This window comes from Bacillus cereus group sp. BfR-BA-01523 (genome assembly GCF_022662615.1).
Classification (GTDB): Bacteria; Bacillota; Bacilli; order Bacillales; family Bacillaceae_G; genus Bacillus_A; species Bacillus_A mycoides.
In genome coordinates, this window is sequence record NZ_JAKUDX010000005.1 from 57,672 (window position 1) to 288,357 (window position 230,686).

Below are 230,686 nucleotides of genomic sequence, written 5' to 3' on the forward strand. Positions count from 1 at the left end.
ATAGGATTCGTTCAATATTCTACGATAAAATATCGTCAACATGGAGGAAATGATACAGGAGCAAAACAATATTCATTTAGCTATTTTTATCAAAGAGTAAAAGGATATAATAAATTATTTGAAATGGTAAACAAAAACTTTAAACAAGCAGAAAATTTTTATTTAACATATCAAAGTGAATTTACAGCAGAAATGTTGAGAGATATTGAACATTACATCAACTTGAAAAATATCAACAAGTTTAAAAGAGTGCAAGTTATTAATAAGTATGGATTTTTGAAACAAGGGATAATTAGGAATATAGGTTTCTTTATAATTGTATTTATGATGAACAAGGAGAAAAAAATATAATGCAGAAAAAAAAAGTTTCAGTGCTTATCCCATTATATAATGCAGAGGTATTTATACGCGATTTAATGAGAAAGTTAGAGATACAATCATTGCCAAAAGACGCTAGTATGGAAATTATTACAGTAGACTCCTCTTCTAGTGACAATACAGTTGCGATTTTAAATAAGGAGTTTCCAAAAGTAAAGTGTACGGTCATAAAAAATAAGGAATTTGATCATGGAGGAACAAGAAATCTCTTAATGAAGCAGTCAGAAGGAGATTATTTATTGTATATGACACAAGATGCTATTCCGTTTGATAATTACTTAATAGCAAATCTTTTAGCACAGTTTGAAGATGAAAATGTGAAGATTGTTACAGCTAGACAAATTCCTAGGGATAATGTAAGTCCTTTAGAAAAATTTGCTCGTAATTTTAATTATCCGGCTGAAAGCAAAATAAAGACTAAAGAATCTATTGATGAGCTAGGGATTAAAACGTTTTTTAATTCTAACGTTTGTAGCATGTATCATCGAACTTTATTTAGAGAACCATTTAAAGGATTTCCTGAAAAAATTATTTTAAATGAGGATATGATCCTAGCTTATGAGACAATTATGTCTGGGTATAAAGTAGTATATGAAGCGGAAGCAAAGGTATATCATTCGCATGACTATTCTTTGAAACAACAATTTAAAAGGTATTTTGACATTGGAATGGCTTTTGATGAAACTAGTTATATTCTAGAAAATGTATCTAATGAAAAAGAAGGATTAAAGATGATTAAACATCAGCAGAAATATTTATTAGGTAAAAGGCACTTTAGATACATGTTTTACAGCCTTTTAGAAAATATCGCCAAATTTTCAGGATATAAAATGGGAAAAAAGCATCATTTATTTAATGACAACGTAAAACGTAAATTTTCGGCATATATGAAATAATTAAATAGGAGTTTTTGAGCGTGATTAATCCGTATTTTATGTATATTGTAGCATTTATGATAGCGATAATAGTATATCAATTTGGATGGTCATATGTCTTTCCAGAAATAAGTGTGTCCTTACTGCTATTTCTTATATTCACTATTGTAAGTGCATTTTTTGTTGGATTTTATGTATATAATAAAAAGATTATAAAGTATTCAAATATTAAATTTGAAAAAAAAATAAATCGGATTACCATTTTTATTGTAGGATGCTATTTGTTAGAATTTATATATGAAGGTGGATTTCCTTTATTATCTTTACTGACAAAGTCTAATTTAATCTATATGGAATTTGGGATTCCGGTCTTCCACGTATTTGTGGTTACTTTTAATTCTTTTTATGCAACGTACTTATTTCATATGTTAATTTCAAATAAATACGAAATAAAGAAGATATTAATAAACTTTCTTATACTTCTTTCATTACCTTTATTATTAGTTAATAGAGGAATGATTATGATGATTTTAATTAGCTGTTTGTTTATATATCTTTTAAAGATTAAAAAGAAGATGAATTTTAAAATTATTATAGGTCTAGGTGTTGTTGCAATTCTGGTCTTATATATATTTGGATTATCAGGTAATGCCCGCGTAAATCATTCTTATCAAAATGATAAAACTATGTGGGAGAGTGATGTAATATTACGGGTTGGAGGTGCTAAGGAGGAATTTGTTAATTCCTCTATACCGGATGCATTCTTTTGGTCGTATATATATATATCGTCCCCATTAGCTAATCTTCAACATACAATTAATGCAATAGAAGTAAAAGATTTAGAGTTTGTAGATGTATTTTATATGGTTAACAATGAAATATTACCAGATTTTATAAACAAAAGAATTAATAACATGTATGGAGTAACAAAACCAGCCATTGCACAAATCTCTACAGAATTAACTGTTGCTACGGCTTTTGCTGGGAGTTATGTTACTTTGGGGTGGCTAGGATTAGTAATATACTTTATTACACTCTTATCTATTTCGTTAGTATATATTATGATTTTAAAAAGGTTAAATAGTAAATATTTTTTAACTGGTGTTAGTATATTTAGCTCTATTTTGTTATTTAGTACCTTTGATAATATGTTAGAGTTTAGTGGATTGAGCTTTCAACTAGTATATCCATTATTATTTTCAGTATTGGCAAAAATTAAGCGTTAATATTGATCAATAGACGGAGGAGAAAAATGACTTTAAAGGTTGTCTTTGCTAACCGGAAGGATTGTTTTGAGAGATTAGGTGGAGACACCGTCCAAATGATGAAAACAAAAGAGCATTTAGAAAAACAGTATGATATTGAGGTAATATATTGTACGTCTCCACAAGAGATAGAGAAGCATAAAGATGTATCAATAGTACACATCTTTAATATACAGACTATTGAACAAACACTTGAATATATAGAGGTATGCAAAAAAAATGGAAAAAAAGTCGCATTATCCACTATATATTGGGATTTATCACATGCGTACTATATTGATTTGTTAAGTAAATTAAAAGTGTTTAATATGGATAACTTAAGCAAATATAAAAATATCTGCAACAAGGTTCGGATGAATGTTAGTAAGGTAATTGGAAAAACAAAGACATATGGAACAGATACTTACAAAGAGTTGAGAAGAAAAGCCCTAATAGATGCAGATGTATTGTTGCCGAATTCAGCCGAAGAATTAGGAATAGTAGCTAATGAGTTTGGTATACCAAAGGAGATTTTGGATAAAAAGGCTTTTCTTGTTCCTAATGCAATAGAAAATAAAGAAAAAGTAAACATTAGGAATAGTAGTTCGATAAATGTTGAAGGCTATATCCTACAAGTGGGGCGAATAGAACCTATCAAAAATCAACTTAATGTTGTAAAAGCTATGTTTGAGGATAAGGAAATACCAATTGTGTTTATTGGAAGAATTGGTAATGAAGCTTATTATCAAGAGGTTATAAAGTTAGCAGAGAAGAGGGGGAACGTATTCTTTTTAGGTGAGTTAAGCCACGATGATTTAATAGACTATTATCAAAAAGCGAAGGTTCACATCTTACCATCTTTCCGAGAATCACCAGGCTTATCAACTTTGGAGGCTTTATGGTGTGGAACTGAGATAGTGGTTGCTACCCCGGAATATTGTCCTGTTAATTTTTATAAGTTTGACAAGTATGGTCATCAATGTAATCCTTATGATGTGAAATCAATAAGGGAAAGTATCTTAACTGCTATGAAAAATCCAAAAAACGTTGAATTACCAGATGCATATAAGCATTATATTAGTTACGAAAATGCAGCAAATATTACGTATAGTTCTTACCAGTCTATTTTAATTTAACATGATTATAAGAAGTTTAAATTGAGAACAAAGAAGGTATATAAAATGAAAAAGAAAATATTAATTTGGATTTTAGGGATTGTTGGATTCTTTATCGTAGCTGGTGGTGGATACGCTTATTATCTATATTCATCCGTATCAAGTACATTAGATGCTGTGCATAAACCGTTGGAGCGCGAGAAATCAGAGAAACGTAATGAAAGTGTTGATATTGGAGATAAAAAGCCAATTTCTATTTTATTAATGGGAAGTGATCAACGAAAAGATGAAGTCGGCAGATCAGACTCCTTAATGTTGTTTACTTTAAACCCTAAACAAGAATCTATGAAAATTGTGAGTATTCCTCGTGATACTTATACTGAAATCGTTGGCAAAGGTAAAAAAGATAAAATCAATCACGCCTATGCATTTGGTGGAATTGATATGTCTGTTAAAACAGTAGAAAACTTTCTTGATATTCCGGTAGATCATTATATTGAAGTGAATATGGAAGGGTTTAAAGATGTTGTTGATGCAGTTGGTGGAGTGGAAGTAAACAATGATTTAGCTTTTTCATATGAGGGTAGTCAATTTATGAAGGGCGATATTCATTTGAATGGAACAGAGGCTTTACGATATTCTCGTATGAGATACGAAGATCCACGTGGGGATTTTGGGCGCCAAATGCGTCAACGTCAAGTGATTCAAGCTGTAATAAAAAAAGGGGCAAATGTATCTTCTTTAGCGAATTATGGAAGTGTACTGAAGTCAATTGAGAAGAATGTAAAGACAAGTTTAACTCAAGAGCAAATGTTTGATATTCAAAAAGATTATAAAAATGCTATGAAAAATATAGAAGAAGTTCAAATTGCAGGTGACGGACATAAAGCTGCTGATGGTATTTGGTATTATTATGTACCGGATCAAGTAAAACAAGATGTAACAAATAAATTAAGACAACATCTTGAAGTAAATAAAAAATGATCTGAATGATCCCCAATTACTTTCAAAGTAGTTGGGGGTATTTCAATTTTGTTAGATGAGGTGAATAAATGAATAAGAAAAATATATTTGTGTTTATTATCTTTATAGTATTTGTGATTTCGATTGTAGTTGGTAATTCATATTGGAATAAGAAGGTTATGAGCGCCACGAAACAAACTGAGGCAGTAAAGACAGAGGTAGTGAAAAAAGAAAAAGAGGAAAAACTTAATCTTAATGAGAATTACATAAAAAATCTACCTGAAGCAATAAAAGAAAGGTTAAAGAAAGCAGCAAGTGGAGGAGAACCAGTACATCTTGTTATTATTGGTGATCAAGCATCTTTCTCTGAAAAGGACGCTTGGCCGGAAAAATTAAAGTCTAATTTAGAAGAGGCATATGGAAAAAAATTGTGGAAAGTCACAGTTAAGGAATATAAAGATGAAAGTTCAGAAGAATTAGTGGTAAAAAATCGAGATAAAGAAATTATAGCATTAAAGCCGGATGTGATTTTATTTCAAGCTCCATTTATTACAGATAACAACAAGATAGGTAATGGAAACTCTGTAGAAAATACGCAGAAATTTATACGATCGATTAGTAATAGTATGAAAGATGTTACTGTTATGATTCAACCGCCAAATCCGGTTTATAATGCAAAGAACTATCCGAAGGCTGTTGAAGCATTGAAACAATTTACAATACAAAATGATTATACATATATCAATCATTGGGAAGCGTGGCCTAATTCGAACACTAAGGATATTTTATCGTATCTACAAGATGAATTCGGTTTTCCAAATGCTAAAGGTCAAGAAGTGTGGGCGCAGTATATTGTTAATTATTTTATTGCAAAAGAATAATTAATAAGGAGTCGATTTGGATGTAACTACACAAATCGACTTTTATTTGTATATATTAGAAACAGGTAGGAGATTATAGTATGCTAAAGAATAAGTTGGCAAAGAATGCATTCTCTTTATTACTATTAAAGGGGTTCGAGTATTTACTACCGTTACTTACGGTTCCTTATTTAGTAAGAATTTTAGGGAATGAGAAGTTTGGAGAGATGTCATATGCAATTGCAATTTCATACTTCTTTGTAATGGTTACAAATTATGGGTTTGATTTGACGGCTACTAGACAGATTTCAATTCATAAGGAAGATATGGAAAAAGTTAAGAGTATATTTTCCTCCGTGTTAACTGTAAAGATACTACTGATGTTAATTAGTTTTGGATTATTATTTACAGCATTAAGCGTGATCCCTCAGTTGCAAGGAAATAATGTAGTATACTATATAGCCTTTTTTAATGTTATTGGAAATGCATTGTTCCCGATTTGGCTATTTCAAGGTATTGAGAAAATGGAGTATATTACGGGTATTAATATGTTTGCGAAAATTAGTACCACTTTACTTATTTTTATAATTGTAAAAGAGCCCGGTGACTATGTACTTGCTACATTGTTACAATCAATTCCATTCGTAATTTGTGCTGTTGTTAGTTTTATAATTATTTCACGTAAATTAACTATTGCTTATGTATTTCCCGATGTAGAAGAAATTGTTTATTGTTTTAAAGATGGTTGGAATGTTTTTACTAGTGCTTTCATGAGCTTTATTTTAACATCTGGTGGTATTTTAATATTGGGCGTATTTGCTAATAAAGAGGTTGTTGGAATTTATTCAGCGATAGAAAAATTAGCAAAAGCAATTATTAATTTATTTACACCAATTACACAAGCTTTATTCCCATACATTAGCGAGAAATTTGGAGTGAGCTATAATAGTGGAAAACAAGCAGTTTTTAAATTTGGTAAATGGATTATTATATTAGCCGCATTTATTTCTATGGTTATGATGATTGGAGCAAAATGGATTTTATTAATTTTTTATGGTGATAACTATGTGCAATATAATCTTGTAGTACAATTATTTGCCATTTGGTTACTTACAAGTATTTTTAATAATATCATTGGAATTCAATATTTAGTGGCCTCAGGGAAATCTAATTTATATAGTAAAAGTTTCTTGTTTTCTACAATCATCACTCTTACACTATTTCTTGTATTAACGCCGAATATGCATATGTATGGGATCCTAATTGGAATCAATGTTGGTGAGTTGATACTAACAGTAGTCATGCTGTTTTATGCAATAAAAAATGATAGGATATTTAATACTAATCACTTAAGTCATAGTAAAGAATAAGTAGGAAAAATAATTTTTATTATGTTTCAAAAAAGGATTACTTCATAGATTGTGAGGTAATCCTTTTTGATGAATTAGATAGTTAGGGATCATAAATAACTGCAGATAGCTGAATAATTAGTTAAACTTCGGTAATAGTATTATTAATAAGCTGAATGGCATTATTAGTAGTTTCAATATGAATTGCTTTTTTAGCGGTAATTATATTATTAGAAATTGTTAATGTCTTATTCGATTTAATATGATCGAGAGCTATGAAAACTCCAATATTGTCAGCATTAATATGATTTTTACTTAGTACAATATTCTCGGTGCTTTGCATTAGTATTACATGGGCAGTAGTTTTGGATAAAGTATTCGCAGATATCTTTGTATTCTTTACCATATTGTTAATCCAAATAGAGTTATTATGAGGGTTAATATTATTAACATTTTGTATTGAATTTTTTTCAATTAATATATTTTCCCCCCGTTCAATTGCTATAGCGTTACAAGGATTATTTCCTAAATTAGTGTTGATTTTATTATTCTTTATGGTGATTTTCTTTGGAGGTGGACTTGAAAGATCCTTGAGATGGAGTACACCAATTCCATATCCATCTGTAAAATTATTGATGATATTATCAGTAATTGTTATTTCGGAAGGTCCATTTTCAATACCAATTCCTCCACTTTTGGTGTCAGATACTGTATTGTTTTTAAAAACAATATCTTGAGCACCAGTACTATTCGCAACAAGTGCCACATCATCTAGTTTGATAGAGGTATTATTTGTTGCTTCACTATGTTTTCCTTGAAAAAAAACAGCTCCCCCACCAGAATTTGTAACTGTATTTCCTAGAGCCTTTCCGTAATGTGAATTCCCAATGAAACCGAAAGCTGTATTAAGGTTTTCTCCCCCACCATTTAAACTAGTAACACTACAGTTTTCGATAGTAACATGAGAGGTGTTTTCAAACCAAGTAACAAAATTATTTATTGGATCTTTTAATAAATTTGATTTGTTTCCATCAAAATTAAGTTTATTAATCGTAATGTTATCTATAGAATTTGCATAAAAAAAGCCTTGCCCCATCTTATTTGATTTAAATTGTGGGCTAAGTTTCAATGTGGCATTTTCACCAATGATTGTTATTGGTCTTGTAATCACAATTGGTGCTGAAATAATATAGGTTCCTTTTGGAAAGCGAACAGTTGCATTATCAGTATTTATCGTGTCAAAAAGGGTTTGGATAGCCTGAGTGTTATCAGTATTACCATCACCAATAATATCGTACTTCTGGATGTTGTACGTTTTTGAATGTTTTAAGTTTAAAGAAAATATAGCTAGTATTATTAATATGAGTGGTATAAAAAAACGGTAGCGCAATTATATAATCCTCGTTTCTAAAAGTTTATTTAATAATAAAATTAAGTATAGCGCAAAAATAATTGATGTGGGGTGATAATGTACTAAAGTTAATATATTGTATAACAAGATGTACATTTATAGAGATAAATTTAATGTTTTATTATAACTTATATTCATGAAGTTTGGGCGCAATATGTAACGGATTATTTTGTGGCTAAATAAAACCCATAAGAAGGAAATCATTTGTTTTAATAGAAGATAAATGATTTTCTTTTTTTATTAAGATTTAATAATATTGGAGGTATATTTATGGTAATACTTGTAACAGGTGGAGCAGGATATATTGGTAGTCATACATGTGTAGAATTACTGAATAGCGGTTATGAAATTATTGTAGTAGATAATCTATCAAACAGTTCAGTAGAGTCTATCAATCGGGTGAAAGAAATAACAGGAAAACAATTTAAATTTTATCAAGAAGACGTTTTAAATCGCGAAGCACTTGATATGATTTTTGAAGAAAATACAATTGAAGCTGTCATTCATTTCGCAGGCTTTAAGGCTGTAGGAGAATCAGTGGCAATCCCATTAACATATTATCATAACAACATTACAAGCACATTAGTGTTATGTGATGTAATGCAGAAGCATAATGTGAAGAAGATGATCTTCAGTTCGTCTGCAACGGTATATGGTATTCCAGAAACATCACCAATTGCGGAGGAGTTTCCGTTAAGTGCAACAAATCCATACGGTCAAACGAAATTAATGATTGAACAAATTATGCGTGATGTAGCATTTGCGGATGCAGAATGGAGTATCGTATTACTTCGTTATTTCAATCCATTTGGTGCACATGAAAGTGGGCGTATTGGAGAAGATCCAAATGGAATTCCAAATAACTTAATGCCGTATGTAACACAAGTAACGGTAGGCAAGCTAAAGGAATTAAGCGTATTTGGAAATGACTACTCAACTAAAGATGGAACAGGCGTCCGTGATTATATTCATGTTGTAGACTTAGCAAATGGTCACGTAAAAGCACTTGAGAAAGTACTTAACACAACGGGGAGTAGATGCTTATAATCTGGGCACAGGTACGGGTTACAGTGTGTTAGAGATGGTTGAAGCATTTGAAAAAGTTCCAGGCAAGAAAGTTCCTTATAAAATTATGGAGCGTCGTCCTGGTGATGTGGCCGTATGTTTTGCTGATGCATCGAAAGCAAAGCGTGAATTAGGATGGGAAGCCGCCCATGGATTAGAAGAAATGTGTACAGATTCTTGGAGATGGCAGTCTGAGAATAAGAATGGGTATCAAAAAGTTATTAACTAGAAGATTCGTTAAATGGTGCTGAATTTTTAATCAAGTTATCAATATCGTTTGGCTTCAAAATTCAGTTACATGTATAATGTATTTTGACATTATAATAATTTGATAGCAGCGCCTGAAGAAGAAAGGTTAAAACTATGAAAAAAGAAAATCCTATTATGGACACTAGGAATTATAGGAGTAATGATTATAGGCGGTGGAGTATTTTGACGCTGGTAAAAATGCCAAGTGAAGATATAGAGAGCGAGAATAGTTTAGTAGTTGACCTCGAAAAATTAAATAAACGTAAAAGATATTGGATAGTTAAACGTTGTCTAGATTGTATTGGGGCCTTATAATGAATATATACGTTTTTATTAATAAACAGGTTATGTTGGTGCAATAATATTATTAGGAACTTTTATTTTTACCTTTTGGCTTATTTATAGAGAGCTTGATAAAAAAATACGTCTGTACTACATCTCCTTTGTTATAGGGACATTAATTTATTCTTTCTCAGATAATACGTTTTCAACAGTACAGTACACTGTACCGTTCTGTTGGTATTTAAGTGTAATGTATTCAGCGTCTATAAAGCGCCCGGTATCTAACAAGAACAATTAGTAATTTTTATATAGCATATCATTTTGGAGGGAAATACAATGAAATTATTTCTGGTAGGGCCAGACTTTTATGATTATAATACTTCTTTAGCATCAGCTTTTTCTAATAATAAATTTCAAACAAAGGTTATGTCCTATCAAGATCGTAACAAGAATGTGAAAGAGACATTAGAAAATAGGATATTTCCTAAAATTGGAATATATAAATATCAACAGGATAATTTACAACGTTTTAATGATGAATTTGTTGAAGAAGTATTAAAATATAGACCAACAGTATTAGTTGTTATAAAAGGAGATTGCATTTTAAAAGACTCACTCCTAAAAATTAAGAGGGCTATTCCAGAAATAAAATGTGTTTTATGGATGATGGACTCATTATCAAGATTTCCTAAAGCATTAGAATCGCTGGAAATATATTACAAAGTAGTGTATTTTGAAGAAGATGACAAGAAGTACTTTGAGGATGTTACTAAGGGGATATATATACCGATGGGGTATAACTCAAATATTTACCAACAAAGCGAAGAAGATAAGGATATAGACATATGTTTTGCAGGATATGGATATCCAAAAAGGAAAGAAATACTAAATGAACTCGCTAAGCAACTGTGTGATGAAAATTTAAAAATCATTATCATTGGTGAATATGGAAATAAAAGAAGGCCATTGACACATATGTGTCAAAAGATCAAGTATAGATATTTATATAAGGTTTTAAAAAATCATACTGTTACGCCTGAGGAGTTAAATAGACTTTATAATAGAAGTAAAATCTGTCTTAATATAAATTTTGAAGGTCATCATGGGATAAATCCTAGAACTTTTGAAATTGCAGCAACAAATTCTTTCCAGTTAACTGATTTTAATAAAGGAGTAACTAGTTTTTATGATATACAAGAGGATATCATTGTATTTGAAGAAGTTAACGATTTAGTAAAAAAAGTACGATATTATTTAAAAAATGAGAAAGAAAGAAAACGTATTGCGAATAATGCATATGAAAAAACTGTAAATAAACAATCCATGGAAAATAGGGTGGAAGAATTTCTAAAACAGATGAATAACAGAGGCTGAAAATGAAAGAGAATTTTATAGGTGATATTAAGGTTACAATGACGGATGAAGTACATGTATTGAGTTATTTGGGTGAGAGAAAATAAAAGCAAAGGTATTTTTTTAAAATGCACATTGTTTTAATGTTGCTCAGAGGGATTCTAAGTATAAAGAAAATTTAAATAGTTCGGATTTAGTTCTAAATGATGGAATAGGAATAGACATAGCTGCAAAATTATTCGGTTTTCAATTTCCTCAAAATATGATCAAAAAGGATTCTTAAATAATTTAAGAATCCTTTTATGCTTTACAATATACATTTAGGCAGGGGAATTTTCTACATGCTTTTGTACTACAGGCGGCAAAAAACATATTCTTAGGTGATTTTCATGGCTATTTTATTTTGATTATAATGCAATTTTATATTTTGCATGCGGTATTCTTTAAATTTTTCAGGCGTGCAAGTGTAAGGAAAGTGCTATTAATTGCGTTTATTTTAAATGTAAGCTATTTGGCTATCTTTAATTTCATTCCAGTTCCTGATAATGCTATAGGAGAATATATTTGGTTACGGTTTTCATGGTTGCCTTTTGTTGGATGGCTATTTTATTTTTAGTGTTACTGTTATTAGTGGCTACGTTGTCTACCTCTTACAGAGGAGCACTTTACATTATTCCGTTGATGATTTTACCAATATATATACATGGTTTTAATTATTTTTCTGGATTTGGACCACAGCTTACAAGAAAGACCACATATTCACTATATCCATTAGTTGTTTCAATTACTATAAATTTAATCTTGAATCTATTATTTGTTAATAAACTTGGATTAATAGGAGTAATATTATTTAGTAATACGGGGATATTAATTTTATTAATTTGTAATACATTAATTTCAAATAAATTGATGACAAGGAATATCAAGATTAACTATGATTTGTTTAAGATTTTAGCAAATAATGTGATAGCTGTATATTTTTTTATAACGCATAATTTTCTTGCTTCTGCTTGTAGTATGATTTTATTAGTAGTTGTAGATTTATTTTTTAATCGGAAGGATTTGCAGGAGTATTTAGAAATGGGAAGTACGGTAATAAAAAATAAACTCAAGCAAAAATAAAACTAATAAGATATAAGCTTAGAGGTGAAAAATAGGTGAAAATAAACTTTAAGTAACTCAAATATAGCCGAAAGGCCTTTGAATATAGTAATGTTTATATTTGAAAGTATAATTTTTTTATGGAGGTAAGATGAATAATGAAAGGTATTATTTTAGCAGGAGGTAGTGGAACACGCTTATATCCACTAACACAAGCCGTATCGAAACAATTATTACCCGTATATGATAAGCCGATGATTTTTTATCCATTATCGGTATTAATGCTTGCTGGGATTCGAGAAATTTTAATTATTTCTACACCACAGGATACCCCTCGTTTTAAGGAGTTATTAGGAGATGGTTCACAGCTTGGAATAAACCTCGAATATGCTGTACAGCCTTCACCAGATGGCTTAGCTCAGGCATTTATTATTGGAGAAGAGTTTATTGGTGATGATTCTGTAGCTCTTGTTCTTGGTGATAATTTATTCTATGGGCATGGTTTAACAAAATTATTACAAAGTGCTGTAGAACGTCAAGAAGGGGCAACTGTTTTTGGATACTATGTAAATGATCCAGAGCGTTTTGGGGTAGTGGAATTCGATGAAGATGGGAAAGCTATTTCTATTGAAGAGAAACCTCAAGAGCCAAAATCGCATTATGCTGTAACAGGTTTATATTTCTATGACAATCGGGTTGTGGAAATTGCAAAGAATATTAAGCCATCACCTCGTGGAGAATTGGAAATTACTGATATAAATAAGGTTTATTTACAATTACAAGAGTTGCACGTTGAAATTCTTGGACGTGGTTTTTCTTGGTTAGACTCTGGTACGCACGAATCGTTATTAGAGGCATCTCAATTTATTGAAACAATTGAAAAACGTCAAAGTTTAAAGGTAGCTTGTTTAGAGGAAATAGCATTTAGTAAAGGCTATATTACACGTGAGCAGCTATGTGAATTAGCAGAACCAATGAAAAAAAATCAATACGGTCAATATTTGATTAGATTGGCAGAACAAAGTAAACAAAAACAACCAATGTATCAATAAAGGAGTAAGTATAATGAAGATTGTTGAAACAAAGATTTCTGATGTAGTTATTTTAGAGCCTAAAGTATTTGGTGATCATCGCGGCTATTTTATGGAAAGTTATAATAAAGAGATTTTTGATAAGCTTGGTTTAGATTATGAGTTTATTCAAGATAATCAATCTTTATCTGTACCGGCTGGAACGTTACGGGGATTACATTTTCAGTTGAACCCTAAAGCGCAGACAAAGATAGTACGTTGTATTACAGGTGCTATTTATGATGTAGCTGTGGATATTCGTAAAGGCTCACCTACATATGGTCAATGGGTTGGTGTTATTTTAAGTGAACACAATAAGCGCCAATTAGTCGTGCCAAAAGGATTTGCACACGGATTTTGTACATTAGTACCAAATTCGACTGTGGCGTATAAAGTAGATGAATACTATTCGCCTGATCATGATGCAGGTATTCTATGGAATGATCCAGCATTAGGAATTGATTGGCCTATAAGTGAACCGATTCTTTCGGAAAAGGATACTAAACATCCATTATTAGAAGAAGCAAATATTAATTTTGTGTACGAGAAATAAGGAGGAATAACATGAAGGTATTAGTAACAGGTGGCGCAGGGTTTATTGGAAGTAATTTTGTACGATATATGGTGAAGAAGTATCCTAAATATAATATTGTAAATTTAGATGCGTTAACATACGCAGGTAATTTAGAAAATCTAAAAGATATTGAGGAATTATCTAATTATAAATTTATCAAAGGTGATATAGCAGATCGCCAGTTTATTAATCAATTATTTAAAGAAGAAAACTTTGATTATATATTAAATTTTGCGGCAGAGTCGCATGTGGACAGAAGTATTACAAATCCTGACATTTTTATTCAAACAAATATTCAAGGTACACAAGTATTACTAGATGCTGCTAAAAATGCAGAAGTAAAAAAATACTTGCAAGTTTCAACGGATGAGGTATACGGAACTTTAGGTGAAACTGGTTACTTTACGGAAGAGACACCTTTGGCATCGAATAGTCCATATAGTTCAAGTAAAGCTGGTGCAGATCTATTAGTTCGTGCCTATCATGAAACGTTTGGATTGCCTGTAAATATTACGCGTTGTTCAAATAATTACGGACCTTTCCATTTCCCAGAGAAGTTGATTCCTCTAATGATTATTAATGCGTTGAATGATAAGCAATTACCTGTATACGGAGATGGTTTAAATGTACGTGATTGGCTACATGTGGAAGACCATTGTCAGGCAATTGATTTAGTACTTCATAAAGGTAAAAATGGTGAAGTATACAATGTTGGCGGAAACAATGAACGTACAAATATTGAAATTGTAAAAACAATCTTAAAAGCATTGGATAAACCAGAATCTCTAATTAAGTATGTTACAGATCGTCCAGGTCACGATCGACGTTACGCAATTGATGCGACAAAACTTCGTGAAGAGTTAGGTTGGTCGCCAAAGTATAACTTTGATACAGGTATTGAGCAAACTATTAAATGGTATTTAGAAAATCAAGATTGGTGGAAAAACATTATTTCTGGAGAATATCAAGAATACTTCAAGAATCAATATGCGAATAGATTAGAGGTATAACATATGAAAGTATTAGTAACGGGAGCTAAAGGCCAGTTAGGACAAGATGTATTATGTTTACTAGAAAACCAACCATGGGAAGTTTATGGGTTTGGTAGAGAAGAGCTAGATATTACAAATGAAGAACAAGTACGTGAAAAAGTACTATCTATAAAGCCTGATATTATTATTCATACAGCAGCATACACACAAGTAGATCAAGCTGAGAGTGATGAAGAAACTGCTTTCAAGGTTAATGCTGAAGGAACAAAATATTTAGCACAAGCTGCTGAAGCAGTGGAAGCAAAGTTTTGTTATGTAAGTACTGATTACGTTTTTGATGGAACGACAAATAAACCATATAAAGCGGATGATCAAACAAACCCTCAAACTGTATATGGTAGATCAAAATTAGTTGGGGAACAGTATACACAAGAGTATTGTTCAAAAAGTTATATTGTTAGAACTTCTTGGGTATTTGGTTTATACGGTAATAATTTTGTGAAGACGATGTTACGTTTGGCGGAGGAGAAGAAAGAATTAGGGGTTGTTCATGATCAAGTAGGTTCACCAACATATACAACTGATTTAGCGAGCTTTATTATTAATCTTGTACAAACTGATAAGTACGGGGTATATCATGGTTCTAACTCAGGAGTTTGTTCATGGTATGAGTTTGCAAAAGAGATATTCGAGCAATCTAATATTGAAATAGTGGTCAACCCACTAACAACAGAAGACTTTCCAAGGCCTGCTGCACGCCCTAAGTATTCGGTGCTGGATAAAGGAATGATTGAAGAATCTGGGTTTGAACCATTCCAAGATTGGAAAAAAGCTTTAAAAGATTTTCTCAAGAAGGTGTAAGATAGTGGCAGGATTAGTGGTTACAAATGATTTGTAAATCCGTATAGATTTATGTGGAATAATAGCTATTAAATATAAGATTACTGAATTTGTCATTTGAAAGAAGGAAAAGATTCTATTTTGGATCCTAGGTATCATTGGTGTTCTCGTTATTGCTGGTGGTGTATATGCATATACTGTTTACTCTAATGTATCTAATACGTTAAATACAGTGCATAAGCCTTTAGATCGTGATAAGTCTGACAAACGAGATAAGAAAGTAGAGATTTCGGATAATAAACCTATATCTATTTTACTGATGGGTGTAGATCAAGAAGATAATGGAACAGGTAGATCAGATTCACTTATGTTATTTACTTTAAATCCAAAAACAAAATCTATGAAAATTACGAGTATCTCACGAGACTCTTATACGGAGATTGTAGGAAAAGGTAAAAAAGATAAAATCAACCATGCCTATGCATTTGGCGGTGTTGATGTAAATAACGATTTGGAATTTACATCAAGGGATCAACATTTTGCTAAAGGTAATATCCATTTAAATGATGAAACAGCATTAAAATATACTCGTATGCGTTACGAAGACCCACGCGGTGATTTCGGTAGTCAAATGCGTCAACGCCAAGTTATTCAAGCTGTAATTAAAAAAGGTGCGAATGTATCTTCTCTAGCAAACTACGGTGATGTATTAAAAGCAATTGAGAAAAACGTAAAAACAAGTTTAACTCAGGAGCAAATGTTCGATATTCAAAAGAACTATAAAGATTGCATGGAGAATACTGAAGAAATCCAAATCCCAGGTGACGGACACAAAGCCGCTGATGGTATTTGGTGCTATTATGTTCCAGATGCAGCAAAGCAAGACTTAACGAATAAGTTAAGAGCACATCTTGAAGTGACTAAGTAATATGTAATAACCCAACTCCTTTGGAAGGAGTTGGGTTTATTTTTGCATGGATTTAAATTAGTATTATATGTTGTGAGATTAATAGATGCGGTGAATCGATGAATAAGAAAGCAGTACTTGTCCTTGTTATTTTTGTATTGTTTGTTGCTTCAATTGTGAGCGGTAAATTGTACTGGAATAAGAAAGTTGCGAATGCGACAGGACAGACGAGTGAAGTAACGAAAACAACGGCTGGAGCGAAAGATAGCGGAGCAAAGAAAGAAGAGAAAAAACAAGAAGCGAAGTCATCTTTTAATGAAGCATATGCGAAGAATTTACCAGATGCAGTGAAAGAGAAGTTAAAGAAAGCTGCTGCGGATAAAAAGGCTGTGAATCTTGTTATTGTTGGTGATGAAGCTTCATCATCTGAAAAAGATGCTTGGGCAGCTAAGTTAACAGTTAATTTAGAGACGGCTTACGGTAAAGGTTTATGGAATGTGACAGTAAAGGAATATAAGGGTGAGAGCACAGAAGAGTTAATCGCAAATAAGCGTGATAAAGAGATTGCGAAAGAAAACCCAGATGTGATTTTATTTGAGCCACCATTTATTACTGATAATAGTAAAACTGGTAATGGAAATTCTGTTGTGAATACACAGAAGTTTGTACAGGCACTGTCTACTAGTGCAAAAGGCGCTACAATTATGATTCAACCACCAAACCCAGTGTATGGTGCGAAGAATTATCCGAAATCGATTGAAGCGTTAAAACAATTTGCGACGCAAAATGGTTATACATATGTTGATCATTGGGGAGAATGGCCTGATGCAACAACGAAGGCTATTTTACCGTATTTACAAGAAGAATTTGGTTTCCCAAGTGCTAAAGGACATGAGGTTTGGGCACAATATGTAACGGATTATTTTGTGGCTAAGTAATGAAAGGTACACAAAAGGTATACGAGTAATCGTATACCTTTTATAATAAGAAAGTAAGAAATCCTAATATGTGTAGGAGGAAGACAATGAATTCAATCTTAATCTGCGGCGGAGCGGGCTATATCGGTTCTCACGCTGTGAAAAAATTAGTAGACGAAGGTTTATCGGTAGTAGTAGTAGATAACTTACAAACTGGTCATGAAGATGCAATTACGGAAGGTGCAAAATTTTATAATGGTGACCTTCGTGATAAAGCATTTTTAAGAGATGTTTTTAAGCAAGAAAATATCGAGGCGGTTATGCATTTTGCAGCTGATTCTTTAGTTGGAGTTAGTATGGAGAAGCCTCTTCAATATTATAATAATAATGTGTATGGTGCACTTTGCTTGCTAGAAGTAATGGATGAGTTTAAAGTAGATAAGTTTATTTTCTCTTCTACTGCGGCGACTTATGGTGAAGTAGATGTAGATCTTATTACTGAGGAAACAACGACAAATCCGACGAATACATATGGAGAGACGAAGCTAGCAATCGAAAAGATGCTTCATTGGTATAGCCAATCTTCAAATTTACGATATAAGATTTTCAGATACTTTAATGTGGCTGGTGCAACTCCAAGTGGTGTTATTGGGGAAGATCACCGTCCAGAGACACATTTAATTCCTCTTGTTTTACAAGTGGCGTTAGGTCAACGTGAGAAGATTATGATGTTTGGTGATGATTATAATACACCAGATGGTACTTGTATCCGTGATTATATTCATGTTGAGGATTTAGTGGCGGCTCATTTCTTAGGGCTGCAGGATCTGCAAAATGGTGGAGAAAGTGATTTCTATAACTTAGGAAATGGTAATGGTTTCAGTGTGAAAGAAATCGTTGATGCAGTTCGTGAAGTTACGAATCATGAGATTCCTGCGGAGATAGCGCCACGAAGAGCAGGAGATCCGGCGCGCTTAGTAGCTTCTTCTCAAAAGGCGAAAGAGAAGTTAGGATGGAATCCTGAGTATGTAAATGTGAAGACAATTATTGAGCATGCGTGGGATTGGCATCAGAAGAAACCTAATGGTTATGAGAAATAAGTTTAATAAATGAGAGAGGGTACTGTCGTTCAACATATGTTCGACAATACCCTCTCTTTTTTTGTATGATTTTTGCTATACTAAACTGTACTATAATACAGGATGGAAGGAGGAGAATGATGAAAATACTTGTAGTAGATGATGAATCGAGTATTCGTAATTTGATTCGGATGCAGTTAGAGATGGAAGGGTATGAAGTATTGACGGCGGCTGATGGGAGAGAAGCTTTAGAGAGATGGAATGAGCAGCCGGATGTACTTATTTTAGATGTGATGCTTCCTGATACGGATGGGTATGAGTTATTACGTTTATTCAGAGAGAAGGATCGTGATATTCCGGTGCTTATGCTGACAGCGAAGAGTCAGATGAATGATAAGTTACTTGGTCTTCAGCTTGGAGCAGATGATTATGTGACGAAGCCTTTTAATTATGCGGAGCTTATTCTTCGGGTGAAGAATATGGCGCGGCGCGTGACGAAGAAGGAGGTTCCTTTAAATCATGAGGTGATTGGGGCCGGTGATTTACTTATTTGTCCAAAGGAACGAAAGCTTCATGTGAGTGGGCAGGAGATTCAGTTAACGTACCGAGAGTTTAATTTATGTCAGTTGTTTGTTTCGAATCCGCAGCGTGTATTCATGAGAGATGAATTGCTTGAGAAGGTATGGGGGTTTGAGTATATTGGAAATACGAGAGCGGTTGATATTATGGTGCAAAGGCTTCGAAAGAAACTAGGTACGAGCGGGGAGTATATTAAGACAATTTATGGTGTGGGGTATAAGCTTGATTGCTAAAAGGTGATGATATGTCTTTAAAACGAAATATGGTGTTTGGAATAGTTGGGTTGTTGATTCCAATTCTTGTTCTTTTGTATGCGGTTGTTTATATTGCACTGGAGAAGAATGTGTATCATAATGCGGCAGATTCCTTAGAAAAGTTAAGTGTGGAAGCGCAAATTTATACGATGAATTATTTAGAGAAGGAAGCAGAGGTAGAGACGCTAGGTCCTAATTCACTTTTAATTGCTTCGTATTTAGCGAAGCGAATGGATGTCCGTGTGCAGATGATTGGGAAGAATGGAGATGTTGTTGCAGATACACAAAAAGGGGCATTACTTCATAGGAATATTGACATTGGGAGTTCTTTGAAGGGAAAGAAATCTTATGTTTTCGAGGAGGGAGATCCAGCTCCAATTCTTTTGTTTTCAAGTCCGGTTTATTATGGAAACGATGTCATTGGTAGTATTCGTTTTATAAATGAGTTAGCGGATGAGAAGGAAGTTTTAACAAATGTGAGTTGGACGTTTTTAATGACGTCTCTTTGTTTAGTAGCTGCTGGTATTTTCTTTGCGATTCGTTTGGCGAAGTCTCTTCATAAGCCAATTGATCAGTTAAGGCAAATGGCATATCGGCTTGCGAATGGAGATTATGAAAGTAAGATTGAGCTGAATGAGTATGTGGAAATTGCGCAGCTTTCAGCGTCCTTTAATGCGATGGCTGATGGGATTGAGCTGCATATTAAGCAGCTGAAGGAAGAGAAAGAGAAACAGAAAGATTTCTTGGACCGGATTACACATGAGCTGAAAACACCGCTAACAGCGATTATCGGGTATGTAGATTTAATTCCGAAGTTGCAGTCGAAGGAGGATGTGCAGGAGAGCCTCCGTTATGTGTCTGTAGAAAGTGAGCGTCTATTATCACTTGTAGAGGAATTACTTAAGTCTTCAAAGTACGGGAAGAGTACGTTTGAAGTGTCACCTACAGTCGTGAATATTAAAGAATTGGCAGAAGAAGCGGTTTCGATTGTGAAACTTAGGTTGCAGCAGTTTGAAATTGAAGTTATGAATGAGTTAACAGAAGTGCACGTCGTTGCGGATTTTGATAAGACGAAGCAAATTTTCTTGAATGTGCTTGATAATGCGATTAAATATAGTGATGCTACGCAAGTTCGTATGAATGTAATTATAAATGAGCAGGAAGCGAAAGTTTTTGTTCATGATGATGGTATTGGTATGGATGAAGGTGTGCTTGCAGAATGGAATGAGTCTCCGGAAGGTAAGGTGCTTCCTTCAAGTTACGGGAATGGCTATGGCTTATACATTTGTCAGGAGATTATGAAGAAGCAAGGCGGAAGTATGCGAATTGGGAGTAGTGAAGAAATGGGAACTACAATATGCATTACATTTTTACTTCCGAGACGGATGGAAGACATAAAAAACTTGAAAGCGGTTAAATGATACATTTATGAAACAATTATGCGGTATTTTCGAAACAACGTTTTTTTATCTTGGAGGTAGGCAGAAATGAAAAGGCTATCATTTCAAATTCTTATGTTTGTCTTTTGTATGATCGTTTCTCTTATTTTGTTTTATGTTATTGAGAAGCAAATATATAATCGAATCACAATTGTGGATGACAAACAAGCCGTTTTACAAAGAGTGAATGAATCCCTTCCTACTGAAGTGAAAGTAAGGCATGAGAAGTGGGGAGAAATTGTTGTAACGGATGAAGTTCGTTTGCATACGATTGTTTCATTCTTTGACCGAATTCGAATAGAACCGAGAGAAGCGAGGAATCAAGAACAAGTATTTACTGGAGAAGTAACGTACTTGAATGGACATAAACGTACTTTTGCAGTAGGTGACTTGTTCCAGTACGAGGCTAATGTATACGGAAAGAATGGCACGGATCCGATGATCTCAGCATTTCAAACGTATTTGTTAAGCCTGTATTATACACCAGAGCGCATTAGTAATTTCTTTGCGGAGGCAAAGGAAGTTGTAGTGAGGCAAGGGGATGTAATACGTACTATAGATCTTACGCAAATATTTGATTCTATTCGATACGCAAAGCAAATTACAGATTACGGAGAAATTCAGAAATTATTACAATCACAGAATGAGCCGATTGCTTATATTACTGCCTATAAAACAGGCAAACGTGTAAAGAATGAGCGGGAGGATATTCTAACTATTTCTGTGTATCCATCGTACTTTGTTGTGCAATATCTCGGTGATAATAACGGGAATGTCATGTATATGAAGGGCTCCCTAGCAGAATTCCTTGTAAAGGAGAGTGTGTCATGAGAAAGATAGCCTTTTTCTTCTTTTTGCTAGTAATCGGAGGAGCGATGTCTAGTTGCTCTCGAGATACAACCTCTATTAAATATAATAAAAGTGGTCTCCCTATTTTGGATGATCGTCATCTCGTTGCGTATGTAGCAGCACGCGAGGAAGTTGGTGAAGCTTTGCTTTCGTCATTTTGTAAACAACGCGGGTGTACATATGAATTTATTCGTCTATCGACAGAAGAACTTCTTCGGAGAGTAGAAGAGGAAGCTGGAAATCCGAAGGCGGATATTATTATTGGCGGTACAGTAGATGCGCATCAAATGATGAAGCAAAAGAACCTTTCTATTCCTGTTACGACCCAGCATGCGAATCGTATTTCAAAGACTGTTAAAGATAAAGATGGTTATTGGTACGGTTATGAAGTGGAGAAACTGGCAATCGCGATTAATAAAGAGCGGTGGAATGAAGAAATAGCGCCGCTCGGTCTTCCCTATCCATCAAGGTGGCAAGATTTATTAGATCCGGTATATACGGGTAAGATTGCAATGCCTGATCCAAACGTTTCCGGCACAGCATATACTTTGTTTCAATCACTTATTGATACTTTAGGTGAAGAAGAAGCGAAAGAGTATGTTAAGAATCTTGCAAGGCAAGTTGGTGAAGTAACGGTGAATGGTTATATGCCCGCAGAACTGGTTGCGAGCGGTGAATATATGATAGGCATCAATTTTGCGGGAGATCAGAGAATGCTTCAGAAACAAGGCTTTCCTATTGTAAGTAATGAACCTGAGCAAACAGGCTTATCTGTTAATGCGATTTCGAAACTGAAGCGTGCACCGAGTGGTTTTATAGCGGACTTATTTATTGATTATTGTTTATCAGAAGAAGCGGGGCACATTTTAGAAAAAGTTTCGTTTGGCGTACCAACGATGTTTGCGAAGAATCAGAAAGAGATAGAAGGTCAGCCAGTTAGAAGGACGAACAAAAATATATCAAATAGTGGAATAATCGAGATATGGAATAGACAGCGTCTCTCTCAGCAGTGAGAAAAGGAGACGAAAGAATATGTTTAAATGGCTTAAGCCAGCACCTGCAATTGAGAGGTTGCCGGCAGATATGATTGACAGGGTATACAAATTATTACGTATTCGTGTGCTAATGGGAATTTCAGTTGGGTATGCTGCTTATTATTTAGTGCGCAGTAACTTTACGTTATCAAGTACGTATTTAGTACAAGAATATGGTTTTAGTACAGCTGAAATTGGATTGCTAGGTTCAGTAATGGCAATTGTTTATGGATTTAGTAAGTTCTTTATGGGGAATTTATCCGATAAAGCTTTCGCCCAGCGCTTTATCGCAGTCGGATTATTCTTATCAGGGCTTGTAAATATTTGCTTCGGTTTTGCATCTTCATTTGGGATGATTGTTACATTACTTGTCTTAAATGGTATTGTACAAGGTATGGGAGCACCACCTTGTAGTATCGTTATGACGAAATGGTTCTCGAAGAAAGAACGTGGTACGAAAACAGGTATTTGGAATATTTCACATAACGTTGGTGGAATGCTAGTGCCGCCCCTTGTCGGAATTGGTGTAGGTATTTTCGGTGAAAATCATTGGCAGGGCGGGGTATTTATTTTCCCAGCGATTATCGCAATGGTAATTGCAGTTCTTGTTTGGATTAATGCGAAGGATACACCAGAATCTGAAGGTCTTCCTCCAATTGATGAGTATCGTAATGACTATGAAAATCTTGAAAAAGCAGATAATGCTAATAAGATGTCACCAAAAGAAATTTTGATGAAATATGTAGTGACAAATAAGTTCGTTTGGTATTTATGTATTGCAAATGCATTTGTTTACTTAATTCGTTTCGGTGTTATTAACTGGGTTCCGCTTTATTTAACGACAGTTAAAGGTTTTTCAAAAGCAGAAGCGCATGCTGCATACGCGATTTTTGAAGGTATGGCAATTCCAAGTTCATTAATCGTTGGTCTTTTAAGTGATAAGTTATTTAAAGGAAAACGTATGCCATTATGTATTATGAGTATGGCCGGAGTTGTTGTTGGTACGGTTGTATATTGGCAAGCATCTAGCGTACTTGTTGTAAGTATTGCAGTTTCTATTATCGGTTGTTTAATTTACGTACCACAGTTTTTAATCGGTTTAAGTGCGATGGAATTAGTACCGAAATTTGCAGTAGGTACAACAGTTGGTATGTGTGGTCTGTTCGGTTATGTAGGCGGAAGTCTTGTAGCAAACGCAGCAATTGGTGTTATTGTTGATCGTTCTGGCTGGGATGGCTGTTTCATCTTACTATTAGCAGGCGGTATTTTATCAACAGTATTCTTATTTATCGTTCAACGTGGACATGAGAGAAAAGGTCCTAAAGTGGCGTAATAGTTTATTCAGAAAAGCGATCCAATCATTATTTTGGATCGCTTTTTTAATAATCGAAAGGACGACCATATGTAAAATTAAAGTTTTATGTGTAAATCGCTTATATATTAAATAGTACTTTCAGTTACTGAGGGGCTAGTTACTTAATATAATTTTTTTAGATTTAATAAAGCAATTACATACATGGATAGACCGAAAAAAGCCCCAGCACAGCCCCAAAGTACAACATCAAATAAAGAGACAGAGAGTTCTTCTGAACCTAAATAAGGAAGGATATAAGTCATAAATACAAACATTTGGAATCCCCAAAGTGCACCTGCTTTTAAGCCAGCTTTTTTTAATGTCTTTTTATGTTTTAAATACTCTTCTTCTGTTGCACACTCAGTATCATTTAGGCCCTTTTTTTTCAATTTAAAGATTAAATAATTAGCATAAATCATATTAATAAGAAAAATAAATATAGTACCTATAGATATTGTATGGTTCATAGTATCGACGAGTAACATAATAAGCATTACCAACATATTTAACCACCATAAACCAATTCCAGCTATAGCTAATTCTTTATTGATTTCTTGTTTTTGATACTCATCTCTTTCACTAATTGTTCCAATAAAATTATTATAAACTTTTTCTTTCCATTCAATTTTCATCATTTAATCTCCCTCCCAAAATAGGCTGTTTAAATCTGTTTTTAACGCTTTTGCTAATTCGATACATAAAGCTAAAGAAGGATTATATTTATTGTTTTCAATTAAGTTTATTGTCTGTCTAGCCACATTAACTTTTTTAGCTAATTCTAGCTGAGACAGGCCTTCAGATTTTCGATAGTTTTTAACGTTATTCAAATATAAACCTCCTATTAATAGTTGTAGGCTTCGTGTACCGAAGTGTCACATATATATGACACTCTACACTTGGATAAATAAAATGTCAAATATATATGACAAAAATGAGGGCGATACAATTGGGGAATTTAGTTTAATAATTCAAATTAGTAGGAAGTTCTTTAGTAAAGGAGGGAGCATGAAATTGATGTTGTGTAAGATGAAAATGTATCATCTAAATACAAAAAAACTAATTTAAATTGGATTTTTCTTTTCCTTAAAACTATCTTAAAAGATAGAATGTCATATTTCTAATCATTGGTATTTTTGTTACAATATAAATGATTGTGTAAAACTTTGTAAAATGAGTGTAACGATGTAAGTGGGGATGAAATTTTCCGAAAGTTTTATACAATTAAATATCTATTAAACTATTAAGATATAAAAGGAGAGAGAATATGTTACCAAATACGGTTCGTACTCCAAACAAGAAGAAGAAATGGATTATCATCGGAGTTATTGCACTAATTGTTATTGTAGCAGCAGTTAATATTTTTGTTATGCAAGGTAAGAAGAAAGGTACGGCGAAGACAGATGCTGTAAGCTTTGAGAAAGTGACAGAGCGTAAGCTTAATAATACGAAATTAATTTCTGGTCAAGTGAAGCCAGGAAATATTGAAAGTTTCTATGCGGATCCGACTAAAGGAAAAGTGAAAGATATTGCAGTGAAAGAAGGACAAGAGGTAGAAAAAGGAACGAAACTATTCTCTTATGATAATGAAGAAATTAATCTTCAAATGAAGCAAGCTGATCTTGATCAGAAGATGGCTGATATGCGTTACGATCAAGGGAAAAAGAAGATTGATTCATTGAAGAAAGAAATTAAGAAGGTAAAAGATGGCGGGGCTGGGAAAGAAGTAACAGACCCAATGGAAGAGCAAGTAAGTGAGTTAGAAATGGCTCAGAAAACAACTGACCTTGAGAAAGAAAAAGGGAAGTTACAAAAAGAAGAGTTAAGTAAAAAACAGAAAGAACTTACGATTTATAGTAATTTTACTGGTGTTGTACAGAAGTTAGATAAGGATGCAGCGCAAAGTTCATCTCAGGCATTAGGTGGTCAAGGGAAAGCATTTTTACAAGTTGCTTCTAAAGACCCGTTCCAAGTTCAAGGGACTTTAACAGAGCTTCAAAAGTCACAAATTCAAAAAGATCAAACGTTCACTGTAACTGCGAAAGCAAATAATAAGAAGAAGTGGACAGGTAAGATTACGGAAGTAAGTGAATTCCCAACGAGTGCAGAGATGGCTCAAGCTGCTGGTGAGGGAACTCAAAATATGTCTCAATATACATATAAAGCAAGTCTTGATAGCCAAGATGGTTTATCTCCAGGTTATCACGTTTCTCTGCAAGTAAATTTAGAGAATAAGACGATGATTGCTGTTCCAAGTAAGAGCATTGTAGAAAAAGGCGAAGATGCATTTGTTTATATCGAAGACAAAGGAAAACTTCGTAAGCAAAATGTGAAAAAAGGTGCGAATGATGGAGATTGGACAGAGGTTGTTGAAGGCGTAACAGTGGGGCAAAAGGTGGTTAAAAATCCTTCCGACAACGTGTATGACGGAATGGAAGTGAAAGAGAAATGATTACGTTAAATAATATTGCTAAAACATATTATCAAGGAAAATTGGCAGTGCCGATTTTACATGGTATTAGTTTAACAATTCAAAGCGGTGAGTTCGTTTCTATTATGGGACCGTCTGGTTCTGGTAAATCAACGCTTATGAATATTATCGGTTGTTTAGATCGTCCAACAGAGGGCGAATATATGTTGAATGATGTGAATATCTTAACAGCAGACGAGTCAAAACTAGCTTTAATTCGTAATGAATATATCGGCTTTGTGTTCCAGCACTTTAATTTGCTGCCGCGTCTTTCCGCAGTGGAAAACGTTGAACTTCCGCTCATCTATGGTGGGGTGAAGAAAGCAGAGCGTCGTCAGAGAGCCCTTGAAGCGCTTGGAAAAGTTGGATTATCAGATAGAGTCCATCATTTACCTAGTGAGTTATCAGGTGGACAGAAGCAACGTGTAGCGATTGCGAGATCGATTGCAAATAATCCAACGTTTATTATGGCCGATGAGCCGACAGGTGCACTTGATACGAAGTCTGGTGCACAAGTTATGGATATTTTCACGAAGCTCAATGCAGAAGGTACGACGATTGTTATGGTTACGCATGAAGAAGAGGTAGCAGCGTATTCTTCCCGCCGCATTGTACTGCGAGATGGGAAAGTTACAGAAGATAGAAGGTGTGCAGTATGAGTTTACTAGATAGTATGAAAATTGCCTTATCGTCTATTTTAGCTCATAAACTACGCTCAGCTTTGACGATGCTAGGGATTATTATCGGTGTAGGCTCTATTATTACCGTCGTTGCGATTGGGCAAGGCGGGGAAGCTGCACTGAAATCCCAATTTGTTGGATCAGGTAATCAAACGGTACCGATTCATTATAGTGCCGATATGAATGATCCTTTTGGTATGGCGATGGTAGAAGCACCGAAGATAACTGAAGAAGATATTTTTGAAATTAAAAAAATTCCAGATATCGCACATGTTGTAACAACAAATTCAAGTATGGAACCAATTGATATTGAAGATAAAATAGAAATGGTGAATATTACTGGATTAGACAGTGAGTACTTTGCAGTAAATAAAGTAAAGTTGTTAAAGGGACGTTCTTTACAAGAATCAGATGTGGATCAAGGTAATAATGTTGTCATGATTAGTAAACAAATGGAAGAAAAGGTGTTTAAGGATGCCAATCCAGTCGGTAAAATTATTGAAATGAAAGGTCAACCGATGCAAATTATTGGTGTCTACAAATCAGATAACGAGTTTATGGGAATGGGACCATCAGAAGCACTAGTTCCAATTTCATTATGGCCGACACTGTATGGAAAAGATGAAATTCAAAATATTTCTGTTCAAGCGAAAAATGTAGATAATTTAGAAAAAGCAGGTAAAAAAGCTGCAGATGTCTTAAATAGTCGTAAACCGACTGATGCAACTGGTAAATACGAGGTTATGAATTTAAAAGAACTTCAAGAAGGTATTTCAAAAATGACTAATATTATGACGATGATCATCGGCGGTATCGCTGGTATTTCATTAGTCGTTGGTGGTATTGGTGTAATGAACATCATGCTCGTATCTGTAACGGAGCGTACGCGTGAAATCGGAGTGCGTAAAGCGCTTGGAGCAACACGTAGTAAAATTTTATTACAGTTTTTAATTGAAGCAGTTATGCTAACGCTTCTAGGTGGTTTAATCGGAATTGGTCTTGGGTATGGCGGGGCATATATCGTTTCCACATTTGCGAAGTGGCCACCGCTCGTTTCATGGGAAGTTGTCGTTGGGGGCGTATTGTTCTCTATGACACTAGGTATTATCTTCGGATTAATTCCAGCAAACAAAGCTGCGAAGTTAGATCCGATCGAAGCACTTCGTTATGAGTAATTTACTAGTGTATTAGAGAGAAAACTCTCTAATGCACATTACCGTTCTAGTGGGCGGTTCGTAGCCTCTAAATGAGGATGTGAACCGCCCGTTAGAACGGGTTATATAAATAGAAGGAGGCGTTATAATGGAAGCGAATTTGAATACGCAAAAGGTTGAAGGAGAGAAGCCATCATTATTTGGAATGATTACTTCTCCTGGTTTACAGTTTGAGAGAATGAAGACGAACAGCCCGGTCTGGGGAGGATTTTTCTTATTTCTTTTAATGGGGACAATCTTATCAGCAGCGGTAGCTTATTTAGGATTACTTAATACTCCGGAGCTGGCGAAGTTGGTTAAGGATGATACGACGGGGATAATGAAATGGACTACACTTGGATTTGGGGCTTTTGGAGGTCTAGTTGGAACAGCTGTTGGTCTTTTTGTGGTAGCAGGATTTTATAAAGTTATTATGATGTTTATGAGCAATGATACTCCATATATGAAGATATTATCTATTTATATATATGCCAATGTTGTCTTTTATGTTGGTAGTCTTCTCAATGTAGCTTTAGGATATATTCTTGGTGGAAATGGCGCTGATAAATATACAAGTTTAGGGCCTTTATTTGAACAAGGAACAATTGCATATGGCATTGGTTCTGCATTTGAAGTCTTTAACATTTGGAGCCTAATTTTAACTGGCTTAGGCTTGCATATCGTTGCTGGTTTAAGTAAAAAACAAGCAATAATTTTAATTTCTATATTCTTTATCCTTACAATTGGCTTTAGTATGTTAGGCGGTATGTTCTCTGATTTTGGCGCATAACATGTTGTTTTGAAAAGGTGACTCTTCCGAGAGTCACCTTTTTTATTTTTCCCCCTATTTCAAATACCCCTATTAGAATTTCAAATACTGCCTAGTGTAATTTCAAATTACGGCAGCAGTATTTGAAATTACCCACAATGAAATTTCCTTTCTCATTTTATATTGTAGAGGTACCGCGGAATACTGAAGAGGTATACCTTTTAGAAACGGGCACTGTGTGAAGCCAGCGACTTTTGCAGATACGGTTGTTTTGTATGAAGGTATGATTGTAAATCAAATAAAGAGGTTAAATATTTACCAGGAGTATGAAGAGTATTATCAATGTGGTTTAATTGGTCTTTGGCATGCGTATGAAAGGTATGAGGAGGAGAAAGGGAGTTTTCCTGCTTATGCGGTTGTAACAGTACGTGGTTATATATTGGAGAGGTTGAAGAAAGAATGCGTAGTGCAAGAGCGCTATGTATGCACGGACGAGTATGAGGAACGATTTGAGTGTGAAGATGCTGGAACGAGGGCGAAGGACTTTATGAGTGTGTTAGATGAGAGGGAGAGGCATATCATTTCAGAGCGATTTTTTACAGGGAAAAATATGGGAGAGATAGCTTCTGAAATGGGGATGACGTACTATCAAGTGAGATGGGTATATCGACAAGCACTTGAGAAAATGAGAGATAGTGTAAGGGGATAAGAATAATAAGTAGAATGGAAGGCAAAGCAAAGGAAATATTGCGTTCCATTCTATTTACTTTAAGGTAGTAAATGTGGCAAGAGGTTTTTTAAGGTAATGAATCTTTCATGTTCATTCGGGATAATACATGTCCAGATTTGAAAAATTGTTGCTGTAACTTATGAGAACCTATTTGTATTGTTATGGTAGTTCCGTTAAAAAAATGAATGTTAGCTTTGTTAGTTTTTTTGGAAAACTCTATCTCATCTATATGGTTATAGAACAACCAAATGCAGCTTGGAGAAGAAGGAGATTCTGTTGGGAAAACGCAAATATATTCTTTGTGATTAATCGGAATTGGAACATTTTGTTTGAGCTTAAAGTTTATTTGGACTGCATGACGTCTACCTTGATAAGTAGAATGAACATGTGTTAGACAAGATTTCTTTATGAGTTGGATAGCTGTTTGGCAAGAGTACAGAGGGTTTCCGCTACTGTCGATAATTTTTGTCCGGTAATAAGGGTGTTTGCAAGGTTCGAGCATCATTGTAGAACTAGAAATAAAAATATCATTCTCATTATCCATGATTCTAAAATCCTCCCTTATAAAAATTATTATTCCGAATATAATTATATACGAATTATGTAAAATAATTATTAATCTTTTGTTTCGTATTGTAAATTTTTACGGTTCGTTTACAATCAATAGATGATAGTCTTTCTAATTTGCATCGCTTGTACATATATATGAAAATAGAAAAGAGTAGGCGGTGATATAGCATGAAGAAAAAGTATATTATTATGGCTCTAGCTGTTGTTCTCTTAGTTTATTTAGCAAACAGTAATCCGGGTAAGGGAGAATATACGGATTGGGCAGCAAAACAATTTATGAAGCGTAATGATGTGAGTAAGAAGCTAGAAGAGGTTGAGAAAGAAAACAAAGAGGGTATACTTGGCGACTTAGCATCGGCGGGAAAAAAATTGGCAAATAAGTATGTTGAACCACAAGTTGGATTATTAATTGAGCATTATACAAAGCGAAATGATTATATTTTCTTCTCAACATATACGACAGAGTTTGATTTAGGCGGAGAGAATTATAAGTATGTTTGTGTTGGTTTTTCAAACATCTTTATTCCAATTGAAATGCCGAAGAAAAAAGACGAATCTGCAAAATAATGCAGATTCGTCTTTTTGATTTACGGAGTAATCTGAACTTCAGATACGTTTTTTTCTATGAGGCGAGCCCCTTTTTTACGAGTATTTTCACTAATTGATGAAAATACAGATGAAGAAAGAATGGTATCCATTACTTGATTTACGACTAGTTCATTTACTGGTGTGATGGGATTTTCGATAGAAAAGGCAACTGTTTTTCCATCTTCTTTCACGAAAATTAACTCTAGTACTTGCATGTTTTATTCTCTCCTTTTAATTATAGATTAGAAAGATCTGACGTGCTTACAAGTTGTACAGCGTGAAGTGATGATTGTTGTAGTGAAGCAAGAGCACGTGCTACTTCATGTACTTTTCCTAAATCTGCATTTGTTTTCACACGTTTGAATTGTTTGTTCTTAAAAACTGTTTTACCGTTTTTGTCTAATCCTCCGTTTAATACAAGGCGTAAAGTTAAATCCATTACGATTGTTTCAACTGCCATGTTTATCACCCCCTTTCACTTTATAAATAGGGTGTAAATGTCATGTTTTGGCGTGAAATTTTTTCTTTTTTTTGGTACTCTTAAAAGACTAAGAGAGGGGTTTTCGGGAGAATGAATCGTAAATGGTTATTTTGGATTCCTGTATTACTATGGATGGGGATTATTTTCTATTCTTCAGCACAGCCATATAAAAAACAGGATATGCGCTCGGATATTGAGCAATATATAAATGTTGAGTTTGTGAAAGATCATTTTTCATGGGTATCTATCGATTATGGGGGAGGTACACCTGTTAGTATCGCAAATAAAGGTGTAGGTGGATTTGTTGAGTTTTTCCTTCGTAAAGGTGCTCATTTTATGGTGTTCTTTATGCTCGGTTCATTGACGTATTATGCTTTTCATCGATCGGGTTATTCGAGAAAAAGGTGCTTTGCATACGCCCTCCTTTTCGTTGCGGGGTATGCAACATTTGATGAAATTCATCAATGGTTTACGGGAGACCGTACACCGATGTGGCAAGATTCATTGCTTGATACGTGCGGCGGGTTAACAGGAATTATAATAAGCAATTGGTTTTGGAATAGAAAAAGGAGCTAATCTCAGTTAGAGATTTGCTCCTTTTTCATTTATCCCGCATTAACTGCCCGTAAAAGCCTTCACTTTATACGCCAAGTAATTCTTTTAGTTCGTCGGTTGATAGTTCGGTCATCCAACTATCGCTTGTAATGACGGCGTTGTTTAATGATTGTTTTCGTTCTAACATTTCATCAATCTTCTCTTCAAGTGTTCCCGTTGTAATAAGCTTATGAACGTGAACGAAGCGTTTTTGACCGATGCGATAAGCACGGTCTGTTGCTTGGTTTTCTACAGCTGGATTCCACCAACGGTCATAGTGAATAACATGGTTGGCGGCAGTTAAGTTTAATCCTGTTCCGCCGGCCTTTAACGATAAGATGAAGATGTCATACGTTCCGTTTTGGAACTGCTCAATCATCTTGTCACGCTCTTTCTTCGGTACGCTCCCGTTTAAGAAGAGGACGCGCTGACCGAATGTTTCTTCTAACATACTTTTTAGCATGTTCCCCATGCCAATGTACTGAGTGAAGATTAAGCAACTTTCATTTTGGTCTTTTATATTTTCGATGAGCTCCATTACCGTTTTTGTTTTCATAGAGCGCTCGACGATATTTTGTGGTTCTTCTTCTTTCAAATAAAGGGCTGGGTGATTACAAATTTGTTTTAGCTTGTTCAGCATAAGTAATATAAACCCGCGTCTTTCAATTCCGCTTAATCCTTCTACATTTTGTAATGTATCTTGAACAAGTTGTTCATATAAGGAAGCTTGTTCGCCAGTTAGTGGACAATAGGCTTTCTGTTCTTGTTTATCTGGTAAGTTTAATGCGACCGTTTGATCTTTCTTCGTACGACGCAGTAAAAATGGCGAGATAAACCGCTGAACTTGCTGGATTTTTCCTTCATCGCGGTCCTTTTCAATCGGTGTGACGAAGCGGCGCTGGAATTGTCCTAAGCTTCCGAGATACCCATGATTGATAAAGTCGAAAATAGACCAAAGCTCAGCAAGTCGGTTTTCCATCGGTGTACCGGTTAAAGCAATTTTGTGATTTGCTTGTAGGTTTCTTACTGCTTTCGACTGTTTCGTATGTGGGTTTTTTATATTTTGCGCTTCGTCTAAAATAACAGCGTCCCAGCATAACGTACTAAGTTCTTCTTCATCAAGCTGAGCTAATGCATAAGAAGTTAATATAACATCTGTTGATTGAAGAAAATCTTTAAATGACTCATCCTTAGATCGGTTACTCCCATAGTGTAACTGAACACGTAAGCTTGGTGCGAAACGCTCAAATTCTTTTTGCCAATTTCCAAGGACTGATGTTGGTGCCACAATTAATGCAGGACCTGTTTGGAGATTGTTTTCTTTAGCGTATAGTAAGTAAGTTATCGTTTGAATACTTTTTCCGAGTCCCATATCATCGGCTAATAACGCTCCAAATCCAAGCTTTCGTAAGTATAGTAACCACTCAACACCGTGTTGTTGATACGGGCGGAGTGTTGCTTGTAGCGAAGATGGTACATCTACTTTTGGAATATCTCCAATGTGTAGAAGTTTTTGGAAAAGCTCTTCGTAATATCCATCTAGCTCGATTTCAATATCGGTAAACGGACTATCGTCTTCTACAATTTCTGTTTCTGCCGTATTAGATAAATGTTGCTGCAACACATCTTTCATTTCAAGTCCATATTTATCGGCACGGTGCATTAGTTTTTTTACTTCTTCAATAAAGGCAGGATCAAGTCTCATCCATTGACCATTTAAATTGAAAAGACGTTTGTTCTGTTCAACGAGTTCGAAAAATTCGCTTTCTGATAAATCAATTCCGTCCGTTGAAATGCGCCAGTCGAAATTAACGAGCGTATTCATGCCGAAGAAAGACTGTGTTTGTGCTGTACTTTGCTTCAGCTGTACACGCAACCTCGGTTTTGTTGCTTTTAAATTTTGCCACCATGATGGTAGTAAAATTGTAATACCTGCTGCCAGTAATTCATTACTTGCTTCGGTTAAGAAGTTCCAAGCTTCCGTTTCAAAGAGTTCTTCTCGGAACTTGTCGTCCTCTTTTAGCCACGGTACGAGCTTACTGAATCCTTCTTGTGTTTCAAGGATACGTTCTTCGTAATCGTGCCATCGTTTTGGTAAGGAATCGATACTTTCATATACATATATGCGATGTGCACCACGTTTTGGTGTAACGATTGTTTCAAGCTTCCACATTTCAAGTTCTTCTTGCGGTTCTTGTAGTCTTAAGCCGACTGTAAATGGAAGGTCATCTTCAATGTAACCAATTTTTCGAAGCCAATCCTCTTCATGTAGTGCTGCTTCCAATTGCCTTTTCGTAAAGTCGTAATGTTCGTATAGTCTCTTTGCATCTTCCCATCCGTCATTTGAGCGAGCATCTTGCAAAATACTTTCGTTCACAGCGGCAGAGAAAAGAGATGCTAACATGTCATCTTCAATTGAGGTATTCTGAACTTTCCAAGATGGCTGCTGAGACCAATGCTTCATGTCAGGTGCGAAGCTGCCGCTGACGAAATCGTCCCATAATTCACTTGCGTCCTTTGTAAGTGCCGTAATAGGACCGTTCATTTGCATATTTGCAAATGAATTCATCGGTTTATTTGCGATGTATTCAAATGCCTGTGCATTCGTTAACATAACGCCTTGTTTTCCCTCATACGTTGCTTCTTTTAAAAACGTTCCGTAGAAAGAAGTAGAGTGCCATGCGAATGCATTTTTTTTCCAAGTTGCTACGGATAAGAGCGTACCGCTATCATCTTCTCCCCAAAGGAACCAACCTTGACTAACGTGCTGGAGCCTAATTGTTACTTCAGTTTGTATGATCATCGATTAATTTTCCTCTCCGTAATTCCTCTTGTAGTGCACGCAGACGTGAATGTAAGTTAGCGATATGAATAATGAAAGCATCCCATTCATCAGTTCGCTTCAGTCGTTTATAAAGCATACGTAATTTCTTTAAGTAACGAACGGCACGTTTATATGATTTGCGATTTCGCTCTTCAATTGCTTCCATTGCGGCATGGTGATAAAGAGGAAGTGCTGCTTCGGGCGCTTCTTTTTCAATATCTTTCAATGGTTCTTTCAAAAGTTCGATTACTTCGAATCCATATAAGAGCTGAAGTTCTGTCCATGCATGGTATTGTTTCTTCGCAAGTACATATTGTTCATAATTTGTGAAACTATACGGTAATAGTTCTTGTAAAATCATTTCTAATCCGGCTTGCTCATTCGTATGCGTTGCATATGTCTCATACATCATCACAAATAATCGAACGATATCTTGTATGAAGACGGTATTTTCTTGTTCCGTTATCGTTTCTTTTACTTGTTTATAAGTAAAGGAAAGCCAATCTTTCCCGCGGTCCCACTCCATCGCACTTAATAACTCTTCTAACCAATAGAAGTAAAGGCTCACAACAGAAGAAGGCTGTTTTTCCAGTAATTCCATTGCCGATACATCTTCACCGTTTAAAAAGAGCAGGTGAGAAGATGCTAATGCTTTGGAAAGTGGATTGATTTTAGTATCGATTCGCTTTTTTTCTTCTTGTAGCTGCTCCTCTGTTCTTAACAGTTCACCCCATACGTGACGATAAATGAAGAATCGCTCTTGTGTATAGGCATCGGTAGAGAAGAATGATTCATGTATGAGCCGCGCTGTTTCTTCTAAAATCGGTTTGGATTCTTCTGGAATCGCCTCTGTTTTTAGGTCCCTAACGGTAGATTCAACTTTATCAACGAATAGGCGAACGACGTTAACTGGTTGGTGATAAGAATATAGTTTGTTTGCTTCAAATTCTTGAATTTCTTCTAATAATTTTTGAAAGCAATAAAGTGCCGCGTGCAACTTAAATAATTCATGAATAGCAACGATGCGCGGAGCTTTCCGTTCTAATTTTGTATAGAAGTCTGTAAAAAGACTCATAAGAAAATACATTTGTTTATAAGTGAGCCGCGCTTGTTCTTTTTTAAATGATTCATATTCATTTTCAAAGTATGTTTGCCAACTTTTATAATCCATTTCTTCAAAAGCTGATGATTGCAATACTTGTCGTGCAGTTCGAATAGGAGGAAGAGAAGGTTTTGTATTATTTTTGAATAAAGTTAATACATCTCCTACTTGCCCAAAACTAGAAGCTGCAGATAGTAACACAGCAAGCATATGCTGACATTGCGTTGGCGCGAAGCAATCGCAATAGCTTTCAGTGACATTACGAATCGGAATGTGAACACTATATACACTGCCTTCAGCATTTACAGTTCCGGATAGCGTATAGCCATCAAAGTCAACGTTATAGACAACACCACTACGATATAGTTGCCGAGCTGTAGCGACATGCTCTTGATCAGCAACTTGCTGTGGATCAAGCCCTTGAACGAACTCATTCGCAATCATCATAATTTCATCTTTCGTAATTGAGTCTTGCAGCATAATATTCCTCCGTACACAGATTTCTTTCCTTTACCATTATAAACAAAAAATGCTCAAAACAGAAAAAATGAAATTTGGATTACAATAATCGGAAATCATGGTAATATATAAAATGTTTATAGGAAGAGAAATAGTCGGAATTAGGTAGTGAAATGAATAAGGAAAGCTGAAGTTACATATTGCGCAGTTGCAAAAAGGACTGCAAGTGTAATGTAGAAAAAACATAAGTTTTATTGTAGCGTATGCCGGAATGAAATTAGTGGGAAATTGGGGGAGAGCATATTGAAGTTTTGTGGAACTTGTAAGAAGCAGGTTGCAGGCCATTTGAACTTTTGTCCTAGGTGCCGCAGTAAATTAGAAGAAATATCGGGCGATACGGCTGCTTCTAGTGAGGAGGTACAATTAGAGACAAGACCAGTGCAAATTAATAAAAATGTATTTTTGATCATTGGTTTCATCGTAATTGTTGCTTTATTATTTGGGGCATATCAATTTGGGGCAAATAAGTTTTCAAAAGAAAAGCAAGTAAATGTAATGATCGAGGCATTACAAAATAAAGATGTTAGTGCAATCGATGAGTTTGTGAAAGTAGATGATCCAGGCCTAAAGGTTAAGCCAGAAGATATTAAAGCATACATACGTTATTTAAAAGATAATCCTTCGTATAATAAGACATTATTGTCCTATTTACAAAAAGAGGAAGTAGATGGAAATTCAGCAAGTGATAAAGCATCTTTTCAAGATGGGACAATTATAGAAGACGGGAAAGAGTGGTTCTTATATCCAAAGTATAAGTTCAGTATGAAATCTTATTACATGAATGTTAGCACAACTGCAAAGAATGCTGAAATATATGTAAATGATAAAAAAGAAACAGAGCTTTCTAGTGGTAAAACTTCGAAAGAATTAGGACCATACTTCCCAGGTGCTTATGTTGTAAAGGCAAAGGCGAAGTCAGAGCTTACTGAATTAGAGACAGAAAAAGAAGTGGATTTAGCAAACGAAAAGAATGGGACAGTAGAAGTGAATTTATCACTTGAAGGAAATTATGTAACCATTTCTTCTGATGAAAAAGAAGCGGCTGTTTTTGTGAACGGTCAAAAGCGTGGGAAATTAAGTAACGGAAGCTATAAACTTGGTCCTGTAGCGACAGATGAAACGATTGAAGTACATTTAGAGAAAAACAGCGACCTTGGTGTCATTAAATCTGAAAGCATCAAAATTGGGGAACAAAGCACATATTATTTAAAGTTCCCGAAAGAAACGTCAAGCTCAGCAGCTGGTGAATTTGTGCGAACACATATTTATGATAATGTGCGCGCGATTTCATTAAATGATTTTAGCATAATTGAAAGTAATTATGATAAGAGCGGGCCATCGTATAAGGAAGACCGTGAATACTTACAATATCTACACAAAAAAGGAATTAAAGAAGATGTATTAACGATGGATATTCGTAATGTAGAACGTCAAAGTGAAACGAAATATAAAGTAACGACATATGAAGAGTATCATATTCGTTACGGTGATGGATCTGTTAAGTTCAAAAGTTTTAATAATGAGCATATCGTTACGGTTAATGGAAATGGCAAGATATTGTACCATTCTCTTGGAGCCAATAATACGCTGAAATCAGAGGAAATATCTGGTCCGACTCGTTAATATAGGAAAGACTATCTCTTGTAATGGAGATAGTCTTTTTTTGTAATTAGGAATGTGTTTGCTTTAATATCGCTTGTACATATGGATCATTTAATATTTGTTCTATGAGCGGTAGCATTTCTTGCTCGAATGGAATATCAATAGGGAATGGCTTTTGAGAGCCTGGTTTTATTCCGTATTGTACGAGTTTGTAATGTGTATTTTCTTCAGACTTGAGCACAATTAATTTATAGCGATTGTCATCGTTTGTTAGTGAGAAGTCAATTGCGATTGCATCATATGTTACATCATCTTTATATATATACGGCTTTGGTGTACCGACCCAGTCTACCTTAGCTTGTAAATTCATGGACGTCACCTCCTTATATGTATTATATAAAAAATAAAAGCCAGCTCTCAATAAAGAGAACCGGCTGTAATTTAGCAGTCATTGGTTATTTTAAAATTTTCACTTTAACAGTTTTGCGTCCCCATTTTTGAGCAGCGCTATCTGATCCAAGTAGGATGTCGATACGGTTACCTTTAATTGCACCGCCAGTATCTCCAGCGATAGCTTCTCCGTAACCTTCTACCCATACTTTAGATCCTAATGGGATTACTTTCGGGTCAACAGCGATCATTTTCATGTTTGGGTTCGCTGTTAAGTCATGACCCATTGCAGTTAATACACGGCCGCCGTATGTGCCACCGTTTTCACTTGGGTGAGCTGTATATGCCGTAGCTACAACTGTTAACTCACGACCACCAGAAGGTGTGCTAGTCTCAGCAGCTTTCACAGCAGGCTTAGCAGCTGGTTTTGCTTGTGCTGCAGGTGCTTGAGCTTTAGCTGGTGCTACAGTTTTAGCAGGAGCAGGTTGTTCTTGTTTCTCGATAACAGGTGCTGTACCTGTTAAGAAAGGAACGTGAACATAAGCTGTTTTCCCGTTATATTCAAATTGTAACCACTCATTTTGTACTTGGTTCGTTGTTTCGATCATATCGTCTTTCTTAAGCGTTCCAAGAATTTCTGAGTTTGTGTTCGCTTCAGCACGTACATTTAATACGTTAGCTGTTACATAGTAAGAGTTCTTTGTAAACTCTGCACTTACGAATGCGTCTTTACCATCTAATTTGATTTGTGACCATCCGTTTTCTGTATTTAGAACATCTAATTTATGACCATTCTGTAATTTACCGACAACTTTTGATTCAGTAGTAGGGTTTTCTCGTACGTTTAGTACGTCTGTTGTTACAACAGTTTCTGCATTAGCAGATGCGGTGAAAATCCCAAGACCAAAAACTGCTGCTGTTGCTATTCCAATTAATTTTTTCATGATAGCCTCCATTGCGTTTGTTTTCGTGTCCTCATTATAGCAACAGATTTTTTCTGATTTTGGGAAAACACACAATTACAAACCATTCGTAATAAGTCGTTAACACTTTGTAATATAGCTAGAATGAGAGGAAAGCGTTTTTCATTCCATATAATTAGTAGGTTTCTAGTTATATTCAAAATATTTAATACAACATATTTTTTTCGGTGTAAATAAAAATATTACAGGGGTGTTACATAATGATTACTATACAGTTACATTCCTTGAGTATTTTCCCGTTTTATGGGTAATATAGTTATATAAACATAAACATCTCGTTTGTGAAGTTATAAACACGCGCTATATACTAGCAAAAAACCGCATAATTGTTACAAGAAGAAAGGGTTGTAAAGAATAAATCTGCCCTTTTTTAAAACTGTAACACATCCTTTTTTGGGAAAATCTCTTCCCATCCGCATTTTTCTCACACAATTTGACAGTAGTATTCCAATCTTGTAGCTCTTGCAGAGTGGAAAGGTTGTACGGAAGGTAAGGCTGTCCATAAGAACTCTAATTGGTGAAGGCAAACTTGAGAGAGCCGAAAAAAAATCACCACAAAAAACTATGGTTTTCTATCCGATTTAACATATCGGAATTTATGATTTTTACAAGAAATGAAACATACGAAGGGGGATTTGATGAGGAAACTGACGAAAACATTTATTGTCTCATTAACATTATGTATTGCATTTACACTTTGGGGGATTATTCCCGAATCTATTATTGGAAAAGGTAGCTTAGGAAATGTAACGACTGTAATTCAAGCTGCGTTAGTTAGTAAGTTTGGATGGTTCTATATTATTTCCGTTTCTATTTTCTTAGGAATTGCTATTTTCTTAATTGTTTCTAAGTACGGTTCGATTCGTTTAGGTAAAGATGATGATGAACCTGATTATAGTTATATGACATGGTTTGCTATGTTATTTAGTGCCGGTATGGGAATCGGTTTGGTTTTCTGGGGTGTCGCAGAACCGATGAACCATTTATACACACCTCCGTTTGGAGAGAGTGCGACTGAAGAGAGTGCACGCCTTGCACTTCGTTTCTCATTTTTCCATTGGGGATTACATCCGTGGGGATTATATGCACTTGTAGCATTATGTATTGCGTATTTTACATTTAGAAAAGGAAGAGCAAGTACAATTAGTGCGGCGGTCGGTCCGCTATTTAAAGGCGGTGAACATGGCCGTATTGCACATATGTTTGATGTTCTAGCTGTATTTGCGACAGTATTTGGTGTGGCGACATCATTAGGACTTGGGGCAAAGCAAATTGCGGGTGGTGTTAGTTATTTAACATCCATTCCAAACTCATTATCGACACAGCTAGTAATCATCGGAATTGTAACTGTTCTTTATATGCTATCTGCGCAAACGGGACTCGATAAAGGAATTAAATATTTAAGTAATGCGAATATTATTTTAGCGTTTGCACTTATGATAATTGTATTATTTGCAGGTCCAACAAACTTTATTATGAATTATTTCACTTCAACAATCGGTTCATACATTCAAGAATTGCCAAGTATGAGTTTCCGTTTAAGTCCATTAAATGAAGGCGGAAATCAATGGATTCAGTCATGGACAATTTTCTACTGGGCATGGTGGATTGCATGGTCACCATTCGTAGGTACGTTTATTGCTCGTGTGTCACGCGGGCGTACAATTCGTGAATTTGTTGTTGGTGTGTTACTCGTACCAACAGTAATTGGTGCGCTTTGGTTCTCTGTTTTCGGAGGAACAGGTATTCACATGGAGCTATTTGATGGTGCAAATATATATGGACAAATTAAAGAAATGGGCACAGAAGTAGGATTGTTTGCTATGTTAGACCAAATGGGTAGTATGGGACCGGCTTTATGTGTGTTAGCCATTTTACTTATTTCAACATTCTTTATTACATCGGCAGACTCTGCTACGTTTGTTCTAGCGATGTTAACGACACATGGTAGCTTAAACCCACCAAATCGTATTAAAATGGTTTGGGGTATTGTTCTAGCGGCGTTAGCTTCGATCTTATTGTATGTCGGAGGATTAGAGGCGCTGCAAACTGCGTCGATTATTGCGGCCTTCCCGTTCGTATTTGTTATTTTCTTTATGATTGCAGCACTATTTAAAGAGTTGCAAAAAGAAGGACGTATGAAACAACATTAATAATAGAAGAAAAAAATTCTGTATATATAAATAGTATTAGGACTGCCGACATTCGGCAGTCCTTTTTCACTGTTCTATACCATTGTAGGAAAAGCATTACTTTGTTGCGGAATACTATAGATATCGGTAATTTAAAAAGAAAAATCGATATAGTTCGACATTATCCGATATTTTACACGTTATATTCATATTTTTGACAAAAATATGTCGGAAATGTGTTGTCACTTTTATGTATATGTGCTATATTATTTCCTGTAAGCGATTTCAAATAGTTTTAAAGCGCATTCAAGGGGGACAACTAGAATAATGAAACGTTACGAAAGAAAGTGGAAGCATATTTGTTTGAAACGTGTGGCACATCGAAATGCCCAAGAAAGCACGGAACCAAAGACTGAAACTCGTAAAGAGCATCAAGAGAAGCAATTGGTTCTACAAAAATAGCAATCACTTTTTCGTATATAAATGAAGGTCGATCGTTCGTTGGGGGATGGACGTGAAATAACTTTCAGCTAAGGGGTATTGTCTGATATATATAGTATTACGGTAAAAAATAAGCATAGAGCATACGGCGCTCTGTGCTTATTTTTTAATGAAATCTATTTTTCTTTTTTAAATCGTACTGTTTTATCCCAACCAATTACTTGTTTCTTGCTCTTTGCACGTAAGTAAAGAATGAGACTGCGAATAAACAAATACGTAAAGAGCTGTGCGTACGTAAAGTACATAATGACGCTTATGAAAATATTGGTCGGTGTAAAGGTTCGTTCGACGCTCTGAGCACTAAATAATTGAGAAACATATGTAATATATGCGACATACCACATAAATAGTAATGGAATGCTATATTGAATTTGGAATATGCCGAGCAGTCCAATTATAAACCAAACGTTTGAAATGATTAGGAATAGCCAAAATACGACATACACTAAAACTTGTTGTAAGGAATGGACGAGAAGTTTCCCTTTAAAAAAGCTTAATGAAGAAAACATTTTTTCTAAAATGTATAAGTTTCCTTGAAGCCAACGTGTCCGCTGTTTTATAAGGATTTTTAAATGTTCAGGTTCTTGTTCCCATGTAATCGATTCTGGGACGATTGGTAAGAGATAGCCCTTTTGGGTAATTCTTAATGTTAATTCAGCATCCTCTGCAATTGCATAAGGATCATAGCCGCCAAGTTCTTCTAATGCGGAACGACGAAGAAGCATGTTTGTTCCGGTCAGTGAACCTGTTTGGAATAATAGCCAGCGTCCAGATTGCATAAGGAGCTGGAAAATCTGAAATTCTAATGAAATCATTCGTGTAAGCCAGTTTCTTTTCTCATTTACTGTACGAACGTGTCCAACTGCTCCAACGGCATCCTTTGTTGTTTCAGCATGTTCTACGAGCATTCGCAGTGCATGTGGTTCAGGTTGATTATCTGCATCGTAAACACAGAAATATTCACCATCCGAAATGCTAAGGCCGTAGTTTAATACACGCGATTTTCCTTTCGGTTCGCCAGGTGGTACACGAATGTGATGAATATGAGCATAAGCTTTGTCGAAATCATCGCCAATTTCAGGTGTTTCATCTTGAGAGTTATCGTTTAATAAATAAACGTTTAGTTTGCCTGGGTATTCAATCTTTGCCATTGCTTCTAATGTATCTTTAATAACAACCCCTTCATTATGGGCAGGTATTAAAATATCTACACTTGGATAATGTTCTAGCGTACGATCTTTTCGTTTACTATTTCGATGAATTAAGCCTGCGAGTGTTAAGAGAGAGTAGTAAACGAGTAGGCCTGAGAATAGAAAGGCCGTAAAAATAAGTACATATTTGATTGAAAATGTGATGCTAATCCAAAATACGAGTACGCAGAACAGAAGGAATAAAAGGAGTATAACGAGTGTCATCATAATAATGTCTGTCCTTTTGTCGTGATTTGTTCTCGTTTTATTTTAATGTCTTGAATTGCTTCAGCAGCAAGCCATTGCTCCATTTTTGGATGTAGACGGTTCATTACAATGTCAGCACCGGCTTCATTTGTATTTTGTAATAAAATGACTAATGTGTTGCTGTCATATTCAGCAGCAAGGTCAAAGTCGGCTCTGACTGTATCAACTAACAATGAAGCTACACGATCCATGACACTTTCCTTCGTATATTTACTAAAGGAAGTGAAATCAAAGAAAATGATAATGCCTGTTTCATTACGACGATTCATCGCAGTTGTTAATAAAGCTTGTCGTCTTTCGAATTCTTGTCTTGTTAATAATTTTGATTCTCCAATGTATTGCTCAAGCACTCTTACCCGTTCAGTTAACTCTTTATTTTTAAGGATAACCTTTTTTAATAGATGGGTTGAAATATAAACAATGAAGAAGTTAGCTGCCATCAGGAAGTGGGTAATAATATATTCCCATTGATCTGATGTACTCCATAAGTGAAGCCACGCTTGATAAAATAAATAGAATACTGAAATGATTGTTCCCAGTATGAAGAAAATAAATGCTGTTTTATCAGGTAAAAATAGGAATAATACATTTATGATGACATATATAATTGTAAAAATGAGCGCGTGCTCATATTTCGTCACATGTACAGTAGTAAAATAAAATAAAATTTGTAAAATCCACATAGAGAGGACTTTATAGGACTTATCTTTCACGAAACTTTCCTCCTTAAAAATAATTCGTGCTGGATATTTGTAGTATGCACAATTATTAAGAAATGACCATGTAGCTGGAAGTTTTTTGGGGCGAGATACATCAAGTAGTATCCCTCTTTTATAAGAAAAAATAAACAGACATACTAATTATTGTAACATATCATCTATACATCCAGACATGAAGGATTTAATATATATGAAAATTATATTTAAAGTATATAAAAAAACCTCCTCTTTAAAAAGAGGAGGTTTTATATAAAATTATAGGAACATCATACCTGCAACTGCTGCGTTTAAGAAGTTCGCTAGTGTACCAGCGATAACTGCTTTAATCCCTAATTGTGCAATTTGTTTACGGCGAGTAGGAGCTAACGTTCCTGTTACACCTAATTGAATTGCGATAGAAGAGAAGTTTGCAAAACCACAGATTGCGAATGTTAAAATCATATTTGTTTTTGCAGAGAACTCTGCCATGTGTGGTCCTAAGTTTGCGTATGCAACGAATTCGTTGATTGCAAGTTTTTGACCGATGAAACTTGCTGCTTGCACGGCTTCACCTGGAGAAACCCCGATTAAGATTGCAAATGGTGATAATAAGTAACCGAAGATTAAATCAAGGCTAAGTTTAATATCGAACCAAGAACCAACCCATCCTAATAAGCCATTTAATAAAGCGATTAATGCAATGAAGGCCATTAGCATTGCAGCTACGTTAATAACAAGTTGTATACCTTCAGATGCACCGCGTGCAGCTGCATCGATAACGTTTGCGTCTTCACGCTCTGTTGAAAGTTGAACATTATTATCTACTTTTTCTGTTTCTGGCATAATTAGTTTTGCAATTAATAAACTTGATGGAGCTGCCATAATTGCTGCTGCTAATAAATGTTCTAGTGGAATTCCCATTGCTGCATATCCGACAAGAACTGATCCGGCAACAGCTGTCATACCACTTACCATAATAGTGAAGAATTCACTGTTAGTTAAACGTGCTAAGTATGGTTTAATTAAAATTGGTGCTTCTGTTTGTCCTAAAAATACAGTTGTTACTGCATTTAAGCTTTCTGCCTTAGAAGTTCCAAGAAGTTTACTTAATGCACCACCAACGATACTAACAAATTTCTGCATAATACCTAAGTAATATAAGATTGCAACTAATGAACTAATAAATACAATTGGAAGTAGTGCTTGAATAACGAAAACAAATCCCCAAGGGCCTTTTGCGTTGACTAAATCCCCAGCAACGAACCTAATTCCCTCGTAAGAAAAATTAATTAATCCTTGAACGCCGTCAGCAGCAACTTTTAAGCCTGCTTTTCCAGCATCCCATCGCAATACGATAAATGAAAATGTCATTTGTAATGCTAGCGCGATTAAAATTGTGCGCCAATTAATAGCTTTGCGGTTAGAAGATAGTAAGAAAGCAATTGCTAATACTCCAATCACGCCGCCAATTCCCCATAAAACATTCATGCAGTGTATGCTCCTTCCTCATAGTAAAAAAGTGTATAAACCAGTTGTCTATACTTTTGCGAATATAACATCTTAAGTAACTTATCATAATGGACATCGGAGGTCAAACGTCTAACGAAAAGTTTAAATAAAAAGAAAATTCTTTGAAAAAACACATATAAAATGAATAGACATGAAATAGGTTATGTTTTTTGTTGAAATATATTCATTATGATAACGTTTTGGGCAATTTCAATAGAATATAGTGTATGAAATAGGAGAATGAACGCATAATTTTTTCGTAGAGAGAATGAAAGGGGATTACTATGTTGAGTCTTTTAAAAAGAGCCTTCTAGTAAACTAGAAGGCTCTGAAACTATAACTTAAGGTGCTTTCGTATACCCTAAGAAATGGCTTTTCCAATAAGAGTTGTTTAATGAAGCGATTGCTACACCTTTATCTCCGGATTGGATGAATGATCCCCCGCCAAGGTAGATACCCATGTGAGAAGGACCTGCTTTATAAGTATCTTTGAAATAAATCAAGTCTCCAGGTTGTGGACTTGAAGTTTGTGGTAAGCTGCTCCAATATCCAGCAACACTTTGGCGGCTAATGTTATGACCAAATTTCTTAAATACGTGGTAGATGTAACCACTGCAGTCAACACCATTAGCAGAAGTACCGCCCCAAACGTATGGTACGCCTTGCATAGATTTCGCGTATGCAAGTAGAGAAGAACTGTCACCGCTATTATTAGTATTATTATTGTTGTTATTATTTTGATTGTTATTTTGGTTGTCGTTAGGCTTATTATCTACTGCGCCACCAACTGGTGTTTTAGATAGGAAACGTGTTCCGATGTAACCAGTTTGACCGTTGTAGTTAATTTTGCTCCATCCAGAGTTTTCAGAGATTACTTGAACCTTCTGTCCTTGTGGAAGTGCGCCTATGATTCTATAATTTGTACCTTCGCCGCTACGTACATTTAGTGCAGAAGCATTAATGTAGTAGTCACCAATTGCACCTTGTTCAGGTTGTTTTGGCTGTTCTGGTTGTTTCGGTTGCTCAGGAGTAGCAGTGCCACCTTTAACGAATTTTACAAATTCGCTACTAACATAGCCTGTTTTTCCTTGGTAGTTTACTTTAAACCAGCCGTTTTCAGATCCAACTACGTTTAATGTTGTACCATTTAACACGCCGCCAATTACACTATGGTAAGCAGCAGGGCCTGTACGAACACGTAGAGATGTTGCGTTAACAACGTAAGTACCACCAGTTTGAATAGTTCCATTATTATTTTGCTCTTGGTTGTTACCTTGATTGACGTTTCCGTTAGAACCACCTTTTGTTACGTAGTCCTTGCTTAAGTAAGCTGTTTGTCCTGCGTAATTGATTTTGAACCAATCTTGAACTTCGCCTACAACTTGTACTACTTGTCCTTGTTTAACAGAACCTACAGTTGGATGAGAAGTGCTAGGACCTGTACGAACGCGAAGGGAAGATACATTTACTGTATAGTTTCCACTTGCTGGTTGAACAGTTGCTTCATTGTTACTATTGTTGTTATTGCTTGTAGAGCCAGTATTTGAAGAAGCGCCTGATACAAATTGGCTACTAACATAACCAGTTTGTCCGTTATGGTTGATTTTCACCCAACCATTTTCTTCTCCAATTACGTTTAAAGTTTGTCCTTCATATACACGTCCTGAAACAGAACTAGAAGTGTTAGGAGCTGTACGTACACGTAATACATCAGCAGTAACTTTATTGTTTCCACCTGTGCTTACATTGTTATTCGTTGCTCCGTTTTTTGATACAAACTCGCCACTAACAAAACCAGTTTGTCCATTAACGTTAATTTTGAACCAACCATTTTCTTCTCCAATTACGTTTAATGATTGACCATTATAAACGCGAGAGATGACGTCGTGAGAAGTACTTGATCCTGCACGAACGTGTAGTACGCTAGCATTCACCGTATATGATGAATTGTTTGATGCGGAAGCTTGGACAGTTTGTGTAGCAGCTTTTTGTGTATTTTGTTCAGGGGCAGCTTGAACACTATCAAGTGTAGGGGCTGCTCCTCCTGCTACAGACACTGCCGCAAGACCGGCAAGGTATTTTTTCATAATTTGTCGATTCCTTTCTGTCTGTAATGTAGTGAAGAAATATTTACCAACTGTTAAAAATTCTAAAGAGCATGTCGATTACTGTCAAGACTTATGTGGTAATCTGAATATGACAAAAAGGTTACAAAAAAAAAATCAAGGTATAAATCTGCACCTTGATTTCCATTTAAATACATATATTTGATGTGGAAAATGAGAAGATTATTCGTATTTAGGAAGATGTGCTGTTGGATTTTAAAAGGCTTTGAGAAAATGACCTTTGCAGTAATTTGGTGATAGGGCCAACTTGACCATCTTGAATCGCAGTTCCATCGAGATGGGTCATCGGTAAAATTTCAATAGTCGTTCCCGTAAAGAAGCATTCATCTGCTTGATAAACATCGCGAACGCTGAAAAGCTCTTCCTTTACAGGAAGTTGAAGAGTGTTAGCTAAAGAAAGGACGTACTGACGAATAATGCCGTTTAAAATAAGGTGATTGGCTGGATGCGTATACAGTGTTTCGTTTTTTATAAGAAAGAAGTTAGAGTGGCTACCTTCAGTTACAATACCATTTCGTACGAGAAGTGCTTCTTTACAACCTTTGCGTTCAGCTTTCGTATAAGCTAATACATTTGGTAATAAATTTAACGATTTAATATCACAGCGGAGCCAGCGTGTATCAGGTTCTGATATAGCACGTACACCGTATTCAATCCATAAAGATGGTCTTTCTTTTTTTGAAATATAAGCATAGATTGTCGGAGATATGTCATATGAAAATGCATGTGCTCGAGCTTGTACACCACGAGATACTTGTAAGTAAATTGTTCCGTCTTCGTGGAAATTATTGTTTTCAATTAATTTGTAAAGTAAGATGATGAGTTCGGCTTTTGAGAAAGGAAGTGATAATTCTATTTCTTCAAGGGATCGATATAATCTTGTTAAATGTGGGTCTAATAAGTGAAAGTTTCCGTTATAAAGGCGAATAACTTCATAGACGCCATCACCAAATTGTAAACCTCTTTCTTCAAGTTCTATGTACGCGCGATGTTTTGTTGTATCAATAACTGCATCATTCCATAGTACAAATCTTTCGTATGCCAATTTTCGTCCCATCCTTTCGTTAGTACATGAATAAAAATCACTATAGTAATTTTTATGTAAGCAATTCTCTACATATGACGTATATGTATTTGTAAATCACAGAGAAGTAGTGGTGATTTATACTGCATTAACTGCCCGTAAACGCCCGATTGGTGAGGGCTAATAATCAGTGGGGGATGAACAAAACACCCACTGATTAAAGTTTCACTTTATAGCATTTTGTATATACAAATTCGGAAATGAGAAATAAGAATCCTGCTTTTTGAAAAAAAAAAAGCAACATTCGTATGGAATGCTGCACAAGGAGGGTAGCTATCATTCATAGGGACATCGTCTTTAAAAGTTTCATTTATGCAAACAAAACACTTAGAAAGACAATTATAAGGAAGTTGAAAACAAAGGATGCACACATTTCTCTAAGGGATCCTATTGAAGATGAGAGATAAGAAATATGTGGAACCTTGTTTACATATTTTATTATAAAGATGTTTCGTTAATGTAGTGTAAATATTAGGTGAAGGTTATGTAATTTTAAAGTTAATGAATAGGAGAGGAAGGATAGCAGAAAATAAAAAAAAGAGGCTGAGATTACTCAGCGCTCTTCTTTTCTTCTTTAATAGCTGTCTTTACTTCACCAGTTTTGATCTTGTTACTTTCAGAGAAGCGAAGTAAGTCACCTTCAATGATTTTGTCAGACATGTTCAATTCATTTTGGGCACGATCAATTAGTGGTTGAGATTCTTCTTTCGGTAATTGCACAACTTCGCCAGTAGTACGGTCGTAGAATGTACTGTTCGTGTACATGTACTTATCTGTAACGAAGCTACCGTCACGAAGAACAACGAATCCTTTATTTTCTGGTGAGAATACATCATGACCGAATTGAATTTGATTCGTAGAATCTACACCAAGTAAGTTTAGAATTGTTGGCTTAATGTCAATTTCACCAGTTGGTTTTGAAATTGTTTTACCTTCTTTTTGACCTGGAACGTGAATAAACATCGGTGTTTTTTGTAAGTTCATATGGTCAAATGTAGTGATTTCTTCTTTTCCTAAGAACTGTGCCATTGCACGGTTATGGTTTTCAGAAATACCATAGTGATCACCGTAGAATACGATAACTGAGTTGTCGTAAATACCTTCTGCTTTTAGACGCTCAATAAAGTGTTTCATTGCTTCGTCTAAATAGCGAGCAGTTACCATGTAACGGTCAAATACGCCATCACCAGAATTGTATTCATCGATTAATTTCGTACTGTCATCATAAGTGAATGGGTAATGGTTTGTTAAAGTAAGGAAGCGAGTATAGAACGGTTGCTTCACTTCTTTTAACATATCGATAGATTGATCGAAGTATTCGATATCTTTTAATCCCCAATTTAATTTTGTTTCTGGCGTAATTTTGTAGTCAAGTTCGTTGTAGTAACGATCATAACCAAGTGCCGGATACATAATGTTACGGTTCCAGAACGTTGCGTTATTCGCGTGGAATACTGATGTGTGATATCCTTGCTGACGCAAAATTTCTGGAGTTGCTGTATATTCGTTATTACCGTGTGTGAAGAATACAGCACCACGGTCTAGTGGATACATTGAAGTATCTACTAAGAATTCAGCATCAGACGTTTTACCTTGCCCAGTTTGATGGAAGAAGTTATCGAAGTAATAACTTTCTTTCGCAAATTGGTTTAGGAATGGTGTAACTTCTTGTCCGTTAACTTGCGCACCAATTAAGAATGTTTGTAATGATTCAAGAGAGACAACAATTACGTTTTTCCCTTTTGCAGTACCAAACATATTTGGATCTGGTTTACTTTGTGTTGTTTTCACATAGTTTTCTGCTTCTTGCAATTTACTACTATCAGCAAACGCTTTTTGTGAACTTGATTTTGCTTGTAAGCCAAGATCGTATGCTTGGTGTACATATAATCCTAGGTTTTTAACAAGCATAACGCGGTCGAATGAACGTGTTAATAGTTCTGGACGCTCAGCTTCTGCAAATCCTAGGTTTACGCAGAAAATAGCAACCGTTGACACGAAGTATAGAGAACGCATCGGACGTGCTACACGTTCTGTCGGTGCAAAATCTTTCTTCTTCTTCAATAGAACGAAGAATACGATAATATCCGCAAATGCAAGGATGATTTTGTAGTTAAATAATTCTTTCACACTAGAACCTAAACTTCCGAAATTAGACGTTTGTCCTAGTACTGGTAAAGTAACGAAGTCATTGTAGAATCCGTAGAACATTACGTTACCAACAAGAATGAACGTTAAGATAAAGTTAATTCCTAGTGCTATATAGTTACGTTTTTTCCCTTTTGCAAATAATGCAAGACCCACAAACAGTAATGATGCTGCTAATGGACTAATGAATAAAATGAATTCTTGCATGAAAGATTCAAGTTTTAAATCGAAGCTAGTGCGTGTAATGATGTAGGTTTTTAGCCATACGGCCAAAGCTACGAATAAAGTGAAACGCACATTTTGAAATTGTGATTTCATGGTTTCTTTCATTCATTTCCACCCTTTCTCTATCAGGCTTGGTCGATTTTGGAGCGAAAAATGTTAAAATAAAAAATACATAGTTTTCTTGGTCATAATTAGAGTTTCTATATTCACCCATATACGACTTTAACTATGCATACCCTTTTTGGTTTCTTGTGCTGCTCATAAGCATAACGTCATTTCTGTATTATACAACAAAATTCATTTCTGAGAAACACTATAACATTTTACATTTTTTGTATGTGGTTTGTCACTACCAGAGAAAACTTTAACACTCGTTTATATGCCCGTCAACTAGAAAATATAACAAAAATAGAAAAGAATGTTAAGCGGAATTGAAAGTTTTTTGGTTGAGAAATATGGAATAGAAATCTTTAAGTGGTTGTCTAGAAAACTATTATATGAAGGAAAATATGAAAAAATTAACGAACACTTGTTCTTTTTGGTTTTGTTTGTTACAATGAAATTTCATTGATAGATTATGTGTAATTTTGATGAACTTTTACTGATAACATAACATATTGTAGCTTATTTCTTTTGAAAATAGGGAGGCTTTTGAATGAAACAAAAATTTTCAGCTGAAGCGTTTTGGAAGAAAATAAAACATGTTGCGAAGCAGGCAGGGCAGTCGGTAATCTATGCGAGTTTATTGTTGTTTTACGTGTTGCAAAGACCGGATGTTCCAAAACGAGTGAAAATTATTGTAATCGGAGCACTTGCTTATTTCATTGCACCGATTGATGCCATTCCAGATTTCATTGCTGGAGTCGGTTATACGGATGATTTAGGTGCGTTAATGGCCGCACTATTACAAGCATCGATATACGTAAATGAAGATGTGAAAGATAAGGCACGAGTGAAGTTGGCAGAATGGTTTGGTTCGGATATAGACACATCATTTATCGATCAAAAATTAGATCAATAGGTGAGAACTGTCATAGGATGACAGGGCGAACGTAAGCGAGGAAGTGCATTATGCCATCAGGAAGAACGCATACGAAAATAAACTTAATATCCCTTCCGGTTGTTTTGTTTATGCTCTTTTCGTATGGATTAACAAGTTTTGATTTTTTATTAACTTTTGCAATTGGCTTTTTAGTAGGTACTTCATTTTTAACACCGGATTTAGATACGTACAGTAATGCGTATAATAAATGGGGATTCCTCCGCATTTTTTGGTATCCATATAGGAGCGTAATGCCCCATCGTTCCTTCTTCACACATACGATTATAATTGGTGATATTATTCGTATTGCATACATGTTAATTGTGTTTTCTCCGTTTTTATTCCTATTAAATATAATCGCATTCGGTGGAAATTTAATAGAAATTGCGAAGGAACACGAGGTTGAAATTGTAACGTTTGTAATGGGGATTGTTGTGGCGAGTACGCTCCACATTATAGCGGATAAAGCGAATACGCGCCGCAAGAAAATGATGAGAAAAAAGAAGAAACGCAGAAGATAAAAAAACCGTCCCAAAAGGTATTTTGGGACGGTCTTTTCTTATTAATAGGTAGGTTATTCTTTTCGTATTTTGTAGTTAAGTCGATATTCCTTGTCGAATCGCCGATAAAATTTCATTTACGATCATGCGACATTAATTTTTGGACAGTTTCTTTTTAATCAAACGTTTGTTTAAAACTAAGCTTTCAGTATTTTAATACCTTTCACGATATTCCAAATGAAGTAGTATAAGCTAATGATTCCGCAAATGCATAAGACGATGATTGCTCCAATTCCAAGTGTTACGTCTGGTTGATCAGATCCGATGCCCATAATTCCTAAAATAACTAATCCAATAAATGAAGCGATGCTTGGAACGATATGTGTCCATAGAGCACGTTTCGCATGTGGTTTCGTTTCAGAATCGCCCACAATCCACACGATAATAGGGAATAAGATAGGTGCAAATAATACACTAAAGTATGATAAAGCTGCTAATATTTTGTTTCCGTTCATATATATCACCTCATAAGTAATGTCCGTTGTTATACTTTTAGTATGCGATAAATTTGGCAACCTTCCTATCGATTAACATTACAAAAACGTGACGCTTTTGTAAGATTTCCTTTTTAAATGATGAAATTTTCGAAAAAATCTTTTTAAATGAAAATTGTTGTGATAAAATTATTGAAAACGTTTTCTTAAACGTTTTGTATTTTTAGACTTAAAGGTATGATGACCTGGTAGTCTATTGATAAGGTTATATCTTATTTAAAAGGGGATTCTTTAGGGGGAGAGAACAATGAACACATGGACACAAGTTTACGATCCGTTCGGTAACATTTGGATTTCGGCAGCAGTCGCACTTATTCCAATCATCTTTTTTTTCTTAGCTTTAGCGGTTTTCCGCATGAAGGGGTATGTGGCAGGATTTATTACAGTTGTATTAACGATTTTGGTGGCGTTATTTGCGTATAAAATGCCATTCACAATGGCAATGGCAGCGACCGGATACGGTTTCTTATACGGATTATGGCCAATTACGTGGATTATCATTATGTCAGTATTTTTATATAAAATTTCTGTGAAAACAGGTCAATTTGATGTCATTCGTGCATCTGTATTATCCATTACGAATGACCATCGTTTACTCGTTATTTTAATTGGATTTTCAGTTGGAGCATTTTTGGAAGGGGCAGCAGGATTTGGTGCACCAGTAGCGATTACGGCAGCGCTTCTGGCAGGCCTTGGGCTAAATCCTTTATATGCAGCAGGTCTTTGTTTAATCGCAAATACTGCACCAGTAGCTTTCGGAGCGATGGGGATTCCGATTACAGTTGCTGGACAAGTGACAGGCATTGATCCGCATAAAATTGGACAAATGGCTGGGCATCAATTACCGTTCTTATCTTTATTTGTTCCGTTCTTTATCGTATTTTTAATGGATGGCTTTAAAGGAGTAAAACAAACGTGGCCTGCTTTATTTGTAGCGGGTAGTTCATTTGCAATTACACAGTTTATTACAGCGACATTTTTAGGACCAGAACTTCCGGATATTACGTCAGCGCTTGTAAGTTTAGTAAGTTTATCGCTATTCTTAAAAGTTTGGCAGCCGAAAGAAATTTATCAAACTAAGCAAGCGAATAGTGAAGTAGCCGCGGCGACGACAACGACATCTATGCCGAAACTAACGGTAGGAAAAGTAGTAAAAGCGTGGTCTCCGTTCATTATTTTGACTGTGATGGTAGTCATCTGGAGCCAAAGTTTCTTTAAAGCGTTATTCGCTCCGGGCGGCGCTTTAGAAAGTCTCGTATTTAAATTTGAAGTTCCAAGCTTGCACAATTTAGTAATGAAAGCAGAGCCTATTGTAAATAAACCAACACCTTATGAAGCAATCTTGAAATTAGATATTTTATCAGCGACTGGAACAGCAATTTTAATTGCTTGTATCATTGCTATCTTTATTTTGAAAATGAGTGCAAAAGATGCAGTAGCAACATTTAAAGAAACGTTAAATGAACTAAAAATGCCAATTCTATCTATTGGATTCGTATTAGGATTCGCATTTATCGCAAACTATTCTGGTCTATCTTCTACATTAGCGTTAGCACTTGCAGGAACTGGAGGACTATTCCCGTTCTTCTCACCATTCTTAGGATGGATTGGCGTATTCTTAACAGGATCAGATACGTCAGCGAACGCACTGTTCTCGAATTTACAAGCAATTACAGCGCAGCAAGTCGGTGTATCTGAAGTGCTTCTTGTTGCAGCAAATACAACGGGCGGTGTAACAGGTAAAATGATTTCTCCGCAATCAATTGCGATTGCTTGTGCGGCAGTTGGACTTGCTGGGAAAGAGTCAGATTTGTTCCGCTTTACATTGAAGCATAGTTTATTCTTTGTTACTATTGTTGGGATTATGACGTATGTGCAGGCTTATTATTTAACTTGGATGATTCCGTAAACAACAAAAGAAATAAACTTTGCATTTTTCAGATTATAGTGTATAATGGGAAAGTATTGAAAATTAAATCAGTGATAAACTAGGGGTGCCTAATGTATGCGTAGGCTGAGAGAGAAGCGTGTGAACTTCTTAACCCTTTGGACCTGATCTGGCTCGTACCAGCGTAGGGAAGTTAACGGCTTTACATAATTATGTCTTTATGAGCCAGGTCCTTATTCTTTTATGGACCTGGCTCTTTTTATTTTGGCATGCGCTGGCCATATCTCGTCCTTGTCACGAACAGGGGGGCAACAAAGGTTATGAAACAGTCTGTTTCAGCTGAGCAAATTGAATTGAAATCGAGTTTACCAGGAAGTAAGAAAGTGTATGTGGATGGAACACGTGAAGGTATGAAAGTACCAATGCGCGAGATTGAACAAAGCGATACGAACGGTGTTCAAAATCCACCAATCCGTGTGTATGATACGAGTGGACCTTATACAGATCCAGAGTATAAAGTGGAGCTGGAAAAAGGGTTGCAGGCGCCGCGCCACTCTTGGACCTTGGGGCGTGGTGATGTGGAAGCTTATGAAGGACGCGAAATTAAACCTGAGGATGACGGTGTGAAAGTGGCTTCAAAACATACACCTGTTTTCCCGCAAATGGATCGTAAGCCGCTTAGAGCGAAGCAAGGTGCAAATGTTTCGCAAATGCATTATGCGCGTAATGGCATTATTACGTCTGAGATGGAATATGTTGCGATTCGTGAAGGGGTAGAGCCTGAATTTGTTCGTAAGGAGATTGCAGAAGGTCGTGCGATTTTGCCGGCGAACATTAACCATCCTGAAGCGGAACCGATGATAATTGGACGTAATTTTCACGTGAAGGTAAATGCAAATATCGGAAACTCTGCTGTATCGTCTTCTATTGCAGAAGAAGTAGAGAAGATGACGTGGGCGACTCGCTGGGGTGCAGATACGATTATGGATTTATCTACAGGTAAAAACATTCATACAACACGTGAGTGGATTATTCGTAATGCTCCGGTACCAGTTGGAACTGTGCCAATTTATCAAGCGCTTGAAAAAGTAAACGGAATTGCAGAGGATTTAACGTGGGAAGTGTATCGTGATACGTTAATTGAGCAGGCGGAGCAAGGCGTTGATTACTTCACGATTCACGCTGGTGTATTACTTCGTTACATTCCAATTACTGCAAAGCGTATGACAGGTATTGTTTCGCGCGGTGGTTCGATTATGGCGCAGTGGTGTTTATTCCATCATAAAGAAAACTTCCTATATACTCACTTTGAAGAGATTTGTGAAATTATGAAGCAGTACGATGTTTCGTTTTCTCTTGGAGATGGATTACGTCCAGGTTCTATTGCAGATGCAAATGACGAAGCGCAGTTTTCTGAGCTTGAGACACTTGGTGAATTAACAAAAATCGCTTGGAAACATGATGTGCAAGTTATGATTGAAGGACCTGGGCATGTACCGATGCATTTAATTAAAGAAAATATGGAGAAAGAACTTGATATTTGTCAGGGTGCGCCGTTCTATACACTTGGGCCGTTAACGACAGATATTGCACCAGGTTATGATCATATTACTTCAGCGATTGGTGCTGCGATGATCGGCTGGTTTGGAACGGCGATGCTTTGTTATGTAACCCCGAAAGAACATTTAGGTTTACCAAACAAAGATGATGTTCGCGAAGGGGTTATTACGTACAAAATCGCTGCGCATGCAGCCGATCTTGCGAAAGGGCATAAAACGGCTCATCAGCGTGATGATGCACTTTCAAAAGCACGATTTGAATTCCGTTGGCGCGACCAATTTAATTTATCTTTAGATCCTGAACGCGCGATGGAGTACCATGATGAAACGTTACCAGCAGAAGGGGCGAAAACAGCGCATTTCTGTTCAATGTGTGGCCCAAAGTTTTGTAGTATGAGAATTTCACATGATATTCGTGAATATGCGAAAGAAAATGACTTAGAAACGACAGAAGCAATTGAAAAAGGAATGAAAGAGAAAGCGGTAGAATTCAAAGAAACTGGTAGTCACTTATATCAATAACACGTTACACCTCTTTACTTGATTGATCACACTGTACCTAACTTAAATATAGAAGAAGCCCCCTTTGCTAAGACGGTAGCAAAGGGGGCTTCTGTCGTCTATCCCGCTATTTGTGGGCAGTAAAACTCCCACCTCAAAATCCGGCTGGAGCAAAGAAGTTAGGTGGGAGATAAACTGCCCGTAAACGCCCGATTGGTGCGGGCTAATAATCAGTGGGGGATGAACACCCACCCACCTTATAAAGTTTCACTTTATAAGGTGAAGAATAATTGTACCCAGTAGTATAAGAGGAATAATGTGACGACTGTTGTGAGTGGGATTACGATGAGAGATACGCTTAAATAATCTTTCCATTTCACTTTAATTTTGTTTTGTCTTAAGATATACATCCAAATGAGGGAAGCTAGTGTACCTATTGGTAATAATAGTGAACCGATGTCACTACCGATGATATTTGCGAGATAGATAGTTTTTAATGTGACTGGATCTAGTCCCATTTCTGTTAATGTGATTGTACCAATCATAAGTGCAGGGTGATTATTGAAGACGTTAGAGAGGAGGGAAACGAGTCCGCCCATTGCAAAGCTGGCATAGAGTAGATGCTGACTTACAACTGGTTCGAGCCAACTTACAAGTGCCGCTGTTAACCCTGCGTTATGAAGCCCGTAAATAATTACATACATAGAGAAAGCGAAAATTAAAATGTGCCACGGTGTCTTTTTCAAAATATCGACTGGGTTTGTTCGTAAGTAGTACCATCTCCAGATGAGAAGAACGAGTGAACCGAGTACGGCAATAATTTCGATTGGAATCGATAAGAAGGATGCAACGAATAGAAGACAGCGCATAAGGAAGACGAAGCCTAATACTTTTAACATGAATTTCGTACGTTTTTGTTTCGTATTAACAGAATTTTGTCCTTTTAACGGATGGAAGTTTTTCGTGAAGAAAATTTCTTCAATATCATATGAAGAAACAGGTAATCTTTCTGGAAGTTTTTTCTTTAAAACTGTATACATGAGCCATGACATAAACAGTAGTCCTAGTGTTGCAGGTACAAACATCATAGCTGTATGCATATAAAGAGTCATGTGGACGATATTTAATGCAATTAAGTTTACAATATTACTTACACCGATTGGTGCACTAGATGCAGTGGCGATTAAAGCACCGCTTAATAAATAAGGGATTTGTTGATGAGGTTTTAATTGAAGGTTTTTCAGAAGTAAAATCAAAATCGGTGTTGTAATTAAAATACTACCGTCATTATTAAATAAAAGAGTCATAAGAAAACATAGTAATTGAATGTACCAGTATAGGCGTCGTCCGGAACCTTTCGCTAAATTTGCGAGCTTCGCTGCAGACCAGTGGAAGAAGCCGAAGCTTTCTAATATAACCGCCATAACGATGGTCGCTAATATCGTTATAGAGGCACCGCCGATTTTACTTATAATGTCCATGACGTCTGGTTTTGATACAAGTCCAGTAATGAGGATAATGCTAGCGCCGACTGCTGCCGGCCACGCCTCATTTAAACCGCGAGGTCGCCAAAAGATAACAATCATCGTTAAGAAGAATACAATAATAGTAATCCATATTTCAATGCTCATATTTAACCTACCTTTCTATTTTCCCTTGAACAAATATAGCTTGTCTTCAAGTTTATATAGCATTATATTCAAAAGAAAATAAGAAGAACTAGGCATCTACCTTAATCTAGTGAATATGTGTATTTTGAGCAACAAGGCAAGTATAAGGGGTAGTGTAATAACTATTAGGAGAGGAGTCTAATAAATTAGGGGCATTCTATGTGTGAATGCCCCTAATTTACTATTTTTCCTTTAAAAATGTTCGATCTTTTAAGAATAAATTCCAGAAGAAAATAAATCCTGGTAGTAAAATTGCAATCCCGATTGCGTAAAGAATAAGAAGTGCATAGAATGTTTCGACCGTCGTAAAGCTTGTAAATACAGTTACGTCCGGGTAAATGATATAAGGTAAATGGGCGACGCCGTAAGCGTAGCTTGCAAATGCATATTGAGCGACGACAGCTAAAACTGCAATGCGAGGAAAGCCTAGTGTGCCATATTTCTTATTTGTCCACCAAAGAGAAGAGTATCCGATAACAAATAAAATGATAGAGACTGTAAACCATGGGAATTGCTTTATTAGTCCTTGCATAAGCCAGTGTGTTTCAGGGTCCATTACAACGAGAGCGATAATAGCAGTCACGAGCGTTGCAGGACCAAGTATGATGGCATTTCTTCTATAAATTCGGTACGTATCTTCAGAACCTTGTTCCCTAGCAAAATCAGCAAGAAAGAGAGATGATAGAAATAGTTCCGAAGTTAGTCCGAAGAGCATATAACAATAAATAACGGGACTAGAAAGAAGTTTTCCGTAAAGGAGCACTTCTTTTCCTTCAGACATCGTAATATAGGCACCTTCTGTAACTGGTAGAACGGTAATTAATAGAGCTGGGATTAAGAGCCCGGTAATACCTGAAATAATCCGAAGAAGGTGTTGGTATTTTGGCAGGGAGTAAGCAAATACCATAAATGTACTACGAATCGCAACGAGTACTAAAATTAACATAACTGGTACAAACATAACGGTTGCAAGGGTAAAGGCCGCTTTTGGGAAGAAACCGAGAAAAGCAACGACGACAAAGACAAGAAACGTATTCGTTACTTCCCAAGTTGGTGATAAGTACCGATTAGCAAGCTTGGCAGCAAGCGTCGGGTGTTTAGCGTATACCATGCCCCAAAAACCAGCTCCAAAATCAATAGACCCTAGTATGCTATATACGAAAATAAGAGCCCATAAGATGATGATTGCAATGCTTTCCTCATGCACGAGAATCGCCTCCTTCGTGATGTAAATCATTCTTTAACGGATGTTTCTTAAAGAATGTCCGTAGTACAAAGACGGTTAAAATACCAAGTCCGATATATAAAATGATGAATAAAACAAATAAAGGACCGACGAAATCAGCGCGCGTAGAAGCATCTACCGTGCGTTGCATGCCATAAATTGTCCATGGCTGACGACCACTACAACTAAAAATCCATCCGAATTCAATACCGAGCAACATAACGGGTCCACAGGCGGCAGCTCCCCAAAGAAGCCACTTCGGTAACTCTACTCCTTTTTTTCGGTAAACAAAGTACCAATATAAGAGGGCAATAGCTGCAACTGCAAAGGTAAAGGCAGCGGTGCCGACCATTAAATTGAACAGTGTATGTGTGTAAAATGGTGGCCATGTTTCTTGCGGGAATTCCTTTAGACCTTTTACAACGGTGTTAGGGTCTAGTCCCACTAATAAGCTAAGCATGTTCGGAATTTCAAGGGCATAGTTTAGTTCAAGTGTGTTAGGGTCCACAACCCCGCCAATCGATAAAGGCGCGTGTGATGTCGTTTCAAACAAAGCTTCAGCAGATGCTAGTTTTTCAGGTGAATGTTTATGTAAGGCAATAGCAGATTCATGTCCTGAAAGCCACATCGTAGCACCTGTGATAAATGTAACGACAAGCCCTAACAGTAATCCTTTTTTATGGTAAGCAATTTCACGAGCACTTAAATTTTTCTTTAATAATTTAAATCCAGCGATAGAAGCAATAACAGCTGCTCCAGTTGTATAGGCCGTAATAACGACGTGGAATGCACTTGTGCCAAAGCTCGGATTAAAGAAAGCTTTCCACGGATCAACGTTAAAAACTGAGCCATCTGGATTCATTGAAAAGCCCGCAGGTGTATTCATCCATGTGTTTGCCGATGTAATAAGCACGGCAGATGCAGTGGCGCCAATCATAACGAAAAATAGCGAGATTAATCTCATAACTGGAGGCAGTTTATCAGCCGCATATACGTAAATAGACATGAATAAAGCCTCTAAAAAGAAGGCGAAAATCTCAATTTGAAACGGAACGGAAATAACTTGCCCAACAATTTTGGCGAAACCAGGCCAAAGAAGTGAAATTTGTACACCAACAATTGTTCCAGTTGGAATTGCTACACCGAGAAGGATAGCAAAAGCCTTTGTCCATCTTTTTGCCATAATGGCATAGTCGGAATCTTTCTTCCAGTGATAGAGTATTTCACTTATAAAAATCATTAAAGAAAGCCCGACTCCAAGCGTTGCAAAGATAATGTGGAATGCTAATGAAGAACCAAAAAATGCCCTTGCTAATGTTACGGTATCCATATGTATACTCCCCTTCTTTTTGCCATTATTTTCTGATTGAATTGGAAAATTTATTCAAAAAACTACCAAAAATATATATGTATTTAAAAAATGAGTACGGTAATATAGTATTTAAATATTCTAAAAAGAAAGAAATTTATATTTGGTAATATTTTATTTGTTTTTTAGGGCTGAATCTTTTATAATCTTTTATGCGAACGTAAGTTCTATTTCTGGGATGAAGAAGTTTATGTGAAATGGAGAGGGTGTTTTATGTATCCTGAAGTCATTAAAAAGATGGCATTTTCAAGAGAGCATAGAGATTTATTATTAAAGTTGTATAATAAAGAAATTACGCGTCGTGAATATGATCGACTTGTGGAATCGCTATATAGACCTTCTAAAGAGGCTTGCGAAGGATAAGGTGAGAGAGACAATCTAAAGGATTGTCTTTTTTATATTTGCGTATGTTCTGGTAAAATTAAGGTTAGCCTTAAAAGGAGGTGAAAAGCTTGCGAAAACGTTTATATATAGGGATTGGGGTTATTCTCTTAATCGCTTTAGGTGGAGTTGTATTTTGGTCAGCTTTACAAGGAAATCGTACCGAGCATTTTATTTTACGACATATGGTGAATGAAAATGGAACACTTGCAACGTATCGCTTAGAGGATACAAAGGCAGGTAAGGGTGAAGCGAAGGGCCGTGAAGCTTTATCAGAATCTGCAGGGTTATGGCTACAATATACACTTGATAAAGATGATCAAGCTTTATTTGATGAACAAGTGAAGGTTATTCAAAATAACTTTGTACACAAGGATCGCATCGTTATATGGAAAATCTCTGAAAAGGGAGAAATGCAGTCAGCTACTAATGCACTTATCGATGATCTTCGTATTATAGAACAATTATATCGTGCTTATGAAATGTACAAGGAAGATCGCTATAAAAACCTTGCAGATCAATTGAGTGATTCTGTACTTCGTTATAATAAAAAAGGTAATTATTACGTTGATTATTATGATGCAGATACAGGAAAACAAAATAACTTTGCAACAACATCTTACATAAATCCGCATGCATTCTCTTATATGAAAAAGTATGGGAAAATTTCTGCACAGCAGTATCAGGAAGTTGTTCAGTTTTTAGCGGATTATCCAAGGCAGGGCTGGTCATTCCCGAAAGAGTATAAAGATGATGGGACATTTACGTACGATAAAGAAGTGAATCTTATTGATCAATCATACGTCGCTTATCATCGTAGTTTAGGCGGTCTTTCATCAGATGCTTATTTGGAATTTATAAAGAAGAAATTTCGCGAAGACGGAAAGTTATATGGTCGTTATAACTTAGAAACGGGAAAACAAGCTGTGAACTATGAATCACCAGCATCTTACGGATTAACAATTTTGTACGTACTACAAACAGGTGATACAAAGTTTGCGAAGGAATTGTATGAGCGGATGACTACATTCCGAAATGATAATGTATTTAGTAGATATTATGGTGGATATGTAACAGGTGAGAATAATAATACACATATTTTCGATAACGTATTGCCGCTTTTAGCGGAAATGGAATTGGATAAGAGTAAAAAATAGAAGGTGCCACCCTATGGGGATGGTACCTTTTATTTGTGTCGTTATTTGTTTGTAAAGCGATATAATTTTACGCCCTAATATTGGAGAAGTAATCAATCACGAATTCACGAAATTGCTGGGCGGTGTTTGATAAATAGCGCTTCTTCGACCAACTTAAGCCGATAGTTCGTTCGCAATTAGGTTCAATAATACGTAACTTATTTGATGCTAAAGTAGAGTTTTTTAATAAAGTTAAACTTGGGACAAAGGCGATGCCAAGACCTTGCTTAATGAGATCGCTAATCACGGTTGGTTCATCTACTTCAAAAGCGATATGTGGAGTGAAACCAGCTTTTTTACAAAATTCATCTGTTAAGTGCCGAAATCCGTAACCAGTGTTCATACTAATAAACGATTCGTCTTTTACTTCATGCAAATAGATACTTTCGCGGTTTGATAACCGATGTCCTGAAGGAACAGCTAAGAAAATTTCTTCTGTGATAAGTGGTTCCCAAACCATTTCCTCGCCTTCAATTGGTATAGAGGAGATACAAAAATCAATTTCCATATTATCTAGTTGCCGTTTCATAGAAGGAGTAGATGCGAGAAATTGTTGGAATCGAACGTTAGGGTGTTCTAGTAAAAAAGAACCGAGTAACTCGGGTAATATTCTTGGAATAGAAACTGCAAGTGTAATAGAGCCTTGTTGTAATTCAGCTAAATCTTTAATTTCGCGTTCCCCTTCACTCAATTCATGAAAAATGCGTTCTACTCGTTTTAAGAATACTTTGCCGAAAGAGTTTAATGTAATCTGTCGACCTTGGCGATCAAATAAGGGGACGCCTAAGTCCTTTTCTAGTCTAGCGATTGTTTTACTGAGTGAAGGCTGCGCGATATGCAATTCTTCAGCTGCTTTTGTCATATGTTCTAGTCGTGCGACTGTCTGAAAGTATTTTAATTGAAGAAGTTCCACTTCGAATCTCCTTTCTATAGACCAAAAGGAATGAATTGATAATTAAAGATGTATTATACAGTATGGAAAGTGACGTGTATAGTAAATCTGTTAAACCATTCGAAGGGTGTTAAATTAGGAGAAGGAGTATGTTTCATGAAGGGAATTCAACTTATATTTAAAGATTGGAAGGCGATGTGGAACCATAAACATGGACGTATCGCTTTAATTTTTTTATTAATCGTTCCTTTAATTTATTCAGGATTCTTCTTAGCTGGATATTGGGATCCGTACGGAAAATTAGATAAATTACCTGTTGCAGTTGTTAATTTAGATAAGGGTGCTGTGATGGATGAAAAAACAATCCAGGCTGGAGACGATTTTGTTAAAAATTTAAAAGAGAATAAGGAATTGGCGTTTCATTTCGTATCAGAAAAAGATGCTGATGAAGGGCTAAAAGAAGATAAGTATTATATGGTGGTTACGATTCCGGAGGAGTTCTCTAAAAAGGTAAGTACACTAATGGATGAGAAACCAGAGCCGGCACAATTGCAGTATAAAGTAAATCCAGGTAAAAACTTTGTAGCAGCTCAAATTGGAACGACAGCTGTTGAAAATATGAAAACAAAAATTTCAAATAGTATTACGAAATCTTATACAGAAGGTGTCTTTTCAAAGTTTCAAGATTTGGCACAAGGGTTGAGTGATGCAAGTAATGGCGCTGAGAAGTTACATGAAGGAACGACGGATGCAAAAAATGGGGCGAATCAGCTTACAGATGGTATTCATCGTTTAAATGATGGAACAGTGAAGTTAAAAGAAGGAAGTGATAAGCTTGCCTCTAGTCAATCGGCCTTAACTGGGGGAGCAAATGAGCTTAGTCAAGGAGCGACATCACTTCATAATGGTATGGAGCTGCTAGCACAGGGTGAGAAGTCTTTACAATCAGGAGTTAGTGAATTAAGTGCTGGTACAAATGAATGGGTGAATGGAAGTGAGAAACTTGCTGAAGGGCAAGTGAAAGCGGACAATGCAGCAAATAGTGTAAAACAACAATTAGAAGAGTACGTGAAAAGTCATCCAGAAGTGCAGCAAGATCCTGCTTTTCAAAAGATCATTGCTACTTCTAACGGATTAGCTAAAGCAACAAAAATTTTAAATAATAGCCAACAACAATTGACACAAGGTGCGCGGAAGCTTACTGATGGTCAGCATAAGATTGAGGAAGGCATGAATACATTCGGAGTTAAGTTAAACGAAGCTACCGCTGGAACGAAAAAGATAGCAGATGGTGCTGAGAATGTAGCTGATGGATTTACGAAGTGGGGAAATGGATTTACATCATTACAAGAAGGTGTAAATCACCTTGCGAGTGGCGGAACAGAGCTGAATCATGGTGCTGATAAGTTAACGGACGGACTTTTTAAACTTGACGATGGTGCGAAAGAACTTTCTACGAAATTGGGAGAGGGCGCAGAGAAGATAGCGGATGTTCGCAATGATGATGCACGTAATAAGATGTTCTCAGAGCCGGTTCAATTAGTGAAGTCGACAGTTTCTGATGTGCCTAACTACGGTTCAGGTATTGCACCATACTTTTTATCACTGGCATTTTATGTTGGCGGAATTATGGCATCGAATATTTTACCTCTTGGCCGTAGACAAAATATGAAGGTAAGCGGAACAGTACATTTTATTAATAAACTAGGATTGGTATATTTAATCGGACTTATTCAAGCATTACTTGTGGATGTGGCTGTGCTAGGAGTTATGAAATTAGAAGTTGCAAGTGTGCCACTCTTTGTTTTATCAAGTATCGTTATTTCCTTTACGTTCATGACATTTATTCTTATGCTAGTAACGGTATTTGGTCTTGTTGGAAAGTTCTTAGCAGTAACGCTTCTCGTCCTGCAATTAGCGACGAGCGGGGGGACTTTCCCAGGAGAATTAAATATAGCTGTTCTTAGCAAAATTGGACAGTTTCTCCCAATGTCCCATTCTCTTAGAGGATTACAAGATGTTATCTCTTTAGGAGATTGGTCACAATTAAAAATGCAAATTTTAATATTGTTATGCTATCTCGTTGTTGCTGGCGGAATTGCTTGGATTACGAGTCATATACAACATAGGGAAACGAATGCAGAACAAGTTTCTTAAAATGAAAGAAGCTATCCGTTTTTTTAGGATAGCTTCTTTTTTATTTACGTTCCATTACCGCAAAGTAATTATTTTCATTATCAGCAAAGTTGAATGCTCTACCAGTAGGTAAATCTACAACTTGTCCAACTGTAACGTTTTTCTCAGAAAGATCTTTATACAGTTGATCTAAGTTATTAGAGAAGAACATAAGTGAAGGTGTATTTAAGTTTAATTCAGGTTGCATCTTCGCAATTAACGCCTTATCGTGAAGGACGATGCTTGTTCCGGCTTCTTTTGCCGGCGCAATTTCAATCCAGCGAAATCCTTGACCGTTATTTTCTTCCGCAACGATTTGGAATCCTACTGTTTCTGTCCAAAATTGTACTGATTCATCTTGGTTATTTACATATAACATGATTTGTCCAATTTGATTAATCATAGGTGTGTCCTACTTTCTTTTCTTGTATGGAATACTATTATATCAAATATATGGTTTAAATACTTTTTCATGATTTTTCCGAATGGCAATCTTCGCCCATTTCATATTTGTCGTAGGGGAAGGCCCTGTAATCCACGTATGAAATGGTAGTATGCTGCCAATGACCATTGCTAAAATAGAGATTGTGGCCGTTAGTATAAATAATAATAGGCTATATAATATTGTGTTTTCTTGCAATGTAAATAAAGAAAGAAATTTTGTACATAGTTGCAAGAAGAAAAAATGAGCTAAATAAGCGCCATACGTGTAATTCCCGATAAAACGTAAAGCTTTATATAAGAAACCACGCCGCTGTACAATTGTAATAGATAACACGTACAGTATCATAATTTCACAAACAATATATAAAAACATGGACGGCTTTAAATAAGTAGAAACCGTTAAATGAATAGAATTGGCGCCGTAAAAACTAAATAACTCATAATTGATGAATAAAAATAAGATGAAAAATAGTATTGTGATAAGCGGAATATGTTTCATGACAAATATACGCCAAGTTTTTAATGATACAGCAGCTATTCCTCCCATGACGAAATAGAATGAGTAGAAGAAGAAGGAACGATCTGTATAATGTAAAATGGTTGAACTAGTCAGTTTCTCTCCATTAAAAATGTAGTGAGAAGAGTACCACATTAAGAAGAAATATAGACAAGCGAAAATGGTCATATATTTATATATGTCTTTTTTATTTTCTGTTCGTTTTTGAAACCAATAAAATAGTGTGCATAGTAAAGGGAACAATAAGTGAATTTGGAACATCATAATAACGTACCAAAGATGAGGTGCAGCTGTTCCGAGTAATAAACTTTTTATTCCGCCTTGTAGTGTAATGACATTGTTTGTTGTTAATAGATAAAGAATAGACCAAAAGAAATAAGGGATGAGTAAATGTGTGGATTTTTCATAAATATACTCTGTATAAACGAGTTTCTTCGTATATTGCCGAATTAAATGGAAGCCGACGATAAATATGAATGCAGGTGCTGAAAATTTTGCAAGATTAAATAGCATGCCCATAATGAGGGATTGCTCGAGTAAGACATTTCCTTGATTCATTGTATATAATAAGGAACTTTGCAAAACGACAGCAAGAAATGCAATGCTTTGCAAAACTTTGAATTCTGGTGCGCTTTGAGTCATTGTATCCATCTCCTTTTCCATACATGATTATAGTACGGAGAATGGATAATGGATGTGGAATATTTGTGAAGATTATAACAAAATTGTGGCGGGATGGGATTATATCGACGTTTCGGCAAATAACAACAAAAAAGAGGATGCTCCACCGAGCATCCTCTTTCTATATATTAAGCAAATTTATTTTTGATCCAGTTTTTACCTTCTACAAGGCGAGCTGTCATTACGGCACAAGCGTTATCTCCTGTTACGTTTAACACTGTTGCAGGAGGATCGATGATTGTACTAATTGCTGCGATAATTGGCAATGCTTCTGGTGGGAATCCGTATAGAGAAACGATTAACATTTCACCAATCATACCCCCGCCCGGAATAGCACCCATTACTGTTCCTACTAATAGAGAAACAACAAGTGCAATTGCTAATGTTTTCGGTCCTTCGAATTCCATGTTGAAAATACCGAATAAGAAAGCAATTTTTAATACCCCGCCTAAAACAGATCCGTCTTTATGAAGTGTAGATCCAAGAAGGACAACTGTTTCACGAACGTCAGAAGAAATACCCATTTTCTTCGTTGCTTCTAAGTTCGATGGAATACTTGCGGCACTACTACAAGTTGCAAGTGATGTAACTGTAGGAGAGACCATGTTCTTCCAAAATATTTGTACACCTTGTTTGCGACCTGCAAGGTACGCATAGAATGTAAAGAATACAAAGAAGTAAATAAGAGAAGCTGGATAGTATACCATTGCTGCTCGGAAGTAAGTTCCAAGAAGTTGTGGTCCGAATTCACCAACTAATGCTGCGAAGTAGGCAGCTAGTCCGATTGGAGCGTAGTACATAATGAAAGATACGACTTTCATTGAAATTTCTGCACCAGCTTGTAGGAATGTAGCGAATGGTTTCCCTTTTTCACCAACTGCTGAAGTTGCAACCCCCATTAAGATAGAGAAGAAAATAAGAGCTAGCATGTTCTCGCGAGATAGTAACTTTGAAAAGTCTGATACTGTTATGATACCAACAATTTGATCAGCAACACTAACTGCTTTTTCAGCTTTATCAGGCTGCGTTAGTTCTAATACAACACCTTGTGCTGGCGGGAATACTTTCACGATAATAATCATAAAAATAGCAGCTAAAATACTTGTAAATAAGAAAGTTCCAGCCATACTAGACATAATTTTACCGAAACGTTTTAATCCATCCATATTAGCAATAGATGACGCGATGCTAAAGAATACTAAAGGTACAACAATCGTAAACATTAAGTTTAAGAAAATGTCACCAAGCGGCTTTAAAGCAACTGCATCGGCACCCATGAAATAACCAATGAAACCACCAATTAGGATAGAAGATAATAAAATAAGCGGAAAGCGATATGCCTTCATAAATATACCCTCCTATCGATTATAAAAAATCATACTGAATCATTATAGCGAGTTAGAGACTTCTTTACTAGGAAAATACGGATAGATGGAATAGCGTGAAAACCGAGAAATTTTTGTTTTTAAGCTCGGCATACAGTTAGAAATCTAGACATATATATTTGTAACCTAGTGGTGGCAAGGGCTACACCATAACTTAGGTTGGGAAAAAGGGGGAGGGGAGCGAGATGAATATTTTACTTTGCTGTGCAGCGGGAATGTCTTCCAGTTTGATTGTTACAAAAATGGAGAAAGCAGCAGAGGCAAGAGGGATACAGGTAAAGATTTGGGCAGTATCAGGTTCAGAAGTGCGAAATCATATTGATACTGCAGATGTACTTTTACTTGGACCGCAAGTACGTTATTTATTACCGAAAATGAAGGAATTATGTAAGGAGAAGGGAATACCTGTTGATGTCATTCAATCCGTCCATTACGGACTTTGTAATGGAGAGGCTATCTTACAAGCAGCTTTGTCCATGAAACCATGAGGAGAGTGGGATAGATGATAAAGTTTTTAGAGAAATATGTGATGCCAGTGGCAGGGAAGGTTGCAGAGCAGAGGCATTTGCAAGCGATTCGTGATGGAATTGTTTTAACGATGCCTTTCTTAATTATTGGATCATTTTTCCTTATTATTAGTGCATTACCAATACCAGGATATAATGATTTTATGGCAGGTTTATTTGGTGAGAATTGGCAGAGGGCTTTAGGGTATCCAGTTAGTGCAACTTTTAATATAATGGCTTTAATAGCCGTTTTTGGAATCGCTTACAGACTTGGGGAATATTATAAAGTGGACGCTTTAGCATCTGGAGCATTGTCGCTTGTGACGTTTTTACTTGCAACTCCATTTCAAGTTGCATATATTATACCAGGCACGAAGGAAAGTGTGATTGTAGATGGAGCAATCCCAGCGGCGCTAATGGGAAGCCAAGGTTTATTTGTAGCGATGATTATTGCAATTATATCTACTGAACTTTATCGGTTTATTGTACAAAAAAAGATGATTATAAAGATGCCGGAGACAGTTCCACCAGCTGTGACACGTTCATTTGCGGCACTTGTTCCAGGTTTTATTGTTGTAACGGTTATTTGGATTTTGCGCTTAATTATAGAAAATACTTCTTTTGGCAGTATCCATAATATTGTGGGGCAAATTTTACAGGAACCACTTAGTGTACTTGGTGCTAGTCTTTGGGGCGCAATAATAGCAGTTATTCTCGTTCATGTTCTTTGGTCGTGTGGAATTCATGGTGCTACTATTGTTGGTGGTGTAATGAGCCCCGTTTGGTTGTCGTTAATGGATCAAAACCGAGTTGCTTTCCAAGCAGGGCAAGATGTACCGAATACAATTACCGCACAGTTTTTTGATTTATGGATTTATATGGGTGGTTCTGGTGCAACACTCGCTTTAGTTGTAGGAATGTTACTATTTGCGCGAAGTCAGCAATTAAAAAGTTTAGGGCGATTGTCAATTGCGCCTGGTATATTTAATATTAATGAAATGGTAACTTTTGGTATGCCGATTGTAATGAATCCAATTTTACTTATTCCATTTATACTGGTTCCAGTTGTGTTAACGGTTGTTTCTTACTTTGCAATGGAATGGGGATGGGTCGCACGTCCGAGCGGAGCGGCTGTACCTTGGACGACACCTATTCTTTTTAGTGGATATTTAGGATCAGGCGGGAAAATTTCAGGTGTTGTTTTACAACTTGTTAACTTTGCACTTGCATTCTTTATTTACTTACCGTTCTTAAAAATATGGGATAAACAAAAAGTAGCGGAAGAAAAGGGGGAGTAAAGAACTAAAATGGATACGATAGAGACGAAAGCTTTTCACTTAATTTTGCATGGTGGTAATGCGAGAAGCTGCTCAATGGAAGCAATTGATTGTGCAAAGCGCGGTGAATTTCAGGAAGCAGAAGCGAAACTACAAGAAGCTTTAAATGAATTGCAAGAGGCGCATCGCTTACAAACAGAGCTCATACAGAAAGAGGCTGCCGGGGAAAAAACCGAAGTTACCCTTTTGATGGTGCATGCACAAGATCATTTAATGAACGCAATTACGGTGAAGGAATTGGCGAGTGAGTTTGTAGAATTATATAGGAAGATGTCGGTGGATGAATGAACCTTGCTTAGGCAAGGTTTTTTTATGTGTTAAAAAATAATTTAGTGTTTTTTTTGTTTAAACACAACTAGACAACTAAACACTAATCTATTTTCATACAGTTATGTGTTAAAAGTGAGGTGTTTTATAACACACTGTGTGTTTTCTGGGGGACACACTGATTGAAAGCGGTAACACACAAAGAAATCACTCGAAAAAACGCTGATTTTAGGCGTTTTGAAAAGTTGGCACGCTAATTGCAATAATAAATAGCGTAAAGAAAAATAAATAAAACATAAAATTTTTATACTACACAAGGGGGATTTATAAATGAATATTTTATTATGTTGTTCAGCAGGGATGTCTACAAGTTTACTAGTTACAAAAATGGAAGCGGCTGCAAAAGCTCGTGGTCTAGAAGGTAAAATTTGGGCTGTATCTGGGGATGCAGTAAAAAACAATATCGATCAAGCAGATGTATTATTACTAGGACCACAAGTTCGTTACATGCTTTCTACAATGAAAACGCTTGCCGATGAGAAAAATGTTGGAGTCGATGTTATTAACTCAATGCACTACGGCATGATGAATGGAGAAGCAGTTTTAGATCACGCATTAACACTTAAAAAATAATTAGGGGGGAAGCGAAATGCAAAAATTTATTGCATTTATGGAGAAGTATATTGTTCCTGTCGCTGGTAAAATCGGATCGCAACGTCACTTAGCTGCGATCCGTGATGGATTTATTGCAGTTATGCCACTTATTTTAGTTGGTGCATTGGCATCACTAATTAATGGTTTTCCGTCTGAAGCTTTCCAAGAGTTCATGAAAGGTTTGTTTGGTGAAACGTGGAAACAAGTAGGCGGTGGAATGTGGACTGGTTCTTTCGCAATTCTAGCACTAATCATAGCATTTACAACAAGTTATAACTTAGCAAAATCTTACGGCGTTGATGGTTTGTCAGCAGGTATTATTTCATTTGGTGCGTTAATTATTCTTACGCCAACAACACCGAAAGAAGGCGGATTGAACTTAGCTTGGACAGGGGCACAAGGGCTATTTGTAGCAATTATCGTGGCACTCCTTGTTACTGAGGTATTCCGTTTCTTTGTACAAAGAAACATTACTTTTAAAATGCCTGATGGAGTACCACCAGCAGTTTTAAGATCTTTCGCAGCTATAGTTCCAGCATTTGTTATCTTAACAGCAGTTGCAGGTATTCAATTAGCAGTGAAATTAGCTGGTACAAGTGTTCATGAATTTATCTTTAATACGATTCAATCACCACTGCAAAGTTTAGCAGGGACATTACCAAGTGCAATTGTCATTGTACTCCTTGTTCATCTTCTTTGGTTCTTCGGTTTACATGGGCCAAATATCGTTGGTGGTATTATTGAGCCATTATACTTACCGGCATTAGAGAAAAATATGAAGTTATTCCAAGGTGGTACATCTGCATTTGATGTTCCAAACATTATTACAAAACCATTCTTTGATACTTTTGTATATCTTGGTGGTTCTGGTGCAACATTAGCGTTCTTAGTGGTCGTATTACTTGTAGCAAAAAGTGCACAATTACGCGGTGTATCTCGCTTATCAATTGGACCAGGTGCATTCAATATTAACGAACCAGTAATCTTTGGTACACCAATTATTTTAAATCCAATTTTATTCTTACCGTTTATCCTAACACCAATTGTATTAGTAATTACTTCTTATACAGCTCTATCTATTGGTTGGGTACCAAAAACAGTTGTGATGATTCCATGGGCAACACCACCAATTATTAGTGGTTATCTTGTAACAGGTGGACATCTTTCAGGTGCAATTCTACAGTTATTCAACTTTGTAATTGCGATGGTAATCTACTATCCATTCGTTGTATTATCTGACCGTTCTGTTGTTCGTACTGAAAAAGCAGCAGCACAAGGAAATAACAACTCTGTACCTATGTAACATAGTAATTGTTCTCACAGGTAACATTATCTGTGAGAACAATCACCTTTATATCATGTTCAAAAAGATGAGACCCATCTACAAGAACACCAAACTATCATTCATAAAATAATAATTTAATAGCAATGTTCAAACTGAAGGGGTATTTAAATCGGTTGAACCATAATAGAGAGGGCGGTAATTATGATGACTACAGCAGAACAAATTCCATTCCAATTGATTTTAAATAGTGGTAATGCACGAAGCTTTGCAATGGAGGCACTGCAATTCGCCAAACAGGGGAAAATGGCAGAAGCTGATGAAGCGATGGTAAAGGCGAAAGAAGCGATTAATGAAGCGCATCATTTCCAAACAGAGCTCATACAATCAGAAGCAAGAGGGGAAAAAACAGAGATTAGTGTTCTTTTAATTCATGCGCAAGATCATTTAATGAATTCTATTACGGTAAAAGAATTAGCGGCAGAATTTATTGACCTTTATAAAAAGCTAGAAGCGAAAGGGGAATAAAGCATGACTGGAATTAAAATTGCTACAATCGGCGGTGGATCTAGTTATACACCAGAATTAATTGAAGGATTTATTAAACGTTATGACGAGCTTCCTGTTCGTGAAATTTGGTTAGTAGATATTGAGGCAGGAAAAGAGAAGCTAGAAATCGTTGGTGACTTAGCGAAACGTATGGTGAAAAAATCAGGTTTACCAATTGATATTCATCTAACACTTGATCGCCGTGAGGCATTAAAAGATGCTGACTTCGTAACAACGCAGCTTCGCGTTGGTTTGTTAGAAGCACGTGCAAAAGATGAAGCAATTCCATTAAAATATGATGTAATTGGTCAGGAAACGAATGGTCCTGGTGGTTTGTTCAAAGCGCTGAGAACGATTCCTGTTATTTTAGATATTTGTAAGGACATGGAGGAACTTTGTCCGAATGCATGGTTAATTAACTTTGCGAATCCGGCTGGTATGGTAACAGAAGCTGTCCTTCGTTATACAAACATTCAAAGAGTAGTTGGTCTGTGTAACGTTCCAATTGGAATTCGTATGGGTCTTGCGAGATTACTTGAAGTAGATGCAAGCCGGGTACACGTTGATTTCGCAGGTTTAAATCACATGGTATACGGATTAGATGTATACTTGGATGGCGTAAGCGTAATGGATCGTGTATTAGAACTTGTAACAGATCCAGAAAAGCAAATTACGATGGAAAACATTGCTGCGCTTAACTGGGAGCCAGACTTTATTCGCGGTCTTCGTGCAATTCCGTGTCCATATCATCGTTACTACTATAAAACACGTGAAATGTTGGAAGAAGAGAAAGCGGCTTCGATTGAAAAAGGTACACGTGCAGAAGTAGTAAAACAATTAGAAGATGATTTATTCGAGCTATATAAAGACCCGAATTTAGATATTAAGCCACCACAATTAGAAAAGCGCGGCGGAGCTTATTATAGTGACGCAGCATGTAGCTTAATTACGTCTATTTACAATAATAAAGGTGATATCCAGCCTGTTAATACACGAAACAACGGAACAATTGCAAGCTTGCCACATGATTCGGCTGTTGAAGTGAACTGTATTATTACGAAAGAAGGTCCAAAACCAATTGCGGTTGGAGACTTACCGGTACCAGTTCGCGGTTTAGTACAGCAAATTAAATCATTTGAGCGCACAACAATTGAAGCTGCTGTTACAGGGGATTATCATAAAGCGCTGCTTGCTATGACAATTAACCCACTTGTACCATCAGATAAAGTTGCAAAACAAATTTTAGATGAAATGTTGGAAGCACATAAAGAACATCTTCCACAATTCTTTAAGAAGATAGAGAAATAAAAAGCGGCGCTGTTTAGCCCGCTTTTTTTAATTCTAGTAGGAGGTATTGCGATGATTAAACTAATTGTAAATGCAGATGATTTCGGTCTTACGGAAGGTACAAATTACGGAATTATTGATGGACATAAAAACGGGATTGTAAATTCAACGACGATGATGATGAATATGCCAGGGACAGAGCATGCCGTACGCTTAGCGACAGAGTATAAAACGTTAGGAGTAGGAGTTCATCTCGTATTAACGGCAGGAGAACCGCTTCTTAAAGACGTTCCATCACTTGTAAGTAGCGATGGATTGTTTCATAAACAAAGTGTTGTATGGGAAGGAAATATAAATCCAGAAGAGGTAGAAAAAGAATGGACTGCTCAAATTGAGAAGTTTTTATCTTACGGATTAACACCAACTCATTTAGATAGTCATCATCACGTGCATGGATTACCGCTTTTACACGACGTTCTTGAGAGATTAGCAAGTAAATACAATGTTCCAATTCGTCGTTGTGAGGAAGAGCGAGCGGTGCACCCATTTTCAGATGTATTTTACAGTGACTTTTACGCTGACGGTGTGACGGAAGATTACTTTGTGCAGTTAAAAGAAAGAGTACAGGATGAGCAAACGGTAGAAATTATGGTGCATCCAGCTTATATTGACCCAGAGCTTGTGAAGCGTTCTTCTTATGTAATGGATCGCGTGAAAGAGTTGCGTATTTTAACGGAGAGTGAGCTGCCTGAGGGAATGGAGCTTGTGAAGTTTTAATAGGAAAACGACGGCTAGATGGGGCCGTCGTTTTTTGTGCTTACAAAATGGATAGAACATATCCACCGAAGGCCCCGAGTATAACGATAACCCAAGGTGGTGTTTTCCAAAAAGCGAGTAAGCAAAATAGAAGAGAAGCAAAAACGAAATCTACAGAATTCATAATTGTACTCGTCCAAATTGGATCATAAAAAGCTGCAAGTAAAATGCCGACAACGGCTGCGTTTACTCCAAGTAGTGCACCTTGTATGTAAGATACTCTCCTTACACTGTCCCAAAATGGTAAAACGCCAACAACGAGCAGGAAGGCAGGAAGAAAGATAGCGATCGTTGCAACAACTGCTCCGGCGGTTCCATTTAGCACTGCTCCTATATAAGAAGCGAATGTAAATAGTGGCCCTGGCACTGCTTGTGTTAATCCGTATCCAGCAAGAAATTGTTCTTTTGTCATCATCCCGTTTTGTACAAACTCACTTTCAAGAAGAGGAAGTACGACGTGCCCTCCGCCAAATACAAGTGCACCAGAGCGATAGAAGCTGTCAAATAAAGAGATGAAATAAGAGTATGGTCGTAACATCGGTAACAGTATTAATAGTCCGAAGAATAAGACGAGACAAGATATGGCTACCATTTTTGAAATAGGTACGTTTATTTTATGAGCTTGGCTAACTGGTTGATCGCGATATAAAAACCAACCGATGAAACCAGATACTATAATGAGAATTACTTGTGTCCAGCTACTTGGCCATAATAGGGCGATTGCGGCAGTTGCAATTGCGATTGTTGCACGGTTTCGGTCTGGTGTTAACTTTTGAGCCATTCCCCATATTGCATGAGCGACAATTGCGACCGCTACAAGTTTCAGTCCGTGAATCCAGCCAGTACTTCCAAGCTCGAATTGGTTAAGAAATGAAGCGAAGAAAACTAAAACGAGCACAGATGGGAGAGTGAATCCGATCCATGAAATAATGGCTCCTAATAATCCGCCGCGCAATAAGCCAACTCCCATACCGACTTGGCTGCTAGCAGGGCCAGGAAGGAATTGACATAGTGCTACTAAGTCTCCGTAACTTCGTTCATCCATCCATTTTCTTTTTTGCACGTATTCATGATGAAAATAACCAAGATGGGCGACGGGACCACCAAATGAAGTAAGTCCTAATTTAAATGATACGAGAAAAATCTCTATTAATGATTGGAAAGAGTAGTTATTATTTTTCAAAATTTCCTCCTAGACTGTTTTTCTAAGTGCATTATACAAGAGGGAGTAAAGCAAAAGAAACGATTTTAATGTAAAGATTGTGTGAATCTTTTCTTCGTAATTAAAATTTGAAAAAGTCATAAATGATTATGTCTAAACCATAAAGTAGTAGAAGTAGTGCTGGGAAATTTATATGAGGAGAATGCCCGTATGACAACACATTTCTTTGCTAGGTTAACAGGAAAGAGGGAAGTACCTCCTGTAAATACAGAAGCTTACGGTGTAACAGAGCTCATTTTTAGTGAAGATTTAAAGAAGTTGCAATATCGGGTCATATTAAAAAATATAAAAAAAATCACGTCATGCCAAATTCATTTAGGAAAAGCGAATCAAATTGGTCCAGTTATTTTAAGTTTGTTTGGTCCGTTAGAGCAAGGAATTAGTGTGAATGAAGGAGTCGTTACTGGTGTAGCTAGAGTAGAGGATTTTGAAGGGCCTTTACAGGGGAGAGCATTTGACAGCTTGTTTCAAGAGATAATGCAAGCAAATGTATATGTAAATGTTAATACGAAATCTAATAAAAAGGGAGAAATAAGGGGGAGAATAAGGGAAGTAAAGAAGTAAGCGAAAAGGCTGTCCAAAAAACATTTTGGAACAGCCTTTTCTGCTATAAGGTGCAAATTTTAGCGATTATTGTCAGTAAATCGATATATTTTGAAAATCGCTGATATAATCCGGGTTACGCCGATATATTTAAAAAATCGCTGATATAATTCGTGTTACGGTCGATATATTTAAAAAACTGCCTAGTTTAATTTTTTACAGGCTGATTTTTAATGAAGAAGTCCATTATATAAAATACTTCGTCATCTGGGATTTGTATCTCAAATGTATTTTCAATAGGTTGCAATGCTTTTTTCACTTTCATATACATCCAGTACTCATCTTGTCTTCGTTTCTCTTTATCAGGATGAGGGAGGAGACTTTCGCCTTTTTGAAGACGGTCAACCATGCAGCTCATATGCAAAATCACACCCATTAAACTGTCGGGAGTTAGCTGTAAAGAAATCAATTCTTGAATTGTATTTAATGCATAACGAATTGTTTTAATAAGTAATGCTCCATCGTTACGCTGCATTTGTTGTTCAAGAATATCAGCCATTTTTGCATAGGTTTCTTCATACGTAATCAATTCTTGAATTGGTTGAATAGCTGTGTAGTTCACAATATCTTGGAAATGATATGTTAAGCAAGGTATTTGTATATCGAAATTCGTGACGATACAAATGATATTACGCTCTTTTTTTATGTTCTCGATCATTTTCGTTAAATCTTTTTCATGAACGATGCTAATCGGAATAATTTCAATTAAGTCTTTATCAAAGCGTAAATAGTTCTCTAACATTTTTTGAATTGCTAAAGCACTTCCTTCGCCGGTTAAACAAGCTGTTAAAATCACGGATTTCATTGGCGATAGTGGCTTTTTCTTTTCTTCCTGTACGTTTAAATAGAACGGCGTTAAGTTCTTCACTGTTTCGTATAGTGCATCTAATGAATAGCCAAGTTGAGCTTTTCGAGCTGCTTCTAGTGCGTGTGGTGTACTCGTCATGGAAAGAACACGTACAGGGATTTTGAATTCAGTTTCTAATATATCACCAATATAAGCGAGAGACCCCATATCAACAAGTAAGAGAAGCCCGTTTACATTTTGAAGTGTTTTCATATACACTTTAACACGCTCTAAGAAGTCTTTTGGTGATTCATGCAAGGGCATATCGATACCAGTTACTTCATCAATACCGAGAAGTTCGTTTGCAACGTTTGCCATTTCTGTTGCGATACCATTACCGTGTGCTAATATTAATACTTTTACTTCTGTTTGTGAGGCAGGAATTGGATCAACAACGAAGAACATTGTTAAAAAGCCAGCTTCATCAATAGGTATTGTTATTTGTAATTCTGCTTCTAATAGCTGAATACATTGCATAGCTACGGAAAAAGCTTCTTTATATTTCGTACGAATTTGATTTAATTGTGGGTGGTGAATTTGTTTCCCGCCCTGTAAACGTTGTAAAGTTGTCTGTACATGTAAACTTAAAGCGAGAAATACTTTTTCATCGAAAGTTTTAGATAAATATTTTTCAGCTAGTTCCGCAATTTTTTCACATACGGAAACGATATTACGATCCACAATTTTAAAAACATTTTCATGACTTGTTTTTTTAGATATTTGGTTAAAGTATTGGACGAAAAAGCTTTGAATATCATTTTCTATTAGTAATTCTAATTCTTCCTCTTCAATGCCGCGTGCTTGAAGTTCTTCATATTTATAATCAATATAATCGTAAATAGAAGAGCGACTTCCTTCGGGTTTTATTGTATGTTTACTCCAACCTTCATCACCTGTAAATACAAATGTTTCATTTGGTATTTGATATAGATGACGGCTCTTTCTTTCAATAAATAATCCTTCTTTCATATACCAAGGTAAATCTGTACTTGAAACACAGACAGAATCACGTTTTTTTGTTACGAAATCAGAATAAGCTTTTGCACAGGCAATTTGTACGTCCGTTTTCAATTGGCCGATGTTATTTGGACAATTGTAAAAGACGAAAGCACGCATTGTATTTGGACTAACATGAATCTCTTTCCTTAGACGAATTGCTTCATTTGTGAAAAATAGCTGTAGTAAAGCAAACCGTTCTTTATGCGTTCGCTCACGAAGTGGTGGAAGCGTAACGGTCATCGGAATACGTCTTGTAAATGTTTTTAATAAAAATGAATTCGGTTCTTCGGTTGTTGCAGTAATAATCAACACTCGTGCCTTACGTTCATTTTCCGTTTCTCCAAGGCGGCGGTATACTCCGCGATCAATAAATGTGAAGAGCATCTCTTGTCCTTCTGGAGGAAGGCGATGTACTTCATCTAAGAAGAGGATTCCTTCATGTGCTTTTTCAATTAACCCTTTTTGATCACTGGCACCTGTGTAAGCTCCTTTTTTTATCCCAAATAACTGTCCAAGTAGTAGTTGTGGATTGTTTGCATAATCAGCACAGTTAAAGACGATAAAAGGTGCATCTTTTGGAAGTTGTTCCACTTCAATTGCGTATTCGTGCATTAAAGAAGCGAACATCGATTTTCCGACACCTGTTTCTCCAAGTAATAAAGTATGCATACCGTTTGGAGGATAGAGAATAGAAGCTTTTGCTTTTTCAATTGCAATTTTTAGGCTTGTATTTTCAATAGCAAATGTATCTAATGAAGTGCCCTTTTTTGAATGCGTTTCCAATGAAGAGTTCGTTTCTATATGAAAACGGACAGGGCGTGTACTCGTTTTTAATAAACGATTATCTTTCACAAGCTTGTTTAAATCGCTACTAACATTTGCACGGTCTAACTGTAGAAGTGTAGCGATTTCTGATGCTGTTATACCTTCTGTATAATTCCCTTTTTGTATTGCGTTAAAAATGAGATCTATTCGTTTCATTTCTATTCACCTCGAAACTTCATCACTATTTAAAATTTTACACAAAAATGAGAAGTGTGGGAAGAGAAAAATAAAGTGAAACTTTAATCAGTGGGGTTTTTGTTCATTCCCACTGATTATTAGCCTTCACCAATTGCCCGTTAACGCGGGGTAAAACAGCTTTAGTACATAGGCACTAAAGCTGTTACAATCTTGTGTCTTTCCAAAAATTCACTTCGAGATGTGAAGATGGATTGTAGGGAAGTAGTTTATATCCTTGTGAGTGTAAATAATCAATTACTTTTGGGAGTATTTGCACTGTGACACTAGAATCATGCATTAAAATAACCTCTACTTGTTCATCGCTTTGATTTCGTACTCTTTCTAGTATTGCGGAAGGATTATCATAGCTTTTCCAGTCATATGTATCAATTGTCCAATCCCACATTTTATACTGGGCCGATACGAGTGCGTCACGGTAATTCTTTTTTAAGTAAGGCATGCTACCGTATGGGACCCGAACGAGATGTGTATTTAAATGTGTAACTTGCTGGACAATGCTTTGGGTTTGCTCCATTTCTGCAATTAAAACAGATGGATCGCCAGTATAAAGACGTTTTACATCATGCGACATACTATGGAGACCGATATAATGTCCATCTTTAATCAATCGCTCCATCGTTTTTTTATAATGTGGCACCTTTCCGCCAATAACGAAGAAAGTTGCTTTTCCGTTCTTCTCTTTTAAAATATTTAAAATTTGTGGTGTGTATTTATTTGGTCCGTCATCAAATGTTAAGTACGCAATTTTTGTTGTAGGAGAGGTAGTTTGAGTACTTTGGTAATCTTTTACTTGAATGTCTGTAGTTGCTTTTGTATTCGATGATGCGTACATAGTAATAGTTAAAAATAAAATTATACATTGAAGTAATCGCTTGATCATAACATTCACCCTCAGTTTGACAATCAAGATGTAAAAATGAAAATTTGATACTTTTTTCGTTATACGTATATCTTTCTCCAATAGAGGCACTCTCAAACAATCTATATTTTGGAAATGGGGAATAAGGATTAAAAAATAAAAAATAGCATCCTCTTATGAAAAGAGGATGCTATTTGAATATTTCATAATAGTAAAGGCTATACTACAATTAGTCTTCGCGTTTTTTCACTTTTTTATAGAAGGAAATAATTGGTTTGTAACGTTCGTGTACAAGACCGATTACTTCAGCAATGATTTCTGTAAAGAAGATTAAAATGAAAAGAAGAATAATGGATAACCATAATGTTGCACTACTGAAAATAATTGCATTTACACTAAAGAAAATACCCAATGCGTAAATAATTAGTACCGTTTTACGATGAGAGAATCCCATTGCAAGCAAACGGTGATGTAAATGCGATTTATCAGGTGCTGAAATAGGCTTTTTATTTACGATACGGCGGATAATTGCAAATGTCGTATCAAATATAGGTACACCTAAAATAATGATTGGAACGATAAAACTGAATAACGTTACGCTTTTGTATAATCCAAGTAACGATATAACAGAAATACAGTATCCTAAAAATAGTGCTCCTGTATCTCCCATGAAAATTTTTGCTGGATGGAAGTTGTAGAATAAAAATCCAATTGTACTTGCTAATGTAATCAGTGCTAGAGGTAATATAATAGCTGCTCCAGTACCCCATGGGCTAGTGAAGGCCATATATGCTAGCGTTGCAAGTACGATAGATGAAATCCCTGCGGATAATCCATCTAATCCATCAATTAAGTTGATGGCATTTGTAATACCTACAATCCAAAATACAGTAATTGGATAAGCAAGCCATCCGAGTTCAGTATCTCCAAGAATTGGAATATATAATACTTGCACTAATAATCCACTTTTTACAATCATGATGGCAACTAATAGTTGTCCACCGAATTTTACCCTCGCAGATAGTTCGTACATATCATCTAAAATCCCGATGATAACAATGATGATAGCACCTAAAGTTATCGATAACATTCTTTGTTCGTACAATCCACCGACAACAAATCCTACGGCTACACCGATGAAAATTGCTAACCCGCCAAGACGAGGCATAATTCTTTGGTGTACTTTACGCGCATTTGGCTTGTCTGTTGCTCCTATTTTGAAAGCTAATTTAATAACTAAAGGAGTAACGACGAGTACAGTGATGAAAGATGCCAAAATGGCATAAATCACTTGTGAGTCCATTAATACCCCACCCTTTATAGTTTAACGTAATTTTTTCAATCGTATTTATCTGAAAATTATGATGTTTGTTTACAGGCTCATAACATATGGTATCACAAAAAGATTAGAATTCAATCTTTTTTTCTTTTGACTGTAAAGGGGAGTGAATAGAATATATGACAATTGGATATGGAATGTTGTGTCCTTTGAGAAGGTTGATTTCATATTGTGGCTTGTAATATGACATTGTACTCTCCTCTCATATAGCGATGACTTTTGTTTCAGTATTATAAGTGTTGCACGTAAAATGAGTAAGTTCCGTGTTAAATTGTGGGAATTTACATTTTGTATATATTGCATCATTTAACTTTACAAAATCTTAAAAAATAATAAAAAAACGATTCATATAATAAAGAAGTGAAAGAGTTTTCTCATTCTTAGTGTGAGAGGGGGAAGCACAGGGGAGTTCTATGTATTCGTATATTTTATTATGTATATTCCTGTGCGAAAAGAAAATGAAAATTACGATAATAGGTACCGGATATGTTGGATTGATTACAGGAGTAGGATTGGCGAGATTGGGACATTCAGTCACATGTTTCGATATAAATAGTGGGAAAATTGAACGGATTAAGCAAGGCGAGTTACCTATTTATGAATGTGGATTAAATGAATTAATAAATGAAGCATACGAGAATAATCATTTAACTTTTACAGCAAGTAAATCAGCGGCATTTAATGATGTAGAGTTTATATTTATTGCAGTTGGAACGCCATCTTTATTAGATGGAACAGCAGATTTAACGTATATTCGTAGCGCTTGTGATGATATTGGAACATATGTGAATAACGATATTATTGTTGTTACGAAAAGTACGGTTCCTGTAGGGACAAATGATGTAATGAGAGAATGGATTGAGGATAAACTACAAGGTAGACATGAATTATATATTGTATCGAATCCAGAGTTTTTAAGAGAAGGTTCTGGTATTTATGATTTTTTTCAGGGTGATCGTATCGTAATTGGAGCATGTAGTGAAGAAGCTGCAAGGAAAGTAGAGAATTTGTACAGTAAATTAAGCTTACAAACGTATATTACAGATATTCGAAGTGCTGAGATGATTAAATATGCATCTAATGCTTTTTTAGCTACGAAGATTAGTTTTATTAATGAAATTTCTAATATATGTGAGCAAGTGGGTGCAGATATAGTAGATGTAGCTACAGGGATGGGGATGGATAAGAGAATTGGTGCATCTTTTTTAAATGCAGGCATCGGATATGGAGGATCTTGTTTTCCAAAAGATACGAAAGCACTTGTGCAAATTGCAGGGAATGTTTCTCATGATTTTCGCTTGTTGAAAGCAGTCATTGAAGTGAATAATAAACAACAGTTGTTGTTAGTTGAAAAAGCGAAGAAAATTATAGATATGAAGAAGAAGCGAATTACGGTTCTTGGTGCAGCATTCAAACCGAATACTGACGATATTAGGGAAGCAGCATCACTTATTATAATAGAGGAATTAATTAATATAGGTGCGGATGTGGTTTTATATGACCCGCAAGCCATTCAAAATGTAAGAGGTTTATTTGGAAATACGATACGATACGCTGAGTGTATAGATGAATCGATTAGAGAGGCGCAGGCAGTTTTTATCGTAACAGAATGGGAATCAATTCGAAATTATCCGCTAGCAAAGTATGCACAGATTATGAGGGAACCTATTCTATTTGATGGGAGAAATTGTTATACTAATGAGGATGCCGAGAAGCATGGATTAGATTATTACTCAGTTGGGCGAAAAGACGTCTGTAATAGTAATGTTTCTCAGGCGCGTTAAAAAATGTATTTTCACATGCATATTTTTATATGCGATAATAGAAGTTTTAACTAGTGAAAGAAAAGAGGCAATGAAATGACTGAACGTTTAAAAGTAATGACAATTTTCGGGACACGACCAGAAGCAATTAAAATGGCACCTCTTGTATTAGAGTTGCAAAAGCACCCAGAAAAGATTGAATCAATTGTGACTGTAACAGCACAACACCGTCAAATGTTAGATCAAGTATTAAATATCTTTGGAATTACGCCAGATTTCGATTTGAATATCATGAAAGATCGTCAAACGTTAATCGATATTACAACACGTGGTTTAGAAGGTTTAGATAAAGTAATGAAAGAAGCGAAGCCTGATATCGTACTTGTGCATGGTGATACAACGACGACATTTATTGCAAGCTTAGCTGCTTTCTATAATCAAATTCCAGTAGGACATGTTGAAGCAGGACTTCGTACATGGGATAAGTATTCTCCATATCCAGAAGAGATGAATCGCCAACTAACAGGTGTAATGGCGGATCTTCATTTCTCACCTACAACAAAATCAGCAACGAACTTACAAAAAGAAAATAAAGATGAGTCACGCATTTTCGTAACAGGAAATACAGCGATCGATGCACTGAAGACAACTGTAAAAGAAACTTATAGCCATTCGGTGTTAGAGAAACTTGGAAATGATCGTCTTGTACTTATGACAGCACACCGTCGTGAAAATTTAGGAGAACCAATGCGCAATATGTTCCGTGCAATTAAGCGTCTTGTTGATAAGCACGAAGATGTACAAGTTGTATACCCTGTTCATATGAATCCTGTTGTTCGCGAAATAGCGAATGATATTTTAGGCGAGCATAGCCGTATTCATTTAATTGAGCCGTTAGATGTAATTGATTTCCATAACGTTGCAGCTCGTTCATACTTAATGTTAACTGATTCTGGTGGTGTACAAGAGGAAGCACCATCACTAGGTGTGCCAGTCCTTGTCCTTCGTGATACGACGGAACGCCCAGAAGGTATCGAAGCAGGTACGCTGAAATTAGCAGGAACAGATGAAGAGACAATCTTTGGTCTTGCTGATGAGTTGTTATCTGATAAAGAAGCTCATGATAAGATGACGAAAGCATCTAACCCTTACGGCGATGGTCGTGCATCAGAGCGTATTGTAGAAGCGATTTTACAACACTTTAAGAAGTAACAACAATTGCGTGAAATAAAAAGAGCCAAATCGTATACGATTTGGCTCTTTTTTTATTCATGATTCCTCATAATCCACTCTGCATGAGCATTTGTAGAAGGGGGAGGAGGCGGCGGTGGTGTTTTGTTCTCACTCGGCTCCTTCTTTGCTTTTGCGCTGGAGTTAGAATTTGAATCGGAATTTGTATTCTCATTTTTCGTAGTCTCTGTTGGAACTTTTGCTTTTTCTCCTATTTCCTTTTCAATTTCGTTACGTACAGTCTCTACACTGATTGGATCTGGAAGGAAGTAATAAATACCGCCAATTTTTCTGTCTTCTCCTTCAAGTTTTAACGTTTGTATTGTAGAAGGGTCGAATCCAGAGATTTTATTGTAAAGAGCAAGTCCGTCTGAAATAGGAATATCGGTTTTTATATATTTTCCAACTACCTTTGTTAAATCTTTAATTTTAAATACGGTAGAAGCAGAGTTTAGCTTTTGGGCAACAGCAGCCAGTACTTGTCTTTGTCTAGCAGCTCGACCATAATCACCGTTAGGATCTTGCTTTCGCATACGGACGTATGCGAGTGCTTCTTCACCATTTAAGTTCTGTTGACCTTGTTTAAATTGGATTTTTTTATAGTAATCCACGTCAGAGCGTTCCCAGAAATCGAAGGGGACATCAACGGTAATACCGTCAACAGCATCAACGATACCTTTAAATCCTTGGAAATCAATTTTAATATAATGATCAACAGGAACTTTTAAAAACTCTTCGACGGTGTCGATTGCCATTTTTTCTCCACCGTAAGCATGGGCAGCGTTAATTTTGTCTTCTTTATTTTTGCCAACAATCTTAACACGAGAATCGCGTGGGATACTCATAAGTGAAACCTTTTTTGAGTTTGGATTAACTGTCGCGAACATGAGTGAATCTGTTCGGCCGTTTTGACCATCTGTTGCGTAATCCTCAATACCCATAATTAGTATTGTGAAAGGTTTTTTTGTGATTTCCACATCTTCTGCTCGTAATTTAGATTTTTCACGGCTAAATCCACTGTACATCCCCATGAGAGAAGTGTAGGAATTTAACATATAAAGTCCTACGCTACCAAATAAAAATGCGAAAATAAGAAAGAAGAAAAGTTTTCTTCTACGTTTCTTTTTTATTCTGCTATTTTGGAGATGATTATAACGTTCTTCCATATATAATCTCCTTAGTTCATTTGTAGGGAATTAATTCACTACATTAATCTTTAAAGGCGAGACGTTAGCTATTCTTAGACAACGCCTTGTTCTAAGTACAACATATCTCCTTCTTTAATTGTACACTTCCCGTTTGTTAATTCAATCATCCAATCTGTGAATGGTTGTCTTTTGTCCTCTTCTACATACGCATCAAATGTGACATTTTCTAGATAATGTATATCTTTAATAGCATATTCTGAATTGCGTAATTCATTTTCAACTTTGCCAAGTAAAGTGTAATCAATTTCTGTTTGCATAACGCGCATTAGTTTTCGTTCAACAACGCCTACATGGTTAAGACCTTCACTTGTACATTTTCCATATGCGCGAATTAATCCGCCAGCACCAAGTTTAATGCCGCCAAAATAGCGCGTAACGACGACGACAGTATCTTTTAGACCTCGTTTTTTTAATACCTCTAACATAGGCACACCAGCTGTGCCGCTCGGTTCACCGTCATCGTTCGCTTTTTGAATTTGATCTTGTTCGCCGATTAAATATGCGGAACAATTATGTGTTGCATTCCAATGCTGTTTTTTTATTTTTTGTATAAATGTTTGAGCTTCCTCTTCCGTTGTGGCGCGATTCACATAGCAAATGAATCTTGATTTTTGAATCACAATTTCGTGCTCTCCATAGCCTTTTATTGTTAAATATTGTAATAACAATGGTATACGCCCCTATCTTTCAAAATAACTAGTACTTTACATTTTAAAAGCGAGCGTTTTTATATTCAAACATTTTTTACAAATATGTTGAAATTTTTGGTGAGTATTTTATCTTTTTGTTGTAATTTGTCGAGCGAGTGATTGTAGTTTCTAGCCGGCATTTTTATGTATGGATGCACCTTTTCTAGTTTTCGTGTAAAATTAGGGGATAAAAATTTTTTATAAGGCAGGTACGAAAATGAAAACAGCTATTGTTACCGATAGTACAGCATATATACCGAAGCATATTCGTGACGAACTCAATATATATATGATTCCATTAAACGTTGTGTTTGGAACGGAATCTTATCAAGAAGAGGCTGAAGTTTCAGCAAATGATTTTTATATAAAGGTACGTGAACAAGAGGAACTTCCGAAAACTTCGCAACCAGCAATTGGAAAGTTTTTAGAGTTATATGAAGAGTTATCTAAAGAATATGATGCAGTTATTAGCATTCACCTTTCCAGTGGAATTAGTGGTACATATCAAACAGCAACGGCAGCTGGACAGATGGTAGATGGTATTGATGTATATACGTACGACTCTGAAATTAGTTGTGAAGTACAAGGGTTTTACGTGCGTGAAGGGGCAAAATTAGTAAGTGAAGGGAAAGCCCCAGAAGAGATTATCGCTCGCTTTGATGAAATGAAGCAAACGATGGATGCTTATTTTGTAGTGGATGATTTACATCATTTACAACGTGGTGGAAGATTAAATAGTGCACAAGCTTTTATTGGTAGTTTGTTACAAGTAAAACCAGTATTATACTTTAGAGATAAAGTAATTATTCCATTCGAAAAAATTCGTACGCGTAAAAAAGCGTTAAAGCGTATCGTTGAAATCTTTGATGAGCAGGCAAATAAAGGTGTGCCTATGGAAGCTGTCATTATTCATGCGAATCGTGAAGAGGAAGCTAATGAATGGAAACAAGAATTAGAAGAGATATACCCTCATGTTACAATTCGTACGAGTTATTTCGGAGCTGTAATTGGGACGCATTTAGGTGAAGGTGCGCTTGGTTTAGGTTGGTATACGAAGTGATAAAGATATAAAAGCTCTCTTACTTGAAGAGGGTTTTTTTACGGGGATTTGACAAGTTAATATTTGGAAATGGTAAAATGTATGTAAAATTAAATAATGAGGAAAGTTTTATTACTTACTTTTTACAAGAAACTATATTATAATAGAAGAGAGGTGAAACATATGGAGCATAATTCTTGTTTATGTCCAAAGTTTGAGTCAGCTTTTACAATGCTTAGTAAGAAATGGACTGGCTTAATTATTAAATCTTTGCTCGAAGAGCCGAAACGTTTCAGAGAAATCGCAGATATTATACCGAATATGAGCGATCGTATGTTGTCAGAACGTTTAAAGGAATTAGAAGGCGAAGGTATTGTAGTTCGTAATGTTTATCCAGAAGTACCAGTTAGAATCGAGTACGGTGTAACTGATAAAGGGAAAGCGTTGGAAAGTGTTATGGATGAGGTCCAAAATTGGGCTGAAAAATGGATGAAGTAACGTTTCTATTTCATTCATATTGGAGTATTTTCAAAACGTAAGGGGTTCCCTTACGTTTTTTTTTCAATCCTATAAAAAACGGTGTAAGGCTCTTGAAATTCTACATATATATACAAATTTAGATATACTTTGCTATAGAGATAAATGTAATATTACATTTATTTTACAAAACCGTAACATTAGCAAAAAAACTCCCGAATTATGGTATAAATTTTAATAGGTTATATACGGAAAATGAAAAAAAGAAAGCGGTGTAAAAAATAAAATGAAAAAGCTAAAAATGGCATCTTGCGCATTAGTTGCAGGGTTAATGTTTTCAGGGCTAACACCAAATGTATTTGCAGAAGATAAAATTTCTGACGTGAAATCACAAATTAACACACAAAATGATACTTTACATAAACAACAACAAGAACGTGATGAATTACAAAAACAAATGAATGACTTAAACAAAACAATCCAAGGTTTGGATAAGTCTGTTCAAGAGAACGCTTCAAAACTTGATGAAACAACAAAAAAAGTTTCTGATACTGAGCAATTAATCGAAAATAAAAATAAAGATATTGCAGAACTACAAACAAAGATTGCAAAACGTGAAGAGTTATTAAGAAAACGTTTAGTTGCACTACAAGAACAGCCAAATACGAACATTGTAACAGAAGTTCTTGTAAACTCTAAAAACGTTGCAGATTTAGTTGATCGTTTAGCTTCTGTGTCTAAAATTATGGAATCTGACGAAGATATCATGAAAACACAACAAGAAGATCAAACGAACGTGAAAAAAGATGTTGAGACAGTAAAAGAAAAACAAAAAGAATTAAAAGAAGCACAAGCTCAAATTGAAACTGCTAAGAAAGAACTTGACGTTGAAAAAGAGAAAAAAGCAACAGCAGTAAACGATTTAAGCGGTAAAATGGATACAGTTGTAACTACAATGACAAGTACGGAAGGTCAATTGAAAGAGCTTGAACAACAGGCATTAAAATTACAACAAATCGCTGAAAAAGAAGCGCAAGAACAAGCTGCTGCTCAAAAACAAGCAGAACAAGCTGCTAAAGAAGCACAAGCTCAACAAGCTGCACCAGCGCAAGCGCCTGCAGAACAAGCTGCACCAGCAAACAATGCTGGACAAGCTCAAAAAGAAGAACCTAAAAAAGAAGAACCTAAAAAAGAAGAGCCTAAAAAAGAAGAGCCTAAAAAAGAGACACCTAAACAAGAAAATAAAAAACCAGAGCCAGTACCAGGTCCAACTCCGGCTCCTGGCGTAATTGGTAAAGCGCAACAATACTTAGGTAAGCCATATGTTTGGGGAAGTGCATCTCCATCAAACGGTGGTTTTGACTGTAGTGGATTTATTTCTTACATTTATGGTGTAGGTCGTCAAGACGTTGCAGGTTACTGGAACTCAGTTTCGAAAGTAAGTAGCCCACAACCTGGAGATTTAGTATTCTTCCAAGGTACTTATAAAGCAGGTCCATCCCACATCGGTATTTACGTTGGTAACGACCAGATGATTCATGCAGGTGATAAAGGGATTGCTTACGCTAGCTTAAGCAGTAGCTACAACCAAAAACATTTCTTAGGTTACGGTAGATTATAGGATTTATAATTGAATAAAAAACGTGTATAAAGTCGATAGCTTACTATTTTATAAGTAGGTTATCGGCTTTTTTGAGTTTTTACGAGATAAAGAGAAGGATTTATAGTAGTGCTGGAGGTGGCTATTGATGATGTTAGCTGGTAGACAGTTACTGTTAGAAGAACTCTCTTCAGATTTGCAGAATAAATTGGATCATCTGAAAAGGAATCGAGACGTCGTTTGTGTACAAGGGGTAATTAAGAAGTCTTCAAAATATATGTGTCAGCGCTGCGGAAATATAGAGCAGCGACTATTTGTATCATTGCTATGTAAAAGGTGCAATGAAGTATGTACGTATTGCCGGAAATGTATAACGATGGGCAGGGTAAGTGAATGTACTGTACTTGTTCGCGGGATTGCTGAAATAAGCGGAGAAAGTTATTTGAATCCGTTACAGTGGGAAGGCGTTTTGTCTGACGGTCAGGAGTTAGCTGCGCAAAGTGTCGTTGACGCTGTTAAGCAGAAAGAATCATTTTTTATTTGGGCGGTGTGCGGGGCTGGAAAAACAGAAATGTTGTTTCGCGGAATTGAAGAGGCACTACAAAAGGGAGAAAGAGTTTGTATTGCAACGCCGAGAACGGACGTTGTACTTGAATTAGCACCAAGATTACAAGAAGTGTTTCCAAATATAAATGTGGCTGCTTTATACGGAGGGAGTTTAGACCGAGAAAAAGATGCGGCGTTAATCGTTGCAACTACACATCAATTGTTACGTTATTATAGGGCGTTCCATGTCATGATTGTAGATGAGATAGATGCTTTTCCGTATCATGCAGATAAGATGTTGCAGTATGCAGTAAACGAAGCGATGAAAGAGAAGGCAGCACGTATTTATTTAACTGCAACTCCAGATGAAAAGTGGAAGCGTAAGTTGCGAAGTGGTAAGCAAAAAGGGGTTATTATTTCAGGGCGATACCATCGTCATCCATTGCCAGTTCCGATATTTCAGTGGTGCGGAAATTGGAAAAAGGGTCTTATACGTAAAAAAATTCCTCGTGCTTTATTACAATGGTTAAATCTGTACTTATCGAAACGATACCCCATTTTTTTATTTGTTCCTCATGTGCGATATGTAGAAGAAATTAGCCAGTTATTAAAATCATTAAACAATCAAATTGACGGTGTGCATGCAGAAGATCCGGCGAGAAAAGAGAAGGTAGCAGCTTTCAGAAAAGGAGAAATCCCTTTATTAGTTACAACGACGATTTTGGAACGAGGAGTAACTGTTAAAAATTTGCAAGTTGCAGTTTTAGGAGCTGAGGAAGAAATATTTTCAGAAAGTGCTCTCGTTCAAATTGCAGGGCGTGCTGGCAGAAGCTCTGATGAACCGCATGGAGATGTTATTTATTTTCATTATGGAAAGACAGAGGCGATGGTTCGTGCGAAAAAACATATTCAAAGTATGAATAAGAATGCTAAAGAACAAGGACTGATAGATTGATGCATTGTCTACTTTGTGATGAGTATATTTCATATGCGATTAGTTGGTACACTTTTTTTGTTAAGCTTCATAAAAAGTATATATGTGATAGATGTGAGCAAAAACTTTCCTATATTATAGGAGATATTTGCAAGGAGTGTGGTCGGCCTTTAGAATTTGTACCAGCTGAATATAAAAATGGGGATATTTGTATGGACTGCATAAGGTGGACGAAAGAGCAGGGGTTTCCGTCTCTCATAAATCGTTCGTTGCATGTGTATGATGATGGGATGAAAGAAATATTAGCACAGTTTAAATTTCGAGGAGATGCTGAATTAGTGCATATTTTTCATCAGCCTTTTCGAAGTCTCTTTCAAAAATATTTTGCGAATGTTTCAGTTGCCATTCCGGTTCCTCTTAGTGAAGAGCGAGAATACGAGCGTGGTTTTAATCAAGCGGAGTTACTAGCTTCTTGTTTGCCTATCAAAATGTTTTGTACATCATTAAGAAGAATAGAAACAGAAAAACAAAGTAAGAAGAAGCGTAAAGAAAGGATATCGGGAGTTAATCCTTTTTATTTTCAGGGAGAAGAGATGTTTCATGAGCAACACGTTTTAATCGTGGATGATGTGTATACGACAGGAATTACCGTTAGGCAAATTGGAAGCCTTTTGTATGATCGAGGAGCGAGAGAGGTTTCTTGTTTGACGCTTTGTAGAGGTTAATATGTGAATGTCGAAAGGAGTAATAAAAAGACGACAGGTCTTCTTTGACTTACAGTCTTGTCATTCGCTATAGTCAGAATATGGGGCGAATGCCCTGATTTTAAGAGTGAAGGGAATGGAATGAACATGCAAGGACGAGTAAAATGGTTCAATGCAGAAAAGGGATTTGGGTTTATTGAGCGTGAAGATGGTGACGATGTGTTTGTTCATTTTTCTGCTATTCAACAAGATGGGTATAAGTCGTTAGAAGAAGGTCAACAAGTGGAGTTTGATATTGTTGATGGAGCACGTGGGCCACAAGCGGCTAATGTTGTGAAACTGTAAAAATTAAGTTTTTGGAAAAGATAGAGCTGTATTTTTAGCAGCATTATATAGATGGCGAAAGCTCTTGCTCGTAACAAGGGCTTTTTTGTTTTAGATGAGTTGTCAAAAAGTTGTTTCTTTTCTGTAACTAATTGTCCACAGTTACATTCGTTATTCACGATGTTAATAGGATAAAATAAAGATAGAAACGATGCATCTTTTCATTTCAACAAAAAACGATAAAAAAATCGCAATTCCACTAATTTTTTAAAAAAATTAGAAGGAGTTTTTAAGCCAATGTCGAAATTATAGTACATAGGCTTGAAAGGAGGAATTCATCTATGAAATTCAACATTCGTGGTGAAAATATTGAAGTAACTCCAGCATTAAAGGAATATGTAGAGAAAAAGCTAAGTAAATTAGAGCGTTATTTTGATACATTCCCAGAGATTAAGGTTAATTTAAAAGTATACTCTGACAAGCAACGTATCGAGGTAACAATTCCATTTACAGATTTATTACTTCGTGCAGAAGAAACAAATAGCGATATGTACGCTGCGATTGATTTAGTAGTTGATAAAATTGAGCGACAAATTCGTAAACATAAAACAAAAGTAAACCGTAAATTACGTGAGAAAGGTTCTATGAAAACTAACTTTATCCTTCCGGAAGCAGTAGCTGTTCTGGATGCGGTAGAAGAGGATGAATTAGAACTTGTACGTACAAAACGATTCGATTTAAAACCGATGGACGTTGAAGAAGCGATCTTGCAAATGGATATGCTAGGACATAGTTTCTTCGTCTTCACAAATGCTGATACAAATGAAACTAATGTTGTATATGGCCGTAAAGATGGGAAATATGGTTTAATCGAAACTAAATAATCATTCAAAAGCGCAGCCGAAATGGTTGCGCTTTTTTTATATGTTTTTGCCTTCCTATCTTGTAATATTGATATGAATTTAAATGGCTTATTCGTAATAAAATTTAGAAGTCATGTTTTGTAACGGTCAATTGTATTACCATTCCAAAAGGATCTCGCACAATGGCGTAACCAGGGCTGAAGGAGTTTTTTTCAAAAGGTGTTAAAATATAAACCTCATCATGTTGAATTAGATTGTGATAAAGTGCTTCAATGGTTTGGAAGTCTTTAGATTGAATGCATAATGATGAGCTATTACTTAATTGCCAAGGGCGTGTGGAATCCACTGCCTGTTCTGCAATCATAATTTTATTAGTGCCAATTTGTAAAACGGAATGGGTAATATAATGTTCTTGGCTTTCTTTATACGTGAAATTCGGATCTATTTCTTTCATTTCATATCTAGCTAGTTTTGGTAAAACTATAAAAATAATTGAGCCATCTTCTTTAAAAGAGAACTGGAAAGAATACTACTTAGATTTAATACAAAATTTGTAACGAAGAGATAGTAGTTTGTTGGAAGAAATAAAATAAAATAAAAACTTTTTCTGAATCTACGGCTCGACATTTGGACGATTGTTGTCATAGTTATAAGACAAGTGTTACAATTATCATTAGGTTTATACATTTTAGCTTTTTAAATTAGGAGAAAAATTGGCATAACATAAATTTGATTTTTATAACGACTGATTGTAAAGAGAAAAAGAAAGCAATCGGAAGTTTTATTTTAATAAAAGAGGAGCGTATTTCCTATGATCGGTATTTTAAAAAAGGTATTTGATGTCAACCAACGCCAAATTAAACGTATGCAGAAGACAGTGGAGCAAATTGATGCATTAGAATCATCTATTAAGCCGCTAACTGATGAACAATTAAAAGGAAAGACGATTGAATTTAAAGAACGTCTAACAAAAGGTGAGACAGTAGATGATCTACTTCCTGAAGCTTTTGCGGTTGTTCGTGAAGCAGCGAATCGTGTTCTTGGAATGCGTCCATATGGCGTACAGCTAATGGGTGGTATCGCCTTACATGAAGGAAATATCTCTGAGATGAAAACAGGTGAAGGTAAAACGTTAACATCTACTTTACCTGTATATTTAAACGCATTAACAGGAAAAGGTGTTCACGTTGTTACAGTCAATGAATATTTAGCGCAACGTGATGCGAGCGAAATGGGACAACTTCATGAGTTCCTTGGCTTAACTGTAGGGATTAACTTAAATAGTATGTCACGTGAAGAGAAACAAGCTGCTTATGCTGCTGATATTACGTATAGCACAAATAACGAGCTTGGATTCGATTACTTACGTGACAACATGGTGTTATATAGAGAGCAGTGCGTTCAGCGTCCACTTAATTTTGCTATCATCGATGAAGTCGATTCTATTTTAGTCGATGAAGCACGTACGCCGCTTATTATTTCGGGACAAGCTCAAAAATCAGCAGAGCTATACATGTTTGCAAATGCATTCGTTCGTACATTAGAAAATGAAAAAGAATATTCATTTGATGTGAAAACGAAAAATGTAATGTTAACAGAAGATGGTATTACGAAAGCTGAGAAAGCTTTCCATATCGATAACTTATTCGATTTAAAACATGTAGCACTTCTTCACCATATTAATCAGGCGCTTCGTGCACACGTTGTTATGCACCTTGATACAGATTATGTTGTACAAGAAGGCGAAATCGTAATCGTAGACCAATTCACTGGTCGTCTTATGAAAGGTCGTCGTTATAGCGAAGGTTTACATCAAGCTATTGAAGCAAAAGAAGGCGTAGAAATTCAAAATGAAAGTATGACGCTTGCAACAATTACGTTCCAAAACTACTTCCGTATGTACGAAAAATTATCTGGTATGACTGGTACAGCGAAAACGGAAGAAGAAGAATTCCGTAGTATTTACAATATGAATGTTATCGTAATTCCAACGAATAAAGATATTATTCGTGATGATCGTGCTGATTTAATCTTCAAATCAATGGAAGGTAAATTCAATGCAGTTGTTGAGGATATTGTAAATCGTCATAAGCAAGGGCAACCTATTCTTGTTGGTACAGTTGCAATTGAAACGTCAGAGCTTATTTCAAAAATGTTAACACGTAAAGGTGTACGTCATAATATCTTAAATGCAAAAAACCATGCGCGTGAAGCAGATATCATTGCAGAAGCTGGTATGAAAGGCGCTGTAACAATCGCGACGAATATGGCTGGTCGTGGTACGGATATTAAGTTAGGCGAGGATATTAGAAACGTTGGCCTAGCAGTTATCGGTACAGAGCGTCACGAAAGTCGTCGTATTGATAATCAGTTACGTGGTCGTTCTGGTCGTCAAGGGGACCCTGGTGTAACACAGTTCTACTTATCAATGGAAGATGAACTAATGCGCCGCTTCGGTTCTGACAATATGAAAGCGATGATGGATCGCCTTGGTATGGATGATTCACAGCCAATCGAAAGTAAAATGGTTTCTCGTGCTGTAGAATCTGCACAAAAACGTGTGGAAGGAAATAACTATGATGCACGTAAGCAGCTATTGCAATACGACGATGTACTTCGTCAACAACGTGAAGTAATTTATAAACAGCGTCAAGAAGTAATGGATTCAGAGAACTTACGCAGTATTATTGAAGGTATGATGAAATCTACGATAGAACGTGCTGTTGCACTTCATACGCAAGAAGAAATCGAAGAAGATTGGAGCATTAAAGGTCTTGTCGATTACTTAAATACGAACCTTCTTGAAGAAGGAGATGTAAAAGAAGAAGAGTTACGTCGCCTTGCTCCAGAAGAAATGAGCGAATCAATTATCGCGAAATTGTTAGAGCGTTATAACGAAAGAGAGAAGCTTCTACCTGAAGAGCAGACGCGTGAATTCGAAAAGGTTGTTGTATTCCGTGTTGTAGATACGAAATGGACAGATCATATCGATGCAATGGATCATCTTCGTGAAGGTATTCATTTACGTGCTTACGGACAAATCGATCCACTTCGTGAATACCAAATGGAAGGATTCGCAATGTTCGAGTCGATGATCGCTTCTATTGAAGAGGAAATCTCTCGTTACATTATGAAAGCTGAAATTGAGCAAAACTTAGAGCGTCAAGAAGTTGTTCAAGGTGAAGCTGTTCATCCATCAAGCGATGGCGAAGACGCGAAGAAAAAACCGGTTGTAAAAGGTGACCAAATGGGACGTAACGATTTATGTAAATGTGGTAGTGGCAAGAAATATAAAAACTGTTGTGGCATTGGGCAGTAATAAGAAACTGTAATTTAGACTGTTTTGCAAATTTTTACATCAAAAATGTATAATGAAAAGGATTAAACTCTCTCCGTAATAAGCGGAGAGAGTTTCCCTTGTTTTCATATGAAAGTAACAGCAATTACATAGAGGTGAAGGAAATGGAATTAGTAGAAATTAGGCAAGAATTAGAAAAAATGGCTAAGAGATTAGCGGCTTTTAGGGGGTCTCTTTGACCTTCCTACTAAGGAAAAACAAATTGCAGAATTAGAAGAAACGATGATGGGCGCAGGATTTTGGGATGACCAACAAGGCGCACAAGCTGTAATTAATGAAGCGAATGCGCTGAAAGATATGGTTGGAAGGTTCCGTCAGTTAGATGAGACGTTCGAAAACTTAGAAATGACGCATGACTTACTTAAAGAAGAGTATGATGAAGATTTACATGAGGAACTAGAATCTGAAGTGAAAACTTTAATTCAAGAAATGAATGAGTACGAGCTGCAGTTACTATTAAGCGATCCTTATGATAAAAATAACGCTATTTTAGAATTACACCCAGGTGCAGGTGGAACAGAATCACAAGACTGGGGTTCTATGTTATTACGTATGTACACGCGCTGGGCTGAAAAACGTAGGTTTAAAGTAGAAACGGTTGACTACTTACCGGGCGATGAAGCTGGTATTAAGAGTGTTACATTATTAATTAAAGGTCATAACGCTTACGGTTACTTGAAAGCGGAGAAAGGTGTACATCGTCTTGTACGTATTTCACCGTTCGATTCTTCAGGTCGTCGTCATACATCGTTCGTATCTTGTGAAGTTGTACCTGAATTCAATGATGAAGTTGAAATTGAAGTGCGTACAGAAGATTTGAAAATAGATACGTATCGTGCAAGTGGTGCAGGTGGACAGCACGTTAATACGACAGATTCAGCAGTTCGTATAACTCATCTACCAACAAATACGGTTGTAACATGTCAGTCAGAGCGTTCTCAAATTAAAAACCGTGAGCATGCGATGAAAATGCTAAAAGCGAAATTATATCAAAAGAAATTAGAAGAGCAACAAGCACAATTAGATGAGATTCGCGGGGAGCAAAAAGAAATTGGATGGGGAAGCCAAATCCGTTCTTACGTATTCCACCCGTATTCTCTTGTGAAAGACCATCGTACAAATACAGAAGTTGGTAACGTACAAGCAGTTATGGATGGGGAAATTAATCCGTTTATTGATGCGTATTTACGTTCTCGTATTTAATAAGAGAAAAAGCCAACAGAATTGTTGGCACATGCTGAGGTCCAAGAGGATATAAAGAGGCTTATCTTATTTATATTGATGAAATAAAGAGGAAGAGAAGTTGGAAACGACAACTTCTCTTTTTGATGAGATTATATGTAGAATACAATGCCGTATATTGTTTTGTAAAAGGTAGAGAATAGTAAAACAAAGTGGTAATAGAGTAGGACTTTATACAGGATTTCTCAGTTTTGATTGGAGAAAAAGGCTCTTTATAGAACTTTTTAAGGTGTTCACAGAATTGAAACAATTTATGAAAGCTTATTTTATTAGGCTTCTCACTATATTTGTGAAAAATATGAAATACACCTTAGTTTTTCTATATAAAGATAATGCTTATAATGAATATTGAATGTGTTATGAAAACTATTGCCTAGTTATGAATGAAAAGAATATCAACAATGGGGAGCGATAGAAGTGAAAAAGAAATTGTTGGCTATTACGCTGGGGACATCAGTCGTTTTTGCTTTAGGAGCATGTGGAAATAAAGAAGAGAGTAAACCATCAAAACAATCTGCAAGCACAGATAGCGCAGAGCAAATTTACCAAAAAAGTTGTATAGGTTGTCACGCTAAAGATTTATCAGGAGCAACTGGACCAGATTTACGAAAAGTAGGACAGAAATATGACGCAGCAGAGATTGAAAAGATTATTGAAAAAGGCCGCGGTTCAATGTCACCAGGAATTATTCAAGGTGAAGATGCGAAAAAAGTAGCTGAATGGTTAGCGGAGCATAAATAAGAAACGTAATTAATAAACGAGCTGATTGTATAACTTGACCGAAAAGTGCTTCGAGTTAAGTAATTACATGAGCTCGTTTACCTTTTATTAGGATGTAACATAACTGTAACAAAATTGTATCCGAACTGGAAACCGATTGATGTTACAATGGGGTTTGTAGAATTTTGATGAAATATATTACATAGAGTAGCGTTGCTAATAAAAAGCATGTATGGAAGCTACCTTCAACAAGAATGGTCGAATGAAAATAAAGGTTTTTCTTTTATTTTCAAATGTACAGAAAAGTATTTCTAAAAAAATCATTAAGTATTGGGTGATAAATAATGATAAAAATGACGAATGTTTATAAGGAGTACCCAAATGGTATGAAAGCCATTGCTGGTCTCACAGTTAACATTAAACAAGGTGAATTCGTATACGTAGTTGGACCGAGTGGAGCCGGAAAATCTACATTTATTAAAATGATGTATCGTGAAGAGAAGCCATCTACAGGATCAATTAATGTAAATGGACTTGTAATTGAAACATTAGCAGAAAGAGATGTTCCATATTTCCGTCGTCAATTAGGCGTGATTTTCCAAGATTTTAAATTGCTACCTAAATTAACGGTATATGAGAATGTTGCGTTTGCTTTAGAAGTAATTGAAGAAGAGAAGGAAGCGATTCGTGAGCGCGTTACAGAAGTGTTAGGTCTTGTTGGTCTTGAAGAGCGTGCCGATGCACTTCCAAATGAGCTTTCGGGCGGAGAGCAACAACGTGTGGCGATTGCAAGAGCGATTGTAAATAAGCCAAAGGTTGTAATTGCCGATGAGCCAACAGGTAACTTAGATATTGAAACAGCTCTTGATATTATGAAGATTTTTAAACGTATTAATGAGCGTGGTACAACGATTGTTATGGCGACACATAACGCAGATATCGTAAATACAATTCGTCATCGTGTAATTGCAATTGAAGGCGGAAAAATTGTTCGAGACGAGATTGAGGGAGGATACGGATATGAAGGCTAAAACCCTTAGTCGACATTTGCGAGAAGGTGTGAAAAATCTATCCCGTAACGGATGGATGACATTTGCTTCTGTAAGTGCAGTAACAGTTACATTATTACTTGTAGGTGTCTTTTTGACAGCGATTATGAATATGAACCATTTTGCGACGAAAGTAGAGCAAGATGTAGAAATTCGTGTGCATGTTGATCCAGCAGCAAAAGAAGCTGATCAAAAGAAATTAGAAGAAGATATGAGTAAAATTGCGAAAGTAGATTCTATTAAATATTCTTCTAAAGAAGAAGAGTTGAAACGTTTAATTAAAAGCTTAGGCGATAGTGGAAAAACGTTCGAGTTATTTGAGCAAGATAACCCACTGAAAAACGTATTTGTTGTAAAGGCGAAAGAACCAACAGATACGGCAACAATTGCGAAAAAGATTGAGAAAATGCAGTTTGTAAGTAATGTTCAATACGGTAAAGGTCAAGTTGAAAAATTATTTGATACTGTAAAAACTGGTCGTAACATCGGGATTGCGTTAATTGCGGGTCTTCTATTCACAGCGATGTTCTTAATCTCTAACACAATTAAAATTACAATTTATGCTCGTAGTACTGAGATTGAAATTATGAAACTTGTTGGTGCAACAAACTGGTTTATTCGTTGGCCGTTCTTGTTAGAGGGATTATTCCTAGGAGTATTAGGATCAATTATTCCAATTGGCCTAATTTTAGTTATGTATAATTCGTTGCAAGGTGTGTTTAATGAAAAACTTGGCGGAACAATTTTCGAGCTTCTACCATACAACCCATTCGTATTCCAATTAGCTGGTTTATTAATGTTAATCGGTGCATTAATCGGTATGTGGGGAAGTGTAATGTCAATTCGTCGCTTCTTAAAAGTATAAAAAGTTGCAAACATAATTCGTACAAGCTTATCATATAGTAGAAATAGGTAAAGGCATCACACATCGTGTGATGCCTTTTGCTACACCACCTGTGTGTTCTGGAAAGGGGAATTCCGCATTGAAACGTAGAGTTGCAATTATTGGAATGGTTGTTGCATTTTTAATTGGTGCTGGCGGGATGTTTGGTGGTATGTACTGGTTTGGGATAAACCCAGCGTATGTAACGCAAACAGTATCGAATGGTAATGCTGGCACAGCGCAAGGGAATTTGGTAAAGATTAATGAGGCGTATGCACTAATTGATTCACGTTATGTGGAAGACGTGAAAGACGACAAATTAGTCGAAGGTGCGATACAGGGAATGTTGTCTACGCTGAAGGACCCTTATTCCACGTATATGGATAAAGAAACGGCAAAACAGTTTAGTCAGTCATTAGATCCTGAACTTGAAGGGATTGGAGCGGAAGTGAACAAGACGGACGGTAAGCTTATTATCGTATCGCCAATTAAAGGTTCACCAGCAGAAAAGATAGGAATTAAACCGAATGACCAAATTTTATCTGTAGATGGAAATAGTGTGAAAGATTTATCACGTGAAGAAGCAGTATTAAAAATTCGTGGTAAAAAAGGAACGACTGTTGCAATTGAAATTAAGCGCGCAGGAGTGGCTGATCCGATAGAATTTAAAATTAAGCGTGAAAAGATTCCGATTTTCACTGTATTTAGTTCCGTAAAGCAAGATAGCGGAAAAGATATCGGTTATATGCAAATTACTTCTTTCGCTGAAAATACTGCGAAAGAATTTAAGGATCAGTTAAAAGAGCTAGAGAAGAAAAACATAAAAGGCTTAGTTATTGATGTGCGTGGTAATCCTGGCGGTTATTTAAATAGTGTAGAAGATATACTAGGAGACATCATGACAGATAAAAAGCCAATGCTACAAGTAGAACAGCGAAATGGTGAGAAGAAGAAATTCTCTACGGAACTGAAAGAGAGAAAGTCATATCCAATTTCAGTATTAATTGATAACGGAAGTGCTTCTGCTTCAGAGATTTTAGCTGGTGCGCTAAAAGAAGGAGAAGGATACGATTTAATTGGTGAAAAAACGTTTGGTAAAGGTACTGTTCAACAGGCTGTTCCATTTAAAGATGGCAGCAATATTAAATTAACAATGTTTAAATGGTTAACACCAGATGGCAATTGGATTCATAAAAAAGGAATCGCGCCAACTGTAGAAGTGAAGCAACCAGATTATTATCATGCGACACCAATTCAAATTGAAAAGACACTTTCATACAATTCAAATGATGTACAAGTAAAACACGCGCAAGAAATGCTTAAGAGCTTAGGATATGTACCAGGACGTGAAGATGGATACTTTAGCAAAGAGACAGAATCAGCACTAAAAGCATTCCAAAATGCGAATGAGATGGAAGCGACAGGGCAACTTGATAAAAAGACAGCTGAAGCGATTCAAACTAAAATCATTGAAAAAATCCGTTCTGGAGAAAACGATTTACAATTACAGACGGCATTGAAATTAATAGCGAAATAAGAAAGAATACAGGCACTTCGATGCCTGTATTTTTTTATGTGTTAAATATGATAAAATAAAAAGAAAGAATGATATAAATGGTGGTGAATGAATTCGTGGAGGCATGGATTTTTGAAATACTACGAGCGGTTGGACGTTTTTTCTTACACCCTGCTGTCTATGTATTTTTAATTAGTAGTATCTTCGTTGGATACTTACGTATATTACGAGAACGAAAAGATTTTTCTTTTAAAGTATATGATATTTGGTTTGAACTACGAACAACTCTATTTGCAGGTATTGGGTACGGATTAATCGTATCTATTATTACGATTGGGCTTGGGCTTGTTGTTTCAAAAGCGAGTTTATGGGCAATTTTACTTTGGACGTTATTATTCGGATTAACTGCTATGTATCGATATTTATCTGTAGCTTATACTTTCGGAATCGCGATTGCACTCGTGTTGTTATCGTCTAAGATGCCAGTTTCCTTCTTACAGCTTGGAGAAGGTGAAGAGGGTACGATTGTATCCCTTGCTATTTTACTAGGCGTTATGCTCGTTGTAGAGGGTTTATTAATCTCTAAAAATGCAGTTCGTTATTCTACGCCAAAAATTAACAAAGGTAAGCGTGGGCTACGAATTGGACTACATGAATCCAATCGTTTATGGCTTGTACCAGTATTTATTCTTATACCAGGAGACGCGGTGACAGGATTTATTTCTTGGTGGCCTGTCGTTTCAATAGGTTCGACTACATACTCTTTATTCCTCGTTCCATTTTTAATTGGATTTATGAGAAAGGTTAGAAGTTATGAGCCGACGGAAGCTTTATTATTTACAGGAAGACGCGTCTATGGTTTAGCGGGGCTCGTACTCGTTTTAGGTATCGCAAGTTACTGGTGGCACGTACTTGCAATTATCGCGATGGGAGTCGCAATGCTTGGACGCTTTACAATCTCGATACAAGAGAAAATTGCAGACGAGAAAAGACCAGCATACTTTGCCGCACGTAATGATGGACTTGTTGTGTTAGATACAATTCCTAATACAATTGGGGCAGAGATGAATTTAAAGCCTGGAGAAGTTATTACGAAAGTAAATGGAATCATTCCAAGAAGTACCGAAGAGTTTTATGACGCGCTTCAAACGAAGACGACAGGAGCGTTTTGTAAATTAGAAGTAGTAGATACAAATGGTGAGCTTCGTCTTGCTCAAACGGCATTATACGCCGGGGGACATCATGAATTAGGTGTTGTATTTGTTCAGCAAGAGCACGAGTGGGATTCGGAAGCTATATAAAATAAAATGGAAACCTTCATCAAATATAGATGAAGGTTTTTTTAGTTTCATAGACGGATAACTTGAATAATTATTTGATAATGGTTATCATTTAGAGAGTCTTTTAATTTGGAAAAGGGAGGAAAGATATGCTACGTAAATTTTTTTCTTACTATAAACCGTACAAAGGTTTATTCGTACTCGATTTTTCCTGTGCAGTTATTGCAGGTTTACTCGAACTTGGTTTCCCGCTTATCGTAAATCAATTTATTGATAAGTTATTACCAGGACAAAATTGGACGCTTATTTTATGGGCTTGTTTCGGCTTGTTCGTAGTTTATGTGTTAAATGCAGGTTTGCAATATGTCGTTACATATTGGGGACATATGCTTGGGGTTAACATTGAAACAGATATGAGGCAGAAATTATTTGATCACATTCAAAAGCTATCATTCAGATTTTTTGATAATAATAAAACAGGTCATTTAATTTCACGTCTTACAAACGATTTAATGGAAATTGGGGAAATTGCTCACCATGGACCAGAAGATTTATTCATTGCCATTATGACTTTAGTTGGAGCATTTTCATTTATGATGATGATTAACTGGAAGTTAGCACTTCTAACATTCTTCGTAATCCCGTTCTTATTATGGTTGGCACTTTACTTCAATAAAAAAATGACAGGTACGTTTAGACGTTTATTCTCAGACGTTGCTGATTTCAATGCATGTATCGAGAACAATGTAGGTGGTATCCGTGTTGTACAAGCATTCGGAAATGAAAAGTTTGAGAAAGAGCAATTTGCTGTAAATAATGCTCGTTTCCGTACAACAAAATTAATGGCGTATAAAATTATGGCGTTAAATTCATCGATTAGTTATATGCTGATGCGTCTTGTAACACTCTTTGTATTAATATGTGGTACATGGTTTGTTCTGCAAGGTGAATTAACGTACGGTGGATTTATTGGATTCGTTTTATTAACGAATATTTTCTTCCGCCCAATTGAAAAAATTAATGCGGTTATTGAAAGTTATCCGAAAGGAATCGCTGGTTTTAAAAGATATGTAGAACTTCTGGAAACAGAGCCGGATATTGTAGATTCTAAAGGTGCAATAGAAGTTAAACATGTACACGGTGATATTCAATACAATAACATCACGTTCGGATATGAAAATAAAGAGCCGATTTTAAACGATATTAGTTTGAAAATACATGCAGGTGAAACAGTTGCTTTCGTTGGACCATCAGGGGCAGGGAAAACAACACTATGTAGTTTATTACCACGTTTTTATGAACAATCATCTGGATCGATTCAAATTGATGGCATTGACACTAAAGAGATGACTTTATCGTCACTTCGTAAGCAAATCGGAATTGTACAGCAAGATGTTTTCTTATTCTCAGGAACAATTCGTGAAAATATCGCTTACGGAAACTTAAAAGCTTCAGAATCTGAAATTTGGCAGGCGGTAAAACGTGCTCAGCTAGAGGACTTAATTTACTCGCAACCAGACGGTTTAGATACAGTTATCGGTGAGCGTGGTGTGAAACTTTCAGGAGGACAAAAGCAGCGCTTAGCAATTGCCCGTATGTTCTTGAAGAACCCGCCAATTTTAATTTTAGATGAAGCAACTTCTGCGCTAGATACAGAGACAGAACTTGCTATCCAAAAATCACTTGCAGAACTATCTGTCGGCCGTACAACATTAGTTATCGCTCACAGGCTTGCAACTATTAAAAATGCAGATCGCATCGTCGTTGTAAATAAAGACGGTATTGCAGAACAAGGTTCACATGAGGAACTAATCGAACGAGGCGAGGGTTACAGCCGATTGTATGAGGCGCAGTTTAGTTCGTAAATATAATTTCTGCTGAATTAGTGCACCATAAGTAAGTGAAAATCTTATATGGGAGGCTATAAAGCATGATTGTAACAACAACTTCTACAATTCAAGGGAAAGAAATTATTGAGTATATCGATATCGTTAATGGCGAAGCAATCATGGGTGCGAATATCGTTCGTGACCTTTTCGCTTCTGTTCGTGACGTTGTCGGTGGTCGCGCAGGCGCCTATGAAAGTAAATTACATTGCAATGGAAGAGATGAAAACTCTCGCAAGACAAAAAAATGCGAACGCCATTGTTGGTATCGACGTGGACTACGAAGTAGTTCGCGAAGGAATGCTAATGGTTGCGGTGAGTGGGACTGCTGTCCGTATATAAAGTGAAAAGCCGTGCTGGTGCACGGCTTTTTGTTGTTATTGTGTCTAACATGATAGGTAGGGTGATATTCTATGTCGAAGCCTCGATATTTCTTGGGAAATGTGGAAGGTCCCGTCGGTATATGGGGAAGACATTAGAGCGCTTCTTTACAATGCCGAATTCGAACTAATAATTTTTCGTATTCTTGTTCGAGAAATGTGATGTCATCATGCTGATTTGGAATAGAAATCCGGCTGATGATTTCTGTTAATTTTGTTTGTAATCGTAATAATTCTTGTTCAGTAACGTTTACAGAAGCTTGGGTGGTTCTTTTTGTGTATTGCTCGTAATTGCCGTGGAATATTCTTGGTTCGCTCTCATCTACTTGTAGAATATGGTTTGCAACAGAACGAATAAAGGCACGGTCATGGCTAATGAAAAGTATTGTACCAGGATACTCCTGTAACATGCTTTCTAATTCTTCTTGCGTTGCCAAGTCTAAATAGTTTGTCGGTTCGTCGAGCAGAAGCATATTATAGTTTCCTAAAAATACTTTTGCGAGTGCAACCTTCATTCGTTCTCCACCACTTAAGATGTGCACAGGTTTATGAACATCTTCACGGCGGAATAGGAGCCTTGCAAGTATTGTTCGAACGAACGATTCTGTATAGTTTGTTTCTTCTAGAACGTTCTCTAAAATTGTTTTATCTGTTTTTAAAATAGATAATGTTTGTTCAAAGTATCCAATTTTACAACTTTTCGAAAGCTGAATGCCACGCTCGTTCGCGAGAAGCATTTTGAACAAAGTTGTTTTTCCGCTTCCGTTTGCCCCTAAAATAGCAAGCTTTGCCCCAGGGACAATTGTTCCATTCATATTTTTAAATAATGTGCGATTCCCTATTTTCTTCGTTGTTTTATTAAACTGAACAACTGCTTTACTATGAATTGGTGTGTGGTATTGTACGTCAAACTGAGCTTGAGAAAAGTCTTTCGGTTTTTCTTTCTGTTCCAACTTTTCAAGGCGTGTTTCTAGTGCTTTCGCTACTTTGCTAACATTTTCTTGCCCATGAGCCCCGCTGCACTTATAAAGTTTAGATTCAGATGAACTGAACCGTGTTGGGATTTTTGTCATGCTAGAAGCACGTTGCTTTCTTTGTGAAATTGACTGTTCTAACCGATTTTTTTCTTGTATATATTGATCATATTCTGCCTGCTTTTGTATTCGCTCACGTTCTTTTTGCTTTCGATAGTTTGAATAATTACCTTTATATTCTTGAATAGTACCGTCTTCAACTTCGATGATTTTTGTACATATGGTATCTAAAAGATCACGATCATGCGATATTAAAACAAGTGCACCTTTATAAGATAAAAGTGTCTTTTCTAATTGCTCTGTACCGAACATATCTAAGTGACTTGTTGGCTCATCAGCAAATAGAATGCCTGCATCTTGTTCGAGGGCATGGGCGATCTTTAGGCGCATTCGTTCACCGCCGCTCATTGAATTTGCGACGTTTGAAATATTCCATTTGCCCTTAGCGAGGGAAGAAGCGGTTTCCGGTATCCCTTCGCTAAGCTGTGGAATGATGGCGATAGAACTATGATGAGTTACTGTGCCTTTGTCAGCTTCTATTTCTTTACTCAATATTTGTAATAACGTAGATTTTCCAGCTCCGTTGACTCCGACAATCCCTATACGATCGTTTGCTTGAATTTCTAGTGATGGTAACGTAAATATGGTGCGATCACCAAAGCTCTTTTCGATATTACGTGCGATTAAAATAGTCATAAAAAACCCTCCCTAGTTTCACTAGAGAGGATAAATGTCGCCCTTCAATGTAAAAATCGTACATAAATAAACGATTTTTTACATGATCGTATCGAAAGAAAGTATCGACAAATGGACAGACTAATCCTCTGCTAGTTTTCATCATTTTTGTTCACTATTTGTGATGGATGAAATAAATAAGAGAATTAGAACTTCATTGGTCAAAGTACCTTCCTTTCATAATATTATTTTTATTGTATGCGCATACAAATGGATTTGTCAAACTTATTTCTGTGTGCTATTTTTGAATTTATTATTATACAATTGTGCTTTTGCCAGTGCCTCAGCATCGTTCTTGATTTCACCTAGTCCATTCGCATCCCCAATAATATACCCTTCAAATGATGAACCAACAAAATCAAAGATATATTGAAACTGGGCGATAAGCGGCAATGCTTTCAGTTTTGGACTGTCTCCGCCAACGATGACAACGTACATTTTTTTGCCTTTCATTTTTTCTTTGAAATGAAGAGATTTATTACGCAAGCTTTGTGACCAGCGATCAACGAAGTTCTTCATGTGGCCGCTCATTCCGTACCAGTATAGCGGTGTAGCGAAGATAATCGTGTCGTGCTCTAGCATGCGTTTGGTTAACTGCTCGTAGTCATCATTTACAGGTTGAAATCCTTCTACATCATGGCGCTGATCTATGATTGGGTGGACGATATGATCACGCAAGTAAATTTGTTCTGTTTCAATCCCATCAATCACCATATGTGTTAAAGCTTCCGTATTTCCGTTTTGTCTTGAACTGCCATGTATAACAAACATGTAATCATCCCTTTTCTTTTGCTTGTTTTAGGAGTGAAACGTGTTTTTGTAAATTTGTTTGAATGTTGGAAAGTAATGTGATTTGCTTCGTTACCTCATCAAGTTTGTCTTCGTAAAGTGCAAGGATACTACTACACGGATTTTCGTAAAGATGGGGCTCGATTTCAAGGCAACGTAGCATTCGTTCTGTTTCTTCTAAATTTAAGCCGATTTGCAAGTACATTTGAATCAGCTCTACTTTTTCGATTGCACTTTCATCAAAATCACGGTAGCCATTTGCTAGGCGTTTCGAAGGGAGTAATCCCTTTTCTTCATAATGTCTTAGTGCCCTTTCGCTAACCCCAGTTTCTTTTGATAACTCTCCAATTCGCAATGCGTTTCACTCCTTTTACATGTATTGTAAACCTTCACATTAATGTGAAGGTCAACTCTGTTTTTTCGCAAAAGAATCTACGTGTTTTAAAAAGACTTGAATAGCTTTAGACGGGATAAAATATTTGCCGCGCACGATGGAGAATGGACGGATTAGCTCTTCGTTCGGAACAGGGATGTGGAATAGTTCTTTTGCTAATAGTTCTTTTCGAACAGTCCAATCTGAAAGGATGGCGATGCCAAGACCGGCTGCAACGGCTTCCTTCACGCTTTGAATACTGCTAAATGTAAAGAAGCGTTTCATTTTTAAATGATGTTGGTGTATAAATCGATCGCTATAGGCACGTGTGCCAGAGCCGCTCTCCCTTAATACCCAGACTTGGTCTTGCAATGCATTTTCGTTAATCCCCTTGATATGGAGCAATGGGTGGTTTGGCGGGACGACGAGTTTCATTTCATCTTGCATAAAAGTTTCCACATCTACGTCAGCGTACACGACTTGGCCTTCCACTAAGCCGATATCAATTTGATTAGAGCGGAGGCTTTGCAAGACTTCTTCCGTATTGGAGATAAATGTATGAACTTCGACGTGTGCATTTTCATTGGCAAAGCGCGCAAGTATTTTTGGAAGTAAGTATTCGCCAATTGTAAAGCTAGCGCCGATGCGAAGTGTTCCTGTTACGACGTTATGCAGCGCATTAATTTCCTGTTTTGCATCTTCATAAAGTGAGAGCATCTGCTTTGCGTGTATGTATAATATGTTTCCAGCTTCCGTAACTTGGACGTGCTTTGGGGAGCGCTGAATAAGTGTAGTCCCAAATTCATTTTCCAGGTTGCGAATGTGCATACTAACGCCAGGTTGTGAAAGGTTTAATAGTTCCGCAGCACGCGAAAAATGTTTTTGTTCAACGACAGTAACAAAGATCTTCAAAATGTCGACGTTCATTTGTTAGGCCCCTTTATTTTTGCTTTTATTTTATCATAAGTATTTCTGATGATAGGGATTCAATATTGATATTAAACTTATTATTAAAACTCTCTTATAATGTAACTAGAAAGAACATGCATGTTCCAATACGATTATTGGGGTGGTACAAAGTGGAACAAACACTTGTTATACAAAAGAAGAAGGGCTTTGGATTTTCGCAAGGTATTGGGATTACGTTATTAATCGCAATCGCCGCGAAATATTTAGCAGAGCTTCCATTTTTAAATATTATGGGACAATTAGTAATCGCTATTCTAATCGGGATGGTTTGGCGCGCGGCAATCGGGATTCCTCAAGAAGCGATAGTGGGAACGAACTTTGCGAGTAAGAAGTTGCTACGCTTTGGGATCATCTTACTCGGAATGCGGTTAAATCTTGTAGATATTGCGAAGGCGGGGCCGAAAGTATTGGTCATCGCAGCGGTTGTTATTACATTTACCATTTTCGTTGTATATGGATTAACGAAAGTATTTAAAGTAGAAAAGAAACTTGGGATTTTAACAGCATGCGGGACTGCAATTTGCGGAGCTGCAGCGGTCGTGGCAATTGCACCGCAAGTGAAAGCGAAAGATGAGGAAACGGCAGTTGGGGCAGCAATTATTGCAATTTTAGGTACAATATTTACACTTATTTATACGCTATTATACCCAGTGCTTGGCTTCTCACCCTACGGTTACGGGGTGTTCTCAGGGGCGACGCTGCACGAAATTGCTCACGTTATCGCTGCGGCGGCGCCAGGAGGTAGCACGGCTGTAGACATCGCAGTTATTGTGAAATTAACGCGCGTTGCGATGCTTGTGCCAGTAGCGATTTTAATTGGATTATGGTTTGGTAAGAGTGAGGACAGCAAGGAAAAAAGATCGTGGCGCGACCTTCCGATTCCTTGGTTCATCTTCGGATTTTTAGCAATGAGTGCGGTGCATTCGATTGGGATTATCCCAGAAGTTGTTGCCGGATACATTGTAGTAATTGCGTACATGCTTATCGCAATGGCGATGGCAGGGCTAGGTTTAAATGTAGAGTTTAAAACGTTCCGCAAATTAGGAAGCAGAGCATTTGTGGCAGGGTTGATTGGCTCGGTTTGCTTATCTGTTCTTGGGTATGTTCTTGTGTATGCGTTAGGATTTATGTAGCAAAAAAAGAGGCATCTTATAGATGTCTCTTTTTTTTACCTTTTTTTGTAAAGGTATCTTTACTTGGATTTGGAAAATATTTATAATTAAAGTAAAGATATCTTTACTTTCGAAGGTGGAGCCTATGAGTGTGAAAAATAAAATTAAAGAATTGCGAAAACAACATCATATAACGCAAATTGAAATGGCAAAGGCGATGCAAGTGACGCGGCAGACAATCGTGGCGATTGAGAACCACCACTATAACCCAAGTCTAGAGCTATCCCTAAAAATCGCCAAATATTTTGGGATGAAGGTAGAGGAAATATTTACGCTGGAGTAAGGGGAGAGAAAATGAACGACACTAAAAAGTTGTATATCGCTACTGTCTTAGGATTATGTGAGGGGACGTTTTAGTTCGTATTATGGACCCATCCATACCGATGTTATCGCTTATAGTTAGTAACATTTTAGCAATTGTATTTCTGATATTGTATACGAATTGCAAAAAGCGGAAGTACAAAAAAGAAGAACTTCCAGATATAGATGAGCGGGTAAATGAAAATATAAAAAAGTATGTAAATGTCTCATTTATATTCGCATTTCTTTTGCTTATTGTTTATATTGTTGCAAGCAAAGCGATAGGGCGAATTACTATACCGATTCCAGAAATATTCATTGTATGTAGTTTCTTATTTGCTGGTAGTCTCATCATAGGAGTAATGGCGGGAAAACGAGCATAACGATAGGAGGAATGAAAATGCAAGATGAATTTGAGAGATTTCAATCGGATAAAGCGTTTAAATATTTAGGGTTGTTTTTAACAATGAGTTTAGCGGTATGGAGTTTGTATAATTTAATTGTTTATGGAAATGCGGGCATGCCGTTTGTTTTATTTGTATTAGGACAGTTTGTTTATTTCTTTGTGAACTATTGGCCGAAATGGAAATATAGAAATTAAAAAGAGGCTGATCATGTATGAGTAAGTAAGATATTATACGGTTCATAGGAAGTTTGTTTTTAGCGGGTCTTGTTTTAAATGTGAGTTTAATGATTTTAAGTATTACGTGGGGAACGATCTTCATATCGAATGTAGCACTAGTCATTTTATATGGCATTTCGGAATATAGAGAACAGAAGCGTTTGAAAGAAGAGAGAGTACCGTCAATTGATGAGCGAGTTGTGAACAATATGAAGTCATATTTTACGATTTGTATTACAAGCTGCGTTTTTTTGTTCATTATGTATCTTTGTGTAAATAAGTATTTAGATAGGCAAGTAGTACATGTAAATGAGTTATTATATATTGCTATTTTTGGTTTATTAATAAGTATGGCATCGACGAGTGTGTTAGCAACAAGGAATAGATAGAAAAAGGGGAACTGGGATGGGATTACCGGTATTATGTGTCGCTACGGCTATTTTTGCTTTGTTTTGGGGAATACAAAACTTCTCTCGTAATCCAGTGCCAAGTGTATGTATTATGATTGGTGCTGTAGGTTTATCATACTATTTATTAATTTTAGCGCATTATCATAAAACAGCAACAAGTGTTGTTGTAGGGGCAATTATTTTATTTTGTGGGCGTGCTATACAAAAGGGGTTATTTCCATAAAAGCTGTTTATACAAAAGGTATAAATAGCTTTTTGTATTTTTTTTACAAACTACTTGAAAGTTACGTTACGTCACCTTTTATAATGAAGGAGAAGAGGTGATGGAGTTGATTTCAATTCAAGAACTAACGAGGGAAACAGGGGTTACAGTAAGGACGTTACGTTATTATGATCAAATTGATTTATTAAAGCCGAGTGGGAAAACTGATGGAGGACATCGGTTATATAGCGAGAGAGATGTTGTTCGTTTGCAGCAAATTTTATTTTTAAAAGAAATGGGTTTTTCATTAAAAGAGGCTGCGAATATGTTAGTAAAAGGTGAGCTTAACTTAAAGGATTCTCTTGAAAAACAACTTCGGTTTGTACAGGAAGAACAAAAGAAATTCAATCGAATGGAGCGTGTTTTACAAGCTGTTGTTTATTCGGTAGATGTGGAAGGAGAACTGGATTGGAAAGTTATGTTTGAACTCATTCAGCTTTCGAAACAGTCTCCGCGAATACGTGAGATGTTTCAAAATGAAGTTTTTTCTAAGGGAGAACAAAAGTTGCTTTATAATTTGCCGAACATGAGTGAAGAAGACCCGAATGTTTTAGAATGGGTAAATTTATTAAAGCAACTACGTAACTTTATGAAAGACGGTAAGGAAGCATCATGTGATGAGGTACAAGGCGCAACAAAGAAATTAATGCAGAAGTGTTTAGAGATGGCAAATGGTGATGAAGCATTTTTAGATAAATTGTGGGAAGTAAGAAAGTCAAAAGAAGATTCACAGAAAATGAGTATGTATCCAATTGAAGAAGAGCTTCTATTATATATGGATGAGGCTTTTCGTATATATGACGAAAGGGAGAGGGATAAATGAGTATACTTGCAGAATATCGTTGGTATTTTTTAATTGGGGCAGAGATTGTATTTTGGTTATCAGCTATCGGATTCTTTTTACTAAGGTATGGATTTCGCTTGAAAAAGGCAAGTTTTATTATGGGGATTGTGCTACTTGTAAATGAAGTGTTTATTTTAACTTTAGGAGTAGTGGACTACTATCAAACAGGGAAGTTCTCTAATTTTCAAATCATTACGGTAATCATTTTATTATATGCAGTTTTTTATGGGAAAAAGGATTTGAAGAAATTAGATATATATGTACAAAAATTAGTTGCGAAGTGGCGGAATGAACCGGCGCCTATTATCGAAGAACCACTTGAAGTAACAGGGATGGCGCATGCGAAGCAGGAAATAAAAAATTGGATTTTACATCTTATTTTGTTTATTGCTGTTCATATATTCTTTTTCTTCATGTATGGGCTTATTCCAGTAGAACAGTGGGGGAACTGGTTAGAGTCAGGAATCGTTTTAAATAAAGCAGCAAGCCGTGTAAGCCAAGTGTGGGCTATTATTCTTTTAGCGGATACTGCGATTTCATTTTCATATGTTATTTTTCCGAAGAAGGAGAAAGGAAATAAGAAGCTACTTTCATAGAGGAAAGTAGCTTTTTTCTAGTATACCAATAGTTTGTATAGGAGAGGATAACGATAGGAAAAAGAACAGGTTTTATATGCTTATTTCTCTTTAGTTTAGTAGCATGTTCACAACCTAACAGTGCAATTGATAAGAAGGATGATGTCGTTGCAAAGGGGGCGGAAATTTCTAATCTAGATAAATTCGAGAAGTTCGTTTGGAATGTGGAACAAGGGGAAGTTGATAAAATAAGAATTGTACAGTATACACATGAAGGTGACCCGATTTTTCAAACGTTAGAGCATAGTGAGAAAGATATACTTTATGTGTTAGATAATAGACAAGATCAATTTGCTGGTGACCATAAAGGGTTACATAAAGATAGTTGTAAAAGGATTGTTAAAGAGCAACGTGAATCAGAAACTTCATATAGGTTAATAGATTGTACGAGTGAAAATGGGCGCAATGGATATGACTTATTATATGTACTTAAAAAATAGAGTTAGTAGAGGAAGGAAGTATTTATTCCTTCCTTTTTCTATATATAACTTGTCGAAAACTTTACCGAATATCTGTTCGTTTTTTTAGGTTTTTTATGGGCATTCGTGGTAAAATAATAATACAGATTTTTATGAGGAGGTCGGTTTTTAGTTGGAACATCCATTTGAAATTATCTCAGAGTATTCCCCGCAAGGTGATCAGCCGGGAGCGATAGAGAAGCTTGTAGAGGGAATTAATAGTGGAAAGAAAAAGCAAGTGTTGCTTGGAGCGACAGGAACGGGTAAGACATTTACGATTTCAAATGTCATTAAAGAAGTGCAGAAGCCAACACTTGTAATGGCTCATAATAAAACGTTAGCAGGACAGTTATATAGTGAGCTGAAAGATTTCTTTCCTAACAATTCTGTGGAGTATTTTGTTAGTTATTACGATTATTATCAGCCAGAAGCGTACGTACCACATACGGATACGTTTATTGAAAAAGATGCGCAAATTAACGATGAAATTGATAAATTACGCCACTCGGCAACGTCTTCTTTATTTGAAAGAGATGATGTTATTATCGTTGCGAGTGTTTCGTGCATATACGGTTTAGGTTCTCCGGAAGAATACCGCGAGTTAGTTGTTTCGCTTCGAGTTGGTATGGAAAAGGACCGCAATCAATTGCTTCGTGAACTTGTTGATGTACAGTATGGACGTAATGATATTGATTTTAAGCGTGGTACATTCCGTGTGCGCGGAGATGTAGTTGAAATCTTCCCCGCATCACTTGATGAGCATTGTATTCGAATTGAATTTTTTGGGGATGAAATAGATCGTATTCGAGAAGTAAATGCATTAACGGGTGAAGTATTAGCAGAACGTGATCATGTAGCAATCTTCCCGGCATCTCACTTCGTTACACGTGAAGAAAAGCTGAAGGTCGCTATTGAAAATATCGAAAAAGAATTAGAAGAGCGTTTAAAAGAATTAAATGATAACGGTAAGTTGTTAGAGGCGCAGCGCATAGAACAGCGAACGCGTTATGATTTAGAAATGATGCGCGAGATGGGCTTTTGTTCAGGGATTGAAAACTATTCCCGTCATTTAACACTTCGTCCAGCAGGCTCAACGCCGTATACGCTTTTAGATTATTTTCCAGAGGATTTCTTAATCGTTATGGATGAGTCGCACGTATCGGTTCCGCAAGTAAGAGCGATGTATAACGGGGACCAAGCACGTAAGCAAGTGCTTGTTGATCATGGATTCCGTCTGCCATCAGCTTTAGATAATAGACCGCTCACGTTTGATGAGTTTGAAGAGAAAACGAATCAAGTTATTTACGTTTCGGCAACGCCAGGACCGTACGAGTTAGAGCAGTCACCGAAAGCAATAGAACAAATTATTCGTCCAACAGGGCTTTTAGATCCACCAATTGATATACGACCAATTGAAGGACAAATAGATGATTTATTAGGAGAAATCCATGACCGGATTGCGAAAAATGAACGTGTATTAATTACGACTTTAACGAAGAAAATGTCAGAGGATTTAACGGACTATTTAAAAGATGTAGGAATTAAAGTGAATTATCTTCACTCTGAAATTAAAACATTAGAGCGTATTGAAATTATCCGTGATCTTCGCCTTGGTAAGTTTGATGTACTTGTCGGTATTAACTTATTACGAGAAGGATTAGATATTCCAGAAGTATCACTTGTAGCTATTTTAGATGCTGATAAGGAAGGGTTCCTACGTTCAGAGCGTTCATTAATTCAAACAATTGGTCGTGCGGCGCGTAATGCAAACGGCCGCGTTATTATGTACGCAGATCGCATAACGAGATCAATGGGAATTGCAATTGAAGAAACACAGCGTCGTCGTAGTATACAAGAAGCTTACAATGAAAAGCATGGTATTACGCCGAAAACGATTCAAAAAGGAGTACGTGACGTTATTCGTGCGACAACAGCAGCTGAGGATACGGAAATATATGAAGCAACACCAGCTAAGAAGATGACGAAAAAAGAACGTGAAAATACAATTGCGAAGATGGAAGCAGAGATGAAAGAAGCAGCAAAGGCATTAGATTTCGAGCGTGCAGCTGAATTAAGAGATTTACTATTAGAATTAAAAGCGGAAGGGTGAAAAGAGTGAGTAAAGATTTTATTGTTGTAAAAGGTGCTAGAGCGCATAATTTAAAAAATATTGACGTAACCATTCCGAGAAATCAGCTTGTTGTTGTGACGGGATTGTCTGGTTCGGGGAAATCATCGTTAGCATTCGATACGATTTATGCAGAAGGACAGCGTAGATACGTGGAATCTTTATCTGCGTATGCGCGCCAGTTTTTAGGGCAAATGGATAAGCCGGATGTTGATATGATTGAAGGTTTATCTCCAGCGATTTCAATTGATCAAAAAACGACGAGTCGTAATCCTCGTTCAACGGTTGGAACGGTAACGGAGATTTATGATTATTTACGTTTATTATTCGCACGAATTGGTACGCCGATTTGTCCGAATCATGGAATTGAAATTACATCACAAACAGTGGAACAGATGGTAGACCGTGTTCTTGAATATCCTGAACGTACGAAGTTACAAGTGCTAGCGCCTATCGTGTCAGGGCGTAAAGGTGCGCATGCGAAAGTATTAGAAGATATTAAGAAGCAAGGTTATGTTCGTGTGCGCGTTGATGGAGAGATGCTGGATGTATCGGAAGAGATTACTTTAGAAAAAAATAAGAAGCATTCAATTGAAGTTGTTATTGACCGTATTGTTGTGAAAGAAGGAATTGCAAGCCGACTTGCAGATTCACTAGAAAGTGCTTTAAAGCTTGGCGGGGGCCGAGTTTTAATCGATGTAATGGGAGAGGAAGAACTTCTATTTAGTGAACATCATGCTTGTCCACATTGTGGTTTTTCAATCGGAGAATTAGAGCCGCGCATGTTCTCGTTTAATAGTCCGTTCGGCGCGTGTCCTTCTTGTGATGGACTTGGATCGAAGTTAGAGGTAGATTTAGAACTTGTTATTCCGAACTGGGATGTATCATTAAATGAACATGCGATTGCTCCTTGGGAACCGACAAGTTCACAATATTACCCGCAATTATTAAAATCTGTGTGTAATCATTACGGCATCGATATGGATATGCCGGTGAAAGATATACCGAAGGATTTATTTGATAAAGTGCTGTACGGAAGCGGGGAAGAGAAGCTTTATTTCCGCTATGTGAATGAATTTGGTCAAGTAAAGGAAAATGAGATTTTATTTGAAGGTGTTATTCCGAATATTGAGCGTCGTTATCGTGAGACGAGTTCTGATTATGTTCGTGAGCAAATGGAGAAATATATGGCAGAGCAAGCTTGTCCGAAGTGTAAAGGTGGACGCTTAAAGCCTGAGAGTTTAGCTGTTTTCGTTGGTGATAAAACGATTGCCGATGTAACGAAATATTCTGTTCAAGAAGTACAGGAGTTCTTCTCAACTGTTGAGTTAACGGAGAAACAACAAAAAATTGCTCATTTAATTTTAAGAGAAATTCAGGAACGTGTTGGGTTCTTAGTGAACGTCGGTTTAGATTATTTAACGTTAAGTCGTGCCGCAGGAACTTTATCAGGTGGTGAGGCGCAGCGTATTCGTTTAGCGACACAAATTGGTTCTCGCCTTACTGGCGTACTTTACATTCTTGATGAGCCTTCTATTGGTTTGCATCAGCGTGATAATGATCGTCTTATTCGTACATTGCAGGAAATGCGTGATTTAGGAAATACGTTAATTGTTGTTGAGCATGATGAAGATACGATGATGGCTGCTGATTATTTACTTGATATCGGACCTGGTGCAGGTATTCATGGTGGTCAAGTTGTATCAGCAGGTACACCAGCTGAAGTTATGCAAGACGAGAATTCATTAACTGGGAAATATTTAAGCGGTAAAGAGTTTATTCCGGTACCACTTGAAAGACGTAAAGGTGACGGACGTAAAGTGGAGATTGTCGGTGCGAAAGAAAATAACTTAAAGAATGCGAAAATGTCATTCCCTCTAGGAACATTTGTAGCAGTAACAGGCGTATCTGGCTCTGGAAAAAGTACGATAATTAATGAAGTACTATACAAATCATTAGCTCAAAAGCTATATAAGGCGAAAGCGAAGCCAGGGGCTCATAAAGAAATTAAAGGTCTTGAGCAGTTAGATAAAGTGATTGATATTGATCAATCACCAATCGGGCGTACACCACGTTCAAATCCGGCGACATACACTGGCGTATTTGATGATATTCGTGATGTATTTGCGCACACGAATGAAGCGAAAGTACGTGGGTATCAAAAAGGACGTTTCAGCTTTAACGTAAAAGGCGGCCGTTGTGAAGCGTGCCGTGGTGATGGAATTATTAAAATCGAAATGCATTTCTTACCAGACGTGTATGTTCCGTGTGAAGTTTGTCACGGTAAACGTTACAATCGTGAAACGTTAGAAGTGAAATATAAAGATAAGAATATTTCTGAAGTGTTAGGGATGACAATTGAAGATGGGGTAGAGTTCTTTGCTAATATCCCGAAAATTAAGCGTAAACTTCAAACGCTTGTAGATGTAGGGCTTGGTTATATGAAATTAGGACAACCAGCTACGACGTTATCAGGTGGTGAGGCGCAGCGTGTGAAATTAGCTTCTGAATTACATCGTCGTTCTACAGGGCGTACGTTATACATTTTAGATGAGCCAACGACTGGCTTACATGCACATGATATTGCACGCCTTCTAGAAGTGTTGCAACGTCTTGTTGAGAGTGGTGAGACGGTACTTGTAATTGAGCATAATTTAGATGTTATTAAAACAGCTGATTATATTATTGACCTTGGACCAGAAGGCGGAGACAAAGGCGGACAAATCGTTGCTTCCGGAACGCCAGAGCAAGTAGTGAAAGAAGAGCGCTCTTATACAGGTAAGTATTTAAAAGAGATTTTAGATCGTGATAAAGCAAGAATGAAAGAGAAAATAAAAGAAGTAGAGTTATCACAATAAGTTGTTAATAAAAACCGAGTGGGAATTGCACTCGGTTTTTATTTTATAGGGGGAGAAAATGGAGTTTTTAGATGTTTTGAGAAAGAAAAATATGAAGGTAAGAGAATTTCAAAAGTGGGGCGTATACTTTAGAAAACGCTGGGAGGATAACTTTGCGAATCATTTGAGTTATGAAGAGAAAGAAGAGATTCATTTATATGGGGATAAATATAGCTGTGGTTACTTGTGGCACATATTTAGTTATGAAAAGAAAAAGTGTTTAGAAGGTAAAGAAGCGGAGAATATGTTTCATAATGAAATGAAAAAGGAGTGTTACATCTTCTTTCAACATTGTGATGAAGTACTGCTAATAAAGGATGCGAGTTTATTACGTATGGATGATATATTACGTGAGACAGACGATGCGTATAAAGGCGATATCTATATTGTAGATGAAAATTTCACTTGGACCTTTGTGAAAACTCATGAACATAGATGGTGTGGACCTTATTTTACAAGGAAATGTTAATAGGTATACAAGCATGAAGGATAGAATAAGTTGATATAAGTGTATGTATGTTACTTGCGTTTATTATCTATTAGCGTATGATGAAATATATATGTTAAAAGGATGTGTAAGGAAATGAGATGGATTGTATCACTTCTTGTAAATAGCGTTGTATTAATCGCTGTATCCGGACTTTTAAAAGGGGTTGCACCAGACGCATTTTACATAGCGAATATACAAACTGCAATTATTGCGAGTATTATATTGGCGATTTTAAACGTATTTGTAAAGCCGCTTTTAATTTTAATTACGCTACCGATTACTCTTGTAACTTTCGGTTTCTTCTTAATTGTTATTAATGCGATTACGTTAAAGATGACGGATTCGTTATTAGGGGACGCCTTTAATATATCTGGATTTGGTGTAGCGATTGTTGCGGCAATTTGTATTTCTATTTTTAATATGATAATTGAAAAAGTAATTGTTGAACCATTACATGAAAAAAAGAGAAAATGACAAAAAGAAAAACATTTCATGATTCATATGAAATGTTTTTTTCTATTTATTAGAAACCGAGTTTCTTGTTTCCAGAAAAAAATGGTACAATATCCGATAGAATGGAATTTTACATCAAATGAGACTGAACCCGCAGCGGAGTGGAGGTTTATACATATGCCGAAAGTAAGGACAAAAGATTTAATTGAACAATTTCAATTGGAGTTAGTAAGTGGTGAAGAAGGGATTCATCGTCCGATTGATACGAGTGATTTATCGCGACCTGGAATTGAAATGGCAGGATTTTTTACATATTATCCAGCTGATCGCGTGCAGCTTCTTGGGAAAACGGAGCTTACATTCTTTGATACGTTAACGACAGAGCAAAAGCAAGAGAGAATGAAAGCGCTTTGTACTGAGGAGACGCCTTGTATTATTGTAACTCGTAATCAAGATGTACCGGATGAGTTATTACAAGCATCACGTGAATCAGGCGTGCCTTTATTACGTTCTGCTCAAACGACGACGAGATTATCAAGTCGTTTAACAAACTATTTAGAAGGTAAGTTAGCGCCAACAACAGCTGTTCATGGTGTGTTAGTAGATATTTATGGTGTTGGTGTTTTAATTACAGGTCAAAGTGGTGTCGGGAAAAGTGAGACAGCGCTTGAACTTGTAAAGCGTGGTCACCGCCTTGTTGCGGATGATAGCGTAGAAATTCGTCAAGAAGATGAAGATACATTAGTAGGGAGCTCACCTGATTTAATTGAGCACTTATTAGAAATTCGTGGTCTAGGTATCATTAACGTAATGACGTTATTCGGTGCAGGGGCAGTACGAAATTATAAACGTATTACACTTGTTATTAATCTTGAAATTTGGGATCAAAAGAAAAATTATGATCGCTTAGGTCTTGATGAAGAGAAGATGAAGATTATTGATACAGAACTTACGAAGATTACACTTCCAGTTCGTCCTGGTCGAAACTTGGCTGTTATTATTGAAGTAGCAGCGATGAACTTCAGATTAAAACGTATGGGAGTCAATGCGGCACAACAGTTCTCTGAACGATTAATGAGTGCGATTGAGTTAGGAAATCAAGAGTAGACTCTGGAGAGGGAGGTCATATATATGCTGTTAGGTTCTGTACCACAGCTTGACCGTATAGCAGTCCAACTTGGGCCGTTCCCTGTTTATTGGTATGGGGTTATTATCGGTACAGGTGTGCTATTAGGTCTTTGGCTAGCAACTCGCGAGGGAGAAAGGCTTGGTATTCACAAAGATACATTTATCGACCTTGTATTAATCGCAGTACCAATTGCCATTCTTTTTGCGAGAATGTATTATGTCATTTTTGAATGGGAATATTATTCGCAAAATCCGAGTCAAATTATTAATATTCGTCAAGGTGGTTTGGCGATTCATGGTGGTTTAATCGGGGCTGTTATTACAGGAATCCTTTTTGCGAAACGACGCGGGCTTTCATTCTGGAAGTTAGCGGATATTGCTGCGCCGAGTATTTTACTAGGACAAGCAATTGGCCGATGGGGAAACTTTATGAACCAAGAGGCACATGGTGATGAAGTGACGAGACAGTTTTTAGAAGGTCTTCATTTACCTGATTTCATTATTAATCAAATGTACATTGATGGTGTGTATTATCACCCAACGTTTTTATATGAATCATTATGGAACTTTGCAGGTGTTATTTTACTACTCGCGTTACGAAAAGTGAATTTACGCCGTGGTGAATTATTCTTCACATATTTAATTTGGTATTCAGTGGGACGCTTCTTCGTAGAAGGTTTGCGTACAGATAGTTTAATGCTAGGACCACTTCGTATTGCACAAGTAATGTCTATTGGAATTGTTGTTATTTCTATCATTTTCATTATTGTGAGACGAAAAATGGGGCAAGCTGATAAAAGATATTTAGAAAATTAGAGAAAAGTAGCATCTTATATAAGATGCTGCTTCTTTCATATTCAGGTAATGAAAGGATTAAGGACGATGAAAATAAATACAGTGTTATTTGATTTAGATGGAACGTTAATTAATACAAATGAACTTATTATCTCTTCTTTTTTACATACGTTAAATCACTATTATTCTAATCAGTATAAGCGTGAAGATGTATTGCCATTTATCGGTCCATCTTTGCATGATACTTTTAGTAAGATTGATGCAAGTAAGGTTGAAGAGATGATTACATGTTATCGTCAATTTAATCATGAGCATCATGATGAATTAGTGGAAGAGTATGAAACTGTATATGAAACGGTTCAAGAATTGAAGAAGCAAGGTTATAAGATCGGCATCGTTACAACGAAAGCGAGACAGACGGTTGAAATGGGATTAAAGCTTTCGAAACTTGATCAGTTTTTTGATGTTGTCGTGACGATTGATGATGTGGAACATGTGAAACCACATCCAGAACCACTTCAAAAAGCATTGAAATTATTAGATGCAAAGCCAGGAGAAACATTGATGGTTGGTGATAATCATCATGATATCGTCGGTGGACAAAATGCAGGTACGAAAACAGTAGCGGTTTCATGGACATTGAAAGGTAGAGCGTATTTAGAAGCGTATAAACCAGATTATGTGCTAGATAAAATGAGTGATTTACTACCGATTTTGTCCCGCATTAACGGGTAGTAAGATTCCTGCCGGTTAAAGTGTCACTTTATATAAGTAGAGGAGAGAGTTCAGTGCGACGGACAACGCGCTATCCTGTTTCAGGAGAAAATTCATTGTGGAATGTGTATAAAACAGTTTCTTTTTGGAAGGTAATGAAAAATTTTATTATCATCCAAATCGCACGTTACACGCCATTTTTATCCGTAAAGAATTGGTTATATCGCACGTTTTTACGGATGGAAGTAGGAAAGAAAACGTCGTTTGCACTTATGGTAATGCCAGATATTATGTTTCCAGAAAAGATTACTGTGGGAGACAATTCAATTATCGGCTATAATACAACGCTTTTAGCGCATGAATATTTAATTCGTGAGTATCGGCTCGGAGAAATCGTCATAGGGAATGAAGTTATGATTGGAGCGAATACGACAATTTTACCAGGTGTGAAAATTGGAGATGGAGCTATCGTTTCTGCAGGCACACTTGTCCATAAAGATGTACCAGGCGGCGCTTTCGTAGGCGGAAATCCGATGCGTATTATTTATACGAAAGAGGAAATGGCCACTAGAGAAGGTTGATGTTAAAAATGTAACATTTCCCTTCTCTTTTTATGAATAAAAAGGAAATAATTGATTATAATATACTGTTTTGTTTTTTACGGAATCGTTTATACTTATAGATAGAAGAATGTGTGAACGAAGAAAACAAAAAACTGGAGGATATATGGGGAAAAATCAAAGAATATATAAGGAGAACGGACAAGTTATCTCTTTTAATCAGTTAGCGGACTTCTTTTATAAAAAAGGGATGAGGGCTTATAAAGGGCAAAAATTGCAAGATGCAATTAAGTATTTTCGAAGAGCAGCACAAAGCGAGAAGGAGCCGTTTATTTTATGCCAACTAGCAATAGCATTATCTGAATCTGGTGAATATCAAGAGTCGAATCAGATATTTCTAAAGCTTGTTAGATCCAATCCTGAACTTGAGCAATGCTATTATTTTATTTCAAATAATTATGCATATATGGGCTTGTTTCAACAGGCGAAGAAATATGCAGAGCAATATTTAGAAGTTGCGGAAGAGAAGGAATTTGTAGAAGATACATTAGAATTGCTTGAGATTATGGAAGAAGATGCAATGGGTGCGGAAGAGATTGAGGATGAAGATGAGCTAATTGTTATGCAAGAAGAAGCGAACCGCTACATTCGTAACGGACAATTAGAAGAGGCGATTGCTACACTAGAAGTTGTTACGAAAGAATATCCAGAATTTTGGTCAGGACATAATAATTTAGCGATTGCACATTTTCAATCAGGTAATGTAGATCAAGCGCTTAAGTTAACAGAAATGATTTTAGAGAAAAATCCTGGTAATATGCATGCACTTTGTAATACGCTTATTTTTCTATATTCAATTGGAGAGCATAAGCAAGTAGAGTCATTAGCGGGGCAGTTAGTTTCGGTATATCCAATTTCATTTGAGCATCGTTTGAAACTTGGAACAACGCTTGCAACAATTGGTCATTTTGAACCTGCATATAAATGGTTCAAAGTATTAAAGCGTCAAGGATACGAAGGAGACGTCAGTTTTTATTACTGGTTTGCATACTCTGCGTATATGGTGAAGGAACAGCAAGTAGCTGAAAAAATGTGGCAACATGTTGTAGAATTGCATCCTGATAAAAAAGGAAAAGAACCGTGGAATGCACTGAATTTAGCAGATGAAGGACAAAATCTTTTATTTGAAGAGTTACGAAAATCATTTCAGCAAAGTACGACGCTAGAAGAGAAAATGCTAGCTTTATATTTAATGAATGAATTGTCAACACCAGAGAAGGTTGGATTCTTCTTTGATGTAACGCAAGCGAAAAATGGTGTTCCAATCGTATCGCAACTTGCAAAATATTTCTTTTTACTTAATAGTCATAAAAGCATCCCAGCTGATTTACAGCAATTTGAACAGTGCGTACGAATCGCGGATGCATTATACAATTATACGAAAAAAGACGATGAATTAATCGAAGAGTGTTTAAATTTTTGGTTTTGCACGTTCATACGTTTATATACATCTGGAGCGACTTTTACAAATGTGTACGGTTGGTCAGCGGCAATTGAATACATTGTGCGCGGCGAACAAAGAAATAAGATGACACAGGCAGAGCTTGGTGATGTATATAATGTATCTGTAGCGACTGTACGAAAGTATGTGCAGGCTGTTAAGCGAACGCACACGTAGGGTAGGCAAATCATTGGGAAAAAAATGATGCTAACAGTATAATGAGGGTAACTTAATGTGTATGAATGAATGGGAGTGAATAGTGTGTCAGAAGAAAAAATTTATGATGTCATTATTATTGGTGCAGGGCCAGCTGGTATGACAGCTGCGGTATATACATCTCGTGCGAATTTAAGCACACTGATGCTTGAGCGTGGTATTCCAGGTGGACAAATGGCAAATACAGAAGATGTAGAGAACTATCCAGGTTATGAGTCTATTTTAGGACCAGACTTATCAAATAAAATGTTTGAGCATGCGAAGAAATTTGGTGCTGAATATGCATACGGTGATGTGAAAGCAATCATCGATGGTAAAGAGTACAAAACAATTATTGCTGGTAAAAAAGAATATAAAGCACGTGCAATTATCGTTGCAAGCGGTGCAGAGTATAAAAAAATTGGTGTGCCAGGTGAAACAGAACTTGGCGGCCGCGGTGTATCATATTGTGCAGTATGTGATGGTGCATTCTTTAAAGGGAAAGAACTTGTTGTTATTGGCGGCGGAGATTCTGCTGTTGAAGAGGGTGTGTTCTTAACACGCTTCGCATCAAAAGTAACGATCGTTCACCGTCGTGACACTCTTCGTGCACAGAAAATTTTACAAGATCGTGCTTTCCAAAATGAGAAAGTAGATTTCATTTGGAATCACACTATAAAAGAAATTAACGATGCAAATGGTAAAGTAGGAAGCGTAACACTTGTAGATGTAAACAGCGGAGAAGAACAAGAAGTTAAAACTGACGGCGTTTTCATATACATCGGTATGTTACCATTATCAAAACCGTTTGTTGAGCTAGGTATTACAAATGAAAATGGTTATGTTGAAACGAACGAGCGTATGGAAACGAAAGTTCCTGGTATTTTCGCAGCTGGTGATGTTCGTGAAAAAATGCTTCGTCAAATTGTAACGGCAACAGGCGATGGTAGTATTGCAGCGCAGAGTGCACAGCATTATATAGAAGAGTTAGTAGAGGAACTAAAGACTGTAACAGAAAAATAAGGTTATTTTTCCTTTTGAGAAGAAAGCTACCGATAGGTGGCTTTCTTTTTTTGTCCAAATGTCAAACTATTGTCAAAAACAATTAAGAATATAATGATTCTTATTGTTATACTAGAATTTACGGGAAAAATTACTATAAGAAATGAGGAATTTATTCAGTATGGAATGGCGTAATATATATCGTGGATTTTGTATGGGCGTTAGTGATTTAATTCCTGGTGTGAGCGGCGGAACAATCGCTGTTGTGTTGGGGATTTATGAACAATTGCTTGCAGCAATTAGCGGATTCTTTAGTCGTGAATGGAAAAAACATTTAGCGTTTTTAATCCCACTTGCAGCTGGTGTAGCGGCAGCTTTTCTAACGTTAAGTCACGTTATTAAATATTTATTAGCAAATCATTATGAACCGACTCAATTTTTCTTTCTCGGTTTAATTATTAGTATATTACCGATGTTAATGAGAGAAGCTGATGCAAAGGCAACGTTTAAAGGTAGTCATATTGTCTTATTAATAATTGCAGCAATTCTTGTTGCAATAACAGCATTCTTTAAACCAGATCAGGCAGCTGATCCGATTACGACGTTAACAATTTTAAATGCAATTGGTTTATTTTTCGCAGGATGGATGGCTAGTATGGCTATGCTTCTTCCTGGAATTAGTGGATCGTTTATTTTATTAATTATTGGTGTGTATCCAACAGCAATTAACGCTTTAACTACACTCAATTTACCGTTAATCGTGGTTATCGGTGCCGGCGTGATGGCCGGATTTGTTGTAAGTAGTAAAGGAATTAGTTATTTGTTAGATCGTTATAAAAGTATGACATTTGCGGCAATTATTGGGCTCGTTATCGGGTCAATTGTCATTGTGTTCCCTGGCATTCCGACTGGTGGAATTTCAATTGTAAGTTCAATTATTACTTTTATTTTAGGATTTGCGGTTGTTACTTATTTCGGTAAGAAATAAGTGTTTTAATCCCCTTAACGATAAAAATCGTTAAGGGGATTTTTATGTGCTATTCATGGGAAGTAAGGTATTTTGATTGCTTGTTACAGAAAGAATTTTTACAATTGCTTAGCGAAAGGGGACTGGCACCTTCGTTGTAGCAAACTGTTTTTGATAGTATAATGAAATGAGTATGCAGTGAGAAATTTTGCTGCAAGTAGCTGAGGTGAAGAAACATGCAAAGAGTGACAAACTGTGTGTTAATTAGAGATAATGAAGTACTCTTACTCCAAAAACCTCGCCGGAATTGGTGGGTTGCACCGGGCGGGAAAATGGAGCGTGGTGAGACAGTAAGAGATACCGTTGTTCGCGAGTATCGTGAAGAAACAGGTATTTATTTAAAGAATCCAGCATTAAAAGGGGTCTTCACTTTTGTCATCCAAGAAGGTGATAAAGTTGTTTCTGAATGGATGATGTTCTCCTTTTTAGCAACAGATTTTGCAGGAGAAAACAAATTAGAGAGCGAAGAAGGCATCATTGGTTGGCATACATTTGATAAAATTGATGATTTAGCAATGGCACCAGGAGATTATCACATTATTGATTATTTAATTAAAGGGAATGGTATAATCTACGGTACATTTGTATATACCCCAGATTTTGAGTTGCTTTCATATCGATTAGATCCGAGTTAAACCTGCAAGGAGAGGATACGATGACAGAGAATAATGATATAAAAATGGTAATTATTACAGGGATGTCTGGAGCTGGAAAGACGGTAGCGTTACAAAGTTTCGAAGATTTAGGATATTTTTGTGTAGATAATTTACCACCGATGTTATTGCCGAAGTTTATTGAACTTATGGCAGATTCAAAAGGTAAAATGAATAAAGTGGCACTCGGTATTGATTTACGTGGCCGAGAGTTTTTTGAATATTTATGGGGAGCGCTTGATGATTTATCAGAACGTACATGGATTATTCCTCATATTTTATTTTTAGATGCGAAAGATAGCACACTTGTAACTCGTTATAAAGAAACGAGACGTTCACATCCACTTGCGCCAACTGGCTTGCCGTTAAAGGGAATTGAAGCTGAGCGTGGTCTCTTAACTGATATGAAGGCACGAGCGAATATTGTGCTTGATACATCTGATTTGAAACCGAAAGAATTACGAGAAAAAATTGTTCACTTATTCTCAACAGAAACTGAGCAAGCATTTCGTGTAAATGTTATGTCATTTGGATTTAAGTACGGAATTCCAATTGATGCTGATTTAGTATTTGATGTTCGTTTTTTACCAAATCCATATTATATTCCACATATGAAGCCATTAACAGGACTGGATGAAGAAGTTTCGTCGTATGTGTTGAAATTTAATGAAACACATAAGTTTTTAGAGAAATTGACGGATCTTATCACTTTCATGCTGCCTCATTATAAAAGAGAAGGTAAGAGTCAACTTGTAATTGCGATTGGATGTACAGGTGGGCAACATCGTTCTGTTACGCTTACAGAGTACCTTGGGAAACATTTGAAACCAGAGTATAGCGTTCATGTATCTCATCGTGATGTAGAGAAGAGAAAGGGCCATTAAGGGATGAAAAAAGAGAGAAAACCTAAAATTGTTATCATGGGAGGTGGAACTGGACTTTCTGTTTTATTAAGGGGATTAAAACAATATCCTGTTGATATTACAGCAGTTGTAACAGTAGCCGACGATGGAGGCAGTTCAGGTAGACTACGTGATGAGCTAGAAATTCCACCTCCAGGTGATATTCGTAACGTACTTGTTGCGTTATCGGATGTAGAACCATTAGTGGAGGCTTTATTTCAGCACCGTTTTACAACTGGAGACGGACTGAAAGGGCATGCGTTAGGAAATTTACTATTGGCAGGTATGACTTCGATTACAGGAGACTTTTACCACGCGATTACGGAAACGAGTAAAGTATTAAATGTCAGAGGACGTGTATTACCAGCAGCGAATCAAAGTGCGGTACTTCATGCAGAATTAGAAGATGGAGAAATTGTAACAGGTGAATCAAAGATTCCTCATTTCGGGAAGAAGATTAATCGTGTCTTTTTAACTCCAGAAGATGTAGAACCGTTATGTGAAACGTTGACGGAAATTAAACGAGCTGATTTGCTTGTTTTCGGTCCAGGAAGTCTGTACACAAGTATATTACCAAATTTAGTTGTTAACAAAATTGGAGACGCTGTTCTTGCTGCAAAAGCGAAGAAGGTATATGTATGTAATGTTATGACGCAAGCGGGCGAAACGAAGGGTTATACTGCGTTTGATCATGTGCAGGCGTTACATGATCATTTAGGTAAACCATTTATCGATACTGCGATTGTAAATAATCGTGATATTCCTCGTGAATTACGTAAGTTATATGAGGAAGAGATGTCGGAACCAGTTGCACTGGATACAAATCGTTTTGCTGAACATAATATCGAAATCATTCAAGATCGATTAGCGAAATATGATGATCGTGTTGTAAGACATGATACATTAAAGTTAGCTTCTATTTTATATTCATTGTTATAAATGTGCGTTGCCTCATTTGAGGTAACGCTCCTCATTCATATAGGACAAGATTTTTGTTCCAAAGTAATAGTATAAGGAGGTGTTGACTGTGTCATTTGCATCAGAAACAAAGAAAGAGTTGACCAACCTTGAAATGAAGGAATGCTGCGAGAAATCAGAATTATCGGCGTTGCTTCGAATGAACGGATCGCTTTCTTTTTCAAACCGTCGCCTATCTATCGATATTCAAACGGAAAATGCAGCAATTGCAAGAAGGATTTATACGCTTTTGAAAAAAGGATATGATGTGACGGTAGAATTACTTGTTCGTAAAAAAATGCGATTGAAGAAAAATAATGTATATATCGTGCGGCTTGTTGAGAAGTCTCGCGAAATATTAGCAGATCTTCACATTGTTCGAGATGACTTTTCGTTTATTCGAAATATATCGCAGGAATTAATCGAGAAGAAATGTTGTAAACGATCGTATTTACGCGGTGCATTTTTAGCAGGTGGTTCAGTAAATAACCCAGAAACATCATCTTATCATTTAGAGATATTTTCGTTATATAAGGAACATAATGATTCTATATGTGAACTGATGAACGGATTTGATTTAAATAGTAAGACGTTGGAAAGAAGAAAAGGGTACATTACGTATTTGAAAGAAGCTGAAAAAATTACAGAGTTTTTAAATATTATAGGTGCTCATAATGCACTTTTAAGATTTGAAGATATTCGAATTGTTCGCGATATGCGTAATTCAGTAAATCGTTTAGTTAACTGTGAAACAGCTAATTTAAATAAAACAATTGGTGCAGCGCTAAGGCAAATTGAGAACATCCGCTATATTGATGAGACGGTTGGGCTTGATATTTTGCCAGATAAATTAAGAGAAATTGCACAGTTACGAAGAGATTATCAAGATGTAACATTGAAAGAGTTAGGTGAGATGGTATCCGGGGGGAAAATTAGTAAATCGGGTATTAATCATCGTTTGCGTAAAATCGATGAAATTGCAGAGAAATTACGCGCGGGGGAAACAGTAGCAAAAAAATAAAAGGTTAAAGGGGAAATGGAGCTGTGGTTCAAAAACTGGTTAAAGTGGCATTAAAAAACGGATTACAAGCACGTCCGGCTGCGTTGTTTGTACAAGAGGCAAATCGCTTTCATGCGGATATCTTCATCGAGAAAGATGGAAAGACAGTGAATGCAAAGAGCATAATGGGGATTATGAGCTTAGCAATCGGAACTGGTAGCATGATTACAATCACAACAGAAGGTTCAGATGCAGAAGAGGCTTTGGAAGCATTAACTGCATATGTACAATAAAGGGTTATCGCGAATGTGCGATAGCTTTTTTTATTTTTCTGTTTGTGGGGTGCGTGGTTGGTGTGATAACGAATGATCGGTGGGTATATAGCTGGTTCGCGCTTGTCGGGAATGGTCGGTAAGTCGATAAGTTGTGTCGAAACGCCGATATATTGGATTAGATACTAGGTGAGGTATGTGATACCCTTGTACATAATAAAAAAAGCGCCCTGTTGACGGGCGCTTCCGCTTTTAGTTGTATCCAGCTCCAGCGGCTAGAATCTCCGGTCGTTTCGCTTTTACATTCGAGGCAAAAAGCGCCTCGGATGTAAAAGCTCCAACGCCCTGCGATTCTGAACGAGCCACTTCCGCTTTTAATTCTATCCAGCTCCGGCGGCTAGAACAGTCGGTCGTTTCACCCCTTCATTCGAGGCAAAAGGCGCCTCGGAATCAGGGGTTCCAACTTCCTCCTGTTCTAAACGAGCCGCCTCCGCTTTTAAGTGTCTTAACGATTTGTAAAGATCTTATCGATTAAGCCGTATTCTAGAGCTCTTTCTGCTGTCATGAAGTTGTCGCGGTCTGTGTCGCGTTGTAGAACTTCAAGTGGTTGACCTGTGCGGTCAGCAAGAATTTGGTTTAATTTTTCACGTAAGAATAGGATACGTTTTGCAGCGATTTCGATTTCAGTCGCTTGACCTTGTGCTCCGCCAAGTGGTTGGTGAATCATAACTTCACTGTTTGGAAGTGCGTAACGTTTTCCTTTTTCACCTGCTGCAAGTAAGAATGCACCCATAGATGCAGCCATACCGATACAGATTGTTGATACTTGTGGTTTAATAAACTGCATTGTATCGTAAATTGCCATACCAGCTGTGATAGAACCACCAGGGCTGTTGATGTAAATGTGAATATCTTTTTCTGGATCTTGAGATTCCAAGAATAAAAGCTGGGAAACGATTGAGTTTGCTACATTGTCATCAATTGCGCTACCAAGCATAATGATGCGATCCTTTAATAGTCGAGAGTAAATATCGTAAGCGCGTTCTCCACGATTTGTTTGTTCAATTACTGTAGGAATTAAATTCATCTGTTATTTCCTCCTTTAAAAGCTTTCTTAGTCTTATAATACAATTATGGTCAATGAAGGTCAAACGAAACCACTTTAAATCAAAAAATATGTAGTTGTATCATGATTTATTCGCTATGTTTTTAAAATTACCTGCTTATGTATCTTCAACATCATAACCGAATTACATAAATTTAAACGTGATTAATGGTGTGGGAAAGGCAAAAGAACGCCTTTTGTATAGAAGCGTTCTTTCATTTTTTATTCTTTTAACAGATAGGTTACTTTATTTAAGATTTTCTCGATTTGTTTTGCGTTTTTACTGTACATATCACTCGCTGATTTTGATTTCGTTTCTAAAGAGAATAATTCAAGATCTGCATTGCATTTCTTTAAGGATGCCAATAGTAAAGGCTTGTTTTGAGGAGAAGGCATTTGGAGTTTATCATTATAGATGTCGATAGTAAGTTGTCCGTATGAATCAACTTGACCAAGAAAGACATTTTCAATGACAACACCGAGTTTTTCTAGCTCAGAATGTAACCAAGCGCGATTATGCCCGCTAGCAGAAAGAGGTTCATCTAATACATTTCCATCCATAATAACAGTTTGCGGTTCTTTTTCGTTTGGCACTTTTAAGCTGATATCTTTTGCTGTAAGTGGTTGGCGATCTTTCTTTAATAATACATTTAATTCACCGCTCGGTTCTAGTACAGCAAATTCAACATCAGCTACGCTGAACGCATTTTTTCCTCTGAGAAGCTCAAGTAATTCATCACTTGTATACTTTTCTTTCTTTAAATTATCTTCAAGTATTTTGCCATCTTTTATTAATACGGTAGATTTTCCTTCAAAAAAATCTCGAGCTGTTTTGTTCTTTAAAGAGAGGATTCCAGTGAAAAAAGGTACCACAGCGAAAATGAGTATCGCAAAGACGCCGTGGAAAAATTTTGAATCAAGCCCTGTAGATACTTGGGCAGCGATGTCACCGATTGTCATTCCGGCTATGTATTCAAAAAAGGAGAGCTGAGAGATTTGTCTTTTTCCTAACCATTTCGTAATAGCGAATAAAATAATTAATATGAATACAGAGCGAAGAATGACAAGTGTCCATTCCGGCAGGTGAGACATAGTCATTTCCTCCAGTCTACTTAAAACCCTTTATATTGAGGTTCTTCACGTTCTAATACTGAAACTCTATTCTGTAAATCGGTGATGATGCTGTCCATTTCTAACATACATTCATGAAATACACGTTTTGATTCCGCGTCCTGTGAATTTAGTGAAAGGGAGCTTAAACTTGCTTGAGCGCCCCTTACACTGGCAAGGCAGGTTTTAACGCTAGCGATAACTGTCATACGAACACCTTATCCTTTCGGTTTGAATAGCAATGCTCCAATGAAGCCGAAAATAATGGCAGCTGATACACCAGCACTCGTTACTTTAAACATGCCGGTAATAACGCCGACGATGCCATGTTTGGCTGCTTCCTCCATCGCGCCATGAACGAGGGCATTACCGAAACTTGTAATAGGTACAGTTGCCCCAGCGCCTGCAAAGTCGATTAATGGTTCATACAGATTGAATCCATCTAATATAGCTCCAGCAACAACGAGTGTTGCCATCGTATGAGCGGGGGTTAGTTTGCCGACATCAAACATAAGCTGTCCGATTACGCATATGAGTCCACCAATGACGAAAGCCCAGAAAAAAATCATTGCGTTGCACCTCCAAATTCAATCGAAACAGCGTGAGCGATACACGGAATCGTTTCTTCTTGTTGGAATGTAAGTGGAGATAGTAAAGCGCCTGTCGCAACGACAAGTATTTTCTTGAATTCTCCTCTTTTCATTCGGTTTAATAAATGTCCGTATACGACTGTTGCTGAACAGCCTGGACCACTTCCACCAGCTATGACAGGTTGACCTTCTCTATAAATGATGATTCCGCAATCTTGAAATTGCTCGCTCTTTACCTTTGTTCCATGTTTATGTAGTAGGTCGTAAGCGATTTCGCGACCGACATGTCCAAGGTCACCTGTTACGATTAAGTCGTAATAAGAGGCGTCAATTTGTCGTTCGCGTAAATGAGCTTCAATCGTATCGACAGCAGCTGGGGCCATCGCACCACCCATATTAAAAGGATCTGTTAGTCCCATATCAATAACTCGTCCAATGGTGGCCGATGTTACTTGTGGACCATATCCAGTGTCGCTTAAAATAGCCGCGCCTGCACCGGTCACTGTCCACTGAGCCGTAGGAGGTTTTTGACCACCATATTCAGTTGGATAGCGGAATTGTTTTTCTACCGCAGCGTTATGACTTGATGCCCCAGTTAATAAATACTTTGCACCTTTTGCATTTACGATACTTGCGCCGAGTGCTAAGCCTTCCATAGAGGTAGAACAGGCGCCGAATAAACCGAGATAAGGTGTTCCGAGTGTGCGGCATGCAAAGCTCGTTGGAGTTATTTGGTTAATTAAATCCCCTGCGAGTACGAATTGAATATCGTCTTTACGGAGCTTTGCCTTTTCGGTAGCGCGGCTACAAGCTTCTTCAAATAAAATTTTATGCGCCTTTTCGTAAGAATCTTGTCCGAGCCATAAATCTTCATGCAGGGTATCGAAGTCTTCAGGAATTTTTCCATTTGCCTCAAATGGGCCACCGACTACACCTGTTGAGATGATAACTGGTTTGTTTTCGAATACCCATGTTCGGTGTCCTTGTAACATTTACAGCCCTCCCCATTGAAAGAGAATCGTTTTAATAAGAGCGATGACAAAAGCTGAAAATACGCCAAATAAGATGACCGATCCTGCTAGTTTAAACATGTTACCACCAACGCCGAGAACGAATCCTTCTGTACGGTGTTCAATACACGCGGCAATAACAGAGTTACCAAATCCAGTAACGGGAACTGCGGTACCAGCACCAGCAAATTGTCCGAGGCGATCGTAGACGCCAAATCCCGTCAGTAGCATAGAAATAAAAATAAGAGTTGCAACGGTAGGGTTCCCGGCAGATCTTTCAGTGAAATCAAAGTACGTAATATAAAAGGTGGAAATCAGTTGGCCTATTAGACAAATTAATCCCCCGACGAAAAAAGCTTTTATACAATTTTTTAAAACGGGGCGCTTCGGCTCGCGCTGTTGTTCGAATTTTTTATATTCTTGTTGTACAGGTGTTAAATTTTTATCTTTACTAGACATTTGAATCCTTCCTTCTCTTTTAGAAAGCTTAAATATTAGATCCCATTTCTGATTGAATGAGTTTTAACTGTTCTTTAATGCCATCCTTACTCACTTTCTTTTTCTTAATTTTGTTTTCAAGTTCTTCTATGAGCATAAAGATCTTTTTGTCTGTACTTACACGAATATCGAAAGTAGGGTTTTCATCACTTAGCTTCTTTTTTAATTTACTTCTTAAAGGCTTTAAACCAAATCTTTCGTGATGTTCAGGTTTAACGGCTATGTAAAGATCTAAATTTGTATTAACTGCGGTAGCTTCTGTAATTCCCTCTATAGTGAGAGCCTTTTTCTTAGCTTCTTGCGATATAGATTGATTAAAGGATTCTGTACTCATTTTTGTTAACTTAGGGCCCTTGTCTTCTTTCGTTCGTTTAGCTTCTTCTTTCTTTACCTTTTTATCTAACGGGCTATTATCACATCCGGTAAGTGAACCGAATAGGAGCATAAATAACGCGGTTATGATTCCGAGTTTTCGCATTATAATCATTCCATTTCTATTGCATTATGTAATTTGAGAAAAAAGGATGATTGCATATCACCCTTTTTCTCAAATTGTGTACCATTAGATACAATGGCACCTTTGGTTATTGCTGTGTGTATTGTGGTTCTTCTTGCTGGACTTCTTCAACACGTGGGTTTAAAGAATCAATAATTGTTTGTGTTTGCTGCGCAGCTGTTTGGAAAAGTTGCTTTGCTTGTTGGTTATCCGTATCAAGAGCGAATCCCTCTAAGCTAGCTTGTGCACTTTTTAATCCAGAAACAGTTTGCTTTAATTTTGTAATTACAGTCATTGAATGAAGCCCCCTTTGGAATATCAATTCAAAGATTATAATTTGTGAGTTGGGGTGAATTTATGATTGGAAAATTTAGGTTTTGAAGTTGAAGCTTTGATTCAAGCGTCAATGAATTTTTTGTTATAGTGGCGCTTTATAAGATGGAAGAGGATGATATGTAATTCATGATGTAGGTATGTTACCTGTTGAAGATTAAAAAGTAACTGAAAATTACATGAGGTTAAATTTCTAATTATTCACAAAAAACACATCAATAAAATATATATATTTCTATTCTTGTAGTTATTTTCAATTTAAAATAAAATTTTCTTGTATAGTAAAAAAAGGATGTGTTCAGTTTTAAAAAATAATATCTTCATTATCTTATTCGTTCAATCGAAGTCATTCACGAAAGAAGAACGTTATTAAATCAACGTTTCTTTTAATACATAAAACATTTACGAATTGTTTTGTTCATCGAAAGTCTTGCGAATTCTTTTAAAACAACGTTTAGAAGAGAAAGTCGAAAGTAACAAAAGTCATTTATGTTGTATTCGTCATTCATCAAAATGAATACGCTATTCACCACAGGCCAACCCAAACGAAAATTTTCCGAACCCTCCAAGCCACCCCGCTGAGCCGAGTCCCTTAGAGATAGTATTTGTGATTTTTAAATCAGGGGGTTGATCTCTCGCGAAGTCCTGACGTAGCCCAGCGAATTGTCTTTTACCCAATCCTCGCCGAGTTTCTACTATCAAAGAAAATAACGTTTCTAATGCGATTGGGCAGCCGTTATCGGAACTTACCCCCGACAGTGTGTTAAAATTAATCTAAGCGGAAAACGAGGATCTCCAATTGACTGGACGTGTGATCGGTTGGACAGTTTAAGAGGGTTGTATAAAAAGGGAGATGGCGCAAAGATGGTGAGATCAAAAGAGAATGATTTAACGGAGAAATTGGCAGAAGGTCACCGAGAATATGGTGACGGCAACTTTACAGTACAGAACATAGGTGATGAAACTAACCCGAATTGGACTGTCGTAAAAAATGTGAGGAAGGGATCGGCAGGCATTCGTGAAGGGGAAGATATATTTAGCCTGCGATCAAAATATATAAAATAGTGCGGAGATGGGCGGGCATCACTTCGCCTGTCTTTTTTTTATAGACTATATGCGAAAAGTGCGATGCCGAGAGATGTAATTCTAGACGATTAGATTTAATATGATGAAGTTATGAGCCTATATGCGTTCTATTTCGATTTAAGTAGATTAAGGGGGAACGAAAGAAGGAAAACTGCGCGCTAAAGCTAGTGTAGAAGAGGTTTTTATGCTTGCGTATTAGGTTAGCGTCAGGATATAATATCCATATGTAAAGAAGCGAACGTCTACGTGTTGGTGTTCGTATCCTACGTTTAACTTTCGGTAAGAACAAATCGGAAGAAGACGGAAGCAAATCGTTGATATTATCATAATCTCATGCGCCCATAGCTCAGTCGGATAGAGCGGTGGTTTCCGGTACCACGTCTGCCGGGGGTTCGAATCCCTCTGGGCGCGTCAAAAGGTCCTAACTTACATTTGTAAGTTAGGACCTTTTTTTATTTCTCTCTTGTTATATCTGGTTATAAGATTTACTATTAGCATGTGGTAATAACTTTTGCGCATTATTATTTTCTTTCAATATTATTCAAATTTCGGTTGTAAGATGTAAATCTCATTAATACATATAAATTAATAATATTTTGGAATGGGTGTCTGCGATAGGATTCTCCTTTTACCAAACTTATTGTACAATAGAAACAAGGGGGAGATTAGTTTGAAGGCAAGTCTTTTACAAGAACAAAGCTTACGTTTGGCAATGACACAAGAGTTAAGGCAAGCGATTACAATGCTCCAGTATAATGTACAAGAATTATCGGAGTTTTTGTATGAGCAATCGTTAGAGAATCCCCTTATTGAGTTAGGTGGTTTTGAGAGGGAGAAGAAAAAGAGCTCTAACACAAGTAAAAGTACCCGCAAACAAGTCGAGAATCAAATGGAAATCTACAGTGTGGATTCTACAACGATTCAGCAACATTTATTAAATCAACTACAGTATTATAAAATAGATGAAGAAGAGCGAAAAGCAGCTTCTTTCATTATTATGAACATGGATGGAAATGGCTATTTACAAGAAACAAATGAAGAGTTATCAGAGCTTCTTTCTGCGCCAATTGATGTAGTGGACTGTTCCGTGGAGCTTGTTCAATCGTTAGAGCCAGCTGGGGTAGGTGCGCGTAATATTCAGGAATGTCTATCAATCCAATTGAAGCGCTTACAAAGAAGGAATGGGTTAGCGGAAGAAATTATAGATGATCATTTTAATTATTTCGTTAAGAAAGATTGGCGAAAGCTCGTTCAAGTGTTGAAGTGTACCAACGAGGAATTACAGGATGCGGTGAACTGTATTACATCATTGCAGCCGAAACCAGGTCTTGCATTTTCTTCTGATAAACCACTTTATATCGTGCCTGATATGGCGGTAAAAAAAGATGGCGATCATCTTGTTTTACAGATGAATGAGAGAAATATGCCAAGAATTGAAATTCACTCTGAGTATAGTGCGTTACTAAATAATAGTGAAAGTGAAGTGGCTTCTTACGTATCGGAGAAGTATCAGCATGTGCAATGGATTATGCGCAGTTTGAAACAGAGAAAACAAACACTCTTACAAGTGATGAATATTATTATGGAAAAACAGCATGATTTCTTCTGGGGAGGTCCAGAGTATTTAAAACCACTTGCTTTAAAAGAGGTGGCGGAAGAGTTAGGTGTGCATGAGTCTACAATTAGTCGTGCAACGCGTAATAAATATGTGCAAACGCCGCACGGTTTATTTGAGATGAAATCGTTCTTTAGTAATTCTATTTCTACGACGGAAGATGAGGCGGTTTCTACAAAGCGTGTGAAACAATTCATTCAAACTCTTGTTGGAGCAGAAAATAAGAAAAAGCCACTTTCGGATCAAAAGATTTCAAAATTATTAGAAGAAGAGCATGAAATAGTTATTTCTCGAAGAACGGTTGCGAAGTATAGAGAACAAATGCATATTCCTGCTTCATCTCTAAGAAAAACAATTGGATAGGTGAAGAAGATGAAGGTTGTACTATATACAAAAAAAGATTGTGGTCTTTGCGTGAAGGCGAAACAAGTTTTAAAAGAAGTACAATATGAATATTCTTTTCAAATTGAGGAAATAGATATATATGAAGATAATGACCTTTTAGAGAAATACCATCTAATGATTCCTGTTGTAGAAATAGGCGGAAGACAAGTGGAATATGGTAACATTCACAAAGGTGTCATAATAAACTATATAAAGAATGCAGTTAAGAGTTGAATAAGTTTCTGTCTCCTGTTACAATAATACACGTAGCAGGGATTATTTTTTTAACCTAAGTGGGACGCAAAATGTCACTACGGGACATAAATTGACCATGAAGGGAAATGAACCGATGCAGTGAGGAGAAAAGATATGCGCTCATGGATTCAGAACACAAAAAAATTATTACCTGATCTGCTACCTGTTATGCAAACGAGAATGCAAGTGCTTCAGTACATTAGGCTTATGCAGCCGATTGGAAGAAGAAACTTATCTGCAAGTCTCGGTATGACAGAACGAGTATTGCGAAGTGAAGTTCAAGTTTTGAAAGAACAAAACTTAGTTCACGTCGCTTCTTCTGGAATGACTTTGACAGAAGAAGGAACAGCTTTAGTTCTTGCTTTGGAAGACTTTATGAAAGAAATTTCCGGGTTAAAGGTTTTAGAAAAACAACTTAAGGAAACATTAGACTTGGATGAAGTTTTCGTTGTCCCTGGTGATAGTGATGAATCACCTTGGGTCAAACTGGAGATGGGCCGTGCTTGTGTGACTTGTATAAAAGACCGTCTGACAGTGAATAATATCGTTGCTGTGGCTGGAGGAAGTACGCTAGCTGCTGCTGCGGACATGATGCAACTTGATTGCAAAGATTTACATATGCTATTTGTCCCAGCACGTGGTGGAATTGGAGAAGGTGTCGAGTTAGAAGCCAATACCATTTGCGCCAAAATGGCACAAAATACGATGAGTAATTATCGCTTATTGTATGTTCCAGATCACGTTAGTAGCGAAGCATATGCGTCTATTGTAACAGAGCCCTCCGTGAAAGAAGTTCTTGAGTTGATTCGATCTTCCAATATCGTCATTCATGGAATTGGTGATGCGTTAACAATGGCACGTCGCAGAAATACTTCAGAAGCAGATTGGTTAAAGATTCAGGCAAGCGAAGCAGTTGGCGAAGCTTTCGGTTACTACTTTAATGAACAAGGAAATGTTGTTCATAAAGTAAGAACAGTTGGTATGCAACTTGAAGATTTACAACATGTATCTCACGTTGTCGCAGTCGCTGGAGGTTCTTCAAAAGCAAAAGCAATACAGGCTGTAATAAAGCAAGGGCACACTTCAATTCTAATTACAGATGAAGGTGCAGCAAAACAATTAACAAAGGGTATTACCCTTTAATATAATCCCCCAAGGAGGAAATTTAAATGACTAAAATTGGTATTAATGGATTTGGACGTATCGGACGTAACGTATTCCGCGCAGCTCTTAACAACTCTGAGGTAGAAGTAGTAGCAATCAACGACTTAACAGATGCTAAAACATTAGCTCACCTTTTAAAATATGATACAGTTCACGGAACTTTAAATGCAGAAGTATCTGCTAACGAAAACAGCATCGTTGTTAACGGTAAAGAAATTAAAGTTATCGCTGAGCGTGACCCAGCTCAATTACCATGGAGCGACTACGGAGTAGAAGTAGTAGTAGAATCTACTGGCCGTTTCACTAAAAAATCAGACGCTGAGAAACACTTAGGTGGATCAGTTAAGAAAGTTATCATCTCAGCTCCAGCTTCTGACGAAGATATCACTGTAGTTATGGGTGTTAACCACGAACAATACGATGCAGCTAACCACAACGTAGTATCTAATGCTTCTTGTACTACAAACTGTCTAGCTCCATTCGCTAAAGTATTAAACGAAAAATTCGGCGTAAAACGCGGAATGATGACAACAATTCACTCTTACACTAACGACCAACAAATCTTAGACTTACCACACAAAGATTTACGTCGTGCTCGTGCAGCAGCTGAAAACATGATCCCAACATCTACTGGTGCTGCTAAAGCTGTAGCATTAGTATTACCAGAACTTAAAGGTAAATTAAACGGCGGCGCTGTACGTGTTCCAACTGCTAACGTTTCTCTTGTTGACTTAGTTGTTGAACTTGACAAAGAAGTAACAGTTGAAGATGTAAACGCAGCATTCAAAGCAGCTTCTGAAGGCGAATTAAAAGGTATCCTTGGATACAGCGAAGAGCCATTAGTATCTATCGACTATAACGGATGTACAGCTTCTTCTACAATCGATGCATTATCTACAATGGTAATGGAAGGTAACATGGTTAAAGTACTTTCTTGGTACGATAACGAAACTGGTTACTCTAACCGCGTAGTAGACCTAGCTGCATACATGACTTCTAAAGGTCTTTAATTCTTAAGTATATAAGCAATCAATGACAAAACGAGGGAGAGGGTTTGTTCCCTCTCTCTCTTCTTTCGTTTTAGAAGCAAATGTGTTAAGCTTTTGAATGGGTTTTGTCAATCCTAACTAGTAGTCGGAGGGAAATCCAATGAACAAAAAATCAATTCGTGACGTAGATTTAAAAGGTAAGCGTGTATTTTGCCGCGTTGATTTCAACGTACCTATGAAAGAAGGCAAAATTACAGATGAAACTCGTATCCGTGCAGCTCTTCCTACAATTCAATATTTAATAGAGCAAGGTGCGAAAGTAATTTTAGCAAGTCATTTAGGCCGTCCAAAAGGTCAAGCAGTAGAAGAATTACGTCTTACTCCAGTAGCAGCACGTTTAGGCGAGCTTCTTGGTAAAGATGTTAAAAAAGCGGACGAAGCATTCGGACCAGTTGCACAAGAAATGGTTGCAGCAATGAACGAAGGCGACGTATTAGTTCTTGAAAACGTACGTTTCTATGCGGGCGAAGAAAAGAACGATGCAGAACTTGCGAAAGAATTTGCAGCTCTTGCTGATATCTTCGTAAACGATGCATTCGGTGCAGCTCACCGTGCTCACGCTTCTACAGCAGGAATCGCAGACTACCTACCAGCAGTATCTGGTTTATTAATGGAAAAAGAGTTAGATGTATTAGGTAAAGCACTTTCTAACCCAGAACGTCCATTCACAGCTATCATCGGTGGTGCGAAAGTAAAAGATAAAATCGGTGTAATTCGTCATCTATTAGACAAAGTAGATAACTTAATCATCGGTGGCGGACTTGCTTACACATTTGTTAAAGCTTTAGGTCATGAAATTGGTCTATCTCTATGTGAAAACGACAAGATCGAACTAGCTAAAGAATTTATGCAACTTGCAAAAGAAAAAGGCGTAAACTTCTACATGCCAGTTGATGTTGTAATCACAGAGGAATTCTCTGAAACTGCAACAACTCAAATCGTAGGTATCGACTCTATCCCTTCTACTTGGGAAGGCGTGGACATCGGTCCTAAAACACGTGAAATTTATGCAGATGTAATTAAAAATTCTAAGCTTGTTGTATGGAATGGACCAATGGGTGTATTCGAAATGACTCCATTCGCAGAAGGTACAAAAGCAGTAGGACAAGCATTAGCAGATGCAGAAGATACATACTCTGTTATCGGCGGTGGTGACTCTGCAGCAGCTGTTGAAAAATTCGGTATGGCTGATAAAATGAGCCACATTTCTACTGGCGGCGGTGCGTCATTAGAATTCATGGAAGGTAAAGAACTTCCAGGTGTAGTTTGTCTTAACGACAAATAAGTAGCAGCCAAAGAAAAAGGACGGTGCAAAGCATGCGTAAACCAATTATCGCAGGTAACTGGAAAATGAATAAAACTCTAGCTGAAGCAGTTAGCTTCGTAGAGGAAGTTAAAGGTCAAATCCCAGCAGCTTCAGCTGTTGATGCAGTAGTTTGTTCGCCAGCTCTATTCTTAGAGCGCTTAGTAGCAAAGGCTGAAGGAACTGACTTACAAGTAGGTGCACAAAACATGCACTTCGAAAAAAATGGTGCATTCACTGGCGAAATTAGCCCAGTAGCACTTAGCGACTTAAAAGTAGGCTACGTAGTACTTGGCCACTCTGAGCGTCGTGAAATGTTTGCTGAAACAGACGAGTCAGTAAATAAAAAGACTCTTGCAGCATTTGAACATGGTTTAACACCAATCGTTTGTTGTGGTGAGACTTTAGAAGAGCGCGAAAGCGGAAAAACATTTGATCTAGTAGCAGGTCAAGTAACAAAAGCACTTGCAGGTTTAACAGAAGAGCAAGTTAAAGTAACTGTTATCGCTTATGAGCCAATCTGGGCTATCGGTACAGGTAAATCTTCTTCTTCTGCAGATGCAAATGAAGTATGTGCGCACATCCGTAAAGTTGTTGCAGAAGCTGTTTCTCCAGAAGCTGCAGAAGCTGTTCGTATTCAATACGGCGGTAGCGTAAAACCAGAAAACATTAAAGAGTATATGGCACAATCTGACATCGACGGCGCTTTAGTTGGCGGTGCTAGCTTAGAGCCTGCTTCGTTCTTAGGTCTTCTGGGGGCGGTAAAATGAGAAAGCCAACAGCTTTAATCATTCTTGATGGTTTCGGACTACGTGAAGAAACTTACGGGAATGCTGTAGCACAAGCTAAGAAACCTAATTTTGATGGTTACTGGAACAAATTCCCTCACACAACGCTTACAGCTTCTGGTGAGGAAGTAGGTCTTCCAGCAGGTCAAATGGGTAACTCAGAGGTTGGTCACTTAAATATCGGTGCTGGCCGCATCGTATATCAAAGCTTAACACGCGTAAACGTTGCAATTCGTGAAGGTGAGTTCGATCAGAACGAAACTTTCCAAAATGCAATTAAAAGCGTGAAAGAAAAAGGTACTGCTCTTCATTTATTCGGTTTACTTTCTGATGGTGGTGTGCACAGTCACATGAACCATATGTTTGCTCTTCTTCGCTTAGCAGCAAAAGAAGGCGTGGAGAAAGTATATATCCATGCATTCTTAGATGGCCGCGATGTTGGACCACAAACAGCAAAAGGTTATATCGATGCAACAAATGAAGTAATTAAAGAAACAGGAGTAGGACAATTCGCGACTATCTCTGGTCGTTATTACTCCATGGACCGTGACAAGCGCTGGGATCGCGTAGAAAAATGTTACCGTGCTATGGTGAATGGTGAAGGCCCTACTTATAAATCAGCAGAAGAGTGTGTAGAAGACTCTTATGCAAATGGTATTCATGATGAATTCGTATTGCCGTCTGTAATTGTTAACGAAGATGACACGCCAGTTGCAACAATCAATAATGATGATGCAGTTATCTTCTATAACTTCCGTCCAGACCGTGCAATTCAAATTGCTCGTGTATTTACAAACGAAGACTTCCGTGAGTTCGATCGTGGTGAAAAAGTACCTCACATTCCTGAGTTCGTTTGTATGACACATTTCAGTGAAACTGTAGATGGTTACGTGGCATTCAAGCCAATGAACCTTGATAACACATTAGGTGAAGTTGTTGCGCAAGCGGGATTAAAGCAACTTCGCATCGCGGAAACTGAAAAGTATCCGCACGTTACATTCTTCTTTAGCGGTGGTCGTGAGGCTGAATTCCCAGGAGAAGAGCGTATTTTAATTAACTCACCGAAGGTTGCAACATATGACTTGAAACCTGAAATGAGCATTTATGAAGTAACGGACGCTTTAGTAAATGACATCGAAAATGATAAACATGATGTTATCATTCTTAACTTTGCAAACTGTGATATGGTTGGCCATTCTGGGATGATGGAACCAACAATTAAAGCAGTAGAAGCAACTGACGAATGTTTAGGAAAAGTTGTAGAAGCGATTCTTGCAAAAGATGGTGTAGCACTTATTACTGCTGACCATGGTAATGCCGATCAGGAGTTAACTGCTGAAGGTGGACCAATGACAGCTCATACAACTAACCCGGTTCCTTTCATCGTTACAAAAAATGATGTAGAGCTTCGTGAAGGTGGTATTTTAGGAGATATCGCCCCAACAATGCTTACACTTTTAAATGTGGAACAACCGAAAGAAATGACAGGTAAAACAATTATTAAATAATTTGCTTATATAAAAAGGAGAGAATTTATTATGTCAACAATTATTGATGTTTATGCTCGCGAAGTCCTTGACTCTCGTGGTAACCCAACTGTAGAAGTAGAAGTTTACACAGAAAGCGGCGCATTCGGACGCGCTATCGTACCAAGTGGTGCATCTACTGGTGAGCACGAAGCAGTAGAATTACGTGACGGTGACAAATCTCGTTACCTTGGTAAAGGTGTTCTTAACGCAGTAAACAACGTTAACGAAGCAATCGCTCCAGAAATCGTTGGTTTCGACGTAACTGACCAAGCTGGTATCGACCGTGCTATGATCGAATTAGATGGCACTCCAAACAAAGGTAAACTAGGCGCTAACGCTATCCTTGGTGTATCTATGGCAGTAGCTCACGCAGCAGCTGACTTCGTAGGTCTTCCATTATACCGTTACCTTGGTGGATTCAATGCAAAACAATTACCAACTCCAATGATGAACATCATCAACGGTGGTTCTCACGCTGATAACAACGTTGACTTCCAAGAGTTCATGATCTTACCAGTTGGTGCTCCAACATTCAAAGAATCAATCCGTATGGGTGCTGAAGTATTCCATGCACTTAAAGCTGTATTACATGACAAAGGTCTTAACACTGCAGTAGGTGACGAAGGTGGATTCGCTCCAAACCTTGGTTCTAACCGTGAAGCATTAGAAGTAATCATCGAAGCTATCGAAAAAGCTGGTTACAAAGCTGGCGAGAACGTATTCTTAGGAATGGACGTTGCTTCTTCTGAGTTCTACAACAAAGAAACTGGTAAATATGACCTTGCAGGCGAAGGCCGTACTGGCTTAACTTCTGCAGAAATGGTTGATTTCTACGAAGAGCTTTGCAAAGACTTCCCAATCATCTCTATTGAAGATGGTTTAGACGAAAACGACTGGGATGGTCACAAATTATTAACTGAGCGTATCGGTGATAAAGTACAATTAGTTGGTGACGACTTATTCGTAACTAACACGCAAAAACTTGCTGAAGGTATCGAAAAAGGTATCTCTAACTCAATCTTAATTAAAGTTAACCAAATCGGTACTTTAACTGAGACTTTCGAAGCTATCGAAATGGCTAAACGTGCTGGTTACACAGCAGTTGTATCTCACCGTTCTGGTGAAACTGAAGATGCTACAATCGCTGACATCGCAGTTGCAACTAACGCTGGCCAAATCAAAACTGGTTCTATGAGCCGTACTGACCGTATTGCTAAGTACAACCAATTACTACGCATCGAAGACGAACTAGGCGAAATCGCTGTTTACGATGGTATCAAATCTTTCTACAACATCAAACGATAATTGTAGAAAATAACGACAGACCGTGAGAAATCACGGTTTGTTTTTTTTTGCTAAAATTGTTCGTCTGTCATAAGTGACATGAAGTATTTAAAGAAGAGATTATAATCAAAATCGATAGCAATTTGCTGCGAGGGCCGATTGGTGAATGGGCTTGATCCTACTAAAGAGCGGAAATCACCGATGCTTGCTCCTTGAGCGTAAGATTCGGTCATGACGGTAATTGGTGATTTGTAGTAGGTAAACATAGAATTATCAAGTAAAGCTAATATCGGTATCGTGTCATGAAAAGGGCAGCCTTTTAATTGTGGTAAAATTTTTTCGTAATATCCATAGTAGTAATGATCGAATAGAGGTTTGACGAGAGAAGCCTTTCCTTTCGCCTCAATATATTCAGCCATATCAGGTGTAACGATGGAATACTGAGTTACATTTAACGGGTATATGTACATGTTGGATGCAGATTGTAATACAATGTTAGCCGCGATTGGATCGCCATAAAAATTCGCTTCTGATACGGGAGTTACATTACCTGGGTGCAGAAAGGAACCACCCATTACATAATAAGATTTAATTTGCTGCATTAAGTTTTTACATAAAATAAATAAAGTAGCTAGGGAAGTGAGTCGCCCTAAACTTACAATGATTAGTTCGTCTTTATACTGCTCGATAAGAGGGATAACTTCAAAAAAATTCTCCATTTCCCCGTTTTGTAACTTTTCATTTGGGATGATTGGCCCTAACCCTTCTTTACCGTCAATATTAGTAAAAAAAGCGGGTGGACCTCCATTGAGAGGACGGTCTGAACCACCAAATATTTTCATATCTCTATTTCTTGATTTTTGTTTAAGAAAATGAGCATTTTGTACGGCCATTTCTTTTGGAACATTGCCGTAATCAGCGACAATCCCAACAATTTCAATTTCATCGATAAGGAATGCGAGGAGGAGGGCTATCGCATCGTCGATTCCAGGATCACAAAAAATGAGAATTTTTTTAGACATGCGTTCACCACCTATCTTTATATATATATGTGTGCTAGAGAGAAGGCAGAATAAAAATGGAGTGAAGGATTTTGTTTTATTAAAATAATAACCATCAAAATTCAGAAAATATAAACTTTATATATTAGGTCAAGGTTTTTGACATAAATCACATTAGGAAACGCAGTCATATCAAGGGTGTAAGCGTATAATATAGTGGGTTTTCGTTGTCGATTTGATAAATTGCAGGTTTTTACAATTTATACTATGATAAGGATATTAACAGAAGATCGTATAAACATGAGGGATGATGAACATGAAACTTACAAAGATTCTTGTCCAAATTGCTGCTCTTTATGTATTTTATATCGTTGGAAATTGGGTGCAAGAAATGTTGAATCTTCCGATTCCAGGAAGTTTGATTGGGATGTTCCTCCTACTTGTTTTGCTTAGCCTAAAAGTACTTCCAGTGAAATGGTTTGATTTAGGAGCAGAAACACTCGTTGCTATTATGCCGTTTTTATTAATTCCGCCAACGCTTGGCTTAATGAATTACGGTGCTTTTTTTATGAGTAAAGGAATTTCCCTTTTCATTACAGTTGTAGCGAGTACGTTTTTAATTATTATTGTCGCAGGACATACAGGACAATATCTTGCGAATAGAAAGGAAAAAGAGACACAATGAGCCAAATATTAATCGGAATCGGTTGGGTTCTTTTTACGGTGCTATTATATCAATTATCTAAAAAAATCTACAAATTATTTCCAACACCATTTACCATTCCAATGCTTGTTGCAACAGGATTAATGGCTTTCTTATTTATAATGCTTGATATACCATATCAAAATTATATGGAAAGTGGTGGTGGTTGGATTGCGAAGCTACTAGGACCAGGTGTTGTAGCATTTGCAATCCCGCTTTATAAACAACGTCATGTTCTGCAAAAATATGTTGTACCAATTGCTGGTGGTGTATTAGTAGGTACAACAGTTGCTATTGCAAGTGATTTTGCTATCGCCACACTTATGGGAACAGATAAAAGCTTAATTTTATCTTCTTTACCAAAATCAGTGACAATGCCAGTTGCGATGAGTGTATCTGAACAAGTTGGTGGTGTCCCGTCCTTAACAGCAGCATTCGTCGTTATCGCAGGGATTACTGGAACGATTTCAGGACCAATTTTATTAAAATGGAGCCGTGTTACAAACTCAGTTGGTAAAGGGATTGGCTTTGGATGTGCGTCTCATATTATGGGTGTTATGAGAGCGATGAAAAATAATGAGCATGAAGGTGTTATTGGATCGGTAACAATGACATTAACAGCAATTTTGACATGTTTGCTTGGACCGTTATTCGCAATGATGTTCATGTAATAGAAGAAAAGCGAGAGCGATTCTATAGCTCTCGCTTTTCTATAGGATTTATGCTACATTTAAAATAACTGAATCTTTGTAGGAGGTACGCCAAGTGCATACGTTATTATCAGTTTTACTTATTATTGTATCGATTTTAATGATTGTTATGGTACTTATGCAGTCTAGTAATAGCTCAGGCCTTTCAGGCGCTATTTCAGGTGGTGCAGAGCAATTGTTTGGTAAGCAAAAAGCACGTGGAATTGAAGCGGTATTAAACCGTGTTACAGTTGTCTTAGCTGTACTATTCTTCGTACTAACAATTGGTGTTACGTACTTAAATTTATAAAATTAAAAGAAGAAGCGTTAGCGGATTATGCTAATGGTTCTTCTTTTTTTGATTTGTTATTCAAAAAAAGTTTCTAATTAGATTATAGAATTATAAATATGGTACACTAAGAATAGAAAGAATACGACTAGATTACAGAAGAGAAAGAGGAGAAGTACATGATGAAATTAGCATCTCCGAAACCATTTACATTTGAAGGTGGAGACCGCGCTGTTTTATTATTACATGGATTCACAGGGAACTCAGCTGACGTACGCATGCTAGGGCGTTTCTTAGAGAAGAAAGGCTATACTTGTCATGCGCCAATTTATAAAGGACACGGTGTACCACCAGAAGAGCTTGTTCATACAGGCCCTGAAGACTGGTGGAAAGATGTAATGAATGCCTACCAGCATTTAAAAGATCAAGGTTACGAGAAAATAGCTGCGGTTGGATTATCATTAGGCGGAGTATTCTCATTAAAACTTGCTTATACATTACCGATTTTAGGTGTTGTACCAATGTGTGCACCGATGTACATTAAAAGTGAAGAAATTATGTACCAAGGTATATTGGCATATGCCCGCGAATATAAAAAGCGTGAGCAAAAATCACCAGAACGAATTGAGCAGGAAATGTTTGAATTTAAACAGACACCAATGAATACATTAAAAGCATTACAGGAGTTGATTCGTGACGTACGCAATAATGTTGATATGATTTATGCTCCAACATTCGTTGTACAAGCACGTCATGATGAGATGATTAATACAGATAGTGCTAACATTATTTATAACGGTGTAGAATCTACGTTAAAAGACATTAAATGGTATGAAGACTCTACGCATGTCATTACACTTGATAAAGAACGTGATGTGCTACATGAGGATGTATATAACTTCTTGGAGCAACTAGATTGGTAAGGTCTAGTTGCCTCTTTTTTTCATAAGGGAATTTTTATCCCGCTATTTGTGGGCTAATAATCAGTGGGGACGGACAAAAAACCACTGGTTAAAGTTACACTTTATGAAAGCTGTAAAAAATCATTGGGAGATGATTAAAGTTTCACTTTATACATCCCCCATCTTTCGGATACACTAAATAATATAAGGGTTTAAAGGAGGTATTTCTGCTTGGAAGAAATCATGCAAGAACATATTGATAAGTTGTTATTATTTATGAGGGAAGAAGCGTATAAACCGTTAACGATACAAGAATTAGAATCGGCATTTGGAATCGAAGGCTCTGAGGGCTTTAAAGATTTTGTAAAGGCACTTGTAATGATGGAAGAGAAGGGGCTTGTTATCCGCACACGTAGTAACCGCTACGGTCTTCCAGAAAAAATGAATTTAGTACGCGGTAAATTAATTGGGCACGCACGTGGTTTTGCGTTCGTCGTTCCAGAAGAGAAGAAAACAGGAGATGATGATCTTTTCATCCCGCCGACAGAATTAAATGGTGCACTTCATGGTGATACAGTATTAGCACGTGTTAGCGCACAATCAAGTGGATCACGCCAAGAAGGCGCGATTGTTCGTATTTTAGAGCGTGGAACGAAGGAACTAGTTGGTACATATACAGAGTCAAAGAACTTTGGATTTGTTATACCTGATAATAAACGCTGGACAAGTGACATTTTTATCTTGAAAAGTGCATCTATGGGCGCTGTAGAAGGCCATAAAGTAGTTGTGAAAATTACGGGCTACCCAGAGAACCGTTTAAGCGCAGAAGGTGAAGTTATTCAAATTCTAGGTCATAAAAATGACCCAGGAGTAGATATTTTATCTGTCATTCATAAACATCATTTACCTTTAGCATTCCCTGAAGAAGTGATGGAGCATGCAAACAGTGTACCAGAAACGATTTCAGAAGAAGATATAAAAGATCGTCGTGATTTACGTGATCAAATGATTGTTACAATTGATGGTGCGGATGCGAAAGACTTAGATGACGCTGTTACAGTAACGAAGCTTGAGAACGGTAACTATAAGCTTGGCGTTCATATTGCAGATGTAAGTCATTACGTTCAAGAAGGTTCTCCAATTGATGTTGAAGCAGCAGAGAGAGCGACGAGTGTATATCTTGTAGACCGTGTAATTCCGATGATTCCGCATCGTTTATCAAACGGTATTTGTTCATTAAATCCGAAAGTAGACCGTCTGACACTATCTTGTGAAATGGAAATCAACAATCTAGGTGATGTTGTAAAACACGAGATTTTCCAAAGTGTAATTAAAACGACAGAGCGTATGACGTATGCTGACGTAAGAAGCATTTTAGAAGATGAAGACGAAGCACTAATTGAACGTTACGAGCCGCTAGTACCAATGTTTAAAGAAATGGGGCAGTTAGCACAAATTTTACGTGAAAAACGTATGCGCCGTGGTGCGATTGACTTTGACTTTAAAGAAGCGAAAGTACTAGTAGATGAAGAAGGAAAACCGACTGATGTTGTAATGCGTGATCGTTCTGTATCAGAGAAGTTAATTGAAGAGTTTATGCTTGTTGCGAACGAAACAGTAGCGGAGCATTTCCACTGGATGAACGTACCGTTTATGTACCGTGTCCATGAAGATCCGAAAGAAGATAAGCTTGAGCGTTTCTTCGAGTTTGTAACAAACTTCGGATATGCAGTAAAGGGACGTGCGAATGAAATACACCCTCGTGCATTGCAGCAAATTCTTGAAATGGTTCAAGGTCAGCCGGAAGAAATAGTCATTTCAACAGTTATGCTTCGTTCTATGAAGCAAGCACGTTACGATTCGAACAGCTTAGGACATTTTGGTTTATCAACTGAGTTCTACACGCATTTCACATCGCCAATTCGTCGTTACCCAGATACGATTGTTCATAGATTGATTCGTGAATACATCATTAATGGTAAAGTAGACAACGAAACGCAAGCGAAATGGCGTGAAAACTTACCTGAGATTGCAGAGCACTCTTCTAATATGGAACGCCGTGCTGTTGAAGCAGAGCGTGAAACAGACGAAATGAAAAAAGCAGAGTATATGGTCGATAAAATCGGTGAAGAGTATGACGGTATGATTAGTTCTGTAACAAACTTCGGTTTATTCGTAGAGCTTCCAAATACAATTGAAGGTCTTGTACACGTTAGCTATTTAACAGATGATTACTACCGTTATGACGAAAAACATTTTGCGATGATCGGAGAACGTACAGGTAACGTATTCCGCATCGGTGACGAAATTACAATTCGTGTTATTAACGTAAATAAAGACGAGCGTGCAATCGACTTTGAAATCGTTGGCATGAAAGGCACACCTCGTCGTAAGTTCAAAGATCGTCCAGTTGTGATTGAACAGCCAAGAACAGGCAGAAAGAAACGCGGTGGACGTAGCGAACGTAGTAATGAGCGCGGTGGTGAACGCGGCACAGGAAGAAAGTTTGATCGTGGTGGACAAGGAAAAGGAAAAGCATCTGCATCCACATCCGCTAGTCAGCCAGGGAAAAAAGATGGAAATAGTAATAGTAATGGTAATGGTAAGAAGAAAAAAGGATTCTTTGAAAATGTACCAGGATTCAAGAAGAAAAAGAAAAAGCGCAAGTAAGAGAAGAGTGGCTTCGCCTCACATTCTGAGCGAGCCACTTTCGCTTTTTGTTGAATCCAGCTACAGTGGCTAGAATCTATTGGCCATTTCGCGCCCTCGGACGAAGCAAAAAGCGCTTCTTTGTCGGGAGCTCCAATGTCCAAAGATTCTGAGCGAGCCACTTTCGCTTTTTATTAACATTTGTTACAATGGTAAAAATAGAGGAGGGACGTTATATGCCAAAGGGTACAGGTAAGGTTATTGCGCAAAATAAAAAGGCATTTCATGATTATTTCATCGAAGAAACATACGAAGTAGGGCTTGTCCTTCAAGGAACGGAAATTAAGTCGATTCGCGCTGGACGCGTGAACTTGAAAGATGCGTTTGCACGTATACATAACGGTGAAGTATGGGTTCATAATATGCATATTAATACATATGAACAAGGGAATCGTTTCAATCACGATCCGCTACGTACAAGGAAGTTACTTCTTCATAAAAAAGAAATTGATAAGCTAGCAGGTTACGCAAAAGAAACAGGATATGCATTAGTTCCAGTTAGAATCTATTTGAAAAATGGATTTGCGAAAATGGCACTTGGTTTAGCAAAAGGTAAGAAGCAATATGATAAGCGTCACGATTTAAAAGAGAAAGAAGCTAAACGTGAAATTGCACGCGTGTTCCGTGATCGTCAAAAGATGTAATACAGATATTTACATTTGTAAAACGGCGCGCGTATGATATAATAACTTATGTAAGATTGTTGCACATTGAAAAACAGCTCTTAGTAGCTATCACGATATTTCTTCGTATGCTCCATTTTTATCATGGGGACGTTACGGATTCGACAGGGATAGTTCGAGCTTAGGTTGCGAGTCGAGGGGATCGGCCTCGTTAAAACGTCAAAGCCTATAATTGGCAAACAAAACAATCTTTCTTTAGCTGCTTAATTGCACTAAAGGTTCCTCCCTCCATCGTCCATGTGGTAGGGTAAGGGACTCAAACTAAGTGGACTACGCCGGAGTTCGCCGTCTGAGGGCGAAGGAAGAGAATAATCAGACTAGCAACTTGGAAGCCTGTCGATAGGCCGAAGAGTTCGCGAAATGCTAATATATCGACTACACTCGTAGAAGCTTAAGTGCCGATATTTTTGGACGTGGGTTCGACTCCCACCGTCTCCACCAATACATAACTGTTTGGTGGTTTTTTTATGCTGTAATATGAACCATAAGTTTGCCGGAACGGCAAGCTTATGGTTCTTTTTGTTTGCGGCAAACTTATGCTTCTTTTATTCCAATGTGTATTAATATGATAATGTTCGGTAATAAATATTTTAGTGACATTGTTTTTCTTAGGAGACAATATTATAATTAATAAAGGAAGTTTTTTCTATTATTAATCGTATGGAGGGAGTGCATCAGATGCTGCAATTTAAGATTTTTGAACTTTTTAATTTTAGTGAAGAAGATCTAAAAATAGCTCAAAATGTATTTGCTGATAATAATTTGGTCCTTCTTAATAAAAAGTACATAGCCGTCACATACGATTACGCTACAAATAGCTATATCGACTTATTAAAGAAAGCTAAAAAAGTAGATAATATGCGGCAAGTAATTTTAACTTCAAAACACTTTTTCAATTTAATTAACTATGCTGTTAGTACAAATTCTTCCATTACGGAATTAAAATTTGTTTCGCAAATTCCTAGAGAAAGCACAGAGTTTGTACATGATTATATAGAATTGATAAACGCATCTAAAATGGAAGAAAAAGATACATATAAAGATAGATTGTTTAACGAGTTAGACTGGCTGATTCATGATGAATGTATTGATATAGAAAAGGTATCGATTTTGACGAAATTTAATAATTCACGTTTATATAAAAAGGTAGAATTATTTAATAACGGTGTTATTATAGTTAACAATCATAGTATGTCAGAGGAAATTAAAAACTTAGTCTTATCCATCATTAAGGGGATAGTTCATGCTTAGGTTATTAATAAAATTGAGGAATATCTCAGTGGAGTGGATTATCTTACTTAGCCCTATCATAGCAATTTTTATCATGTATATATTGAAGTTTGATGTAGCTACATACATATCGAACTTTATTCCTGCTCTTAAGGAAGCAATTAATGCCAAGCCAGGTGTAGGTTTTACTATTACTACGTCAATTATTGCGTTAGCTGTAAATCTTTTTATTAAAATTTTTAAACATCCAGGTAAACTAGAAATCGAAATGAAAAGTTTAAAAACCAGAAAAGATAATTCTGTTTTAGAAGTGGCTAATCCACATAAACGTGTCAGTATCGATTTAGCATGCGAAACAAACTTTAAATTTATGTGGTTAAAAAAGGTTATTCAAGCATTGGGTAAAACGAAATTAATTTTACATTTCCCACATTGGGTAGACTATAATATTGAAAATGAAAGTGATTTCAAATCCAATACAATAGAACAAAAACGAAATGAAGATAAATTAGAGGTTAATTTAGGACAAGCCCTACAAAAACATATGAAGAAGGGGAAATTTTCCTTGATTTTAAAAATAGGTCCTAATGTCGTGGATAAGAAAGAAGATTATATTGTTAGTAAATTTGTTGTTGAATCGGATGGTGTAATTAACAAATTTTTGATTTATTTGCTGATTATCTTGTTCCTAGATTTTAAAGAATCACAACATTTAGTCGAAGCAAGGAATGATGAATAGGGAAGGGAAGAAAAAACTTTGAATAAATTTTGTATCCTACGTTTACACCAGTTTGATAGATTAGAAGAATTTCAACAACTTTTACAAGGAAATCGAGATATTCAATATACACAAAGAAATTGTGAAGAGGATGAATTACACTGTAGGATAGAAGATGTACCGGGTTTTCCTCTTACAGATTTAAAAACCCTGGAGTTTGATGATGAAGTTGTGAATTATTTGTACTTTATAGGGCATATAGAAACTCAAAAGCGAGTAGCTCCCTATGACGGGAATGGACGATTAAAACCTAGAGACGAGCGTGTAGATCATTTTGCCCCGGGTGTATTGGTCTTTGAAAATCGGAATCGCGTATTTGCTATAGTCTTTTGTGGTGCTACAAATGGAAAGAGGGTAATGAAAAAGCTATTTCCTTCGGAGGTTTTTGGACTTATTGAGCCATGTGAAGATGGGTTAACAGAGGATTTGCTTTATTGGTTATTCAAACATTACATAGATGATCCTGATGATCCTTTGTCAGAAGACCATGAGATTTTTGTTATTGCATTGGAAAGCTATCGAGGGACTACAAGAGATAATGCAAATGCAGTAACAGGAGAGGGTTCAAGAATATCAACCATTTTAGGGACGTTAGCCTTTTTATTTAATAATGAAAAATTAAAATCCTTGAGACCACAAATTCAGTACATGGATGAAGCTGTTTCAGTAGAACTGAGGTTAACGGGGACTTTTATATTATGGCCAAACACATATAATGGTGAATATTTTAGAGGTTTAACAGGTATTGAAAAACAAAATGCTCTTGCGATATATGTTTTTCTTCAGATGCTACCTTCAATAGTTGAATGTTATAATACTAGTACTGAAAACCAAGAATGGTCACCGCAGCTAAAACTAGATTTTGTGAGACGTTTAGGATCTATGATTAGGCAAAGAGTTGATGCTGAATTGGTAAGGATTGAAGAAGAATCAAGAGGCACCGTGGATATCCCTCCTGTGGAAAATGATGAAGATGAGGGTATTGATGAATGGGCATTGAAAAATATTTCTTAACAGTAAAGGATAAAAAAGAGGATGCCTTCTTCGTTAGAAGAAGGCATCCTCTTTGGTATCAAGCATTGATTGGCCAATCTCTATATTTTTCCTTTGCCTCATCAACAATCGCGCTCATAAGAAATTGTAGTTGTTGACCAGAAACTTTTTCTTTAATAAGAACTTTTGTAACTGCAATACGTACTTTTGCTAAAATATCGGTACGATGAACCTCTGTCCAACCAGGACGAAATTCTCTCTTCATTTCTTTAATTACTTTGTGAACCAAATCGGCAATAAATTTATTTTCAAAGGTATGTTCCCCCATGTTAGCGATAATCTCATAGAAGGAAGCTTCTTCTTCGGTTAGCCCTAAATCTTTACGTTTTTGTTCCTCAGTCATCATTTCATTACGCATTTCCGTCATAATACGCACTACGTCTGCTGCATTAATAATGCGGTTATGATATTCATTTAATGTTTTTTCTAATAGCTCACTCATTTTTTGAGATTTTGCCTTGTTTTTAGAAAACGTTAATTTTACCTGGTCTTCTAATAATTGTTTGAATAATTTCAAACGTAAATCTTCATGTTTTTTATCTTTTACGTCTAATATAAATGCTTCATCTAGAATAGATACATCTGGCTTTTCTATACCTGCAACGGCAAATATATCAATTGTTTGGCGGGTTACGAGACTGTCATTTATTAATTTGTTTAATTTTTGTTCTAATTGCTCTTCTGCTTGAAAATCCTTCATACTAATTTTACGTATTTGGGTTTTTACAATTTCATAAAGCAATATTTCATCTACTACAGGTCTTACAATCATTTCATTAGAAACAAGTTTATAGGATTTAGATAATTTTAATTGAGCCTCTAAGAAATCTTTTTCTATATCCATACCTAAAAACTTTCCTAGTAGTGTTGCAAATAAATCTTCTTGCTCAATTTTGCTCAATTTGCGCCAATCTGTCGGACGTAAATGTGCTGGTACATATTGTCGTATAATCTCTAAATTCCCCCAAAATATCTCTAATGCTTCTTCCATATCAAAAAGTGCTTCTTTTGGTGGTTCGATACTATTTGTATATTGTTTTGTTGCCTGTTTTAATTGGTCTACAATACCGATAAAATCAATGATTTGACCGCCTTCTTTTTCTGGAAACACTCGATTAACACGTGCGATTGCTTGAATTAAGTTATGACCTTTCATAGGTTTGTCGACATATAGAAATGTCATTGGTGGGAAATCTGAACCTGTTAAGAACATATCTACAACTAGGCATAGTTTTAATGGGTCTTTTGGATCTGCTAATCTTTCTTTGATAACTTTCTTTTCTTCGTCATTTTTTATATGTGAGTATTGGCTCCCCTGTTGAACGTCTTTCCATTCTATTGGATCGTCTGTTCTTCCTCCTGTCATAACAATTTCCATTTGTGGGCAATTAGGTATTTTCTTTAGTTGGTCATACAAAGCTACGCAAATATGCCGACTCATCGTTACTATTAAGCCTTTTGCAAAAGGCTGCTCAATACTAGCAGTATTAAAGTGGTTTACAATTTCTTTTGCTAATTGCTCTAATCGTTTTGGTGTTCCAACGACCTTTTTTAATGCTGCATATTGACGCTTGTACTTTTCTAATGCATCATCATTTGAACCATAAGCAACGATGTTAGCTAATTCTTCATCAATATTTAGATTAGTTAAATCTAATGGAATTAAGCGAGAGTCATATGTTAATTTAACAGTTGCACCATCGTTTACCGATTGAACCATATCATATGTATGAATTATAGGCCCAAATTGTTCTGTAGTATCTCGTCCAATCATAGAAATTGGTGTACCTGAAAAGGCAACATGAGAAGCATTTGGTAAAGCTTGTCTTAAGTTCCCAGCAAATCCTTTTACACCATATTGAGTGCGGTGTGCTTCATCAGCGATAACAATAATATTGGAACGGTCAGATAATGTAGGGTGTTCATTTTCATCATCTTTTAAGCGGAATTTTTCAATTGTAGATAATACAATTTGTCCACCTTCATTTTGTAATAAATCACGTAAATCATCTGCTGACCTTGCTTGGAATACCTTTCCTATAAAACTTTCCGTATTAACAAATGTTTTATATAATTGTTCATCTAAATCTGTGCGATCTACCTGTAAAACAATTGTTGGGTTATTCAAATCTTTTGAACGACGTAGTAAATTTGCTAAAAATAGCATAGTAAAAGATTTACCTGAACCGGTACTATGGAATACCGTTCCAATCTTTTTATTTCCATTTGGACCAGAAGCCCGTAACGCTTCCTCGTATGCAATTGTCGCTCCGAAGTATTGATGGTATTTTGCACCAATTTTTACGCTAGCCTGTCCTTTTACTTTAAAGAAAATAAATCTTTGAATGTATTCTAATAAACGATCTTTTGAAAATAGCCCTTCAATTAATGTTTTCATAGATAATATAGGATTATTTTCAATTGTATGTCCATCTTTTGACTTCCATTCGGCAAAATATTCAAATGAAGCAAATGGCATCCCATGCATTGTTTGTACTCCATCTGATAGGACAACAAAAGCATTGTAATCAAATAGCTGTGGAATATCTTTTACATAATGCTGTAATTGTAAATGGGCACCTCGAACAGATGGATCTTCACGATAAGGGCTTTTTAACTCAAAAACAATTAATGGAATACCATTAATATAAATTATAATATCAGGTCTACGAGAAAAGCGGCCTTCAATGGCTAGTTGGTTCATCACAATGAAGTCATTATTTTTGGGGGTACCCCAATCTATTAAATTAACATCTGTATATTTTGTTTTTCCGTTTTCTTCATAAGAAAACGTATATCCTTTAACTAAGAGTTCATGAAAACGTTCATTTCTTTTTTCTACATCTACTCCATCTATTGTGGTTAATAGTGAGACTAAGCGTGGGATCTCATTAGATGGAATCATTTGATATTTATCAGAAAGGAACGTTGCTAAACGTTCCTTTATTATTACTTCATGCAAATCATTACGTGTCATCCATTCGTGTGCTGGTAAGTATGTGTAACCTTCTTGTTGTAGTCTCTCGATGGCTGTTTGTTCAAAATCTGATTCATACAAGCGACTAGCCATTTGTTAACACCTCTTTTGTTATTTTTGCGGCTTCTTTTAATGTTACTTCTCCTGAAATGAGGAGGGGTAGCAGATAATCCCGAGTTTGAATTAATGCTTTATTTTCTAAATGCAATGACTTCCTTAAATTAAATAAAGGAGTAAGTTTATGATTAAATCTAGAAAGTACATCTTCTTTAGGAACGAGTACAGGTAAGGACTTTATAATTTGTTGATTAATATTTTGTTGTGCTCCTCCATTGGCCAAATCAATGATTTTCTCTCTGTTATAACTTAAATATTCATATATATATTGAGGAGTAAAAGTATTATTTTGAGAAATAATAGCACAGCATGCTTGATTTGTAGAGGAATCGTTTGATAATATTCCTAATCTACCGACAGTTGCTCCGTACATGGCTATTATCACTGTATTAACTGGAAATATCTTAGCGGATGATTTTTGAATCGCTAACTCTGTTATTTTTTCCTCTGTTTCAAAGATAAAGTCATCGTTTAATTCTTTTGTTTTAAGCCAATTAATATTTCCATTTTCATAATAATCCTTCTTTTTTCTGCTTGGTGTTCCTCCAGAAGAAGTTTTATATAATGATCCTAGCTCTTTTATTTCCCAACCTTTAGGTATAATTCTTGAGTTGTTCTTTTCAAACTCCCCATCTTGAAATGGCCCGAAGTCTACAAACCAATGTTTATATAATTTTTGTGCCATTTCTTTAAGGGTTGAATTGATTTTATGATTTACTCTAATTTTATCGTCTAAAGATGATAGAATAGATGCTATTTGCCTCTGGATGGCTAATGAAGGTAACGGGATAAGAATATTATCGAATGTGCTTAGATTAATATTATCTTGTACAGTTCCATAAGCGTACTTTTGTATTTCTTGTTTATGGAATTTTAAAAAATAATAAACGTAATCTAGATGACATTTCTCTTCATTAGGAATAAAGCCCACTATACTATCTGGAAAACAAGCATCTATTCCTAAAATACCCGTTTCAGCGATATTTGCGGCAATAGTAATGCACAAGGTTCCCTTAGGCCAAAGTTTACTTTGTTTTAAGCCATGTTCATTATAGGTTTTCTCATAGTGTGTAATGTGTTTATTTGCTGCTTTAACATCACCAGTTTGAATAAAAGGATAGTTACCATCATATAAGATAGGGTCATGTCTTGGGCGATGTCTAGATTTCCCACGACCTAATTCTCCTAATTCTTTCAGAGGTACTAAAGAAAAAATGTCTTTTGTTTTCTTCACATTAATCCCTCCAAGTCACTTAAAATCTTCTCTTGAAGGTGGTTACTTTCTTCAAATTGCTCACGTAATGTTTCAATTAATGTCCCCATTCTTTCTTCAAATGGAATGCCATCATCGTCTTCCAATTCTGAGCCAACATAAATACCAGGAGTTAGTTTATAGTCTTTAATTTTTACTTCTTCTATTGTTGCAACTCTAGAGAAACCTGTTTTATTTTCATATTTTTCATCTGAGTTTCGATAGTGATGGTATGTGTCAGCAATTTTACTAATTACTTCTTCCGTTAATGTTTTTTGACGGCGTGACACTAATTTCCCCATCTTACGAGCATCAATAAATAAAATTTCTTCTTTACGTTGACGATAACCATTGTTACCATCTCTATTTTTACTTAAGAAGAATAAACAACATGGAATACCTGTTGTAAAGAACAGTTTTTCTGGTAACTGTACAATACAATCTATATATCCTTGGTTGATTAGCGCTTGGCGTACTTCTTTTTCACCAGTTGCATTCGATGTCATTGCACCATTTGCGATAACATATCCTGCGGTTCCCTCATCGTTTAAATGATATAAGAAATGCTGCATCCAGGCATAGTTGGCGTTACTATCTGTTACTTTTACTCCTTCTAACCCTAATACATTGAAACGTGGGTCATCGTTAGGAATACGGTCTGCACCCCAATCTTTCATATTAAAAGGTGGATTTGCAATAACATAGTCTGCTTTTAAATCGGGAAATTGGTCATTGAGTAAAGTGTCTCCCAAGCGAATATCAGCATTAATACCATGTAATAATACGTTCATTTTACCTAAGCGTACGTTATTCTCTTTGATTTCTTGTCCATAAAAAGACAAGTCACGATTATGTTGGGAATAGCCATCAGACTGAATAAACATCCCCCCGGAACCACATGCTGGATCAAAGACTTTCCCCTCTGTTGGTTCAAGCATAGCAACCAATAAATTTACAATAGAGGACGGTGTGAAGAATTCACCACCACGTTGCCCTTCTGTAGATGCAAAGTTCCCAATGAAGTATTCATATACTCGACCTAGTATATCAACGCTATTTTCGTTAGAAGCACTAAAAGTATCACGTGAAAAGATAGTGATAAGCTGAGCTACATTTTCAATAGGTAAAGAAATTGCACGTTGGAAAATTCGAGGTAAGGTTCCTTGTAGCTCTAGGTTTGTTTCCTCGATTAATTTCATAGCATTATCAATAATTTCTTTAATATTAGGTTGATTTGCATTAGCACGGATATAGTCCCAATGAGCTTTTTCTGGAATTATAAAGACGTTTTCAGATCTATATAGGTCATCCATGCTAAGGAAAGTTTCGCGTATTATTTCATCTCCGGCCGCGTAAAAATCGCTATCTGGATTATCAGTCATAGCCTCAATGTGTGCCTTGCGTTTATCATAACGTAACGATAAGTATCTCATGAAAATTAATGGTAATACATAATGTTTATAATCAGCCGGTGAAACCGGCCCACGTAATTGATTTGCTGCATCAAATAAATCTGTTTGAAAGTTTATATCTGCTTTAGGTTGAGTACTCATTATAATCCTCCTGCTAGTACATTCATTAGATTTAATTATATCATTCATCTGGTTTTTAGAATAAGGATTCATAAATGTTTTATTTGGAAGAATTAGTGGTTTATATACAAACATATATGTCCATATTTGTAATAGGATATTTTGCAAAGCGCGGTGTTGAAATTGCATTATGCATATTCAAAACGAAGTCAACTATATGAGGTTAAACCAATGGGAGTAGGGAGTCCTTATATGGAATGCTTAACAAGTTACTTAATTAGGTTATCAGAAGTACATAAAATTTATCCGTCCTCGTTACTTTCTTATATCGTTGCACCAGTACTTGATAAAGAATTCCTTATCAATAGTGTTAAAAGAGGAGGAAATAGATTTTACGATGGTGCCCGAACAATTAATACTTTTGAACAAAATGCTGTAGATATGGTAACTGTTTTAGAAAATCTAACAGGAGTACAGCATTTGGATCAATTGACATTAATGGGATTGAAGGAAGTAATTCCATCACGGTATTTATTGAAGGTCCATCTTTCTTGGTGTCCATCATGTTATGAAGAACAAATGAATAATGAAGAAAGTTATTATAATCCATTATTGTGGCACCTTGAGGTAGTTAAGGTATGCCTTAAGCATAAATGCAGATTAGAAATATATTGTCCTTCTTGCAATAAAAATCTCCCTATTTTACACAGGAAAAGTCAAAACGGATACTGTGTATATTGCAATACATGGCTAGGTATAGAAAAAGGTAACAATCAAGACCCACATAATCTAGAGCTTAATTACAAAATAACTCTAATGGCGGAACAATTTATAAATCACAAAGAAGAGATAGCGGTTTTAGGAAATAGACAACAAATCATTAGAAATTTAAATTACCTTGTTGAAACTTATGAACAGGGGAATCTACAAAGGTTTGCGAAGAACTTAAACTTAGCAAAAACGACTCTTTGGGATTGGTGTAAAGGAAAAGTTTTACCACCCCTTCCTAGGGTACTTGAAATATGTAGCTTATTTGATATTTCACCGGTTTATTTCTACACCCAAGATATCAGTATAAATAAAAATCTAATTATCTTGAATGTAGAGTTTCTTTTAAGGAATCAGGATACAAGAGAAATTAGATTTGATTGCAATAGGGCGTTGTCTATACTTGGGGAATATGCCAACAATTCAGAGCGCATTATATCTATGACTGAATTAGCTAAGTTGATAGGCTACCCCAAAAGAACACTTTATGAACATTTTCCAGACCTATGCAAGATTATTTCTGCAAAGAATAAAGAATATATTAAAAGACGAACAATACAGGCTTATGAAGATAATTGCTTAATAATTGATAAATGTGTTGAAATTCTAGGAAAGCATGGCGTATATCCGAGTAGAAGAAAGATAGAAGAAATTGCATATAAGCCGGGATTACTTAAAGAAAAGAAGTTAAGGGAGTATTTAAATAGATTAATGCAAAATGAATTTTCTAATGACGGGAGGTAAGTTATGTTCAGTGAACAGGAGTTTCAAAGCTGGTGTATTTTATTAGATTTTACCAAAGAGACAGTTAGTACAATTCAAAAAATCCGGACATCACCGCCTTCTCGTAATGTTAGGAGTTCGAAGAAAAACTTATCTGGGAAATACCCAAGTAAGAAAATGGGGATGTCTATTCAATACGAGAGTTATACAGTTGAACTAGTTGCTATGTACCTAATGGAATATGATGATGATGTACTCGAATATTATGATCAGCCTATTACCTTAAAGTTAGATTATTCTCGTGAAAATGGTAAGAGAATATCTTTTTATTACACCCCAGATTTTTTAGTATTAAGAAAAGATGGTGCACAGATTGAGGAATGGAAAACAGAAGAACAACTGGTTAAGCTCTCAGAAAAAGATCCAATAAGATATTTTAAAGATGAAGAGGGGAATTGGAGATGTCCACCTGCAGAAATTGCAGCCAGTCAATTAGGCTTGGACTTTGTTGTTCGATCATCGGCTGAAATAGATATAAAGGTGCATAGAAATCTTATATTTCTAGAGGCGTATCTCAAGAATGGACACTATACAGTATCAGAGGACAAGAAAAAAGAAATTATTAATATTCTTTCTTCGAATTTAGGGATGAAATTATCCGAACTGCTCGCTTCTTTAAAAACAACAAATGCTGATGATGTATATACATTGATTGTGAAGAATGAAATATATGTGGACCTGGTGAAATATATAATTGCCAATTCTAATGATGTACCAATTTTTTTGAGTGAACAGCATAATAAGGCATTTGAAAGTATTAATTCAACAAAAACTGAAAATATTCATCCTGTAACAGCTGTAACAATAGATGTTAATGCGACAGTTATGTGGGACGGAATTGTTTGGAGGATTGTAAATGTAGGCTTTCAATCAATCTCGCTTTATTCGGATGAAAATGGATTATTAGAACTACCTAAAATACATTTTATAGAGTTGCTGAATAACGGTAGGATAGATCTCAAAAATGAAGAAAAGGAGAGTAGAAAATATGCGCCCTTTATAGAAAATATATTAGAAATGGGGCCAGAAGAGTTGGCAAAGGCTAATAGAAAGATAAGTGTAGTTAAGCGAAAATTAAATAATGAAAAAATACCTAGCAGTGAAGTTTCTGAAAGAACTTTGAGACAGTGGGTAAAAGACTACAAAGAGGCTCAACAGATATATGGAAATGGATATATAGGTTTATTAACTAAAAATCAAAGCAAGGGTAATCGAGAGAAAAAGCTTCCAGCTGAAACAATATCTTTAATAGAAGAAGTAATTGAAAGGGAATACGAAAATCTTAAACAGAAGAATAAAACGATTGTATATGGACAGCTAGTCATTCTATGTGAAGATAAAAATATTCCTGTCCCAAGCTTTAAAACGTTTTGTAAGGCTATTAAGCATAGAAATCGGTATGAACAAGTCAAGAAAAGACAAGGAGAAAGGTCAGCTTATAAGTATGAGCCTTTTTATTGGAATTTAGAAAGAAGCGTTCCAAAACACGGGGATAGACCTTTTGAGATTACACATATAGATCATACACAGTTAGATATTCAGGTTGTATGTTCTAGAACGAGTAAAGTATTAGGAAGACCGTGGTTAACTTTATTAGTGGATGCTTACTCTAGGATGGTCCTTTCCCATTATATTACCTTCGAGTCACCTAGTTACAGATCAGTGATGATAGCATTGAGAGAATGTGTGCGTAAATATCATCGACTTCCACAATCTATTGTAGTGGACGGAGGAAAAGAATTTCACAGCATTTATTTCGAAACATTTACAGCTATGTACGAAATTAACAAAAAAGTAAGACCACCAGCAAAAGCTAGATTTGGAAGTGTAATTGAAAGATTGTTTGGCACTTCGAATTCTAATTTTCTTCATAATCTAAGGGGGAATACTCAAATTATGAAGAATGTTCGACAAGTTACTAAGGCTGTAAATCCTGTAAATCAAGCGATATGGACTTTGGAAAATTTGGAAGATGTATTTGGAAAATGGCTAGTGGAGGTATACAGCAATAATGTACATCCATCATTGGAAGGGCTTACGCCTAATGAAGCACTTAATGAAGGCATATATAGAACAGGAGAGCGGAAACTTGATTTCATCTCGTATGATGAAAATTTTATCGTTACTACTTTGCCGTCTACAAGGAATGGGGTAGCTAAAGTGAATTTACGTACAGGTATTAAAGTGAATTATATAAATTATTGGAGCCCTGCTTTAAATAATTCTAAACTTGAGGCGAAAAGTGTACCTGTGAGATATGATCCATTTAATATCGGAATTGCTTACGCGTATGTAAACAAAAAATGGATAACGTGTACCTCAGAATATTATCATGAATTAAAAGGGAAAACGGAACGAGAGTTAAAATTGGCTATGGAGGAGATTAAGAAAAGAAAACAAAATCATGTCAAAGGGTATAGCGTCACGGCTAAGAAAATTGCTGAATTTATTAATAATATTGAGGAAAAAGAGAAATTAATGGCAGAAAATATGAAGAGGCAATTGTCTTCTAAAGGGGATCAAAACGAATTTGAAGAAAAATATCCTTCTGCTATTTCATCAAAAGCTAAAGATTTATTGGAAAATATGGAATTCCAAGAGTTTAATATCTATAAGAAGGGAGGCTGAAATTAAGATGAATAAATATAAAGAGAGTGAGAATATACCTTCATTTGTTGAACAAGATAAGAAGTTAAAGCAATTTGAAAGTTTTGTGGTAGGACATACTATAATTGAACAAGTCAAAGAACAACTCATATCTTGTATCCTTAATCCGGCAGGAACCTTTATCTTTTTAGTTCTTGGACCAAGTGGGGTAGGAAAAACAACTTTAGCTCAAGTGTTAGAAGAATATTTCATTGAACAAATGAAGGAAGAATTAGTAAGGGATCGAGGGAGAATTCCTATAGTAAGAACTGAAGTTGTAGGATTTGATTCTGGAAAATTTACTTGGAAAGATTATTATTATCGAACTTTAGAGGCATTACAGGAACCCCTTATAAATCATAAGGTTATTATAGAAAACCAAACGGATAATGTGCAAAATTCTAAAATTAACTATCATAGCAGATCTACTTGGTATGCGTTAAGAGGCTCTCTTGAGAACGCATTTAAGTTTCGAAGACCTGTAGCCTGTATAGTGGATGAAGCGCAACATTTGCTAAAAGTATCAGGATCTAAAAGTTTACAAAATCAACTAGATACTATTAAGTCTTTAGCAAATCAAACAAAAGTACCTCACATATTAGTTGGTACATATGAATTAAAAGAATTTTTTAATTTAAGTGCTCAGCTTAGTCGTAGGACAATTAGTATACACTTCCCAAGATATAAAGCCAGTAACGTAGATGAATACCGTACATTTTTATCAGTGATTCATATGTTGCAAAAAAACATGCCTCTAGAAGAAGAACCAAATTTATTACAGCATGCAGATTTTATTTATGAGCGTACATTGGGCTGTATAGGTATATTAAAAGATTGGTTAACTCGTTGTCTCGGAGATGCTCTTCATAATCAAAAAAGCACTATTACAAAAGAAATTCTATATAAATATGCTATGCCAATCCAGGCTTTAGAAATGTTGTATGGGGAAATTGAACAAGGTGAAGCTTTATTTGCTGAAAATGAACAACATAGGATGAATTTCTTATATAAAATAGGATTAAAAGAGAGAGAGGAAAAGCAAGCGGAAAAAACAGTTGCAACTAGAGGCCGTAAGGTAGGAATGCGTAATCCAAAAAGAGACCCTGTAGGTAAACAAGATTATATGGAAGGCTGAAAATATGGATATATCTAAAAAGCCAACAGCTAGTTACTTCTATTATATAGAACCTATAAATATTGGTACTCCAATGGTTGAATGTTTAAATAGTTATCTTAAAAGACTTGCTGATGCACATAATGTTAAATTAAGAACCCTCGTTTCTCATATTATTTTTTTGCATCCAGAGAAGCGGCACTTACTTTCTAAAGAACCTCAACTAGGAAGTTTTACCAATCAGGCTTCTTATTATAGTATGGCAAAAAGTACATCAATAATTGCTGAATCCTTAGAACTGCTAACGTTACAAAAAGGTTTTAAGTACATGACGATGTTAACTTGGAAGGATGTCGTATATTCTCAGGAGTTATATAATTTTGATAAGAAATGGTGTCCCCACTGTTTTGATGAATGGAAGAAGGTTGATGAAGAAATATATGAGCCATTTATTTGGTATTTTGATTGTGTCACTGTATGTTTGAAGCATAAAAGGAAATTAGAAACTTTGTGTCCTAATCCAAAATGTAGGAGAGAACAAGCAGCTATTAGACAGTCTCGGGGGCATTGTTATGCATGTGGTAATTGGTTAGGACAAAGAGAATATGATTTTTCGGAAAAGCAATATGAGATAACTCAAAGAGATGAATGGATTAATAAAAGTATAGGAGAATTGTTACAAGTAGCTCCATACATTGTTCCTCCGACAATAGAAGAGCTCTCTTTAATGCTTGAACAGTATGTAACAGTTCTTTTTCAAAGTGACCATCGTCAGTTTTGTAAAGCGTTAGGAATACATCCTATGACTCTAAAAGCAATTATGCTTAGAAAAAAACGGATATCACTACAAGCACTTTTATCATTAAGCCTATATACTAAAATTCCATTGTTAAAGTTACTGAACCTGTCATATAAAAGTTCTAATGACTAAAATAGTAAGATTAAATACCTCATGCTGATAATAGGTATAGGTATTTTTATTTGTCTTGTTGTAACATTCACGGCAAGTTTATGGGTTAATAATTAATTCACGGCAAAGATATGCTTCTTTTTTCCTCGAATAATCAACTAAATCTCTTCAAAAACATGTGATTTCCGGCAAAGATATGCTTCCTTTAGTGGCAACTTTATGGGTAAAGTCACAATTTTGTATGATATGAACCATAACTTTGCCAGGTTGGCGGGGGTATGGTTCTTTTTGTTTTGTGGTTTGATAAAATGCTTAAGTTGAGGACGGTACCCTTGAAACAGAAACTGAATGAATGGTTATTGATGATAAGCAGGTAGATATTATAGCTGCCCCTTAATGATTAAAAAATATTTATTTAAATCTTCATATATTTTGTGTTTTCATCCATATCTATTGTAAGATTATATAGAGTTCTCCTAATAAGTCGTTATAACGGCTTTTTTTAGGGATTTAATATTTATAAGTCTTAAATTATTTTTTGGGGATAACTTTTTATCCAACTAAGTTATATTGAAGTAGAGGTGAACCATCGGTGAAGCAGGTGTTAGTAATTAAGAATGAACGGTCTTTTGCAAAGAAAATCGTAAGCGGTCTAACGCAAGAGGGCTATTTCATTTTAAAACTTCACAATGAAAACCAAGGTTTAAATATAGTATATGAACAAGATTGGGATATTATCATATTGGATTGGGATTCGTTAAGTATATCGGGACCAGAAATTTGTAGACAAATACGACTTGTTAAAACGACACCGATAATTATTGTGACCGACAATATTTCTAGCAAGGATTGCATAGCAGGGCTACAAGCGGGAGCAGATGATTATATTAGAAAACCATTTGTGAAAGAAGAATTAGTAGCAAGGGTTCAAGCTATTTTAAGGAGAAGTGACTGTATCCAGCAAAATGAGACAAACTTCTTTCAGTTTAAAGATCTCTTTGTTGATGCATCTAGCCATATTGTGAAAAAAGGTGGTAAAAATCTCACGCTTACTAAGCGCGAGTACGATTTACTCGTATTTTTAATCAAGAATAAAAATACAATATTGAGCCGTGAAATGCTTTTGAACCAGGTTTGGGGATATAACGTAGTAGTCAATCCCAATGTAGTGGATTTATATATTGGGTATGTAAGAAAAAAATTAAAGTGCGAGAAGAAAGGTAGATATATTCAAACGATACATGGCAGAGGCTATTCAATGGTTGAATGATAAAAATAAGATAATAGGTAAAGTACAGTTTGTCATAATAGCAAAAACGAGTAAAACTATTTCATACAGTTTTACTCGTTTTTTTCTATTAAACCTGATAATCAAATAGTTTCTGTGAAATATTAAAAGACGGAAACTATAAAAAGAAGATTGCTACCAGGCAATGGATTATGAAAAAATCAGCTATTAATGGGCATTTTTTTGCAGTAGAAATCATGGTTTATAAGGTGCCCAATCTATTGATTAGTACGTGTGGGGGAGGACTCTGGTGCGCATTAGATGAGACTGTATCTAATTTATGTTTAATTATATTAACTCATACCATTCACAAGATTTTCACATAATTAATGACTATACTTATTAACAGGATATTCAAATGAAAATGATTATCAATAGCAATTTAGATACATAAAGGTTACTATCTAATTTAATCTATGGACGTTATCATTTTCGAACTAAATTACATTATAAGGAGTATACGTATGAAAAAAACTATGCTTTTAAAATTAGTAAGTATTTTAGCAATTTTCACTTTAATGTTAGCAGCTTGCTCGGATTCAAGTAAGGAAACTTCGAAAGCTAATAAAGGTGATAGTAGTGATAAGCCAAAAACAGTTGAAATCACTGATGCACATGGAACTGTTAAAGTCCCTGTAAATCCAAAAAATGTAGTTGCTTTGGATAATAGAACTTTTGAAACTTTAGCTGATTGGGGAATTAAATTAGCGGCTGCTCCAAAGGATGTAATGCCTGCAGATTCAGCATATGTAAAGGATAGTAAAGTTCAAAATATTGGAAATCACCGCGAACCAAATCTTGAAATTATTGCAGCGGCAAACCCTGACCTTGTAATCGTTGGTCAAAGATTTGCTGGCCATTACGAAGAAATCAAAAAATTAGTGCCAAATGCAGCTGTTATTGATCTTAATGTTGATGTTTCTGAGAAAGCTACTAAGCCTGGAGAAAACTTAGTAAAAGGACTTAAAGATTCTACAATTTCTTTAGGAAAAATCTTTGATAAAGATAAAGAAGCTAAAAAATTAGTAGCTGATTTTGATAAATCTATTGAAAATGTAAAATCTGCTTATAATGGAAAAGATAAAGTTATGAGTGTTATCGTTACTGGTGGGAATATTGGTTTTGCTGCTCCTCACTCTGGTCGCGTTTGGGGACCAATGTATGAGATTTTCGGTTGGGCTCCAGCACTAGAAGTGTCTAATTCTACTGCAGGTCATAAAGGTGATGACGTTTCTGTTGAAGCTATTGCACAAACAAATCCTGATTGGCTTTTCGTATTAGATCGTGATGCTGCAACATCTGATGCTGCTACTTCAGCTCCTGCTCAAGATGTTATTTCTAAATCACCTGCTCTTCAAAACACAACTGCTGTTTCTAAAAAACAAATTGTTTATGCACCAGCAGATACTTACACAAATGAATCAATTGAGACTTATATAGAGTTATTTGGAAATATCGCAAAAACTTTAGCTAAGTAGTGTAAAGGAGTACGAAACAGTGTCAAAAAATATGATTTCTAGGGTTGAGAATATTTCTCAACCCCAGTTTTATAACCACAATAAAATATGGACAAAACCTTTTATAATAGCGATTATAGTTGTTATAATTTTAGGGATTATATCACTGTTTACTGGAGTTTATGATATACGTGGACAAGAGGACGGAATGGAGATGTTTTTCATCACTCGTGTTCCGAGAACAGTTGCATTAATGCTTACTGGAGCTGCAATGGCGATGGCAGGGCTCGTAATGCAATTAATTACACAGAATCGTTTTGTTGAACCTACTACAACGGGGACTATTGAATGGTCAGGCTTAGGCCTGCTTTTTGTATATTTATTATTTCCTGCCCCGACTTTAGTTCAAAGAATGACTGGTGCAATCATTTTTTCTTTTATAGGAACTATGATTTTCTTTCTGTTTTTAAGAAGAGTTAAACTTCGTTCGTCTTTAATTGTCCCTATTATTGGATTGATGCTTGGAGCAGTTATTTCTGCAGTGTCTACTTTTTTGGGACTCCTTTTTCAAATGACGCAAAGTATTGAAACTTGGTTCGTAGGTTCATTTGCTACCGTTCAGGTGGGAAGATATGAATATTTATGGCTGATTGTTATCGTTACTGTGCTTATTTTTATGTATGCTAATAGATTGACTCTAGCTGGACTAGGAGAAGATGTCGCAACAAGCCTTGGAGTTAATTACAATAGAATTGTTCTTTTTGGGACTGGCCTTATCTCTGTTGCAGTTGGAATTGTTGCAGCTGTTATTGGAAACTTACCTTTCTTGGGATTAATTGTTCCAAACATTGTTTCAATGTTTAGGGGAGATGATCTTAGGAGTAATTTACCTTGGGTATGTGTGATCGGAATGGGGACAATAACTGCCTGTGACATCATTTCTCGAACAATTATAAAGCCTTTTGAAGTACCTGTTTCTTTAATACTTGCAACAGTGGGAGCAGTCGTATTTATTACTATTTTATTGAGAAAAAGAAAACCAAGGAGGCTGCGATGATCACATTAGACTATAGAAATAAAGAAAATGTCGAAATCGATTCTAGCCTTCATAATGAAAGTAGATCAGCTAGCGCTTTTCGTTCTAAGAAGGAAGCAAGACGTTATTGGATTGTACTGATAACATTGATCGCTTTAGGTCTCCTTTCTTCATATGGACTTTTAGTTTATAACAATCCAGTTCCGATAGATTCACCTTCTTTTATCCCAGTTGTTAAGAGAAGGATAATAGCCATTGTTGCGATGATTATTGCTGCAGTTTGCCATAGCTTGTCGACAGTTGCTTTCCAATCTATTACGAACAATAAGATTATTACTCCTTCGCTTTTAGGTTTCGAATCACTTTATTCAGCAATTCATACGAGTACAATATTCTTCTTTGGTGCTAGTGCATTAATAAACTTTAATGGAATTGGATCGTTTGTATTCCAAGTTGTTGTTATGGTCTTCATGAGTTTGATACTTTATGGATGGTTACTTTCCGGTAAATACGGGAATTTACAACTTATGCTTTTAGTTGGAATTATTATTGGTACCGGACTAAATTCTGTGTCAACTTTTATGAGAAAGCTACTTGCGCCTTCAGAGTTTGATATTTTACAAGCGAAATTATTTGGTTCTGTTAATCACGCAGATCCTGCATATTTTCCTATTGTAATTCCTATGATCATAATTGTAGCAGTATTAATTTTTGCTCATTCTAAGAATTTGAATGTTTTGTCACTAGGAAAGGATGTTGCTACTTCTTTTGGAGTTAAATATCAACCTAGTGTAATTTATACGCTTGTATTAGTTGCTATTTTGATGTCCATTTCAACAGCTCTAATTGGGCCACTTACTTTCTACGGCTTTTTAGTAGCAACTTTGAGTTATCAGGCCGCGTCAACTTATGATCATAGATATATTTTTCCAATGGCTTTTGCAATAGGATTTTTGATAATGACGAGTGCATACTTTTTAATGTATCATGTATTCCATGCTCAAGGTGTAGTTTCAGTTATTATTGAATTATTTGGTGGAATAATATTCTTAACTATAGTTTTAAGGAAGAGGGCTTTATGATAAAAATTGATAATGTTAAAAAGTTCTATACTGATAAGGTGAAAATAGGACCTTTGGATATTGAAATACCAAAAGCGGGCTTTACTTCTTTAATTGGACCAAATGGCGCTGGAAAGTCAACGACACTATTGATGATTGGAAGACTTTTAGATATGGATGAAGGCCAAATTCAGGTAGCAAATATGGATGTTTCTGAATCCAAATCAAAAGACTTAGCAAAAGTTTTGACTATATTGCGACAAGAAAATCATTTTGTAACTAGGCTTACTGTTAGACAATTAGTTGGATTTGGGCGCTTTCCTTATTCAAAGGGAAGATTAACTAAAGAGGATGAAGCTATTATTTCTAAATATATCGATTTTCTAGATTTAACTAATTTAGAGAATAGATATTTAGATGAGCTTTCTGGTGGTCAAAGACAAAGGGCATATGTAGCAATGGTCTTGTGCCAAGAGACTGAATATGTACTTTTGGACGAGCCTCTGAACAATCTTGATGTTGCTCGTTCTGTTCAAATGATGGAGCATTTGAGACGTGCGGCTAATGAATTTGGAAGAACAATTTTGACTGTTATGCATGACATAAATTTTGCAGCCAAATATTCGGATAAAATTTGTGCTATGAAGGATGGACAAATTGCTGCTTTTGGAACAGTAGAAGAGGTTATGGACCCAACAATTTTAACAGATATTTTTGAAACAAAAATAGAAATTATCAATGGTCCTTATGGGCCAATCGCTGTTTATTAGTTACAAAATGTGAAAAATGAGTATGTCAAAAAAATACTGTAGCTTGTGTAAATCATGCCAGCTACTCTAGTTGAAGTTGCTGTCTGTATTTTATAGGCAGCAGCTTTTTTTATGCGGTTGCCCATGATAACTCTTAATATTTCTGGCTGCTCGTAACAGTCCTGCATGTATTTCATTACTTCCGGTTCTGCGATGCTTCCAACAATAAACTTGTAAATTACTCATGAAATGCAAAGGAACGCTTTGTGTTTTCAAGTATTTACCAAACGAAAAATTTATCTCTGTATAACTTTTTATAAGAATTCAGCTTGTTTTTTTTGTATGTAATATTGCATATAAGAGTGTATTGATAAAAGTGTAAGGGGTCACTATAATGAGGGCATAAAGATAAATCACATTTTCGTAGCAATAAAAAAGGAGGAAATAATATGGAAATCGCAATGGCAGTTTTGAAATTTGTAGGTGGCGTAATCCCGTTAATTCAAGAACTTTTGAAAGCATTTATGTAGGTTTATTAGTTAGCTATCATTTATCAATCATTATCATATCTTACTAAAAAAAGAACGGGGTGATTTTTCTGAATATTAAGAAAAACACTAAAAGAAGAAAGTTCCTTGCGTGTTTATTAGTTAGTCTATGCACTATTAATTATTCATCTATTTCCTTCGCAGAAACACAAGTAGGTAATGCAACTGATGTAACCAAAAATGCTAGTGGCATTGATACTGGTATAGCAAGCCTTAAATATAATAATCAAGAGGTTTTAGCTGTAAATGGTGATAAGGTAGAGAGTTTTGTTCCGAAAGAAAGTATCAATTCAAATGGTAAATTTGTAGTAGTGGAACGCGAGAAAAAATCACTTACAACTTCACCAGTCGATATTTCGATTATTGATTCTGTGGTGAATCGTACGTATCCAGGAGCGGTACAACTTGCAAATAAAGCTTTTGCAGACAATCAACCGAGTTTATTAGTGGCTAAGAGAAAGCCTTTAAATATTAGTATAGACTTACCTGGCATGAGAAAAGAAAATACAATTACTGTCCAAAATCCGACATATGGTAATGTGGCTGGAGCAGTAGATGATTTAGTATCTACTTGGAATGAAAAGTATTCTAAAACACATACGTTACCCGCAAGAATGCAGTATACAGAATCTATGGTTTATAGTAAATCACAAATCGCAAGTGCCCTTAACGTTAACGCCAAATATCTTGATAACAGTCTAAACATTGATTTTAATGCGGTTGCAAATGGAGAGAAAAAAGTGATGGTAGCGGCATATAAGCAAATATTTTATACCGTAAGTGCTGAACTACCTAACAATCCATCTGATCTTTTTGATAATAGTGTTACTTTTGGTGAGTTAACTCGTAAAGGTGTAAGTAATTCGGCTCCACCTGTTATGGTCTCAAATGTAGCTTATGGTAGAACTGTTTATGTAAAATTAGAAACAACATCTAAGAGTAAAGATGTACAAGCTGCTTTTAAAGCCTTACTTAAGAATAACAGCGTCGAAACGAATGGACAGTACAAAGATATTTTTGAAGAAAGTACCTTTACTGCTGTAGTATTAGGCGGAGATGCGAAAGAGCATAACAAGGTTGTTACTAAAGATTTCAATGAAATCCGAAATATCATTAAAGATAATGCTGAATTAAGTCTTAAAAATCCAGCATACCCAATTTCATATACAAGTACTTTTTTAAAAGATAATGCAACTGCTGCTGTTCATAACAATACAGATTATATTGAGACGACAACTACAGAATATTCAAGTGCTAAAATGACACTGGATCATTACGGTGCTTACGTTGCGCAATTTGATGTATCTTGGGATGAATTCACATTTGATCAAAATGGTAAAGAAGTACTAACACATAAAACATGGGATGGTAGCGGCAAAGACAAAACGGCTCATTACTCTACAGTTATCCCTCTTCCACCAAATTCAAAAAATATAAAAATCGTAGCTAGAGAATGTACTGGTCTTGCATGGGAATGGTGGAGAACAATTATTAATGAACAAAATGTTCCATTAACAAATGAAATAAAAGTTTCAATTGGAGGAACAACATTATACCCAACTGCTAGTATTAGTCATTAGGTATAAAAAGGCGCCCTGTAAGCAGGGCGCTTTTTTACTTAGTCACAAATTTTACTCTTTCCAAAACTGTTCCAATAGAATGACAAGCATGGTACCCACAAGTAATCCATTACTTAAAACATATTGTAAGGAAGAAGGAATTCCGCTAAATGCACTTTCTGGAAGAAACATTATTCCCAAACTGATTAATAATGAAATTCCTAATATAGTTAATCGGCGTTGATTTAATTCTTCACGTAAAATGGATTGGAATGAAATGCCTATTACTTGGACAAATGTTGCTAAAAGTGCGGCATTAGCAATAGGACCTGGTAGCAAGGATATAAAGTTTACAATTGAAGGAATAAAAGAAATTCCTGCTAATATAAGACTTGCTATAAGGAACGACTTCACTTTTCTTTGTCCTGTTAGTTGAATAAATCCTGCTGATGCAGGTAATGGTACAATTCCAATTGTAGAAAACACCGACGAGATAATATGCGATATACCTCCGGCCCACACGCCGCGGTTCAGTATTTGCTTTTCATTTTCTTTAGATAACGGAGCCACTTGTTTTACAGCCGAAATAGCAGCGATTGTATTTGCAACTAAAAGAAATGTAAATAAAGTTGCAGTTAGAGCCATTCCGATATCTAATCTAGGTGTGCCCCAAGAAAATAGCTCTGGTAACTTAACTAACGGTGTGTGTGAAGGTATATGAGATGATTTTCCTAATACAGCATACAAAAGCCAACCACATGAAATTCCAAGTAACACAGCGTAACTTTTCATCCATCCGTTCCCTTTAATTGATAAGAAAGTAATAAGGGCAAAAACAAAGAGCGCAATAGCAGCCGTTGTATAATCAGGATGAGTTACAGCTCCTTGTAATCCCATCATTCCTTTTAGTAACACACCACTAAGCTGAAGAGATAATATTAAAAGAAAAGTTCCTGTAACCAAGGGTGTAAATAAACGTAGAATTCGATGAACAAGCCCTGTTATACCAAGGAGGAAGAGTAATATACCTGCAATAATTAATCCACCTTCTAAAAGTTGTAATACATCCTTTGCACTTTGTCCCTGATGCATAGCGACTTGTCCCAATATGACAAATATACTTACCCATGAGCCGGCTGGCCCATCCGCTATGGGATAGCGATGCCCAAACCATGCTTGTATAAATGAACTTACTCCTACAACTAAAAAAGTTCGTTGCATTAATGTTGAGATATCTTCTATTGATAAATGGAATATGCCACCAATAATGATAGGCAATGCAATTGCATTTGCTAATAAAAACACAAACCACTGTAGAATACTAAAGCTCGTATCGACGTATTTTTTATTCATATTATTCTCCCTCGTATAAAAAGAATCTCATAGTAAAAATCCATCCTTTCTACACAGCTAGATTAAAAAGGATGGATTTTGTAAATCTATAAAATTACTTTAATTATATAAATAGATTTTTAATTAATTACCATGTACGGAACGGTAAGAATTTCCCGTTAAGTGTAATCACGATACGAGGGTCGCCACCTTTTGGATCTTCTTGTGTGTCCACACCTAGATTGAAGTTAATTGCACTCATTACACCTTCGCCAGCTTTTTCTAGAATTAATTCTCTAAGAGTTGGTGCGTATTGTAACATCATTTCATATAATCGATATAAGATTGGGTCAGTAGGAGGCATTTGCATTACTTGACCTCTAAGTGGAACTACTGTTAATGCTTGAACTACTTCTTCATCTAATTCTAATAGTTTACCGATTTTTTCTGCTTCTGGACGTGTCATTGTAGCTTGTCCTAATAACGCTGTTACAACCCAAGTCTCAGAGTTTTCACTTACTTTTGAAATTTCTTCCCATGTTAAACCTTTTGCAATTTTTGCTTCCATAATTTTTTGCGTAGCTTCTTGTCTATTCATATCTAATAACTTCCCTTCATTTAAGTAATAATTAATTTTTCATACCATTTAATGCTTTATATCCATCAACTATTAAATCTAATTTACCTGTGTGAGGATCAATAACTAAACCATGTACAGGAACATCTTTTGGAATAAGTGGATGATTTCTTACTAAATCAACATTAGCTTGAGTTGAACCGTTGACATCATCGAATCCAAATAACCATTTTTCAAGGTCAACACCAGCATATTCAATCGCTGATAAAATTTCTGGTGAAGCTACTCCACGATCTAATATTTTTTGAAGTGTTCCTTTTGGATTAGTTTGGCTCGCACCACATCTTTGGTGTCCGATAAGGAAGATTTCATCTGCATTTAGATCATATACTGATGCGACAACACTTTGCATAACACTATCGAAAGCAGAAGCAATTTTACCACCTGCATTTCTGATAACTTTTGCATCACCATCGTGTATATCTAAAGCTTTTGGAAGTAGCTCAATTAAACGAGCGTCCATGCAAGAAACAACAACCATACGTTTTTTAGGCATTTTTGTCGCTTCATGAGGAGCGTATTCTTTATTTTCTACAAATTGTTCATTGAACGATAAAATCTCTTGTAATAACATATTTGTAACCTCCTTTAAATCTAGATGTATTCTTTTGTTGCGTCCTCTGTGTTATAAGTAAATATAACTGATAAACAATGTGATGTAAGAGGATAAACTAAGTATAGTGAATTGTATCGACAAGCAGAATAAGTTGGCGAAACACTTTCTGGCTTTCTACTTTCACGATGAAAGGATTGGTTTATATCATTGATCAAACAGATTTTGAGATACTGAAATTATTAGGAGAAAACTCAAGAATACAATGGAAAGAACTTGGTCAAAAAATACATATGACGGGGCAGGCTGTAGGAAATCGAATTCGAAGATTAGAGGATTTAGGGATTATTGAACAATATACAATTGCAATAAACCGAATCAAATTAGGACAAGTAGTGACTGCATTTGTTACTTTGTTCGTAACAACAGCTAATCATCAAGAGTTTATGAATTTCTTTCAAAAAGAAGAAGGGATTTCTGAAGTAGACCGTATAAGTGGTGAGGGATGTTACTTATTAAAAACACATTTTGCTTCTAATGAAGAATTGGATAACTTTCTGGGGCGACTATTAAAGTATGGGAATTATCGTGTTAACTTATCAATAGGAAAGTTAAAATAAGATTTCTTTTCTTTGAGGGTTATAGTAACCTTATTTGCTGTTTTGTGGAATTCACGGCAAACTTATAAGTAGATTGACATTGTAGGATAAAAACCATAACTTTGCTGGAGGGGCGGGGGTATGGTTTTTTGTTTGTAGATTTTCAAGTTAGAACTAGAAGTTTGAAGGATACGTCGATGAGGTATGTAATGTTAACTTAATGATCCATCTGATCATATGTTTACTTAGATGAATCATTAAGTAACAAAAAGTCTCGGTATTTTCATGCATTGTTATCTGTGTTTAGTGATAGCTTTTGTTGTTCTTTTAATTTTTCAGGTGTCACATCGTTTCCTAAAGGGTCTAATATTTTTAATCCTGTAACAGTGGTGTTGATTTGACCTCGAATAATTTGAAGGTACTCCTCACGTAATGCTTTACGCTCATGTAATTCTGTTTTTGTTAAACCGTCTTCTTTTTGTTTTTTAGCTAGTTCATTGATTCGATTTAAAACTTCAAGCATTGTTTTCCCGCCTTTCTTTTTATAGAAGCTCTTTTGCAAGTAGTCCATAAGATTGTAGCTTTGCGTCATGATTATGACTGATTGTCCCAATCATTGCTTCGTTAACTCCGAATTTTTCTTCATGTTCGCGAAGTGTATTTGCAACTTCTTTAGCACTTCCAACAAGGAATTTTTTACGATTGTTCTGTATATGCATTTTGTCCATTTCAGTGTAATTGTAATTTAGTGCTTCTTCAGGAGAAGGTACGTGGAAGTACTTACCTTTATCTAAAAATAATAGAGATAAATCTAAAGAAGCTGCATGATATTCTGCTTCTTCAGCAGTTTCCGCTGCTAGTGCAAAATACCCAATGTTTATTTTAGGCTTAACCATAAACTCAGAAGGGACGAAATTTTTACGATAAGATTCTAACATTTCACTAGATAACTCCCCACTAATAAACTGAGCATAGGAATAACCAATACCGAATCTTCCTGCCTGTGCAGCGCTACTACCACTAGAACCTAATAGCCAAACTTCAGGTAATGGGGCACCTAATGGAGAAGCAAGTGTGCGATTGTATAAATGATCTGCAGGCATTGTTTCTGTCATAAACATCATCGTATCCATTAATTTATCGTACAGATTCAGCATATTTGGATGTTTTCCTTCATGTAATGCAAGTGTAGAAAATTGATTGCCACCTGGCGCTCGACCTACACCGAAATCAATTCTATCTGGATATAAAGATGTTAATGTTTTAAATACTTCTGCCATCTTTAATGGTGAATGGTGCATTAACATCATTCCACCAGAACCAACGCGAATTTGCTCTGTTACAGATGCGATATGAGAGATCATAATTTCTGGTGAAGCACTAGCAAAATTGGCTGAACCATGATGCTCAGAATACCATAGTCTGTGATAGCCTAGTTTATCTACTAACTGTGCTAATTCAATCGTATTTTTAAAAGTTTCTTGAGTAGTTACCCCGTTTGAAACTGGAGTTTGATCTAAAACACTTAATTTCATAAGAAAACCTCTTTTCTTCTTAGTAGTGTTTATCGTACTTTCATTCCAAAAGTACGATAAACACGGTGATTAAAACTCGCCATTCCAAGACGTTACTTCATCTACAGTTAATCGAACTGTTGGGAATCCTGGCTCTTTTGCTTTGCCTAATGCAATCATTAAGACGTCAGTTAAGTTTTCTGGAACGTTAAATGCTTTGCGGAATTCTTCAACGTTATAGCCAAGCATTGGGACTGTATCGTATCCTCTCGCTTTTGCAGCAAGCATAAATTGCATAGCTAGCAAACCACCGTCAAGCATTTGCCATTCTCTTTTTCCTTGTTCGCTTACAGGTGCATAAAACTCACGAATACTGTTGTTCAGTCTGTTTTTAATTTCTTCTGTCATGAATCCAGCAGCTACTGCACGTTCATTCACTTTATTGATATGTTCGAATTCATGGGCATTATTTTCGCTTAAAATTACGATCATAGCGGATGCTTCTAGCACTTGTGGTTGATTTAAAGCAATTGGATGAAGTTTCTTTTTTAAGTCTTGATCTGTAATTACCATGAAACGCCATGGGTTTAAGTTGGAACTACTTGGTGCTAGCATTGCTTCTTCTAAAAGTTCTTTAATTTCTTCATCAGAGATTGTAACTGAAGGATCATAAGAGCGAACGGAACGGCGCTCACGAATCACATCATAAAAATTTGCATTACGATTTTCTTTTTTCATTTTAAAATACCTCCACTAATTTAATGCTCTGTTATAAGTTGCTTACATGCATCATTATGGTATAGTACAGATATTATGAAAAGTACGCACTTTTCCGTGATATAGACACCATCTCGTGACATAGGCACGAGAAAGTGCCTATCAAAATACAGAAGGAGTTCAATATGAAAAAAGAGTATAACAATAGAATTGAAGTCGTTTTGGATGTGATCGGAGGTAAGTGGAAATCCCACATTTTATATCATTTAACAAGCGGACCGACAAGAACGGGTGAGTTAAAACGATTGGTAACTGGTATTACACAAAAAATGCTTACTGAGCAATTGAAAGAGCTTGAAAAAGATGGGCTTGTGTCTAGAAAAGTATATAATCAAGTACCACCGAAAGTTGAGTATTCTCTTACAGAACAGGGAGAATCATTAAAAAAGGGTTTGAAGGTGCTTTGTGATTGGGGAAGCGATTATATTAAGCATAAATATCCGAATGGTGAAGTAATCGTGAAAGAGGACGATCATATATGATTTAACATTTCTGTAAGTATAATTTTGCTATAATGAATAAGTACTTACACGAAGGGGAGCTAAAAGAGAAAATGAAGTCATTTAATATCGATCATTATATAGCTAGCGTTTTACAGTGGATATTAAATATAGCATTAATCATATTATCCATTGTTTTATCGATTTTTTTAATTAACGAAACAATTACTTTTATTCAATACATATTTTCAGCGAAGAAGTATACATCTTATAAATTAGTTGAGAGTATCATCGTCTATTTCCTATACTTCGAGTTCATCGCATTAATTATTAAGTATTTTAAGTCGAATTATCATTTTCCGTTACGTTATTTTATTTATATCGGAATTACGGCGTTAATTCGTTTAATTATTGTGTCTCATGAGGAACCGATGGAGACGTTATTATATGCGGGATCCATTCTTGTTTTAGTTATTGCTTTATACATATCGAATATGAGAGATTTGAGAAAAGAGTAGTGCAGACATAAGTTTGCACTACTTTTTGTACCTTGACCTTCAAGTTACTTGAAGGTTTACAATGTAATTAGGACGTTTGAAATCGAAAAAAATTGAGAAATTAAGTGAAGAGGTTATTTTACTTGGAGGTTATAGAAATGAGTCAGGAATTAAAGTTACGTCCTTTAGAACGGGAAGATTTAAAGTTCGTGCACGAACTTAATAATAACGCACATATTATGTCTTATTGGTTTGAAGAGCCTTATGAAGCATTTGTGGAGCTGCAGGATTTATACGATAAACATATACATGATCAAAGTGAGCGCCGATTTATCCTGGAGAAAGATAATGAGATGGTTGGATTGGTTGAGTTAGTGGAAATTGATTATATTCATCGAAGAACTGAATTCCAGATTATTATTGATCCGAATTATCAAGGACATGGTTATGCAGCGGAAGCGACGCGTTTAGCGATGGATTACGCTTTTTCTGTATTAAATATGCATAAACTCTATTTAGTTGTTGATAAAGAGAATGAAAAGGCTGTACATGTTTATAAAAAGGTTGGATTTATGGTAGAAGGAGAACTTCTCGACGAGTTTTTCGTTGATGGAAACTACCATAATGCGATAAGAATGTGCATGTTCCAGAAGGAATATTTTAGAACGAAATAATGGAGTGAAAAGGCTATAGACGATCATTGTCTATAGCCTTTTTTTATTATGTTTAACAACAACTTTTTATTGTAAAACAATAAAAAGTTGTTGACTTAAAATTTTAGTGGGCTTATTATGATGATATTGAGAATAGTAAAAAGGAATGCAGATAAATTAATTGTGAAATCAAAGGAGAATATATTATGAAAAAATATTTATTAGCTTCTAGCCCAATATTTTTAGGAGTGTTATGCATCATTATGTTTAATGTAATTGGTTCGGAAGTAAAACCAGACGGAACTTTAGTGGAGCCATTTTACTTAATTCCGTTAGCATATTTATTTACCTTCACTGGAATTGTTGCAATTTTGTTTGTGGCTCTTTTCTCGGTGCTTCGAAAAAAGACAGCGTAATAAAACACTTGCCATGAAATAGAAACATACGATAGGGAAGAAAAATAAAAAGAGAGCTGAATCATGGTGAATCATTATTGTTATCCTGAAAGACAAGTAGGATCGGCTATTACTTTGGCAGGAGCAAAGAAGTTAGGTGGGAGATCAACTGCCCGTAAACGCCCGATTGGTGAAGGCTAATAATCAGTGGGTAAGAACAAAACAACCACTGATTAAAGTTTCACTTTATTTTCCATTCCATATGGCGGGACATACTTCTTATGAAAGAAAGCGACTCAATAGAGTCGCTTTTTTATATTCCACCGAGCTTCATTCCAAGGAATGCGAATAGGATACCAATTATGTAAGTAGTACTTAAATATAAAAGGAATGTGTAAATTTTTTTGCGATTGAGAAGCTGAATGGACTCTAATTTAAGTGTCGAAAATGTGGTGAATGCGCCCAAAAATCCAGTTCCTAATAATAATTGCCATTCTGTAGAGACTCCGTTGCCAATTATATACCCGAGTAAAAATGCTCCTGTTATATTAATAAGGAATGTAGCAATTGGAAAGGGTGTTTTATTTCTTTTTTTAAACCAATTGCTAATTGCAAATCGTGTAATCGCACCGAAAAATCCTCCAGTTGCTACTAATAAAGCTTCCATCATAAGTGATCACCTTCCGTAAGTGATTTCTTAATTAAGAAATCACCTAGTGTATAGCCAAGTCCAGACATAATGAGACCGCCAAGTATGCTACATGATACATATAAGAAAGCCGTGCTCCATTCAGAATGATTGATTAATTGCACAGTTTCTACACTAAATGTTGAAAACGTCGTAAAGGAACCGATGAATCCAGTCCCGATGCCTGTGATAACCTCTGAAGGTAAGATGTTTAGCCGGGCGATATACGTAGTTAGCCATGCTAATAAGAAGCAGCCGGCTAAGTTAATGAGTAATGTAGCTAATGGAAAAGAATGATGCCAAAATACATGAATAGTAAGACCTAAATAATAGCGGGAAAGGGCTCCTAATATGCCGGCGATGCCAACGATAATATAAATCAATTTTCTCACCTCTTTAAATAGTTTGCTCAAAAAAATAGACTCCTACCAGTAGTTATACTGGTAGGAGTCATTAGCTAAGCAGCGGTTATGGCGAACTCCATCGCCTATGATTATTACATATAGTGTACTAAAAATTTCGTTTGATTTCCAGTAGAGAAGTTGGTGTATTTTGTATTTCTCTAATAGTTTAAGATAGGGAATTATTACTTATAAACTAAATATAGTGATATAAGGTTTTCAGTGTGATAAAATGTTTCGTATGTCTGTCATTTTTTTATTTAACTGAAAATAAAGAAAAGTAAAATCGTATGTTTTAGAAAAGGAGTCGTTTGTTTGAAAAAATTATTAAAAATAGTACTTATATGTATTTTAGTAGGGGTGGGAGTTGTAGGTGGGTTTTTAGCGTATATGACACTTACAAAAGAACAGCCGGCTGATGTTATAAGCTTGAAGGTTGAAAACAATAAGGAGCGCGTAATTGCGCCTGGAAATGAATTTAAAGTTACAACATTTAATATTGGATATGCTGGACTAGATAAGGATCAAGACTTCTTTATGGATGGGGGAAAAGGGTCTGGTTCAAGTAGTAAAGAACAAACGGAAACTAACTTAAAGAATATGCTTTCGTTTTTACAAAATGAGAATAGTGATTTTGCACTATTACAAGAAACAGATATAAAATCAATGCGATCATTTGATGTAAATGGGCATGAATTTTTGAAAAAAGGATTACCTGATTATGCTTCGTCATTCGGAAAGAACTACGATACGAAATGGGTTCCGGTGCCAATAACAAATCCAATGGGATATGCTGAAGCTGGATTAAGTACATTTTCTAAATATACGGTTCAAACAGCGAAGAGATTTCAGCTTCCTGGAATGGAGCCGTGGCCAAAGCGTTTATTTGATTTAGACCGAGCGATTGTTGAACATAAAATACCTGTTAATAATGGGAAATTTGTTAGACTCGTAAATCTACATTTGTCTGCTTATGATGAAGGCGGGAAAATTAGAAAACAGCAAGTAGAATATTTAAAAAAATATATGAACAAGCATTATGAAAATGGTGATTATGTCATAATGGGCGGAGACTGGAATCAATTACTTTCTAACGTTCAGTTAAGCGATCCTAAGTTTGTGAAAGAGCGTCCTGAGTGGTTAGTAGAATTACCGAAGGACTTTACTGATGGTGGCTTTAAGTGGGCTGTAGATCCGTCTGTTATGACTGTGAGAGATGATGTAAAGAAATACGTGGAAGGTGAAAACTTTGTCACGATTATTGATGGCTTTATCGTTTCACCGAATGTTGAAATTGTAAATGTACAAGGGAAAGATTTGAAGTTTGAAAATAGCGATCATAACCCAGTGAGTGCGGTATTCAAGCTGAAGTAATCGATACGTATGAGTAGAAGGTGGGGCTTCATATATGGAGTGGTTAAAGAGAACTTGTTTTTCTAACCTTGAGAAAGAATCACAGAAAAATCATTTATTGTTGTTTATCACGATTTGTAGTTTCTTCCTTGGGATAATCGCGATTGGGTATTACGGATATATTTTTACAGAGAGAGCAATAGCATTTTGGATGTGTGGTATTTCTATCGTAGTATTTGGAACGCTGCTTACTTTTATAGAAAGTATGGAAGCAATGTATAAATACATCATGACATGTATGCTACTTATTATGTCTTTCATTATGGTACAAGCATTTAATGAAAGCCCAGCTGTATTTCAAATGATCTATTTTACATTAGCGGTTTCACTTATTTATTTGAGTGAACGTCTTATTTTAATCCTTGGCGGGGTAGCAGTTGTTGTTACATTTATACTTTGTAGTTATTGGCCAAATCAATTTTTTGCTTATACAGCGTCATCTGAAGCCGCAAATTTCGCAAGCTTGTTAGCGATTGTAACGATCGCAATGTGGGGTGTCACAAAGATTGGTTCTAATCTTTTGGCTCGTTTAAGGGATGAGAAGCAAGCGGTGATGAAGAAAGCTCAGGAGTTAGAAGAAACGCAAAGGCTTATTGAGGAAACTGTTGTGAAGTTAGATAGTAATTTCAATCATTTAAGACAAAATATGAATACATCGATGGAGTCAATGAGTGAAATTAACTTTGCTTTTGAAGAAGTAGCAGTGGGAACTCAATCGCAATCAGAGATGATGTCACGTTCAGTAGAAGTATTGAATGATATGGAGGGAAATATTGACCAAATCATCTCTCAAGTAAGAAATGCGTCGATGCGTGTTGATAAAAGTTTGGAAATCTCAAAGGGTAGTGTAAATACTTTAAGAAATTTTGAAGCTAACATGAGAAGTTTAAATGATGTTGTTTCACAATCAGGAACGATATTTAGAGAATTGATGACACAATCGAAACAAATTAATGAAATTGTAGATGTAATCACGAATATTTCAAGTCAGACGAGTTTGCTAGCTTTAAATGCAAATATTGAAGCTGCAAGGGCAGGCGAGCATGGAAAAGGTTTTGCTATTGTAGCGAATGAAGTATTAAAGCTTGCTGAAGAATCGAATCGTTCTGCGGGGAGAATTCAAGGGATTTTGAAGGAGTTTAGTAATCAAGCAAGTAAAGTAGAAGTGCAGGTAGAGAAGTCAGAAAGAGTACAAGAAGAATGTAACGAAATGTTAGCAAGTGTTTTGACGAATGTAACGGATTTAGGGAAGTTTATTGATGCGATTAATGATGTAATGAGGGAGATTGTTGGTCATCAAGAAAGTTTCCAAGCTAAAACGACGAATATCGTAAAGGACGTTACACATGCTTCTAACGTAATTCAACAAACTTCTGCAGCTACGGAAGAAGTGTTAGCGAGTGTTGAAGAAGAAAAGCATCGAAATGATACATCGGTGAAGACGTTACATACTGTTAGCGAGCAAGTGAAGTTGCTAGAAGATATTTTAGAAAAGTAATATCTCTTAAAAGGGTACACCATGTGTGCTCTTTTTTCATTTAAATGAATACTTGATAGTAATTTAATTGCTTTTCTGCGCGTTTTCTGCCAAGCTTAAGGAGATAAACTGAGACTTTAATTAGTGGGGCTACACGCTACTGATTATTAGTTGAACCCCGCAAATAGCGGAATAAAATACTTCAAAGAAAGAATTATATAGGTGACGCATATGATCGAAGTTAAGACTTCTGAACTTAGTGATGGAGAATTTAATAGAGGGGTATTTGCAACTCGTGATATTAAAAAGGGTGAGTTGATACACTCAGCACCAGTTATCTCTTATCCGAATGAACAGCATGAACACATTGAGAAAACGTTACTTGCTGACTACGCATTTGAGTATGGGGTAAATCATACGGCATTCCTGTTAGGATACGGCATGTTATTTAATCATGCATATAATCCGAATGCAACGTATGATATTGTCTTCGAGAATCATACGTTTAACTTCTTTGCTTACAAAGATATAAAAGCGGGAGAAGAGATTCTAATCAATTATAATGGTGAAGTTGATGACGATGAGCTATTATGGTTTGATAAGGAAAAAGAAGAGAACGAAAAATAAGTTAAAAAGTATAGAAAGGGCACATTCTGTGGGATGTGCTCTTTTTTATTGATGAAAATAAAGTAAAGATTACAAAAAAATACCACTTTTCTTTCGTATGGTATAGTAAGATATTGAAGGGTATTACTTTGAAAAGCCTATATATTTTACAAATTGTTGTCTATATGGTTACATGTCAAGTTTAGTAGCCCATTTGGGTTGCTTTATTATGCGATATATATTTTAATATGAGTGGAACCTCTTATAATTTAAGAGGTTTATAGGTGTGCTTTATGTACACTGTATTCACCACGTTAGCTGTTGTTCTGTAATGCATTTTTACGTGGGGATATTATGGACCCGTATATAGCGGGATAAAAAGATTATAGAAATAGAGGAATTGTAAAATGAATATGCACGAGGTTTATAAATATTTAAGTACAGTATTGCCTGAAGGTCATGTGAAGCAAGATGAAATGTTAAAGAATCATACGCATATTAAAGTGGGCGGGAAAGCGGATGTGTTCGTTTCTCCTACGAATTATGATGAAATTCAAGAAGTTATAAAGTATGCGAATCAATACAATATTCCAGTTACGTTTTTAGGAAACGGATCGAATGTTATTATTAAAGACGGTGGTCTTCGTGGAATCACAGTAAGTTTAATTCATATTACAGGTGTTACTGTAACAGGAACGACGATTGTAGCACAGTGTGGTGCAGCAATTATTGATGTATCACGTATTGCATTAGATCATAATTTAACGGGTCTTGAGTTTGCTTGTGGTATCCCAGGTTCAGTTGGCGGAGCGTTATATATGAATGCTGGTGCTTACGGCGGTGAAGTATCGTTTGTATTAACAGAAGCTGTCGTAATGACAGGTGATGGAGAGCTACGTACTTTAACGAAAGAAGCATTTGAATTTGGATATCGTAAGAGTGTATTTGCGAACAACCATTACATTATTCTTGAAGCGAGATTTGAGCTTGAAGAAGGTGTGCGTGAAGAAATTAAAGAAAAAATGGATGATTTAACGTTTAAACGTGAGTCAAAACAACCTTTAGAGTATCCTTCATGTGGCAGTGTATTTAAGCGTCCACCAAATAATTTCGCGGGTAGGCTTATTCAAGAATCAGGACTGCAAGGTAAGCGAATTGGCGGAGTTGAAGTTTCTTTAAAACACGCTGGATTTATGGTGAATGTTGATAACGGAACTGCACAAGATTATATCGATTTAATTCATTTTGTACAAAAGACAGTTGAAGAAAAATTCGGTGTGAAATTAGAGAGAGAAGTAAGGATTATTGGAGAAAATCTACAGTAATCTTTGAATAAAAAACGTATAAAAGTATGAATTATTTCGAAATAACATTTGGGTATTGTTGACAATTTGACTTTGATTCAATATAATGGCTAATAATTTAACAAATAAAATATACGTTGAAAGAGCCCAGTAGCAGTTTGTCACTGTTATTAAAGAGAGCTAGGGGTTGCTGGAACCTAGCACAAACAAACTTGTGAATTACACTCTGGAGTATCTTAGGTAACGCTAAGCGGACTAGCAATCGATATTATTGCTAAGAGTGGTATGAATAGCTATGCTATTTATGCAAACTGGGTGGTAACACGGTGAATAATCGTCCCTATGTCTATTGTAGACATAGGGGCTTTTTTGTTTTCAAAAAAATAAAGGGGATGACAAAAGATGAATATTATTGATGAATTAGAATGGCGCGGTGCTGTGAATCAGCATACTGATGAAGAAGGTTTACGTAAGTTAGTAGAAGAGAAAAAGATTTCACTATACTGCGGAGTTGATCCGACTGGTGATAGTATGCATATCGGACATTTGATTCCGTTCATGATGATGAAAAGATTTCAATTAGCTGGCCATCATCCCGTTATTTTAATTGGGGGAGCAACAGGAACAATTGGTGATCCAAGTGGTCGTCAATCAGAGCGTCAACTGCAAACTTTAGAAGTGGTGCAGCATAATGTAGATGCGTTAACAGCGCAAATGAAAAAGCTATTTGACTTTGGCGGGAATAGCGAAGTGAAGATGGTAAATAACTATGACTGGACACATAAAATAAACATTATTGAGTTTTTACGTGATTACGGAAAAAACTTTAGCATAAATAGCATGTTAGCGAAAGATATTGTCGCAAGTCGTTTAGATACAGGGATTTCTTTCACAGAATTCACGTACCAAATCTTGCAAGCGATGGATTTTCATCATTTATACACAAAAGAAGATGTTCAATTGCAAATTGGTGGTAGTGATCAATGGGGAAATATTACGAGTGGTTTAGATTTAATTCGTAAGTTAGAAGGTCATGAAGCGAAAGTATTCGGATTAACGATTCCATTATTATTAAAATCAGATGGTACGAAGTTTGGTAAATCAGCAGGTGGTGCTATTTGGCTTGATCCGGAAAAGACAACACCGTTTGAATTTTACCAGTTCTGGGTGAATACAGATGACCGTGATGTAATTAAATACTTGAAATACTTTACGTTCTTAACGAAAGAGCGAATTGATGAATTAGCAGCGAAGGTAGAAACAGAGCCTCATAAACGTGAAGCACAAAAAGTATTAGCGGAAGAAATGACGAAATTCGTTCATGGAGAAGAAGCATTTTTACAGGCAGTGAAAATTACAGCAGCGTTATTTAGCGGAGATATTAAGTCGTTAACAGCTGATGAAATTGAACAAGGCTTTAAAGAGATGCCGACATTCCAATCTTCAAAAGAGACGAAAAATATCGTAGAGTGGCTAGTTGATTTAGGAATTGAACCTTCTAGACGTCAAGCGCGTGAAGATATTAATAATGGAGCTATATCTATGAATGGTGAAAAAGTAACGGATGTCAGTAGGGATGTTACTGTAGAAAATTCATTTGATGGACGATTCATCATTATTCGTAAAGGGAAGAAGAACTACAGCTTAGTGGAATTAGGAGAATAGTTCTTGTGAAAGAGCGGAAGTAGGGAAGATATTTACTTCCGCTCTTTTCATGTACACAATTTCGACATAAAAAAGTCAGTATATTTTGATAATTAAAGAGGTTATATTGTTCTTTTGCCGAATAAATAAGTTAGAGAAAATTACGGATAAAGTGAAACTTTAATCAGTGGGGGGGTTTGTTCATCCCCGCTGATTATCAGCCCGCAAATAGCGGGATAAAAATAGCCCGAACCATGCAGGGCATGATTCGGGCTTATATTCAGATTAGTATGCTAAGCTGAATAGACCTTTAATGTGTGATAAGTAACGAACGTTACTTGCTTCTTTCATTAATGATGCTGGTAAACCTTTAAGCGGAGTATTGCTTGCTCCGATTGTAGCAACAGCATCTTTACGTCCTAGACTAGCAAGTGTTCCAGAGTTGATAGGTGCGAACTCTTCGAATGCTTTGCCTTCTAGTGCTGCGTATAAGTTGTATCCAATTAACTCACCCATTTGCCAAGCAATTTGTGCAGTTGGTGGGTATGGACGACCGTCTGGAGAGAAGACAACAGCGCTGTCTCCAGCAACGAATACGTCTTTGTGAGAAGTAGATTGTAGATGTGCATCAACAGTTGCACGACCGCGGTTTACTTCAAGACCTGATTCACCAATTAATGGGTTACCTTGTACGCCGCCTGTCCAAACGAATGTGTTAGCAACGATTTTTTGACCGTCTTTTAAGTCGATTTCATTACCAGCAACGTTTGTTACAGGAAGACCTGTTAAGAATGTAACACCGCGTGCTTCTAAGCTAGCAGTTGCACGTTCGATTAAGTGGTCTGGTAATACTGGAAGGATTTTTGGACCTGCTTCAACAAGAAGAAGTTTAACTTCTTTTGGATTTACGCCGTGGCTTTTTGCAAGTTTAGGCATAATGTCAGCAAGCTCACCAACTAGCTCAACGCCAGTTAATCCGCCACCACCGATTACGATTGTAGCATCAGCTTCGTTTTTCGTTTTAGCGTATTCACGAATACGGTCTTCAACGTGTTTGTAGATTTTGTTTGCATCAGCAGCAGATTTTAATACCATGCTGTTTTCTTCTAGTCCTGGAATACCGAAGTAAGCAGTTTTACTTCCTAAAGCAACTACAAGTGCATCGTAAGATAGCGTAGTGCCACCAGCTAGTTTGATTTCTTTGCTATCAACTGAGAATGACTCAACTGTTGCAATTTTAAGATCGATGTCTTTACCTTTGAAAAGCTTTGTAAGTGGCATTGCAATTGCTTGCTCAGCAACGTTACCAGCTGCAAGGCGGTGTAGTTCAGTGATGATTTGGTGCGTTGGGTATTGGTTAATCACTGTAACTTGTGCTTCTGATTTGCTGTAATATTTACGTACGTTTAAAGCGGCAAGAAGACCGCCATAACCAGCGCCTAAGATGACAATTTGTTTTGACATAGTATGATATCCCCCGTCTTTACTAATTGTTGTTATAAGTTAAATTATTTATTGTTACGTTCTGCACTAATTTGAAGGTATGCGTTCACAAAGCGGAACATTTTTTGTGCTTGTGGGTCTTTTAGTAATTTTAATAGACCGAACAGGCCGATAACTTCGTTGCTTTCATCAGCACGATCTTTCGCTTCGATAGCAGTTGCAGCCATGCTTTTCACTGTATCTTTTACAGGTTCTACAAGCTCTGTGATTGCACTAACAGTGTCGCTTTTTAATACTTCATCAGTAGCAACAGTTTGAGCGAAGTCATAAGACTTAGTTAAAATGTTAACAAGCTCAGTTAATTTTGGAAGCTGTTCTACTAGTGTTGTTAATGATTCTTGTACCTCAGGTTTTAACAACTGATCAAGTACATCAAGTTGTTCTTGGCTAGCAGAAATTTGTACAGTTTCTTGTTCTGGCTTTGTTTGAGTCATAGTTTCTGGCATCTCCAATTCTCCTTTACGATAGCAATACTCTTATTTTTTATAGGTAAGATAGTAAACGCTTATGAAACTTTATACAAAGTTTCACAAAGCACAATAAAATGCCTTTAAATTTATGACAGCAAGTAAGCTGAAATCATAAATCCAAAACCATAATGTCCTACCTATTATTTATGAACTGTCCGATACATGGCTTGTCCGCATAATGGAAAGTTCCCTTATCGGAAAGTGTATATAATATATATCCTATATTATATACTATATACACGTATGTTAACATAAAAATGATTCCTAATTATTTGATATTGATTCTGTAACCTAGTACTGACAAGGCATGAAAGCGCATAAATTATTTTATCTATCTTAAAAATGTACATATATATAAAGAAAAAAAGGAGGAAATGGACAAATTTATGTTCATTTTTTCCTTTTTTTATTGTTCACCTTCTGTAATTAGCATTGATGTGTTACCGCTTTTTTCAAGGTGGCATTCGCCCCAAGTACAAAGAGAGTCAAGAATCGATTCTAAAGACCAACCGTAGTCGGTAAGAGAATATTCTACTTTTGGTGGGACTTGATTGTATACCTTTCTTTGAATAACGCCGTCGTCTTCTAATTCACGTAATTGCTGTGTTAACATCTTTTGTGTAATACCAGGCATTAAACGTTTTAGTTCACTCGTTCTCCTTGTACCTTTCGTTAAGTGACAAAGAATAACAACTTTCCATTTTCCGCCGATAACCTCTAAAGTCGCCTCTACAGGAATATTGTATTTCTTCATATGAAAACCTCCTTTTGTGAGCAAAGTAAGCTAAATAATATAAATGTTACTTTTTAGTACCTATAGCACTTTAAAGTACGTACTTTTTATTATGTTAAATATGTTTCATAATAGCACATGTAAGAGGCAAGTGAGTAGTACGGCACGAAAAGGTTACTATGTTACTTTTTGGTGCCTATCGTACTTAAAAGTGCGTTCTTTCAAAAAAGAATGAAACCATTCATAATAGCATTTGTAGAGATTAAATATATTTTTTAGAAGATAAAAGGGCCTTTTTATCGCACTATTATGATTGGATTTCTTGTAATAAGGAGGAATTCAATTGAGTTCATATACAGTATCATCTTCAGAAGTTCAGACGAATCGAAGAAGTATGTTTGCTTTATTAGCACTAGCAATTAGTGCATTTGGAATTGGTACAACCGAGTTTATTAGTGTCGGTTTATTACCATCTATTTCGAAGGATTTAAATGTTTCGGTTACAACAGCTGGTTTAACTGTTTCCCTATATGCGTTAGGCGCAGCAGTAGGAGCTCCTGTTTTAACAGCGTTAACCGCTAGTATGTCGCGAAAGTCATTATTAATGTGGATTATGGTCATTTTCATTATTGGTAATGGCATTGCGGCAGTAGCAACAAGCTTCACTGTACTAATTATCGCAAGGATTGTATCTGCGTTTGCGCATGGTGTGTTTATGTCGATAGGATCTACAATTGCGGCTGCAATCGTACCAGAGAATAAACGTGCTAGCGCCATTGCCATTATGTTTACGGGATTAACAGTCGCGACTATTACAGGTGTGCCAATTGGAACATTTATTGGTCAAGAGTTTGGCTGGAGGGCGTCGTTTATGGTGATTGTGGTAATTGGAATTATTGCTTTCATCGCAAACAGTATATTAGTCCCATCTAATTTAAAAAATGGTGTACCTGTATCATTTCGTGATCAGTTCAAACTAATTAAGAATGGAAGACTGTTACTTGTTTTCATTATTACTGCACTTGGATACGGCGGAACATTCGTAACATTTACGTATTTATCACCGCTATTACAAGAAGTAACAGGATTTGAAGCAAGTACTGTTACCATCATTTTATTAGTGTATGGAATCGCAATTGCGATAGGGAATATGGTCGGCGGAAAATTATCGAATCATAATCCGATTCGAGCGCTATTTTACATGTTCTTTATTCAAGCGATTATATTATTTGTTTTAACATTTACGGCACCATTTAAAGTAGCTGGATTAATCACAATTATTTTCATGGGATTATTCGCATTTATGAATGTTCCAGGGCTACAAGTATATGTCGTTATATTGGCTGAGCGCTTTGTTCCAAGTGCGGTTGATGTTGCTTCAGCAATTAATATTGCCGCATTTAACGCAGGGATTGCTCTCGGTTCTTATATAGGTGGTCTTGTAACGAACTCGTTAGGGTTAATCCATACTGCTTGGGTAGGTGGCATTATGGTAGTAGGTGCTGTTATTTTAACAGCGTGGAGTATGACATTAGAAAAAAGAGATCAAGCAAAATAAAGGAGAGAAAATAAAATGAAAAATTTACAAAGTAAAACAACATTGCATAACGGTGTAGAAATGCCTTGGTTCGGTTTAGGTGTATTTAAAGTAGAAGAAGGACCAGAACTTGTAGAAGCTGTAAAATCGGCGATTAAAGCAGGATACCGCAGCATCGATACAGCTGCGATTTATGGAAATGAAAAAGCAGTAGGTGAAGGAATCCGTGCAGGTATCGAAGCAGCTGGTATTTCAAGAGAAGATTTATTCATCACTTCAAAAGTGTGGAATGCAGATCAAGGATATGAAGCAACAATTGCTGCATATGAAGAGAGCTTAAAAAAATTAGAACTAGATTATTTAGACCTATATCTTGTTCACTGGCCTGTAGAAGGAAAATATAAAGATTCTTGGAGAGCGTTAGAAACACTTTATAAAGAAGATCGCGTACGTGCAATTGGTGTAAGTAATTTCCAAATCCATCACTTGCAAGATGTGATGAAAGATGCAGAAATTAAACCGATGATCAACCAAGTAGAGTACCACCCTCGTTTAACACAAAAAGAATTACAAGCTTTCTGTAAAGAACAAGGTATTCAAATGGAAGCATGGTCACCACTTATGCAAGGTCAATTATTAGATAATGAAACATTACAAGCAATTGCTGAGAAACACGGTAAAACAACAGCACAAGTTATTTTACGTTGGGATCTACAAAATGGAGTGATCACAATTCCAAAATCAACGAAAGAACACCGCATTATTGCAAATGCTGATGTATTTAACTTTGAATTGACTAAAGAAGACATGGAAAAAATCGATGCATTAAACCAAAATCACCGCGTTGGTCCAGATCCTGATAACTTCGATTTCTAAGATTAAAGTAAGAAAGAAAAAGAGTGCTTTTATGCACTCTTTTTTTGTGCATAAAAATATTTTCTAATTAAATACTACTTAGTATTAAGTTTGTTATTAAGGGGCTGTAAACATGAATCTAAAGCAATCGTTCAAACTTTTAGTTATGTTTTTAAGTATTTTATTTGTGTTATTCCCACTTCAAAAAGCATTTGCAGAAGTTATGGACCATACAAAGTATCAAATGGATTGGAGTTATAGTAAGTCAAAGAAAAAACCAATTCGAACAGAGCTTATTAAAACGGCAGATGGAAAAATTGCCTTTTGCTTAAATGTAGATTTGAAATCTCCGGGCGGTCAAGATTTACCGGAAATGGGGAAAGTGGATATTAACGTGTACCGCGTACTATTGAATGGGTATCCACAAAAGAGTCCACAAGAATTAGGGGTTTCTGATTGGAGAGAAGCGCATTACGCAACGCAGCTTGCAGTATGGAATGCGTTAAAACAAATCGATATTAATGATTTAGATTTCCGTAATAAAAATGTAGAAAAGGTAACGAAAGACATTGTTGCAAAAGCAAGCGCTAGTGAGGAACTACAAGAAATTACGATGAGTGTAGTTCCATCAGAAGAACAAGAGGCAGTATTAAAAAATGAGTTTTTTGAAACAGGTTTATACACAGTGCAAACAAATGCAAAAAGTGGAACGTATAAAGTGCAAGCAACAGGTGCACCAGAAGGCGCAAAGTTCGTAAATGAAAAAGGCGAGGGAAAAACAGAATTTAATGTAGGAGAAAAATTCCGCATTTTAATTCCGAAACAAACACCATCGGGTGGATTTAGCTTTAAAGTATCAGGGAATTTAACAAAGTTACAAGGGATTGCACATAAAGGGACACCGACTATTCAAAATGCAGTTGTATTACTTGAGCGTAGTGAAGAAAAAACGAGCCCAGAGTTAGCGGTAAGTTGGAAGAAAGCAAATGGTCATGATAATAAACCAAATAAACCCTATACACCAAATGAACCGCATAAACCGAATCAAAATAAAAGGTAAGGATAAAAAGCATTGGTGGTAACCAATGCTTTTTATATATGAAATTTAAAGTTATGTCGAAATAATTATAGACCAAATAAAACACTGTTTTTACGTTTGGAAAGATATTTGAAAATAATGAAATACAACAAAATCTAAACGTTACAATTAATGGATTGTATTCACAAAATTGTAACATCATTCTGATTGAAAAGGCTATCAAACAAAATAGAAAGCGTGTAAAATTCAGTTGGAAAAACTACCTATAGATGGTCATATATGAAGAAAATGTAAGTTTCTATTGTTTTTCACATTTTTAGATGTATAGATGACAGGACTGAAAGGTGTCTTTTACTATTCTCTTTTTTTATGTAGCAAGAGAACTCATCACAAGTAGAAAGAAGTGATGAAGAAACAATACATAAAAATTTTATAATGTAAGAAATCGAATACATTGAGAGAAATACGGTAGTAATGGATACAGGTGCGCGAGGTGTTAGTCTATTTATTAAATGGTTTTATAAAAATAATAGGATTTTCAATTAAATGAATGTATAGAGTAGTTTGTCTAAAAAAAGGAATAGGAGACACAGATTATGTCAAAGAAGAAAAAGAGTAGGGTATTAGTAGCTGGAGTTTGTTTAGCTACGTTATTAACTCCGTATGGTCTTGAAGTGCCTAAGGTATATGCAGAGATGACGATTGAAGATAAGGAGAAACAGCAAGAAGAGCGAGTGTATCAATTGCTGCCAAAAGGTGATGTAGAAGAGATACGTGAGTTGCATCAGCGTCGAATGAGTTTTTCTCCCTATGAACCAACTGGCATTTATGTAAAGCCAGGTGAAGAAGTAGTTATTCAAGTAGACGGGAATCAACAGATTAAAGCTTATATTGGCACATATTCTTATGAAAAAGAAGAACCTAAACAATTCAATTTAAATCCTGGTGAGAATAGAATTTCTTCTCCGAATGGAGGGCTATTATACTTTTATAATTATCACAACACAGGAGAAGTAGTTGCTAAAGTGAAAAAAGGTGGTACACCAAATCCTTTATTTATTTTAGGTAAACATACGACAGAAGATTGGAAACGTATGTTGGCAGAGAATCCTGATCCATATGCAATAGAAATGAAGGGAGAAAATAGTTTATTAACTATGCATCCTGAAACTGTGGCGGAACATTTGAAGCAAGAAGATCCAGCTGCCTTATTAAAAAAACACGATGAAATAATTAATATAGAACATAAAATATCAGGTTTATCAAAAGATGGTGTGGGTGTTGCGAATCAAGGCAAACATTCTATTCATTTTGTTGAAGACTGGTATACGGACAATTATATGTATGCGACTTATTATCGAACAGCTTATAGCAAAGGGAATTTAGAGTCAGTACTAAATCTAGAAGAGTTAACTAATGATGGATGGGGACCTTGGCATGAAGTGGGACATCAACATCAACAGAACACTTGGTTATGGGAGGGGCTTGGAGAAGTAACCGTTAATATTTATTCTTTAGCAGTTCAAACTACATTGGGGCATAAAACAAGGTTAGAGCAAGAAGGGCGCTATGAAGCTGCATTTGCTTATTTAGGTAAACCGGATGCACAAGAGAAGATGAATGTATTTGAGAAATTAGTTATGTTTTGGCAGTTACATTTAGCTTACGGGGATCAATTTTACCCGAAATTACATCAAATGTATCGTGTGTTACATGATATAGAAATGCCTAAATCTGATGAAGAGAAAAAGCAGATGTTTATTTATATGACGTCAAAAGTGGCTGGGCAAAATTTAATCCCTTTCTTTGATAAATGGGGATTCATTCCAAATGATGATACTAGAGAGAAGATTGAAAAATTAAATTTACCAAAATTAGAAAAGGAAATTTGGTTATCTACAGATAGCAATCCAATTCGTGAAAAACAAACTGAGTTATATGAAATTCCATATGGCGAGCCAAATAATAAAAAAATACAAAATGTAGCAATCGGTACTACATATGATGAGAAAAAAGCAAAAGAACTTGTACAGAATTTAGGAAAAGGTGTAAAAACAACAGGTGTGATTATGCAAGATAAGCCTGAAGTTGGAGAAAAAACTATAAAAGTAGAAATTATAGATGAAAAAGGAAATAAAAATTTAATCCCTGTTGTAGTAAATGTTGGTTATGGTGATAGCTTAGTATTCAAAGGGCTCAATTATAGTACTGATATTAAATCGATTGTAACACTGCAACATGATCAGAAAAAGTTTAGTGCGACAGCTGATTCAAATCCAGTGCACTATTATTTTAAAGAAGATGCGTATTTTGAATTCACATTACTAGATCCAAATGGAAATGAGAAAAAGAAAGCAACTGTAAAAGGTGTTGAAAATGCGGAAGAATTTGCAAAATCGATTAATGGGTTAGAGTTCGAGTACGGAGATGTTGTTAAAGTGTATCACGCAGAATCAGATCGCTTTAATTGGTATCAAAATAATGACTTTATCGGCCAAGGTAAGGCAAAGGTAGAGAAAGAATTATTATTTAAAGTAACAGAAAAGGGCTTTGAGAGAATGGAAGCCCAGCAAGAAGTGACGGCAAAACCACAAACAGTAGTAGTCGGAACAGAAGTGGAAAAACTAGATGCGAAAAACTTTGTTGAAGTGAAAGATGGAGAAGTAATTGGGTTTGTAGAAAAGCCGAATACAACAAAAATCGGTGAACAAAAAGTAAAGCTGGAAACGAAAGATCGTTTTGGAAATAAGAAAGTGACGGAAGTTCCTCTAACAGTAACGTATGGAGATAGCCTACTTGTATATGGATTGAAATATAGTAGTGGGGACCTGAAGTCAGTTGTAACGTTACATCATGATACGAAAAAAATGAGTGCGACGGATACGAGTAATTTGATTCATGATTATTTTGGAGATGAGAAGTATTTTGCATTCACTCTGTACAACAGAGAGGGAAAAGAGAAGAAAAATATAGAGATAAAAGGCCTGGAGAGTACAGAAGCTTTTGCTAAGGAAGTAAACGGACTAGCGTTTGAATATGGAGATGTGGTGAAAGTATATCATGCTGAATCTTCACGCTTACACTGGTATCAAAAAGGTGTATATGTGGGAGAAGGGAAAAATAAAGAGATAAAGGAACTAGTCTTCAAAATTACTGAAAACGGATTTGAAAGATCGGAAGCTGAGCAAACAGTACAAGCAAATCCGCAAAAAGTAGTAATTGGAACAGAAGTTGAAAAATTAAATGCAAAAGACTTTGTTCAAGTAAAAGATGGAGAAGTAATTGGATTTGTAGAAAAACCAATTACAACAAAAATCGGTAAACAAACAGTGAAAGTAGAAACGAAAGATCGTTTTGGGAATAAGAAAGTGACAGAAGTTCCTGTAGAAGTGATTTACGGAGATAGTATTATGTTCTTCGGTACAAGTTATGGCGGAAGTAATATAAAGTCAGTTGTAACATTAAATCATGAAGAAAAGAAATTTAGTACAACTGGTGCAGAAGGTTCGGCGCATACGTCATTTAAAGACCAAAAATATATGGGAATGACTGTATATGATAAAGATGGAAAAGCAAAGAAAGAAGTATCAGTAAAGGGATCTGAAAACACAAAAGGATTCGCGGAACAATTCAATGGAATGACATTTGAATATGGGGATATGGTAAAGGTATATCAAAAAGAGTTTGATAGATTTAAAGTGTATAAAAAGAATGAGCTAGTAGATACGCAGTATGGTGTTCATGAGGTGATCTTTAAAGTGACAGAGCAAGGTTTCGAGAGAGTGGAAGCTCAACAAGAAGTAACGGCAAAACCACAAAAAGTAGTAATTGGAACAGATACTGAAAAATTAAATGCAAAAGACTTCGTTCAAGTGAAAGATGGAGAAGTAGTAGGTTTTGTAGAGAAGCTGAATACAACAAAAATCGGTGAACAAAAAGTGAAAGTAGAAACGAAAGATCGTTTCGGAAATAAGCAAGTGACGGAAGTACCTCTAACAGTAACGTATGGAGATAGCATTGTATATCAAGGGCTTAGTGATGTTGTTCGTTCTATTGTAACGTTAAATCATGGTGATAAGAAACTACATGTAACGTCTACAGATGAACAAATTCATAGTTACTTTAACAATGAATTATATATGGGAATTACGTTATATGATCAAAATGGAACTGAGAAAAAGCATGTAACGGCAGAAGGGCAAGAGACTTCAAAGAGTTTTGCTGAACAAGTAAATAATATGGCATTTGAGTATGGTGATGTAGTGAAAGTGTATCATGCCGAATCAGATCGTTTAAGTTGGTATAAAAATAGTGAGTTAGTTGGAAAAGGGGATAAGAAAAAGTTTAAAGAAATTTCCTTCAAGATTACTCCGAATGGCTTAGAGCAAGTACAATAATAAAAAAGGCTCGTAAAACATAATGTTTTACGAGCCTTTTTTATTATTCAGCTTCAGAAACTACTGTGAAGCGTTCGTTTACATGTTTTGGATTTTCGATTTCATCAAGTGCTGCAACTGCGAAGTCTTCGTAACTTACGTAGCTATCACCTTTTGCGTTAACAAGAAGATTGTCTTGTCCAGCTGTATAAGAACCAGTACGTTTTCCTAATGCGAATAGTGCAGAAGGGCTGATGAATGTCCAGGTAATATCGTTTGTTTGTTGCAGAATTTCTAAGTTTTTACCTTGGTTTTGAGCTGTTGCAAGGTATTCATTTGGGAAACTTGGCGTATCGAATACACGTGTTGTTTTTTCTTCGTCTACAAATAAGCTTCCAGCGCCGCCAACTACAAGTAATTTTGTGTTAGGTGCACCTTTCATAGCTTCAATTAGTACGTTTCCTGCATCTACGTGAAGATGTTCTTCTCCTGCTGGAGCGCCGAATGCATTTACAACTACATCAAATGCTTGTAGGTCATTAGATGTAAGAGCGAATACATCTTTCTCTAAAACTTTTATATTTTCTTCTGTAATTTTTGCAGCGTTTCTTACGATTGCAGTTACTTCATGTCCGCGATCTAATGCTTCTTTTAAAATACGACTTCCTGCTTTACCAGTTGCTCCGATGATTCCGATTTTCATAATAAATCCCTCCAAAGTGTTTTGTTAAAATGTATATCTGAAAGTAAATGAATTTGTTGTAATAAGGTTTGTTACAACTTGATGTAATCATTATAGTTACAGGTTGGTGTTTTTGTCAATGGGGTAGTTTGTAGATTTACTTTTTGTTTTAGTATGCACAGTTAGAGGGAGGAGAGTCATAAAGATATTGTTACTTCGTGTTTGGCTAATATTTGGAAATTGCAAATTGTCGAAAAATGTTGATTTTTAAATGTTTTTTAAATATAATTCGTTTTATGGAGAAAAGGAGGGGTTAATTGTATGAATATTTTAGAGCAATTTGTTTCATCAACGAATACAATTCTTTGGTCATATATTCTTATTGCAATGTTAATTGGTTTAGGTCTTTATTTTTCTATTAAATTGAAATTCGTACAAATTACTCATTTAGGGGAAATGGTTCGACTAATGAGTGATGGATTAACTGGAAAGACGCGTAAAAAAGGTAGTGTATCTTCTTTCCAAGCGTTCTGTATGAGTTCAGCAGCTCGTATTGGAATCGGGAACTTAGCCGGTGTAGCGTTAGCTATTTCTATGGGAGGACCTGGAGCGGTATTTTGGATGTGGGTTATCGCGATTGTCGGAGCGTCTTCAAGTTTCGTGGAAAGTACGCTTGCACAAATTTATAAAATAAAAGATGGCAGTGGCTTCCGTGGTGGTCCTGCTTATTATATGGAAAAAGGTTTAAATAAACGTTGGATGGGAATCTGGTTCTCTATTCTAATTACAATTAGTTACGGTTTAATTTTCAACTCCGTACAAGCAAATACAGTTACATTAGCATTTAAAAATGCATTTGGTATTGAGCGTTATGTTGTAGGGATTGTACTTGCGGTATTGGTTGGGGTTATTATTTTTGGCGGTGTGAAAAGTATTGCGCGTATGTCAGAAATGATTGTTCCGCCGATGGCGATTATTTATATTGCAGTAGCTATTTTCGTTGTTATTAAAAATTATTATTTAATACCGGATATGTTTACAGAAATCTTTAAAGGTGCATTCGGTTTAGATTCAGCTGTAGGTGGCGGTATTGGTGCTGCAATGAAGTTTGGTATTCAGCGCGGATTATTTGCGAATGAAGCAGGTATGGGTAGTGCGCCAAACGCGGCTGCAACAGCTGATGTAACGCATCCAGCGAAACAAGGATTTATTCAAACAATTGGAGTATTAGTGGATACATTCTTAGTATGTACATCAACAGCGTTTATCGTACTATGTTCTGGCGCATATAAGGCAACAAATTTAGAAGGTATTGAATTAACGCAAGTGGCGTTAAGTTCACAAATCGGTTCGTGGGCAAGCAGCTTCTTAGCGATTATTATTTTCTTATTTGCATTTAGTTCACTTCTAGGAAACTATTATTATGGTGAAACGAATATTGAGTTCATTAAACAAAGTAAGACTTGGTTAACAATTTACCGTATTGCGGTAGTTGGAATGGTATTATTCGGTTCTGTTGCGACGCTTCAAGTCGTATGGAATATGGCAGATTTATTTATGGGTCTAATGGTAATTACAAACTTAATTGCGATTACACTTCTTGGACGATTTGCGTATGCGGCATTAGCAGACTATGTGAAACAAAAGAAACAAGGAAAAGATCCAGTCTTCAGTGCAGATTCTATTCCTGGTTTAACGAATACAGAGTGTTGGGATAAGCCAGCGGTAACGGATAAAGAAAAAGCTGTATAATAAAAAGGCGAGCATCGAGATGAATTCGATGCTCGTTTTTGTTTGCTTATTTTTCTTGCATTTGTAGGGAATGAACGGTTAAAAATTGGATAAATGCACTCATTGATTTATAGTTTTACTTTCTAAAAAACAGAAATGTTATAAAATATAACACCAGCATGTAACTAAACCTAACATCTTTTTGTCGAAAATTCTTGATTACAAAAAGTTTTTAGAATATAATTTTCTTATTGTTAGGAAGAGGGGGCAATACAAGTATGGATTTTTTAACTAATGTAATTGGGGATATAAATAATGTCCTTTGGTCATATATCATTATTGCGATGTTAATTGGATTAGGACTTTACTTTTCGTTTCGTGTGAAATTTGTCCAAATTCGTTACTTCGGAGAAATGATTCGCCTACTTGGGGACGGGGCGAGTTCAAAGACAAGAAAAGCGCAAAAAGAAAAAAGTGGTGTGTCGTCGTTCCAAGCATTTTGTATGAGTACAGCATCTCGTGTAGGTACTGGTAACTTAGCTGGTGTAGCTATCGCAATCTCAGCAGGTGGACCAGGAGCGGTATTTTGGATGTGGTTAATCGCGGTAATTGGAGGTGCTTCTGCATTTGTAGAGAGCACATTAGCGCAAATTTATAAAGTAAAAGATGGGAATGCGTTCCGTGGTGGTCCAGCGTATTATATGGAAAAGGGTTTAAAGAAACGCTGGCTAGGAGTTGTCTTCTCTGTTCTAATAACAGTTAGTTTCGGATTAATTTTCAACGCCGTGCAGTCAAACACAGTAGCGGCGGCTTTTGATGGAGCATTTAACACAGATGGTAAGTTTGTAGGTCTGTTTATGGCTGGTTTACTTGCAATCATTATCTTCGGCGGAGTAAAACGTATTGCACGTGCGGTTGAAATGATTGTTCCAGTAATGGCAATTATATATGTAGCAGTGGCATTATTCGTTGTTGTAACAAACATTACGGCAATTCCATATGTATTTAAAGAAATTTTCTTACATGCTTTCGGAATTAAAGAAGTAGTGGGCGGGGGATTAGGAGCTGCGATTTTACTAGGGGTAAAACGTGGATTATTCTCAAATGAAGCAGGTATGGGTAGTGCGCCAAACGCAGCTGCGACTGCAAACGTAACACATCCAGTTAAACAAGGTTTCATTCAAACTTTAGGGGTATTTACAGATACATTATTAATTTGTAGTTGTACAGCATTTATCATTCTTTTATCAGATGTACCGGGTGCAGCGGATCTAAACGGAATTCAATTAACGCAGCAGGCTTTAAGTCAGCATATCGGGCCATGGGCATCTATATTTGTAGCAGTTGCAATCTTCTTGTTTGCATTTAGTTCATTAGTAGGTAACTACTACTATGGTGAAACAAATATTGAGTTTTTAAATGGAAGTAAAGTTTTACTAAATGTTTATCGAATCGCGGTACTTGGTATGGTTATGTTAGGTTCTGTAGCAACAATTCAAATTGTTTGGGACTTAGCAGATTTATTCATGGGTATCATGGCTATTATTAACTTAGTGGCGATTGTATTCCTTTCTAAGTATGCTTTCGCGGCATTATCAGATTACGTAAAACAAAAGAAACAAGGAAAAGATCCAGTCTTTTATGCAGAGTCTATTCCTGGTTTAAACAATACAGAGTGCTGGGATAAGCCAGCAGTAGCAGATAAAGAAAAAGCTGTATAATAAAAAGGAACGAGCATCAGAGAAATTTGATGCTCGTTTTTTTATGCTGATAAACTAAAGGAAGAGGGAAAATACGAACATTAATGAGTGTTTTATAATAAAATGTATTTTTTTAAGAAAAGTGCGGATGTGAGTTATAATTTGTGTTAGAATGGAAAATGGCTTTGAGACAAGAGATTTTATGGTTTTTCATATCCGATTGAAGATTTTGGAGGAGAAATGGAAAGTTCGGATTATTCCTTGTTTTGAGTAGTCAGACGTTCAACGTTAATGAAGAGTTAAATGGAGGATTTTATTAATGAAGTTTGTTATGTTTCTTGTAGGACTACTAGTTGTATTCGTACTCGGCTTTCTTATAAGTTCTGATCGTAAGAAAATCAAGTATAAACCAATCGCAATTATGCTTGTTATTCAGCTAGCGTTAACGTATTTCTTATTAAATACGCCAATTGGTTATATTTTAGTAAAAGGAATTTCAGATGGATTTGGAGCACTTCTTGGATATGCGGAATCTGGAATCGTTTTCGTATTTGGTGGTCTTGTTAATAAAGGAGAGGTTTCATTCTTCTTAACAGCTTTATTACCAATCGTATTCTTTGCAGTGTTAATCGGAATTCTGCAACACTTTAAAATTTTACCGATATTTATTCGTGCTATTGGTACTCTGCTAAGTAAAGTAAATGGTTTAGGAAAATTAGAATCATATAATGCAGTAGCGGCCGCAATTGTTGGGCAAGCAGAAGTATTTATTACAGTAAAAGATCAATTAAGTAAAATCCCAAAACATCGTTTATATACACTATGTGCATCTTCCATGTCGACAGTATCGATGTCGATCGTTGGTTCTTATATGAAAATGATTGAACCAAAATATGTAGTAACAGCACTTGTATTAAATTTATTTAGTGGTTTCATTATCATTCATATTATTAACCCGTACGATATTACAGAAGAAGAAGATACACTGAAGTTAGAAAATAAGAAAAAACAGTCATTCTTTGAAATGTTAAGCGAATATATTATGCTTGGTTTCACGATTGCGATTACGGTAGCAGCAATGTTACTTGGTTTCGTAGCATTAATTACAGCAATCAATAGCTTGTTTGATTCAGTGTTCGGTATTACATTCCAAGCTATTTTAGGATATATTTTCTCTCCATTAGCATTCGTAATGGGTATCCCGCAAGCAGAAATGGTAACAGCGGGACAAATTATGGCAACAAAATTAGTATCAAACGAGTTTGTTGCGATGCTTGATCTAGGAAAAGTAGCTGGTGATTTATCAGCTCGTACAGTTGGTATTCTTTCTGTATTCCTTGTATCATTCGCGAACTTCTCATCTATCGGAATTATTGCAGGTGCAACGAAAGGGATCGATGAAAACCAATCAAACGTTGTTTCATCATTCGGATTACGACTTGTATACGGTGCGACATTAGTAAGTCTTTTATCCGCGATTATCGTTGGTGTTATGTTATAAACAAAGATGGCCCTAGCTTATAGCTAGGGCTATTTTTTATGGTAAATTTGCATGAAAAAACCAATTAGTTAGGAATATATTAACATATAAAAATCTTTTAAAATTTATATTGCATTTCGATTAGATAACGCTTACAATTTGATTTGTAGGTGGTATCAATTTCAGACTTTCAAGTATGGTAGGAGAGAAGAAGCTACCTTTTATAAATTGCAATTTATGTAAACGCTTACTGATTTTAGTTAACAGTTGAATAGTATTTAGGGGTTTTAAATTTTTTTAACAACAATGGTCAGACGTCATTCGTTATACGTTATACGACCAATAACTCGTGAGAGAAGTGGAGGATTCACACATGAAGATAGTAATGTTTCTAGTCGGTTTACTTGTAGTATTTGTACTAGGGTTCCTTATAAGTTCAGATCGTAAGAAAATTAAATATAAACCAATTGCACTTATGCTTGTAATTCAATTGGTACTTGCGTATTTCTTACTAAATACAAAGGTCGGATTTGTATTAGTAAAAGGGATTGCAGATGGATTTGGTGCTATTTTAAAATTTGCGGAAGCAGGGGTTAATTTCGTATTTGGTGGTCTAGCGAACGATGGACAAGCACCATTCTTCTTAACAGTATTATTACCGATTATTTTCTTAGCGGTATTAATCGGGATCCTGCAACATATTAAAGTTTTACCGATTATCATTCGTGCAGTCGGTTTCGTATTAAGTAAAATTAACGGTTTAGGAAAACTTGAATCATATAACGCAGTAGCAGCTGCAATTGTTGGTCAAGGTGAAGTATTTATTACAGTAAAAGATCAACTAAGCAAATTACCGAGAAATCGTTTATACACACTTTGTGCATCATCAATGTCAACAGTATCAATGTCAATCGTTGGTTCTTATATGAAAATGATTGATCCGAAATATGTAGTAACAGCACTTGTACTAAACTTATTTAGTGGATTCATTATCGTTCATATCATTAATCCATATGACGTAAACGAAGAAGACGATATTTTAGAATTACAAGAAGATAAGAAACAAACATTCTTTGAAATGTTAGGCGAATATATTATGCTAGGTTTCTCTATCGCTGTAACAGTAGCGGCGATGTTAATCGGTTTCGTAGCATTAATTACAGCAATTAACGGTGTATTCGATTCGATTTTCGGAATCACATTCCAAAGCATTTTAGGATATATCTTCTCACCATTAGCATTTGTAATGGGTATTCCAACATCAGAGATGCTAGCAGCGGGACAAATTATGGCAACGAAATTAGTAACGAACGAATTTGTTGCGATGCTTGATCTAGGAAAAGTAGCTGGTGAGTTATCAGCCCGTACAGTAGGTATTTTATCAATCTTCCTTGTATCATTTGCGAACTTCTCATCTATCGGAATTATCGCAGGTGCAACGAAGAGTATTGATGGCAAACAAGCAAATGTTGTATCATCATTCGGACTAAAACTTGTATATGGTGCAACGTTAGTAAGTATATTATCAGCGATTATCGTTGGGGTTATGCTTTAATAAATAACAAAGAAGTCGTTTATCTCTCATTTAGAGGGATAAACGGCTTTTTTTATTTTGGTATGATAAATAATATAGAGAGGGGGAATTAGGGTGAAAGAAGCAGATAGTTTAAGGGAGTTTGATGAGATTATAGAGAACATTGATCAATTAACTGGTGAAGATGCTAGAACCTTTTTAAAATTCATACATGGATATTTAAGCATAGTAGAAGAAGGCGATGGGACTTTTACTCATAGTGATTTTGTTGAAAAGGTTTCAGAGTTTTATAAGAAGGATTTGGCGAAAGTTATTCAGCTGAGAGAGGAAATAAAAAAATCACCTTAATACATTCATTAAGGTGATTGGAATACTACTCAGCTGGAGGCGTAAATGTACGTTTCTCTAATTCAGCATCTAGCATAAATAATGCGTTTGAATCGCTTGTAATACGTTTTAATTTTTGGATGATGCTATCAAATGAAGCTTCTTCTTCTACTTGCTCGTCAACGAACCACTTTAAGAAGGTAATTGTTGCGTGTTCACGCTCATCCCAAGCGATATCAGATAAGTGATAAATGCGCTTCGTTACTTCACGCTCGTGCTCAAGTGCTACTTCAAAAGCATTCAATACAGAATCATATTCGTTATTAGGATGATCAAATCCAGTAATAATAGCGCGCTCGCCGCGGTCATTAATGTAGTTGTAAAGCTTCATTGCGTGGAAACGTTCTTCTTCAGCTTGTACAAGGAAAAAGTTAGCGAATCCATCATAGCTCTCAGCTGTACAGTAAGCAGCCATTGCCATATAAGCGTGGGCAGAGTAAAATTCAAAGTTCATTTGTTCATTTAATGCGTCGTGCAATTTTTTAGATAACATAAAATCCCCCTTATTATTGTGACAATAATATTATATCATAATTGATAACATTCTCATTTAGATGTTTCGAACCTTTTCGAAAGCTTTGTGACGTGTGCTTCCATAATGTCCTGCAAATCTAAATCATATTTTTGCGAAAGAATAATAAGATTAGATAGTACATCACCAAGTTCTTCTTTTAGTTCTTGTTTTAGCTCTTCTTCTGTTTTCGCATCTTCATCAGGACGATCGCGGCCGATTTCAATAGCGCGAACAACTCGTGAAACTTCCCCAACTTCTTCTGTTAAGAAATTTAAGCGAATAAAGGCATTATATTGTGACCAGCTTCGTTTTTCGTAAAATTCCTCAACCCATCTTTGAAATGCAACGATATCCATTTCTTCCTCATCCCTTCAATATGTTGTACAATGTCAATTGTATCATAACAATATATAGTTTCGGGGTGTAGGAATGAGAAAGATTTGTGTGTTTGCAGGTTCGAACTTAGGGAAGAGACCAGAATTTAAAGAGCAGGCAATAGCGTTAGGGAAAATGTTTGTTGAGAACGACTATGAGCTTGTATACGGTGGTTCATGCGTCGGATTAATGGGAGAAGTAGCAAACGAAGTTCTTCGTTTAGGCGGACGCGTAACAGGTGTTATGCCGCGTGGTTTATTCCGTGGTGAAATCGTTCATACAGGATTAACAGAATTAATTGAAGTAGAAACGATGCACGAACGTAAAGCAAAAATGGCAGAGCTTGCGGATGCTTTCATTGCATTACCAGGTGGATACGGAACGTTTGAGGAATTATTTGAAGTTGTATGTTGGTCACAAATTGGTATACATGATAAGCCAGTTGGTTTATTGAACATAAAAGACTTTTACGGAAAAATTTTGCAAATGGTTGAACGGGCAGCAGAAGAAGGCTTTATGAATCCATCGAATAAAGAGTTAATCGTTTCCGCTGAGACGGCAGATAAATTAATTCATGAAATACAAAATTATGAGCGTCCTGTTTTGGGGACGAAGTGGAAGCAGTTATCATAGTACATTTTTATAGTGGATTTTGGAAACACATGTCTTTTTATCGCAAAAAGACATGTGTTTTTAATTTAGTTAAATATATTAATGTTGAGATATAATGTTTTTTGGAAAAGGAGAAATAGATGGAGGAGTTTGTGTATTTACGGCCTGTTTTTAAAAATATTTTAGCAGCATCTATTCTTGTTATGCTAATTGTTTTAAGACAGAGGAAAGAGCTGATTAACGAGTTTTCGCTTTGGTTTATTTCGGTTATATGTATTGGTGTTTCTGCGATAACACTTGTTATGTTAGGATTTATTGCCGATGAATATAGTTTAGGCGGCGATGTGCAGTCTTCTAATATGTTTATTGGGATTGTTTTGATCAGTGGTCTGAATTTCGTTATTTACTATAGACGGAAATAAAAAGGAAGGCATTCCATATTACTTTGGAATGCCTTTATCATTTTGATTACTTTGTTTTTTATACAGGTACCAGCCACCCCAGCCGCCACCAATAGCTACAACAACGAGGAAAGCATAGTCTTTAACCTCGACACGTATATTGAAAATATTAGCTATGAGTAAGAGAATCCCAACTGTTATTAACGCAAAAAATGCTCTAATTAAGTAGTCTTTCAACTGAACCACTCCCGTCATTTAAGTAGTAAATGATGAACTTGGACAAGCTTTTTGGATCTAATTACTAAAGGGTGTTTCCTATATTTTAACATAAAAGAGATTGTAATATATTGATAAAAGTAGTGGAGGGGAGTGCTATTATTGTCGTGATTTGTTGGTAAAGCGATATTCTTTGTCGAATCGTTGATATATCGTGAGTTGCGATCGATATAATTTTATGTATTATCAAGTGAGACCAATCAATAGAAAAAAGCGACTCTGAGCGAGCCGCTTCCGCTTTTAGTAATATCCAGCTCCAGCGGCTAGAATGTTCGGTGGCTTCGCTTTTTCCTGCGAGGCAAAAAGCGCCTCTACGTCAAAAGCTCCATCCTCCTCACATTCTGAGCGAGCCGCCTCCGCTTTTAGTTGATATCCAGCTCCAGCGGCTAGAACAGTCGGTTGTTTCACTCCTGCATTCGAGGCAAAAAGCGCCTCGTAATCAGGAGTTCCAACACCCTCCTGTTCTGAACGAGCCACCTCCGCTTTAAATCTATCCAGCTCCGGTGATTAGAACAGTCGGTCATTTCGCGCCTTCCTGTGAGGCAAAAAGCGCCTCTTCGTCAGGAGCTCCAATGCCCTCTTGTTCTGAGCAAGTCACCTCCGCTTTAAAATCTATTATTGATTCAAGAACGCGCGTAGCATCCAAGCGTGTTTTTCTAGTTCTGTGTAGATGCCTAGTAGTAGGTCAGATGTCATTTCGTCGTCAGATTCTTGAGCGATTACCATGCCTTTTTTTAGTTCGACTAGCATCATTTCGTAGTCTTTCATGATTGCTTCGACCATCCCTTCTGCAGTTTCTCCGTAAGCTGCTTCTTGAATAGAAGATAGTTCTAAGTATTCTTTCATTGTTGCTACTGGTTTGCCGCCAATTGCTAAAATGCGTTCTGCGATTTCATCGATGTGAGTAGCTGATTCTGTGTAAAGCTCTTCAAATTTTTCATGTAGTGTGAAGAATTGAGGTCCTTTTACGTACCAATGGAAGTTGTGTAGTTTTGTAAATAAAACGCTCCAGTTTGCTACTTGTTTGTTTAATGCTTCGATTACTTGTGTATTCATTATGATCAATCTCCTCTTGAGTTATTATTTTATACGAATTACTAATTTATAATTATTATAATCTAGTAATTTGTATAAATCAACCCTTTTGCTGGAATTAATTTGAACAAATTATGAACTGTTGTAAATAAAAAATCCCTATTACTGTGAAGTAATAGGGATTTTTTATTTGATATATAGCTCCAGCGGCTAGAATGTTCGGTGGCTTCGCTTCTTCCTGCGAGGCAAAGAGCGCCTCTACGTCAAAAGCTCCATCCTCCTCACATTCTGAACGAGCCGCATCCGCTTTTAATTATTATATAGCTTGTTTCTTCTCTTCTAAATCTTGCCCATCCCAACACTCTGTATTTTTTAAGCCAGGGATAGAACTTGCAACGAAGACAGGATCTTTTCCTTGTTTCTTTTGTTTAATATAGTCTACTAATGCTGCGTAGGCGAACTTGCTAAGGAATGAGATGGCAATTAAGTTTGTGAATACCATTAGTCCCATAAAGAAATCAGCTAAACTCCAAACTGTTTGAAGGGCAGCGATAGATCCGAAGAATACCATTCCGACAACTGCAACACGATAAATCAGTAACCATGTTTTGCTTTCTTTAATGAATGCGATATTTGTTTCACCATAATAGTAGTTTCCTAGTAAAGAACTGAAAGCGAATAGGAAAATAATAATCGCTAAGAAAGTGCTTGCCCACGGTCCAATTTGTGAACTTAATGCTTGTTGTGTTAATTCAATACCTTCTAAATTCGATCCTTTGTAAAGTCCAGAACATAATACGATAAACGCTGTTGATGTACATACTAAGAATGTATCTACGAAAACACCTAATGCTTGAACAAGTCCTTGTTTTACAGGGTGAGATACATCTGATGTTGCTGCTGCATTAGGAGAGCTACCCATACCTGCTTCTGTCGCGAATAAACCGCGCTGAATTCCGAATTTGATTGCTGCTCCAATACCACCAGCGATAGCTTGGTCTAAACCAAATGCGCTGTTAAATATTTCTGTAAAAATGCTTGGTAACATAGTGAAGTTGTTAATTACGACAAAAACAGCTACGCCGATATAAATGATTGCCATTGGAGGAACAATCATTTCTGTAATACGTGAAATGCTCTTGATACCACCAAAAATAATAACTGCGACTAATAAAGCTAATAGAGCTCCTACAATCGTTCGTTCTAGTCCAAAAGCATTTTCAAACGCTATAGTTACTGTATTTGCTTGTACTGAGTTGAAGATTAATCCGTATGCAACTGTAATTAGAAGTGAAAACCAGATACCCATCCAGCGTTTATTTAATCCTTTTTCCATGTAATATGCTGGGCCCCCACGGAATCTGCTTCCATCTTTTACTTTATAAATTTGTGCAAGCGTACATTCTACAAAACTAGTAGCTGCTCCGAGAATCGCGATAAACCACATCCAAAATACTGCGCCAGGTCCACCCATAGAAATTGCTAATGCTACACCAGCTAAGTTCCCGATACCAATGCGGGCTGCCGCACTTAAGCAAAATGCTTGGAATGGAGAGATGCTATCTTTTTTCTTTTCTTTTCGATTGAATCCTTTACTAATTAAACTGACCATCTCACGGAAATGAGTAATTTGGACAAATTTCATTTTAAAAGAGAAATAAAGACCGAAGCCGATTAACATTGCAATAAGAATATATGACCACAGAATATTATTCGTTACCTCAAGGGATCTGCTAAAGATATCAACCATATAATACACTTCCTTTTTTTCATAATAAGAAAAGTATATGCAAAAAGTATATCAGAATCAAATTTTCTAAAAAAACATGTTACTTAATTGTTCTTTATGTTATGATTAAGTTACATCGTGATATTTTTAGAATTATTTACATTTTAAAAAACTAAATTTAAAGCGAAAAAGAGGGGATAATTTGAAAGAAGAATCTTTATTGAAAGTAAGTCTTAAGAGTTTGAAAATGAGAAGTAATTTATTTTTTATCATTACATCTTTAAGTATCTTTTTAGGAGCCACTTATTATTACAATAAAAGATTTCCAAATCACAGGTATCCTGAATGGTTAGAATTTCTAAAATTGATTTGATGAATAAAAGACGGAAAAACAGAAAATTCAAATAAAAATCGTTGTGGAGGAGCTAAATATGAATATTAGAGAAAGTGAACTTCCGGGTATTGGTTACAAATTTCAAATCGTTACGAAAGGTAACGAAAAGATGGTGATTGTCATTCATGACGATGGGCGTAGAGAAATGTATCATTTTGATTCAGACCATGAAGAAAGCATCTCAAGTATTTCATTACGTGACTCAGAGGCAAGACAAATTGCAGCAATATTAGGTGGAATGGTATACAAGCCTAGAGCATTAGAAAATGTTGAAATGGTCTTTGAAGGTTTAGCGATTGAGTGGTTTAAAGTAGAGAATACAGCTCCAGCAATCGGAAAAACAATCGGTGATCTTGAAATAAGAAAAACATATAGCGTAACGATCATTGCAGTTATGAAAAAGAATATGAAAAAGCTATTTAATCCAGGACCAGAAACAGTAATTGAAGAAGGAGATATGCTTGTAGTCTCGGGTGAGAGAGAAGAAATTAAAAAAATTATTAATGAGTTACTTTCGAATAGGGGGACTGACTAGATGGATACTTTAATTTTTGAAGTTGGTACAGCTTTAGTTTTAGTAGCAATTGCGGCAGTAATCGCTGGAAAGTTTAAATTCTCAGTAATACCTTTTCTAATTGTTCTTGGCATGTTAGTGGGACCGCATGCGCCGACAATAGGTGTTATCGATCTCAAATTTATTGAAAGTGCAAGTGTAATTTCCTTCCTTGGAAGGATTGGAGTTCTGTTCCTTCTGTTCTATCTAGGCCTAGAGTTTTCGATGAAAAAACTAATTAAATCTGGACGTTCTATTGCGATTGGCGGAACAATTTATATTTTAATTAACTTTTCACTTGGATTATTATATGGATTTATAATGGGCTTCCCTTTACTTGAAATCTTAATTATTGCGGGTATTATTACGATTTCTTCTAGTGCCATCGTTGCTAAAGTGTTAGTGGATTTAAGAAGAACTGGTAATAATGAGACCGAATTAATATTAGGAATTATTATGTTTGAAGATATATTCCTTGCTGTATATTTATCAGTAGTTTCAGGCTTAGTACTTGGGGATCATGCTTCCTTCTTAGGTGCCCTTACTTCAATTGGAATTGCTTTAGGATACATGCTTCTATTCTTTATTGTGGCTAGAAAGGCTACGCCGTTATTAAATAGATTGCTCAATATTAGTTCAGATGAAATTTTCATTATTGTAGTATTTGCTTCGTTATTCTTTATTGCAGGTTTCTCGGAAACAATTCACGTTGCAGAAGCAATCGGAGCACTTCTTTTAGGATTAGTTTTCTCTGAGACAGAGCATAGTGACAGAATTGAACATCTCGTTGTTCCATTTAGAGACTTTTTCGGAGCTATTTTCTTCTTCAGTTTCGGATTAAGTATCGATCCGTTTTCATTAGGCGGGGCGATATGGTTAACGTTAGGTGCTGTCCTTCTTACAATCGTCGGAAACTTTGTTGCAGGGATGATTGCAGGAAGACAAGCTGGATTATCTCATAAAGCATCAACAAATATTGGATTAACAATCGTTTCAAGAGGAGAGTTCTCCATCATTATGGCTAATATCGGTATCGCCGGTGGTTTAATGTCAGTATTGAAACCATTCTCAGCACTATACGTGCTTATACTATCGATTTTAGGTCCACTTCTTACGAAAGAGTCGAAAAATGTATATAAATTATTAAATAAAATATTTAAGTGGGATACGAAGGCAAACTAAATTTTAAAAAATAAAAGTACAAGATATTTACCGCTTGTACTTTTATTTTTGGTAATGAAAACAGTAAAGAGAGGTAAATGATGTTAGGAGAGTTGATTCATTCAGTTTTAGTTTTTCTAGAAGGACTTGGTTATTGGGGAATTATGCTGGGATTAATGCTAGAGGTTATCCCAAGTGAAATCGTATTATCTTATGCAGGTTATTTAGTATCAACAGGAAGCATTACATTTTGGGGGGCTGTCGCGTTCGGTACAATTGGTGGTGTAATCGCACAACTATTCATTTATTGGATCGGTCGATACGGAGGAAGACCTGTTCTTGAGCGATATGGAAAATATATTTTGATTCAGAAGAAACATATTGATTATGCTGAAGCGTGGTTTAATCGTTACGGAACTGGTGTTATTTTTACAGCGCGTTTTATTCCTGTTGTACGTCATGCTATTTCGATACCAGCGGGTATTGCGAAAATGTCACATGCTAAGTTTATTACGCTAACTACACTAGCTGTTATTCCATGGTCAATTGTATTTGTATATTTAGGTTTTAAATTAGGAACAGAGTGGGAAAGTATTAATAAAGTAGCTGGGCCATATGTGAAATACTTTGCACTTGCTGCTATTGTTTGTGCAATTGGTTATTTTATATTAAAAAAAATGATGAAAAAAAAGTGATTACGGAAAAAGAATCTATGCTGACATAGATTCTTTTTTATCGTCATTTTTTAAAGGATGAAAGTGTATGTTTAATATTTACCATATTGTGGCATATATATAAGAAAAGGGAGTTTAGGAAGGGGATTATTGAGAAATGGAACTCCAGTTTCAAAATGTATATCAACAAGTTGAGAATTGGTATGTGTTGGATTCGGAGCTTCCTTGGGATGTCAAAAAGTTAAGAAATGATTTGTTTTCTCTTATTGAAGTAAGTGCAACGCCAGTTATTTTTTGTGATACGTGTGATGCGAATCATGTACTTTTATCATTAGGAGAAGAAGAAGAGGAGTTTTTATTCCCAGTAGGTGGTTTTTATCATAAAGAAAAACAATTAATTTTCGTTTGTATGTGGGAAGAATATGAGCAAGTGCTCAAAACGCTATTGCATGAATTCAGGCATGCGATGCAGCATAAGGACGATGTACTATATGTTGGAAATGAACTATACGAAGAAAGATGGATTGAGAAAGATGCGAGGCATTTCGCGGAGAGGAAGCTAGATGAATATAAAAATAGAAATTTAATCTGAAGCATAGTGGAGGAAAATCACTGTGCTTTTATTTGTTGCTAATTAAAAATAAGTAGTTGATCTTTAATAAGTTTGGTTCTAAACTAATAGTATCAAATGAGCGAGGTGATGGAATGAAAGCAGAGGAAAGACTTGGATTAATATTATGGTTTCGTTTATCACGCTTTTATAATAGAAGTATTCGTGAGACGAATCAGCATTTGAAAAAGTGGAATGTATCTGCCGCTCAGTTTGATGTATTAGTTCAAATTGGAGGAAACGATCGTTTAACGCAGCAAGAACTTGGAAATAAGTTGTTTGTTACGAAAGGAAATGTTACTCAACTTTTAAATAAGATGGAGCAACTAGATTGGATTCAGCGTGAACAAGAAGGTACTACGAAATATATTTCATTAACAAAAAAGGGAAAGGTTCTATATGAAGAAATAGTCCCGCCGCAAGAAACATTTCAAGCAGAGCAATTTGATAAGTTAAATAGAGAAGAACAAAAACAATTATTAGAATTACTGAAAAAGTTGCAGTGATAAAATTAAAAATAAATATCTCGATTTCGAGATAATATGAGGTGAAGGATATGTTTAGAAAAGTTGATCATAAAAATATGGGAAGAGCAAATCACGGTTGGTTAAATACACATTTTCATTTTTCCTTTGCAAATTATTATAATCCAAACAACATGAATTTTGGAGCAGTACGTGTTATGAATGATGATTTAATAGCGCCACAAACTGGTTTTGATATGCATCCGCACCGTGATATGGAGATTATCTCTTACGTTATAGATGGTGAATTAACACATGAAGATAGTATGGGGAACCGCGGGACAATTGAGCGTGGGAATGTTCAATACATGAGTGCAGGTACTGGTGTATTTCACAGTGAGCATAACTTAGGAAGTGAAACATTACGTTTATTGCAAATTTGGATTTTACCAGACCGCGACGGTCATAAACCAAACTATGGTGAGTTTAAATTTGATTGGAGTAAACGTGAAAATGAGTGGTTCCATATGGTATCTCCTTCTGATGGAGATGCACCAATTCATATTCACCAAGATGCAAATTTATATTCTTTATCATTAGAAGCTGGTAAAGAAATTCATTTTCCTGTTAAAGAAGGACGTCAATTGTACCTTGTACAAATTGAAGGTAGCAGCGTTGTAAACGGTGAAACACTTGTAATGCGTGATGCAGCGGAGGCTGTAGAAGAATATATTCGCATTCAAGCGAAAGAGAAGTCTCACTATTTAGCAATTGAAATGAAAATGCAATAAAGTGAGGCTTTAATCAGTGGTGGCTTTCCAGCATATAAATAGCGGAATGAAAAGTTATAGGAAAGAGGACATCGTTTTTCGATGTCCTCTTTTTGGTGAGTTTAATTATCAGAAAAAACTTTCTCAATTTTTGAGAGCAGGTATTAGAGAGATTATTCAGAATATTTATAAAGGTGTTAAAAACTTTTAGGGAAATGGGGAGTGTTAGATTGAAAAAGCAAGTAATTTCATCAGCATTAGCATTAACTGTTATCGCAAGTGGGTTTGGGGCATTTGGAGCAACTACGACGAAAGCAGAAGAGCAAAAAATCCAGTATCACCAAGAGTTTAAAACACCAGCTTACATAGGTGAAGAATGGAAAGCGCCGGAAGGACTAGATAAAAAAGAGACGGTCTTTCAATATTTAGAGAGTAAAAAGGATATGTTTAAACTAGCGGGAAATATTGACAAACATTTCAATATCGTTGGTGAAGAAAAAGATGCTGAGTCTGGTACAACACATGTGAAGTTAGTTGAGAAGCATAATAACATTCCTGTGTATGGTTCAGATCAAACGGTTACGCTTGATAAAGAGAACAATGTAAAAGCATTTTTCGGACAAGTTATTCCGAGTTTAGATGATAAAAATATTCCTACATCTGCAAGTATTAGTGCGGAACAAGCAGAAACGATTGCAAAAGCTAATATTGAGAAAGAAATTGGTAAAGTAAAGAATTATGATGGTGTGAAAAAAGATTTATATGTGTATGAAAAAGATGGTCAATACTATCTTGCATATCTTGTAAAAGCGTCGGTTTCGAAACCAGCTCCAGGATATTGGCATTACTTTGTTGATGCAACAAATGGAAATGTTATTGAGAAATATAATGCTGTAGATAACATTACTGGATTTGGTTACGGAGTATTAGGTGCTAGACAATCATTTGAAATTGCTCAAGATACGAAAACAGGAGCGTTCAACTTATTTGATGGTACACGAGGACAAGGTGTCCATACATTTGATGCAGAGAATATGAACGAAGACTGGTTTAATTTATTCTCACAAATTCTTGGATATACAGGAGAAGAAATTGGAAGTAAATCTAAGTTCTTCGAAGATAAAGCGGCAGTTGATGCGCATGTGAATGCAGGAAAAGTATATGATTATTATAAAAAGACATTTAACCGTAACTCTTTCGATGATAAAGGTGCAAAACTTATTTCTGCTGTTCACGTAGGTGAATCTTGGAATAACGCAGCGTGGAACGGTGTACAAATGATGTATGGTGATGGAGATGGTAAGACATTTATTCCATTATCAGCTGGCCTAGACGTTATTGGCCACGAATTAACGCATGCTGTAACTGAACATACAGCAAACCTTGTATATAAAAATGAATCAGGAGCGTTAAATGAATCGTTATCTGATATTATGGGCGTCATGGTTGAGAAGAAGAGCTGGGATTTAGGTGCTGATATTTATACACCTGGTAAACCTGGAGATGCACTTCGTTCTCTGAAGGATCCAGCATCTATTCCAAACCCATTAAAACCAGGTGAAGGTTACCCAGATCACTACAATAAACGTTATACTGGAACAGCTGATAATGGCGGCGTTCATATTAACAGTAGTATTAACAATAAGGCGGCGTATTTAGTTTCTGAGGGCGGCACGCATTACAATGTGAAAGTAACTGGAGTGGGCCGTGAAGCAACAGAAAAAATTTACTATCGTGCTCTTACAAAATATTTAACTGCAAACTCTGATTTCAAAATGATGCGTCAAGCTGCACTTCAATCAGCAGAAGATTTATTCGGTAAAAACTCTAAAGAGGTACAAGCTGTAACGAAAGCTTATGACGCTGTAGGAGTAAAATAATAAGAGAAAAAAGACCTGACTGGATTGTCAGGTCTTTTCCTTATTTAATCACGAATACCTAGTGCGATTTTCGCCATACGCGACATACGTTCTTTCGTCCATGGCGGATTCCATACAACGTTTACTTCTATTTCATTTACTTCAGGTACGTTCGTTGATAATACTTTTTTAACGTCTGATACGATTTGGCCAGCCATTGGACAACCGATAGAAGTCATCGTCATTGTAACGACAGCATTATTATTTTCATCTGCTGTAACGTCATAAACTAATCCGAGATTGATAATATCAACACCTAGCTCAGGGTCAATAACAGCTTCTAAGTTTGCATATAACTTTTCTTCAAATGCTTGTTGTGACATGTGTAGCACCCCCTAAATATTAATGATATCGGTTCTCATTATAACGGATATGCGGGATAAGTGCAGGAAATGAGCTCAAAAAAATATTCCTCTCTGAGAGAGGAATATTTTTTTGAAAAGCTATTCAGTTTTAAAATGAGATACAAGCTGATCTAATTCTTCAACTGTTTGTTTCATTTGTTTTGCAGTGAGAGTCATTTCATTCATCACGATGACTTTCTGTTCAGCAGATTGTGCCGTTGCGGCTGTTTCACTAGATACTTCATTTGAAATAGAAGCGATGTTATTAAGTGAAGCGTTCATTTCTTCAGCGCTTGCAGCCATTTCTTCAGCAGTTGCTGATATGTCTTGCATTTGAGTTGATACTTTATTTACTTGTTCAACAATTGTTGTGAAAGAAGTACCAGCCTCACGAACGACAGTAATGCCTTCAAATGCTTCAGAACGACCTTTAGACATCATAGAGCTAGCAGTTTCCGTATCATTTTGAATTTGATGAAGCAATTGGTTAATATCTTTTGCCGCTGTTTTTGATTGTTCCGCAAGTTTACGAACTTCATCAGCTACGACAGCAAATCCTTTTCCTTGTTCACCAGCACGAGCCGCTTCAATAGAAGCATTTAAAGCAAGTAGATTTGTTTGTTCAGCGATATTAGAAATAGATTGTACAGCTGTATCAATATATTTTGTATGAGTGATTAGACGTTCGACTACTTCTGATGTAGCATTTACAGCTTCATGTATCGTTGTCATTTGTGAAACAGATTTTTGGATAACAGTACTTCCGTCGTTAGCGTGTTCAGATGTAGCTACAGCAAGTTCGGCTACAGATGAAGCAGATTCAGCGATACGCTGAACACTTATTGCCATATCATCCATCGCAGTCGAGCTTTCTTCCATACTAGAAGTTTGCGATTGAATACTTGAATTTAAGTTGGACATCGAGCTTTGAACTCTTATTGTTGCCTCGCGTGATGTATTAGTCTTTTCTAGCATATTTTCAGAAGCTGTTTGTACTTCTACAGATGTTTTTTGAACACGATTAATGATATGTTGCAGGTTTTCTAACATTTTATTAAACGATGATGCAATTGCACCGATTTCATCATTGCTATTTACTTGTAGACGGGCTGTTAAGTCGCCTTCTTGAGAGGCTAATTCTTTTAGTTTAGTATCAATTTGTTGAATTGGTTTTACAAGCTTACCAGAGAACCACCATGCAAGAATAATTGCAGTTACAATACAAATAACAAGTGATAAGAAGACAACATATTCAATTCGTAGTGAAGATTGATCAATTTTTTCAATAGATTGTTCACGTAATTTAGCTTGTTCATTACTGTAATTTGTGAAATCACCGATTACTTTATAAACAGTGCCATTCTCTGTAGAAGCTACTTGTAAAGCTTCTTCCCATTTTTGTTCTTTTGCAAGAGTGAATACTTTCTCTTCAATGAACTTTCTCCAAGTGGATCCTAATTCCATTGTGCTTTTCACGGACTGAGAAGTGTTAGGGTTAGAAAGAAGTTGCCCTTTTGTATCTTCAAGACGTTTACTCATCTCATTAAACTTGTCTAATTCGACTTGATCATGTTGTAGTAAATAACCTCTTAAAGCAGAAAGTTGTACTTGATAAGCGTCTCCGCGCTCTTTCAATTCTGTTGCAAGAGGAGAAATTTCTTTTTGTAATGTTTCAGCTTTATGAGACTGATCCATGGTAAAGAATAAAATAAAAGCTAAGGCGATGCCGAATAAAGCGCAAATCATTCCCATCATGAACATTAGTTTTTTTCGAATGCTAATAAAATTCATATGATAAAAATCCTCCTTGTAAAATCTTAGTATTAGAATTAATTAATTAATGTAAAAAATTGAAAGAAAGCTTTACTCCATCTGGAATAAAGCTTTCTTCTTTCCTTTAGGAATTATAGCAGACAGAATGGGAGATAGAAAGAGATATTTTAGCGTGAAAAAAGAGAGACTCTAAATCGCTCTTTCTAACAATTTAGAGTTCGTAGAAGTATAAATGAAATTTTCATTTTAACTATTTGTTTTGAAATGAGAAACGAGCACTTCAAGTTCTTGCACAATTGTTTTCATTTCTGATGATTTTTTAGCAACGACACTCATTTTGTTTACTTGGTCACCAGCTGAAGTTGCTGTTTTCGATGTTTCGGCAGCAACTTCATTTGAAATAGAAGCGATATTATTTAAAGCTGCATTCATTTCTTCAGAACTTGCGGCCATTTCTTCAGCAGTTGCAGACATTTCTTGTATTTGTGTAGAGAAATTGTTAATGTGATTAACAATTTCTGAGAATGAAGATCCAGCGGTACGAATGACTGTAATTCCTTCAGAAGCTTCTGACTGACCTTGTGTCATCATGTCATTTGCTATTTTTGTGTCCGCTTGAATTTGATGAAGTAAATGGTTAATGTCATTTGCTGCTAGCTGAGATTGTTCAGCAAGTTTTCGTACTTCATCGGCAACAACAGCGAATCCTTTTCCGTGTTCACCAGCACGGGCCGCTTCAATAGAAGCATTTAAAGCGAGCAAATTCGTCTGCTCGGCAATATTAGAAATAGATTGAAGTGCAGTATCAATATGATTCGTATGTGTAATGAGTCGCTCTACCACTTGTGATGTAGCGTTAACAGCTTCGTTAATTGTATGCATTTGTGTAATAGATTTTTCAATGACTTTATTTCCATCATCTGCTTTTTCAGAAGTTGTAACAGCTAGGCTAGCGGCAGAAGAGGCAGCTTGTGCAATGCGCTGAACACTCGTTGCCATATCATCCATTGCGGTTGAACTTTCTTCAATGCTAGAAACTTGTGAACGAATATTGTGCTCAAGAGCATTCATAGTCTCTTTAGTTTTTGCGGTATTTTCCATAGAAGCAGTTGTTTCGATAAACACATTTTCAGAAGCTTCTTTTACACTTGTTGATGTTTGTTGAACTTGCTTTATTATACGCTGTAAGTTAGCAAGCATTTGATTAAAGGAATTTGCGATGTCACCAATTTCATCTTTACTCGTTACGTGTAATCTAGCGGTTAAATCGCCATCTTGAGAAGCTAATTCTTTTAACTTCGCATCAATTTGTCGAATCGGTTTAACGAGTTTACCAGAGAACCACCATGCCAATAGAATAGACGTTAATGTACATGTAATGAGTGAGAAGAAAATAATATATTGAATAAGGGATGAAGAAGACTCTACGTCAGCAATTAATACGTCCCGTTTGTCATTTTCTTCATTTGCATATTTAGTAAAACGACTTAAAAGATCATTTACATAATCTGTTTGAGCAAGAGCAATTTTGGATGCTTCATCCCATTTTCCTTCCCGTGCAAGAGGGAGGACTTCATTATCTACGACGCTGCGCCATTTTGCTCCCATTAAAATGGCCTCTTTCATTCCTTCTGGGAGTTTTTTATCACTTGTTACTTTCTCCCTAGTATCAGCTAGTTTTTTTCCTTCCCGGTTGAATTTATCCAATCCTTTTTGATCATGTGATAGTAAATATTCTTGTAAACCAGCGACCTGCGCTTGGAACCAATCGCCACGTTCTTTTAAAATCGTTGCTCTTTTCGATACATCATTCTTTAATGTTTCGATTTCACTTGCTTGATTCATCGCGAATGAAAGAATAACAATAAGAGCAATGCTAAATAAGGAAGAAATGCTTAAGAGTGTGAACAGTAGTTTTTTTCGAATGCTAACATATTTCATTGTTACCCCTACCTTTTTTAAAAAAACTATTTATTGTAATTTATAAATATTGAGAACGAAACTAATAAAAACATAATTAAGAAGTTATTAATCTGTTCAATGAAAATTATAGCAGATAATGGAATATGGCAGATTAATGTGAGTAAATGTTCTTAAAATGTATACATTTGTATATCAAAAAATTCATAAATAAAAATCAGAAATGGTATTGTAATTTGAAATAACATCCTGTATACTTCTAATTAGTTGATAACGATTATCACTATCAACTAAACATTACTCTTCGTTATGTTGGTCATACCCCTTTTTGACGACGTAAGTCAGAGACGAATGTTGAAATATCTTGTGTCCTATTCTACAGAATTATGGTAATCTCCAACCTCAACTTATATGCGTAAGCATGCAAAAAAAGGATCCTATCCGTGAAGGGATCCTTTTTTGCATGTTGTCGCAATTAATGTATATAGACCAGGTATACGCTCTTCAATGCCCTCTGGTGCAGTAGAAGGGAAAACCCACTTTTGATGAGATCCGTGTTCTTCAATCAATTTTTCAACCTTGAAATTTGTTTCTGCCATTGATGTAATGATTTCTCCTAGTATCCAGCGCCTAATTTTTGTTTTCGGTAAAGCGTATTTCTGTGATCCCGTAAGGAGAGTACTATAAGCTACGTCATCTTCAATAAGTTCCTCGTCGAAATAATTTCCATTTGCTCGAAATGATGGATGATCTACTCCTAATAATTTTGTATAAACGGGATGATAGTCACGTAGTATAAAGGTCCCATCTTGTTTTAGTAAGTGAGAGATTATATGAAAGAGTGGCTTTAAGTCTAAAAAGTAATGGAGCACGCCAAGTTCCAGTAACACGATATCAAATGATTGGGATAGATTTAAATCTAGTACATCGGAAATGATATATTGAATAGAGACACCAGCAGCTTCGGCTAGTTCGGTTGCATATTTTTCATTACTTGCTGAAATGTCTACAACTGTTACATCGGCTCCTAAAAGAGCAAGAGCAACTGCTTTATTTCCTTTTGATCCGAGTAAATTAATAATACGCTTTCCTTTTGGAGATTGTATGTAAGGTAAATAATGATTTACCTCGCGCACGGGATCTTCCATGAGCTTTTTCGCATAATCCTCTGGCGCCCCGTGGCGATTTGTCCAAGCTTCATAAGCAGCTGCGTTCCAGCTTTTTTCATTAATAGTACTTAGTTGTTTTTGATTCAATTTTTTCACTCCTTTTGTGAACGTATAGTTATTCGGTGAATGAGTAGGATTTCCTGTTTTTTTGAATAAAAGTTTGATTTTTCTGTTGTTAAGTCGTAAAATACGTTTTATACATAAAAGCGTTGAAAAGGAAAAGTAGAATGGAACCATTCTTTCCAGAGAGCTTCGGTAGCTGAGAAGAAGCAAGAATATTCATTTGAACAATGGCCTTTGAGCTTCGTCCTGAACTTATCAAATGATAATAGTAGGCGGCGACGAGAGTTGGTACTCGTTATCAAAACCACAGTATAAGAGCATATAGCTCCGTACTTGTTAAGGTTAGTTATGCGAATGACTGACGAAATAAGGTGGTACCGCGACTGTTTATACAGCCCCGCCCTTATCTTTTTTAAGATAAGGGCGGGGCTTTTTATATTTTAAAGGAGGAATATAAGATGAGTATTTTTATTGGAGGCGCTTGGCCGTATGCAAATGGTTCGTTACACCTTGGACACATTGCTAGTTTGTTACCAGGAGATATTTTAGCACGTTATTACAGGGCAAAAGGTGAGCATGTGTTGTATGTTTCAGGAAGTGATTGTAATGGAACACCGATTACAATTAGAGCAAAGCAAGACGGTGTGATGGTGAAAGAAATTGCTGATAAGTATCACGAAGAGTTTGAGCGATGTTTTCGTAGCCTTGGTTTTACTTATGATTGCTATACACGTACAGGTAGTGAGCATCATCATGAAACTGTTCAAAAAGTCTTTTTGCGTTTATTAGAAGAAGGCTATATTTATAAAAAAGTAGTTGAACAAGCTTATTGCGAAACGTGTACGCAATTTTTACCAGATCGTTATGTAGAAGGCCTTTGTCCACATTGTCATGAGGCAGCAAGAGGAGATCAATGCGATGCTTGTTCTGCCATCTTAGATCCACTCGATTTGTTAGAAAAGAAGTGTAAGTTATGTGGTAGTACGCCATCAGTACAGGAAACAGAGCATTTCTATTTTGCATTGCATAAATTTCAGCAGCAAATTAAAGAGGTCGTAGAAATTGCAAAGCAGAAAGGAACATGGCGCGACAATGCAATTCAATTAACAGAGAGATATTTAAAGGAAGGATTACAAGATAGGGCAGTGTCACGTGATTTACCAATTGGGGTACCAATTCCGGTGGCAGGATATGAAGATAAGAAAATTTACGTATGGATTGAAGCAGTGACAGGATATTATTCGGCGAGTAAAAATTGGGCTGAAGAAACAGGGAAAGATGATCAAGAGTTTTGGGATAAAGAAGCGAAAACATATTATGTACATGGTAAGGATAATATTCCGTTTCATTCAATCATTTGGCCAGCGGTATTACTTGGAATAGGAGAAGAAGCGATCCCGCGTCATATCGTTTCGAATGAGTATTTAACAGTAGAAAAAAGAAAATTATCGACAAGTAAAAACTGGGCAGTATGGGTACCTGATATATTGGAACGCTACAATCCCGATTCTATTCGTTACTTTTTAACAGTTAACGCACCAGAAAATCGTGATACTGATTTTTCATGGCGTGAATTCATTTACAGTCATAATAGTGAATTGTTAGGTGCATACGGGAACTTTGTGAACCGGACATTAAAGTTTATTGAAAAATATTATGGTGGTGCTGTACCGAAGGGAAGTATTGATTTAGAGCTGAAAGATAAAGTAGAAGGATTATATAAAAGTGTAGGAGAGGCGATTGAACAAACTAAATTTAAGGTGGCACTAGAAACAATATTTGATGCAGTACGCTTTGCAAATAAATACTTTGATGAAAAGCAGCCTTGGAAACAAAGAGAAGACGACCCAGTTTCATGTGAGGAAACAATTTATAATTGTGTTTACCTAATAGCAAACTTTGCACAACTGCTTGAACCGTTTTTACCGTTTTCAAGTGAAAGAGTTAGAAATACATTATCGAGTGTCAAAGTAAATTGGGAACCTCAAAATACGTTGCCAAACCGAATTGATAATGTACAGCCATTATTTGAGCGAATCGATGTAAAACAAATTGAACATGAGGTAGAGAAGTTATATGGAGCGGTAAAGTGAAATATAAGGAAAAGACCTTTCAAATAAATGAAAGGTCTTTTGTTATGCTGTATAACCCTCTTTCTTATCTTTCAAAAAGAAAAGCACAGCAAGGATTACGAGAATAATAGCCGCAATATCATATGTTATTTTGAGTAATAAAGTTTAACATATCGTAACTTTATTCACATTTATATACAAGTTGATGTTGTCACGCACTATGCACACGATTATGTTTTTTTTCTTTCCTAGCAGTAAGTAGTTGTGGTGTGAAAATACCGAGTAATATAACCACAATACCAATCCACTGCATTGGCGATACAACTTCATGAACAAGTGTAATAGAAGCGATAATTGCTGTTGGTAATTCAGCTGCACCTAATATTGTACCAAGTCCCGTTCCGACTTTTGGTACACCAATTGAAAAACAAATGACAGGTATAATAACCCCGAACAGTCCAAGGAAGAAAGCATATTTCCATAGGCCTGCTTGTAAAGCGCCGTCCGTTAAAAAGGTAGGCGGGAAAAATAAGCATACAATAAGAGTAGCACTCGTTGTCATAAGAAAGCTTTTCGTATAAGGCGGAACATCTGTAGCAACGCGCCCGCTTACAAATACATAGAATGAGAAAGAGACGGCAGCTAATAGTCCGAAAATAATACCTTTCGTAGAAAAGTTTTGTCCAAGACCTTCAAATACTCCACCAGCAAACAATGTACCAGTAAATAAAATAATAATAGATATAACTTTCTCACGGCTTGGGAATGTCCGGTTGGCAATTGCTTCGATGACTACACCAATCCAAGTGAACTGAAAGAGTAAAACGACAGCGATAGAGGCTGGCAATTCTTCTACGGAAGTAGCATAGAAAATACCTGTCATACTCATTGTTGTGCCGACTGTTAGTAACGAAAAGAATTGTTTTTTTGATACTTTATGACGTGAAAAGAACAGAACGAGTAAAAGGAGCCCAATCCATCCGAAGACATATTGCCCTCCTAGTAGTTGGTGTGCGGAAAATCCGTCAATGAATCCGAGTTTAAAAATAGTTGAAAGTACGCCGTAGCTACAAGCGCCGAATAAAACTAGTAATGAATACTTAAATTTCTCCATAAAAATCCTCCTTTTAAATAATAAAAAACGCCCGCTATCCAAATAAGGATAACGGGCGAACGAAACAGAGTAAGATACTCTACAAAATTCCGCCATTCATACGAAGTATGAATTTGGGGTATGAAATTAGAGTAGGTTTTACATTGCTTTTGGGAATACAATGGAGCATTTTACACCTTGAGGTGTGTTCTGTATTCCATAAGGAAACTGATGTTTATCTAATATTTGTTTTACAATATATAACCCAAGACCACTACCTTGTACTAAGCCATGTTTGTCAGGATTTGCGCGATAGAATGGTTCAAATAAATG

The 230,686-nt window shown here is 36.2% G+C and carries 216 protein-coding genes, 1 tRNA gene, 1 other RNA gene, 4 pseudogenes, 2 riboswitches and 2 other annotated features (2 of these 226 only partly in view); of the genes and pseudogenes, 151 read left to right on the plus strand and 71 right to left on the minus strand.

The annotated features are described in order from the left end of the window. The 7 genes from MR066_RS14990 to MR066_RS15020 form a co-directional block, all read left to right on the plus strand. On the plus strand, positions 1 to 351 hold the 3' end of the coding sequence (locus tag MR066_RS14990) for a glycosyltransferase family 2 protein (protein WP_242247589.1). The gene continues 621 nt to the left of window position 1, outside the view; the window shows 351 of its 972 coding nt (coding positions 622-972); its start codon lies off the left edge, out of view; the stop codon is at positions 349 to 351. Continuing rightward, positions 351 to 1,274 carry a glycosyltransferase gene (locus MR066_RS14995; protein ID WP_242247590.1) on the plus strand — a complete coding sequence of 308 codons (924 nt, stop codon included), beginning with the start codon at positions 351 to 353 and terminating at the stop codon, positions 1,272 to 1,274. Before MR066_RS14990 ends, MR066_RS14995 begins: the two co-directional genes overlap by 1 nt. A 20-nt stretch (positions 1,275 to 1,294) precedes the next feature. Continuing rightward, positions 1,295 to 2,479, plus strand: coding sequence for an O-antigen polymerase (locus MR066_RS15000; RefSeq protein ID WP_242247591.1), 1,185 nt, complete (start codon positions 1,295 to 1,297; stop codon positions 2,477 to 2,479). Positions 2,480 to 2,505: 26 nt separating this feature from the next. Further along, the gene (locus MR066_RS15005; RefSeq protein WP_242247593.1) at positions 2,506 to 3,633 is read left to right on the plus strand and encodes a glycosyltransferase; all 1,128 of its coding nucleotides are present in this window, start codon (positions 2,506 to 2,508) and stop codon (positions 3,631 to 3,633) included. A 45-nt stretch (positions 3,634 to 3,678) separates the two neighbouring features. Continuing rightward, positions 3,679 to 4,596 carry a polyisoprenyl-teichoic acid--peptidoglycan teichoic acid transferase TagU gene (gene tagU, locus MR066_RS15010; RefSeq protein WP_242247594.1) on the plus strand — a complete coding sequence of 306 codons (918 nt, stop codon included), beginning with the start codon at positions 3,679 to 3,681 and terminating at the stop codon, positions 4,594 to 4,596. Positions 4,597 to 4,664: 68 nt separating this feature from the next. Further along, positions 4,665 to 5,456, plus strand: a complete 792-nt coding sequence (locus MR066_RS15015; RefSeq protein ID WP_242247595.1) for an SGNH/GDSL hydrolase family protein — start codon at positions 4,665 to 4,667, stop codon at positions 5,454 to 5,456. An 80-nt stretch (positions 5,457 to 5,536) separates the two neighbouring features. Next, complete coding sequence (locus MR066_RS15020) at positions 5,537 to 6,805, plus strand: flippase (protein WP_242247597.1); 1,269 nt, start codon at positions 5,537 to 5,539, stop codon at positions 6,803 to 6,805. 121 nt (positions 6,806 to 6,926) lie between these two features. On the opposite strand, the gene MR066_RS15025 is transcribed toward MR066_RS15020, so the two are convergent. Then, on the minus strand, positions 6,927 to 8,174 hold the full coding sequence (locus MR066_RS15025) for a glycosyl hydrolase family 28-related protein (protein WP_242247598.1): 1,248 nt from the start codon (positions 8,172 to 8,174) through the stop codon (positions 6,927 to 6,929). Between the two features lie 291 nt (positions 8,175 to 8,465). Between MR066_RS15025 and galE (MR066_RS15030) the strand changes: the two are divergent. The 15 genes and pseudogenes from galE (MR066_RS15030) to pgtP all read left to right on the plus strand — a co-directional run bounded on the left by galE (MR066_RS15030) (position 8,466) and on the right by pgtP (position 24,112). After that, positions 8,466 to 9,489 (plus strand): annotated as a pseudogene (gene galE / locus MR066_RS15030) (UDP-glucose 4-epimerase GalE). A gap of 638 nt (positions 9,490 to 10,127) precedes the next feature. Beyond that, positions 10,128 to 11,165: a CgeB family protein gene (locus tag MR066_RS15035; protein WP_113770777.1), complete on the plus strand. Its 1,038-nt coding sequence runs from the start codon at positions 10,128 to 10,130 to the stop codon at positions 11,163 to 11,165. Positions 11,166 to 11,708: 543 nt separating this feature from the next. Further along, positions 11,709 to 12,266 carry a hypothetical protein gene (locus MR066_RS15040; protein ID WP_215571298.1) on the plus strand — a complete coding sequence of 186 codons (558 nt, stop codon included), beginning with the start codon at positions 11,709 to 11,711 and terminating at the stop codon, positions 12,264 to 12,266. A gap of 137 nt (positions 12,267 to 12,403) precedes the next feature. Then, complete coding sequence (gene rfbA, locus MR066_RS15045; RefSeq protein WP_113770775.1) at positions 12,404 to 13,297, plus strand: glucose-1-phosphate thymidylyltransferase RfbA; 894 nt, start codon at positions 12,404 to 12,406, stop codon at positions 13,295 to 13,297. A gap of 13 nt (positions 13,298 to 13,310) precedes the next feature. Then, positions 13,311 to 13,868 (plus strand): dTDP-4-dehydrorhamnose 3,5-epimerase, encoded by a 558-nt coding sequence (gene rfbC, locus MR066_RS15050; RefSeq protein WP_078179492.1) that lies wholly within the window; start codon positions 13,311 to 13,313, stop codon positions 13,866 to 13,868. An 11-nt stretch (positions 13,869 to 13,879) separates the two neighbouring features. Further along, entirely contained in the window at positions 13,880 to 14,899 is a 1,020-nt protein-coding gene (rfbB, locus tag MR066_RS15055; RefSeq protein WP_078179491.1) for a dTDP-glucose 4,6-dehydratase, read from the plus strand. A gap of 3 nt (positions 14,900 to 14,902) precedes the next feature. Then, positions 14,903 to 15,742 (plus strand): dTDP-4-dehydrorhamnose reductase, encoded by an 840-nt coding sequence (gene rfbD, locus MR066_RS15060; protein WP_078179490.1) that lies wholly within the window; start codon positions 14,903 to 14,905, stop codon positions 15,740 to 15,742. A gap of 112 nt (positions 15,743 to 15,854) precedes the next feature. Further along, positions 15,855 to 16,649 carry an LCP family glycopolymer transferase gene (locus tag MR066_RS15065; RefSeq protein ID WP_242247785.1) on the plus strand — a complete coding sequence of 265 codons (795 nt, stop codon included), beginning with the start codon at positions 15,855 to 15,857 and terminating at the stop codon, positions 16,647 to 16,649. A 98-nt stretch (positions 16,650 to 16,747) separates the two neighbouring features. Next, positions 16,748 to 17,566: an SGNH/GDSL hydrolase family protein gene (locus MR066_RS15070; protein ID WP_242247599.1), complete on the plus strand. Its 819-nt coding sequence runs from the start codon at positions 16,748 to 16,750 to the stop codon at positions 17,564 to 17,566. Between the two features lie 86 nt (positions 17,567 to 17,652). Beyond that, the gene (galE, locus tag MR066_RS15075) at positions 17,653 to 18,645 is read left to right on the plus strand and encodes a UDP-glucose 4-epimerase GalE (RefSeq protein WP_242247602.1); all 993 of its coding nucleotides are present in this window, start codon (positions 17,653 to 17,655) and stop codon (positions 18,643 to 18,645) included. Between the two features lie 119 nt (positions 18,646 to 18,764). Beyond that, positions 18,765 to 19,436 carry a response regulator transcription factor gene (locus tag MR066_RS15080; protein ID WP_242247603.1) on the plus strand — a complete coding sequence of 224 codons (672 nt, stop codon included), beginning with the start codon at positions 18,765 to 18,767 and terminating at the stop codon, positions 19,434 to 19,436. A gap of 11 nt (positions 19,437 to 19,447) precedes the next feature. After that, complete coding sequence (locus MR066_RS15085; protein ID WP_242247787.1) at positions 19,448 to 20,878, plus strand: HAMP domain-containing sensor histidine kinase; 1,431 nt, start codon at positions 19,448 to 19,450, stop codon at positions 20,876 to 20,878. A 66-nt stretch (positions 20,879 to 20,944) separates the two neighbouring features. Next, complete coding sequence (locus MR066_RS15090; RefSeq protein WP_002089688.1) at positions 20,945 to 21,727, plus strand: DUF3919 family protein; 783 nt, start codon at positions 20,945 to 20,947, stop codon at positions 21,725 to 21,727. Further along, positions 21,724 to 22,758: an ABC transporter substrate-binding protein gene (locus tag MR066_RS15095; RefSeq protein ID WP_002143816.1), complete on the plus strand. Its 1,035-nt coding sequence runs from the start codon at positions 21,724 to 21,726 to the stop codon at positions 22,756 to 22,758. Before MR066_RS15090 ends, MR066_RS15095 begins: the two co-directional genes overlap by 4 nt. 19 nt (positions 22,759 to 22,777) lie before the next feature. After that, the gene (gene pgtP, locus MR066_RS15100) at positions 22,778 to 24,112 is read left to right on the plus strand and encodes an MFS transporter (RefSeq protein ID WP_002184617.1); all 1,335 of its coding nucleotides are present in this window, start codon (positions 22,778 to 22,780) and stop codon (positions 24,110 to 24,112) included. Positions 24,113 to 24,255: 143 nt separating this feature from the next. On the opposite strand, the gene MR066_RS15105 is transcribed toward pgtP, so the two are convergent. Together MR066_RS15105 and MR066_RS15110 are read right to left on the minus strand one after the other, a co-directional pair. Further along, the gene (locus MR066_RS15105; RefSeq protein WP_242247604.1) at positions 24,256 to 24,768 is read right to left on the minus strand and encodes a DUF3278 domain-containing protein; all 513 of its coding nucleotides are present in this window, start codon (positions 24,766 to 24,768) and stop codon (positions 24,256 to 24,258) included. Further along, complete coding sequence (locus MR066_RS15110; protein WP_002089683.1) at positions 24,769 to 24,960, minus strand: helix-turn-helix transcriptional regulator; 192 nt, start codon at positions 24,958 to 24,960, stop codon at positions 24,769 to 24,771. A gap of 437 nt (positions 24,961 to 25,397) precedes the next feature. On the opposite strand from MR066_RS15110, the gene MR066_RS15115 reads away from it, so the two are divergent. The 5 genes from MR066_RS15115 (at position 25,398) to MR066_RS15135 (ending at position 29,951) form a co-directional block, all read left to right on the plus strand. Continuing rightward, entirely contained in the window at positions 25,398 to 26,582 is a 1,185-nt protein-coding gene (locus MR066_RS15115) for an efflux RND transporter periplasmic adaptor subunit (RefSeq protein WP_242247605.1), read from the plus strand. Next, a complete protein-coding gene (locus MR066_RS15120) occupies positions 26,579 to 27,259 on the plus strand; it encodes an ABC transporter ATP-binding protein (protein ID WP_002130002.1) in 681 nt (226 codons plus the stop codon). Before MR066_RS15115 ends, MR066_RS15120 begins: the two co-directional genes overlap by 4 nt. Continuing rightward, the gene (locus MR066_RS15125) at positions 27,256 to 28,455 is read left to right on the plus strand and encodes an ABC transporter permease (protein WP_061688704.1); all 1,200 of its coding nucleotides are present in this window, start codon (positions 27,256 to 27,258) and stop codon (positions 28,453 to 28,455) included. Before MR066_RS15120 ends, MR066_RS15125 begins: the two co-directional genes overlap by 4 nt. A gap of 127 nt (positions 28,456 to 28,582) precedes the next feature. Next, positions 28,583 to 29,263 (plus strand): YknW family membrane protein, encoded by a 681-nt coding sequence (yknW, locus tag MR066_RS15130; RefSeq protein WP_242247606.1) that lies wholly within the window; start codon positions 28,583 to 28,585, stop codon positions 29,261 to 29,263. A 217-nt stretch (positions 29,264 to 29,480) separates the two neighbouring features. Further along, positions 29,481 to 29,951: a sigma-70 family RNA polymerase sigma factor gene (locus MR066_RS15135; RefSeq protein ID WP_085312824.1), complete on the plus strand. Its 471-nt coding sequence runs from the start codon at positions 29,481 to 29,483 to the stop codon at positions 29,949 to 29,951. A gap of 88 nt (positions 29,952 to 30,039) precedes the next feature. Here the strand turns inward: MR066_RS15135 and MR066_RS15140 are convergent, their stop codons facing one another. Beyond that, positions 30,040 to 30,516: a competence protein ComK gene (locus MR066_RS15140; RefSeq protein ID WP_044439437.1), complete on the minus strand. Its 477-nt coding sequence runs from the start codon at positions 30,514 to 30,516 to the stop codon at positions 30,040 to 30,042. A 194-nt stretch (positions 30,517 to 30,710) separates the two neighbouring features. Here MR066_RS15140 and MR066_RS15145 point away from each other — a divergent pair, with 194 nt between their 5' ends. Further along, positions 30,711 to 31,109, plus strand: coding sequence for a DUF4359 domain-containing protein (locus tag MR066_RS15145; protein WP_002034805.1), 399 nt, complete (start codon positions 30,711 to 30,713; stop codon positions 31,107 to 31,109). Between the two features lie 20 nt (positions 31,110 to 31,129). Here MR066_RS15145 and MR066_RS15150 read toward each other — a convergent pair whose 3' ends face one another. Together MR066_RS15150 and MR066_RS15155 are read right to left on the minus strand one after the other, a co-directional pair. After that, positions 31,130 to 31,345 (minus strand): DUF2922 domain-containing protein, encoded by a 216-nt coding sequence (locus MR066_RS15150; RefSeq protein WP_002034804.1) that lies wholly within the window; start codon positions 31,343 to 31,345, stop codon positions 31,130 to 31,132. A gap of 20 nt (positions 31,346 to 31,365) precedes the next feature. Continuing rightward, positions 31,366 to 31,590, minus strand: coding sequence for a DUF1659 domain-containing protein (locus MR066_RS15155; RefSeq protein WP_002016256.1), 225 nt, complete (start codon positions 31,588 to 31,590; stop codon positions 31,366 to 31,368). Positions 31,591 to 31,701: 111 nt separating this feature from the next. Between MR066_RS15155 and MR066_RS15160 the strand changes: the two genes are divergently transcribed. After that, the gene (locus MR066_RS15160; RefSeq protein WP_088031765.1) at positions 31,702 to 32,187 is read left to right on the plus strand and encodes a VanZ family protein; all 486 of its coding nucleotides are present in this window, start codon (positions 31,702 to 31,704) and stop codon (positions 32,185 to 32,187) included. Positions 32,188 to 32,251: 64 nt separating this feature from the next. Here the strand turns inward: MR066_RS15160 and MR066_RS15165 are convergent, their stop codons facing one another. Both MR066_RS15165 and MR066_RS15170 read right to left on the minus strand, forming a co-directional pair. Then, positions 32,252 to 35,008 (minus strand): DEAD/DEAH box helicase, encoded by a 2,757-nt coding sequence (locus MR066_RS15165; protein WP_242247607.1) that lies wholly within the window; start codon positions 35,006 to 35,008, stop codon positions 32,252 to 32,254. After that, positions 34,992 to 36,611: an SWIM zinc finger family protein gene (locus MR066_RS15170; RefSeq protein ID WP_002129991.1), complete on the minus strand. Its 1,620-nt coding sequence runs from the start codon at positions 36,609 to 36,611 to the stop codon at positions 34,992 to 34,994. The genes MR066_RS15165 and MR066_RS15170 overlap by 17 nt, the downstream gene beginning before the upstream one ends. Positions 36,612 to 36,893: 282 nt before the next feature. Here MR066_RS15170 and MR066_RS15175 point away from each other — a divergent pair, with 282 nt between their 5' ends. Then, entirely contained in the window at positions 36,894 to 38,273 is a 1,380-nt protein-coding gene (locus MR066_RS15175; protein ID WP_242247608.1) for a zinc ribbon domain-containing protein, read from the plus strand. A 46-nt stretch (positions 38,274 to 38,319) separates the two neighbouring features. Here MR066_RS15175 and MR066_RS15180 read toward each other — a convergent pair whose 3' ends face one another. Together MR066_RS15180 and MR066_RS15185 are read right to left on the minus strand one after the other, a co-directional pair. Then, positions 38,320 to 38,622 (minus strand): DUF3910 family protein, encoded by a 303-nt coding sequence (locus MR066_RS15180; protein ID WP_242247609.1) that lies wholly within the window; start codon positions 38,620 to 38,622, stop codon positions 38,320 to 38,322. An 85-nt stretch (positions 38,623 to 38,707) separates the two neighbouring features. Continuing rightward, the gene (locus MR066_RS15185; RefSeq protein WP_002167369.1) at positions 38,708 to 39,586 is read right to left on the minus strand and encodes a cell wall-binding protein EntA; all 879 of its coding nucleotides are present in this window, start codon (positions 39,584 to 39,586) and stop codon (positions 38,708 to 38,710) included. 677 nt (positions 39,587 to 40,263) lie between these two features. Between MR066_RS15185 and opuD the strand changes: the two genes are divergently transcribed. After that, on the plus strand, positions 40,264 to 41,778 hold the full coding sequence (opuD, locus tag MR066_RS15190) for a glycine betaine transporter OpuD (protein ID WP_002166438.1): 1,515 nt from the start codon (positions 40,264 to 40,266) through the stop codon (positions 41,776 to 41,778). A 306-nt stretch (positions 41,779 to 42,084) separates the two neighbouring features. Beyond that, a complete protein-coding gene (locus MR066_RS27215; RefSeq protein ID WP_002068447.1) occupies positions 42,085 to 42,219 on the plus strand; it encodes a hypothetical protein in 135 nt (44 codons plus the stop codon). A gap of 155 nt (positions 42,220 to 42,374) precedes the next feature. Here MR066_RS27215 and MR066_RS15195 read toward each other — a convergent pair whose 3' ends face one another. From MR066_RS15195 to MR066_RS15220, 6 genes are all read right to left on the minus strand, one after another. Beyond that, positions 42,375 to 43,676: a glycosyltransferase family 2 protein gene (locus tag MR066_RS15195; RefSeq protein ID WP_002129979.1), complete on the minus strand. Its 1,302-nt coding sequence runs from the start codon at positions 43,674 to 43,676 to the stop codon at positions 42,375 to 42,377. Next, entirely contained in the window at positions 43,673 to 44,428 is a 756-nt protein-coding gene (locus MR066_RS15200) for a diguanylate cyclase domain-containing protein (RefSeq protein ID WP_012262004.1), read from the minus strand. The genes MR066_RS15195 and MR066_RS15200 overlap by 4 nt, the downstream gene beginning before the upstream one ends. A gap of 261 nt (positions 44,429 to 44,689) precedes the next feature. Next, on the minus strand, positions 44,690 to 45,901 hold the full coding sequence (locus MR066_RS15205) for a NupC/NupG family nucleoside CNT transporter (RefSeq protein WP_033731081.1): 1,212 nt from the start codon (positions 45,899 to 45,901) through the stop codon (positions 44,690 to 44,692). Between the two features lie 362 nt (positions 45,902 to 46,263). After that, on the minus strand, positions 46,264 to 48,009 hold the full coding sequence (locus MR066_RS15210) for a C40 family peptidase (protein ID WP_242247610.1): 1,746 nt from the start codon (positions 48,007 to 48,009) through the stop codon (positions 46,264 to 46,266). A 211-nt stretch (positions 48,010 to 48,220) separates the two neighbouring features. Continuing rightward, positions 48,221 to 49,105, minus strand: coding sequence for a D-amino-acid transaminase (locus tag MR066_RS15215; protein WP_242247611.1), 885 nt, complete (start codon positions 49,103 to 49,105; stop codon positions 48,221 to 48,223). Between the two features lie 576 nt (positions 49,106 to 49,681). After that, positions 49,682 to 51,610 (minus strand): LTA synthase family protein, encoded by a 1,929-nt coding sequence (locus MR066_RS15220; RefSeq protein ID WP_012262002.1) that lies wholly within the window; start codon positions 51,608 to 51,610, stop codon positions 49,682 to 49,684. Positions 51,611 to 52,160: 550 nt separating this feature from the next. On the opposite strand from MR066_RS15220, the gene MR066_RS15225 reads away from it, so the two are divergent. Together MR066_RS15225 and MR066_RS15230 are read left to right on the plus strand one after the other, a co-directional pair. Further along, the gene (locus tag MR066_RS15225; protein ID WP_242247612.1) at positions 52,161 to 52,526 is read left to right on the plus strand and encodes a YkvA family protein; all 366 of its coding nucleotides are present in this window, start codon (positions 52,161 to 52,163) and stop codon (positions 52,524 to 52,526) included. 50 nt (positions 52,527 to 52,576) lie between these two features. Then, entirely contained in the window at positions 52,577 to 53,068 is a 492-nt protein-coding gene (locus MR066_RS15230) for a metal-binding protein (RefSeq protein WP_002089644.1), read from the plus strand. Between the two features lie 176 nt (positions 53,069 to 53,244). On the opposite strand, the gene MR066_RS15235 is transcribed toward MR066_RS15230, so the two are convergent. Next, on the minus strand, positions 53,245 to 53,562 hold the full coding sequence (locus tag MR066_RS15235; RefSeq protein WP_002167374.1) for a magnetosome magnetite crystal formation protein family: 318 nt from the start codon (positions 53,560 to 53,562) through the stop codon (positions 53,245 to 53,247). A gap of 286 nt (positions 53,563 to 53,848) precedes the next feature. On the opposite strand from MR066_RS15235, the gene lldP reads away from it, so the two are divergent. Both lldP and thiC read left to right on the plus strand, forming a co-directional pair. Beyond that, positions 53,849 to 55,510, plus strand: coding sequence for an L-lactate permease (lldP, locus tag MR066_RS15240; RefSeq protein WP_242247613.1), 1,662 nt, complete (start codon positions 53,849 to 53,851; stop codon positions 55,508 to 55,510). Between the two features lie 71 nt (positions 55,511 to 55,581). Further along, positions 55,582 to 55,697: riboswitch (TPP riboswitch) on the plus strand. A 112-nt stretch (positions 55,698 to 55,809) separates the two neighbouring features. Next, positions 55,810 to 57,570, plus strand: coding sequence for a phosphomethylpyrimidine synthase ThiC (gene thiC, locus MR066_RS15245; protein ID WP_002068339.1), 1,761 nt, complete (start codon positions 55,810 to 55,812; stop codon positions 57,568 to 57,570). 251 nt (positions 57,571 to 57,821) lie between these two features. On the opposite strand, the gene MR066_RS15250 is transcribed toward thiC, so the two are convergent. The 3 genes from MR066_RS15250 to cydA form a co-directional block, all read right to left on the minus strand. Further along, complete coding sequence (locus MR066_RS15250) at positions 57,822 to 59,180, minus strand: arsenic transporter (protein ID WP_242247614.1); 1,359 nt, start codon at positions 59,178 to 59,180, stop codon at positions 57,822 to 57,824. A gap of 220 nt (positions 59,181 to 59,400) precedes the next feature. After that, complete coding sequence (locus MR066_RS15255; RefSeq protein ID WP_002089640.1) at positions 59,401 to 60,426, minus strand: cytochrome d ubiquinol oxidase subunit II; 1,026 nt, start codon at positions 60,424 to 60,426, stop codon at positions 59,401 to 59,403. Next, on the minus strand, positions 60,419 to 61,774 hold the full coding sequence (cydA, locus tag MR066_RS15260) for a cytochrome ubiquinol oxidase subunit I (RefSeq protein ID WP_002034780.1): 1,356 nt from the start codon (positions 61,772 to 61,774) through the stop codon (positions 60,419 to 60,421). Before cydA ends, MR066_RS15255 begins: the two co-directional genes overlap by 8 nt. Positions 61,775 to 62,026: 252 nt before the next feature. On the opposite strand from cydA, the gene MR066_RS15265 reads away from it, so the two are divergent. Continuing rightward, positions 62,027 to 62,176 carry a hypothetical protein gene (locus tag MR066_RS15265; protein ID WP_002016173.1) on the plus strand — a complete coding sequence of 50 codons (150 nt, stop codon included), beginning with the start codon at positions 62,027 to 62,029 and terminating at the stop codon, positions 62,174 to 62,176. A gap of 89 nt (positions 62,177 to 62,265) precedes the next feature. Beyond that, positions 62,266 to 63,351, plus strand: coding sequence for a transcriptional regulator (locus MR066_RS15270; protein ID WP_242247616.1), 1,086 nt, complete (start codon positions 62,266 to 62,268; stop codon positions 63,349 to 63,351). 67 nt (positions 63,352 to 63,418) lie between these two features. Here MR066_RS15270 and MR066_RS15275 read toward each other — a convergent pair whose 3' ends face one another. After that, complete coding sequence (locus tag MR066_RS15275; RefSeq protein WP_044439411.1) at positions 63,419 to 64,303, minus strand: LysR family transcriptional regulator; 885 nt, start codon at positions 64,301 to 64,303, stop codon at positions 63,419 to 63,421. A 135-nt stretch (positions 64,304 to 64,438) separates the two neighbouring features. Here MR066_RS15275 and MR066_RS15280 point away from each other — a divergent pair, with 135 nt between their 5' ends. Then, the gene (locus MR066_RS15280) at positions 64,439 to 66,439 is read left to right on the plus strand and encodes a YhgE/Pip domain-containing protein (protein WP_242247618.1); all 2,001 of its coding nucleotides are present in this window, start codon (positions 64,439 to 64,441) and stop codon (positions 66,437 to 66,439) included. Positions 66,440 to 66,479: 40 nt separating this feature from the next. Here the strand turns inward: MR066_RS15280 and MR066_RS15285 are convergent, their stop codons facing one another. The 3 genes from MR066_RS15285 to MR066_RS15295 all read right to left on the minus strand — a co-directional run bounded on the left by MR066_RS15285 (position 66,480) and on the right by MR066_RS15295 (position 69,445). Further along, entirely contained in the window at positions 66,480 to 66,860 is a 381-nt protein-coding gene (locus tag MR066_RS15285; protein ID WP_219300911.1) for a VOC family protein, read from the minus strand. A 42-nt stretch (positions 66,861 to 66,902) separates the two neighbouring features. After that, positions 66,903 to 68,060 (minus strand): acyltransferase, encoded by a 1,158-nt coding sequence (locus tag MR066_RS15290; RefSeq protein WP_242247620.1) that lies wholly within the window; start codon positions 68,058 to 68,060, stop codon positions 66,903 to 66,905. Between the two features lie 167 nt (positions 68,061 to 68,227). Then, positions 68,228 to 69,445, minus strand: coding sequence for a dicarboxylate/amino acid:cation symporter (locus MR066_RS15295; RefSeq protein ID WP_002089631.1), 1,218 nt, complete (start codon positions 69,443 to 69,445; stop codon positions 68,228 to 68,230). Between the two features lie 224 nt (positions 69,446 to 69,669). On the opposite strand from MR066_RS15295, the gene MR066_RS15300 reads away from it, so the two are divergent. The 8 genes from MR066_RS15300 (at position 69,670) to chbG (ending at position 76,143) form a co-directional block, all read left to right on the plus strand. Then, entirely contained in the window at positions 69,670 to 69,972 is a 303-nt protein-coding gene (locus tag MR066_RS15300; protein WP_002089630.1) for a PTS sugar transporter subunit IIB, read from the plus strand. A 14-nt stretch (positions 69,973 to 69,986) separates the two neighbouring features. After that, positions 69,987 to 71,288 (plus strand): PTS cellobiose transporter subunit IIC, encoded by a 1,302-nt coding sequence (gene celB / locus MR066_RS15305; protein ID WP_242247621.1) that lies wholly within the window; start codon positions 69,987 to 69,989, stop codon positions 71,286 to 71,288. 9 nt (positions 71,289 to 71,297) lie between these two features. Then, a complete protein-coding gene (locus tag MR066_RS15310; protein ID WP_002016162.1) occupies positions 71,298 to 71,615 on the plus strand; it encodes a PTS sugar transporter subunit IIA in 318 nt (105 codons plus the stop codon). A 309-nt stretch (positions 71,616 to 71,924) separates the two neighbouring features. Continuing rightward, positions 71,925 to 72,227, plus strand: a complete 303-nt coding sequence (locus MR066_RS15315; RefSeq protein WP_002089627.1) for a PTS sugar transporter subunit IIB — start codon at positions 71,925 to 71,927, stop codon at positions 72,225 to 72,227. A 16-nt stretch (positions 72,228 to 72,243) separates the two neighbouring features. After that, on the plus strand, positions 72,244 to 73,551 hold the full coding sequence (gene celB, locus MR066_RS15320) for a PTS cellobiose transporter subunit IIC (RefSeq protein ID WP_012261997.1): 1,308 nt from the start codon (positions 72,244 to 72,246) through the stop codon (positions 73,549 to 73,551). Between the two features lie 183 nt (positions 73,552 to 73,734). Beyond that, the gene (locus MR066_RS15325) at positions 73,735 to 74,058 is read left to right on the plus strand and encodes a PTS lactose/cellobiose transporter subunit IIA (RefSeq protein WP_000989054.1); all 324 of its coding nucleotides are present in this window, start codon (positions 73,735 to 73,737) and stop codon (positions 74,056 to 74,058) included. A 3-nt stretch (positions 74,059 to 74,061) separates the two neighbouring features. Continuing rightward, positions 74,062 to 75,387, plus strand: a complete 1,326-nt coding sequence (gene celF, locus MR066_RS15330) for a 6-phospho-beta-glucosidase (protein ID WP_002034744.1) — start codon at positions 74,062 to 74,064, stop codon at positions 75,385 to 75,387. Positions 75,388 to 75,438: 51 nt separating this feature from the next. Further along, positions 75,439 to 76,143, plus strand: coding sequence for a chitin disaccharide deacetylase (gene chbG / locus MR066_RS15335; protein WP_242247622.1), 705 nt, complete (start codon positions 75,439 to 75,441; stop codon positions 76,141 to 76,143). 40 nt (positions 76,144 to 76,183) lie between these two features. Here the strand turns inward: chbG and MR066_RS15340 are convergent, their stop codons facing one another. Then, complete coding sequence (locus MR066_RS15340; RefSeq protein ID WP_242247624.1) at positions 76,184 to 77,365, minus strand: chromate transporter; 1,182 nt, start codon at positions 77,363 to 77,365, stop codon at positions 76,184 to 76,186. Between the two features lie 189 nt (positions 77,366 to 77,554). On the opposite strand from MR066_RS15340, the gene exsM reads away from it, so the two are divergent. Beyond that, a complete protein-coding gene (gene exsM, locus MR066_RS15345; RefSeq protein ID WP_002166452.1) occupies positions 77,555 to 77,968 on the plus strand; it encodes an exosporium regulatory protein ExsM in 414 nt (137 codons plus the stop codon). Between the two features lie 187 nt (positions 77,969 to 78,155). On the opposite strand, the gene MR066_RS15350 is transcribed toward exsM, so the two are convergent. From MR066_RS15350 to MR066_RS15360, 3 genes are all read right to left on the minus strand, one after another. Continuing rightward, complete coding sequence (locus MR066_RS15350) at positions 78,156 to 80,834, minus strand: sigma-54-dependent transcriptional regulator (RefSeq protein WP_242247628.1); 2,679 nt, start codon at positions 80,832 to 80,834, stop codon at positions 78,156 to 78,158. A 184-nt stretch (positions 80,835 to 81,018) separates the two neighbouring features. Continuing rightward, positions 81,019 to 81,756, minus strand: a complete 738-nt coding sequence (locus MR066_RS15355) for a polysaccharide deacetylase family protein (RefSeq protein ID WP_107887206.1) — start codon at positions 81,754 to 81,756, stop codon at positions 81,019 to 81,021. A 208-nt stretch (positions 81,757 to 81,964) separates the two neighbouring features. Then, positions 81,965 to 83,038 (minus strand): glycosyltransferase family 4 protein, encoded by a 1,074-nt coding sequence (locus tag MR066_RS15360; RefSeq protein ID WP_242247630.1) that lies wholly within the window; start codon positions 83,036 to 83,038, stop codon positions 81,965 to 81,967. A gap of 449 nt (positions 83,039 to 83,487) precedes the next feature. Between MR066_RS15360 and MR066_RS15365 the strand changes: the two genes are divergently transcribed. Together MR066_RS15365 and wecB are read left to right on the plus strand one after the other, a co-directional pair. Continuing rightward, positions 83,488 to 84,858: a UDP-glucose dehydrogenase family protein gene (locus MR066_RS15365; protein ID WP_242247633.1), complete on the plus strand. Its 1,371-nt coding sequence runs from the start codon at positions 83,488 to 83,490 to the stop codon at positions 84,856 to 84,858. 75 nt (positions 84,859 to 84,933) lie between these two features. Next, entirely contained in the window at positions 84,934 to 86,049 is a 1,116-nt protein-coding gene (gene wecB, locus MR066_RS15370) for a non-hydrolyzing UDP-N-acetylglucosamine 2-epimerase (protein WP_002034751.1), read from the plus strand. 53 nt (positions 86,050 to 86,102) lie between these two features. Here the strand turns inward: wecB and MR066_RS15375 are convergent, their stop codons facing one another. Next, positions 86,103 to 87,233, minus strand: coding sequence for an LCP family protein (locus tag MR066_RS15375; protein WP_242247642.1), 1,131 nt, complete (start codon positions 87,231 to 87,233; stop codon positions 86,103 to 86,105). 74 nt (positions 87,234 to 87,307) lie between these two features. Beyond that, a complete protein-coding gene (locus MR066_RS15380) occupies positions 87,308 to 87,943 on the minus strand; it encodes a YigZ family protein (protein ID WP_002143754.1) in 636 nt (211 codons plus the stop codon). 238 nt (positions 87,944 to 88,181) lie between these two features. Between MR066_RS15380 and MR066_RS15385 the strand changes: the two genes are divergently transcribed. From MR066_RS15385 to hpf, 7 genes are all read left to right on the plus strand, one after another. Continuing rightward, a complete protein-coding gene (locus MR066_RS15385; protein ID WP_002016143.1) occupies positions 88,182 to 89,024 on the plus strand; it encodes a DegV family protein in 843 nt (280 codons plus the stop codon). Positions 89,025 to 89,186: 162 nt separating this feature from the next. Continuing rightward, complete coding sequence (locus MR066_RS15390) at positions 89,187 to 89,501, plus strand: winged helix-turn-helix transcriptional regulator (protein WP_002089608.1); 315 nt, start codon at positions 89,187 to 89,189, stop codon at positions 89,499 to 89,501. Positions 89,502 to 89,766: 265 nt separating this feature from the next. Beyond that, complete coding sequence (locus MR066_RS15395; protein WP_242247644.1) at positions 89,767 to 91,101, plus strand: C40 family peptidase; 1,335 nt, start codon at positions 89,767 to 89,769, stop codon at positions 91,099 to 91,101. A 130-nt stretch (positions 91,102 to 91,231) separates the two neighbouring features. Then, the gene (comFA, locus tag MR066_RS15400) at positions 91,232 to 92,581 is read left to right on the plus strand and encodes an ATP-dependent helicase ComFA (RefSeq protein WP_242247646.1); all 1,350 of its coding nucleotides are present in this window, start codon (positions 91,232 to 91,234) and stop codon (positions 92,579 to 92,581) included. Next, positions 92,581 to 93,285, plus strand: a complete 705-nt coding sequence (locus tag MR066_RS15405; protein ID WP_242247648.1) for a ComF family protein — start codon at positions 92,581 to 92,583, stop codon at positions 93,283 to 93,285. The genes comFA and MR066_RS15405 overlap by 1 nt, the downstream gene beginning before the upstream one ends. 126 nt (positions 93,286 to 93,411) lie before the next feature. Next, a complete protein-coding gene (gene cspC, locus MR066_RS15410) occupies positions 93,412 to 93,609 on the plus strand; it encodes a cold shock protein CspC (RefSeq protein WP_001990088.1) in 198 nt (65 codons plus the stop codon). 320 nt (positions 93,610 to 93,929) lie between these two features. Beyond that, positions 93,930 to 94,472 (plus strand): ribosome hibernation-promoting factor, HPF/YfiA family, encoded by a 543-nt coding sequence (gene hpf, locus MR066_RS15415; protein WP_002089603.1) that lies wholly within the window; start codon positions 93,930 to 93,932, stop codon positions 94,470 to 94,472. 103 nt (positions 94,473 to 94,575) lie between these two features. On the opposite strand, the gene MR066_RS15420 is transcribed toward hpf, so the two are convergent. Next, the gene (locus MR066_RS15420; RefSeq protein ID WP_242247789.1) at positions 94,576 to 94,944 is read right to left on the minus strand and encodes a VOC family protein; all 369 of its coding nucleotides are present in this window, start codon (positions 94,942 to 94,944) and stop codon (positions 94,576 to 94,578) included. Between MR066_RS15420 and MR066_RS15425 the strand changes: the two are divergent. The 10 genes and pseudogenes from MR066_RS15425 to MR066_RS15470 form a co-directional block, all read left to right on the plus strand. Further along, positions 94,904 to 95,008: pseudogene (locus MR066_RS15425) on the plus strand (helix-turn-helix transcriptional regulator); the annotation flags it as partial. The gene MR066_RS15420 and the pseudogene MR066_RS15425 sit on opposite strands and share 41 nt — an antisense overlap. 254 nt (positions 95,009 to 95,262) lie before the next feature. Next, positions 95,263 to 97,770, plus strand: coding sequence for a preprotein translocase subunit SecA (gene secA, locus MR066_RS15430; protein ID WP_002129917.1), 2,508 nt, complete (start codon positions 95,263 to 95,265; stop codon positions 97,768 to 97,770). Between the two features lie 143 nt (positions 97,771 to 97,913). Then, a protein-coding gene (gene prfB / locus MR066_RS15435) for a peptide chain release factor 2 (protein WP_100248371.1) occupies positions 97,914 to 99,012 on the plus strand; the annotation gives its coding sequence in 2 pieces (ribosomal slippage) (positions 97,914 to 97,985 and positions 97,987 to 99,012; 1,098 coding nt in all). A 456-nt stretch (positions 99,013 to 99,468) separates the two neighbouring features. Continuing rightward, the gene (cccB, locus tag MR066_RS15440; RefSeq protein ID WP_002016129.1) at positions 99,469 to 99,792 is read left to right on the plus strand and encodes a cytochrome c551; all 324 of its coding nucleotides are present in this window, start codon (positions 99,469 to 99,471) and stop codon (positions 99,790 to 99,792) included. A gap of 323 nt (positions 99,793 to 100,115) precedes the next feature. Continuing rightward, complete coding sequence (gene ftsE / locus MR066_RS15445; RefSeq protein ID WP_003192357.1) at positions 100,116 to 100,802, plus strand: cell division ATP-binding protein FtsE; 687 nt, start codon at positions 100,116 to 100,118, stop codon at positions 100,800 to 100,802. Further along, positions 100,792 to 101,685, plus strand: a complete 894-nt coding sequence (ftsX, locus tag MR066_RS15450) for a permease-like cell division protein FtsX (RefSeq protein ID WP_002089596.1) — start codon at positions 100,792 to 100,794, stop codon at positions 101,683 to 101,685. The genes ftsE and ftsX overlap by 11 nt, the downstream gene beginning before the upstream one ends. A 118-nt stretch (positions 101,686 to 101,803) precedes the next feature. Beyond that, the gene (locus MR066_RS15455; protein WP_012261984.1) at positions 101,804 to 103,240 is read left to right on the plus strand and encodes a S41 family peptidase; all 1,437 of its coding nucleotides are present in this window, start codon (positions 101,804 to 101,806) and stop codon (positions 103,238 to 103,240) included. Positions 103,241 to 103,335: 95 nt separating this feature from the next. Next, positions 103,336 to 104,520: a PDZ domain-containing protein gene (locus tag MR066_RS15460; RefSeq protein WP_242247650.1), complete on the plus strand. Its 1,185-nt coding sequence runs from the start codon at positions 103,336 to 103,338 to the stop codon at positions 104,518 to 104,520. A gap of 128 nt (positions 104,521 to 104,648) precedes the next feature. After that, a complete protein-coding gene (locus MR066_RS15465; protein ID WP_242247652.1) occupies positions 104,649 to 106,364 on the plus strand; it encodes an ABC transporter ATP-binding protein in 1,716 nt (571 codons plus the stop codon). Positions 106,365 to 106,429: 65 nt separating this feature from the next. Further along, positions 106,430 to 106,727: pseudogene (locus MR066_RS15470) on the plus strand (heavy metal-binding domain-containing protein). 133 nt (positions 106,728 to 106,860) lie between these two features. Here MR066_RS15470 and abc-f read toward each other — a convergent pair. The 4 genes from abc-f to MR066_RS15490 all read right to left on the minus strand — a co-directional run bounded on the left by abc-f (position 106,861) and on the right by MR066_RS15490 (position 110,623). Continuing rightward, entirely contained in the window at positions 106,861 to 108,495 is a 1,635-nt protein-coding gene (gene abc-f / locus MR066_RS15475; RefSeq protein WP_242247654.1) for a ribosomal protection-like ABC-F family protein, read from the minus strand. A gap of 264 nt (positions 108,496 to 108,759) precedes the next feature. Beyond that, positions 108,760 to 109,305 carry a flavodoxin family protein gene (locus MR066_RS15480; protein WP_242247656.1) on the minus strand — a complete coding sequence of 182 codons (546 nt, stop codon included), beginning with the start codon at positions 109,303 to 109,305 and terminating at the stop codon, positions 108,760 to 108,762. 4 nt (positions 109,306 to 109,309) lie between these two features. Then, positions 109,310 to 109,678: a MerR family transcriptional regulator gene (locus MR066_RS15485; protein WP_002016114.1), complete on the minus strand. Its 369-nt coding sequence runs from the start codon at positions 109,676 to 109,678 to the stop codon at positions 109,310 to 109,312. 51 nt (positions 109,679 to 109,729) lie between these two features. Further along, the gene (locus MR066_RS15490; protein WP_002034705.1) at positions 109,730 to 110,623 is read right to left on the minus strand and encodes a LysR family transcriptional regulator; all 894 of its coding nucleotides are present in this window, start codon (positions 110,621 to 110,623) and stop codon (positions 109,730 to 109,732) included. 152 nt (positions 110,624 to 110,775) lie between these two features. On the opposite strand from MR066_RS15490, the gene MR066_RS15495 reads away from it, so the two are divergent. From MR066_RS15495 to MR066_RS15615, 25 genes and pseudogenes are all read left to right on the plus strand, one after another. Next, positions 110,776 to 111,798 carry a YeiH family protein gene (locus MR066_RS15495; protein ID WP_113936262.1) on the plus strand — a complete coding sequence of 341 codons (1,023 nt, stop codon included), beginning with the start codon at positions 110,776 to 110,778 and terminating at the stop codon, positions 111,796 to 111,798. Between the two features lie 124 nt (positions 111,799 to 111,922). Then, positions 111,923 to 112,120 carry a helix-turn-helix transcriptional regulator gene (locus MR066_RS15500; protein WP_242247658.1) on the plus strand — a complete coding sequence of 66 codons (198 nt, stop codon included), beginning with the start codon at positions 111,923 to 111,925 and terminating at the stop codon, positions 112,118 to 112,120. An 11-nt stretch (positions 112,121 to 112,131) separates the two neighbouring features. Beyond that, a pseudogene (locus MR066_RS15505) lies at positions 112,132 to 112,520 on the plus strand (hypothetical protein). A 17-nt stretch (positions 112,521 to 112,537) separates the two neighbouring features. Further along, on the plus strand, positions 112,538 to 112,738 hold the full coding sequence (locus tag MR066_RS15510; protein ID WP_098635145.1) for a hypothetical protein: 201 nt from the start codon (positions 112,538 to 112,540) through the stop codon (positions 112,736 to 112,738). An 89-nt stretch (positions 112,739 to 112,827) separates the two neighbouring features. Then, a complete protein-coding gene (locus MR066_RS15515; RefSeq protein WP_234816578.1) occupies positions 112,828 to 113,148 on the plus strand; it encodes an ATPase in 321 nt (106 codons plus the stop codon). A 16-nt stretch (positions 113,149 to 113,164) separates the two neighbouring features. Continuing rightward, a complete protein-coding gene (locus tag MR066_RS15520) occupies positions 113,165 to 113,392 on the plus strand; it encodes a hypothetical protein (RefSeq protein WP_002034710.1) in 228 nt (75 codons plus the stop codon). A 100-nt stretch (positions 113,393 to 113,492) separates the two neighbouring features. Next, positions 113,493 to 114,254 carry a MerR family transcriptional regulator gene (locus MR066_RS15525; RefSeq protein ID WP_133116627.1) on the plus strand — a complete coding sequence of 254 codons (762 nt, stop codon included), beginning with the start codon at positions 113,493 to 113,495 and terminating at the stop codon, positions 114,252 to 114,254. Next, positions 114,251 to 114,871 (plus strand): hypothetical protein, encoded by a 621-nt coding sequence (locus MR066_RS15530; RefSeq protein WP_016102252.1) that lies wholly within the window; start codon positions 114,251 to 114,253, stop codon positions 114,869 to 114,871. The genes MR066_RS15525 and MR066_RS15530 overlap by 4 nt, the downstream gene beginning before the upstream one ends. A 47-nt stretch (positions 114,872 to 114,918) precedes the next feature. Next, on the plus strand, positions 114,919 to 115,350 hold the full coding sequence (locus tag MR066_RS15535) for a DUF4362 domain-containing protein (protein WP_242247791.1): 432 nt from the start codon (positions 114,919 to 114,921) through the stop codon (positions 115,348 to 115,350). A 151-nt stretch (positions 115,351 to 115,501) separates the two neighbouring features. Next, positions 115,502 to 117,478 (plus strand): excinuclease ABC subunit B, encoded by a 1,977-nt coding sequence (uvrB, locus tag MR066_RS15540; RefSeq protein WP_002016097.1) that lies wholly within the window; start codon positions 115,502 to 115,504, stop codon positions 117,476 to 117,478. A 5-nt stretch (positions 117,479 to 117,483) separates the two neighbouring features. After that, entirely contained in the window at positions 117,484 to 120,354 is a 2,871-nt protein-coding gene (uvrA, locus tag MR066_RS15545; RefSeq protein ID WP_002034714.1) for an excinuclease ABC subunit UvrA, read from the plus strand. 58 nt (positions 120,355 to 120,412) lie between these two features. Further along, positions 120,413 to 120,862, plus strand: coding sequence for a DUF4275 family protein (locus MR066_RS15550; protein ID WP_002034715.1), 450 nt, complete (start codon positions 120,413 to 120,415; stop codon positions 120,860 to 120,862). A 114-nt stretch (positions 120,863 to 120,976) separates the two neighbouring features. Further along, entirely contained in the window at positions 120,977 to 121,357 is a 381-nt protein-coding gene (locus MR066_RS15555; protein ID WP_002089574.1) for a phage holin family protein, read from the plus strand. Between the two features lie 156 nt (positions 121,358 to 121,513). Further along, on the plus strand, positions 121,514 to 122,443 hold the full coding sequence (gene hprK / locus MR066_RS15560; protein ID WP_002016091.1) for an HPr(Ser) kinase/phosphatase: 930 nt from the start codon (positions 121,514 to 121,516) through the stop codon (positions 122,441 to 122,443). A gap of 24 nt (positions 122,444 to 122,467) precedes the next feature. Beyond that, positions 122,468 to 123,280 (plus strand): prolipoprotein diacylglyceryl transferase, encoded by an 813-nt coding sequence (lgt, locus tag MR066_RS15565; RefSeq protein WP_002034719.1) that lies wholly within the window; start codon positions 122,468 to 122,470, stop codon positions 123,278 to 123,280. 66 nt (positions 123,281 to 123,346) lie between these two features. Then, positions 123,347 to 123,994 (plus strand): pyrophosphatase PpaX, encoded by a 648-nt coding sequence (ppaX, locus tag MR066_RS15570; RefSeq protein ID WP_242247660.1) that lies wholly within the window; start codon positions 123,347 to 123,349, stop codon positions 123,992 to 123,994. Positions 123,995 to 124,047: 53 nt separating this feature from the next. Next, positions 124,048 to 124,554: an acyltransferase gene (locus tag MR066_RS15575; protein ID WP_061673729.1), complete on the plus strand. Its 507-nt coding sequence runs from the start codon at positions 124,048 to 124,050 to the stop codon at positions 124,552 to 124,554. A gap of 145 nt (positions 124,555 to 124,699) precedes the next feature. After that, entirely contained in the window at positions 124,700 to 126,211 is a 1,512-nt protein-coding gene (locus tag MR066_RS15580) for a tetratricopeptide repeat protein (protein WP_098635140.1), read from the plus strand. 84 nt (positions 126,212 to 126,295) lie between these two features. Next, positions 126,296 to 127,252, plus strand: a complete 957-nt coding sequence (gene trxB, locus MR066_RS15585; protein ID WP_002089563.1) for a thioredoxin-disulfide reductase — start codon at positions 126,296 to 126,298, stop codon at positions 127,250 to 127,252. Positions 127,253 to 127,412: 160 nt separating this feature from the next. Continuing rightward, positions 127,413 to 128,219 (plus strand): DUF368 domain-containing protein, encoded by an 807-nt coding sequence (locus tag MR066_RS15590; protein ID WP_061673727.1) that lies wholly within the window; start codon positions 127,413 to 127,415, stop codon positions 128,217 to 128,219. 215 nt (positions 128,220 to 128,434) lie between these two features. Further along, positions 128,435 to 128,893 (plus strand): NUDIX hydrolase, encoded by a 459-nt coding sequence (locus MR066_RS15595; protein ID WP_002124062.1) that lies wholly within the window; start codon positions 128,435 to 128,437, stop codon positions 128,891 to 128,893. A gap of 20 nt (positions 128,894 to 128,913) precedes the next feature. Further along, positions 128,914 to 129,795, plus strand: coding sequence for an RNase adapter RapZ (rapZ, locus tag MR066_RS15600; protein ID WP_002016084.1), 882 nt, complete (start codon positions 128,914 to 128,916; stop codon positions 129,793 to 129,795). Positions 129,796 to 129,798: 3 nt separating this feature from the next. Continuing rightward, positions 129,799 to 130,752 (plus strand): gluconeogenesis factor YvcK family protein, encoded by a 954-nt coding sequence (locus MR066_RS15605; protein ID WP_002016083.1) that lies wholly within the window; start codon positions 129,799 to 129,801, stop codon positions 130,750 to 130,752. Between the two features lie 88 nt (positions 130,753 to 130,840). Beyond that, positions 130,841 to 131,791, plus strand: coding sequence for a DNA-binding protein WhiA (gene whiA, locus MR066_RS15610; protein ID WP_002016082.1), 951 nt, complete (start codon positions 130,841 to 130,843; stop codon positions 131,789 to 131,791). Positions 131,792 to 131,814: 23 nt separating this feature from the next. Then, complete coding sequence (locus MR066_RS15615) at positions 131,815 to 132,063, plus strand: HPr family phosphocarrier protein (protein WP_002016081.1); 249 nt, start codon at positions 131,815 to 131,817, stop codon at positions 132,061 to 132,063. 484 nt (positions 132,064 to 132,547) lie between these two features. Here MR066_RS15615 and clpP read toward each other — a convergent pair whose 3' ends face one another. The 8 genes from clpP to MR066_RS15655 all read right to left on the minus strand — a co-directional run bounded on the left by clpP (position 132,548) and on the right by MR066_RS15655 (position 137,146). Continuing rightward, positions 132,548 to 133,129 carry an ATP-dependent Clp endopeptidase proteolytic subunit ClpP gene (clpP, locus tag MR066_RS15620; RefSeq protein WP_001049163.1) on the minus strand — a complete coding sequence of 194 codons (582 nt, stop codon included), beginning with the start codon at positions 133,127 to 133,129 and terminating at the stop codon, positions 132,548 to 132,550. Positions 133,130 to 133,369: 240 nt separating this feature from the next. After that, positions 133,370 to 134,239, minus strand: a complete 870-nt coding sequence (locus MR066_RS15625) for a DUF421 domain-containing protein (protein ID WP_002016080.1) — start codon at positions 134,237 to 134,239, stop codon at positions 133,370 to 133,372. Positions 134,240 to 134,259: 20 nt separating this feature from the next. Continuing rightward, a complete protein-coding gene (locus tag MR066_RS15630; protein ID WP_002034728.1) occupies positions 134,260 to 134,466 on the minus strand; it encodes a DUF1657 domain-containing protein in 207 nt (68 codons plus the stop codon). A gap of 9 nt (positions 134,467 to 134,475) precedes the next feature. Beyond that, the gene (gene spoVAE / locus MR066_RS15635; RefSeq protein ID WP_000575919.1) at positions 134,476 to 134,826 is read right to left on the minus strand and encodes a stage V sporulation protein AE; all 351 of its coding nucleotides are present in this window, start codon (positions 134,824 to 134,826) and stop codon (positions 134,476 to 134,478) included. Next, positions 134,823 to 135,839, minus strand: a complete 1,017-nt coding sequence (spoVAD, locus tag MR066_RS15640; protein WP_000938981.1) for a stage V sporulation protein AD — start codon at positions 135,837 to 135,839, stop codon at positions 134,823 to 134,825. Before spoVAD ends, spoVAE begins: the two co-directional genes overlap by 4 nt. Continuing rightward, the gene (spoVAC, locus tag MR066_RS15645) at positions 135,840 to 136,316 is read right to left on the minus strand and encodes a stage V sporulation protein AC (RefSeq protein ID WP_002034730.1); all 477 of its coding nucleotides are present in this window, start codon (positions 136,314 to 136,316) and stop codon (positions 135,840 to 135,842) included. It abuts the gene before it with no gap. A 28-nt stretch (positions 136,317 to 136,344) separates the two neighbouring features. Then, positions 136,345 to 136,833: a YhcN/YlaJ family sporulation lipoprotein gene (locus MR066_RS15650; protein ID WP_040963136.1), complete on the minus strand. Its 489-nt coding sequence runs from the start codon at positions 136,831 to 136,833 to the stop codon at positions 136,345 to 136,347. Between the two features lie 106 nt (positions 136,834 to 136,939). Then, complete coding sequence (locus MR066_RS15655; protein WP_000216167.1) at positions 136,940 to 137,146, minus strand: DUF1657 domain-containing protein; 207 nt, start codon at positions 137,144 to 137,146, stop codon at positions 136,940 to 136,942. A 902-nt stretch (positions 137,147 to 138,048) separates the two neighbouring features. Between MR066_RS15655 and MR066_RS15660 the strand changes: the two genes are divergently transcribed. The 10 genes from MR066_RS15660 to eno all read left to right on the plus strand — a co-directional run bounded on the left by MR066_RS15660 (position 138,049) and on the right by eno (position 147,662). Next, positions 138,049 to 138,249 (plus strand): hypothetical protein, encoded by a 201-nt coding sequence (locus MR066_RS15660; protein WP_002129884.1) that lies wholly within the window; start codon positions 138,049 to 138,051, stop codon positions 138,247 to 138,249. Positions 138,250 to 138,605: 356 nt separating this feature from the next. Then, positions 138,606 to 138,681, plus strand: a tRNA-Arg gene (locus MR066_RS15665). A 259-nt stretch (positions 138,682 to 138,940) separates the two neighbouring features. Then, positions 138,941 to 140,248 (plus strand): RNA polymerase factor sigma-54, encoded by a 1,308-nt coding sequence (rpoN, locus tag MR066_RS15670; protein WP_002016074.1) that lies wholly within the window; start codon positions 138,941 to 138,943, stop codon positions 140,246 to 140,248. A gap of 9 nt (positions 140,249 to 140,257) precedes the next feature. Beyond that, the gene (locus MR066_RS15675; RefSeq protein ID WP_002143722.1) at positions 140,258 to 140,503 is read left to right on the plus strand and encodes a glutaredoxin family protein; all 246 of its coding nucleotides are present in this window, start codon (positions 140,258 to 140,260) and stop codon (positions 140,501 to 140,503) included. A gap of 135 nt (positions 140,504 to 140,638) precedes the next feature. Beyond that, a complete protein-coding gene (gene cggR / locus MR066_RS15680) occupies positions 140,639 to 141,667 on the plus strand; it encodes a gapA transcriptional regulator CggR (protein ID WP_061673724.1) in 1,029 nt (342 codons plus the stop codon). 26 nt (positions 141,668 to 141,693) lie between these two features. Further along, positions 141,694 to 142,698: a type I glyceraldehyde-3-phosphate dehydrogenase gene (gene gap / locus MR066_RS15685; RefSeq protein WP_002016071.1), complete on the plus strand. Its 1,005-nt coding sequence runs from the start codon at positions 141,694 to 141,696 to the stop codon at positions 142,696 to 142,698. Between the two features lie 139 nt (positions 142,699 to 142,837). After that, complete coding sequence (locus MR066_RS15690; RefSeq protein ID WP_002016070.1) at positions 142,838 to 144,022, plus strand: phosphoglycerate kinase; 1,185 nt, start codon at positions 142,838 to 142,840, stop codon at positions 144,020 to 144,022. A gap of 32 nt (positions 144,023 to 144,054) precedes the next feature. After that, positions 144,055 to 144,810, plus strand: a complete 756-nt coding sequence (gene tpiA, locus MR066_RS15695) for a triose-phosphate isomerase (protein WP_002159914.1) — start codon at positions 144,055 to 144,057, stop codon at positions 144,808 to 144,810. Beyond that, a complete protein-coding gene (gene gpmI, locus MR066_RS15700) occupies positions 144,807 to 146,336 on the plus strand; it encodes a 2,3-bisphosphoglycerate-independent phosphoglycerate mutase (RefSeq protein WP_002129880.1) in 1,530 nt (509 codons plus the stop codon). The genes tpiA and gpmI overlap by 4 nt, the downstream gene beginning before the upstream one ends. A gap of 30 nt (positions 146,337 to 146,366) precedes the next feature. After that, complete coding sequence (gene eno, locus MR066_RS15705) at positions 146,367 to 147,662, plus strand: phosphopyruvate hydratase (RefSeq protein WP_000103948.1); 1,296 nt, start codon at positions 146,367 to 146,369, stop codon at positions 147,660 to 147,662. A 50-nt stretch (positions 147,663 to 147,712) separates the two neighbouring features. Here the strand turns inward: eno and MR066_RS15710 are convergent, their stop codons facing one another. Continuing rightward, positions 147,713 to 148,663, minus strand: coding sequence for a nucleoside hydrolase (locus MR066_RS15710; protein ID WP_242247662.1), 951 nt, complete (start codon positions 148,661 to 148,663; stop codon positions 147,713 to 147,715). A gap of 286 nt (positions 148,664 to 148,949) precedes the next feature. Here MR066_RS15710 and MR066_RS15715 point away from each other — a divergent pair, with 286 nt between their 5' ends. The 10 genes from MR066_RS15715 (at position 148,950) to MR066_RS15760 (ending at position 157,639) form a co-directional block, all read left to right on the plus strand. Next, a complete protein-coding gene (locus MR066_RS15715; protein ID WP_170935229.1) occupies positions 148,950 to 149,327 on the plus strand; it encodes a CidA/LrgA family holin-like protein in 378 nt (125 codons plus the stop codon). Next, positions 149,324 to 150,016 carry an LrgB family protein gene (locus MR066_RS15720; RefSeq protein WP_002129877.1) on the plus strand — a complete coding sequence of 231 codons (693 nt, stop codon included), beginning with the start codon at positions 149,324 to 149,326 and terminating at the stop codon, positions 150,014 to 150,016. The genes MR066_RS15715 and MR066_RS15720 overlap by 4 nt, the downstream gene beginning before the upstream one ends. A 94-nt stretch (positions 150,017 to 150,110) precedes the next feature. Continuing rightward, a complete protein-coding gene (gene secG / locus MR066_RS15725) occupies positions 150,111 to 150,344 on the plus strand; it encodes a preprotein translocase subunit SecG (protein WP_002016062.1) in 234 nt (77 codons plus the stop codon). Between the two features lie 161 nt (positions 150,345 to 150,505). Continuing rightward, entirely contained in the window at positions 150,506 to 151,246 is a 741-nt protein-coding gene (locus MR066_RS15730; protein WP_162836430.1) for an alpha/beta hydrolase, read from the plus strand. 222 nt (positions 151,247 to 151,468) lie between these two features. Then, a complete protein-coding gene (gene rnr, locus MR066_RS15735; protein WP_396022277.1) occupies positions 151,469 to 153,895 on the plus strand; it encodes a ribonuclease R in 2,427 nt (808 codons plus the stop codon). A 215-nt stretch (positions 153,896 to 154,110) separates the two neighbouring features. Beyond that, positions 154,111 to 154,578, plus strand: coding sequence for an SsrA-binding protein (smpB, locus tag MR066_RS15740; protein WP_002034685.1), 468 nt, complete (start codon positions 154,111 to 154,113; stop codon positions 154,576 to 154,578). A 125-nt stretch (positions 154,579 to 154,703) separates the two neighbouring features. Then, positions 154,704 to 155,058, plus strand: a transfer-messenger RNA (tmRNA) gene (ssrA, locus tag MR066_RS15745). A gap of 237 nt (positions 155,059 to 155,295) precedes the next feature. After that, on the plus strand, positions 155,296 to 155,868 hold the full coding sequence (locus MR066_RS15750; RefSeq protein ID WP_242247664.1) for a hypothetical protein: 573 nt from the start codon (positions 155,296 to 155,298) through the stop codon (positions 155,866 to 155,868). Then, positions 155,861 to 156,586, plus strand: a complete 726-nt coding sequence (locus MR066_RS15755) for a hypothetical protein (RefSeq protein WP_242247666.1) — start codon at positions 155,861 to 155,863, stop codon at positions 156,584 to 156,586. The genes MR066_RS15750 and MR066_RS15755 overlap by 8 nt, the downstream gene beginning before the upstream one ends. Before the next feature lie 18 nt (positions 156,587 to 156,604). Beyond that, the gene (locus MR066_RS15760) at positions 156,605 to 157,639 is read left to right on the plus strand and encodes a hypothetical protein (RefSeq protein ID WP_242247668.1); all 1,035 of its coding nucleotides are present in this window, start codon (positions 156,605 to 156,607) and stop codon (positions 157,637 to 157,639) included. Between the two features lie 58 nt (positions 157,640 to 157,697). On the opposite strand, the gene MR066_RS15765 is transcribed toward MR066_RS15760, so the two are convergent. From MR066_RS15765 to MR066_RS15775, 3 genes are read right to left on the minus strand one after another with little or no spacing between them, the layout of a single operon-like run. Further along, positions 157,698 to 160,748 (minus strand): type I restriction endonuclease subunit R, encoded by a 3,051-nt coding sequence (locus MR066_RS15765; protein WP_242247669.1) that lies wholly within the window; start codon positions 160,746 to 160,748, stop codon positions 157,698 to 157,700. Next, positions 160,741 to 162,006 (minus strand): restriction endonuclease subunit S, encoded by a 1,266-nt coding sequence (locus tag MR066_RS15770; protein WP_242247670.1) that lies wholly within the window; start codon positions 162,004 to 162,006, stop codon positions 160,741 to 160,743. The genes MR066_RS15765 and MR066_RS15770 overlap by 8 nt, the downstream gene beginning before the upstream one ends. After that, a complete protein-coding gene (locus MR066_RS15775) occupies positions 162,003 to 163,577 on the minus strand; it encodes a type I restriction-modification system subunit M (protein ID WP_242247671.1) in 1,575 nt (524 codons plus the stop codon). Before MR066_RS15775 ends, MR066_RS15770 begins: the two co-directional genes overlap by 4 nt. Positions 163,578 to 163,787: 210 nt before the next feature. On the opposite strand from MR066_RS15775, the gene MR066_RS15780 reads away from it, so the two are divergent. From MR066_RS15780 to alo, 10 genes are all read left to right on the plus strand, one after another. Continuing rightward, positions 163,788 to 165,068 (plus strand): TniQ family protein, encoded by a 1,281-nt coding sequence (locus MR066_RS15780; RefSeq protein WP_277929012.1) that lies wholly within the window; start codon positions 163,788 to 163,790, stop codon positions 165,066 to 165,068. A gap of 3 nt (positions 165,069 to 165,071) precedes the next feature. Continuing rightward, a complete protein-coding gene (locus MR066_RS15785; protein ID WP_242247675.1) occupies positions 165,072 to 167,735 on the plus strand; it encodes a TnsA endonuclease N-terminal domain-containing protein in 2,664 nt (887 codons plus the stop codon). A 7-nt stretch (positions 167,736 to 167,742) separates the two neighbouring features. Continuing rightward, positions 167,743 to 168,888, plus strand: coding sequence for an AAA family ATPase (locus tag MR066_RS15790; RefSeq protein WP_242247677.1), 1,146 nt, complete (start codon positions 167,743 to 167,745; stop codon positions 168,886 to 168,888). A 4-nt stretch (positions 168,889 to 168,892) separates the two neighbouring features. Further along, positions 168,893 to 169,798, plus strand: a complete 906-nt coding sequence (locus MR066_RS15795) for a TniQ family protein (RefSeq protein ID WP_242247679.1) — start codon at positions 168,893 to 168,895, stop codon at positions 169,796 to 169,798. Positions 169,799 to 170,369: 571 nt separating this feature from the next. Next, positions 170,370 to 171,047: a response regulator transcription factor gene (locus MR066_RS15800; protein WP_002139175.1), complete on the plus strand. Its 678-nt coding sequence runs from the start codon at positions 170,370 to 170,372 to the stop codon at positions 171,045 to 171,047. Positions 171,048 to 171,529: 482 nt separating this feature from the next. Beyond that, positions 171,530 to 172,543: a siderophore ABC transporter substrate-binding protein gene (locus tag MR066_RS15805; RefSeq protein WP_002089526.1), complete on the plus strand. Its 1,014-nt coding sequence runs from the start codon at positions 171,530 to 171,532 to the stop codon at positions 172,541 to 172,543. 19 nt (positions 172,544 to 172,562) lie between these two features. Further along, positions 172,563 to 173,579 carry an ABC transporter permease gene (locus MR066_RS15810; RefSeq protein WP_044439322.1) on the plus strand — a complete coding sequence of 339 codons (1,017 nt, stop codon included), beginning with the start codon at positions 172,563 to 172,565 and terminating at the stop codon, positions 173,577 to 173,579. Next, positions 173,576 to 174,640, plus strand: coding sequence for an iron chelate uptake ABC transporter family permease subunit (locus tag MR066_RS15815; RefSeq protein WP_002089519.1), 1,065 nt, complete (start codon positions 173,576 to 173,578; stop codon positions 174,638 to 174,640). The genes MR066_RS15810 and MR066_RS15815 overlap by 4 nt, the downstream gene beginning before the upstream one ends. Continuing rightward, positions 174,637 to 175,389 (plus strand): iron ABC transporter ATP-binding protein, encoded by a 753-nt coding sequence (locus MR066_RS15820; protein WP_000590058.1) that lies wholly within the window; start codon positions 174,637 to 174,639, stop codon positions 175,387 to 175,389. Before MR066_RS15815 ends, MR066_RS15820 begins: the two co-directional genes overlap by 4 nt. A 568-nt stretch (positions 175,390 to 175,957) precedes the next feature. Beyond that, the gene (gene alo, locus MR066_RS15825; protein ID WP_002192293.1) at positions 175,958 to 177,496 is read left to right on the plus strand and encodes an anthrolysin O/cereolysin O family cholesterol-dependent cytolysin Alo; all 1,539 of its coding nucleotides are present in this window, start codon (positions 175,958 to 175,960) and stop codon (positions 177,494 to 177,496) included. A gap of 51 nt (positions 177,497 to 177,547) precedes the next feature. Here the strand turns inward: alo and MR066_RS15830 are convergent, their stop codons facing one another. The 3 genes from MR066_RS15830 to MR066_RS15840 all read right to left on the minus strand — a co-directional run bounded on the left by MR066_RS15830 (position 177,548) and on the right by MR066_RS15840 (position 180,018). Continuing rightward, positions 177,548 to 178,828, minus strand: a complete 1,281-nt coding sequence (locus tag MR066_RS15830; protein ID WP_215560073.1) for a purine/pyrimidine permease — start codon at positions 178,826 to 178,828, stop codon at positions 177,548 to 177,550. A gap of 127 nt (positions 178,829 to 178,955) precedes the next feature. Further along, a complete protein-coding gene (gene cynS / locus MR066_RS15835; protein WP_001081567.1) occupies positions 178,956 to 179,405 on the minus strand; it encodes a cyanase in 450 nt (149 codons plus the stop codon). A gap of 31 nt (positions 179,406 to 179,436) precedes the next feature. Beyond that, on the minus strand, positions 179,437 to 180,018 hold the full coding sequence (locus MR066_RS15840) for a beta-class carbonic anhydrase (protein WP_016102247.1): 582 nt from the start codon (positions 180,016 to 180,018) through the stop codon (positions 179,437 to 179,439). 167 nt (positions 180,019 to 180,185) lie between these two features. On the opposite strand from MR066_RS15840, the gene MR066_RS15845 reads away from it, so the two are divergent. Then, positions 180,186 to 180,617 (plus strand): Lrp/AsnC family transcriptional regulator, encoded by a 432-nt coding sequence (locus tag MR066_RS15845; protein WP_002016035.1) that lies wholly within the window; start codon positions 180,186 to 180,188, stop codon positions 180,615 to 180,617. A 262-nt stretch (positions 180,618 to 180,879) separates the two neighbouring features. On the opposite strand, the gene MR066_RS15850 is transcribed toward MR066_RS15845, so the two are convergent. From MR066_RS15850 to MR066_RS15860, 3 genes are all read right to left on the minus strand, one after another. Then, complete coding sequence (locus tag MR066_RS15850) at positions 180,880 to 181,119, minus strand: DUF896 domain-containing protein (RefSeq protein WP_088040408.1); 240 nt, start codon at positions 181,117 to 181,119, stop codon at positions 180,880 to 180,882. Positions 181,120 to 181,138: 19 nt separating this feature from the next. Then, entirely contained in the window at positions 181,139 to 182,131 is a 993-nt protein-coding gene (locus tag MR066_RS15855; RefSeq protein ID WP_061673711.1) for an LLM class flavin-dependent oxidoreductase, read from the minus strand. Between the two features lie 69 nt (positions 182,132 to 182,200). Then, positions 182,201 to 182,848 carry a nitroreductase family protein gene (locus MR066_RS15860; protein WP_242247681.1) on the minus strand — a complete coding sequence of 216 codons (648 nt, stop codon included), beginning with the start codon at positions 182,846 to 182,848 and terminating at the stop codon, positions 182,201 to 182,203. Between the two features lie 164 nt (positions 182,849 to 183,012). Here MR066_RS15860 and MR066_RS15865 point away from each other — a divergent pair, with 164 nt between their 5' ends. From MR066_RS15865 to MR066_RS15880, 4 genes are all read left to right on the plus strand, one after another. Continuing rightward, a complete protein-coding gene (locus tag MR066_RS15865; RefSeq protein WP_016121030.1) occupies positions 183,013 to 183,369 on the plus strand; it encodes a winged helix-turn-helix transcriptional regulator in 357 nt (118 codons plus the stop codon). A gap of 71 nt (positions 183,370 to 183,440) precedes the next feature. Beyond that, on the plus strand, positions 183,441 to 183,845 hold the full coding sequence (gene psiE / locus MR066_RS15870; protein ID WP_002129862.1) for a phosphate-starvation-inducible protein PsiE: 405 nt from the start codon (positions 183,441 to 183,443) through the stop codon (positions 183,843 to 183,845). 137 nt (positions 183,846 to 183,982) lie between these two features. Further along, the gene (gene speG, locus MR066_RS15875; protein ID WP_002034701.1) at positions 183,983 to 184,498 is read left to right on the plus strand and encodes a spermidine N1-acetyltransferase; all 516 of its coding nucleotides are present in this window, start codon (positions 183,983 to 183,985) and stop codon (positions 184,496 to 184,498) included. A 182-nt stretch (positions 184,499 to 184,680) separates the two neighbouring features. Next, positions 184,681 to 184,893: a DUF3955 domain-containing protein gene (locus MR066_RS15880; protein ID WP_181295495.1), complete on the plus strand. Its 213-nt coding sequence runs from the start codon at positions 184,681 to 184,683 to the stop codon at positions 184,891 to 184,893. 292 nt (positions 184,894 to 185,185) lie between these two features. Here MR066_RS15880 and crcB (MR066_RS15885) read toward each other — a convergent pair whose 3' ends face one another. Continuing rightward, positions 185,186 to 185,542 (minus strand): fluoride efflux transporter CrcB, encoded by a 357-nt coding sequence (crcB, locus tag MR066_RS15885; protein WP_242247683.1) that lies wholly within the window; start codon positions 185,540 to 185,542, stop codon positions 185,186 to 185,188. Then, positions 185,539 to 185,943, minus strand: coding sequence for a fluoride efflux transporter CrcB (gene crcB, locus MR066_RS15890; RefSeq protein WP_242247792.1), 405 nt, complete (start codon positions 185,941 to 185,943; stop codon positions 185,539 to 185,541). Before crcB (MR066_RS15890) ends, crcB (MR066_RS15885) begins: the two co-directional genes overlap by 4 nt. A 54-nt stretch (positions 185,944 to 185,997) precedes the next feature. Then, a riboswitch (Fluoride riboswitch) is annotated at positions 185,998 to 186,057 on the minus strand. Between the two features lie 219 nt (positions 186,058 to 186,276). Here crcB (MR066_RS15890) and MR066_RS15895 point away from each other — a divergent pair. The 5 genes from MR066_RS15895 (at position 186,277) to tyrS (ending at position 192,426) form a co-directional block, all read left to right on the plus strand. Then, the gene (locus MR066_RS15895; RefSeq protein ID WP_002068235.1) at positions 186,277 to 187,335 is read left to right on the plus strand and encodes an endonuclease/exonuclease/phosphatase family protein; all 1,059 of its coding nucleotides are present in this window, start codon (positions 186,277 to 186,279) and stop codon (positions 187,333 to 187,335) included. A 34-nt stretch (positions 187,336 to 187,369) separates the two neighbouring features. Further along, positions 187,370 to 188,872 (plus strand): DUF4077 domain-containing protein, encoded by a 1,503-nt coding sequence (locus MR066_RS15900; protein ID WP_088040404.1) that lies wholly within the window; start codon positions 187,370 to 187,372, stop codon positions 188,870 to 188,872. A gap of 210 nt (positions 188,873 to 189,082) precedes the next feature. Next, positions 189,083 to 189,478: an SET domain-containing protein gene (locus MR066_RS15905; protein ID WP_000573650.1), complete on the plus strand. Its 396-nt coding sequence runs from the start codon at positions 189,083 to 189,085 to the stop codon at positions 189,476 to 189,478. A gap of 386 nt (positions 189,479 to 189,864) precedes the next feature. Beyond that, complete coding sequence (murB, locus tag MR066_RS15910; RefSeq protein ID WP_242247685.1) at positions 189,865 to 190,782, plus strand: UDP-N-acetylmuramate dehydrogenase; 918 nt, start codon at positions 189,865 to 189,867, stop codon at positions 190,780 to 190,782. A 107-nt stretch (positions 190,783 to 190,889) separates the two neighbouring features. Further along, positions 190,890 to 191,106: a binding site (T-box leader), on the plus strand. Between the two features lie 57 nt (positions 191,107 to 191,163). Continuing rightward, on the plus strand, positions 191,164 to 192,426 hold the full coding sequence (tyrS, locus tag MR066_RS15915; RefSeq protein WP_242247690.1) for a tyrosine--tRNA ligase: 1,263 nt from the start codon (positions 191,164 to 191,166) through the stop codon (positions 192,424 to 192,426). A 264-nt stretch (positions 192,427 to 192,690) separates the two neighbouring features. On the opposite strand, the gene MR066_RS15920 is transcribed toward tyrS, so the two are convergent. The 3 genes from MR066_RS15920 to MR066_RS15930 all read right to left on the minus strand — a co-directional run bounded on the left by MR066_RS15920 (position 192,691) and on the right by MR066_RS15930 (position 195,132). Further along, positions 192,691 to 193,869 carry an NAD(P)/FAD-dependent oxidoreductase gene (locus MR066_RS15920; RefSeq protein ID WP_002016002.1) on the minus strand — a complete coding sequence of 393 codons (1,179 nt, stop codon included), beginning with the start codon at positions 193,867 to 193,869 and terminating at the stop codon, positions 192,691 to 192,693. A 44-nt stretch (positions 193,870 to 193,913) separates the two neighbouring features. Next, a complete protein-coding gene (locus tag MR066_RS15925) occupies positions 193,914 to 194,354 on the minus strand; it encodes a DUF1641 domain-containing protein (RefSeq protein ID WP_002089494.1) in 441 nt (146 codons plus the stop codon). A gap of 430 nt (positions 194,355 to 194,784) precedes the next feature. Beyond that, on the minus strand, positions 194,785 to 195,132 hold the full coding sequence (locus MR066_RS15930) for a winged helix-turn-helix transcriptional regulator (protein WP_242247692.1): 348 nt from the start codon (positions 195,130 to 195,132) through the stop codon (positions 194,785 to 194,787). 373 nt (positions 195,133 to 195,505) lie between these two features. Between MR066_RS15930 and MR066_RS15935 the strand changes: the two genes are divergently transcribed. The 4 genes from MR066_RS15935 to MR066_RS15950 all read left to right on the plus strand — a co-directional run bounded on the left by MR066_RS15935 (position 195,506) and on the right by MR066_RS15950 (position 202,939). Further along, positions 195,506 to 196,669 carry an MFS transporter gene (locus MR066_RS15935; protein ID WP_199777136.1) on the plus strand — a complete coding sequence of 388 codons (1,164 nt, stop codon included), beginning with the start codon at positions 195,506 to 195,508 and terminating at the stop codon, positions 196,667 to 196,669. 15 nt (positions 196,670 to 196,684) lie between these two features. Beyond that, on the plus strand, positions 196,685 to 197,524 hold the full coding sequence (locus MR066_RS15940) for an aldo/keto reductase (RefSeq protein ID WP_242247694.1): 840 nt from the start codon (positions 196,685 to 196,687) through the stop codon (positions 197,522 to 197,524). A 112-nt stretch (positions 197,525 to 197,636) separates the two neighbouring features. Then, entirely contained in the window at positions 197,637 to 198,563 is a 927-nt protein-coding gene (locus tag MR066_RS15945; RefSeq protein ID WP_242247695.1) for a thioester domain-containing protein, read from the plus strand. Positions 198,564 to 199,138: 575 nt separating this feature from the next. Next, entirely contained in the window at positions 199,139 to 202,939 is a 3,801-nt protein-coding gene (locus MR066_RS15950; protein WP_242247699.1) for a putative mucin/carbohydrate-binding domain-containing protein, read from the plus strand. A 43-nt stretch (positions 202,940 to 202,982) separates the two neighbouring features. Here MR066_RS15950 and MR066_RS15955 read toward each other — a convergent pair whose 3' ends face one another. Then, complete coding sequence (locus tag MR066_RS15955; RefSeq protein ID WP_242247701.1) at positions 202,983 to 203,621, minus strand: NAD(P)-dependent oxidoreductase; 639 nt, start codon at positions 203,619 to 203,621, stop codon at positions 202,983 to 202,985. Positions 203,622 to 203,921: 300 nt separating this feature from the next. On the opposite strand from MR066_RS15955, the gene MR066_RS15960 reads away from it, so the two are divergent. The 5 genes from MR066_RS15960 to MR066_RS15980 all read left to right on the plus strand — a co-directional run bounded on the left by MR066_RS15960 (position 203,922) and on the right by MR066_RS15980 (position 210,393). After that, on the plus strand, positions 203,922 to 205,352 hold the full coding sequence (locus MR066_RS15960; RefSeq protein WP_242247702.1) for an alanine/glycine:cation symporter family protein: 1,431 nt from the start codon (positions 203,922 to 203,924) through the stop codon (positions 205,350 to 205,352). A 257-nt stretch (positions 205,353 to 205,609) separates the two neighbouring features. Then, positions 205,610 to 207,052, plus strand: a complete 1,443-nt coding sequence (locus tag MR066_RS15965; RefSeq protein ID WP_016093527.1) for an alanine/glycine:cation symporter family protein — start codon at positions 205,610 to 205,612, stop codon at positions 207,050 to 207,052. A 298-nt stretch (positions 207,053 to 207,350) separates the two neighbouring features. After that, a complete protein-coding gene (locus MR066_RS15970) occupies positions 207,351 to 208,532 on the plus strand; it encodes a NupC/NupG family nucleoside CNT transporter (protein ID WP_016121020.1) in 1,182 nt (393 codons plus the stop codon). Positions 208,533 to 208,884: 352 nt separating this feature from the next. Further along, positions 208,885 to 210,066, plus strand: coding sequence for a NupC/NupG family nucleoside CNT transporter (locus MR066_RS15975; RefSeq protein WP_242247704.1), 1,182 nt, complete (start codon positions 208,885 to 208,887; stop codon positions 210,064 to 210,066). Between the two features lie 93 nt (positions 210,067 to 210,159). Then, positions 210,160 to 210,393 carry a hypothetical protein gene (locus MR066_RS15980; protein ID WP_242247706.1) on the plus strand — a complete coding sequence of 78 codons (234 nt, stop codon included), beginning with the start codon at positions 210,160 to 210,162 and terminating at the stop codon, positions 210,391 to 210,393. Positions 210,394 to 210,418: 25 nt separating this feature from the next. On the opposite strand, the gene MR066_RS15985 is transcribed toward MR066_RS15980, so the two are convergent. Beyond that, positions 210,419 to 210,925 carry a ferritin gene (locus MR066_RS15985; protein ID WP_002034655.1) on the minus strand — a complete coding sequence of 169 codons (507 nt, stop codon included), beginning with the start codon at positions 210,923 to 210,925 and terminating at the stop codon, positions 210,419 to 210,421. 53 nt (positions 210,926 to 210,978) lie between these two features. Next, the gene (locus MR066_RS15990) at positions 210,979 to 211,302 is read right to left on the minus strand and encodes a MazG nucleotide pyrophosphohydrolase domain-containing protein (protein WP_001990794.1); all 324 of its coding nucleotides are present in this window, start codon (positions 211,300 to 211,302) and stop codon (positions 210,979 to 210,981) included. A 73-nt stretch (positions 211,303 to 211,375) separates the two neighbouring features. Here MR066_RS15990 and MR066_RS15995 point away from each other — a divergent pair, with 73 nt between their 5' ends. Continuing rightward, entirely contained in the window at positions 211,376 to 211,954 is a 579-nt protein-coding gene (locus MR066_RS15995) for an LOG family protein (RefSeq protein WP_277929014.1), read from the plus strand. A 119-nt stretch (positions 211,955 to 212,073) separates the two neighbouring features. Beyond that, complete coding sequence (locus tag MR066_RS16000) at positions 212,074 to 212,355, plus strand: hypothetical protein (protein ID WP_242247707.1); 282 nt, start codon at positions 212,074 to 212,076, stop codon at positions 212,353 to 212,355. A gap of 18 nt (positions 212,356 to 212,373) precedes the next feature. Here the strand turns inward: MR066_RS16000 and MR066_RS16005 are convergent, their stop codons facing one another. The 4 genes from MR066_RS16005 to MR066_RS16020 form a co-directional block, all read right to left on the minus strand. Further along, positions 212,374 to 212,571 (minus strand): hypothetical protein, encoded by a 198-nt coding sequence (locus MR066_RS16005; protein WP_000656312.1) that lies wholly within the window; start codon positions 212,569 to 212,571, stop codon positions 212,374 to 212,376. 279 nt (positions 212,572 to 212,850) lie between these two features. Further along, the gene (locus tag MR066_RS16010) at positions 212,851 to 213,018 is read right to left on the minus strand and encodes a hypothetical protein (RefSeq protein ID WP_242247708.1); all 168 of its coding nucleotides are present in this window, start codon (positions 213,016 to 213,018) and stop codon (positions 212,851 to 212,853) included. Between the two features lie 207 nt (positions 213,019 to 213,225). Further along, on the minus strand, positions 213,226 to 213,666 hold the full coding sequence (locus MR066_RS16015) for a Dps family protein (RefSeq protein WP_002015990.1): 441 nt from the start codon (positions 213,664 to 213,666) through the stop codon (positions 213,226 to 213,228). A gap of 295 nt (positions 213,667 to 213,961) precedes the next feature. Further along, entirely contained in the window at positions 213,962 to 215,395 is a 1,434-nt protein-coding gene (locus tag MR066_RS16020; RefSeq protein ID WP_242247709.1) for an alanine/glycine:cation symporter family protein, read from the minus strand. Between the two features lie 410 nt (positions 215,396 to 215,805). Here MR066_RS16020 and MR066_RS16025 point away from each other — a divergent pair, with 410 nt between their 5' ends. The 7 genes from MR066_RS16025 (at position 215,806) to MR066_RS16055 (ending at position 221,880) form a co-directional block, all read left to right on the plus strand. Next, the gene (locus MR066_RS16025; RefSeq protein ID WP_001026076.1) at positions 215,806 to 216,303 is read left to right on the plus strand and encodes a cation:proton antiporter regulatory subunit; all 498 of its coding nucleotides are present in this window, start codon (positions 215,806 to 215,808) and stop codon (positions 216,301 to 216,303) included. Further along, a complete protein-coding gene (locus MR066_RS16030) occupies positions 216,304 to 217,503 on the plus strand; it encodes a cation:proton antiporter (protein ID WP_002068109.1) in 1,200 nt (399 codons plus the stop codon). Positions 217,504 to 217,583: 80 nt separating this feature from the next. Further along, the gene (uptA, locus tag MR066_RS16035; RefSeq protein ID WP_002068116.1) at positions 217,584 to 218,177 is read left to right on the plus strand and encodes an undecaprenyl phosphate transporter UptA; all 594 of its coding nucleotides are present in this window, start codon (positions 217,584 to 217,586) and stop codon (positions 218,175 to 218,177) included. A 136-nt stretch (positions 218,178 to 218,313) separates the two neighbouring features. Further along, positions 218,314 to 218,748, plus strand: coding sequence for a DUF3920 family protein (locus MR066_RS16040; RefSeq protein ID WP_002015986.1), 435 nt, complete (start codon positions 218,314 to 218,316; stop codon positions 218,746 to 218,748). Positions 218,749 to 218,861: 113 nt separating this feature from the next. Further along, a complete protein-coding gene (locus tag MR066_RS16045) occupies positions 218,862 to 219,272 on the plus strand; it encodes a MarR family winged helix-turn-helix transcriptional regulator (protein ID WP_242247710.1) in 411 nt (136 codons plus the stop codon). A gap of 50 nt (positions 219,273 to 219,322) precedes the next feature. Continuing rightward, positions 219,323 to 220,021, plus strand: a complete 699-nt coding sequence (locus MR066_RS16050; RefSeq protein ID WP_242247711.1) for a pirin family protein — start codon at positions 219,323 to 219,325, stop codon at positions 220,019 to 220,021. A gap of 209 nt (positions 220,022 to 220,230) precedes the next feature. After that, on the plus strand, positions 220,231 to 221,880 hold the full coding sequence (locus tag MR066_RS16055; protein ID WP_002129824.1) for a M4 family metallopeptidase: 1,650 nt from the start codon (positions 220,231 to 220,233) through the stop codon (positions 221,878 to 221,880). Positions 221,881 to 221,924: 44 nt separating this feature from the next. Here MR066_RS16055 and MR066_RS16060 read toward each other — a convergent pair whose 3' ends face one another. The 4 genes from MR066_RS16060 to MR066_RS16075 form a co-directional block, all read right to left on the minus strand. Then, on the minus strand, positions 221,925 to 222,242 hold the full coding sequence (locus MR066_RS16060) for a metal-sulfur cluster assembly factor (protein WP_002015982.1): 318 nt from the start codon (positions 222,240 to 222,242) through the stop codon (positions 221,925 to 221,927). 120 nt (positions 222,243 to 222,362) lie between these two features. Beyond that, the gene (locus MR066_RS16065; protein ID WP_201064027.1) at positions 222,363 to 224,054 is read right to left on the minus strand and encodes a methyl-accepting chemotaxis protein; all 1,692 of its coding nucleotides are present in this window, start codon (positions 224,052 to 224,054) and stop codon (positions 222,363 to 222,365) included. A 228-nt stretch (positions 224,055 to 224,282) separates the two neighbouring features. Beyond that, the gene (locus MR066_RS16070) at positions 224,283 to 225,977 is read right to left on the minus strand and encodes a methyl-accepting chemotaxis protein (RefSeq protein WP_002129822.1); all 1,695 of its coding nucleotides are present in this window, start codon (positions 225,975 to 225,977) and stop codon (positions 224,283 to 224,285) included. Between the two features lie 416 nt (positions 225,978 to 226,393). Beyond that, the gene (locus tag MR066_RS16075; protein WP_242247712.1) at positions 226,394 to 227,212 is read right to left on the minus strand and encodes a class I SAM-dependent methyltransferase; all 819 of its coding nucleotides are present in this window, start codon (positions 227,210 to 227,212) and stop codon (positions 226,394 to 226,396) included. A gap of 113 nt (positions 227,213 to 227,325) precedes the next feature. Next, positions 227,326 to 227,596, plus strand: a binding site (T-box leader). Positions 227,597 to 227,646: 50 nt separating this feature from the next. Here MR066_RS16075 and metG point away from each other — a divergent pair. Then, positions 227,647 to 229,281 (plus strand): methionine--tRNA ligase, encoded by a 1,635-nt coding sequence (gene metG, locus MR066_RS16080; RefSeq protein ID WP_242247714.1) that lies wholly within the window; start codon positions 227,647 to 227,649, stop codon positions 229,279 to 229,281. A 190-nt stretch (positions 229,282 to 229,471) separates the two neighbouring features. Here the strand turns inward: metG and MR066_RS16085 are convergent, their stop codons facing one another. Both MR066_RS16085 and MR066_RS16090 read right to left on the minus strand, forming a co-directional pair. After that, a complete protein-coding gene (locus MR066_RS16085) occupies positions 229,472 to 230,374 on the minus strand; it encodes an EamA family transporter (protein WP_242247716.1) in 903 nt (300 codons plus the stop codon). A gap of 138 nt (positions 230,375 to 230,512) precedes the next feature. Continuing rightward, positions 230,513 to 230,686, minus strand: the end of a protein-coding gene (locus MR066_RS16090; protein WP_012261947.1) for a sensor histidine kinase. 1,266 nt of this gene lie beyond the right edge of the window; the window shows 174 of its 1,440 coding nt (coding positions 1,267-1,440); its start codon lies beyond the right edge, outside the window; its stop codon occupies positions 230,513 to 230,515.

What these genes read in the sequence shown, in the direction of transcription:
- MR066_RS14995 (WP_242247590.1), top strand. Translation starts at nt 351, where the DNA reads ATGCAGAAAAAAAAAGTTTCAGTGCTTATCCCATTATATAATGCAGAG.
- MR066_RS15005 (WP_242247593.1), top strand. Translation starts at nt 2,506, where the DNA reads ATGACTTTAAAGGTTGTCTTTGCTAACCGGAAGGATTGTTTTGAGAGA.
- tagU (WP_242247594.1), top strand. Translation starts at nt 3,679, where the DNA reads ATGAAAAAGAAAATATTAATTTGGATTTTAGGGATTGTTGGATTCTTT.
- MR066_RS15015 (WP_242247595.1), top strand. Translation starts at nt 4,665, where the DNA reads ATGAATAAGAAAAATATATTTGTGTTTATTATCTTTATAGTATTTGTG.
- MR066_RS15020 (WP_242247597.1), top strand. Translation starts at nt 5,537, where the DNA reads ATGCTAAAGAATAAGTTGGCAAAGAATGCATTCTCTTTATTACTATTA.
- MR066_RS15035 (WP_113770777.1), top strand. Translation starts at nt 10,128, where the DNA reads ATGAAATTATTTCTGGTAGGGCCAGACTTTTATGATTATAATACTTCT.
- rfbA (WP_113770775.1), top strand. Translation starts at nt 12,404, where the DNA reads ATGAAAGGTATTATTTTAGCAGGAGGTAGTGGAACACGCTTATATCCA.
- rfbC (WP_078179492.1), top strand. Translation starts at nt 13,311, where the DNA reads ATGAAGATTGTTGAAACAAAGATTTCTGATGTAGTTATTTTAGAGCCT.
- rfbB (WP_078179491.1), top strand. Translation starts at nt 13,880, where the DNA reads ATGAAGGTATTAGTAACAGGTGGCGCAGGGTTTATTGGAAGTAATTTT.
- rfbD (WP_078179490.1), top strand. Translation starts at nt 14,903, where the DNA reads ATGAAAGTATTAGTAACGGGAGCTAAAGGCCAGTTAGGACAAGATGTA.
- MR066_RS15070 (WP_242247599.1), top strand. Translation starts at nt 16,748, where the DNA reads ATGAATAAGAAAGCAGTACTTGTCCTTGTTATTTTTGTATTGTTTGTT.
- galE (WP_242247602.1), top strand. Translation starts at nt 17,653, where the DNA reads ATGAATTCAATCTTAATCTGCGGCGGAGCGGGCTATATCGGTTCTCAC.
- MR066_RS15080 (WP_242247603.1), top strand. Translation starts at nt 18,765, where the DNA reads ATGAAAATACTTGTAGTAGATGATGAATCGAGTATTCGTAATTTGATT.
- MR066_RS15085 (WP_242247787.1), top strand. Translation starts at nt 19,448, where the DNA reads ATGTCTTTAAAACGAAATATGGTGTTTGGAATAGTTGGGTTGTTGATT.
- MR066_RS15090 (WP_002089688.1), top strand. Translation starts at nt 20,945, where the DNA reads ATGAAAAGGCTATCATTTCAAATTCTTATGTTTGTCTTTTGTATGATC.
- MR066_RS15095 (WP_002143816.1), top strand. Translation starts at nt 21,724, where the DNA reads ATGAGAAAGATAGCCTTTTTCTTCTTTTTGCTAGTAATCGGAGGAGCG.
- pgtP (WP_002184617.1), top strand. Translation starts at nt 22,778, where the DNA reads ATGTTTAAATGGCTTAAGCCAGCACCTGCAATTGAGAGGTTGCCGGCA.
- MR066_RS15105 (WP_242247604.1), bottom strand. Translation starts at nt 24,768, where the DNA reads ATGATGAAAATTGAATGGAAAGAAAAAGTTTATAATAATTTTATTGGA.
- MR066_RS15115 (WP_242247605.1), top strand. Translation starts at nt 25,398, where the DNA reads ATGTTACCAAATACGGTTCGTACTCCAAACAAGAAGAAGAAATGGATT.
- MR066_RS15120 (WP_002130002.1), top strand. Translation starts at nt 26,579, where the DNA reads ATGATTACGTTAAATAATATTGCTAAAACATATTATCAAGGAAAATTG.
- MR066_RS15125 (WP_061688704.1), top strand. Translation starts at nt 27,256, where the DNA reads ATGAGTTTACTAGATAGTATGAAAATTGCCTTATCGTCTATTTTAGCT.
- yknW (WP_242247606.1), top strand. Translation starts at nt 28,583, where the DNA reads ATGGAAGCGAATTTGAATACGCAAAAGGTTGAAGGAGAGAAGCCATCA.
- MR066_RS15140 (WP_044439437.1), bottom strand. Translation starts at nt 30,516, where the DNA reads ATGGATAATGAGAATGATATTTTTATTTCTAGTTCTACAATGATGCTC.
- MR066_RS15145 (WP_002034805.1), top strand. Translation starts at nt 30,711, where the DNA reads ATGAAGAAAAAGTATATTATTATGGCTCTAGCTGTTGTTCTCTTAGTT.
- MR066_RS15150 (WP_002034804.1), bottom strand. Translation starts at nt 31,345, where the DNA reads ATGCAAGTACTAGAGTTAATTTTCGTGAAAGAAGATGGAAAAACAGTT.
- MR066_RS15155 (WP_002016256.1), bottom strand. Translation starts at nt 31,590, where the DNA reads ATGGCAGTTGAAACAATCGTAATGGATTTAACTTTACGCCTTGTATTA.
- MR066_RS15160 (WP_088031765.1), top strand. Translation starts at nt 31,702, where the DNA reads ATGAATCGTAAATGGTTATTTTGGATTCCTGTATTACTATGGATGGGG.
- MR066_RS15165 (WP_242247607.1), bottom strand. Translation starts at nt 35,008, where the DNA reads ATGATCATACAAACTGAAGTAACAATTAGGCTCCAGCACGTTAGTCAA.
- MR066_RS15170 (WP_002129991.1), bottom strand. Translation starts at nt 36,611, where the DNA reads ATGCTGCAAGACTCAATTACGAAAGATGAAATTATGATGATTGCGAAT.
- MR066_RS15180 (WP_242247609.1), bottom strand. Translation starts at nt 38,622, where the DNA reads ATGAATTTACAAGCTAAGGTAGACTGGGTCGGTACACCAAAGCCGTAT.
- MR066_RS15185 (WP_002167369.1), bottom strand. Translation starts at nt 39,586, where the DNA reads ATGAAAAAATTAATTGGAATAGCAACAGCAGCAGTTTTTGGTCTTGGG.
- opuD (WP_002166438.1), top strand. Translation starts at nt 40,264, where the DNA reads ATGAGGAAACTGACGAAAACATTTATTGTCTCATTAACATTATGTATT.
- MR066_RS27215 (WP_002068447.1), top strand. Translation starts at nt 42,085, where the DNA reads ATGAAACGTTACGAAAGAAAGTGGAAGCATATTTGTTTGAAACGTGTG.
- MR066_RS15195 (WP_002129979.1), bottom strand. Translation starts at nt 43,676, where the DNA reads ATGATGACACTCGTTATACTCCTTTTATTCCTTCTGTTCTGCGTACTC.
- MR066_RS15205 (WP_033731081.1), bottom strand. Translation starts at nt 45,901, where the DNA reads ATGAATGTTTTATGGGGAATTGGCGGCGTGATTGGAGTATTAGCAATT.
- MR066_RS15210 (WP_242247610.1), bottom strand. Translation starts at nt 48,009, where the DNA reads ATGAAAAAATACCTTGCCGGTCTTGCGGCAGTGTCTGTAGCAGGAGGA.
- MR066_RS15215 (WP_242247611.1), bottom strand. Translation starts at nt 49,105, where the DNA reads ATGGGACGAAAATTGGCATACGAAAGATTTGTACTATGGAATGATGCA.
- MR066_RS15220 (WP_012262002.1), bottom strand. Translation starts at nt 51,610, where the DNA reads ATGAAAGAAACCATGAAATCACAATTTCAAAATGTGCGTTTCACTTTA.
- MR066_RS15225 (WP_242247612.1), top strand. Translation starts at nt 52,161, where the DNA reads ATGAAACAAAAATTTTCAGCTGAAGCGTTTTGGAAGAAAATAAAACAT.
- MR066_RS15230 (WP_002089644.1), top strand. Translation starts at nt 52,577, where the DNA reads ATGCCATCAGGAAGAACGCATACGAAAATAAACTTAATATCCCTTCCG.
- MR066_RS15235 (WP_002167374.1), bottom strand. Translation starts at nt 53,562, where the DNA reads ATGAACGGAAACAAAATATTAGCAGCTTTATCATACTTTAGTGTATTA.
- lldP (WP_242247613.1), top strand. Translation starts at nt 53,849, where the DNA reads ATGAACACATGGACACAAGTTTACGATCCGTTCGGTAACATTTGGATT.
- thiC (WP_002068339.1), top strand. Translation starts at nt 55,810, where the DNA reads ATGAAACAGTCTGTTTCAGCTGAGCAAATTGAATTGAAATCGAGTTTA.
- MR066_RS15250 (WP_242247614.1), bottom strand. Translation starts at nt 59,180, where the DNA reads ATGAGCATTGAAATATGGATTACTATTATTGTATTCTTCTTAACGATG.
- cydA (WP_002034780.1), bottom strand. Translation starts at nt 61,774, where the DNA reads ATGGATACCGTAACATTAGCAAGGGCATTTTTTGGTTCTTCATTAGCA.
- MR066_RS15265 (WP_002016173.1), top strand. Translation starts at nt 62,027, where the DNA reads ATGTATCCTGAAGTCATTAAAAAGATGGCATTTTCAAGAGAGCATAGA.
- MR066_RS15280 (WP_242247618.1), top strand. Translation starts at nt 64,439, where the DNA reads ATGAAGGGAATTCAACTTATATTTAAAGATTGGAAGGCGATGTGGAAC.
- MR066_RS15285 (WP_219300911.1), bottom strand. Translation starts at nt 66,860, where the DNA reads ATGATTAATCAAATTGGACAAATCATGTTATATGTAAATAACCAAGAT.
- MR066_RS15290 (WP_242247620.1), bottom strand. Translation starts at nt 68,060, where the DNA reads ATGACTCAAAGCGCACCAGAATTCAAAGTTTTGCAAAGCATTGCATTT.
- MR066_RS15295 (WP_002089631.1), bottom strand. Translation starts at nt 69,445, where the DNA reads ATGAAGGCATATCGCTTTCCGCTTATTTTATTATCTTCTATCCTAATT.
- MR066_RS15300 (WP_002089630.1), top strand. Translation starts at nt 69,670, where the DNA reads ATGAATATTTTACTTTGCTGTGCAGCGGGAATGTCTTCCAGTTTGATT.
- celB (WP_242247621.1), top strand. Translation starts at nt 69,987, where the DNA reads ATGATAAAGTTTTTAGAGAAATATGTGATGCCAGTGGCAGGGAAGGTT.
- MR066_RS15310 (WP_002016162.1), top strand. Translation starts at nt 71,298, where the DNA reads ATGGATACGATAGAGACGAAAGCTTTTCACTTAATTTTGCATGGTGGT.
- MR066_RS15315 (WP_002089627.1), top strand. Translation starts at nt 71,925, where the DNA reads ATGAATATTTTATTATGTTGTTCAGCAGGGATGTCTACAAGTTTACTA.
- celB (WP_012261997.1), top strand. Translation starts at nt 72,244, where the DNA reads ATGCAAAAATTTATTGCATTTATGGAGAAGTATATTGTTCCTGTCGCT.
- MR066_RS15325 (WP_000989054.1), top strand. Translation starts at nt 73,735, where the DNA reads ATGATGACTACAGCAGAACAAATTCCATTCCAATTGATTTTAAATAGT.
- celF (WP_002034744.1), top strand. Translation starts at nt 74,062, where the DNA reads ATGACTGGAATTAAAATTGCTACAATCGGCGGTGGATCTAGTTATACA.
- chbG (WP_242247622.1), top strand. Translation starts at nt 75,439, where the DNA reads ATGATTAAACTAATTGTAAATGCAGATGATTTCGGTCTTACGGAAGGT.
- exsM (WP_002166452.1), top strand. Translation starts at nt 77,555, where the DNA reads ATGACAACACATTTCTTTGCTAGGTTAACAGGAAAGAGGGAAGTACCT.
- MR066_RS15350 (WP_242247628.1), bottom strand. Translation starts at nt 80,834, where the DNA reads ATGAAACGAATAGATCTCATTTTTAACGCAATACAAAAAGGGAATTAT.
- MR066_RS15355 (WP_107887206.1), bottom strand. Translation starts at nt 81,756, where the DNA reads ATGATCAAGCGATTACTTCAATGTATAATTTTATTTTTAACTATTACT.
- MR066_RS15360 (WP_242247630.1), bottom strand. Translation starts at nt 83,038, where the DNA reads ATGGACTCACAAGTGATTTATGCCATTTTGGCATCTTTCATCACTGTA.
- MR066_RS15365 (WP_242247633.1), top strand. Translation starts at nt 83,488, where the DNA reads ATGTATTCGTATATTTTATTATGTATATTCCTGTGCGAAAAGAAAATG.
- wecB (WP_002034751.1), top strand. Translation starts at nt 84,934, where the DNA reads ATGACTGAACGTTTAAAAGTAATGACAATTTTCGGGACACGACCAGAA.
- MR066_RS15375 (WP_242247642.1), bottom strand. Translation starts at nt 87,233, where the DNA reads ATGGAAGAACGTTATAATCATCTCCAAAATAGCAGAATAAAAAAGAAA.
- MR066_RS15385 (WP_002016143.1), top strand. Translation starts at nt 88,182, where the DNA reads ATGAAAACAGCTATTGTTACCGATAGTACAGCATATATACCGAAGCAT.
- MR066_RS15390 (WP_002089608.1), top strand. Translation starts at nt 89,187, where the DNA reads ATGGAGCATAATTCTTGTTTATGTCCAAAGTTTGAGTCAGCTTTTACA.
- MR066_RS15395 (WP_242247644.1), top strand. Translation starts at nt 89,767, where the DNA reads ATGAAAAAGCTAAAAATGGCATCTTGCGCATTAGTTGCAGGGTTAATG.
- comFA (WP_242247646.1), top strand. Translation starts at nt 91,232, where the DNA reads ATGTTAGCTGGTAGACAGTTACTGTTAGAAGAACTCTCTTCAGATTTG.
- MR066_RS15405 (WP_242247648.1), top strand. Translation starts at nt 92,581, where the DNA reads ATGCATTGTCTACTTTGTGATGAGTATATTTCATATGCGATTAGTTGG.
- cspC (WP_001990088.1), top strand. Translation starts at nt 93,412, where the DNA reads ATGCAAGGACGAGTAAAATGGTTCAATGCAGAAAAGGGATTTGGGTTT.
- hpf (WP_002089603.1), top strand. Translation starts at nt 93,930, where the DNA reads ATGAAATTCAACATTCGTGGTGAAAATATTGAAGTAACTCCAGCATTA.
- secA (WP_002129917.1), top strand. Translation starts at nt 95,263, where the DNA reads ATGATCGGTATTTTAAAAAAGGTATTTGATGTCAACCAACGCCAAATT.
- ftsE (WP_003192357.1), top strand. Translation starts at nt 100,116, where the DNA reads ATGATAAAAATGACGAATGTTTATAAGGAGTACCCAAATGGTATGAAA.
- ftsX (WP_002089596.1), top strand. Translation starts at nt 100,792, where the DNA reads ATGAAGGCTAAAACCCTTAGTCGACATTTGCGAGAAGGTGTGAAAAAT.
- MR066_RS15465 (WP_242247652.1), top strand. Translation starts at nt 104,649, where the DNA reads ATGCTACGTAAATTTTTTTCTTACTATAAACCGTACAAAGGTTTATTC.
- abc-f (WP_242247654.1), bottom strand. Translation starts at nt 108,495, where the DNA reads ATGACTATTTTAATCGCACGTAATATCGAAAAGAGCTTTGGTGATCGC.
- MR066_RS15480 (WP_242247656.1), bottom strand. Translation starts at nt 109,305, where the DNA reads ATGTTTGTTATACATGGCAGTTCAAGACAAAACGGAAATACGGAAGCT.
- MR066_RS15490 (WP_002034705.1), bottom strand. Translation starts at nt 110,623, where the DNA reads ATGAACGTCGACATTTTGAAGATCTTTGTTACTGTCGTTGAACAAAAA.
- MR066_RS15500 (WP_242247658.1), top strand. Translation starts at nt 111,923, where the DNA reads ATGAGTGTGAAAAATAAAATTAAAGAATTGCGAAAACAACATCATATA.
- MR066_RS15510 (WP_098635145.1), top strand. Translation starts at nt 112,538, where the DNA reads ATGCAAGATGAATTTGAGAGATTTCAATCGGATAAAGCGTTTAAATAT.
- MR066_RS15515 (WP_234816578.1), top strand. Translation starts at nt 112,828, where the DNA reads ATGATTTTAAGTATTACGTGGGGAACGATCTTCATATCGAATGTAGCA.
- MR066_RS15520 (WP_002034710.1), top strand. Translation starts at nt 113,165, where the DNA reads ATGGGATTACCGGTATTATGTGTCGCTACGGCTATTTTTGCTTTGTTT.
- MR066_RS15525 (WP_133116627.1), top strand. Translation starts at nt 113,493, where the DNA reads ATGGAGTTGATTTCAATTCAAGAACTAACGAGGGAAACAGGGGTTACA.
- MR066_RS15530 (WP_016102252.1), top strand. Translation starts at nt 114,251, where the DNA reads ATGAGTATACTTGCAGAATATCGTTGGTATTTTTTAATTGGGGCAGAG.
- MR066_RS15550 (WP_002034715.1), top strand. Translation starts at nt 120,413, where the DNA reads ATGGAGTTTTTAGATGTTTTGAGAAAGAAAAATATGAAGGTAAGAGAA.
- MR066_RS15555 (WP_002089574.1), top strand. Translation starts at nt 120,977, where the DNA reads ATGAGATGGATTGTATCACTTCTTGTAAATAGCGTTGTATTAATCGCT.
- hprK (WP_002016091.1), top strand. Translation starts at nt 121,514, where the DNA reads ATGCCGAAAGTAAGGACAAAAGATTTAATTGAACAATTTCAATTGGAG.
- lgt (WP_002034719.1), top strand. Translation starts at nt 122,468, where the DNA reads ATGCTGTTAGGTTCTGTACCACAGCTTGACCGTATAGCAGTCCAACTT.
- ppaX (WP_242247660.1), top strand. Translation starts at nt 123,347, where the DNA reads ATGAAAATAAATACAGTGTTATTTGATTTAGATGGAACGTTAATTAAT.
- MR066_RS15580 (WP_098635140.1), top strand. Translation starts at nt 124,700, where the DNA reads ATGGGGAAAAATCAAAGAATATATAAGGAGAACGGACAAGTTATCTCT.
- MR066_RS15590 (WP_061673727.1), top strand. Translation starts at nt 127,413, where the DNA reads ATGGAATGGCGTAATATATATCGTGGATTTTGTATGGGCGTTAGTGAT.
- MR066_RS15595 (WP_002124062.1), top strand. Translation starts at nt 128,435, where the DNA reads ATGCAAAGAGTGACAAACTGTGTGTTAATTAGAGATAATGAAGTACTC.
- rapZ (WP_002016084.1), top strand. Translation starts at nt 128,914, where the DNA reads ATGACAGAGAATAATGATATAAAAATGGTAATTATTACAGGGATGTCT.
- MR066_RS15605 (WP_002016083.1), top strand. Translation starts at nt 129,799, where the DNA reads ATGAAAAAAGAGAGAAAACCTAAAATTGTTATCATGGGAGGTGGAACT.
- clpP (WP_001049163.1), bottom strand. Translation starts at nt 133,129, where the DNA reads ATGAATTTAATTCCTACAGTAATTGAACAAACAAATCGTGGAGAACGC.
- MR066_RS15625 (WP_002016080.1), bottom strand. Translation starts at nt 134,239, where the DNA reads ATGTCTCACCTGCCGGAATGGACACTTGTCATTCTTCGCTCTGTATTC.
- MR066_RS15630 (WP_002034728.1), bottom strand. Translation starts at nt 134,466, where the DNA reads ATGACAGTTATCGCTAGCGTTAAAACCTGCCTTGCCAGTGTAAGGGGC.
- spoVAE (WP_000575919.1), bottom strand. Translation starts at nt 134,826, where the DNA reads ATGATTTTTTTCTGGGCTTTCGTCATTGGTGGACTCATATGCGTAATC.
- spoVAD (WP_000938981.1), bottom strand. Translation starts at nt 135,839, where the DNA reads ATGTTACAAGGACACCGAACATGGGTATTCGAAAACAAACCAGTTATC.
- spoVAC (WP_002034730.1), bottom strand. Translation starts at nt 136,316, where the DNA reads ATGTCTAGTAAAGATAAAAATTTAACACCTGTACAACAAGAATATAAA.
- MR066_RS15650 (WP_040963136.1), bottom strand. Translation starts at nt 136,833, where the DNA reads ATGCGAAAACTCGGAATCATAACCGCGTTATTTATGCTCCTATTCGGT.
- MR066_RS15655 (WP_000216167.1), bottom strand. Translation starts at nt 137,146, where the DNA reads ATGACTGTAATTACAAAATTAAAGCAAACTGTTTCTGGATTAAAAAGT.
- MR066_RS15660 (WP_002129884.1), top strand. Translation starts at nt 138,049, where the DNA reads ATGGTGAGATCAAAAGAGAATGATTTAACGGAGAAATTGGCAGAAGGT.
- MR066_RS15675 (WP_002143722.1), top strand. Translation starts at nt 140,258, where the DNA reads ATGAAGGTTGTACTATATACAAAAAAAGATTGTGGTCTTTGCGTGAAG.
- cggR (WP_061673724.1), top strand. Translation starts at nt 140,639, where the DNA reads ATGCGCTCATGGATTCAGAACACAAAAAAATTATTACCTGATCTGCTA.
- gap (WP_002016071.1), top strand. Translation starts at nt 141,694, where the DNA reads ATGACTAAAATTGGTATTAATGGATTTGGACGTATCGGACGTAACGTA.
- MR066_RS15690 (WP_002016070.1), top strand. Translation starts at nt 142,838, where the DNA reads ATGAACAAAAAATCAATTCGTGACGTAGATTTAAAAGGTAAGCGTGTA.
- tpiA (WP_002159914.1), top strand. Translation starts at nt 144,055, where the DNA reads ATGCGTAAACCAATTATCGCAGGTAACTGGAAAATGAATAAAACTCTA.
- gpmI (WP_002129880.1), top strand. Translation starts at nt 144,807, where the DNA reads ATGAGAAAGCCAACAGCTTTAATCATTCTTGATGGTTTCGGACTACGT.
- eno (WP_000103948.1), top strand. Translation starts at nt 146,367, where the DNA reads ATGTCAACAATTATTGATGTTTATGCTCGCGAAGTCCTTGACTCTCGT.
- MR066_RS15710 (WP_242247662.1), bottom strand. Translation starts at nt 148,663, where the DNA reads ATGTCTAAAAAAATTCTCATTTTTTGTGATCCTGGAATCGACGATGCG.
- MR066_RS15715 (WP_170935229.1), top strand. Translation starts at nt 148,950, where the DNA reads ATGATGAACATGAAACTTACAAAGATTCTTGTCCAAATTGCTGCTCTT.
- MR066_RS15720 (WP_002129877.1), top strand. Translation starts at nt 149,324, where the DNA reads ATGAGCCAAATATTAATCGGAATCGGTTGGGTTCTTTTTACGGTGCTA.
- MR066_RS15730 (WP_162836430.1), top strand. Translation starts at nt 150,506, where the DNA reads ATGAAATTAGCATCTCCGAAACCATTTACATTTGAAGGTGGAGACCGC.
- rnr (WP_396022277.1), top strand. Translation starts at nt 151,469, where the DNA reads ATGCAAGAACATATTGATAAGTTGTTATTATTTATGAGGGAAGAAGCG.
- smpB (WP_002034685.1), top strand. Translation starts at nt 154,111, where the DNA reads ATGCCAAAGGGTACAGGTAAGGTTATTGCGCAAAATAAAAAGGCATTT.
- MR066_RS15750 (WP_242247664.1), top strand. Translation starts at nt 155,296, where the DNA reads ATGCTGCAATTTAAGATTTTTGAACTTTTTAATTTTAGTGAAGAAGAT.
- MR066_RS15755 (WP_242247666.1), top strand. Translation starts at nt 155,861, where the DNA reads ATGCTTAGGTTATTAATAAAATTGAGGAATATCTCAGTGGAGTGGATT.
- MR066_RS15765 (WP_242247669.1), bottom strand. Translation starts at nt 160,748, where the DNA reads ATGGCTAGTCGCTTGTATGAATCAGATTTTGAACAAACAGCCATCGAG.
- MR066_RS15775 (WP_242247671.1), bottom strand. Translation starts at nt 163,577, where the DNA reads ATGAGTACTCAACCTAAAGCAGATATAAACTTTCAAACAGATTTATTT.
- MR066_RS15780 (WP_277929012.1), top strand. Translation starts at nt 163,788, where the DNA reads ATGGGAGTAGGGAGTCCTTATATGGAATGCTTAACAAGTTACTTAATT.
- MR066_RS15785 (WP_242247675.1), top strand. Translation starts at nt 165,072, where the DNA reads ATGTTCAGTGAACAGGAGTTTCAAAGCTGGTGTATTTTATTAGATTTT.
- MR066_RS15790 (WP_242247677.1), top strand. Translation starts at nt 167,743, where the DNA reads ATGAATAAATATAAAGAGAGTGAGAATATACCTTCATTTGTTGAACAA.
- MR066_RS15795 (WP_242247679.1), top strand. Translation starts at nt 168,893, where the DNA reads ATGGATATATCTAAAAAGCCAACAGCTAGTTACTTCTATTATATAGAA.
- MR066_RS15805 (WP_002089526.1), top strand. Translation starts at nt 171,530, where the DNA reads ATGAAAAAAACTATGCTTTTAAAATTAGTAAGTATTTTAGCAATTTTC.
- MR066_RS15815 (WP_002089519.1), top strand. Translation starts at nt 173,576, where the DNA reads ATGATCACATTAGACTATAGAAATAAAGAAAATGTCGAAATCGATTCT.
- MR066_RS15820 (WP_000590058.1), top strand. Translation starts at nt 174,637, where the DNA reads ATGATAAAAATTGATAATGTTAAAAAGTTCTATACTGATAAGGTGAAA.
- MR066_RS15830 (WP_215560073.1), bottom strand. Translation starts at nt 178,828, where the DNA reads ATGAATAAAAAATACGTCGATACGAGCTTTAGTATTCTACAGTGGTTT.
- cynS (WP_001081567.1), bottom strand. Translation starts at nt 179,405, where the DNA reads ATGAATAGACAAGAAGCTACGCAAAAAATTATGGAAGCAAAAATTGCA.
- MR066_RS15840 (WP_016102247.1), bottom strand. Translation starts at nt 180,018, where the DNA reads ATGTTATTACAAGAGATTTTATCGTTCAATGAACAATTTGTAGAAAAT.
- MR066_RS15845 (WP_002016035.1), top strand. Translation starts at nt 180,186, where the DNA reads ATGAAAGGATTGGTTTATATCATTGATCAAACAGATTTTGAGATACTG.
- MR066_RS15850 (WP_088040408.1), bottom strand. Translation starts at nt 181,119, where the DNA reads ATGCTTGAAGTTTTAAATCGAATCAATGAACTAGCTAAAAAACAAAAA.
- MR066_RS15855 (WP_061673711.1), bottom strand. Translation starts at nt 182,131, where the DNA reads ATGAAATTAAGTGTTTTAGATCAAACTCCAGTTTCAAACGGGGTAACT.
- MR066_RS15860 (WP_242247681.1), bottom strand. Translation starts at nt 182,848, where the DNA reads ATGAAAAAAGAAAATCGTAATGCAAATTTTTATGATGTGATTCGTGAG.
- MR066_RS15865 (WP_016121030.1), top strand. Translation starts at nt 183,013, where the DNA reads ATGAAAAAAGAGTATAACAATAGAATTGAAGTCGTTTTGGATGTGATC.
- psiE (WP_002129862.1), top strand. Translation starts at nt 183,441, where the DNA reads ATGAAGTCATTTAATATCGATCATTATATAGCTAGCGTTTTACAGTGG.
- speG (WP_002034701.1), top strand. Translation starts at nt 183,983, where the DNA reads ATGAGTCAGGAATTAAAGTTACGTCCTTTAGAACGGGAAGATTTAAAG.
- crcB (WP_242247683.1), bottom strand. Translation starts at nt 185,542, where the DNA reads ATGATGGAAGCTTTATTAGTAGCAACTGGAGGATTTTTCGGTGCGATT.
- MR066_RS15900 (WP_088040404.1), top strand. Translation starts at nt 187,370, where the DNA reads ATGGAGTGGTTAAAGAGAACTTGTTTTTCTAACCTTGAGAAAGAATCA.
- MR066_RS15905 (WP_000573650.1), top strand. Translation starts at nt 189,083, where the DNA reads ATGATCGAAGTTAAGACTTCTGAACTTAGTGATGGAGAATTTAATAGA.
- murB (WP_242247685.1), top strand. Translation starts at nt 189,865, where the DNA reads ATGAATATGCACGAGGTTTATAAATATTTAAGTACAGTATTGCCTGAA.
- tyrS (WP_242247690.1), top strand. Translation starts at nt 191,164, where the DNA reads ATGAATATTATTGATGAATTAGAATGGCGCGGTGCTGTGAATCAGCAT.
- MR066_RS15920 (WP_002016002.1), bottom strand. Translation starts at nt 193,869, where the DNA reads ATGTCAAAACAAATTGTCATCTTAGGCGCTGGTTATGGCGGTCTTCTT.
- MR066_RS15925 (WP_002089494.1), bottom strand. Translation starts at nt 194,354, where the DNA reads ATGCCAGAAACTATGACTCAAACAAAGCCAGAACAAGAAACTGTACAA.
- MR066_RS15930 (WP_242247692.1), bottom strand. Translation starts at nt 195,132, where the DNA reads ATGAAGAAATACAATATTCCTGTAGAGGCGACTTTAGAGGTTATCGGC.
- MR066_RS15935 (WP_199777136.1), top strand. Translation starts at nt 195,506, where the DNA reads ATGTTTGCTTTATTAGCACTAGCAATTAGTGCATTTGGAATTGGTACA.
- MR066_RS15940 (WP_242247694.1), top strand. Translation starts at nt 196,685, where the DNA reads ATGAAAAATTTACAAAGTAAAACAACATTGCATAACGGTGTAGAAATG.
- MR066_RS15945 (WP_242247695.1), top strand. Translation starts at nt 197,637, where the DNA reads ATGAATCTAAAGCAATCGTTCAAACTTTTAGTTATGTTTTTAAGTATT.
- MR066_RS15950 (WP_242247699.1), top strand. Translation starts at nt 199,139, where the DNA reads ATGTCAAAGAAGAAAAAGAGTAGGGTATTAGTAGCTGGAGTTTGTTTA.
- MR066_RS15955 (WP_242247701.1), bottom strand. Translation starts at nt 203,621, where the DNA reads ATGAAAATCGGAATCATCGGAGCAACTGGTAAAGCAGGAAGTCGTATT.
- MR066_RS15960 (WP_242247702.1), top strand. Translation starts at nt 203,922, where the DNA reads ATGAATATTTTAGAGCAATTTGTTTCATCAACGAATACAATTCTTTGG.
- MR066_RS15965 (WP_016093527.1), top strand. Translation starts at nt 205,610, where the DNA reads ATGGATTTTTTAACTAATGTAATTGGGGATATAAATAATGTCCTTTGG.
- MR066_RS15970 (WP_016121020.1), top strand. Translation starts at nt 207,351, where the DNA reads ATGAAGTTTGTTATGTTTCTTGTAGGACTACTAGTTGTATTCGTACTC.
- MR066_RS15975 (WP_242247704.1), top strand. Translation starts at nt 208,885, where the DNA reads ATGAAGATAGTAATGTTTCTAGTCGGTTTACTTGTAGTATTTGTACTA.
- MR066_RS15985 (WP_002034655.1), bottom strand. Translation starts at nt 210,925, where the DNA reads ATGTTATCTAAAAAATTGCACGACGCATTAAATGAACAAATGAACTTT.
- MR066_RS15990 (WP_001990794.1), bottom strand. Translation starts at nt 211,302, where the DNA reads ATGGATATCGTTGCATTTCAAAGATGGGTTGAGGAATTTTACGAAAAA.
- MR066_RS15995 (WP_277929014.1), top strand. Translation starts at nt 211,376, where the DNA reads ATGAGAAAGATTTGTGTGTTTGCAGGTTCGAACTTAGGGAAGAGACCA.
- MR066_RS16000 (WP_242247707.1), top strand. Translation starts at nt 212,074, where the DNA reads ATGGAGGAGTTTGTGTATTTACGGCCTGTTTTTAAAAATATTTTAGCA.
- MR066_RS16015 (WP_002015990.1), bottom strand. Translation starts at nt 213,666, where the DNA reads ATGAATACACAAGTAATCGAAGCATTAAACAAACAAGTAGCAAACTGG.
- MR066_RS16020 (WP_242247709.1), bottom strand. Translation starts at nt 215,395, where the DNA reads ATGGTTGATATCTTTAGCAGATCCCTTGAGGTAACGAATAATATTCTG.
- MR066_RS16025 (WP_001026076.1), top strand. Translation starts at nt 215,806, where the DNA reads ATGAATATTAGAGAAAGTGAACTTCCGGGTATTGGTTACAAATTTCAA.
- MR066_RS16030 (WP_002068109.1), top strand. Translation starts at nt 216,304, where the DNA reads ATGGATACTTTAATTTTTGAAGTTGGTACAGCTTTAGTTTTAGTAGCA.
- uptA (WP_002068116.1), top strand. Translation starts at nt 217,584, where the DNA reads ATGTTAGGAGAGTTGATTCATTCAGTTTTAGTTTTTCTAGAAGGACTT.
- MR066_RS16040 (WP_002015986.1), top strand. Translation starts at nt 218,314, where the DNA reads ATGGAACTCCAGTTTCAAAATGTATATCAACAAGTTGAGAATTGGTAT.
- MR066_RS16045 (WP_242247710.1), top strand. Translation starts at nt 218,862, where the DNA reads ATGAAAGCAGAGGAAAGACTTGGATTAATATTATGGTTTCGTTTATCA.
- MR066_RS16050 (WP_242247711.1), top strand. Translation starts at nt 219,323, where the DNA reads ATGTTTAGAAAAGTTGATCATAAAAATATGGGAAGAGCAAATCACGGT.
- MR066_RS16060 (WP_002015982.1), bottom strand. Translation starts at nt 222,242, where the DNA reads ATGTCACAACAAGCATTTGAAGAAAAGTTATATGCAAACTTAGAAGCT.
- MR066_RS16065 (WP_201064027.1), bottom strand. Translation starts at nt 224,054, where the DNA reads ATGAATTTTATTAGCATTCGAAAAAAACTAATGTTCATGATGGGAATG.
- MR066_RS16070 (WP_002129822.1), bottom strand. Translation starts at nt 225,977, where the DNA reads ATGAAATATGTTAGCATTCGAAAAAAACTACTGTTCACACTCTTAAGC.
- metG (WP_242247714.1), top strand. Translation starts at nt 227,647, where the DNA reads ATGAGTATTTTTATTGGAGGCGCTTGGCCGTATGCAAATGGTTCGTTA.
- MR066_RS16085 (WP_242247716.1), bottom strand. Translation starts at nt 230,374, where the DNA reads ATGGAGAAATTTAAGTATTCATTACTAGTTTTATTCGGCGCTTGTAGC.